This window comes from Rubritalea tangerina (genome assembly GCF_042683245.1).
Taxonomy (GTDB): Bacteria; Verrucomicrobiota; Verrucomicrobiia; order Verrucomicrobiales; family Akkermansiaceae; genus Rubritalea; species Rubritalea tangerina.
In genome coordinates, this window is sequence record NZ_JBHUJB010000035.1 from 1 (window position 1) to 211,940 (window position 211,940).

General features: G+C 48.7%; 173 protein-coding genes. 51 read left to right on the forward strand and 122 right to left on the reverse strand.

Annotated elements, in window-relative coordinates:
* Positions 1-428: 428 nt before the first annotated feature.
* The 3 genes from ACFSW8_RS08230 to ACFSW8_RS08240 form a co-directional block, all read right to left on the reverse strand.
* A complete protein-coding gene (locus tag ACFSW8_RS08230; protein ID WP_377177930.1) occupies positions 429-1,802 on the reverse strand; it encodes a DMP19 family protein in 1,374 nt (457 codons plus the stop codon).
* A 213-nt stretch (positions 1,803-2,015) separates the two neighbouring features.
* Positions 2,016-2,333 carry a hypothetical protein gene (locus ACFSW8_RS08235; protein WP_377177932.1) on the reverse strand — a complete coding sequence of 106 codons (318 nt, stop codon included), beginning with the start codon at positions 2,331-2,333 and terminating at the stop codon, positions 2,016-2,018.
* Between the two features lie 196 nt (positions 2,334-2,529).
* A complete protein-coding gene (locus ACFSW8_RS08240) occupies positions 2,530-5,085 on the reverse strand; it encodes a DNA translocase FtsK (protein WP_377087105.1) in 2,556 nt (851 codons plus the stop codon).
* Positions 5,086-5,321: 236 nt separating this feature from the next.
* Between ACFSW8_RS08240 and ACFSW8_RS08245 the strand changes: the two genes are divergently transcribed.
* A complete protein-coding gene (locus ACFSW8_RS08245; protein WP_377087108.1) occupies positions 5,322-6,182 on the forward strand; it encodes a hypothetical protein in 861 nt (286 codons plus the stop codon).
* A 133-nt stretch (positions 6,183-6,315) separates the two neighbouring features.
* Here ACFSW8_RS08245 and ACFSW8_RS08250 read toward each other — a convergent pair whose 3' ends face one another.
* A complete protein-coding gene (locus ACFSW8_RS08250) occupies positions 6,316-6,798 on the reverse strand; it encodes a DUF1802 family protein (RefSeq protein ID WP_377087110.1) in 483 nt (160 codons plus the stop codon).
* A gap of 81 nt (positions 6,799-6,879) precedes the next feature.
* Between ACFSW8_RS08250 and ACFSW8_RS08255 the strand changes: the two genes are divergently transcribed.
* The 16 genes from ACFSW8_RS08255 (at position 6,880) to ACFSW8_RS08330 (ending at position 23,556) form a co-directional block, all read left to right on the forward strand.
* On the forward strand, positions 6,880-7,050 hold the full coding sequence (locus tag ACFSW8_RS08255) for a DUF1427 family protein (protein ID WP_377087112.1): 171 nt from the start codon (positions 6,880-6,882) through the stop codon (positions 7,048-7,050).
* Between the two features lie 80 nt (positions 7,051-7,130).
* Positions 7,131-8,180, forward strand: coding sequence for a putative urea ABC transporter substrate-binding protein (locus ACFSW8_RS08260; RefSeq protein ID WP_377087114.1), 1,050 nt, complete (start codon positions 7,131-7,133; stop codon positions 8,178-8,180).
* An 81-nt stretch (positions 8,181-8,261) separates the two neighbouring features.
* Positions 8,262-9,107: an ABC transporter permease gene (locus ACFSW8_RS08265; RefSeq protein WP_377087117.1), complete on the forward strand. Its 846-nt coding sequence runs from the start codon at positions 8,262-8,264 to the stop codon at positions 9,105-9,107.
* Between the two features lie 3 nt (positions 9,108-9,110).
* Positions 9,111-10,001: an ABC transporter ATP-binding protein gene (locus ACFSW8_RS08270; protein ID WP_377087119.1), complete on the forward strand. Its 891-nt coding sequence runs from the start codon at positions 9,111-9,113 to the stop codon at positions 9,999-10,001.
* Between the two features lie 2 nt (positions 10,002-10,003).
* Positions 10,004-11,722, forward strand: coding sequence for an ABC transporter substrate-binding protein (locus ACFSW8_RS08275; protein WP_377087121.1), 1,719 nt, complete (start codon positions 10,004-10,006; stop codon positions 11,720-11,722).
* A 23-nt stretch (positions 11,723-11,745) separates the two neighbouring features.
* On the forward strand, positions 11,746-12,495 hold the full coding sequence (locus ACFSW8_RS08280) for a vWA domain-containing protein (protein ID WP_377177934.1): 750 nt from the start codon (positions 11,746-11,748) through the stop codon (positions 12,493-12,495).
* Between the two features lie 176 nt (positions 12,496-12,671).
* A complete protein-coding gene (locus ACFSW8_RS08285) occupies positions 12,672-14,228 on the forward strand; it encodes an OmpA family protein (protein WP_377087128.1) in 1,557 nt (518 codons plus the stop codon).
* A gap of 5 nt (positions 14,229-14,233) precedes the next feature.
* A complete protein-coding gene (locus ACFSW8_RS08290; RefSeq protein WP_377087130.1) occupies positions 14,234-14,998 on the forward strand; it encodes a hypothetical protein in 765 nt (254 codons plus the stop codon).
* Positions 14,983-15,381 (forward strand): hypothetical protein, encoded by a 399-nt coding sequence (locus tag ACFSW8_RS08295; RefSeq protein ID WP_377087132.1) that lies wholly within the window; start codon positions 14,983-14,985, stop codon positions 15,379-15,381. The genes ACFSW8_RS08290 and ACFSW8_RS08295 overlap by 16 nt, the downstream gene beginning before the upstream one ends.
* An 82-nt stretch (positions 15,382-15,463) precedes the next feature.
* Complete coding sequence (cls, locus tag ACFSW8_RS08300) at positions 15,464-16,894, forward strand: cardiolipin synthase (protein WP_377087134.1); 1,431 nt, start codon at positions 15,464-15,466, stop codon at positions 16,892-16,894.
* Positions 16,895-17,833, forward strand: coding sequence for an MBL fold metallo-hydrolase (locus tag ACFSW8_RS08305; RefSeq protein ID WP_377087136.1), 939 nt, complete (start codon positions 16,895-16,897; stop codon positions 17,831-17,833).
* A 69-nt stretch (positions 17,834-17,902) separates the two neighbouring features.
* Entirely contained in the window at positions 17,903-18,469 is a 567-nt protein-coding gene (locus tag ACFSW8_RS08310; RefSeq protein WP_377177936.1) for a sugar O-acetyltransferase, read from the forward strand.
* Between the two features lie 64 nt (positions 18,470-18,533).
* Positions 18,534-19,343, forward strand: a complete 810-nt coding sequence (locus ACFSW8_RS08315; protein WP_377087138.1) for a D-alanyl-D-alanine carboxypeptidase family protein — start codon at positions 18,534-18,536, stop codon at positions 19,341-19,343.
* 9 nt (positions 19,344-19,352) lie between these two features.
* The gene (locus ACFSW8_RS08320) at positions 19,353-20,510 is read left to right on the forward strand and encodes an aminotransferase class I/II-fold pyridoxal phosphate-dependent enzyme (RefSeq protein WP_377177938.1); all 1,158 of its coding nucleotides are present in this window, start codon (positions 19,353-19,355) and stop codon (positions 20,508-20,510) included.
* An 81-nt stretch (positions 20,511-20,591) separates the two neighbouring features.
* Positions 20,592-22,532, forward strand: coding sequence for an amidohydrolase (locus ACFSW8_RS08325; RefSeq protein WP_377177940.1), 1,941 nt, complete (start codon positions 20,592-20,594; stop codon positions 22,530-22,532).
* A 328-nt stretch (positions 22,533-22,860) separates the two neighbouring features.
* Positions 22,861-23,556 carry a substrate-binding periplasmic protein gene (locus tag ACFSW8_RS08330; protein ID WP_377177942.1) on the forward strand — a complete coding sequence of 232 codons (696 nt, stop codon included), beginning with the start codon at positions 22,861-22,863 and terminating at the stop codon, positions 23,554-23,556.
* Between the two features lie 14 nt (positions 23,557-23,570).
* On the opposite strand, the gene ACFSW8_RS08335 is transcribed toward ACFSW8_RS08330, so the two are convergent.
* From ACFSW8_RS08335 to ACFSW8_RS08345, 3 genes are all read right to left on the reverse strand, one after another.
* On the reverse strand, positions 23,571-25,619 hold the full coding sequence (locus ACFSW8_RS08335; RefSeq protein WP_377087147.1) for a sulfatase-like hydrolase/transferase: 2,049 nt from the start codon (positions 25,617-25,619) through the stop codon (positions 23,571-23,573).
* Positions 25,620-25,674: 55 nt separating this feature from the next.
* Complete coding sequence (lnt, locus tag ACFSW8_RS08340) at positions 25,675-27,543, reverse strand: apolipoprotein N-acyltransferase (RefSeq protein WP_377177944.1); 1,869 nt, start codon at positions 27,541-27,543, stop codon at positions 25,675-25,677.
* 147 nt (positions 27,544-27,690) lie between these two features.
* On the reverse strand, positions 27,691-29,631 hold the full coding sequence (locus ACFSW8_RS08345) for a phospho-sugar mutase (RefSeq protein ID WP_377177946.1): 1,941 nt from the start codon (positions 29,629-29,631) through the stop codon (positions 27,691-27,693).
* 31 nt (positions 29,632-29,662) lie between these two features.
* On the opposite strand from ACFSW8_RS08345, the gene ACFSW8_RS08350 reads away from it, so the two are divergent.
* Complete coding sequence (locus ACFSW8_RS08350; protein WP_377177948.1) at positions 29,663-30,631, forward strand: class I SAM-dependent rRNA methyltransferase; 969 nt, start codon at positions 29,663-29,665, stop codon at positions 30,629-30,631.
* A gap of 77 nt (positions 30,632-30,708) precedes the next feature.
* Positions 30,709-31,392 carry an ABC transporter ATP-binding protein gene (locus ACFSW8_RS08355; protein WP_377087151.1) on the forward strand — a complete coding sequence of 228 codons (684 nt, stop codon included), beginning with the start codon at positions 30,709-30,711 and terminating at the stop codon, positions 31,390-31,392.
* Between the two features lie 69 nt (positions 31,393-31,461).
* Here the strand turns inward: ACFSW8_RS08355 and ACFSW8_RS08360 are convergent, their stop codons facing one another.
* The 7 genes from ACFSW8_RS08360 to ACFSW8_RS08390 form a co-directional block, all read right to left on the reverse strand.
* Positions 31,462-32,256 (reverse strand): PEP-CTERM sorting domain-containing protein, encoded by a 795-nt coding sequence (locus ACFSW8_RS08360; protein WP_377087153.1) that lies wholly within the window; start codon positions 32,254-32,256, stop codon positions 31,462-31,464.
* Positions 32,257-32,603: 347 nt separating this feature from the next.
* A complete protein-coding gene (locus tag ACFSW8_RS08365; RefSeq protein ID WP_377087157.1) occupies positions 32,604-34,289 on the reverse strand; it encodes a DUF1318 domain-containing protein in 1,686 nt (561 codons plus the stop codon).
* A 20-nt stretch (positions 34,290-34,309) separates the two neighbouring features.
* On the reverse strand, positions 34,310-35,449 hold the full coding sequence (locus ACFSW8_RS08370; protein WP_377087158.1) for a hypothetical protein: 1,140 nt from the start codon (positions 35,447-35,449) through the stop codon (positions 34,310-34,312).
* A gap of 81 nt (positions 35,450-35,530) precedes the next feature.
* Entirely contained in the window at positions 35,531-36,613 is a 1,083-nt protein-coding gene (locus tag ACFSW8_RS08375; RefSeq protein WP_377087160.1) for a lipid A deacylase LpxR family protein, read from the reverse strand.
* Entirely contained in the window at positions 36,606-36,881 is a 276-nt protein-coding gene (locus ACFSW8_RS08380) for a hypothetical protein (RefSeq protein WP_377177950.1), read from the reverse strand. Before ACFSW8_RS08380 ends, ACFSW8_RS08375 begins: the two co-directional genes overlap by 8 nt.
* 37 nt (positions 36,882-36,918) lie before the next feature.
* A complete protein-coding gene (locus tag ACFSW8_RS08385) occupies positions 36,919-37,824 on the reverse strand; it encodes a DMT family transporter (protein ID WP_377087162.1) in 906 nt (301 codons plus the stop codon).
* A 164-nt stretch (positions 37,825-37,988) separates the two neighbouring features.
* A complete protein-coding gene (locus tag ACFSW8_RS08390; RefSeq protein WP_377177952.1) occupies positions 37,989-38,372 on the reverse strand; it encodes a rhodanese-like domain-containing protein in 384 nt (127 codons plus the stop codon).
* 152 nt (positions 38,373-38,524) lie between these two features.
* Between ACFSW8_RS08390 and ACFSW8_RS08395 the strand changes: the two genes are divergently transcribed.
* Positions 38,525-39,127: a DOMON domain-containing protein gene (locus tag ACFSW8_RS08395; RefSeq protein WP_377087166.1), complete on the forward strand. Its 603-nt coding sequence runs from the start codon at positions 38,525-38,527 to the stop codon at positions 39,125-39,127.
* A gap of 21 nt (positions 39,128-39,148) precedes the next feature.
* Here ACFSW8_RS08395 and ACFSW8_RS08400 read toward each other — a convergent pair whose 3' ends face one another.
* The 8 genes from ACFSW8_RS08400 to ACFSW8_RS08435 are packed head-to-tail and all read right to left on the reverse strand — an operon-like array spanning position 39,149 to position 51,025.
* A complete protein-coding gene (locus tag ACFSW8_RS08400; protein WP_377087167.1) occupies positions 39,149-41,860 on the reverse strand; it encodes a VWA domain-containing protein in 2,712 nt (903 codons plus the stop codon).
* Positions 41,861-41,863: 3 nt separating this feature from the next.
* On the reverse strand, positions 41,864-43,603 hold the full coding sequence (locus ACFSW8_RS08405) for a BatA domain-containing protein (protein WP_377087168.1): 1,740 nt from the start codon (positions 43,601-43,603) through the stop codon (positions 41,864-41,866).
* A 1-nt stretch (position 43,604) separates the two neighbouring features.
* Positions 43,605-44,489: a DUF58 domain-containing protein gene (locus tag ACFSW8_RS08410; RefSeq protein ID WP_377177954.1), complete on the reverse strand. Its 885-nt coding sequence runs from the start codon at positions 44,487-44,489 to the stop codon at positions 43,605-43,607.
* Positions 44,490-44,491: 2 nt separating this feature from the next.
* Positions 44,492-45,940 (reverse strand): ABC transporter permease, encoded by a 1,449-nt coding sequence (locus ACFSW8_RS08415; protein ID WP_377087171.1) that lies wholly within the window; start codon positions 45,938-45,940, stop codon positions 44,492-44,494.
* 15 nt (positions 45,941-45,955) lie between these two features.
* Positions 45,956-46,981 (reverse strand): ABC transporter ATP-binding protein, encoded by a 1,026-nt coding sequence (locus tag ACFSW8_RS08420; RefSeq protein WP_377087173.1) that lies wholly within the window; start codon positions 46,979-46,981, stop codon positions 45,956-45,958.
* Between the two features lie 12 nt (positions 46,982-46,993).
* Positions 46,994-48,799, reverse strand: a complete 1,806-nt coding sequence (locus tag ACFSW8_RS08425) for a hypothetical protein (protein ID WP_377087175.1) — start codon at positions 48,797-48,799, stop codon at positions 46,994-46,996.
* A 4-nt stretch (positions 48,800-48,803) separates the two neighbouring features.
* On the reverse strand, positions 48,804-49,817 hold the full coding sequence (locus ACFSW8_RS08430) for an AAA family ATPase (RefSeq protein WP_377087177.1): 1,014 nt from the start codon (positions 49,815-49,817) through the stop codon (positions 48,804-48,806).
* Between the two features lie 2 nt (positions 49,818-49,819).
* The gene (locus ACFSW8_RS08435) at positions 49,820-51,025 is read right to left on the reverse strand and encodes a hypothetical protein (RefSeq protein ID WP_377177956.1); all 1,206 of its coding nucleotides are present in this window, start codon (positions 51,023-51,025) and stop codon (positions 49,820-49,822) included.
* Between the two features lie 239 nt (positions 51,026-51,264).
* Between ACFSW8_RS08435 and ACFSW8_RS08440 the strand changes: the two genes are divergently transcribed.
* The 5 genes from ACFSW8_RS08440 (at position 51,265) to ACFSW8_RS08460 (ending at position 59,629) form a co-directional block, all read left to right on the forward strand.
* Positions 51,265-51,855, forward strand: coding sequence for a rhomboid family intramembrane serine protease (locus ACFSW8_RS08440; RefSeq protein WP_377087183.1), 591 nt, complete (start codon positions 51,265-51,267; stop codon positions 51,853-51,855).
* A gap of 72 nt (positions 51,856-51,927) precedes the next feature.
* The gene (locus ACFSW8_RS08445; RefSeq protein ID WP_377177958.1) at positions 51,928-52,845 is read left to right on the forward strand and encodes a homoserine O-succinyltransferase; all 918 of its coding nucleotides are present in this window, start codon (positions 51,928-51,930) and stop codon (positions 52,843-52,845) included.
* A gap of 570 nt (positions 52,846-53,415) precedes the next feature.
* A complete protein-coding gene (locus ACFSW8_RS08450; protein ID WP_377177960.1) occupies positions 53,416-57,714 on the forward strand; it encodes a LamG-like jellyroll fold domain-containing protein in 4,299 nt (1,432 codons plus the stop codon).
* 24 nt (positions 57,715-57,738) lie between these two features.
* Positions 57,739-58,947, forward strand: coding sequence for an outer membrane protein assembly factor BamB family protein (locus ACFSW8_RS08455; protein ID WP_377087190.1), 1,209 nt, complete (start codon positions 57,739-57,741; stop codon positions 58,945-58,947).
* 259 nt (positions 58,948-59,206) lie between these two features.
* The gene (locus tag ACFSW8_RS08460) at positions 59,207-59,629 is read left to right on the forward strand and encodes a pyridoxamine 5'-phosphate oxidase family protein (protein WP_377087194.1); all 423 of its coding nucleotides are present in this window, start codon (positions 59,207-59,209) and stop codon (positions 59,627-59,629) included.
* 194 nt (positions 59,630-59,823) lie between these two features.
* Here the strand turns inward: ACFSW8_RS08460 and ACFSW8_RS08465 are convergent, their stop codons facing one another.
* The 6 genes from ACFSW8_RS08465 to ACFSW8_RS08490 all read right to left on the reverse strand — a co-directional run bounded on the left by ACFSW8_RS08465 (position 59,824) and on the right by ACFSW8_RS08490 (position 75,444).
* Positions 59,824-66,807 carry a cadherin domain-containing protein gene (locus ACFSW8_RS08465; RefSeq protein ID WP_377087198.1) on the reverse strand — a complete coding sequence of 2,328 codons (6,984 nt, stop codon included), beginning with the start codon at positions 66,805-66,807 and terminating at the stop codon, positions 59,824-59,826.
* Between the two features lie 346 nt (positions 66,808-67,153).
* Entirely contained in the window at positions 67,154-67,849 is a 696-nt protein-coding gene (araD, locus tag ACFSW8_RS08470) for an L-ribulose-5-phosphate 4-epimerase AraD (RefSeq protein ID WP_377087202.1), read from the reverse strand.
* Positions 67,846-69,522 (reverse strand): ribulokinase, encoded by a 1,677-nt coding sequence (locus tag ACFSW8_RS08475; protein WP_377091391.1) that lies wholly within the window; start codon positions 69,520-69,522, stop codon positions 67,846-67,848. Before ACFSW8_RS08475 ends, araD begins: the two co-directional genes overlap by 4 nt.
* A gap of 98 nt (positions 69,523-69,620) precedes the next feature.
* Positions 69,621-73,736, reverse strand: coding sequence for a PVC-type heme-binding CxxCH protein (locus ACFSW8_RS08480; protein ID WP_377177962.1), 4,116 nt, complete (start codon positions 73,734-73,736; stop codon positions 69,621-69,623).
* A 6-nt stretch (positions 73,737-73,742) separates the two neighbouring features.
* Positions 73,743-74,633: a protein-disulfide reductase DsbD domain-containing protein gene (locus tag ACFSW8_RS08485; RefSeq protein WP_377177964.1), complete on the reverse strand. Its 891-nt coding sequence runs from the start codon at positions 74,631-74,633 to the stop codon at positions 73,743-73,745.
* Between the two features lie 85 nt (positions 74,634-74,718).
* Entirely contained in the window at positions 74,719-75,444 is a 726-nt protein-coding gene (locus ACFSW8_RS08490) for an AraC family transcriptional regulator (protein WP_377087210.1), read from the reverse strand.
* A 161-nt stretch (positions 75,445-75,605) separates the two neighbouring features.
* Here ACFSW8_RS08490 and ACFSW8_RS08495 point away from each other — a divergent pair, with 161 nt between their 5' ends.
* Positions 75,606-77,117, forward strand: a complete 1,512-nt coding sequence (locus ACFSW8_RS08495) for a sulfatase-like hydrolase/transferase (RefSeq protein WP_377087212.1) — start codon at positions 75,606-75,608, stop codon at positions 77,115-77,117.
* Positions 77,114-77,899, forward strand: coding sequence for a glycoside hydrolase family 16 protein (locus ACFSW8_RS08500; RefSeq protein ID WP_377087214.1), 786 nt, complete (start codon positions 77,114-77,116; stop codon positions 77,897-77,899). The genes ACFSW8_RS08495 and ACFSW8_RS08500 overlap by 4 nt, the downstream gene beginning before the upstream one ends.
* A 155-nt stretch (positions 77,900-78,054) precedes the next feature.
* Here ACFSW8_RS08500 and ssb read toward each other — a convergent pair whose 3' ends face one another.
* The 57 genes from ssb to ACFSW8_RS08785 form a co-directional block, all read right to left on the reverse strand.
* On the reverse strand, positions 78,055-78,552 hold the full coding sequence (ssb, locus tag ACFSW8_RS08505; RefSeq protein WP_377087216.1) for a single-stranded DNA-binding protein: 498 nt from the start codon (positions 78,550-78,552) through the stop codon (positions 78,055-78,057).
* 96 nt (positions 78,553-78,648) lie between these two features.
* Positions 78,649-78,936, reverse strand: a complete 288-nt coding sequence (locus ACFSW8_RS08510; RefSeq protein WP_377087218.1) for a 30S ribosomal protein S6 — start codon at positions 78,934-78,936, stop codon at positions 78,649-78,651.
* A gap of 12 nt (positions 78,937-78,948) precedes the next feature.
* The gene (gene pth / locus ACFSW8_RS08515) at positions 78,949-79,515 is read right to left on the reverse strand and encodes an aminoacyl-tRNA hydrolase (protein ID WP_377087220.1); all 567 of its coding nucleotides are present in this window, start codon (positions 79,513-79,515) and stop codon (positions 78,949-78,951) included.
* A 73-nt stretch (positions 79,516-79,588) separates the two neighbouring features.
* Entirely contained in the window at positions 79,589-80,176 is a 588-nt protein-coding gene (locus ACFSW8_RS08520) for a 50S ribosomal protein L25 (protein WP_377087222.1), read from the reverse strand.
* A gap of 517 nt (positions 80,177-80,693) precedes the next feature.
* Positions 80,694-81,623, reverse strand: a complete 930-nt coding sequence (locus ACFSW8_RS08525) for a ribose-phosphate diphosphokinase (RefSeq protein WP_377087228.1) — start codon at positions 81,621-81,623, stop codon at positions 80,694-80,696.
* A gap of 182 nt (positions 81,624-81,805) precedes the next feature.
* The gene (locus ACFSW8_RS08530; protein ID WP_377087230.1) at positions 81,806-83,317 is read right to left on the reverse strand and encodes a sugar transferase; all 1,512 of its coding nucleotides are present in this window, start codon (positions 83,315-83,317) and stop codon (positions 81,806-81,808) included.
* Positions 83,314-85,020, reverse strand: a complete 1,707-nt coding sequence (locus ACFSW8_RS08535; RefSeq protein ID WP_377087232.1) for a tetratricopeptide repeat protein — start codon at positions 85,018-85,020, stop codon at positions 83,314-83,316. The genes ACFSW8_RS08530 and ACFSW8_RS08535 overlap by 4 nt, the downstream gene beginning before the upstream one ends.
* Complete coding sequence (gene xrtU, locus ACFSW8_RS08540; protein ID WP_377177966.1) at positions 85,017-86,696, reverse strand: exosortase U; 1,680 nt, start codon at positions 86,694-86,696, stop codon at positions 85,017-85,019. Before xrtU ends, ACFSW8_RS08535 begins: the two co-directional genes overlap by 4 nt.
* 1 nt (position 86,697) lies before the next feature.
* Positions 86,698-88,149 carry a tetratricopeptide repeat protein gene (locus ACFSW8_RS08545; RefSeq protein ID WP_377177968.1) on the reverse strand — a complete coding sequence of 484 codons (1,452 nt, stop codon included), beginning with the start codon at positions 88,147-88,149 and terminating at the stop codon, positions 86,698-86,700.
* A 48-nt stretch (positions 88,150-88,197) separates the two neighbouring features.
* The gene (fcl, locus tag ACFSW8_RS08550) at positions 88,198-89,244 is read right to left on the reverse strand and encodes a GDP-L-fucose synthase (RefSeq protein ID WP_377087238.1); all 1,047 of its coding nucleotides are present in this window, start codon (positions 89,242-89,244) and stop codon (positions 88,198-88,200) included.
* A 169-nt stretch (positions 89,245-89,413) separates the two neighbouring features.
* Complete coding sequence (locus ACFSW8_RS08555; protein ID WP_377087240.1) at positions 89,414-89,824, reverse strand: GxxExxY protein; 411 nt, start codon at positions 89,822-89,824, stop codon at positions 89,414-89,416.
* 45 nt (positions 89,825-89,869) lie between these two features.
* Entirely contained in the window at positions 89,870-90,985 is a 1,116-nt protein-coding gene (gmd, locus tag ACFSW8_RS08560) for a GDP-mannose 4,6-dehydratase (protein ID WP_377087242.1), read from the reverse strand.
* Positions 90,982-92,139: a glycosyltransferase family 4 protein gene (locus ACFSW8_RS08565; RefSeq protein ID WP_377087244.1), complete on the reverse strand. Its 1,158-nt coding sequence runs from the start codon at positions 92,137-92,139 to the stop codon at positions 90,982-90,984. Before ACFSW8_RS08565 ends, gmd begins: the two co-directional genes overlap by 4 nt.
* Positions 92,136-93,281 carry a glycosyltransferase family 4 protein gene (locus ACFSW8_RS08570; RefSeq protein ID WP_377177970.1) on the reverse strand — a complete coding sequence of 382 codons (1,146 nt, stop codon included), beginning with the start codon at positions 93,279-93,281 and terminating at the stop codon, positions 92,136-92,138. Before ACFSW8_RS08570 ends, ACFSW8_RS08565 begins: the two co-directional genes overlap by 4 nt.
* A gap of 16 nt (positions 93,282-93,297) precedes the next feature.
* Positions 93,298-94,671: an O-antigen ligase family protein gene (locus ACFSW8_RS08575; protein WP_377087253.1), complete on the reverse strand. Its 1,374-nt coding sequence runs from the start codon at positions 94,669-94,671 to the stop codon at positions 93,298-93,300.
* A gap of 52 nt (positions 94,672-94,723) precedes the next feature.
* Entirely contained in the window at positions 94,724-95,524 is an 801-nt protein-coding gene (locus ACFSW8_RS08580) for a sulfotransferase family protein (RefSeq protein WP_377087255.1), read from the reverse strand.
* A gap of 17 nt (positions 95,525-95,541) precedes the next feature.
* On the reverse strand, positions 95,542-96,678 hold the full coding sequence (locus ACFSW8_RS08585; protein ID WP_377087257.1) for a glycosyltransferase family 4 protein: 1,137 nt from the start codon (positions 96,676-96,678) through the stop codon (positions 95,542-95,544).
* A 17-nt stretch (positions 96,679-96,695) separates the two neighbouring features.
* Entirely contained in the window at positions 96,696-97,583 is an 888-nt protein-coding gene (locus ACFSW8_RS08590) for a sulfotransferase domain-containing protein (RefSeq protein WP_377177972.1), read from the reverse strand.
* Between the two features lie 4 nt (positions 97,584-97,587).
* Positions 97,588-98,430 (reverse strand): glycosyltransferase family 2 protein, encoded by an 843-nt coding sequence (locus ACFSW8_RS08595; protein ID WP_377087260.1) that lies wholly within the window; start codon positions 98,428-98,430, stop codon positions 97,588-97,590.
* Positions 98,427-99,479 carry a glycosyltransferase family 4 protein gene (locus ACFSW8_RS08600; RefSeq protein ID WP_377087261.1) on the reverse strand — a complete coding sequence of 351 codons (1,053 nt, stop codon included), beginning with the start codon at positions 99,477-99,479 and terminating at the stop codon, positions 98,427-98,429. Before ACFSW8_RS08600 ends, ACFSW8_RS08595 begins: the two co-directional genes overlap by 4 nt.
* 7 nt (positions 99,480-99,486) lie before the next feature.
* Positions 99,487-100,953, reverse strand: a complete 1,467-nt coding sequence (locus tag ACFSW8_RS08605) for an oligosaccharide flippase family protein (protein ID WP_377177974.1) — start codon at positions 100,951-100,953, stop codon at positions 99,487-99,489.
* 45 nt (positions 100,954-100,998) lie between these two features.
* Positions 100,999-103,044 (reverse strand): polysaccharide biosynthesis tyrosine autokinase, encoded by a 2,046-nt coding sequence (locus ACFSW8_RS08610; protein ID WP_377087263.1) that lies wholly within the window; start codon positions 103,042-103,044, stop codon positions 100,999-101,001.
* A 196-nt stretch (positions 103,045-103,240) separates the two neighbouring features.
* Complete coding sequence (locus tag ACFSW8_RS08615; protein ID WP_377087265.1) at positions 103,241-104,023, reverse strand: polysaccharide biosynthesis/export family protein; 783 nt, start codon at positions 104,021-104,023, stop codon at positions 103,241-103,243.
* Positions 104,024-104,097: 74 nt separating this feature from the next.
* Complete coding sequence (locus ACFSW8_RS08620; protein WP_377177976.1) at positions 104,098-104,700, reverse strand: hypothetical protein; 603 nt, start codon at positions 104,698-104,700, stop codon at positions 104,098-104,100.
* A gap of 94 nt (positions 104,701-104,794) precedes the next feature.
* The gene (locus tag ACFSW8_RS08625) at positions 104,795-106,030 is read right to left on the reverse strand and encodes a hypothetical protein (protein ID WP_377087267.1); all 1,236 of its coding nucleotides are present in this window, start codon (positions 106,028-106,030) and stop codon (positions 104,795-104,797) included.
* 50 nt (positions 106,031-106,080) lie between these two features.
* Positions 106,081-107,502, reverse strand: a complete 1,422-nt coding sequence (locus tag ACFSW8_RS08630) for an O-antigen ligase family protein (RefSeq protein WP_377177978.1) — start codon at positions 107,500-107,502, stop codon at positions 106,081-106,083.
* A 43-nt stretch (positions 107,503-107,545) separates the two neighbouring features.
* The gene (locus ACFSW8_RS08635; protein ID WP_377087271.1) at positions 107,546-108,940 is read right to left on the reverse strand and encodes a sugar transferase; all 1,395 of its coding nucleotides are present in this window, start codon (positions 108,938-108,940) and stop codon (positions 107,546-107,548) included.
* A gap of 8 nt (positions 108,941-108,948) precedes the next feature.
* Positions 108,949-109,728 (reverse strand): exosortase-associated EpsI family protein, encoded by a 780-nt coding sequence (locus ACFSW8_RS08640; protein WP_377087272.1) that lies wholly within the window; start codon positions 109,726-109,728, stop codon positions 108,949-108,951.
* Complete coding sequence (locus ACFSW8_RS08645; RefSeq protein WP_377087274.1) at positions 109,721-110,647, reverse strand: exosortase/archaeosortase family protein; 927 nt, start codon at positions 110,645-110,647, stop codon at positions 109,721-109,723. The genes ACFSW8_RS08640 and ACFSW8_RS08645 overlap by 8 nt, the downstream gene beginning before the upstream one ends.
* A gap of 521 nt (positions 110,648-111,168) precedes the next feature.
* Positions 111,169-111,309: a sugar phosphate nucleotidyltransferase gene (locus ACFSW8_RS08650; protein WP_377087276.1), complete on the reverse strand. Its 141-nt coding sequence runs from the start codon at positions 111,307-111,309 to the stop codon at positions 111,169-111,171.
* Positions 111,310-111,326: 17 nt separating this feature from the next.
* The gene (locus ACFSW8_RS08655; protein WP_377177980.1) at positions 111,327-113,123 is read right to left on the reverse strand and encodes an O-antigen ligase family protein; all 1,797 of its coding nucleotides are present in this window, start codon (positions 113,121-113,123) and stop codon (positions 111,327-111,329) included.
* A 378-nt stretch (positions 113,124-113,501) separates the two neighbouring features.
* Positions 113,502-114,620: a CDP-glycerol glycerophosphotransferase family protein gene (locus tag ACFSW8_RS08660; RefSeq protein ID WP_377177982.1), complete on the reverse strand. Its 1,119-nt coding sequence runs from the start codon at positions 114,618-114,620 to the stop codon at positions 113,502-113,504.
* A gap of 22 nt (positions 114,621-114,642) precedes the next feature.
* Positions 114,643-114,993 (reverse strand): hypothetical protein, encoded by a 351-nt coding sequence (locus ACFSW8_RS08665; RefSeq protein ID WP_377177984.1) that lies wholly within the window; start codon positions 114,991-114,993, stop codon positions 114,643-114,645.
* Positions 114,994-114,999: 6 nt separating this feature from the next.
* Positions 115,000-115,416: an FAD synthase family protein gene (locus ACFSW8_RS08670; protein ID WP_377087281.1), complete on the reverse strand. Its 417-nt coding sequence runs from the start codon at positions 115,414-115,416 to the stop codon at positions 115,000-115,002.
* 36 nt (positions 115,417-115,452) lie between these two features.
* On the reverse strand, positions 115,453-117,030 hold the full coding sequence (gene asnB, locus ACFSW8_RS08675) for an asparagine synthase (glutamine-hydrolyzing) (protein WP_377087282.1): 1,578 nt from the start codon (positions 117,028-117,030) through the stop codon (positions 115,453-115,455).
* A 221-nt stretch (positions 117,031-117,251) separates the two neighbouring features.
* Positions 117,252-118,367: a glycosyltransferase family 4 protein gene (locus tag ACFSW8_RS08680; protein WP_377177986.1), complete on the reverse strand. Its 1,116-nt coding sequence runs from the start codon at positions 118,365-118,367 to the stop codon at positions 117,252-117,254.
* Positions 118,360-119,799, reverse strand: a complete 1,440-nt coding sequence (locus ACFSW8_RS08685) for a hypothetical protein (RefSeq protein ID WP_377177988.1) — start codon at positions 119,797-119,799, stop codon at positions 118,360-118,362. The genes ACFSW8_RS08680 and ACFSW8_RS08685 overlap by 8 nt, the downstream gene beginning before the upstream one ends.
* An 11-nt stretch (positions 119,800-119,810) precedes the next feature.
* Entirely contained in the window at positions 119,811-120,710 is a 900-nt protein-coding gene (locus ACFSW8_RS08690) for a hypothetical protein (RefSeq protein ID WP_377177990.1), read from the reverse strand.
* A gap of 27 nt (positions 120,711-120,737) precedes the next feature.
* The gene (locus ACFSW8_RS08695; RefSeq protein WP_377177992.1) at positions 120,738-122,174 is read right to left on the reverse strand and encodes a lipopolysaccharide biosynthesis protein; all 1,437 of its coding nucleotides are present in this window, start codon (positions 122,172-122,174) and stop codon (positions 120,738-120,740) included.
* A gap of 20 nt (positions 122,175-122,194) precedes the next feature.
* Positions 122,195-123,244, reverse strand: coding sequence for a pseudaminic acid synthase (pseI, locus tag ACFSW8_RS08700; RefSeq protein WP_377087291.1), 1,050 nt, complete (start codon positions 123,242-123,244; stop codon positions 122,195-122,197).
* Between the two features lie 33 nt (positions 123,245-123,277).
* A complete protein-coding gene (locus ACFSW8_RS08705; RefSeq protein WP_377087292.1) occupies positions 123,278-123,967 on the reverse strand; it encodes a PIG-L deacetylase family protein in 690 nt (229 codons plus the stop codon).
* Complete coding sequence (locus ACFSW8_RS08710) at positions 123,954-124,439, reverse strand: formyl transferase (RefSeq protein ID WP_377177994.1); 486 nt, start codon at positions 124,437-124,439, stop codon at positions 123,954-123,956. Before ACFSW8_RS08710 ends, ACFSW8_RS08705 begins: the two co-directional genes overlap by 14 nt.
* A gap of 232 nt (positions 124,440-124,671) precedes the next feature.
* A complete protein-coding gene (gene pseG / locus ACFSW8_RS08715) occupies positions 124,672-126,351 on the reverse strand; it encodes a UDP-2,4-diacetamido-2,4,6-trideoxy-beta-L-altropyranose hydrolase (RefSeq protein WP_377087295.1) in 1,680 nt (559 codons plus the stop codon).
* A gap of 8 nt (positions 126,352-126,359) precedes the next feature.
* Positions 126,360-128,420, reverse strand: coding sequence for an aminotransferase class III-fold pyridoxal phosphate-dependent enzyme (locus ACFSW8_RS08720; RefSeq protein WP_377177996.1), 2,061 nt, complete (start codon positions 128,418-128,420; stop codon positions 126,360-126,362).
* A 4-nt stretch (positions 128,421-128,424) separates the two neighbouring features.
* Complete coding sequence (locus tag ACFSW8_RS08725; protein ID WP_377087296.1) at positions 128,425-129,306, reverse strand: aldo/keto reductase; 882 nt, start codon at positions 129,304-129,306, stop codon at positions 128,425-128,427.
* Between the two features lie 15 nt (positions 129,307-129,321).
* Positions 129,322-129,867 carry a GNAT family N-acetyltransferase gene (locus ACFSW8_RS08730; RefSeq protein ID WP_377087298.1) on the reverse strand — a complete coding sequence of 182 codons (546 nt, stop codon included), beginning with the start codon at positions 129,865-129,867 and terminating at the stop codon, positions 129,322-129,324.
* Complete coding sequence (gene pseC / locus ACFSW8_RS08735) at positions 129,864-131,051, reverse strand: UDP-4-amino-4,6-dideoxy-N-acetyl-beta-L-altrosamine transaminase (RefSeq protein ID WP_377087300.1); 1,188 nt, start codon at positions 131,049-131,051, stop codon at positions 129,864-129,866. Before pseC ends, ACFSW8_RS08730 begins: the two co-directional genes overlap by 4 nt.
* Before the next feature lie 18 nt (positions 131,052-131,069).
* On the reverse strand, positions 131,070-132,074 hold the full coding sequence (gene pseB / locus ACFSW8_RS08740) for a UDP-N-acetylglucosamine 4,6-dehydratase (inverting) (protein ID WP_377087303.1): 1,005 nt from the start codon (positions 132,072-132,074) through the stop codon (positions 131,070-131,072).
* On the reverse strand, positions 132,068-132,850 hold the full coding sequence (locus ACFSW8_RS08745) for a WecB/TagA/CpsF family glycosyltransferase (RefSeq protein ID WP_377087304.1): 783 nt from the start codon (positions 132,848-132,850) through the stop codon (positions 132,068-132,070). Before ACFSW8_RS08745 ends, pseB begins: the two co-directional genes overlap by 7 nt.
* 8 nt (positions 132,851-132,858) lie before the next feature.
* The gene (locus ACFSW8_RS08750; RefSeq protein WP_377087306.1) at positions 132,859-133,791 is read right to left on the reverse strand and encodes a UDP-glucuronic acid decarboxylase family protein; all 933 of its coding nucleotides are present in this window, start codon (positions 133,789-133,791) and stop codon (positions 132,859-132,861) included.
* 41 nt (positions 133,792-133,832) lie between these two features.
* Complete coding sequence (locus tag ACFSW8_RS08755; RefSeq protein WP_377087307.1) at positions 133,833-135,017, reverse strand: DegT/DnrJ/EryC1/StrS family aminotransferase; 1,185 nt, start codon at positions 135,015-135,017, stop codon at positions 133,833-133,835.
* A gap of 238 nt (positions 135,018-135,255) precedes the next feature.
* A complete protein-coding gene (gene cysN / locus ACFSW8_RS08760) occupies positions 135,256-136,500 on the reverse strand; it encodes a sulfate adenylyltransferase subunit CysN (RefSeq protein WP_377087309.1) in 1,245 nt (414 codons plus the stop codon).
* Positions 136,501-136,540: 40 nt separating this feature from the next.
* Positions 136,541-137,446: a sulfate adenylyltransferase subunit CysD gene (gene cysD / locus ACFSW8_RS08765; protein WP_377087310.1), complete on the reverse strand. Its 906-nt coding sequence runs from the start codon at positions 137,444-137,446 to the stop codon at positions 136,541-136,543.
* 5 nt (positions 137,447-137,451) lie between these two features.
* Positions 137,452-138,054 carry an adenylyl-sulfate kinase gene (cysC, locus tag ACFSW8_RS08770; RefSeq protein WP_377087311.1) on the reverse strand — a complete coding sequence of 201 codons (603 nt, stop codon included), beginning with the start codon at positions 138,052-138,054 and terminating at the stop codon, positions 137,452-137,454.
* Entirely contained in the window at positions 138,051-138,299 is a 249-nt protein-coding gene (locus ACFSW8_RS08775; protein ID WP_377087312.1) for a DUF2061 domain-containing protein, read from the reverse strand. The genes cysC and ACFSW8_RS08775 overlap by 4 nt, the downstream gene beginning before the upstream one ends.
* Before the next feature lie 358 nt (positions 138,300-138,657).
* On the reverse strand, positions 138,658-139,188 hold the full coding sequence (nusG, locus tag ACFSW8_RS08780; protein WP_377087316.1) for a transcription termination/antitermination protein NusG: 531 nt from the start codon (positions 139,186-139,188) through the stop codon (positions 138,658-138,660).
* Positions 139,188-139,622: a GbsR/MarR family transcriptional regulator gene (locus tag ACFSW8_RS08785; protein ID WP_377177998.1), complete on the reverse strand. Its 435-nt coding sequence runs from the start codon at positions 139,620-139,622 to the stop codon at positions 139,188-139,190. The genes nusG and ACFSW8_RS08785 overlap by 1 nt, the downstream gene beginning before the upstream one ends.
* 191 nt (positions 139,623-139,813) lie before the next feature.
* Here ACFSW8_RS08785 and ACFSW8_RS08790 point away from each other — a divergent pair, with 191 nt between their 5' ends.
* A complete protein-coding gene (locus ACFSW8_RS08790) occupies positions 139,814-140,005 on the forward strand; it encodes a hypothetical protein (RefSeq protein WP_377178000.1) in 192 nt (63 codons plus the stop codon).
* Between the two features lie 160 nt (positions 140,006-140,165).
* On the opposite strand, the gene ACFSW8_RS08795 is transcribed toward ACFSW8_RS08790, so the two are convergent.
* Positions 140,166-140,303 carry a hypothetical protein gene (locus ACFSW8_RS08795; RefSeq protein ID WP_377178002.1) on the reverse strand — a complete coding sequence of 46 codons (138 nt, stop codon included), beginning with the start codon at positions 140,301-140,303 and terminating at the stop codon, positions 140,166-140,168.
* 498 nt (positions 140,304-140,801) lie between these two features.
* Between ACFSW8_RS08795 and ACFSW8_RS08800 the strand changes: the two genes are divergently transcribed.
* The 4 genes from ACFSW8_RS08800 to ACFSW8_RS08815 all read left to right on the forward strand — a co-directional run bounded on the left by ACFSW8_RS08800 (position 140,802) and on the right by ACFSW8_RS08815 (position 146,264).
* Positions 140,802-141,803, forward strand: a complete 1,002-nt coding sequence (locus ACFSW8_RS08800; RefSeq protein WP_377087326.1) for an aspartate-semialdehyde dehydrogenase — start codon at positions 140,802-140,804, stop codon at positions 141,801-141,803.
* Between the two features lie 86 nt (positions 141,804-141,889).
* Positions 141,890-142,774, forward strand: coding sequence for a polyprenyl synthetase family protein (locus ACFSW8_RS08805; RefSeq protein WP_377087328.1), 885 nt, complete (start codon positions 141,890-141,892; stop codon positions 142,772-142,774).
* Between the two features lie 245 nt (positions 142,775-143,019).
* The gene (locus ACFSW8_RS08810) at positions 143,020-145,680 is read left to right on the forward strand and encodes an exo-alpha-sialidase (protein WP_377087330.1); all 2,661 of its coding nucleotides are present in this window, start codon (positions 143,020-143,022) and stop codon (positions 145,678-145,680) included.
* 92 nt (positions 145,681-145,772) lie between these two features.
* Complete coding sequence (locus ACFSW8_RS08815; RefSeq protein ID WP_377087332.1) at positions 145,773-146,264, forward strand: hypothetical protein; 492 nt, start codon at positions 145,773-145,775, stop codon at positions 146,262-146,264.
* Here ACFSW8_RS08815 and ACFSW8_RS08820 read toward each other — a convergent pair whose 3' ends face one another.
* From ACFSW8_RS08820 to pabB, 3 genes are all read right to left on the reverse strand, one after another.
* Entirely contained in the window at positions 146,265-147,713 is a 1,449-nt protein-coding gene (locus ACFSW8_RS08820) for an SLC13 family permease (protein WP_377087333.1), read from the reverse strand. It abuts the gene before it with no gap.
* A gap of 15 nt (positions 147,714-147,728) precedes the next feature.
* Entirely contained in the window at positions 147,729-148,343 is a 615-nt protein-coding gene (locus ACFSW8_RS08825) for a YdcF family protein (RefSeq protein ID WP_377087335.1), read from the reverse strand.
* Between the two features lie 61 nt (positions 148,344-148,404).
* Positions 148,405-149,679, reverse strand: a complete 1,275-nt coding sequence (pabB, locus tag ACFSW8_RS08830; protein WP_377087337.1) for an aminodeoxychorismate synthase component I — start codon at positions 149,677-149,679, stop codon at positions 148,405-148,407.
* Between the two features lie 209 nt (positions 149,680-149,888).
* Between pabB and ACFSW8_RS08835 the strand changes: the two genes are divergently transcribed.
* The 4 genes from ACFSW8_RS08835 to ACFSW8_RS08850 are packed head-to-tail and all read left to right on the forward strand — an operon-like array spanning position 149,889 to position 154,595.
* Positions 149,889-151,037: a tetratricopeptide repeat protein gene (locus ACFSW8_RS08835; RefSeq protein WP_377087338.1), complete on the forward strand. Its 1,149-nt coding sequence runs from the start codon at positions 149,889-149,891 to the stop codon at positions 151,035-151,037.
* Between the two features lie 7 nt (positions 151,038-151,044).
* The gene (locus tag ACFSW8_RS08840) at positions 151,045-152,592 is read left to right on the forward strand and encodes an SUMF1/EgtB/PvdO family nonheme iron enzyme (protein ID WP_377087339.1); all 1,548 of its coding nucleotides are present in this window, start codon (positions 151,045-151,047) and stop codon (positions 152,590-152,592) included.
* A 20-nt stretch (positions 152,593-152,612) separates the two neighbouring features.
* Complete coding sequence (locus tag ACFSW8_RS08845; protein ID WP_377178004.1) at positions 152,613-153,479, forward strand: hypothetical protein; 867 nt, start codon at positions 152,613-152,615, stop codon at positions 153,477-153,479.
* A gap of 60 nt (positions 153,480-153,539) precedes the next feature.
* On the forward strand, positions 153,540-154,595 hold the full coding sequence (locus ACFSW8_RS08850; protein ID WP_377087341.1) for a nucleoid-associated protein: 1,056 nt from the start codon (positions 153,540-153,542) through the stop codon (positions 154,593-154,595).
* Positions 154,596-154,617: 22 nt separating this feature from the next.
* On the opposite strand, the gene ACFSW8_RS08855 is transcribed toward ACFSW8_RS08850, so the two are convergent.
* From ACFSW8_RS08855 to ACFSW8_RS08865, 3 genes are all read right to left on the reverse strand, one after another.
* Entirely contained in the window at positions 154,618-155,346 is a 729-nt protein-coding gene (locus ACFSW8_RS08855; RefSeq protein ID WP_377087343.1) for an esterase family protein, read from the reverse strand.
* A gap of 21 nt (positions 155,347-155,367) precedes the next feature.
* On the reverse strand, positions 155,368-156,327 hold the full coding sequence (locus tag ACFSW8_RS08860) for an acetylxylan esterase (RefSeq protein WP_377178006.1): 960 nt from the start codon (positions 156,325-156,327) through the stop codon (positions 155,368-155,370).
* 223 nt (positions 156,328-156,550) lie between these two features.
* On the reverse strand, positions 156,551-157,273 hold the full coding sequence (locus tag ACFSW8_RS08865; RefSeq protein ID WP_377087346.1) for a sialate O-acetylesterase: 723 nt from the start codon (positions 157,271-157,273) through the stop codon (positions 156,551-156,553).
* 179 nt (positions 157,274-157,452) lie between these two features.
* On the opposite strand from ACFSW8_RS08865, the gene ACFSW8_RS08870 reads away from it, so the two are divergent.
* From ACFSW8_RS08870 to ACFSW8_RS08895, 6 genes are all read left to right on the forward strand, one after another.
* Positions 157,453-157,926 (forward strand): NanQ anomerase/TabA/YiaL family protein, encoded by a 474-nt coding sequence (locus ACFSW8_RS08870; RefSeq protein WP_377178008.1) that lies wholly within the window; start codon positions 157,453-157,455, stop codon positions 157,924-157,926.
* A 101-nt stretch (positions 157,927-158,027) separates the two neighbouring features.
* Complete coding sequence (locus tag ACFSW8_RS08875; RefSeq protein WP_377178010.1) at positions 158,028-158,747, forward strand: LamG-like jellyroll fold domain-containing protein; 720 nt, start codon at positions 158,028-158,030, stop codon at positions 158,745-158,747.
* Positions 158,748-158,860: 113 nt separating this feature from the next.
* Entirely contained in the window at positions 158,861-159,406 is a 546-nt protein-coding gene (locus ACFSW8_RS08880; RefSeq protein ID WP_377087350.1) for a sigma-70 family RNA polymerase sigma factor, read from the forward strand.
* On the forward strand, positions 159,403-160,926 hold the full coding sequence (locus ACFSW8_RS08885) for a LamG-like jellyroll fold domain-containing protein (protein WP_377087352.1): 1,524 nt from the start codon (positions 159,403-159,405) through the stop codon (positions 160,924-160,926). Before ACFSW8_RS08880 ends, ACFSW8_RS08885 begins: the two co-directional genes overlap by 4 nt.
* A 101-nt stretch (positions 160,927-161,027) precedes the next feature.
* A complete protein-coding gene (locus tag ACFSW8_RS08890) occupies positions 161,028-161,750 on the forward strand; it encodes a PEP-CTERM sorting domain-containing protein (RefSeq protein WP_377087354.1) in 723 nt (240 codons plus the stop codon).
* Between the two features lie 113 nt (positions 161,751-161,863).
* The gene (locus ACFSW8_RS08895) at positions 161,864-163,984 is read left to right on the forward strand and encodes a M48 family metalloprotease (RefSeq protein ID WP_377087356.1); all 2,121 of its coding nucleotides are present in this window, start codon (positions 161,864-161,866) and stop codon (positions 163,982-163,984) included.
* 102 nt (positions 163,985-164,086) lie between these two features.
* On the opposite strand, the gene ACFSW8_RS08900 is transcribed toward ACFSW8_RS08895, so the two are convergent.
* The 9 genes from ACFSW8_RS08900 to ACFSW8_RS08940 form a co-directional block, all read right to left on the reverse strand.
* Positions 164,087-164,497: a F0F1 ATP synthase subunit epsilon gene (locus ACFSW8_RS08900; protein ID WP_377087357.1), complete on the reverse strand. Its 411-nt coding sequence runs from the start codon at positions 164,495-164,497 to the stop codon at positions 164,087-164,089.
* A gap of 84 nt (positions 164,498-164,581) precedes the next feature.
* Positions 164,582-166,048 (reverse strand): F0F1 ATP synthase subunit beta, encoded by a 1,467-nt coding sequence (gene atpD / locus ACFSW8_RS08905; RefSeq protein ID WP_377087359.1) that lies wholly within the window; start codon positions 166,046-166,048, stop codon positions 164,582-164,584.
* Positions 166,049-166,227: 179 nt separating this feature from the next.
* On the reverse strand, positions 166,228-167,124 hold the full coding sequence (atpG, locus tag ACFSW8_RS08910; RefSeq protein WP_377087360.1) for an ATP synthase F1 subunit gamma: 897 nt from the start codon (positions 167,122-167,124) through the stop codon (positions 166,228-166,230).
* An 86-nt stretch (positions 167,125-167,210) separates the two neighbouring features.
* The gene (gene atpA / locus ACFSW8_RS08915) at positions 167,211-168,743 is read right to left on the reverse strand and encodes a F0F1 ATP synthase subunit alpha (RefSeq protein ID WP_377087362.1); all 1,533 of its coding nucleotides are present in this window, start codon (positions 168,741-168,743) and stop codon (positions 167,211-167,213) included.
* Between the two features lie 61 nt (positions 168,744-168,804).
* On the reverse strand, positions 168,805-169,197 hold the full coding sequence (locus tag ACFSW8_RS08920) for a F0F1 ATP synthase subunit delta (RefSeq protein ID WP_377087364.1): 393 nt from the start codon (positions 169,195-169,197) through the stop codon (positions 168,805-168,807).
* Between the two features lie 46 nt (positions 169,198-169,243).
* Positions 169,244-169,774, reverse strand: coding sequence for a F0F1 ATP synthase subunit B family protein (locus ACFSW8_RS08925; RefSeq protein ID WP_377087365.1), 531 nt, complete (start codon positions 169,772-169,774; stop codon positions 169,244-169,246).
* A gap of 94 nt (positions 169,775-169,868) precedes the next feature.
* The gene (locus ACFSW8_RS08930; RefSeq protein ID WP_377087366.1) at positions 169,869-170,060 is read right to left on the reverse strand and encodes an ATPase; all 192 of its coding nucleotides are present in this window, start codon (positions 170,058-170,060) and stop codon (positions 169,869-169,871) included.
* A gap of 92 nt (positions 170,061-170,152) precedes the next feature.
* A complete protein-coding gene (locus ACFSW8_RS08935; protein WP_377178012.1) occupies positions 170,153-171,034 on the reverse strand; it encodes a F0F1 ATP synthase subunit A in 882 nt (293 codons plus the stop codon).
* 244 nt (positions 171,035-171,278) lie between these two features.
* Positions 171,279-172,625, reverse strand: a complete 1,347-nt coding sequence (locus tag ACFSW8_RS08940) for a YiiX/YebB-like N1pC/P60 family cysteine hydrolase (RefSeq protein ID WP_377178014.1) — start codon at positions 172,623-172,625, stop codon at positions 171,279-171,281.
* Between the two features lie 227 nt (positions 172,626-172,852).
* Here ACFSW8_RS08940 and ACFSW8_RS08945 point away from each other — a divergent pair, with 227 nt between their 5' ends.
* Positions 172,853-173,128 (forward strand): HU family DNA-binding protein, encoded by a 276-nt coding sequence (locus ACFSW8_RS08945; protein ID WP_377087371.1) that lies wholly within the window; start codon positions 172,853-172,855, stop codon positions 173,126-173,128.
* 79 nt (positions 173,129-173,207) lie between these two features.
* Here the strand turns inward: ACFSW8_RS08945 and ACFSW8_RS08950 are convergent, their stop codons facing one another.
* The 13 genes from ACFSW8_RS08950 to ACFSW8_RS09010 all read right to left on the reverse strand — a co-directional run bounded on the left by ACFSW8_RS08950 (position 173,208) and on the right by ACFSW8_RS09010 (position 188,943).
* Positions 173,208-176,054, reverse strand: a complete 2,847-nt coding sequence (locus ACFSW8_RS08950; RefSeq protein WP_377178016.1) for a tol-pal system YbgF family protein — start codon at positions 176,052-176,054, stop codon at positions 173,208-173,210.
* 129 nt (positions 176,055-176,183) lie between these two features.
* Entirely contained in the window at positions 176,184-177,128 is a 945-nt protein-coding gene (locus ACFSW8_RS08955; protein ID WP_377087375.1) for a Mul1B family putative transporter subunit, read from the reverse strand.
* A gap of 79 nt (positions 177,129-177,207) precedes the next feature.
* The gene (locus tag ACFSW8_RS08960; RefSeq protein WP_377087376.1) at positions 177,208-180,273 is read right to left on the reverse strand and encodes a tetratricopeptide repeat protein; all 3,066 of its coding nucleotides are present in this window, start codon (positions 180,271-180,273) and stop codon (positions 177,208-177,210) included.
* A 131-nt stretch (positions 180,274-180,404) separates the two neighbouring features.
* A complete protein-coding gene (locus ACFSW8_RS08965; protein WP_377087378.1) occupies positions 180,405-180,866 on the reverse strand; it encodes an ExbD/TolR family protein in 462 nt (153 codons plus the stop codon).
* Positions 180,867-180,886: 20 nt separating this feature from the next.
* Positions 180,887-181,351 carry an ExbD/TolR family protein gene (locus ACFSW8_RS08970; RefSeq protein WP_377087380.1) on the reverse strand — a complete coding sequence of 155 codons (465 nt, stop codon included), beginning with the start codon at positions 181,349-181,351 and terminating at the stop codon, positions 180,887-180,889.
* 96 nt (positions 181,352-181,447) lie between these two features.
* Positions 181,448-182,230, reverse strand: coding sequence for a MotA/TolQ/ExbB proton channel family protein (locus ACFSW8_RS08975; RefSeq protein ID WP_377087381.1), 783 nt, complete (start codon positions 182,228-182,230; stop codon positions 181,448-181,450).
* A gap of 262 nt (positions 182,231-182,492) precedes the next feature.
* Positions 182,493-183,143 carry an endonuclease III gene (gene nth, locus ACFSW8_RS08980; protein WP_377087382.1) on the reverse strand — a complete coding sequence of 217 codons (651 nt, stop codon included), beginning with the start codon at positions 183,141-183,143 and terminating at the stop codon, positions 182,493-182,495.
* Positions 183,144-183,298: 155 nt separating this feature from the next.
* Positions 183,299-183,919 (reverse strand): 3D domain-containing protein, encoded by a 621-nt coding sequence (locus tag ACFSW8_RS08985; RefSeq protein ID WP_377087385.1) that lies wholly within the window; start codon positions 183,917-183,919, stop codon positions 183,299-183,301.
* 273 nt (positions 183,920-184,192) lie between these two features.
* Positions 184,193-185,230 carry a lipoprotein N-acyltransferase Lnb domain-containing protein gene (locus ACFSW8_RS08990; RefSeq protein WP_377087386.1) on the reverse strand — a complete coding sequence of 346 codons (1,038 nt, stop codon included), beginning with the start codon at positions 185,228-185,230 and terminating at the stop codon, positions 184,193-184,195.
* On the reverse strand, positions 185,230-186,816 hold the full coding sequence (locus tag ACFSW8_RS08995) for an esterase/lipase family protein (protein WP_377178018.1): 1,587 nt from the start codon (positions 186,814-186,816) through the stop codon (positions 185,230-185,232). Before ACFSW8_RS08995 ends, ACFSW8_RS08990 begins: the two co-directional genes overlap by 1 nt.
* Positions 186,817-187,050: 234 nt before the next feature.
* On the reverse strand, positions 187,051-187,440 hold the full coding sequence (locus ACFSW8_RS09000; protein ID WP_377178020.1) for a DoxX family protein: 390 nt from the start codon (positions 187,438-187,440) through the stop codon (positions 187,051-187,053).
* 135 nt (positions 187,441-187,575) lie between these two features.
* Entirely contained in the window at positions 187,576-188,208 is a 633-nt protein-coding gene (locus ACFSW8_RS09005) for a YceI family protein (RefSeq protein WP_377087392.1), read from the reverse strand.
* Between the two features lie 24 nt (positions 188,209-188,232).
* A complete protein-coding gene (locus ACFSW8_RS09010; protein WP_377087393.1) occupies positions 188,233-188,943 on the reverse strand; it encodes a pirin family protein in 711 nt (236 codons plus the stop codon).
* Positions 188,944-189,052: 109 nt separating this feature from the next.
* On the opposite strand from ACFSW8_RS09010, the gene ACFSW8_RS09015 reads away from it, so the two are divergent.
* On the forward strand, positions 189,053-189,925 hold the full coding sequence (locus tag ACFSW8_RS09015; RefSeq protein ID WP_377087394.1) for a LysR family transcriptional regulator: 873 nt from the start codon (positions 189,053-189,055) through the stop codon (positions 189,923-189,925).
* A 13-nt stretch (positions 189,926-189,938) separates the two neighbouring features.
* Here ACFSW8_RS09015 and ACFSW8_RS09020 read toward each other — a convergent pair whose 3' ends face one another.
* Entirely contained in the window at positions 189,939-191,276 is a 1,338-nt protein-coding gene (locus ACFSW8_RS09020; protein ID WP_377087396.1) for a mechanosensitive ion channel family protein, read from the reverse strand.
* Positions 191,277-191,523: 247 nt separating this feature from the next.
* On the opposite strand from ACFSW8_RS09020, the gene ACFSW8_RS09025 reads away from it, so the two are divergent.
* Positions 191,524-192,801 (forward strand): mechanosensitive ion channel family protein, encoded by a 1,278-nt coding sequence (locus tag ACFSW8_RS09025; RefSeq protein WP_377087399.1) that lies wholly within the window; start codon positions 191,524-191,526, stop codon positions 192,799-192,801.
* A 6-nt stretch (positions 192,802-192,807) separates the two neighbouring features.
* Here the strand turns inward: ACFSW8_RS09025 and ACFSW8_RS09030 are convergent, their stop codons facing one another.
* The 5 genes from ACFSW8_RS09030 to ACFSW8_RS09050 form a co-directional block, all read right to left on the reverse strand.
* Positions 192,808-193,671 (reverse strand): hypothetical protein, encoded by an 864-nt coding sequence (locus ACFSW8_RS09030; RefSeq protein ID WP_377178022.1) that lies wholly within the window; start codon positions 193,669-193,671, stop codon positions 192,808-192,810.
* Between the two features lie 221 nt (positions 193,672-193,892).
* A complete protein-coding gene (locus ACFSW8_RS09035) occupies positions 193,893-194,885 on the reverse strand; it encodes a HupE/UreJ family protein (protein WP_377178024.1) in 993 nt (330 codons plus the stop codon).
* Positions 194,882-195,718, reverse strand: coding sequence for a peptidyl-prolyl cis-trans isomerase (locus ACFSW8_RS09040; protein WP_377087404.1), 837 nt, complete (start codon positions 195,716-195,718; stop codon positions 194,882-194,884). Before ACFSW8_RS09040 ends, ACFSW8_RS09035 begins: the two co-directional genes overlap by 4 nt.
* A 9-nt stretch (positions 195,719-195,727) precedes the next feature.
* Positions 195,728-197,614: a DUF3604 domain-containing protein gene (locus ACFSW8_RS09045; RefSeq protein ID WP_377087406.1), complete on the reverse strand. Its 1,887-nt coding sequence runs from the start codon at positions 197,612-197,614 to the stop codon at positions 195,728-195,730.
* Positions 197,615-197,649: 35 nt separating this feature from the next.
* Positions 197,650-199,542, reverse strand: coding sequence for a DUF3604 domain-containing protein (locus tag ACFSW8_RS09050; protein WP_377087408.1), 1,893 nt, complete (start codon positions 199,540-199,542; stop codon positions 197,650-197,652).
* Positions 199,543-199,892: 350 nt separating this feature from the next.
* On the opposite strand from ACFSW8_RS09050, the gene ACFSW8_RS09055 reads away from it, so the two are divergent.
* Positions 199,893-201,296: a sulfatase gene (locus ACFSW8_RS09055; protein WP_377091394.1), complete on the forward strand. Its 1,404-nt coding sequence runs from the start codon at positions 199,893-199,895 to the stop codon at positions 201,294-201,296.
* Positions 201,297-201,805: 509 nt separating this feature from the next.
* Entirely contained in the window at positions 201,806-203,041 is a 1,236-nt protein-coding gene (gene gltS, locus ACFSW8_RS09060) for a sodium/glutamate symporter (RefSeq protein WP_377087414.1), read from the forward strand.
* A gap of 24 nt (positions 203,042-203,065) precedes the next feature.
* Here gltS and ACFSW8_RS09065 read toward each other — a convergent pair whose 3' ends face one another.
* A complete protein-coding gene (locus ACFSW8_RS09065) occupies positions 203,066-203,626 on the reverse strand; it encodes a helix-turn-helix domain-containing protein (protein WP_377087416.1) in 561 nt (186 codons plus the stop codon).
* Positions 203,627-203,802: 176 nt separating this feature from the next.
* On the opposite strand from ACFSW8_RS09065, the gene ACFSW8_RS09070 reads away from it, so the two are divergent.
* The 4 genes from ACFSW8_RS09070 to ACFSW8_RS09085 all read left to right on the forward strand — a co-directional run bounded on the left by ACFSW8_RS09070 (position 203,803) and on the right by ACFSW8_RS09085 (position 210,869).
* Complete coding sequence (locus tag ACFSW8_RS09070; RefSeq protein WP_377087417.1) at positions 203,803-207,258, forward strand: LamG-like jellyroll fold domain-containing protein; 3,456 nt, start codon at positions 203,803-203,805, stop codon at positions 207,256-207,258.
* 131 nt (positions 207,259-207,389) lie between these two features.
* A complete protein-coding gene (locus ACFSW8_RS09075) occupies positions 207,390-208,202 on the forward strand; it encodes a LamG-like jellyroll fold domain-containing protein (RefSeq protein WP_377087419.1) in 813 nt (270 codons plus the stop codon).
* Between the two features lie 162 nt (positions 208,203-208,364).
* Positions 208,365-209,414, forward strand: a complete 1,050-nt coding sequence (locus tag ACFSW8_RS09080) for a zinc-binding dehydrogenase (RefSeq protein WP_377087421.1) — start codon at positions 208,365-208,367, stop codon at positions 209,412-209,414.
* Between the two features lie 144 nt (positions 209,415-209,558).
* Positions 209,559-210,869 (forward strand): DUF5690 family protein, encoded by a 1,311-nt coding sequence (locus tag ACFSW8_RS09085; protein ID WP_377087424.1) that lies wholly within the window; start codon positions 209,559-209,561, stop codon positions 210,867-210,869.
* Positions 210,870-210,927: 58 nt separating this feature from the next.
* On the opposite strand, the gene ACFSW8_RS09090 is transcribed toward ACFSW8_RS09085, so the two are convergent.
* Positions 210,928-211,884 carry a hypothetical protein gene (locus ACFSW8_RS09090; protein ID WP_377087425.1) on the reverse strand — a complete coding sequence of 319 codons (957 nt, stop codon included), beginning with the start codon at positions 211,882-211,884 and terminating at the stop codon, positions 210,928-210,930.
* Positions 211,885-211,940: the final 56 nt, after the last annotated feature.

Genomic DNA, 211,940 nt, shown 5'->3' on the forward strand with positions numbered 1-211,940 from the left:
TCACCTTTGCAAGCTTTTTATTTACTTATTTTCAATCAGTTATGCTTAAGTGAACGCGCATGGGCAGGGACCACTGTCCCTCCCGCGACTGCAGGATCCAGCTCTATAGCCACGGCAAACAGCTCAAAGCAGGTAGGCTTATTCCACCTCCCCTATGAGCCACTCCATACGGATCGCAAATCCCCACAACAGCTAAAAACTGTCATGGCACTGTCCAGCTGCATCCACTTCACTCACAACTTCCTACTTGTCTCATGGCCCCATCCTTACCCTCGACGACTTCCTCAAATCTTCCGGCCTAGGCCCTCAATCACAAACCACCTCTTGGACAAAGCTCACGCATCCACAGTGAGCCCCTCTCTCCTGAAAGCAATGCCTGACAAAGATCTTCAGATTATAGCCATTGATCAGAATAAACCAACATCTGCTCAAGCCATGACTTCTTGTGACGCTACCAGCGCATCTTCAAACTCTCTAAGCTTATGATGAAACTCGGATTCCACATAGTTAGTAAACAAGCCATTTAGCTCTTCAGATGCAGCGTCCACACGCTCAGCAATTTCGAGCTCAGCATCGAGGATATTCTGCTCACTTGGTTCCAGCCCTTCTAGACAGATCTCTTTGGACTTTTGCAAATATTCCAGCATACCCTCAGCCCCGATCACTTTCAGCCCCTCTGTGATAGGAAGGTACAAAGGTCCAACTGAGGAGTCGAAAAATTTATCCGCTCCTGTCATGTTTACCAGAACACTCAAACGCTCCAAACAGTAGACAGCTCTCTCATTCGGGCTCAACTCACCAACTCGCGCGTCATCATGATCGATTTTGGCTGCAATTTCCTCCGACAATTTTACCCTACGAGCATGTGGATCTTCCACTTTCGTACTCGCCAACACGTTATCAGTCCTCAGCGTTTCACCAAACTGAACTGGGGTAAAGGTGAGAGGCAAACTTTCACTAACCGCCCAGTCTCGAAATCGCTTAGAACACAGTAAGTGTTGGAATTTGTAGATATCTGAATATTCTTCTAAAGCATGAGGGACTTCACCTAAAGATTCCATTGTAAAGACTAGGTCAGCACCTTGCAGTCTCTCTAGTTCTGAATGTTCATATTGCAACAGTGGAGGGTAAAATTTATCGCTTATATGTAAGCTTTTTAAACTGAGATGATCGGATGTAATTTGACCAACACCATCAACTAAGTTGTTTTTCAGAGGGCCACATAAAACTGAAGATTCAATCTGGAATATTTTATAAGTCGTACTCCCGTTCAGGGCTACAGGGCTTAGACTCAACCCATTGAAATGCTTTTCTTTCAGAAGATCTACCATGGCTTCGTTGCAGATAATTCTTTGGGATCTTCCTGCAACTTTACCTATGAGAGGCTTACTAGGTAATTTTTTTGCCTCGAGAACTAACTGAGACACCTTCTGTATTGTAGCGTGATCCATGCTTGATAATTCTAGATCAGAATCGACTTTATAGTATGCGGCACCCTCCATTTCAGCTGTAGTAAAAAACCTCGTTCCTGTCACAGGAAACGACAAAGGCTTACGTTTCAATCGTTCATTACCAAAGTGTGGACTACGACCTATGCCCGAGAAATATTTTAACACACTCACTGACAAGTCAGATTTGTAGTCACCTTTATATGTAATATAGCCTGCTGGTGTTCTCGGATAAGAATGTAGACTTGGAAAAGCTTGTAATAGCCCATCAATTTCATTGCTAGGCAAATAACGTTCATGACGCCTAGGCTCATCACCAGTAGGTGATAGAGTAAATTCAATTTCTTCAATCATGTCTATAGGTTATCTACGTTGGTTCTGCCTTTCCAATCTCTAACTATCAAAACAATACCTACACTACGACACGCACACAAGCAGGGAACCACTGTCCCTCCTGCGCCTGCTGAATCCGACTGTATAACCACAGCAAACACCTAAAAACCAAGCATTGATCTTCCAACATTGAATGGAAGAGTTCTTATATGAACACTACGACTTCTTGAGCAATTACTTTTCTATCTCAGCTAGTCCCTGACGTAATTCATTGAGTGTATATCCTTTCGTACCGAAAAGGTACTTTCCACGACTTGAAGTTCTAATATTATGCAGAACGGTATGATCTTCAGTTGCATACTTCGGAACAAACATTACATAAGAAATATCACGTTTATATCCCCTCCTCTCATGCTGCCTTTGTAATATTCTTCGCAATCTCCCCAAATACCACTTATCAGCATCTTCAACTAGCGCGTCGCTTCGCAAGTCTCTAATTTCAACTTTGCCACCTCTATCTATTTTTCCATAGTAAGCTTTTTGTCCACTCACACTCAAAAAAAAATCCTCCCCATAGGCAATCGAGGACAACAACGTAATAATGATAAAACATCTCAATCTCATAACCAACAACCTATCTATAATCTAACGGAAAAACTTACATTTAGAATCACAAGCAATGCTTTGTTAGATACAAAAATTGCTGTGACCTTTTCTACCTTATACCTATTCGTAAATCCCCACAGCCCTAGATATAAATATCTCTCGGCTTCGCGCCGTCGGCAGGCCCAATCATATTGCGCTCTTCAAGGATATCCATCATCCGTGCAGCACGTGTGTACCCGAGGCGCAACCTGCGTTGCAGCAATGACGTACTCGCCTTCTGCTCTGTGGTGATCACCTCAATACATTTCAACAAACATTCCTCATCGGCATCGGAAAGTTCATTATCATCACCCTCCTCAGAACTACCTCCACTGTCGATACTCTGCTGCACTGATTCCTCAAACTTCTGTTCTGACTGCTTAGCACAATGGTCCACAATCGCCTCCACTTCCTCATCGGAAACAAATGCCCCCTGTGCACGTTCTAACTTTGCTGAGCCAGGTGGTAAATACAGCATGTCGCCCTTACCCACCAACTTGTCTGCCCCCTTCGTATCCAAGATCACCCGTGAGTCGAGCGCCGATGATACCTGGAAAGCAATTCGGCTCGGAATGTTTGCCTTGATGATTCCCGTCACCACATCCGCACGTGGAGTCTGAGTAGCAATGATCAAATGAATGCCCGCCGCACGCGCCTTCTGCGCAATGCGAGCAATATTCATCTCAACGTCCGCTGGCGCCGTCTGCATCAAATCTGCTAGCTCATCAATAATCACCACAATATAGGGGAAACGATCCGGTATCTCAGACTCTTCATCCTCTAAATCTAACGCGTCATCCTCGTCAACCATACTAGGTCCCAGTTCTCCATCTTCCAGCGCTCTGGCTATCGACTCGATTACTTCTGGATCAGGCTCCTCTTCCGGCTCTGCCTCTTCAGCTACCTCAGCTTCCACCACCGGCTCTTCCTCTTTCTCAGGACGTGGACGGTTATTAAAGCTGTCGAAATTCCGCACCCCACACTTCGCAAATAAACGATAGCGCTTCTCCATCTCGTTCACCACCCAGCGCAATGCTGCCACCACCTTGTTAGGATCGGTTACCACAGGCACCACCAAGTGCGGTAGCTGGCTATACACCTGCATCTCCACCACCTTCGGGTCCACCATGATGAAACGTAATTCATCCGGGCTAAATTTAAATAAAATAGAGGTGATGATCGAGTTGATACACACCGACTTACCTGCCCCTGTGGCACCAGCCACTAACAAGTGAGGCATCGCAGCCAAGTCACCAATCACCGTGTTCCCATACACGTCCTTACCCAAAGCCAAAGGAATCTTCTTCTTCGCCGAAGTAAAGGAATCGTCTTGTAGCAACTCCCGCAGTGGCACTGCCACTTTGTCATCATTCGCAATCTCAATCCCCACCGTGTCCTTGCCCGGAATCGGTGCCAATATGTTAATCCTCTCCGCCTTCGTAGCCCTAGCAATGTCCGCTTCTAACTGAGTAATTCGACTCACTCGCAAACCCATGCTAGGGTAGACCTCATAACGTGTGATCGTCGGCCCGCGTGTGATGTCACCCGCCGTCACATCCACACCAAATGCCTTCAGTGTGTCCACGATCGTCTTCTGCACACTCAGAAGCTCACCTTGATCCGCTCCTGCTTGCTCAGGCTCAGAGTCGTCATACGCTAACAAATCAAAGCCAGGCAACTCGTAATCTTCATACCCATCCGTCGCCAATGAAATGCCATCTTGCTTTTTCTTCTTCTCAAATGGCTTAGCCCCCGGATCTAACTTGGGCTTCTTGCGCTGCGATGAATCAATAATCTGTGGCTTTGGAATCTCCTTGAGATCCATCTCCACCTGAGGGTTCGCCTTCTCTTCTTTCTCCTTCTTCTCCTTCGCCTTTGCCGCCTTCTTCTCCTTTTCCTCTTTCACGCGTGCCTTCTCAGCTTCTGCCTTCTCTTTCGCCTCCGCCTTTGCGGCATCGCGCTCAGTCTGACGCGCCACTCGCTCAGCCTCACGAGCCGCACGCTTACTTTCCTTCTCAGCCAGACGCTCTTTGTCGTTCGCTCGCTGTTCCTTCCACTCCTTAAACTTAGCCCAACATACCTTCGTAAATTGAATCGGATTCAAGCCCGTGAGCATGATTGTCCCAATCAAATACAAGACAACTAACAATATGATTGCCCCTGTCTTGTTCAATAATGCCTCCAACACCTTCGTGCCAATCCCATACCCAGCAAAACCTCCCGGGTACATGATGTGGTTCCGCTGCGCCCACCCAGTCAAAAATTCCGTCACCCCAAGCAAACACGAACCCGTCAACACAAGACAAAATAAACCAATCACCGTGCGCCGCGAAAACTTCGCCCCCATGAAGGCATACGCCACCCCTAACCAAACCATCCCAATCGGTAACAAATACCCCGCTGCCCCAAATACAATCAGTACAAAATACGACAGCAATGCCCCCACCACTCCGATCGAGTTCTCTCGTGGCACGTTCGGCTCATTGTCCTCAACCCCACCAATCCCCAATATAGGCATGTCATGCGGCGTGTAGGTAATCATCGCCAATGTTAAGATAACCCCAATACCTATCAGGGCTATTCCCGCTACCTCATTGAACCATGAAGGCAAATTGCTCTCAGGCTCTTCTCCGCGCACCGTGTTCTTCTTTGCTGCCATACTCGCTTCTGGTTCCTGTCTTTGGGGAGAACCCGACTCCCCAACATCCCAGCCTATCCCCCTCATGGCAAGCGAGAATTCTTAGGATTCCTTTATTGTTAAGGACGCACGGAAAGCCCGCCCCCCTCTCCCAGCTACCCACCTCCTCATCCTGAGGTCGTAAAATCCCTCCTCTTTATAGAAGCCCCAATGTTTTTTGACCTCTCTACCATTCAGGCCTATACTCAGGCATCGTCATGCCAAAGAAACTCATCCCATTTTTCCTAAGCCTCTTCACCCCCTGGTTCGCGCATTCCGCTGAGCCCACTGAAGTAGAGGCCCTCGATGCACCAGCCCCCACCGAGTTCATCCGCGTCACCCGCAGCGATACCAACACGAAACTACAAACCGCTGTGACGCGCTATACCCGCGGTGACACCACCGTCGACCTCATCGGTGCCGTCCATATCGGCGACGCCAACTACTACACCACCCTCAACGAAAAATTTAAAGCCTACCCCGCCCTCCTCTTCGAAATGATCGGCGGAGAAAACCTCGGCGCCGGAAATGCCATCCCACAAAATGGCGAAAAACCCAATGGCGCACTCGGCATGCTCAATACCGCATTCCAAAAAATGCAAACCGCTCTCGACCTCAAAGGCCAAAAAGACCTCGTCGACTACAGCCCAGAAAACTTCATCCACGCCGACCTTACCATCGAAGAATTCCACAAACTTAACCAAGAAAAAAAACAATCGCTCGGTAGCTTCATGCTCAAACAAGCCTTTGCCAAACCCTCCGGTAAAGAACCTAGCTCCATGGGCCTCATCATGGCTCTCATCGCCCGTGACCCCAACAAACTAAAACTCCAACTCGTCGATACCCTCGGCGAAGGAGATGCACAAATGGCCGCCATGACCGGCGATAATGTCATCATCAATGACCGCAACCTCAAATGCCTCGCCGTCATGCAAGACCAAATCAAAGAAGGCACCCAAAAAATTGGCATCTTCTACGGCGCTGCCCACTTCCCAGATATGGAAAAACGCCTCATCGAAATGGGCTTCAAACAATCCCAACAAACCTGGTTAGACGCCTGGGTCATCCCAAACAAATAACCCCATCACAACCCAATGATACCAAGTGAGGTGCCAAATCAGCCTCAAAGCCATTTTACGCGCTCACATAGCTAAGTGATTTTCCACCTCATTTTCTTCCTGTTCGCACAGTGAAGCAATTTGTCCACAGCGCCTAAACCTCCACCCAACTTCTGCACCCACCGTGAGACTTCTTGTACTCAACCACGAGTGGCGTCGCTAACTCCTCAGTCTCCACATAGGCGACATTGATTGCCCCCGCCAGCATCCCCTTCCCTTCCCACTCAAACCTCTCCCGCACCAAGCTCTCGGCGTACACATGCCTACCATCCAAGGCCATCACTTGCTCCCAGTCCCTCAATGCCTCCACCCTCAGCACCCGACAACAGTATCGGATCTCCACCAACTCTCCCACCTCATAAACTTTCTTCTCACTATCAGGAGCCCAATGCCGCGCAAGCTCCTTGACCTGCCCAACCTGCTTGTGGAAAAGGGTCGGAAAAAGGTAAAACCTCTCGTGCTCGAACTGAAATCCCTCCCGTCCCTCGTGAATCCCTCCCTTGCGGATGATCACGTCCTGCTCCCCTCTGCCCAGTGCTTCACACACACTCGCCCATTCCTTGAATGCCACTGCCATAACAGCGACTTACGCTGACATCTCTCCGATTTCAAGTTTTTGCTAGATGCCCATCCTCCCAAAAGCTACCTTTCGAATACTATGTCTGAGATTCTCCTTGCCCTCCTCGCTGGCCTCCTCGTTGGCCTCATCTTTTCCGCTGTCAAACTTCCCCTCCCCGCACCCCCCGTCCTCCCAGGCATCATCGGAATTCTCGGAATCTACCTCGGCGGCCACCTCTATCAGTGGATCCTCAAAAGCTTCTTCTCATAACTCCCAACTCCGAGTTACAGTTCAAACGTCTTATTATAATTGCAGTAGGTCGGTAATTTGCCTAATTACCACCTATCACTATGACTAAGAATATTGCAAAAATCCTAACGGTCTGTGTCGGTGTCGCTTTGACAAGTTGCTCAAGTAACGATGAAAACTCCGCTACCACAAACCCAGAAAATCAAAAATCCTTCAAACTCGCCTGGAGCCCATACACTGGCTGGGAACCCATCGCCTATATGGTCGATTCCGGTATCCTCAAAAAACATGCCGATAAACACGGCATCGAAATCCAAGTCGATAAACTCAACGACTACGTAGAATCTATCAATCTCTACACCTCAGGCGAATACGACTGCGTCAGCGTCACAAACATGGACGCTCTTACCATGCCTGCTGTCGGTGGTGTCGATTCCACCTTCATCCTCCCAACAGACTTCTCCAACGGCAATGATGCCATCGTATCAAAAGGTGCCCAGAGCATCCCAGAGCTCAAAGGCGCTACCATAAACCTCGTGGAATTCTCCGTCAGCCACTACTTGCTCGCTCGCGCCCTCCAAGAAAATAACCTCTCCGAAAAAGACCTCACAGTCACCAATTCCTCAGACGCACAACTCGGGGCCCTCTTCACCGCCAGTGACTCAGCCAATGTCGTCACTTGGAATCCAATCGTGAATTCTATCAAATCACAACCCGGCGCCAAGGTTCTCTTCGACTCCTCCATGATCCCCGGAGAAGTCATCGACACCCTCCTCGTAAAAACCGAGTCCAATGACGCATTCAAACAAGCCCTTACAGATGCGTGGTATGAAACCATGGCTGTCATGCAAAAAAATGAGCCCGAAGCCATGAAAATCATCGCAGCCAGCGCCGGTGGCTCACTCGAGGATTACCAACAACAACTCGCCACTACCGAGATGTTCTATAACAAAGCTGATGCTGCCAAGTTCTTCAAATCCAATGAAGTGAAAACCACCATGGAGTTCGTCCGCACCTTCGCCTACGATAAAGGACTCTTCGGTAAAGATGCTCCTAACAAAGACTTTATTGGTATTGAGTTCCCAGATGGCTCTATCATCGGCGATAAAGAAAACGTGAAGCTTCGCTTCTCAGCCCAGTTCCTAAAGTAACTCACCTCACACTTCTAGCACCCACTCTTTTCTCCAGATCAGAGTGGGCCTGCTCAGACCATAGCCCCATTCCTCACCCAAATGGCTTCTTCTAAGCACCGTAGCCCATTGCTTCTCGGAATCTTTGCCAAACCAGGTAAACTTGGCTGGCTCCTCGGCATCCTGCCTTTCCTCATCTGCATCTTCTCCTACTCCCATCTCTCAAAAAAACGCTTAGACGAAAACCCTAACGACAAGCTTACCCCAAGCTGGTCAAAAATGGTTCAAAAAACCAAATCCCTCATGACTGTTCCGGATCGTAGAACCGGAGAACTCGTCTTCTGGGACGATACCAAACATAGCCTCGTTCGCCTCCTCAAAGGTATCTCACTCGCCGCCCTCGTCAGTATTATTCTAGCCATCCTCCTCGGCCTCTTCCCCGCCGGACGTGAGCTAGGTCAAAACTTCGTCAACACACTCTCATTCATCCCACCAGTCGCCATACTCCCTATTTTGTTAGTCGCCGTCGGTGTCGGAGAAACCAGCAAAGTGGCACTCATCTTTATCGGTACCTTCCCCCTCATGACCCGTGACCTCACACTCTACGTCCAACATATCCCCAAAGAACAAATTATCAAAACCATGACGCTCGGCGCCAACCAATGGCAACTCGTCTACAAAGTCGTCCTCCCACAACTCCTTCCCAAAATTATCGAAACAGTAAGACTCAGCATCGGCGCCGGCTGGATCTTCCTCATCGTCGCCGAAGGCATCGCTTCTAGTGAAGGCCTCGGATATAGAATCTTCCAAGCCAGACGCTACATGGCCATGGACACCATCATCCCCTACGTCCTCTGGATCACCCTCCTCGCATTTCTCGCCGATACCATCTTGCGCCTCACCACTAACCACTTCTTCAAGTGGTACAAAGCTACCAGCAAACGCTAAATCATGGAAACGCTCCACTTCAACGACATCTATAAGTCCTATCCTACAAAACACGGTGAGCCATTCCTCGTCCTCGATAATATCGACCTCACAATCCATAAAGGCGAATTCTGTACCCTCGTCGGCCCCTCAGGCTGCGGAAAGTCCACCTTGCTCAAACTCATCCTCGGTCAAGACTTCGCCACCAGCGGCCAACTCACCATTAAATCAACCCCAGTAGGACACCCAGATTCTACTCGTGGCGTCGTTTACCAAAAATATTCCCTCTACCCTAACAAAACAGTCCTCCAGAATGTCCTCATGGGACCATACTTCAAAATCCCATTCTGGAAAAAACAAGAACGCCAAAATGCTAAAGACTACGCCATCGAGCTCCTCACGAAAGTTAAGTTAGAAAAACACCTCAATAAATACCCACACGAACTCTCAGGGGGCATGCAACAACGTGTCGCTATCATCCAAGCACTCATTACCCAACCCGAAATCTTGCTGATGGATGAACCCTTCGGTGCCCTCGACCCCGGCACCCGAGAGTTTATGCAAACACTCTTGATTGAACTCTGGGAAAAATACCAACTCACCATCCTCTTTGTCACTCACGACCTCGAAGAAGCATGCTTCCTAGGTACCCGCTTGCTCGTTCTCTCCCAGTACTACACCGACGACCGAGGCGCAGACTTCCAAAGAGGTGCAAAGTTTGTAGTGGATAGACCCCTCCATAAAGAGCCAACATCTACACACATTAAAGAAACCGCCGAATTTGCCGAACTCGTAGAAAGTATCCGCCACCAAGGCTTTAACCCAGCACACCTCCAGCACGTTACCGAATTCGACCTCAGCCACCCACAGTCGTGGAGCACCCTCAACTCACAAGAAAATAACTCTAGTCACTAACCATGAAACTACGCAACCTAATTGCCTCAGCTTCCGCGGCCCTCATCGCCTCCCTGAGCCTCTCTCACGCCCAGCTCTCACAACAACCCCTCACCGAGGTCATTAAAGCCCCTACAGGCACTCCTAATACTTCAAAAAATTGGCGCGTCCCCATGATCACTTGGGGCGCCGACCTCCAAGAAATCGAAGCTAACGGCGGCCTCAAAACAAGCCCTAACTCAATCTTCGGCTCCAAAGGCCTCACGATCGAACTCTTCCGCCAAGACGACTTTAGAAAACAAGTCGAGCTCTATAAAAAAGGCGAAATTAACTTCCTGCGCGGCACTGTCGGTATGCTCAATGCCGCTTCAGAATTGCTCAATACTGACCCAGCCACTGAGTTTGAGGTCATCTACCTTCTTTCTCGCTCCAATGGTGGTGACGCCCTCGTCGCGAAACAACATATCAAAACCATCAAGGACCTCAAAGGCGCCACAATCGCCGTCCAAGCCTACGGACCACACGTCGATTATATGTCCACCATCCTCCGTAGCGCCGGCCTCTCAATCAAAGATGTCAAAGTCGTCTGGTGCCCCGACCTCTTCCTCGTCGATGAAAATTCAAAAAGCCCCATCCTCGCTCTCGAGGGCAGTGGCGTAGATGCCGCATTCGGTATCATCCCAGAAGCTCTGGCGGCCACTTCAGACGGTACCGTGGGCTCTGGCGCTGAAGGATCTATCAAAGGTGCGCACATCTTGCTCTCTACCAAGTCAGCTTCCAATGTCATCTACGACGTCTACGCCGTACGCAAATCCTTCGCCACACAACATAAACAAGAAGTCGAAAAATTCGTAAATGGCATGCTCGTCGCCAGAGAAAAACTTGCCAAAAAAATGGCAAACCAAGACCCAGCCACACTCAAACGCGGAGCGCAAATCCTCCTCGATGATCCCTCCGCTACCGAAGACATGCTCGGCATGTATAAAGATGCCGCACAAGCCACTTGGTCAGAAAATAAAGCATTCCTCAATAGCCCACACGGCAGAAACCTCCTCCAAGTCAGCGATAAAGTTCAAGAAGACTTCGTCACCATGGGTCTCCTCTCCCGTAAACACAAAATCACTTCTAACATCATCAACTTCGACGCCCTCAAACAAGGCCTCACAAATACCTCCGAACAAAAAGCTGCCACCTTCGATGCCGCTAAACGTGACGAACTCCTCCGAAAAAAACAACAAAAAGGAGCACTCTCAGAAGGCGAACTCTATTCTTTCGAAATCTACTTCCAACCAGGCCAAAATAACTTCCCAGCCTCACAGTACGAACAAGAATTTGCGAAAGCTCTCGAACTTATCTCCATCTACGGCGGCGCCATCCTCACCGTCGAAGGACACTCAGACCCACTCGGCTACCTCAAAAATAAATACAAACAAAAAGCCGCCCCCATCGTCCTCCAAAAACAAAAACAAGCGGCTCTCAACCTCAGCTATAGCCGTGCTAATGCCGTCAAATCAAGCCTCATGGATTTCGCCAAATCCAATCAACTCGTCATCGATGAATCACAATTCGGTGTCATCGGCCACGGTATCGTCCACCCAAACTTCAAACTCGACTCCAATGGCGACATCGATAAATCCAATGCCCCTAAAACAAAAGAGGAATGGAACCGTATGCGCCGTGTCAAATTCCGCCTCGTCCAAGTAGAGGCTGAAGCTGAAGTCTTCGAACCACTCGGACTCTAAACCCTATGCGTTCTCATTTCCCAATGAAACCAATCTATAAAAAATTCGCGCTAGCTTCAGCTGCCAGCTTCGCAGCCCTGCTCCATACATCATGCGATAACTCTAGCTCAAAGAAAGAGGCCTACTCAGAAGCCACCTTCGAGCTACGCAGTGATGCGTCGGACTCCCCCCAAGGCTCCCGCAAAGTCTGGCCACCGGCGACCGATACCGTAGCCCCTAACCTCATGACCGAAAACTACCTCGTCGTCCTCGACGATAGTGGCTCGATGAGTGGACGCCGCATTGCACAAGCCAAAGAAGCTCTGAAAAAAATTGCCCGCACACTCCCAGCCGAGCACAACCTCGGACTCCTCTTCCTCAACCGTGACTCTGAGCTCAAACTCGGTACTGAGAACCGAGACGCCTTCACCCAACTCATTAGCACCACGCACGCAAGCGGTGGAACCCCACTCCTCGCGTCAACCAAGCGTGCCGTCCTCGCTATGACCAAGCAGGCCTCCCAACAAAAAGGACTAGGCGCTTACCACCTTATCATCGTCACGGATGGCGAGTCCTCAGATGGTTCCCCACTAGGACTCGTCGCCTCAGCCGTTCTCCAAACAGCTATCCAAGTCCACGTCGTCGGCTTCCACGTCGATGACCACGAACTCAATGACACCCGCTTCGTCGACTACCAAACAGCTTCTAACACCGATGAACTTATCAAAGCATTCGAAGCCGTAGCCGCAGAAACAAACACATTCTCAGACCCTAAAGAATTCTCAGCACACTAGCGTGCTGTCTGCTAAGTAATCGACATTTTTTGCGAAAGGCCATTTTTCTGATCAAGAACGTAATTGATCAGAAAATAACCCGAGCCTCACGAAAGAAGCGACCAACAAGAACTATTTCCTCACCCTATAATCAAACAACGATGTTGAGAACCTAGCTGACACCATACCAGTGCCACATGAAACTTAAAGCCACGATCGCCTTCGTCTGCATTGCCGCAACCGCCATCATCTTTTCCTTCCTCAAAAAAGAAAAAGAACAACAAGCTGCAGATCACGCCAAAACTGAGCTCGAAAAACAAAACGCCTCAGCTCAGCAAAAAGCCAATATCTCACGTACCGACCAAAATCGATTCAAAGGTGACATCACCATCGGACTCGATAACTATCTCGGGTACTTTCCTCTGCGCTCACCTCGGCTGCGTAATCTCATGCTCAATGAGGGCTATAAGTTAGAATTCCTCGACGACCAAGCTGACTACCAAAAACGTAGTGCAGCACTGCGCAATGGCGAACTCGACTTCGCCGTCTTCACCGTCGATTCCTACATCCTTAATAACGCCCCAAAATTCCCCGGCCAAATCGTAATGGTCATCTCAGAATCCATGGGAGCCGACGCCATCGTCACAACCAAGGACATCAAAACCATTAACGATCTCAACGAGGTCACGGTCACCCTCAATAGCCCCTCACACCAACTCGTAAAAGCCTGCACCATCGACTTCGGACTCGATACACTCAAACAAAATATCCGACCAGCCAACGGCTCAGAAGACGCCCTCCAACAACTCCTCGATGGCCAAACCAAAGCTGCCGTCCTCTGGGAACCCGATATCTCAACCGCCCTCAATGACCCGCGCTTTAAAACCCTCATTAGCACTGAATCCACCTCCAAACTCATCGTCGATATCCTCGTCGCCAGCGACCAAGTCGTCCATCAACATCCAGAAAAGCTCAACAGCCTCCTCACCCACTACTTCCCCACCCTGCGCTACTACGAAAAAAATCCAGAAATTCTCAGCCGCGCCATCCAACAAGATAGCAAACTCCCCGCAAAAGCTACGCAACGTATTATCGACTCCATCTCCTGGCAGTCGCTCAACCAAAATGCCTCACTCTGGTTCGGAATCCGCTCGCCACGTACCCCACTCGCACAATTCAAAATTATCGAAACTATCGATCTAACCGACGATATCCTCACTAAATTTGGCGACTTTCCTAGCTCCCCACTCCCAGCCTCCGGCGCCTTCTCTCTTCTCAGTAGCAAGACCATCGCCACCCTCCACGCCCGCCAGTCAGACGGCCAACTCATCACCGCTGAAAGCGATTCCTTTAAGCGGCTCAGCCCACACGAATGGAAGTCTCTCGACCCCGTCGCCTCACTCCGCATCGACCCAATCGGCTTCAAACGCGGCACCAGAGAACTCGATAGCTCCGGACAAGAAAGCCTCAAAAATATCAAAAACCTCCTAGCCCGCTACCCACACTACCGCCTCCGTATCGAAGGACATACCTCCACAAAAGGTGACCCAGAAATTAATAGAACACTCTCACAAGAACGAGCCGATGCTATTCGTCAGCACCTTGTTAGAAACTTCAATATCCCAGCCACGCGCATCCTAGCACAAGGGATTGGCTCAGATAAACCACTCCCGAGATCCGAGTCTCTCTCCTATCGAGCTTGGCTCTCAAGCCTACCACGTGTAGAATTTCACCTTCTTGAAGAGATCTACTAACACTTATGAAGCCAGCTGAAAACTTCTCCCAGGATGAGATTGATAAGCGCGTGAACCACCAAATTCACAACCACTCACTCACCCTATTCCCCGCTGCTGCTGGCGTCCTCATGCTCCTCTGGGGTGGCCTCTTCGCCTCCTCAATCGCCCTCGTCCTCGGCGGCCTCTCACTCGGAGTCTCCCTCGGCTTTCTTGCCTATCAAAAAAAAGTAAAGTTCCCCGAACTCTCAGAAAAACTCGTCGAGACCCTTCGCAACCAACAACTCAAAGAACTCAAAGAAAAACTCTCCCCACTCAAAACCGAACTCGAACAACTCAATTGCTCCCAAGGCGCCGAACAAGTCCACCGCCTCAAAATCAAATTTGATGACCTCAGTAAAATGATCCAAGAGAAACTCTCTCATGATCACGCCAATGCTGCTCGACTCAATGCCATCGCCGAACAACTCTACCTCGCCACCATAGAAAATCTCATCCAGGCAAAACAAATCCTCACCAGCGTTGCTAATATCAATGAACAATACATCGATACTCAAATCCAACGCGCCCATAGTGACGAAGAACGTGAATCGCTTCTTGAACGCAAACAAGTCCTCAAAGATGGCCAACATGCCGCCGAAGATTGTATCGCTAACAACGAAGTCGCCATGACCAAAATCAACCAACTCTCCATGCAATTGGCCAAATCAAAAAATTCCAAGTTTGATATGGAACACGCCTTGCACGAAATCACCAATAACGTCAGAGTCGAACAGTGGCAGAGCGAATAGCAACAGAAGACTTCCTCCTAGAATTCTACAAAGAAAACCCAGATAGCCTCTTCAAAATCGGCGAGTGGGAAACCGAGTTGGCCTGCGCACAATGCTCTGGCCCCATCGCCAAAAATGCCCATTGCCTCCACAACCAAGAATTCCCCACTGAAAATACAAAACGTCGAAACCTCGCCCTCGACAATGCACGCTGCCCCCATTGCCATACCCATGGTGAAATCCAACAAATCAGTGACTCGAAGTCGCTCTATACCCCCCTCTCAACAAAAGAAGTCTGGTTCAGAAAACTCACCATCGACCCCCCCGTTAAAAAAATAAAAACCCTCTTCGGCTACAAAGAAGAGCCCCAAGACCAACGCTATATAAAAGAATACCGCCAGTAAGCAACTACACAGCCCACTGAAATTCATATAGTCGACTTTCCCTCTTAACAAGTCTGCCAATTCCACGTATCCTCAAGCGATAATGGATCTCGGCGACTGGTCACTTCTCTTATTTGCAGGCACCGCCTTACTCGTACACCTGTTAGGACTGCTCCACTGCCTCCATGTCCTCATCCATGTCCGCTCATCTCAGGGAGCTATCGCTTGGATGTTAGCCTTCCTCGTCATGCCATGGATCGCCATTCCATTCTACTGGGTCACTGGTCGCACCCGCTTCGAAGGCTATGTCAAAGCGCGCCGATCTGGTGAAGGTGAACTCCGCGACATCTCCCGAGAGATGCGTAAAAAACTTGAGGACTATTCCCTCCCACCAGACGAAGCCTTCGGCAGAGCCGCCGAGTTTCTCGGAGGACTGCCCTTCACCCGTGGTAATCAAATTGACCTCCTCATCGACGGCGAAGAAACCTTCCCAGCCATATTCGAAGCCATCGCCAATGCGCGCGAATACCTTCTCATTAACTTCTATATCGTCAAGCATGACCAAATCGGCAAACGCTTCCAACAAGCATTGATAGAACGCGCCAAAGCTGGTGTCCGCATCTACTTCATCTATGACGGCTTTGGCTCCCATGCCCTCGACCCCGACTACATCCGTGCACTTGAAGGTGAAGGGATCCAATGCCATGCCTTCGGAGTGAACCGCAAGTGGGGTTCACGCCTCCAGTTAAACTTCCGTAACCACCGCAAAATTATCGTCATCGACGGCAAAGAAGCCTTCATCGGTGGCCTCAATATCGGCGATGAATACCTCGGACGTAGTAAAAAATTTGGCAAGTGGCGAGACACCCACCTCAAACTCCAAGGTCCGTCCGTCCAAGCCATCCAACTCGTCTTCCTCGAAGACTGGAATTGGGTCGCCAATGAACTCATCGACCTCCACTGGAATTCTAGCCCCCAATCAGCCGACCAACACACCGCAATCATCCCCACTGGCCCCTCAGACCCCGCCGAGTCTTGGAAACTCATGATGGCCGAAGCTGCCAACTCCGCCCGCCAACGCCTCTGGATCACCTCCCCCTACTTCGTCCCCGACGGTGGCGTCCTCACCGCCCTCCAAACTGCCTCACTCAGAGGAGTCGATGTGCGCATCCTCATTCCCGAAATGCCAGACCACCTCACCGTCTGGCTCGCCGCCTTCACCTATCAGCGACAAACCCTCCCCTTCGGAATCAAACTTTACAAGTACACCAAAGGCTTCCTCCACCAAAAAACCCTGCTCATTGACGACTCCATGGCCGGTGTCGGTACCGCCAACCTCGACAACCGCTCCTTCCGACTCAATTTCGAAATCACCGCCCTCTCCACAAACATCAAATTCATCCGAGAAATCGCTGCGATGTTAGAAAAAGACTTCGCATCCGCTCGACTTCTAGCCCACAATGAGCTGGATGATCGCTCCTTTGGCTTTCGTCTCTTGGCGCGTACCGCCCGCCTCTTCTCACCCATTCTCTAAATGCCCAAAAAAGAACCATCAAAAGCCCGCAAAGACTACGCCGGCATCCTACCCAAAAAAGGCTGGGTCAAACGCAATATCCACTTCTTCGGCAAACGCATCTTTGCCCAAGTCTTCAAACGCCGTCTCGGCAGCACCAACAAACCCGTGCTCGCCCCACCAGATAAAGGAGTAGCCCGCATCACCTGGATTGGCCACGCCTCCTTTCTCCTCCAATTCGCGGACCATTCCGTCCTCGTCGACCCCAACTGGGCTGGCTGGCACGGTATCGTGAAACGCCAACGCCAACCCGGCCTCGACATACGCCTCCTCCCCTACATCGACCTCGTCCTCGTCTCTCACGCCCACTTCGACCACCTCCATAAAAAATCCCTCAAAATCGTCGACTCCCGTGAAGGAATCGTCGTCCCCAAAGGAAGCGGTAAACTCGTACGCAAACTGGGCTTCCACGCAGTCAAAGAAATGGCAATCTGGGATGAACTCATCTTTGACGACCTCACCATCATCCACACTCCCGCCCACCATTGGGGCGCCAGATACATCCACGACACCCACCGCGACTACGGCGGCTATATCGTCAAAGCCGGCGACCTCAGCATCTTCCACTGCGGCGATAGCGCCTATTTCGACGGCTTTACTGAAATCGGTAAACGCCACCATATCGACGTCGCACTCATGCCCATCGGTGCCTATAACGCCCCCAGTGGCCGAGATGTCCATATGAACCCTGAAGAAGCCGTCAAAGCCTTCCAAGAGCTCGGCGCCGAATTCATGATCCCCATGCACTACCGAACCTTCCCACTCGGAAATGAGCCCGACCACGAGCCCGAAGAACGACTCCTCGCTGAAGCCAAACGCCTCGGCCTAGAAGAACGCATCATCATCCTCGACGAAGGCGTCGGCATCGAACTCGAAGGCAAATTGAAGTCCCCAGAATGAGCCCCCTAAGCTCCTCGATACTCCTCACCCAACCCATAGTAATCGAGCTCCCAATTGAGACACTCTCCCATGCACGACGACACACCCAAAGAATTCGATAGCTCCACCCCTGAACGCCTCGCACAAATCGCCCGCGCCAGAGCACTCACACTCCAGTACAATCAACTCCCCGCAGACGACCCAGCCGCGCGCTCCCAGCTCCTAAAACAACTCCTCGGCTCACTCGGTTCAGACGCCTATATCGACACCCCCTTTCACTGCGATTACGGCAAAAATATCCACGTCGGCGCCAATGTCTACATCGGGCTCAATTGCACCTTCATCGACAACGAATCCATCCATATCGGCGACAACACCCTCATCGCATCCGCCGTGTCCATTAACACCGCCACCCACCCAATCCACGTCGCTGAGCGAATCTACCCCACCCCGGAACGCTCCAGTAATTACCGAACCCTCGCAGCTCCCGTCCATATCGGAAAAAATTGCTGGATCGGAGCCAATGCCACCATCCTCCCCGGTGTCACCATCGGTGACAATACCACCATCGCAGCGGGCAGTGTCGTGACCAAAAACATCCCAGCCAATGTCCTCGCCATGGGAGTCCCCTGCCGCGTCGCTCGCTCACTCGACTGAGGCAATCTCGCCACCATCTCAGATTTTAGGTTGAATGTTAGTTCATCACGTTGACACTAAAGGCATGACTCGGCGCCTTTTCCATATCTGTGTCTTCCAAACACTCATCAGCTTCCTCCTCGCAGGAGCCCTCCAAGCCGCTCCAGCCCCAAGCATCGGGGCCAAGCGCGCCATCGTCATCGATAATAAAACCGGCCGCATCCTCTACCAAAAAAATGCCCATGAAAAATGCGCCGTCGCTTCTACCCAAAAATTACTCACCGCACTCTGCGTCCTAGACGCCGGCTCCACCCGTGACCGCGTCACCATCCAAAAAACTGACACCTACTGCGAACCCACCAAACTCTACCTCCGCCCCGGCGATTCCTACACCCGCCACGACCTGCTCAAAGCCCTCGTCGTCAAGTCTGGCAACGACGTCGCCCGCGCCCTCGCACGTGATGTCTCCGGCAGCCAGGTCAATTTCGCCAGATACATGAACCAAAAAGCCCGACAAATGGGCATGCAGAACTCCAACTTCATCAACCCCAATGGCCTCACCGAGAAAGGCCAGTACTCCACCGCATACGATGTCGCCATCATGGCGCGCAATGCCTATTCCCGACCAGCCATCCGCGAGATGATGAAAACCAAAGGCTACTACTTCCAATACGCCAATGGCTCGAAAAAATACCTCAAAAATACCAACAAGCTCCTCACCAGTGTCCCCTACTGTGATGGCATGAAAACGGGCACAACCATCGCCTCTGGTCGCTGCCTCGTTACCTCGGGAACCTATCGCGGCCGTACCGCCATCGTCGTCTGCCTCGGCGCCACCTCCAAAACCATCTGGAGCGATTCCGAAAAGCTCCTGCGCTGGGCGCTCGAAAGCTAATCCGCCACCATGCGTTCCCCAGAGGATGAATTGGCCGAACTCGAAGCGGCCTCACTACGCCGCCACCTCCGTGCCGTCGACTCACCACAGCTCGCTCACACCCAAGTCGCTGGCCAGTCACTCAGCAACTTCGCATCCAACGATTACCTCGGCCTCGCAAACCACCCCCACATAAAACAAGCATTCATTGAGGCCACAGAACTATGGGGGACAGGATCCGGAGCCTCGCGCCTCATTTGTGGATCACTCCCCCCCCATCGCAAACTCGAGCTCTATATCGCCACCTCCAAGGGCACTGAGGCTGCTCTCGTCTTTGCCAATGGCTATGCCACCTCCCTTGGCGCACTCTCAGCACTCCTGCGTAAGGGTGACACTGTCATCCTCGACAAGCTTAGCCACGCATCATTGATCGATGGAGCGCGCCTCTCAGGCGCCACACTCCGAGTCTTCCCCCACAACGACCTCAATAAACTCTCCAAAATCCTCGAGCAAACCTTCTCAAAAAAATCCACGGACGCACGTGTACTCATTGTCACAGAATCCATCTTCAGTATGGATGGCGACCACGCACCACTCGCCGATATCATCGCACTGAAACAAAAATTTGGAGCCCTCCTCCTCGTCGATGAAGCCCATGGCCTCGGAATTCTTGGCCCCACCGGAATGGGCCTAGCGGAACAACTTGATTGCGCAAAGGGGATCGACCTCCAAATGGGCACTCTCGGGAAAGCCGCTGGCGTCGCCGGCGGATACATTGCCGCCACAAAACCCCTCATCGACCTCCTCACCAATAAAGCGCGCTCCTTCATTTATTCCACCGCCCCCCCACCCTCCCAATCTCACGCAGCCCTCGTTGCCCTCCAGCTCATTCGCAGCCCCGAGGGATCCAAACTGCGCCAGAAACTGTGGAATAATCTGCAAACCTTCGCAGATGCCACACAGACGCCCCTTCCTGCCAGCGCCATCATCCCCTGGCATGTCGGCCCTTCTGCACAAGCTCTAGAGCTCTCGCAAACCTTGCAAAACACCTCTGCTCTCCTCGTGCCCGCAGTCCGCTACCCAACCGTCCCCAGAAATACGGCACGCCTGCGTATCACCCTCACAGCCGCTCATTCCACACAGGACATTCAAACCCTAGCAGCCGCTCTCCTGCACCACACTGCATAGCTTTCTCCTTGGCGCTCGCGACCAATTCCATTACCCTGTTAGGTGCGCACTTTTGTGCGCCTTCCACCCCAACCTAACACAATGAAAGCACCACTCTCCTCTTCCCTTCTATCCCTACTGCTCTCAGCCCCTTTCCTTCCCGCCGAGACCTCAAGCCTCCAAGAAATGGGTAAAATCGCCACCGCTTCTCCCACCACTGACATCTATCTTGCAGATCAGTTTATCACCATGGACCCAAAGAGGCCCAACGCTAAAGCTGTCGCCATCCGCAATGGGAAATTCATCGACATAGGCACTCTCGATGAAGTCAAAAAAGCCGCTGGTCCCAAAGCCAAAATCATCAACGACTACGCCGATAAAACCATCATTGCCGGACTCATCGAACAACACGTGCATCCAGTCCTCGCCGCCCTCACCATGAGCACCCATGTCATCTCTATCGAAGATTGGGATACCATCGACGGCTTCTCCCCCGCTGTGCGTGACCCCAAAAATTACCAACAACGCCTCAAAACCGCCATCGCCGAACATCAAAAAAATAGTCCAAAAGACCCCTTCATATCTTGGGGCTACCACCACTATATGCATGGCAAAAACCTCAACCGCACCTCCCTCGACCAACTCTCAAGCACTTTCCCCATAATCATCTGGCACCGTTCCTGCCACGAATTCTTCCTCAATTCCAAGGCCCTCGAACTCGCCAGTATCGACCAATCAACCATCGACACAATGTCAAAAAGTGCCCAGTCCCAAAGTGACCTCAGTAAAGGGCACTTCTACGAACAAGGTGCCCTCGCCATCCTCTCAAAACTCGCCCCCATCATGGCCAGCCCTGTAACCTTCAAAAAAGGACTCGAATATACCGAAAAATATTACCACCAAAATGGTGTCACCATCTGCTGCGAACCCGGCGGCTTCTTCTCAAAAGAAATGCAAGAAGCCATCAACGACGTCTACAGCGACGACGATACCCCATTCATCCATTACTTCATCGGCGATGGAAAAAGCTTCGTCGCTCGTAACCCCAATGACCCTGCCGCCATGGTCAAAGATACCGAACAAATCCTCACCTGGGGAAAAGGTAAAACCCGCTACCTTCCAAATCAAATCAAGCTGTTGTTAGATGGCGCGATATACAGCCAACTCATGCAAATGAAAGATGGCTATACCGACGGACACAAGGGAGCTTGGATCATGGACCCTCCAGTCTTTGACTACGCCTTCCAATCCTATTGGGATGCAGGCTACCAAATCCACACCCATAATAATGGCGACGCAGGTATGGATACCTACCTCAAATCACTGGAAAAAGCCATGCAGCGCACCCCCCGTAAAGACCACCGATCAGTCCTCGTCCACTTCGGCTTCGCCCAACCCCAACAAGTTAAACGATTAGGCGAACTCGGTGGCATCGTCAGCGCTAACCCCTACTATGTCACCGCCCTAGCAGGTAAATATAAAACAATGGGAATCGGACCTGAACGTTCCAAAAATATGGTCCCCCTCGGAGAGGTCATCAAAAATAATATCTCCCTTTCCTTTCACTCAGATATGCCCATGGCCCCCGCTAAACCACTCCAACTCGCCTGGGCCGGTGTCAATCGCATGACCTTTGAAGGCTCAGTCGAAGGCCCCGAACACTGCGCCCCACTCGATGTCGCCCTCAAAGCTATCACCATCGATGCCGCTTACTCACTCCAGTTAGAAAATGAAATTGGCTCCATCGAAGTCGGCAAAAATGCCAACCTCACAGTCCTTGATAAAAACCCATACAAAGTCGACCCCATGAAGCTCAAAGACATCAATGTCCTCGCTACCGTCCTCGAAGGCCGCCACTTCCCAGTCCCAAAAACCACCAAAAAACTCAGCTCTAACATCCTTTTTGGCCCCTCCCCCTTCGTCGCTCTCCAACTCCCCCAACACGACCCTCTGAATCTCAACTCACACAGACTACACGGCAGCCCACACTGCTCCTGTAAAACCAATCAAAAGCTCGCAGAAGCCATGTTCCCACCACAATAACATCGCCTAACACAGTACTTCTCCCTCCATTGACTCCCCCACGCACCTCCACCTCCCAACACAAACAAATTACTAAAGAATGCTTATCCATTCTTACCTAACGTGACTCTCTATACCTCAGCTATAAACCCCTAAAAATACAGGGATACCTACCCAGCTCAGATTCTGCACCCAAGTCACATTGACGCCTTCTTAACCCAAGTCTACTATCAGATAGGAGGGTCATGTGAAAACTATCTTCTGGCTCCTAATTGCGCTGTTGGCATCTTGTTCAAAAGAATCGCCAAAGGAAAAACTGGCGCCGCTCCCAAAGCCACCCCAAGACCCTATGACCATCCGCGTCGCCCTCGAGGAAAATGTCGAATGGGGGTATTACCAATTCATCCTCGATGGCCAACACCGTGGACTCGAAATCGATCTCCTCAAACACATCGATACACAGAGCCCGTACACCATTCAATTCACTGAAAAACCTTGGAAACGCGCCATGAAGTCAGCACTCAATGGAAACATCGATATCCTCATTAGCGCCACCTCTAGCCCAAAACGAGACCATTACTACGACTATACCGATAAGATCTACGAGATTAACCAAGTCCTGTACTACGACACCCGTCGCTACCCAGATGGCTTCTCATTCATGAACCAAGACCAACTCGGCGCATACAAAATTGGCTCCATTCTCGGCTATAACATTGATGCCATCCGTTTCCCTATCTCCCACTCAGGCTTCCGCTCCCTCAGCGACATGGCCCAAGCTATCGAAAAAGGCCACATCGACTTCGGAGTCGGCTACCTCGAATTGGAAAACTATAACAAACACATGCCAAAACCCTTCAGCCATGTCGCTATACCTAACCACCCACCACTCCATTGCCATTGGCTCATCGCTAAGGATAACCCCCGAAAAGCCGATATTCTCTCAGAACTCAACCTCGGCCTCAAAAAACTGAAAACCTCTGGCCAGTACGCCACTCTAGAAGCAGTCTATACTGGCCACACTAGCCCTCATGACAGAGATTAGACCGTGTAGGTAACCTACAAACCAATATTCTCTTTGCTCAAAGGTACAAACTTGTCTTCAGCACCTTTCCACTTGATCTGAAGCTTTGGCTTACCCTTTTCGGATTGCAAAACCACGGTCATGGGGTGCGCCCCCTTACTCAAGTAGATGGCTCCAGAGGACTTTTTCGTGCCCGCCTTATAATGGCTGTCGGCATCTATCAACAATGCTTCGTGAAGACGAACCACCGCCTGACCATTGCTTACTAACTCAAAGTGATAGGCCCCATCACTCGGCACATTCACTAAAGTCTCAAATACCTGAACCCCTGGCACATCTTGCACTACAAACCCATCGACTAACTTGGCTTCACCCGATACTAAATCTGGACTCGGCACCCACGAATTGCGCTTCTTGCCCACCCTATGCTTTACCTTTCCTGGACGATTGATAGAGGCTTCCAACGCTGGTACAAGCTCCTTGTCATATGGACGCTTCGCACTTGCACTGGCACGCCTCGCTCTTAAAAACTTAGCTTCTAATTCTTTCTGGCTCGGGGCTCCATCTTTGCCAGCCAAATTCTTGGTCTCCTTTGGATCTGACACCACGTCGTAAACCTCAAAAGCTTTATCAGGCTTCCCAATTTGCGTACGCACTCCCTTGAATCGCCCCGTATAGACGCTCTGCATCTGCCCGTGCTTTTGCCCCCGACGGCTTTCCTCAAATGCCTTGTACTTTGGTGTTCCCCCACCTACTCCATACTCTACATAAACTGTGCCCTCTTCCTGCTCACCCTCTCCTGTCAAACTTGGAACTAACGACACACCGTCGCTCAGCGCTGGCTCAGCCACACCTGCTAATTCACAGAACGTCGCCATCCAATCATGAAACTGTGATGGGTGCTCAGAAAGACTCCCTGCCGCAACCTTTGCCGGCCAACGTACCAAAGTCGGCATTCTAACACCACCTTCCCACAAATCACGCTTGATACCATCAAAACGACCAAAAGTCGCCAAATAGTCAGGCTTATACACCCCAACATTGTCCGCCCCACCCTCGTGGTGTGTGCCATTGTCGGAGGTAAATACAATCAATGTATTATCATCCACCTTCAGATCTTTGAGTAATTGAACAAGGTCTGCCACCGAGTCATCAATTCGCTTCACCATGGAAACATGCCGCTTTGCATGCTGGGGCCACGGCTTTCCATCATCACCTTCCGCCTTTGCCACGAGTGGGTGAATCCCCTTATCAAAGTTCCCCTTCGCCGTATTGATGCGCCCATCACTAGGATCATCATTCCACTGTACTCCACCTTTCAGCCCTCCCCCCTTCGGGTAATTGCTATCCTTACTCATGTGAGAGTCAGTCGGAACACGCAATCCTGCATGCGGTGACGTATACGCCAAGTACGTGAAAAACGGTTGCTCGGGGTTCTGCTTCACATGATCAATGATCCACTTCTTTGCACGCGCAGTGAACAAGTCAGTAGAATAACATTTCTCTAACTCGTCAGTCACATCCTTATAGCCATCAAACACAGGACGATTCTTCTCGAATGCATACTGGAAATGCCCATCCACATGCGCCGTGTAACCGTAAAAATAATCAAAACCTCTCTCTAGCGGATGCGAGGGCTCAAGCTCAGCACTCCTATCCCCACGCTTCCCCTTCTTGATACTGCCACCTTGTAATCCCCACTTTCCGATCACTGCTGTTTTATATCCAGCCTCCTGCAAGACGGAGCCAATCGTGTGCTCGTCAGGCAATAAGCGATCAAACTGATTGTCCCGAATAGAACAATGCCCCTGATGCTGCCCTGTCAGTAACGACCCTCTCGATGGAGCACACACAGGTGCAGGCGCATAGTGACGATCCAATATCATCCCTTCCTTAGCAAAAATGTCTAACTGAGGAGTCGTGTACTTTTGCTTCCCCTCTCGCTGGTTCTGCCACAATACCCCAATATCTCCAGGCCCTAAGTCATCACATAAAATAAAAATGATATTCGGTCGGTCTGCCGCTGCTGCTGCTGACAAAACCATCGCTCCAAGTGCACTGAGATATTGAATAGGCTTCTTCACAAGAGACATATGCCCGATCCCGCCCCAATATTACAGAACACGTCTCAATTTTTTTTCAGCCCCTCTCACTCCCACACCGTAGCCTAGGTGCCACTACCCCCATTGCCACGGCCAATAGAAAACACAGCACTACAAACCAGTCCCCCAACTGAGCGTATACCGTCATCGCCGGTTGCTCCGGAATTTTCACCTTCGCATAGAGCGTTCCTTTCACAAAGGGATTCTCTAAACTGCCAATCACATTGTCCTCTCCTCCTTCGCCACGCATCGTGCCCATCACATCCACTATCCCACTCACCCCTGTATTCGCAGCTCGCGCCATCGGCCTGCGCAACTCCACACTGCGAAACTTTGAATTCGCAATATGCTGAAGCGCCGCCTCACTCGTGCCAAACCATCCATCATTTGTGATATTCACAATCATTTGAGACTCTGACCTAACAAACTGCCTCACTAAGCGCCCGACTGTGTCCTCAAAACATACCGACGGAATCACCCCCAAGCTCTCCCCCTTCACCTCCACATACATCGGCTCCCTCGACTGACTCGCCGAAAAGTTAAATGCATAAGAACTCCCAGAACTCCATTCCATGATCGTCGCTAAAAATGGAATGTCTGGAATGTATTCACCAAATGGAACTAAATGACTCTTCCCACGTGCCTGTACAGCTGCGGTTGGATATTCCTCCTGCTCAAGTAAGTCTGACCCAACAATCGCCAATGCATTGTACGACTCCCCACCCTCTGGATGAAATGCAAACCCCGTCTCAGTCTCCACCCCCTCAAGCATGTTCGAGCCAAATATCACCTGGTAGCTCTCCCCATCTAAAACATAATTGCGAAGAAGGTCATCTGTAAGAGGTAACAAAATACACCCCTCCATCCCCTTCACATACACTAAAGGCTGAGTAAAGGCACTCTCCGGAAATATAACGAAGTCAGGATACTCAATAGATATGACCTCCCCACTCTGGGCTTCCAACGCCTCACGCATCTTGCGCTCATTCTCAACTTCTAAATCAACTAGAGCTCGCTCCGTTGCTTCCGCATACCCCTGATAATGTTCCACCTCCTGCGCCTCATCCCACTTCATGCGTTGCTCAATATTCTCCTGTACTAATAAAACATTCACTGCCCGAGCTTCCTGATTTGCATAGTAGCTCATACGGTTCACCCCATACGCAAACACCACCGCAATCATCCCCACAGTCACCGCAATCTCAAAGTGTGCCTGAAACTTCCCTGCCCTCAATTCATCAATAAATCGCTTCCCAGTCTGCAATACCACAGAACATAAAAATATCGGTAAAAAAGATAAACCCGTCACCCCAACAATGTCCGCCACTTGCATCATCACTGGCACCTCGTGAAACGCTACCCCCACTCCATTCCATCCAAAACCCGTCATCAACCAACCGCGTAACCATTCCAATACAACCCAAGAAGACGCATGCAGAGTCGCATAAACCACAACCCGAAGCGATGCTCCCACGCCACTCACACGTTTTCGCCCTCTCTTCTTCTCCCCTTCTTTCTCAGCCATCTTCATCTCAATCGCTGACTTCACTCGCTCCCTTCTAGCTCGCCATGGGTTCCCTACGCTAGCTAACAGCATTCCCCATAATCCAAAATACACCGCCACATAAGCGCTTAACATCAACCAGCCAAAGAACGCCCCAGCCACCGGAACCGTCGGTAAATCCCCCATCGACTGCAACCACTTCAGGTTGATCAACCAGAAGGATAATCCAGCTACCATCCCCACCCCAAAACCATAGCGCTTCCTCTTCGTCTCACCACCACCTATCCATAGCGCTGCCATCAGCGGCACCGCCCATACCCATACCATCCCCGGAGCATACTCAAACCCCGGAAAACACATCGCCAAAAATACCCCGCTGAGAACCGAAGCTAGGTAACACATGACTCGTTTCCTTTTCTCCATCGTCTCAATAACTTCCAGTATTCTTGTGATCTGTGGCGCAGACCACATGTAGCCCACACCCACTAACTTCCCATCTCGGCTTGCGCGCGCTCAACACACGCACAAGCCCTCGATGAAAATACTCTACTAGGCCATGCGTGCTTGCGCATCAGCCTCCAAGGCCGACCACAAATCCACAAGACCCTTGCTGACTTTCTCTTTACTAGATGCCAAATCTCCTGATGGAGCATCCTTACCAAACAAGTAAAACTTAATCTTCGGCTCAGTCCCTGACGGACGCACTGCAAAGGAACGACCATCTTCTAACTCAACAATGAGCATGCCAGCATTGGGGATCGCATCCCCCTCGCTATCTTCAAACTCCTCCTTGGCGAAGTTACGAACGCGACTCACAGCCACACCATCCACTTCGCTCGGTGGGTTGTTAGAATACGACTCATTCAATGCTTTAATCTGCGCAGCTCCCTCAGCACCCTCCATCACCATCGACTTTCCTTGCTCTAAGTGGTAGCCAAATTCCTCATAAATAGAATCTAACAAACCTGCGATAGACTTACCTACACTCTTTGCATAGGCCGCAACCTCAGCAAACATAACTGCTGCCATATTGCCGTCTTTGTCTCGTACAAAGTCTGCCCCGAGGTACCCGTAAGACTCCTCACCTCCGAAGATGAAGAAGCGTGAATACTCAAGCCTTAACTTGCGGCTTTCCTCCTCACTCAGGTCTCGATAACTCCCCTCAATCTTGGAAGCAGGAATCCCATTCTCATACTTCTGCAGTTTGTCCGAAATAAATTTAAACCCAGTTAAGGTATCAACCATGTTCACGCCGAACTTCTCAGCAATCGCCGTCTGCAGCTCAGTAGTGACAAATGTCTTAATCAAGACCGCGTGACCACGGTTAGAATCATTCAAAATTCCAAGGTCAAACATCGTCTTCGTGCGATACCATGCCATCAATGACCCAATCTGGTTTCCTGTGAGCAATTGCATCTCACCAGCATCATTGCGCACAGCCACTCCCATACGGTCACAATCCGGATCCGTGCCAATTACAATCTCAGCATTCTCCTTCTCAGCCAATGCGATCCCCATCGCCAAAGCCGGAGCATTCTCTGGGTTCGGCGAGTCAACCGTCGGGAATCTGCCATCTCCCCCGTCTTGCTCAGCTACCGTCAACACCTCAAAACCTAACTCACGTAAAATAGGAACCGAGATATGGCCCCCTGTGCCATGAATATTCGCAAACACTACCTTTGCTCCACCATTCTCCAATAAATCAGGACGTAACAACAAAGTCTTTAACTTGTCCATGTAGCGACGATCCGCTTCCTCCCCCAGTACTGTCAAACTACCCTGCTCTGACTCAGCTAAGGCATCGTAGGCTTCACTTGTTATGGCTTGAAATGCATCTAACACTCCTGTCGCGTGAGGCTCAACCAGCTGAGCCCCTTGATTGAAGTATGCCTTAAACCCATTGTCATGCGCAGGATTGTGACTCGCAGTGAGAACCACACCCGCATCCAAACGTAACTCGCGGATCAAAAATGATAACTGAGGTGTTGCTCTAGCATCCTCAAACAAATAAGCATCACAACCAAGGTCGGTACAAACCTTCGCACAAAACTCCGCAAAATCACGCGAGTAATGCCGCGTATCGTGAGCAAATGCAAAACTCGGCTTACGTTCAATGCCCTCGCTTGCTAGATACTTCTTCACATAAGTAACCATCCCGCGAATCGCTCTCCCGACATTGTAAAAGTTCATCGTCGCGGTGCCCACACAAGGATGCTCAGGCCTATCGAGTGGTCCACCAGCCCCTTGCTCAGCCTTGGTAACAACACGCCCCACCGTACGACCTCTCAAACCACCAGTACCAAATACCAATGTCTTAAAAAATCGGTCATTAAGCTCATTCCATTCACCTGCTTCAGCAAGCTCAGTAATTGCTTCCTCCGCCACAGATCCTTTCGCTCCTGCTAACAATGCCGCAATGTTCTCGCGGGATGACACCAACAACGCACCGCTATCCACGGCCTTATCCAAAAGGGGTAATAAGTCACTCATTTCGGTCTGGATCATAAGAGTCAAAAATGAGATGGCAACCCCACAAACTCGCTATTCACTCGAATTCACGTCATTTTTCCGTCACATTTTTCTCATGCAAGTACCCGTCCACCAGCTTTTCGAAACAGCCATCGCTAAGCGACAACACCTTCTCGATGACAACACCAATGCCGTGCGCCTGTTCGATGGATCCGGTGATGGCCTCGCCGATGTCTTCCTCGAGTGCTTCGCTGATCGCTGGGTCCTATCCACTAGAGATAATCGCATCTCCCAAGACCTCCGTGAATTCTTCCAACAATGCGGCAAAACCGTTTATTGGAAACAACTCGACCAACACCAAAAAACAAACCCCACACACCTCTTCGGTGCCGAACAAACCACCCCATTCATCGCTCGGGAGTCAGGCATCCAATACGAAATCTCATTCCAGTCAGGTTACTCACAAGGAATCTTCCTCGACCAACGTGAAAACCGTAAACGCGTCCGCCAACGCTCCAACACCGGTGACCGCATCCTCAATACCTTCTCATACACCGGTGCCTTCTCCGTCAGTGCCGCCATGGGTGGAGCCACGACCTCCACACTCGACCTATCCCAACCCTACCTCGACTGGGCCAAAAACAACCTAAGCCATAACCAAATCGACCCAGCTTCCCATTACTTTTGTAAAGGGGACACCTTCCATTGGCTGCGCCGCTTCGCAAAACAAGGACGCAAATTCGACGGAATCATCCTCGACCCCCCAACATTCTCACGTGACGACAAAGGCAAGGTCTTCAGAGTCGAAAAAGACTACCACCGACTCACCGACCTCGCAGCCCAATGCCTCAACCCTGGCGGTTGGATCCTCGCCTCTACCAATTGCCGAAAAATGAGTGACCACGATTTCCTTTTTGAAGCCTCACGCAGACTCCCCCGCCACTACAAGGCCACTCCCCTACCCATGCCAGAAGAATACACCGGTGAACAATACCTTAAGACCCTCTGGTTCGATCTCTAGAATCCTCACCCACTCGCCCATTCGCTAGAGAATTTATTTCGCTTCACAGCCACACTCCCATCCCTCTAACTTCATTCATGAGTCTGATAAAAGCCACCAACCTGCACCGCGGATACAGCGTCGGTAAAAAACGCATCGAGGTCCTCCACGGAATCGACCTCAGCATCCAAAAAGGAGAAAAAGTCTTTCTCTGCGGACCTTCAGGTGCGGGCAAGACCACACTCATGTACACCCTCGCCGGCCTCGAACAACCAGAACAAGGCTCCGTCATCATCGACGGTATCGACCTCTACAAACTCTCAAAAAAACAACAGGCCAAACTGCGTAACGCACGCATGTCCTATATCTTCCAAAACTATTACCTCATGCCCGAACTCACTGCCCTCGAGAATGTCCTCGTGCCAGCCATGATCGGAGGTAAGGCTAATACAGATGCCGCCAAGGCAGCTCTCGACCGCGTTGGACTCTCCCACCGCTACGACCACCTTCCCGCCGAACTCTCCGGTGGTGAACAACAACGCGTCGCCATCGCCCGTGCCATCGTCAACCAACCAGAAATGATCTTCGCTGACGAACCCACTGGCAATCTAGATTCAAAAAACGGCGAACAAGTTATGCAACTCCTCCTGGAACTCGCATCTCAAGACCATGCAACTCTCATTGTCGTCACCCACGACCTCAGCCTAGCCCAATTCGGTGACCGCACACTCATTGTCAAAGACGGTAATGTCGCCGACGGCGAAGTCGCCACACTCACCTAAAAATGCGACCCACCCTCATCCGAGTAGGTCGCATCTCAAATCACCTAAGGTAATTCAGTTGAGTATCAACTAGCTGCGACGACGTCGCAATATCAACCCCACCCCAGCTAAACCAAGTAAAGCTGTGGATGATGGCTCCGGTACTGCAACCACCACCGTCTCTGTGGGTGTCTTAAAGACCGCCTCACCAGCAAACAAGATGTTACGACCACTTCCACCAGGTGTCGTCTCCATCTGCAGCTGAAAACTTGAAGTGTTTGTTAGAGTGAATAACACAGAGCGATTCTCTTGCTGAGGAGTCATGTCTGTCGGATCTGTCGGGTTATCAGTCGCACCACCTGATGTCGTTGCAGTGAAGGACGGATCCAATACACTGCCGCCAACAGTCAATTCAGAATCAACAGTCTTTACGTAACTCTGTAATGATCCATTATCCACTACTCTAATAGTCTCAATGTTGTCGATCCCATCCTTGTTACCCCCTGTGTCTAAATCAAAAAACGCAAAGTCCCAAGATGAAGCCACAACCGCATTCGATGTTCCACTCTCCACAATCGTAAAGGTGAACTCCACTACCGTGTCATTCTGAATGTTGATCTGACCAAATGCTCCATTTAATCCATTGTTCGCTGTATTCGCAGCTTGGTACTGGCCACTACTTACAACTGCTACCAAATCGATCGCTTGGCCTTCTACAGATGCAATGTTAGACCACCTGATCGATCCCGCATTGAGGTCATTCTCATTTGCCCCGAGGTCACTAGAAACCGAACTTCCGCCAAAGTTCAATAATGTCGTGGATTCAACACTTGTCACACCTATCGCCGACGCCGCTAAGATAGGGAGGAATAGTTTTTCTTTCATTTCGATGTTATTGTTTATTCTTACAACATCTACTTAATCCCTTTCCTAGGAAACATGGCTTCCCATGTCTTTCACCGACACCCAAAACCTGAACTCAAAATACATGCAAGAGGGTATACAGTATTCACTAGCTCATCCGGGGAGAGAGTTAAGCAATGTCGAGAACCCACCACCTAACAGACATCAAAAACGCAAGTGATTCCACACTCAAAATCACCACTGAACAATAATTGTTAGAATACGATTAGAAAAAAATCAACACCTAACAAAAACACAAAAAAGCTGCCCCCACTACCAGCAGGAACAGCTTCTCATTATGTATATGGGGTTCTTATCTTATGAAAAAATTATTGTCGCTTGAGCCAGATCTCGACTCGGCGATTCTGAGACCTCCCAGCATCTGAACTATTATCCGCTACCGGCATTGCCTCACCGAATCCTGCAGTCTCAATACGACTCACACCCTTTGCAGAAAGTAACTCTTTAACAGCCTCAGCACGCTTCTTAGAAAGTGAGAGGTTCGCCGACTGACGACCAACGCTGTCTGCAAAACCTACCAAGACTACCGTGTAGTTCTCATTCCCTGGGTTGGCTAGAAAGCTCGACAAACGATCAAGGTTATTGATGGAGTTGATATCAGGTTCATTGGAGCCCTGAACAAAACGAATATTAGCCTGAGTGTCGCGACGGTCAGCAGCACGAATCAGCTGCTTATATGCATTCGGCACACTATTATCTCCAAGAAGTTGCTGCTTCAACTTTTCAGCGTTACTTTGATCTCGCTGTGTAGAAAGCCCCTGCCCAACCAAACCTACTTTATCCACCACTGCTTGCCCGTCGTTTGACATTACAAACTTGATTAAGTCACGTGCCATAGGCTTGGAGTCGATCGGTAAGTAAAAATACAATAAGCGTGCCAATGGGTAATCCTGTGTCTTGACAGTCAAACGAGTTGGCTGGAAGGGACGCGCCTCCTTACCTGCTTGAACCGCAAGCCCCTTGACTGATGAATCAACATACGCCAAGCCTGTAAAACCAATACCTCCTTTGTTGCTAGCAACATTACGCACCAGTAAAGCTGAATCCTCAAAACGTTTCACATTCTTCTCAGTAAGACCAAGCTTATAAGGTTTTAATACCCGAGACTTAAATGTGTCCCATGTCCCAGATTGCTCATCACGAGCAAACACTGCCACAGGTAAATCTGCTCCACCTAGCTGCTTCCAGTTCGTTATTTTGCCAGAAAATAAATGGGCAATCTGCTCCACAGTGAGTGCCTTGATCGGGTTCGAACGGTTCATCACTACAGCCACCCCATCCAATGCAATGGGAAATTCACAAGCCGCAGTACGCAGATCACCAAAACCAGCCTCGTTCAACTTCACTTGCTCCTTGTCCTTCATCGGACGAGATGCCATCCCGATGTCACAATACTTGCCATATAGCCCCACCTTCTTGGTTGAGTCCGTCTCGCCAAACGCCGTGCTAGAACCGTGAGCCTTGATCTCAATCACACCTAACTCTTTCTTCCCAGGACGCTGGTAAGTGATAGTCGCCTCCACACCATCGCGTTCAATAGTGATCCCAGTGTATCCTTGCTTCGCCAAAAACGCCTTCACCAATTCAGGCGCAAGACTCGCTCCCACAGTGTTAGAACCATGCACTCGAAGCATAGTCACGAGCTGTGGCGCTGATGTGTCCACACCCATGCGCTCCGCAAATTGCTTCGCCACTGCAGACTTCGTAGAGTTCTGCATCTCTGCAATGATCACGAACATCCTATCGCGATCCTTATTCTCCGCTGCCACTGTCTTTGCTGCCGCTTCCGGAGCTGACCCTGTCACCTGTAACAAGCCATCAACTCCCTCTTTCACCACTGCTGTGGATTTAAGGTAACCGACAAGCGCCTCGCGACTCTCACGACTCTGCTTCAAGCTCGCGAACTCTTCCTTCAGTGCATCCGCATGCGCAAAAGACATCATCACAGCCATTGCTAACCCGACCAAATAGGTCCCTATGCTTTTAGTTTTCATTGTTTATTTGTAGTTAAAAATTATTTCACCATCTCACCAATGAGATCCCCCGATTTTCCCTTCTTCTGGATCATCGACTCGAGCGATAAATCTTCCTTCTCCCCATTCGCCTTCTTTGTCTCTCCACCTAACAAATCCTCCATACTTGGACCACGCTGCTTTGCTGAAGCTAACATCGCAGCCTCCAAGCTAGGTGCCTCAAGTTCAGGCTCTGGCTCCACTACCTGTGCCACTTCTGCGACAACTGCTTCTTTCTTCTCGGACTCAGCTTCCTCAACTTTTGCCACCACAACCGGCTCCTCCACTTCTGGCGCCTCCGCTACTTCTGCCACCTCTGGAGCTTCGTTTATCTCTTCCAGATCAGGCTCCGCTACGACTTCTTCAACTTCCAAGGTGGTATCAAAAGCCTGTACTGGCACCAATTGAACCTCCGGCTCCCTATTCATCGCATTAGCAATCAATACTCCTCCTAAGCAAAGGGCCACCACACCTACCGCCGCAAATCCTAACATTGCTTTGTTACCTGAACCAACTCCCCCACTTCGTTTACCTCCGCCCTCTCCCGCTTGGGCCGATGCTAACATCTGCCCCACCGGCACTGTCGATGTAGTCGGTGTCATCGATGTCGATAAAATACTGCGCATATGCCCCAAAGGAACATCCATGAGAATAGAAATGGCTCTCTCTAATGAAACTGCTCGGTTGTCTTTAGTCTCATACCCCCATCGAATCACCAAACGCTGCTCATCTCCCTCCTTATAAAGCATATAGCGATCCAAAGAATCGCGTGGATTGGGTACCCTGAAATTTAACAAAATCCCCCCCACCTTGCTCGGAATCTCTTCCTCCTGTAACTTGCGCCTCAAACGAATCCACCCCTCCATGAGCCGCAACATCTCTGCCCTTGGTATGTCACCAATGTTCTTCGCCGGCTTCGCCCTCGGAAAAATGTCCACCCCACTACTATTCAAAATCTGATAACGCTTTACCCCCTTCTTCTCTGTCACAATCGACGGAAACATCGTCTTGAACGATTCAGCCAATACCTTCTGTACCTCCTCACTGTCATAAGACAGCTGATGCCGAGGCGCCCTCAAACCCGGGCTCTGCACAGGCTTCCACTCCTTCGTGTCTATCAATGATAAATCCCCCTTACTCATATAGAGGCATTCGATAGCATCACCAATCTAACAGCCGACACCTTTCAGGTGACAACAACGACACCAAATCTAACAGAATGACTAAAAAGTCACACTCACAAACAATGTTCCATACGAACCATTCTCAGTCTGAGTCCTGAATGTGTCTGACCTCAAAGTATGTACATAACCGAAATCTAACTTTCTATATCGAAACCCTACACCAGCAAACCCTTCAACTACCCATGTCTCCTTCTGCACTCCTGTGTCATAGGACCGAAATACAGGGCCGTCGAGTGTGGCATCATGTGCCACCGCCGTCACCCTGCCGCCTGCTATCAGATAGCTTCCCCAAGTTCCACTCTGCCACTTACCACTATCCCAAACCACCTGTTGCGCATTCTGACTTGCTCGAGTTTCGATTAGTGCATCAGTGATACCCCAGCCATAACGTGTCATCATCCCAACAGAAGCGTTGGCTTTGAATGTCCCCAAAGCCACCCGCACATCAAAATGACTGTCGATCACAGACTGATTCTCAAATGCTCGCGTCAACCCATTCAACCTCCTGCGGTGAGTGAAATACAGATTCCCAGTCACTTCATCAGGAATCTGCGTATCCCATCCCTGAAACTGGTAAATCCCTTGGATATTGTGCATCCATTGCTGCACCTCGCGTGCGCGCGCACTCGGCCCAATCACCCCTAATTCTAACTCTACCGAATTAAAAACAGACGGACTTTTAGCGTGCAATGCATAGCCCCCGCCTAACCAACCAGCGTATGGACGTTCACCTGGTTTCGGCACAGGCGCATATTCGTCTTCGGGTGTGTATATATATTGGCTGAGAGCCAATCCACGTTGATAGACAATCTTGCTACCGCCATCAAACCCAACCATACTTTGCCACCAACTATTCTCCCCCTCTACTCCAACTACATGCGCCAGAACACGATCAAAGCCATTCAGATCTCGATAAAATCGAGTGCCTGAAACCCAAGAGAATCTCAGGCCATTCGTATAGTTACTGTCCTGTCCAGCAACGACATCATTGTCCCAAAAAACTCCAAAATTTCCACTCCCCCGCTCCCCATCATCTGCTTGTATGCCAGCACCCGCCTCCCCAGCTTGCAGCATCCCTGATGCCACAGCTACTGAGACCAATGCCGAACACAACCTATGCATCCGGAGTCTCTCGGCCTAGACGTTTGTCAATATCTGCAATGTACTTCCATGGACAACGCTTTCGCTGATACTTGCGGAAAAGTACTTCCCTCAGCTTCTCCCAAAGCTCATCACTTGCCTCATCAATATCTTCCCATTCTGGGCGCTCCCGCCGTGACCCCTTCATTGCGGTAGCAAATCGCCACTCGCGCGCAAATAGTACCGCCTTATACACACGCACACCTTCGTCGGTATCCTCTCTCCATTCGTGTCTTTCCTTACTTGGCATGCCCGAAGATTCCCAAAGATATGCCAGAAAAGCAACCTCAATCACGCCTACTCAAAGTCGCATACAACATCGAACCAATCACCAACACACCTCCAATAATTAAGCCCCATCCCGCTGATTCACCCGGTAAAAAAAGTAACGACTGCACGACCCCACAAACCGGAATGATAAATCGACAACTCGCCAATAAGGGTACCGGATATTGGATAGAAAGCGCATTCCATATCGCAAACCCCACAGCGGATACAAAAGCCAACCACAGCGTCATACCAAGCACGTAAGTGTCAAACAATATGCCCAGCCTCCCCCATGAAGGAGCTGCTAACAACACTAAGGCCACGCCTCCAAAAAAGAGAGAAAAACCCGTCGCAGCCCTCGAACCCATCGTCTCCTTAATCTTGGTATAAGTCACCACACCCAATGATCCAAAAAATGTTGAGGCCATGATGCATAATGCTCCCAACACTGGGTTCCCAGCTCCAGCTCCAGGCGCATAAACCGCCATCCCGACTCCCACAGCCCCCACACACAACAACAACCATTGCCGAACCTGTGGCCACGCAGTCCCCAACATCAGAGGAGCTAACAGCATCCACCAAAAACTCCCCGTTGCTGCCATCAATGCCCCCAAACTCCCGCTCGAAAGCGAAAGCCCTAAATAGAAAAATAAATACTGAAAAAATGTCTGCCCCAATGACAAGGTCACCAAATGCCGCTTCTCCGTCTTGCGCCATTCTTCCAGTGGCTTCTTTGCCACCAGCAATAGCCCCAAGCCTCCAAGCGTAAAACGTACCCCCGCAAACAACCAACGATCCCAGATCTCTACCTCCACCCCAACCTGCCCCCAGTGCTGGTACACTAATTTAATACACGGAAAAGCACTGCCCCATAACAAAGCACACACAAGTACTGGGAGAAAAACATAATAGGGTGAGCGCTGCATCACTTCGCAGCCTCACCCTAGATCAATGAGCAAACAAGCCCGAATACTCAGCTCTACCCAATGAAGTCCTCCCTTCTAAAAGTCTCGCCCAGTAGCTACAACTTTATCTCACTCCCCTAACAGCCTTCACTAGAAGAGCCTCCACTCCAACTCCACCCAAAGAATTACTTCTCTACGGGTAATCCCTCTTTCTCCCAGCTCAACATACCCTTGTTCATGTGGTAAATCTTCTCAAAGCCCAGTTTTTTGAATACCGCCATCGCCTTGCCACTGCGCCCACCACTTCGGCAATGTACCAAATACGGCTTCTTCTTATCTAACTTGGCCAACTGCGCCTCAAAGCCCTTATCTTTCACATCAATCACCACTGCGTTCTTTAAATGCCCAGAACCATGCTCCCCCTTTGTCCTGACATCAATCACTTGCGGTGGGTTCTTTGACTTCAATAACGCAGCAGCTTGCTTCGCCGAAACATCCACAATCTCTGTCGCCATCCCCATTGCTACACCCATAAACATCAATGCTAAAATACGAATAACCATTTTCATAACACCCACCACTCTACCCGAATTCCTCCCTCCCGTCTACCACTCTGAAAACCAAACTCCACCACCACACTCAGTGCCTCTCTTGATACCTCCCCCCACCACTCCAACATTGCCGGATTGCTTTTCCCCTCATCCCAAGCTTAGCTATCCCTATGAATATTGAAGTTGCTGAAAAACCACTCGCCTGGGGCACCCTCGACCTCTCACTCTTCGGAGTCGATAAAGACTGGTTCGGAAAACCCGTCCAGCCCCCCGTCGCCTTCGGATTCGCCGCCGACCTCAATTACCTCTGGTTCGTCGCAGCTCACCAAAAATCCCCAGTCATCCACCCAGAAGCCCGTCCAGGTGACTTCAAGGCTGAACTCTGGAAATACGATGTTGCTGAGTTCTTCTTGTTAGACCCCTCCAGCGGTCGCTATCTCGAATTCAACCTCGCCCCTAATGGCGCATGGTGGTCAGCAGAATTTACCGCACCCAGAATCCGCGCAGAAATTGCCGACGAACCATTCCCCGGTGTCGCCACATACGCTGATATGGCTGCCGACGGCTCTTGGCTCACAGCAGCAGCCCTCCCACTCGAACATTTGCGTAAACGACTCAACTTCAGCCCTGAGTCTAAGCTCAATGCGACCTTCATCCTCAATTCCCCTGATCAACAATTTTTGACTGCTGCAAACCTAGGGACGGGGGAACCCAATTTCCACCAACCAGACAAATTTCCGAAAGTTAACTTCTTCCACAACAAACCTCAGTAACTTTCCTCCCCCAAATCCCTGTCACTTCTTTGCTCGTGAGTAGCGCGCCCTCCGCTGCCCCGCATCCGCCTGTGCACGAGGAACCCCCTCTTCCTGAACCGGCTCACTGGTTTCAGGCTCTGCCACTGCCTCAGAAGCCACATACACTTCCCTTCTACGCTTCCTCTCACCACTCTTGAAAGAGAAACTAAACTTCCGCCAAGGTACAGCATGGAAACTCCAGCCCACTCTGGTCACTAAAGCATCCAAAACCATGAGTACTAATGCCAATACCGCCAGCGGAATACGTAAATCCGCCTGCTTCTCTAACTGAGGACGCAACCAGGCATCTGATAGATCAATCACCTCACGACCATCAGTCTGTGCCGAAACCTCCCGCAACTCGTGCACCCTCTCAGGGTCAAAGGCCCATTCCGCACTCGTTCCTACAGCTAAGGGACCAAATGGAATAGCTTGGTCGCCAACCCGTATCGCCCCCCGCACCACGCTCCCTTCCTCCAAATCATAACTCATCGAAAAATGCCCAGGCGCGATCCTCTTCCACGCTAGCGCACTCACACCCGCTGTATCGCCAAGTTCTTCAAACAAACGCACCTCGGGTGCCCGCAATCCAAATGATTCAGCCCAAATCTCTGGATCGTACATCAAATCAACACTCAGTCGTGTCCCGACAATCCGGTGCCGCACCCCGATCCCCGGTGGCAACTCACTCCCCATCAACCACCGACTTATTGTCTGAACAAAATCTCCATATTGCTCCCACGCCCTAACTTCCTCAGAAAATTCTCCACCTAAGGGAAAAGAAACCGCAGCAGTCCTGCCAATCCCTCTCCGTGCGTGCGCAATCAACGGCGCCTTGTACTCATCACGCGAAATTAACGAAACCGTAGCATCCTCTCGCGCATACGATAAATTATACCCACCCACCTTCGCTAACCATCCCATCGGCTTGGGTGATACATCTGACCAATGCCCCGTCGCCTGCGCCCCAGTCACTTCCTCCACAAAAGCTGAACGCGCCAAAGTCACCGTCTCCTGCGCAAATAACTTCGGTATATCCATCGGCTTGTTAGTGAAAAACACCCTCCCTTTCCCCCTCTTGGCGATGTCCTCCAAAAACTTAGCATCCGTGTCCGAACGCGAACCCAATCCAATCACTGAGATAGTCGCCCCCTTCTGGTTCATTTGCTCAATGAGCTTCTTATAACCACCTGGCTCTTCCGCATCAGCCGCATCAGCAAAAAGAATCATATGCTTCGTCGCTATCGGGACCTTCTTTAACTCAGACCATGCATCCTTCAGCCCAGTATAAACGTAAATACCTCCCCCTTGAGATTTGATCCTCCTCACCCTCTTTATCATCTTGTCCTTGTTCCCCAATATCCCCTGCTGCTTCACAACGGTATGCGTCCCTGAGTCGACAGCATAAACAGCCACACTATCTTGTGCCCCTAACAACTTAATGGCATTCTCAGTCCCGCTATTAGCGAGATCCATCTTCGTCCCCTTACCTGCCGGCGCACCCATCGACCCCGAACGGTCAAGCACCACCGCCATAGCCACCGCTAACTTTCTCTGATCCTCTTTCAGCTCCATCGAGATGGGCAGCAAAGAATCAATCGATGACTGGAAGTACCCTCCCGATCCAAATGAATGCTTTCCTCCCACCATCATAAACCCTCCCCCTTGCTCACGCACAAAGAAGTCTAACGCATCAAGAAAATCTGCAGGCACTTCATGCGCAGCTATGTTGTTAAAGACCACAGCCCTCGCCCCTGAGAGCTGGCCCACCTTCAAATCAAGCGGTGTAAACACCTGCTTAACCTCCAAGCCTTGCTCCCTCAATGCCTTTGCAACGGGATCCCCCGTATACTTCGATGCCAACAAGACTCTAGGACCTCCCGCTACTTCCACCCACTTCACAGCTTTGTTGTTTCCTCTGTGAGTATCCGTCTCAGGCACAATCTCAGCAGCAAATTCATACGCACCAGACTGCTGCAAACGCGTACTAAACTCAGCCTTTCCTACACCATTGAGCACCCTCACTTGAGCTCCAGGTTTACTGATCATCTTCCCATTTTGATAAATTCTCAATGGTACCAATCCGTCTTCAAAGCCTCTTACCGTCACCCCCATCACAAAGGGTTCACGCACCTGAACCCGTTCGGGTAACTCAATGCGCGCCACCCTAAAGTCGTCCGTCATATCCTCACGCACCAACCTATAATCTAACGGAATTCCCTGAGCGTTCATCTTACGCACCACATCCCCCAACGGCTCAGTGCTATAACCATCCGTGAATAAGAGTACCCTCGAGGGCCTCTCCTCGCTAGCCAATGCTGCCACGTGCTCTAACGCCAATCTCGTGCGTGTTAACTTCTTGCTCCCCCGGTACACCTCAGTCTCAGAACCTGCCTCCTTGACCAAGGCGTCTCCCGCATAATGCATCACCTGAAGTCGAGACCCGTTGTTCGGTTTGGAGCTATCAAGCAAATCTGTCCACTCCTCACTATGAGCCGTCACCAATTCCTCGGTAGATTCAGAAACATCAAACAACACCCATAAATCTAAAGCATCCTCATACTTGTCCACGGATGGACGCATGAATAACAAAGTCAAAACTGCAAGCACACACACCCGCAACGGCCGAAATATATCCAACCGCTTCACCACATACCCCATCAGCATGAGCGCGGGAAATAATAATATCCATTCTGGGTGCTGAAATTCCATTGATCAACCAATCCGTTTATTTGTGAAAAACCACGATCCTAACAAAGCCACAACAATCATCAAAACAACATAGCGCCAAAGATGGTCTTCCTCAGTATGCCGATCGACAGCCTCCCCTAACTCAGGCGCCCAAATATCCTGCTCCACACAATCCGTAAAGTCAGCCTCTCGTGTATCCGCAAAGTGAGCCCCCCCATGCACCAGCTCAACTCCCCCTTGCTGAACCTTGAAAAATCCTGGTTTTCCTAGAGCTGTCACATGCGCCGGACGCACCTCTACTCCCTTCCCTACTGGGCTGCCATTTAAATCCACTTCCCTAAACTCCACCATTCCCGATCCTGCAAGAGGGTCAGTTGCAACTTCTAACATTTGCCCAGTCTCGACATTAAGCGACTCAAAACCCACCTTCGCACGCCTCAAGCGCTCAACAAACCTCCAAAGCAAAACCACAAAAGCTTCCTGTTTCTGAGCATTTGATTGCTCCCAATCAAAATTTACGACTAAAACCTCATGCTCTCCTCCCCTCAGATAAAGAAGGGCACGATCCCCCTGCCATAATAAGACCGTATCATGCTCGGTATGCGGTACCCCTGCAGACTCTCTCACCAATAAAGACTGCCAGTTCAAACCATCCATCAGTGGATGCTTCTCAGCTACAATCTCACCTTTCTGGTACTTCCCACCAGAACCCTTCACAAACACTATCGCATCACCTTCCACCTCACTAGATGGACGTACCAGTGAAACATCCACCTCACTCGCATCCTGAGCTCGAATCACACCCTCAAAACTACGTACTAACTTCTCATCTAACCCCTCCAGCTCACCCGTACTTAACACCTGTACCTCCTTGGGCTGAGGCCGAACCACCGGCATCACATCGTCCAAAACAAAAGCGTCTTCACTCAGCCACACCTTACACACATCTTGCCCCTCTGGGAATAAACCTTGCAAAGTAACCACACCTCGCGCCGGAAGCTCCACACTCCTCTTACTGCTGCGCTGCCCACCAGCTAACTCAACAAACCACTCCCGCACTTGCGGAACAGCTGCATAATTCTTCACGCTCACCCGCCAAACTAAGTCCCCATCGCGCCTCTCAAACTCCACCCCTGTCATGCCACAATTCGCAACTTCTTGCCCCACAGCAAATACGTGCGTCCCAAACTCCGGCTGAGTCACTTCTCTATCAGTTAAATAAACCACACTCCCCTTCTCTCCCACCATGCTACGAGCCATTTTCAAACTATCCCTCACTCCATGCGCACTGCCCCCTGCCTCCCACGCTCGAAACGCCTCTAAAAAGCTTTGCCTAGAATCTCCATGATAAATCCGTGCCTTAGAGGGATCAGAATCTAATAAAAAAAATTCCACAGCACTGGCATTCCCTCGCAGCTTCTCTAACTCAGAATCAATCTTAGCTATCGCCTCGCCCTTGAATACCGCCATCGACGCCGAACTATCCACCACCACCGCCAACTTCTGCACAGAAGCTTCCTTCAAATAACGTGGCCCACTCAAAAGCCACGTAAATAATAACACCATCAATAACTGTAACCACAGTGGCGGTGAATTGAGCAACCTCTCAAAATTGCGCCCCCTCGCACTCTCTCGCTGGGTTTGCTGAACTAAAAACAGCGTGCTCACTGGCAAGGCCTTCGCTCGCCGCTGAAAAAAGTGAATCACCAATATGATCGGTATCCCTAACAAGCCTAATAGACCATATGGATTAGAAAAAATCATCTCACTTTAAGACCAAGCCTCCTCGCCCAACTGCCTCCTGACTCAATGCTTCAAAGAGCGCCCCATCTGAAGGGACTCTGGCAAAACAACTCTGGTACCGCCTCGCGGCCTCCTGCCAAACATCAAAGTGCTTCGCATAGGCACTCTTGTACGCCATCACAGCCTGCACATCCATCGTGTGACTGTGCCGAGTCCCCTTCTCTACATCAACAAATTCATAATTCCCCGACCACTCAGGGGTCGATTCCCTGCGACTGTGCGGGCAGAGTAAAATCAAACTCCCGTGCCGAGCACTCAATTGACGAAAAATAGGTGCAGGGTCCCCCTCAAATAAACAATCTGATACCCAAACACGTATCGCATTGCTCCTCAATGCCACACGCTCCACCATCGGCACAGCCCCTTGAGATGCCTCAGATAACTCCCTAGCTATCGTATACCATTGCCCGTTGGAAAGACTCTCCATCTCAATCCCTCTCACTTCATTTCCTGAAACCAAATGTATCGATAAAGATGCCCCAGAACTCATCGCACTGAGACCAATAAATAAAAACACCTCCGCCACCCTCCGAGCCTTCTCGTCATCAAAGAACATCGACTCAGTGACATCTAACATTAAATCCACAACTGGACGCACCTCCTCTCGGTACAACTTCATCGTATACTGCCCGGTCCGAGCATATGCCTGCCAGTTGATATGCCGAGGGTCATCTCCCGGTACATAACTCCGGTGGTCCTGAAAATCAATCGATGAACCAACCCCAGCGCCGGCAAACTCTCCCGCCTGCCCGCGCCAAACCCGCGCATTGAGTGGAAGACCCAGCCTGCTGAGACATGCCTCGGCGCACACCCGCGCCTGTACTGCCTGTACTAATTCCACTCCCATCCCTACTTCTTCTCAATCAGTTCCTCAGCTGCTAATTCTGACTCTCTCACATGCTTCCAAACTACCTTACTGGTCACCAAGGCAATCGCACTATACGCAATGTAGGACAAATAACCAAAGGCGATCATCGTCCCCTCATACGAATTGCCTAACGAAAACGTGCCAAAAAGATTTGCAGTCGGCAACCAACAGAAGAGTAATAACAGCCCATCTTGATCAGTCACCTCCGCAAGAACCAGCGCCAACAAACCGACTAACCAAGTGAACATCATCACCGCTAAGTAGATACCAAAAATGTTCGCTGACTTTCGGAAAAACAACCGGTACACCACAAGCGGAAATACCAATATGCTAAACGAGTTGATCACAGTCGCATGCAACTCATCATCGTCAAATAACTCAAAACCACTGATCGCATTGAGCACCTGCAAAATGACAAATAAACTCGCCACGTAAAACACCCCACTCGCCCACCCCGGATACAGTACGCGCCCAGTCACATTGCCCACACCAAACTTCCTCACAAAGGGTAAACACACTTGCGGTACCAAATAAGGATGCTCAGTCAACGCGGTCAGCGCCAAGGGCAATATTAATATCCAGCCCAAAATCAGAGCAGCGTCCTCATCCACTGGCATCATCAAAAGCGTCGCAAGAACTACTAGACCATACCCGATTAACTTCCTTGGCGTGCTCCGGTTCTCCGCTAGTGGAGCAATCAACGACGCCCCAAAGTCTAAACTTAACCACATCACATACCCACTAACACCGATAAAGGCCAATAATCCATATAGAGCATCTGGATCACTCAAAGTTAAAGCATCAACTAAACCCTCCCTCGCAAAAATCACTCCCATCGATATCGTCTGTAAGAGAAAAAAACCTCCGATCAAACAAACTATCCCCCTCAGAATGATCGATGGCACAGCCGACAAACCTACCGTCAATGCAGTCAATGCCGCCGAAGCTACAAAAATAAGCAACAACAACGCTATCTCTGCAAATAACTGCATCCCACCAAAGAAATAACGCATGATCATATACGGCAACAAGGTCACTAATATTAACCCAGATTGCCCAACCAAAGACACCCACTTGCCAAAGACAATTCTCCATGCACTCAACTTCGTCAGCACCATCAAATCAATAGTCTTGCCCTTGATCTCCGACGATAGAGCTGTGATCCCTCTCAACGGCTGCACAAACATTACCGCCAATGAGAAAAATGCAATCAATGTACTCGATAAGGATTCACCAGAATTTCCATAAGAGGATGCTGTGCTGAATCCTATCATCACTAACACAAGCAATGCCTGTAATGCGATAAACAGAATCACAAACCCCATCCCACGCATCCCCTGACGCAGTTCCTTAACTAACATCGGACTCAGCTTATCTGAGAAGTCGTTAATCTTCTCTAACACTGGATTCACTTTTACTACTTCACTCACTTTCTTATAAACGTGTTATTGGTTCACTTCGACATTTGCCGTCTCCTTGGCCCGCTGATTCGGCAATGGCGGTGGACTCACCTGAGGCACCTGCCCCTCATCTATCTGCCCTAAGATATCAATAAAGGCATCCTCTAGGTTCCGCTGCTCCTTGTGGAACTCCACCACCTGCAAACCATCTTTGATCATACGTGATAACACTTTGGCTGCCTGCTCCGGCTCATTCGAATCAATCCGTATCCTCCCCCCTCGCTTCCTCTCGTCTACTAGCTCCACATAGGGTGATGTCACCGCCCAGTCCGCTAAGGCTCTCGCCTCACCTACCACCTGCACATCATAAAAGACTCCTCCCGCATGATCAGATCCATGCTTCAATGACTCCGCATCCCCGTGGTGGACAATCCTCCCCCCATTGATGAATAACAACGAGTCACACATCTCCCCCAATTCCGATAAAATATGAGAAGAGATAAAGATCGTCTTACCCTCCTCCGCTAATATCCTAATCAGATTCTTCAGCTCCACCCTCGCTTTCGGATCCAAGCCCGCTGCCGGCTCATCCATGATCAATACCTCCGGATCATGCAATAACGACCTCCCTAAACATAAACGCTGTGTCATCCCTTTTGATAACTTGTTAGACATTCGATCTGATATATCTAACAAATCAGCAAACTCCATCACCTCCTGCACTCGCATCATTCTCTCCTGCCCCTGATAGCCCAATGCTCTGGCATAAAAATCAAGGTACTCAAGAATCGTCATATTCTCGTAGTTGCCAAAATCATCAGGCATCCAGCCAATCAAAGAACGCACCTGTGTCGGTGCATTGATCACATTGTGACCACAAATTTCCACCGTCCCCGAGGTTGCATAATCAAGGGTCGCCAATATCCGCATCGTCGTTGTCTTGCCCGCCCCATTGGCCCCTACAAAACCACACACTGAACCACGTGGAACCTCAAATGAAAGATCATCCACTGCCTTAAGCGCTCCAAAATGACGCTTAAGATTTTTTACTCGTATCGCTATATCTGACATCACTTTCTTGCTCTATTGGGCCACCACTGGGCCAGTAATTATGGAATGCGTCGCCTGCCAGTCGATCGATGGATGCGTATCAATCGCCGGTGCCGCTTTTGTAATCGCAAAAAAGTGCTCTTTCCTGCCCATCAAATCAGTCACTGTTAAATCTCGCAAATTGTGAGTTAATAGCTCTCCAGCATCCCACAAAATGTCTCTCGCTTCTTGCGCGCTCACCAGCTCAACCTTTGCCTTTGCCCCCTGCTCCACTGAGGCTGCACTTGACCACCACCGGCCATCCGCATCCTGATAGAGAACCTTGTCCAACGCGAACTCAAAACCTGAATGCAATACCGGACTCTCAGCATCTCCTGATAGTGACACACGTCCTCTTGTTGGAACGACGGCTTCAACATAGTGCGCTAACTCAGATCTCGACTGAAACCAGTCACCCTCAGCAATAGTCCCATTCTCCCCCTGAGAGATAACATACTGCCCCGCTCCCCCAGCCGTATCCAAAGTCACCCTTGATAATCGAGAACGCTCAAGCGGCAATGGCGATAAACTTGCATTCACAGAAGTCTCAAAACTTGAATCTAACAAGATCCCTGTTCGACAAAATTGTTGCTGCTTCACATAGGCTTTGTACTCACCATCGTCAGCCCTCACTTCTACTAGCTGCACCCGCTCACCCTCTCCACCAAATCCATCCTGTAAAATGATCACACAAACCAAAATCGCACTCGCCCCCAATGCTATTAATGGCGTCGTGATAAACATCCGATGCCGCCGACCAGCCTTCGCAAATACAAATAAATTCACCGGCCCCACCACAATACCGAAGGCTAACAATACCAACACTAACAATGTTGGTTTAAAACCCTCGCCCTTCAATTTATCGTATAAGCCCCAACTCGAACTACTGTAATCGTGCTGCAGTTGTTGTGGCATTGGCTCTTGAGTCTTACGCCCCATCACCACTTGACGAAACTTCTTCTCGTCCACCTTCCCTTCACTATCCATCGACATGATGTCCACCCTCCCAAAAGATCTTCTCTCACCTCGCTTCTTCTCGCCAAATCCAAGTCGCAGCATGTCGATTGAAGCATCTTCAGTGTACACCATCAAGTGTCCACCCAGTCGGTTCCATTCCATGATCGCATTGCGTGCCGGAGCCTCGAGACCTAACCATTCAGAATCCGTAAGCACAAGCGTGTCAAAGCCGACATAAGCGCGCCAGTCACCACTCAATTTCTCAGGCACAAACTCCCCAGCCGCCTCAATATTTCCACGAGAAGAACTTATATAACGCTCCACCTCATCGTCAATCTTCGCACCATTCACCCCATTCAAAAATTCACTCATCACTACCGATGGCCACTCAGAGCTCTGCTCCCAACTCATGTAATCATCTTGCGCTTCAAAACCCGACGTCTCCGTGCGCATCTCCAAACTTAGATCATTGACATCCGCTCCGTGAGGACTCGCATACATCGTGACGATCGGCACCAATACCTCATACTGCTTGCTCTCACCCGCTGGACAACTAAAGGCATAGCTAGAACTCAAAACATTATCGTCTGAGCCTGACCCATACCAATGATAACCCGCACCATCCGTCGATTTAAAACTCACATACCAAACCCTCTCAGACTGTGACATGTTGCTCAACGATACCTCCACAGGTAAATACCCATGCGTCGGTAGCGAACTGTAGTCACTCGTCGCTTTCAGCTTTAGCATGCCCTTCAGGTGAGAAATGTCAGCAATGACCTCTCTAGCCTGCGCTGCCACAACCATTAGGGACGCCAGCCCCATACTTAAATATTTATTCATGTTCTTAAACACCGGTCTTCTTCAAAGTCTTTGGAGTCTCTTGCGTCTGATAGGGTACCTCATCCACAATCTGCTCAATCACCTCATTCACTGTCACACCATCCACTTGCGCACTGTAATCCAGTAACACCCTGTGCCTCAGAACTGCCGCAGCAATACTCTTTACATCCTCAAAACTCGCATTTGGCCGCTCGTGCATCAATGCCCTCGCCTTCGCTGCAGATGCCAACGATAATGCAGCCCGCGGACTCGACCCAAACTTTAAATGCTGCGCCGCCTCCGACTCCCCAGGGTGCGTCGCTGTCACCAAACGCGCAATGTAATTGGCCACCACATCGGGTAAGTAAACCTTACGTACCACCTCCAATATCTCAGTAAACTCCTCAGGCTGCATCGCCTGCTCTACCACAGGCTCCTGCCCTAACTCACGCATCATCACAATCTGCTCCAAAGTTCCCGCTGAGTTCCTCGTTACCTCTAACTTAAATAAAAAGCGGTCGAGCTGCGCCTCAGGTAGTGGATACGTCCCTTCTAACTCAATCGGGTTTTGAGTCGCTAATACAAAGAAAGGTGCCGGCAAACTATGGGTCTCACCTAACACCGTCACACAGCGTTCCTGCATCGCCTCCAACAATGCTGACTGCGTCTTGGGTGAGGCCCTGTTTATCTCATCAGCCAATACCAAATTCGTAAACAAGGGCCCAGGCTGGAAAACAAAACTCCTGTGTCCATCCACTTCTTGCAAGACCGGGTTTCCTGTGATGTCTCCAGGTAATAGATCTGGAGTAAACTGCACACGCTTTGTGTCCAAGCCAAGTGACTTAGAAAGCCCCTTTACTAACTCAGTCTTACCCAATCCCGGTAAACCCTCCAATAGTACATGTCCGCGCGCCAGTAACCCAATAATCACAAGATCTATCAGCTCAGATTGCCCAAAGAGCACGCCGTTCATTGACTCCTGCAATGCCCTTATCTTTGGCACCACCTTCTCGACTTCTTGTTCACTCGCGTATTCCATGACTATTTAAAAAATTGCTTCAGCGCTTTTTGCTCGTTGGGGAGCAACTCGTTCTGCCAGACTCGCTCGCCACCTCGCCCCTCTGTCCCTACTGCTCCGCCAGCTTGTGGCGCTGTCTCCCTCATGTCCACCTCGTGTTCTGTCACCCGCGTTTCTAGTAAATCTCCCGGTAATGAACCGTCAGGGTTCTTCGGATCTATCCCCTCAAAACCACCCGCCTCTAGCGGGTCATTAGGGTCGCCTAACACCCCTGGTGGATGCCCTGGACCACGCTCAATGCCCCCATTGCCAAATTCACCAGGCCCACCCTCACCCATCTCTCCAGGCCCCTCACCAATCCCCTCTCCCTGCGCTTCCTGTTGTTGCTTTAACCTCTCCGCATGCTCGCGCATCTTTTGGCGCATCGCATCCAACTTCTCTTTTGGAATATCCCCCAACTTGTCCGGGTCAATCCCCTTCAGCTGCTCCAGCAATTCCTTGTTAGGCTTCATCGCCCCACCTTCCATGCCTTCTAGCGCCTTATCAAACTCATCGAGCAAATTCTTCTGCCGCTCCTGCGTCATCTTTCCTTCTGCCTGTTTGAGCTCCTGCAGAGCCCTCTCCGATTTTCTCAAATCTTGTTCTAGCTCAGCAGCGCTGTTCTGATGCGCACTTCTCAAAGAATCAATCGCTTCCAAGCTCGAGTGACTATACCAATCCTCACTGTTTGCCTCCCTCAGTTGCTCGACCTTTTCCTTCATCTCCTCGATGTATTCCTCATCCACTACCTCATCGAGCTCTAGCTCCTCCACCGACTCTACTAAATCCGTATACCCTTTCGGAGGCGCCGCCACATACCCACCATCTTGTTGCTGGCCAATTGGGATAAATGCAGCAGAACTAAATAAACAAAAACCTCCAATAATCGGTAGCAACAAACGCGACCATCTCCAACCTAACTGAATATCTACCTTCTTTCCACACGCGGGCCAACTAGCCACCCCAGCACGTGCCGCACTCAGCCCATTATGCATCCCTAGGCTGCTCTCTAATCGTACTAAAGCCTGGTCCTCAGTCTCAAATTTCCCTCTAACTATCCACCAACACCCCCCAATAGTAAACACCATTCCCACAGCCGCAACACCACCAATGAAAAACCAATCAAATACTCCATTCACATAGCGTATGCGAATGATCACCACTGCTAACACCATGCTAAAAATTAGCATGGGCAAACGACACCGCTCTAGCAACCACGCCAGATTTACCTTGCGCGCCGTGCTTCTCGCTACACGCATCCATTGATGCTCTTGTGGGCAATTCTGCATTTCAACTACACAAGTAACTCCATGGGAAACCCCTACGTCGAGCTACTTCGTCAGAAACTAACTTTTTCTCACACCATGACAAGCCACAATCCTCACAATTTCACTTTGCATCTCACAAAAATGAATGGAACCTTAGCACAGTGAAATCGGCCCACCCAAAGAAGCAACGGATCGCCCAACAGCGCCCCACCTTCATGTACCTTCTCGATCTCGTGCTCATCGCCTGGATCATCGAAGCAGTCGATCAGTTTTTCCTCGCCGGCCAATTGGATAGATTCGGCATCCACCCACGGCAGGCATTCGGTCTGCTAGGCATCCCAATCATGCCTTGGCTCCACGGCGGTTTCGGTCATCTAAGCTCTAACACCGTCCCCTTCCTCACTTTGGGATACATCATGCTCAAATCAGAAGGTAGACGCTTCTACTACAGCTCTGCCATCATCATCCTGCTCGGAGGCCTAGGTACCTGGCTCATTGGTGGAACCGGAGAAGTCCACATCGGTGCCAGCGGCCTCATCTATGGCTACTTCGGCTACGTTATGACCCGTGCTATCATCGAAAGTAAACCACTCTGGCTCATCACCGGCATCCTCGTCGCCGTCTTCTATGGAAGCATGATCTTCGGAGTCCTCCCCCAAGGCCAAATCCCCGTCTCATGGGAAGGTCACCTCACAGGTATGCTCGCCGGTATCTGGCTCGGCCGTCGCCACAAAGGCCTCAGCAGCGAATAATACCAGAAACACCTCACGCCCAAAAACCTCGCTGGATTTATCCTCGAAGCTGTGTATCAAGTCCCCAAGCACATGCCCATCAAGATTCCAGACACACTGCCAGCGCGCGCCACTCTGCGCGCAGAATCTGTCGACCTCATCGATAGCTCTACAGCCGCTCGCCAAGACATCCGCCCCATGCGCGTCGTCCTTCTGAATCTGATGCCCAAAAAGGTGCAGACCGAGATCCAATACGCCAGACTCCTCGGCGCCTCACCGCTCCAGGTCGAACTCACCCTCATGACCACAGCAAGCTATAGCCCCAAGAATGTGGGCCAAGACCACTTGCTCGAATTCTACCGCACCCTAGACGACATCCGCGATGAGTACTTCGATGCCCTCATCATCACCGGCGCCCCTATCGAAACCCTCCCCTTCGAAGAGGTGAAGTATTGGCAAGAACTCACTGAAATCATCGAGTGGTCGCGAAGCCATGTCTTTCGCCGCCTCGGCATCTGCTGGGGGGCACAAGCCCTCATGAAAACCCTCCACGGTATCGATAAATTCCAAATGGAGGACAAGCTCTTCGGTGTCTACGACCACCACCTACGCCAGAACACTGGCACCCGCCTCATGCAGGGCTTCATCGACCGCTTCCCTATGCCTGTCTCCCGCTACACCGCAAATAAAGCAGAAGATATCGAAGCTGCTGGCCTCGCCGTGCTCGCTCACTCCGATGAAGCAGGTACCGCAATGGCACGATGCTCAAAAACTGGTGACCTCTTCATCCTCAACCACCTCGAATACGACGCCGACACCCTCGGCCAAGAATATTTCAGAGATAAAGAGGCCGGACTCGATACCGCACTTCCTGAAAACTACTTCCCAGGAAATGACGACTCCCAAGCTCCCATCAACCGCTGGCGACCCTACGCGTTCTTGCTCTTCAATAATTTCATTAACGAACTCTACCAAGACACCCCCTTTGATCTCTCAACGATCAAGCACTAGGCAGAGTGATGTCAGCTAAGTAATGGACATCATTGCGAAAGGTAATTTCCCTGATCAATAAGGCTAGAGGAAGTCCTGAATAAACATTCCGGACTGCCGAAGAACAAAGGTGATCAGAAAATGACCCGTGCCTCATGAAAAAAGCGACTAACAGGAGCCATTTTATCAACATAATATCAAACAATTATCTTCAGGACTTAGCTGATACCACTCTAGTCGCGACGCATTGATTTGCTTGCTGCTTGGGATCATTTTGTGCCCCACAAAGCTACATTTGTTGAGTGAACCTACATCCTAAATACAAAATTTAACCCTGCCCCCCCACAGCTACAGACGCACAAAGTTGCGCAGCACACCTGTAATATAGAACTGCCTGTGCACTGTCTCCACAGGACTCTATCCCTGTATCTACCAATGATTTTCAATCATTTAGCCCTCTTTTTGTGTCACTGTTTTTGCCAGTCATCATCTTCCTAATGCCATCTCGTTTCGTTTGTTTTGTCACATAAAACTCCAATACCATGATGAAACACACCCGATGTCCCCTCAAAACCTACACGAGACACACCTATGATGACAATTTTGCCACAAAAGCATCACCTCAGCCTCTCTATGGCTGCTTTACTATGCCTCCTCTCGAGCCAGTCTGAAGCCCAAATCTCTAGCTCTGGATTACTTGCCTATTTCCCCTTCGATGGCACAGCCGACGACAATTCATCCAGCCTCGGAGGCTCCACCTCCACTAACAATGGCACCTGGACCGGCAACGCAAACTTCCAAACGGGAATCTTCGGCCAAGCCGCCATCATCGGTAATGGAGCCGGCTCAAATTACCTCGTCACCAGTAGTAACGAATACCTCTTTAATGACCAAAGCTTTACCATCCTCTATTGGGTCAACCTAAAAGCAAACATCCCCAGCGACCCAGGTATCATCACCAGCGGTGGAAAAAATTGGTCCAGCTCCGGTGGCTACCAAGGCTGGGTCTCCGCAGTCGCTGGCGACGATATCAAAGCAAATATCTCCAGTGGCTCCGGCCGTAACGACACATCATGGGTCGAGCTCAATAACGACTCCGACTACCAACAAAGCTCCTTCAGCTGGACACTCGTCGCTCTCGTCGTCGACCAAAATAATAATACTCTCACAAACTACGTACTCGATCCCGAAGTCACTACCATCGGTGACGATGGCTCAGCCCCCACTAGCTCTGGGCTTCCATCAGGAAACCTCGTTGGCTCCAATAACTCCATCGTCATTGGCCAAGACGGAGACCTCAGCGGCTACAGCCTCCCCGCCACAGGCATTGACGACCTCTCCATTTGGTCCCGCCCACTCAGCCAAGAAGAAATCCAAGCCATCTACTCAGCAGGCAGACAAGGCTCCCCCCTCTCGGCGACTCTAAGCCAAAATATCCTCACCACAACCTTAGATAAAGACGCCGGTACTGCCACTCTGAGCTGGAATAGCTATGACCTCACCGGCATCAGCGCACCCACAATCAAAGTGAGCCGTAATGGCTCCACCATCGCCACTCTCACTGCTACCGACACCAGCTACGTAGATTCTCCACCCGCTCCTGCAAACAGCTCCCTCAACTACCAATACAAGATCGAACTCTACGATGCCGACTCCCCAGTCGCTAACACAGCAAGTATCTCAAACCTTACCTGGTCCCCAAGCGGTACCGCTTTCGACCTCGTCGCCCAATACAGCTTCGAGAACGGCTTCAATGACACCGCTGGTGCAGCCTCCCGACACAATGGCTCCGGCGCCAATAACCCCACCATCTCTGGTAATGGCGTCGCCGGCCACCAAGTCACCTTCATCGACCAACTCAAACAAGCAGTCATCGTCCCAGATCATAATGACCTCGACTTCGGCGCTAACACCGACTTCACTCTCTCACTCTGGGTCAAACGTGATGGCTCCATTACCACCAGCATCCCAAATGCCGGATCCTCAGATGGCACCATCATCTGTAAACAAAATTGGACCAATGGATCAAACCCTGGGTGGGGCCTCTACGCCACTGGCGATGGTGGACTCAAGTGGAACCTAGCAGGTTCTAGCAGAAAGCAAGGAACCATTATCAGTGGATCACAAATCGCCGATGAACGCTGGCACCACATCCTTGTATCTAACAGTAGATCCGGAAATGCAGAGTGCTACGTTAATGGAGAACTTGCCACAAGCTTCAGCATCGCAGGAGCTGGCTCCGTCGACAATGCCATGGATCTGGCTATGGGCACTGATGGTAATGGCAACTACGCCTGGAGAGGCAGCATCGATGAAGTCACAATCTGGCGCCGCGCCCTCAACTCCGAAGATGTAAAAGAAGTCTACCACTCCAGCCAAAAAGGAATCGCGATGAGCCAATCAAGCATCCTCGACTCCGATGCTGACAAAATGGACGACGACTGGGAAATCACACACTTCGGTAACACTTCTCAATCTGGAGATGACGACTTCGATGGCGACGGCCTCACTAACTTCCACGAGTATGCTGCTGGCACAAATCCTAATTCGGCCAACACCGCCGCGCCAAGCCGTGTCACCTTCGAAGAATTCGAAGGCCAACTCTACCCAGTGCTCCACTACGTCCGCCCCAGCCTGATCAATAATATCCAGTACCTCCCCGAGTCGAGCGCCGACCTCAAACTCTGGAATAGTGACTCTAACAAATTCATTCCATTCGTATCCCCAACCGATCTAGGTGGCGGTAAAAAAGAATTCCACCTGCGCTACTTCCAAACAAAAAGTGCCGTAGCTGCGGGTAAAATCATGATGCGCGTGCGCATGGAACCTCATTACCAAGGGGCCATCAGCGAATCCATTCAGCCCACCGTTGAACTGCGCAATGGCCAAGCGGTTATCAGCTGGACCACCACAGAGCCAACCGTGACCATCCTCGACTATGGCCTCCAAGGCTCCACCACCAGCAGATACGAGGACTACACACTCAGTACCTACCATGAAGTCGTCATCACGGACCTCACTCCCGATGCAGCCTTCACCTACACAGTCATCCAAGATAACAACGGTGTGCTCACACGCTCAAAAACCTTCACAACAGAATCACTCTGGGATTACAGCCCACCTCCAGTCGTCGACCAAGCCGGCTTTGACTCCGGCAATGGCTGGACCCAACAAGCAGAAGCCATCCTCTCCACTCCCGGCGTTCTAGACCGAGGCTACTGCCTCGACTACCTCTGCGGTGACGGCCGCCTCGCATACGAACTCGCACGACAAAGCCAACTCGTTGTCATCGGCGTTGAAGACACTCAGGCTGAAGTCGATGCCGCGCGAGCATTCCTCTGTGAACGTGGAATCTATGGCTCACGCGTCACCGTCGTTCTCGCTGACGACCTCGCCAACCTGCCCTTCCCAGAGGACTTCTTTAACCTCATCGTTTCCCAGAGCCAAGTTGCCAGCCAGTCTCCAGCAGCAGCCCTAGTCTCTAATACCGAAAAACATAGTATCCCAGGCCGTGGCATCGTGGCCGCCCTCGACTCTGGCTCATTCCAATCCCACCTGCGCGCCACACTCCCAGGTACAGGCTCCTGGACCATGAGCTACGGCAACCCAGCTAATACCGGCGCCTCCCAAGAAGAATTCAGCGGTAAAACCCGGATCGATGACTTCGAACTGCGCTGGCTCGGCTCACCAGGACCAGAACTCGCTTGGGACCGCCAAGTCGCTGAACAACCGCCCCTCGCTGCGAACGGCCGATTCTATTGCCAAGGTAAAGGACGTATCCTCGCTCTCGATTCCCATAATGGGAGTATCCTCTGGACCCGTGAACTCGATGATGCACAACGTTTCAACATGCTGCGCGATGCAGGCAACCTCACCGCCGATGACGATGCCGTCTGGCTCTCACTGCGCAAAGAAGCATGGAAAATGGATGGAGATACAGGTAAACTCACCACCTTCCCACTCGTCAATGGCCCACGCAATGATGTCGAATACCATTGGAACTACATCTGCCGTACCGGCAATCACTTGTTAGGATCCGCTTCTGTCCCTGAAGCTTTCTACAAAAACCACTGGGGTAGCCAATATTGGTACACCCACAATGGTGGTGCTGCCGCTCAGCAAGTCATGTCTGACAACTTGTTCTCTCTCGATAAGGACACGGGTAGCCAAAACTGGGAATACCATGATGGCCTCATCCTCAGCGTCTCTATCACCGTGGGTAACGGCAGAGTCTATTTCCTCGAAACGCGTAATGCCAGCGCCCTCAGCGCCCAGACGCGGAGACTCTCCCCCAGCACCTGGAAACAAGACCTCTACCTCGTCTGTCTGAACCTCTCCACGGGCTCCAAAGCTTGGGAAACACCACTCACCATTAGCGGTGGTGATTTCACGACCTTCCTCATGTGTGATGAATCCACTGACTCACTTGTCATCACCTCAGGCAATGGCAGTACCAATTTCCTCTACGGCTTCAATGCCGCTACTGGAGCCGCTACTTGGAACCAATCAGCACCATGTTATAAAACTGACCACGGTGGGAAATCCCAACATGCTGTCATCACTAACAGTGAGGTCCTCATGACCCCTAACGTCTTTGACTCGGCCACTGGTACACTCAAACGTTCCGATATCCCCAAAAATAATGGAGGCGGTTGTAACACCTACTGGGGCTCGAAAAACCTCCTCTTCTACCGCACTGGCTACAGCGGTAAAGGCCTCTCCATGTGGCCCATCCAAGGTGGCCAAACCACAGGCATCGACCACGTCCGCGGAGCGTGTTGGCTCAACTGGGCACCAGCTGACGGCATGTTCCTTATCCAAGAAAAAAGTGCAGGCTGCTCATGCGGTGCCTGGGTCCATATTTCACACGGCTGGGGCCCTAAAAAATAAGCCACTCACACCATTGTTAATCTTATGAAAACTCTTTTTTACCTTACCCTTCTTAGCTCCCCCCTGATCGCCGCTGAATGGCCTACCCACTTACATGACAACCTCCGTTCGGGAGTTAGCTCAGAACAGCTCACCCCATCCACTCTCGCACAGAGCTGGGTCTACACCCCTAACGCAAAACCACAACCCGCTTATAAAGGTAAAATGGCGCGCGATTCCTACGCCAAAAGAACCTTCCAGTCCGACAGCTTCGACTACGATAAAGCCTTCAACCTCATCGCTGCTGACAACAAAGTATTCTTCGCATCTAGCTCAGAAAATGCCTGCGTTGCTCTAGACGCCTCCTCAGGTGTTGAAGTCTGGCGTTTGCCCACTGGTGGTGCCGTCCGTATCGCCCCCACCTATGACTCGGCGAAAGTCTATTTCGGATCCGACGACGGCCTCGCCTATTGTGTCAATGCCAACGACGGGTCCCTCGTCTGGACCTACCGCGGTGGCCCCTCAGCTACCATGATCACCAGCGATCACAAATTCCTCACACGCTTCCCGTGCCGCTCTGGTGTCATCGTCCAAGATGGCTTCGCCTACTGCGGATTCGGCCTCATGACTTGGCACGGCAATTATATCGCTAAAATTAATGCCACCACCGGTGCCCTCGAAAATAGCACCTTGCGCTCAGGATCTAACTATAGCTTTGAAGGTCTCATGGCTGCCGACAGTTCTAACATCTACGTGTCTCAAGGCAAAAACACTCCAGCCTCCTTCACCCTCAACAACCTCAGCTATAACGGCACTTTCCCAGGCTGCGGCGGCACCTACCTCACTCTCACCACTACTGGTAAACTCTACCATGGCCCTGGCCATAATAGAGACAACCGTACCGATCACATGACCCAAACCACTGCCAGCTCAAGAGGAGACAAAGTGCTCATCGATTACCTTGAGCGCATTATCACCCACAATGGCAGTGAATATAAAATCATCCGTGACTCGGTCTCAGCCACTGGCTCTAACTCTTGGACTCAAGGAATTGAAAAACCAAGAACCATCATCCTTGGTGGCTCAACCCTTTATGTCGGCGCTAGAAAGCAGGTCTTTGCGATCAATACTTCCGACGGATCCGTTCAGAAAATTCTCTCCGTCGAAGGTGACGCCTATTCTCTCGCCCTCGCCGATGGAAAACTCTTTGCCTCCACAACGACAGGCAAAATCTATTGCTTCGAGTCACCCTAATACCGACCTATCACCCCCCCTCACCACCAAAATCCTGGAGCGCATTCCTCCAGGATTTTTTGTTGCCCTACTTTCTCTCACATCATGAGAGACAAATGGGACAGGAAACAGAGCAACACTCTCAAAAATGAAAGCCCGCCAATCAGGGCACCCTGAGCACCATTTCTATTACCTTTCCCCCATCCAACTGTGTAACACAAATGCGTAATCTGCAGTTTTTATAGACGACATAATTCCAAGCTGCGCTTATGCTTCCTCCATGAACTTGCACCCTGAGATCAGCCCCAAAATCGCTCAATGGATTGAACAACAAAAATTGTTTTTTGTAGCCACGGCACCTCTCTCGGCTGATGGGCGAGTCAACACCTCACCTAAAGGCGGTGACGCATTCCGCATCCTAGGACCGATGGAGGTGGCCTACCAAGACTACACAGGCAGTGGTGCAGAGACCGTCGCTCACCTCAGAGAAAATGGCCGCATCGTCATCATGTTTTGCGCTTTCGAAGGTAAACCTCAAATTGTAAGATTACACGGCAAAGGATCCGTCGTGCTGCCTGGCGATTCAAGCTATGCCGCACTAGCTCAACAGTTCCCTAACAACCCCGGAACGCGTGCTATCATTCACATCACAGTAGAGCGCGTCACTGACTCTTGCGACTATTCAGTCCCCTATTTCAAGTAACAAGGAGACCGTGAAACTCTCGATAAGTGGGCCGCTAGCAAAGGACCTGAGAAAATGGCAAAGTACCGCGCGGAAAAAAACACCCAGAGTATCGATGACCTTCCAGCCTTTGATCTATAAATGCATAAAAGACTTAATAAAAAGGCCACTCAGACGCTTCTGAGTGGCCTTATATTTTTTTGTTAGCTGAATCGCTACTCAAAGATCAGGTAGTTCACCTGCTCGGTCGTGTGCGAACTCTCGCTGTCTCCGATGTCATCTTCATCAATGATCAACTTGATCGCACTCGCACTCAACGCGTCATTCTCAAAGAACACCGGCCAGCCACCATCTGCTCCATCCATTCCAGCAGAGCTGAGTGCACCAGCGCTTGCACTGCTCAAACCTGTGAGCCCATAGCTGTAGCCAGCTGCACTGTTGCTTGTGTTGCGTACAGTATCGGCACCAAGTCCTGCCTCATAGGCCACACCATTGATGCTGCCGGTACCGGCTTCGATCACAATGTAACCAATCGTCTCATCAGCGCGCACTGTATTACTGTCTTCTGCGACGTGCTTACCAATGTTGAGATTAGACACATCAGCGGGTGCCGTGCGGGTATTGCCCATGCTCCAGAACACGGACCAGTTCGCATCGTTCGCACTCATCACCTGACCTAGCACCACCGGTGTGGTGTAGCTGTTAGTGTAACTACGAGCCTCTGCCAACCAGCTAGACTTCGCAGCAGTCACCGTAGAAGTGAACTTCACTGCTTCCATCTGCACGCCGTCGCTTGCAAGGGTATAAACCCCTTCTTCCACAGCGATCACGGAAACATCACAGATCACTGCAGCTGTCAGTCCATCTGCTCTATCAAGCTTCACTTCGAAGCTGCTGCCACTCACGTTGCGGATACGGGTCACCACCGGCACTTGTGCGGCACTCGCGTAGATCGGTGTCGCCACAATCACTGCCGAGTTGTAGTTCTTGCCGAGATCCACATTAGTCCAGCTGCTGCTAGAAACGCCACTCACCGTCGTGCGCACCATCTTAGGTGAGGTGTCCGCCACGGTCGTGAAGCTCGCGCTGCTGCCCCACACTGTCCCTGCTGTGTTTGTCGCAGCAATCGTGTAGTAGTAGCTCGTGCCCTCACTCAGACCCGTGATGCTTTCCACATGCGCTCCGGCATTCTTCGTTCCAAGAACCACGCTGTTGCTCCAGCTTGCGGGTGTCGTGCCACCATCAGTCTCACCGTAGTAGAGAGTCACACTCGGAGCTTCTCCCCCTTCGTCAGTGATACTGTAGCCGAGGTCGGCGCTTGTCATTGCTAGGTTCGATGCGCTGCCTGTTGCCACCACTGCTGCTGTGACTTCAAGCACATCAGTGACACTCACTGACACACTTGCCGTGTCGCTGAGTCCTCCATTGTCGGTGACCGTCACTGTGAGTGTGTAGCTGTTAGTGGTTTCGTAATCGAGGGCTGTGGCAGTAGTAATCACACCACTGTTATCAATCGCGAAGGCGCCACCAGTATTGCCCGCTGTGATTGCGTAGCTGAGGCTATCGCCAGCATCGGGATCGCTCGCACTCACTGTCGCTACAGTAGTACCAAGCGTAGCATCTTCTGCCACACTTCCACTCGTGTCGTTAGCAACGGGCGCAAGGTTGGGATCTACCACAGCTGTGGAGTCGAGGAGCATATCGGAGATACCTGCAAAGAGGTTTGAGCTCGTCGTTCCGAAGCGGAATGCGATGTTCTTGCCTGTCGCTGCATCACCGGGGTTGAAGGTCACCGTAAGGATACGGCCACCCACATTCCCTCCGAACAAAGCGGAGTTGTTTGCATTATCCATCAGGTTCTCATCGCTATTGAGTGCTAGCGACCCTGTGACGTTCGATGCGGAACCGCTATCCACCACGCCAAGTGGTGTGAAGACACCGCCGTCACGTGTGCCGAACTCTACAAACCAATCACCTGTTCGGGATGAGGAAGAACCTGTACCTACGACATAGCTGAGCGTGTACTCAGTGTCGTTAGCATACTGTGCACTTGTGATCTCAATCACGTTCTCAAACACATCTGAACTACCGGAACCGATGAAGTCCTTGTCTCCCACTCCTCCATTCCAGAGGCGAAGGTTACCTGAGACATTCTCGAAGTCGATGCTGCCCTCTAAGGTGGCCACCGTACCATCGAAGTAGGTGCTCGGGTCTGCAACTGGGTTCTGGTCCGCCAGTGCCTGCCAGTTAGAACGGAAGATAGATTCTTGAACATTCGTCACAGTGACAGTCACAGTCGCGCTGTCGCTGAGCCCGCCACCATCAGTAACTTCCACTGTGAGCGTGTAGCTTGCAAGTGTCTCGAAATCGAGCACTGCTGCTGTCGTGATCTCACCGGTGTTGCTGTCGATGGCAAAGGCACTTCCTGTGTTGCCCGCGATAATCGCATAACTGACGGAATCTCCTGCATCGGGGTCCGTTGCACTCACAGTCGCAACTGCGGTACCAATGCTCACATCTTCAGCCACTGTACCGCTGTTGTCAGAGGCTAGAGGTGACTCATTCACATTCGTTACAGTCACGCTAACGTTTGCAGTGTCACTGAGCCCACCGCCATCCGTGGCAGTCACTGTGAGACTGTAGCTAGCTGTCGCTTCATAATCCAGAGCTCCTGCTGTGGTGATCACTCCGCTGTTATCGATCGCAAAGACATTGCCCGTATTACCTGCAGTGATCGCGAAGCTCACGCTGTCGCCCGCATCGGGGTCAGAGCTGCTCACGGTGGCCACGGCTGTGCCAGTAGTCGCATCTTCTGCCACACTGCCACTCGTATCGTTAGCCACGACTGCTTCGTTCACGTTAGTTACAGTCACGCTAACGTTTGCTGTGTCACTGAGCCCACCGCCATCCGTGGCAGTCACTGTGAGACTGTAGCTAGCTGTCGCTTCATAATCCAGAGCTCCTGCTGTGGTGATCACTCCGCTGTGATCGATCGCAAAGACATTGCCTGTATTACCTGCTGTGATCGCGAAGCTCACGCTGTCGCCCGCATCGGGGTCAGAGCTGCTGACGGTGGCCACGGCTGTGCCAGTAGTTGCATCTTCTGCCACGCTACCACTCGTGTCGTTAGCCACGACCGCTTCGTTCACGTTGGTCACATTGAGGGTGACAGCTGCAGTGTCGCTGAGCCCTCCCGCGTCGGTGACAGTGATAGTCAGTGCGTAGCTTGTTGTTGTCTCAAAATCGAGAGCTGAAGCCACGCGCACCACACCATTGGTATCAACGCTGAATGCGCCACCCGTATTGCCTGCAGTGATCGCATAACTGAAGCTGTCTGCGCTATCTGGGTCCGTTACCCCTACGGTGAGTGCAGCTGAACCAGCGGTCGCATCTTCTGCGAGAGAAGCCACCCCTCCAGTTGCACTGGGTGCCTCATTCACATTGCTCACATCCACGGTGACACTGGCCGTATCGTTCAGCCCACCATTATCTGTCGCAGTGACAGTGAGTACATACTGGCTGTTAGCCTCGTAGTCGAGGGCCGCCGTCGTCGTAATGGCTCCATTGCTGTCGATTGCAAAAACTCCACCTGTGTTGCCACCAGTGATTGCATAGCTAACAGAGTCTCCAGGATTAGAGTCACTCGCTACCACTGTAGCAATAGCGGCCCCAGCCGGGGTATTTTCAGCCACACTTCCAGCAGTGTCATTAACTACTGGGGCAATGTTAGTAACTGTATACGGTAGACCGGTCACCTTGACGTTATCAATCTTAGCTCCTTTCGTGCCAGAAGTTTCAAAACGTAGGTCAACATCGCCAGGAACATTAATGGCAACCTCTGCACTTCCCCATGGCTTATCAGAGAAGTCCGGGTTCATACCCACCACCTGAGTGGACCATGCCTCAACCCAGCCTGAGCCAGTATTATCATTGTATAGCAAGCGGAAGGTCGCATTGGCACTGCTACTGAAAGACGCATAGTCAAAGCTAACAATTCCCACCCCTTCGGTAGTACCAGGGATTGAGACATCACATTGACCAGTGCCTCCTCCACTCACCCCAAATACCAAAGCCTGAATGCCTGCAGGCGGGATGTCAGAGCGATTCCAAATCTTAGCATCAGTCACTTCGGTCCATGTGACTCCATTATTGTCAACAACAGTGCCCAAACTCGCGGTACCACCTGCATTGAAGCCTGTGAAGCCGTCTGATTCATCAAAACTTGTGTCCACTAACACATCAATATCATTGAAAGAATTGCCAGCCAAACCAGCTGTGTGAATGTCAGTAATTTCACTCACACTGAGTGCTCGCTCCCAAACAGCAAAGTCGTCAAAAGAAGCTTCGAGGTTCTCGCCAGTGCCATTGTATGTAGCTCCAATCCCCATAGTGCGGTTCAAGCTCGCTACATTGTGCAAACCCTCAGACTGAGTGCCTACTGAGACGCCATCGACATAGAGTGTCGTGAGACCCGCGCCGTCGTTAGTGGCTACGATGTGGTGCCATTGACCATCATTGATATTGGTATCAAAAGTCACAGCTCCTCCTGAGCTACCGTCAAACACTGGCATCAAATCACCATTGTAATAGCGCAAAAAGTAAGCGCCACCCGCATCGTACACCTTCTCTCCCCCATTTTGAGTAGAGCTTGTGTTAATCCAAAACGAAACCGTAACGCCTCCAGCGGAAGGACGGCTCACTGGATTCGAGACGTAAGAACGGATCGTATCTGAACTCCCCGTCAAATCTAATGCCTCACCAATAACTCCAGCTGAACCAGTCACCAATGTGCCGACTGCTTGGAAATCTTGTGCAGGGAAAGCAGTATCATCATAAGTGTGCGTCACGCCATCTGCTGTCTGCACATCCTCGTCATCCATACTGAGATGCAATACCAAGTTAGAATTAAGCGCACTAGCGGCTGTATGAAAACTCCACACATCTCCGGCAATGATCGAACTGCCGTCCACCTCATCAATACGCCAAAAGTAGGTCTTTGATGGGTCGAGTGTTCCTGGATCAAAACTCGTACCTGACTGACGCCCTTGGTACTCAGGTGAGGCAGTCGTGGCTGAAGCTACTGATGCTGCATCCGTGCCAAAGTACACATCATGCTGGTAGGTGGCATTGCCCGCAAGCCACTCTAAGTCAGCTTCAAAAGCCAAATTAAGGTCCCCATTACTTGGATTCAATGGTGCTGCCGGCACTTCTCCTGCATCGTGCAATGCCTGCACCTCTGCCAAACTCAATGCCTTGGTATATATCTGTGTATCATCCACAGTGATGGCTCCAGCCCCACCAATTTTGAAGTCTTCACGTCCATTGAAAATGAAGTACCCTGATGGTATGGAAGCTGCCGAACCTACTTCCGCTCCGTTAACATAAAGCCGAAGCGTGTTGTCACCTCGATTGATAACCATCGCAACGTGATACCACCCACCAGCTGCGAGCGCCTGGCCCGACGACACAGAAAACGTGCCCTCAAAGCCATCCCATACTCGTAGAGAAGCGGTGATGCCACTTGCCTGACTAGCGGTCACCTTATACCCCAAGTTCGCATTGTTGATCTTGGTGAAAAGATTCGCGCTTGCAGTTTGATCACCTAACTTCACCCATGTCGCCACTGAGAAGTCACGATCCATAGGATCAAAGAAGTTACTAGCTGCCGCATCCAATGGGTAAGTCGTATCTGCATGTGTAATGAGGTTAGAACTATCACCTATCATGTAGTCAGAACTACCAAGTGCTAACGCATTCCCGACAGGCCCTGGTACTGACGCACTGGAAAAGTCAGTTCCGACCACTGAGCCAGTGTGCCCATTGCCGGAACTATCAGTCGCATTCGCACCAGAAGAATCTTCCATTGTCCATTGAGCTGCCAAACCTTGGTTCACAACCTCAATGTGAATAGCATTCTTAGTGAATAGACCGGCCGTATCCTGAACTTCATAAACAACCACATCTTTACCCACGTACCCATTTGCTGGGGTATAGGTAAGAACTCCGTTAGACTCCGTGACTGTACCGCCTTTTGCTGTCGTTGCTGTGAAATCCTTGATCGAGATGGCATCACCATTGGCATCGTAGTCATTCTCCAATGGTGAAACATCCACCGCGGTGTTGACCAAAGTAGAAGCTACGTCTTGGTAAGCTCTCGGGTGCAGATTCGTTGCGTAATTCGTAAGCAATTCAATCCCATCATCTTGATCAATCTGCAACTGACGAGTGTACAACACGCGCTGGCTATTCATCTCAGTATGAGCTGGATGACTCCCAGTCATCGTCTCCTTACCATAAAAATAATGCTGCGCTCTCCAGTTGTGCGCCACCTCATGATAAAGAGCATTGACCGAAATACAGTGACCCGAACCATAGAATTCATTGCCACTCGCATAGCCTCCCGCATAGGTGAAGTTATACGGGAACCAAGAATGCACAAAGCCGCGCTTGTTCTGCCCTTGAGCAGCCCATTCGTTGCGTAACATCGTCGTGAACTGTCCAGTTCCTGCTTGGGGGAAATAGAATTGCTCCTTACGAATGATAACCTCCGTGAGCTCCATACTGAGCTTACAGTCACGTGCATTGAAGAAATCAAAAATGTTCCATTGATGCTCTAACCAAACGAGAGTCTGCTCAACATTCTGACCGTTGAGGTCAAAGAATTGGCTCGGAATATCCTCAACCCCGTGCGCGCGATAAAGCCCAACAACTGGCAAGTGAGCCCCTGGCAGACCATGTGCCACTGGCGTCCCTGTCCCAGCACTGTGAGGCGCAGGCGTCGGCACTGTAGATGTTCCATTGCCTAATTCCGCCGTCACATCAATCCCTGATGCTGTCCAGACTCTACCACTCCCATCATGCACATCTACCTGCAAAGTGTAGTCAGAGTGTACCACCGCCATCACCAACTCATTTGGGTTTTGAGTCACATGCCCACGGTAGGTCCTTGCCGGCATCCCCGGATTGGCTGATGTATGCACTTCTACATAACCATTCGTGGAATCCCACGTTACAATCCGGCAATTGTTTGAACGGATAGAATACTTACTTAGTGTTAGATCAACCATCTCACCGCCACCCTTGTCCACCGTGACCGTGAAGGTCTCAGGCAAGTTCGCTAATGATAGCTGCCATGATCCAAGTAAGAGAGTCCCAGCAGTCATCAGACTGCCCCATCTCCTAGAGGTTCTTTTTGTCATTGTGTGTTTTTTTAGGTTTTCATGCCAGCCCCCTCAGTCGTGAGAAATCACCACGATGGAAATCTAGCATTCACCATTATTACACAACCTCAGGCTTTGCGGTCTACCTCATCGAGGTGGTCCCGCGATCAAACCACTCACAATCAACACCTAACATCATTATTACTAGATTCAGGATGAAACCTATTCCCCCTAGCACCCCTCTAAAAAACAACCTAACTGGTAGCTCGGTCACTCCAATCACCCCTTCCAAGAAGGCCTCCAATAAAAGAAACGACGTGCATCATTATGGAATCACTTAAACAATATCTGGGACAAGTCTCAAAAAATCCACTCTAACATGACTCTATCCCTGCCCGTAATATGCTTCCTCACCGTGCTTCCGAAAATAATGCTGTTGCAGAATATGCTGTGGAATAGCCGCTGCATTGGGGCGTAGCTGATAGGTCATGAGTGCCATTTTTGCACACATCTCCAACGCAATACTATTCTCTAGTGCCTTCTCAGCCGTCTCCCCCCAAGTAAAGGGTGCATGATGCTTTAGTAACACTGCAGGAACAGCCATGGGATCTAATCCTAACTCATTAAAGCACTCAACGATACTAATCCCAGTAGCTCCCTCATAATCACTAACCACTTCATCAGAGCTCAACGCCCGTGCCACCGGCACATCTCCATTGAAATGATCCGCATGCGTCGTCCCTAGACATGGAATGCTACATCCCGCTTGCGCAAAAGCTGTCGCTGCAGGACTGTGCGTGTGTACCACCGCACCAACTTCGGAAAAACTCCGATAAAGTTGGAGATGAGTCTTAGTATCAGATGATGGCTTAAAGGCCCCCTCCACCACTTCATTCTGCAAATTCACCACAACAATACTCTCAATGGATAATTCCGCATAGTCCACCCCACTTGGCTTAATCGCCACAAGCCCTAAATCACGATCAATCGCGCTCACATTGCCCCATGTTAGAGAAACGAGACCTGACTCACCAAGTGCGACATTTGCATCTAACACCTCTTTCTTTAAACTTTCAATCACGCCGTCACATCCTCTCTAATATCCATGAGATCTTTCATCACATTCCCCATATTCCCACGCCAATCAGTCGTCCCGAAACCGTCGTGCAATTGGCTGTAAAGACGATAGAGACGTTGGTAGATTACATGATTACTATCTGATGGAACATACTCTCTGGAATGATAGCGTACTAATCTACTTTGAAGTCTCTCGAGTGTAGCAAACCCTGACGCTACAGCCCCAAAAATAGCAGCCCCCAGTGCACATGTCTGTTCACTAAACGACACCTTCATAGGCTTACCTAGCACGTCAGCATAGATCTGCATCAAAGTAGGGTTTTTTAACGACAAACCACCTGTCGTCACCACTTCATCTACCTGCACCCCGTATGCCTCCATCCGCTCAATAATCTTAGCAGCTCCAAATGCCGTAGCTTCTATATACGCTCTGTAGATTTCATGCGCTTCCGTGTGCAAAGTCTGGCCTAACAAAATTCCAGAAAGGCGCACATCCGTCAGCACAGTTCTATTTCCATTGTTCCAATCTAAAGCTAACAGACCACATTCACCGGGCCGCATTTTCTCAATGCGCTCCCCCATAGCCTCAAACTTAGCCTGCACCGAGCCGCCATAGCTGTCAGGAACTACATGCTTTACTAGCCACAAAAATAAATCGCCAACTGCCGACTGCCCCGCCTCTATTCCCACTAACCCAGGAATCACAGACGAGTCGACCTGGCCACAAAGCCCCGGCACATCAACCACATTCGGGTCTGCAACCGTAATATCGCAAGTAGAAGTGCCTAACACTTTGACAAGTGTACCCTCCTTAACTCCCGCTCCAACTGCTCCCATGTGACAATCAAAGGCGCCCACCGCAACAACAACATCTTGATGTAAACCTAATCTATCAGACCATTCAGCCGACAAGCTACCAGCAGCCACATCCGAAGCATAGGCTTTCGAATACAATCGATCTCTCAAACTAGCCAGTGCCGGATCTAACTTGCTCAAAAACTCCTTATCTGGCAACCCACCCCAGTCTTCATGATACATAGCTTTGTGACCAGCAGCACAAATTGAACGCTTTATCTCCCTAGGCTCACTAATGCCGCACAAGACAGCACAGAGCCAATCGCAATGCTCAACAAAGGTATGTGCCGCCTCAAACACCTCCAAATCAATATTTTTGAGATGCCATATCTTTGACCACCACCATTCCGAAGAATAGGTCCCCCCACATTTAGCCAGATACTCAGGACGAATCTCTCGAGCCACTTTGCTAATACGCTCAGCCTCCACATAAGCAGTATGATCCTTCCACAACCACACATGAGCATTTAAATTCGATCGGAACTTCTCATCAAAAGCAAGAGGCTCCCCGCACCGATCTACCGGAATAACAGTCGATCCAGTTGTATCAACACCAATGCTAATAACCTGACGAGGGTCAAAATCAGGCACTCTCTCCCGTGCTTGCTCTAGGGCTGCTCGCACGATAACCTCACACCCTTCTATATAATCCCTAGGGTTCTGGCGCGCGACGTGAGGATCCACAGAGTCCGTTAGAATTCCCATCTCCCCAGACGGATAAGGAAATACCGCTGAACCTAATTCTCGCCCGGATTCTAAATCTATCAGAAGTGAGCGGCAGGAGTTTGTCCCAAAATCAAGACCGATTGCGTATGCTGCCATAAGTATTTTAACGTAATGGCGTAACACTCTGACAAAAAAACTAAGATTCGTCTAGAACTCCTGCTGCTAACATTTGAAAAAATCGGTCAACTTGCGACCTATTTCACCACCATCACCCCTTTCATGACTGACCAGTGCCCAGGAAATGAGCAAATAAACGGATACTCACCTGGCTTTGTCGGAGCAATAAAACGTAAAACCTCTTTCTGGTGCTCACCCACCAACTTCGTGCTGAATAAGATGCGCTTATCATCCGGAACAAAATGCTTTTTCATCCCTTCAGGCGACTTCGCCATTTCATTAGCAGCCATCCCTACCTCTGAAACAGAAGCTCCACGATCCAATATCAATAAGTTGTGCTGAGTCGCATCCGGGTTATCCAATGTTAACTTAACTGGCTGACCTGCTTTTACCGTGAAGCGTTTCTTATCAAACATCAAACGCTCAGGCACACAGGTAATGAGCACTTCCTGAAGGCCTTTCTTCTGGTCAAATGGATGACGCTCTTGCGTTTTCTTCTCCGGCTTCTTGCCCGATGCCCTCAAATTTTTCAAGCCCTGCTGAACGCGTTGTTCTACAGCACCGCCACGCCAATGCTTTGATAAAGCCTCAGATTCTATAGCGCTGTGAATCGCATAACTCAAATGAACGCCAGCTTCTTGATCCAACACAGGAAGTACCGCCTCCAACGCCCCAGCAGAGCCCACATAGGATGCCGCAATCACAGCCTCTCTTCTAACATGTTGAGACTGACTTTCAGCGCCCATTCTCAATAGCCGTTCTACATCAGCGCTACGCATCTCTGAAGCCCAAGATCTGAGTGTCGTATACCCCGCAGCTGCAATAATTGGATCTGATGAAGAAATAACTTCACCCAATAACTTTTCATTGATGACTCCAATCCCCTGATACACCCATAGCCCCTGAAGCTTCATCGCCTCAGAGCCTTGTGCATTCACCCAACGCCCCAATACTCCCTCAATAGACGCTCCCCTAGCACGCAGCGCCCTGCGCACCCATCCTGTCACTGTAGAATCTTGGCTATTCAACATATCTAGCAGATCAGCAACAGACTTCCCGTCAGTACGTGCAGCTGGCCCCAATTTCGCCCCCTTAGGGACAATTCTCCAAATCCTACCAGAGTGACGATCTCTTCGTGGATCTCTCAAAGAATACTGCATGTGCCCCTTAATAGGGTTATACCAGTCACAAACATAAGCAGCCCCCCTTGGGCCAAATTGAAAATCCACCGGGATGAATGACAAGTCAGAGGAAAAAATGATATCAAACACAAACTTCTCAGCATAATGGTCATCCATCTGAGTCCATTGATGAAACTCTACCTTGTTAGTCGGCTTATATCGGTTCTTAATAAATCCTCCCTGCATTTCTTCCGGCCAAATTTTAGAATCTACAAACCCGTGACCACAAACGCCAGAATAGGCCTGAATCCCTTTAGCTCCCGGATGCTGCGCTGGGTAGACACGGTTGGTGGCATGAAATGTCGATGCGAATACCGGATGAGATGCCACATGGTGCCCATGCCTATCAAAGGCAACTCCCCATGGGTTCGTATTCGGGTAGTTACCAAATGTACTCAGCTTCTTCTTTAATGGATCGTACCTAAACCACGCAGAATTTCTGGCGCGCACCGGACCATATGGGGTCTCGACCTGTGTGTTATGAAAAACCGATTCGCGGAATATCAACTCCCCTCCAGGAGTCCATATGAAGTCGTGTAAAGCGTGATGTGAATCTTCCATCCCAAATCCAGTGGCGACAATCTCATGCCTGTCAGCCACATCATCACCATCGATATCCTGAAGATAGGTCAAATGAGGCAGCTCTGAGACATACACTCCTCCTTTATCATCTAACACAAAGGACAATGGCATATGTAAACCACTTGCGAATGTTTTACACTTGTCCGCTTTACCATCTTGATCCGTATCTTCCAAAATCAAGATTTTGTCTGCAGGCTTCTGCCCAGGATAAACATGCGGGTAGGTTGTCGATGTCGAAACCCAAAGACGCCCCTTGCTGTCCCAACGCATACTGATCGGACATGCCAGCTCAGGAAAGTCTTTCTCAGAAGCAAAACAATTAACCTCAAACCTCGGATCCACCTTGAAAGCCTTCAACTCATCTTCAGGACTATGCCAAGTATTTGCCCCTCGTCCCTGTGCAACTCTATCTAATGGCGGCACCTTCGAATCATCTGGTCGAGCCTCTTCACCATTTGCTGTGAGATGGATAGCTTTATCCCTATTAGTTACCATGATGTCAAAGTTTCGCATCGCAGGTAAGAAGTCTAAATAGCCGTATGCTCCAGCTCTCCCACCTGTGTAATAAAAACTATTCACCGCACGGTAGCGTTGATCAAAATGAAATGCTTTATCGACCACTAACTTACGCATATCCTCATTCACCTCTGGCGCTTTCTTTCCAAAGATTCCTTCAAATGCACTCTGCGCAAATAATGCATAACCTCTGGCATTGAGTGCATGACCATCACGCGTATGAGAACCGTCGCTAAACATCTTCTTTGTCGGCTCAAAGACATCCACAAAACCCACCTCTAATGCTGCTGCAACCTCCCGCATCGCCTGGCTGTAGAGCGCAATATTTCCATTATTTCGGCTCCCTGCATTCACCTGTGCCACATCCTCGTTAGCTACTGGTGAGAGCAAAACAACCTGAGGCGCTGACTTTCCATTGAATGCCTTGCTCTTCAGCCCTGACACAAATTTCGCCAACCTTTTCTTAAAGGCTTCCACACCTGCCTCACCAGCAAATGACTCATTATAGCCGTAGGCTGCAATGATCACATCTGGCTTCACATAGAAAAGGTTCTGCTCAAGATCACCATACTTATCAGGACGTGGCATTAAATCCACCTCGTCTGCAGGCCATGCAAAATTTCGAAATCGTAACTTGGATTGAGGGAATGCCTGTTGCACGATACTCTCCAAGTGACCATTCCTCCGCTCTGTATCCAAAAGTAAATTACCCACCAAAGCAATCGTCGCTCCCTCTTCTAGCTTGAGTGGTAGCGTCGTCTTCACAGGAGAGGTCACTTGAGGACGTGGTGACTGATTACTGATGAAATATTTCTTCAGCTTAGCATCCTTCGGTGGACGCGAAAGTTTTTCATCTGTGATCTTTGTGTGCTTAGCGTCCTTCTGGCTAGGCGTCTTCCCCTTCTCAGTCATCCCCTTCTCAGGCATGATAGGAGAAACCATGTCGCGCAAGTCCGCTGGTTTCACACCACGCGCGTGCCCCTTCATCCGAAATGTCCGAGGCTTATACTCCCCCACGAAGTCGATAGTGTTCCCCTCACGAATCTCTCGCTCTAATCCATTGACCCAGAAAATACCATTCACCACTAGCCTCCGGTAATTGTCATCCAGTATGTCCTGAGACGCACCTTGCGTCGTGTGAAACACCCTGCCTTTCTCCCCCCCCTTGCCTTGATAATGACGTACCCAAACTGAAGGCATCGGCTTTTTCTTCGGATCAGGATCCGCCTTTGGATCCATGGACACCAATGGCTGAGTCTTCGCTAAAACGGTGAAATCCTCCCGCTCAACACCCACATACCCCCCAGCAAAACAAAATGCCTTGTCTGCCACCCCCCTCAAAATAGGATGCGCCAGTTGATCTCGCTCTAATAAAACTCTCGTCCCCTGCTTGTGATTTCTACCATAGTGCCCTTCCCAAGTATTCCCTAACACCTGCTCGCCAAAGCCATTTTTATAGTCCTCCCCTTTATACTTATAATCAAACTTAGAGTACTTTTTCCCTGATGGAATCTTGAATGCATGCGATGATGTCCTCAACCCCGCTACCGGCTTTCCCGACTCCAAATATTCTACAATGTGTTGCATCTGGGCGTCTGGAAGATCTAAAAAACGCGCGAATATCACCATTGAATCAGCATCTTTCAGCACTTCTAAACCCGGGATGTTAGAAGCACCTGCTTCTATCACCCCATCTCTATCGACCCCAAATAGAACAGTGCATTTAAAACCATGATGCTGTGCCAGAATCCGAGCAAGCGCCGGACATGTCTCCTCCGCACGATACTCATGGTCTGATGCGATGAATACAATATGCTTTCCTTTCCCTGGCCCCTCCTTGCCTTCATAGACAATCTGAGCATGCACTGACATGCTCAGCGTAACCAATGTACTGATTAGAGTGAATAGTTTCATAATTGTTTATCGTGTGTGTGATTCTTCCCTTTTTAATATGACTCTTGAGAAATTTTGCTTACCTATCCCATTCTCTGCGTAGAGTAGAACGGACCACCTACGAGGTACGTCCACACCGGACTTGAGTTTGGCTGTCACTAAAATACTACCATCTGAACAATGCTCGACCTCCTGATCAAATGAGGCTTCTAGCACCCCACTCTCGCAATACAAATAGACACCCTCCAGCTCTGATGAAGTCTTTTCCGGCCACAAGCGAACTTCTAGCATATCCTCCTTTTTCTCCGCTACGCCCCCCCATCCTTCTAACATGGGAATTTCACGTTTCTGCAGGGCCGCAAAGCTTTCTGACCTTACGGCCTCAGGACCTACAGGTAAAACTAAACGAAAGCGCTGATAGTGTGGCGAGCATCGCTTAGAACAAGCTAACCAACCAGCATCAAGCTCCACGGTAAAGCGCCCTCCTCCAGTAGATTCAGGAACCTGCACGCTCATAGAATGCGCCACATCTCTCTTAAATCCATGAGCCGCATACCCATTCATCGAGACCCGTTCAGGTAAGTCCCAATCAATTTCTGGCACCTTCCCCATCTTGGGCTCACGCCAGACTAGTTGTAAAGGATAGCCCACCTTTCCAGGCTGCTTCCAGTACGTGTGAAAACCCTCCTCGTGTCTTACAAAAAATCCCACACGCACCTCCTGACCGGGTACCACCACATCGTGATCACATCGAAATTCTAATACCGCTGAGTCGCCTGAAAACCTGACTACCTCCTCTCTCTCACCACAACACTCACGACCCACACAAACCACACAGCACAAACACACTACACAGAAAACAGCGAACAACAGTCGCCGAAGGTGTGGATTATACATATTCATGTGTGCAATGCGCATAAACACACATTAGCATACCTTCCCTCCCTCAAAGGTCTTGGATATTTACACATAATTTTTGTACAAAATCGGCTAATTAATAAATTTAAAAACGCCCACGGTATTGCTTTGGCGATTCTTTCATCACACGTGAAAATTCTCGCGAGAAGTGACTTTGGTCAGAATACCCACAATCCGCACCAATCTCCGCTAAAGTTTTCGTCGTCTGAACCAACATGTGACACGCCTCCTGGACTCGCAGATGTCTCATGTATTCTTTCGGCGTCATATCAAAATGTTTTTTAAAACGCCTCACAAATGAACTCACTGACAAATGACTCACTTTCGCTAGCCTTGAAATGGGCACATTTTCATGAAATGAATCGTGCATCAGCTGCAGTGCTGCCCCCAAAACCTCCTTGGCCTCCCGCCCACTCACCCCTCGCTCAAAAGGCCGTGTCACACCTATAATCCCAACAATCTCACCCTTCGCATCCCTCAAAGGAGTCTTGGTGGTACGTGACCAATCCACCAACCCCTTACCGCTCGTAACCAACTCTACTTTCCCTCGAATCGACTTGCCCGTCTCTAACACCCAGAGGTCGTCCTCCTTGTACGCATCAGCCATATGACTTGGTAAATAATCATAATCGGTCATCCCAATGATGCTTTGCTTATCCACTACTGCTATCTTCTCAGCCAAACGCCGATTGATTGCTACTAATCGTAAATCACAATCCTTCACAAAATACAGAAAGCCCGGCAGGTCATCAAATACCTCACACATCACTCCACCTAAATCGTACTTTTGAAAGAATGCGTCATCATGCATAATCAAATAAATACCCATCTACCTATCCCAATACAAGAAGAGAAATAGAACAAACACCACTACTCTCCCCCAGGACCACCTCCCCATTTAGAATAAAGAAAGCACAACCTCCATTCACTGAAAAGCTTGTCATACAGATCACGTAGACTCACTCTACCCAAATGAAACGCACTCTTCTTACCCTAACAGCACTCTTCGCTTCGCTGGCAGCATGCTATGCAAAGCAACAGCCAAACATACTCTTCTTCCTCGTTGACGACATGGGAACTCAGGACACTTCAGTTCCGTTCGCCTTTGATGAAGATGGCGCTCCGCTACTGACAAAAAATAACAAGACTTACCGCACACCAAACATGGAGCGTCTCGCCAAACAAGGCATGCGGTTCACACAGGCATACGCCTATACGATCTGCTCCCCCTCACGCGTCTCTCTACTCACCGGCCAAGCTGCTCCTCGGCACAAAGTCACCCAATGGACACACCCCAAGACCTATAAAACCGAGCCTGGTCCCGCCAAAACAAAAACAATCAAGAGCCCTCAGTGGAATACCAAAGGCGTGCCACAGAACACCCCATTGCTTCCTCAGCTACTCAAACAATCCGGATACGCCACACTCTTCGCAGGCAAAGCACACTTTGGCCCAGATGACACCCCCATGGGCAACCCTATCAACCTAGGGTTCGACTGTAACATTGCTGGCTATGGAGGCGGGGGACCAGGCAGTTACTGGGGAATCTATAACTACTCAGCCGAGCACCGAAATGGTGGCTCTAACTGGAATGTTCCAGGCTTAGAAAAATACCATGGCTCAGACACCTTCCTCACTGAAGCCATCACCCTTGAGATGAACGCCGCCATTACCAAAGCCCACGCAAGTGGAGCACCAATTTTCGCCTACATGAGCCAATACGCCCTCCACGTGCCATTCCAATACCCAGATAAGCGATTCACCCCTAACTACCCTCAACTCAAAGGTGATGCCCTCAGTCACGCCTCCCTCGTCGAAGGTATGGATAAATCACTAGGAGACATTTTACTCACTCTAGAAAAACTCGGTGAAGCCGAGAACACCCTCGTCATCTTCTATTCAGACAATGGTTCCGTCAGCCCACTAGGAACCCCCACTCTCAAAGGAAAAAAAGGCACTCGCTACGAAGGCGGCTCCAGAGTCCCCTTGATGATCTCATGGGCAAAAATCAACCCATCCAACCCACTCCAGCAAAAGCTCCCCATCAAGCCAAATAGCATTCAAAGTGACATCGTCACCGTCAACGACATCATGCCTACCATCCTCTCGATCACAGGCACATCAACACCAAGCGGTACTATAATGGATGGTCATGACCTCACCCCTTACCTGCTCGGAGTGAAAGGAACACACCGCCCACAACGTTTTCTCACACACTTCCCTCACGCACATTACAACTCGCTCTTCAGTACACTAAGAGACGGTGACTACAAAGTCATCTACAACTACGCCAATAGCAGCTGGGAACTCTACAACCTAAAACATGACCCAAAAGAAGCACACAACATCATTAAACAATCCCCTGAGCGCAGCCTCACACTCGCAAAACGCCTCATCAAGTACCTAGATGATTTCAACGCAAGCTATCCCGTTCACATTAAGGATGGATCTGCCGTCAGACCTAACATCGACACTCTCAAATGACTTCATTCCTATCCCAGCTACCACTGGTGCTCGCCACACTCACTCTCGCTCAAGCTTCCTCTCCTTGGAAACTCCATTGGCAAGAAAACTTCTCCGGCAATAAAGTCGACACCTCCACCTGGTCCACCGTAAAGCGCGGAAAACCCGATTGGAAAAATACTATGTCCAATGACCCTCGACTCATCGAGGTCTCAAAGGGAACCCTCAAACTCAAAGGTATCGTCAATGACAAAAAAAACGACCCAGCCCCCTTCCTGACCGCGGGCCTCACCAGCAAAGGAAAGTTTAACTTCCAATATGGTAAAATTCAAATTCGTGCCCGCTTCAAGTCCGCTCAGGGAGCGTGGCCAGCCCTCTGGATGTTAGGCGAAAAAGGCCAATGGCCTAACAATGGGGAAATCGACCTCATGGAACACCTCAACTTTGATGACAAGGTCTACCAAACCCTCCATAGTCATTTCACCCAAAACACACCTTTTGATAAAGACGCGCACCCTAACAAAGGCTCTACCACCAAGATCGATAAAGACGCTTGGAATACCTACGGATGCGAATGGGATGCAGATAAAGTGACCTTCACAGTAAATGGTAAACCTAGTCACAGCTACCCGCGCCGGCCTGAGCTCGGCGACTCCCAGTATCCCTTCCAACAACCTTTCTACCTCATTCTATCAATGCAAATTGGTGGTAAATGGGTCAACAGCCCAGACCGAGGACCAAGCAACCCCGCTCACTACCCCGCACACCTCGAGGTCGATTGGATCCGCGTCTTCAAAAAATAAGAATACCATTGAGGGAAACGGAATGAACAAATGGCAGAGCAATTGGGTATGACTACCAAAACAACTCCAGCTGGAACTGCAGAAAAAAGGCCGAGCATCTCATCAATGCCCAGCCTTCAAAAAAGAGATAAATGAGGGACCTCTGCCCTCTGATCTTAAAAGGGAATATCGTCGTCCTCATCCTCAAACTGAGGCATCGGATTCGATGGTGACCCGCCCTGTTGCTGCGGCGGAGCTTGATACGACTGCTGGGCTGGAGCTTGATTCGCCTGCTGAGGCGCGCCTTGCTGAGGCGGACGTTGACCACCACCTCCTCCAGCTCCACCACCACCAACAAATTGCATATTCTCACCCACCACTTTGAGTCTCTGACGTTTCTGACCACTCTGCTGGTCCACCCAGCTATCCATCTGTAAACGCCCCTCAATAAAGACCCCACGCCCCTTGCCCAAATACTGGCTCGCAAGCTCAGCCTGACGCCCCCATAGGGTCACATCAACAAACGTGGTCTCATCCACCCACTCTTCTCCTTGCTTCACCCTGCGGTTACAAGCAACCCCTAAGTCAGTGACTGCAGTCCCCTTCGGCGTGTAGCGTAATTCGATGTCACGAGTGATATTTCCCATGATCATTACTTTATTGAAACTAGACATGTTGCTGGGACTCTAAAAAGAAAATCCCCGCTCGACAACAGAAAAGCCAAGCAGGGATGAAATCAGTGAATTCTTGACGGCTATACGCCGTTAGAATTAGCCAAGACGGCGGTATTGGTGCATGTAAATGCCCTCTACAAGATCAAGTGCTTCCTTGATGTCTTCGATCGCTTCAGGAGCGGCATTGAAGAAGTAGTTCACGTAAACACCACCCTCGATCTGACGAGCGTTGTACGCAAATGTCTTGCGACCAAGTTGCTTCACTTCATCAAGTGTGGCTCCATTGGCTTCAATTACCTTACCTACTTCGCTAACGAACTCGTCAACGGAACCTTCTTTACCTTTCGTGTCGAGTACGACAAGGCCTTCATATTTTCTGCTCATAATTTTTCGTTTCTATGATTTGTTTTTGACGTTGTGTACATTTGCTGCGGTCTCTACTCCGTCGATTAGCGCAAGCTGAACAGCATCAGCAGCTCTTGCAAGCGCGTTTTCCATGTCAGGCTTCTCCTCAGGACTAAACTTCCCAAGAACATGCCCTACCATTTCACCAGGTTTAGGACCACCAATTCCCACCTTCAGCCTCGGAAAAGCATCGCTTCCAAAATGCTGAATCAGCGATTTCATGCCGTTGTGCCCCCCAGCCGAGCCACTCTTACGAAAACGTAACGAGCCGACCGGTAATGACACATCGTCAAACACCACAAGCACTTCCTCAGGCTTCCATTTATAGAAGCGGAGTGCCGCCCCTGCCGCGCGACCACTTTCATTCATGAATGTCTGTGGTTTCATCAACAAGGCCTGTGGATGTTTTGCAATATGCGCTTTCCATTTCAAGTGATTGACAAACTGGGCGCCCGAACGATCCGCAAGAAGATCCAGAACGTCAAACCCCACATTGTGTCGGGTCCCATCGTACTTTCTCCCTGGATTACCCAAGCCGATGACCAATTTGATCGCCACTTTTCTGAAGAAGGGTAGGCTAGCACCTTTGTTGCAGCGCTAGCACCAAACGTAAAACATCAGTGGTTAATAATTAGCCTTCTTGGCCTGCACCTGCGGACTTCGCAGCACGTGTCATGGCTACAAGTGCGATAAGCACCTTGTCGTGAAGTGTTGGTGTCACGCCTTCTGGGAACTCTACATCACCGATGGTGAGTGACTCCGTGAGGTCAAGACCGGATACGTCAGCTGTGATTGTCTCAGGAAGGTCTTTCGGAAGTGCCTTCACCTTGATGGTGTGGACAAGTTGCTCAAGAGCACCACCCACTTTCACACCCTTAGGCTCACCGAGGAGAACCACTGGAAGCTTCGCAGTAAGAACTGTCTCTTCAGTCACTGCAAGGAAATCAGCGTGAAGAATAGCACCTGTAAGCGCGTCGAACTGGAGATCCTGAAGGAATACCTTCTGAGAATCAGAACCTTCTACCTCAAGGTTGAGAAGAATCTGAGAAGATGGAGCTGCCTTAAGAAGATCGGTGAACTCCTTTGCATTGACCTTCACGTTCTTGTTTTCGGTTGCACCGTAAACGACGGATGGGACGAATCCCTCACGACGCATTGCATTCAATGCGCCAGAACCTGTGCGCGCGCGCTCAGTTGCTTTGATTGTTTCAATAGCCATTTTGTTTTGTTTAATAGAAGTTAGACATCGCCCAAATTTTCTTTATCAGACGTTTCTAGATGCGGTTTGCCCCATGGAAAAGATGGCTGGTAGGTTGGTGAGATTGGTAACCTTTCCACAGGCCGGGCGCGGGTGTTAACGCTTTGAAAACAAATTGTCAATGGTAAAGCCGCCCCCACCGAAGCCACTTAAGTAATACCATTGAGCGAGACGGAATGGACGAATGATCGGAATGAGCTTGCAGAATATCAAGGCGGAGTGAAGGAGCCCCGCACGCGCGGGACAACTGAATGACAACGATGACATTCGGTAAGATAATCCGATTTACTCTAAAATCGCGAAGCGCAAACTTCACAAGACTCAACCAAACTCCATTCGTCTATTCCGAGTCGAGAGATGGTATAACTCTTCTTACAATAACTCAGGCCATTCCCCATCTCAGGCGCAAAAAACGCTGCGGGAGATTCCCCACAGCGCCTCTATAAGCATTTTTTAAATGATAAACCCGTTCGTGGACTCACATGTCAAAGAGCGAAGTCACACTCTCACCATTGTGTATGCGTCGCATTGCCTCCCCAAATAAAGGAGCCACTGAGAGAGCGGTCACATTCTCACCGTGAGCCTGCGGCACTGAGTCCGTCGTGATCAAATCCTCAATCACGGAATCCTCAATGCGCTTGCGTGCAGTATCGCCAATCACAGCATGGGAAACCCCTGCAAAGATGCGCTTACATCCGTTCTCACGTAAAATCTTAGCCGCCGCACAAAGCGTCCCACCAGTTTCCGTCATATCATCGATTAAGAAAACATCCTTCCCTTCAACATCTCCAATGACATTGGTTGCCTCCACCCGTGTTGCACTCACCCGATGCTTAGCAACAATCGCTAAATCCGCCCCCAATGCATCCGAATACGCTCGAGCATTCTTCACACCTCCAACATCTGGGGAAACCACCGCCAAATTCTCTCCACTCACCCCATATTCTTCCTTAAGGTACTTCACCATCACCGGACGCGCGTAAAGATGGTCCACTGGAATATCAAAAAATCCCTGAATCTGTGCAGCATGGAGATCCATAGTCACCACTCGATTCACTCCCGCTGCGGATATCAAATTAGCTACTAACTTCGCTGTGATGGGTACCCGTGACTTATCCTTACGATCTTGGCGGGCATATCCAAAAAATGGCATGACTGCGGTGATTCTCCCCGCAGAAGCCCTACGGGCCGCATCTACCATGATCAACAATTCCATCAAATTATGATTCGTTGGTGGGCAGGTCGGCTGAATCAAAAAGACGTCCTCGCCGCGAATGTTCTCATTAATTTGAACAAATGTCTCACCATCAGGGAAGGCATCCACTGTCACATCCGCGACTGATGTTTCTAAGTAGGAGGCAATATCCTCTGCGAGCTGATTGTGCGCTGAACCTGCAATAATTTTCATAAGATCCGAGGCGCAGCATGAGCAGCAATCCTACTACAGTCAATCACTCACACCCTCAAAATGCGTATAAGCTCAAGGTATCATCATTCTGGCCCCTTGACTCCTGACTCCTGACTCCTGACTCCTGACCCCTGACCCCTGACTCCTGACTAATGACCCCTGACGGCAGCTCTGCTGCCATTCTACATCCCCTTACCAAAGAGCATCATATAAAATGTCTTCACCACAATCGCCACATCTAATGCCAACGAATAGCGCCGCACATAATACAAATCATAATTCAGCTTCTCCAAGGTATCCTCATGACTTGCCCCATAAGAATAATTCACCTGCGCCCAACCCGTAATGCCTGGCTTCACCGCATGGCGAAAATGGTAAAACGGAAACTTCTCCTCATACTCGCGAACCAAGTCCACCCACTCCGCTCTCGGACCAATCAAACTCAAATCCCCAACCAAAACATTCCACAGCTGGGGCAACTCATCCAATCGCGTCTTACGAATGAACTTCCCAATCGGCGTGAACCGATCATCGTTCTTACTCGTGTACTTTGGCCCCTTCTCAGACCCCACTCGCATCGAACGAAACTTTAAAATCATAAATGATTCCTCCCTCAATCCCGTGCGCTCTTGCTTGAAAATAACCGGCCCCGGACTCGTCAACTTTACTGCAAGCGCCGTCGCAATTAAAAATGGTGACGCCAACACAAACCCAAGCAATGCAGCTCCGATGTCCATCAAGCGCTTCGCCCGGTCGTAACTCACACTGCGGTTCAACCTAAACCCATCCAACATAGGCCAGTTCATCGATAACTGACTCGGCGGCTCAATCCGTAAGGTACGGGCTAAAAAGTTCTCGTAAGTAGAGATCTTATGCCTGTGAAACAATGCCGACACCATCCTCCTGCTGAAATCCTCCGGGATGCGCTCAACCTCAGTCGCCACCACATATTGCTCCACATACTTTCCGCGAATCGACGATTGAAAATTTACCACATCGATTGGCTCCACAAACGGAGAATCCGAATCCCCTAATATCAAACGCTGCCCCACCCGCTCAGGACGAAAACTCGCCACTACAAACTCATGCGCAATCTTCCTCTGCTTCATCCGCTTGTACAAATCAATCGCACGATCACCCGCACCAATGATACACACCGCATTGCCACGCTCAAAATACGCCTGCAGTCTCGATAAATAAACCCTGTAGAGAATCGAAACAATCGGGAAAACCACCAATGTCCCCCCCACAACCATGCGCGGCGATTTCAAATCAACACCATAGGCTACCACCGAATAAATAAACCCGAATACCACGATACCTACTCCCACGGACGCTATCAAATGCTCCGAAACAAATCGCGCATGCCTCTTGTCTGTCGCATAATTATACCCCCCAATTAAATACACCCCGATGATACTGGGGAGCATGATAGCCACTAATACCCGTCGGCTCACGGAATTAAAAAAGCCTATGTCTTGTCCAAGCATATAATAAGCATGCAAGTCCATCAGTAATACGAAAACCCCCGCGAGTAATATGATGTCTACTAGCAGTAAGGCAAAAGGGTATATGCGAATCACTGAGCGACGCTTCCAGTGCGTTTTCGCACCAACCTCATCACTTGTAACTGCGAAGATCGAACCACTCAATGGGGCGGTTTTATCGAGCTCGTCTTCCGTTTTCTCGTTCATTTGTCTTTTAGTTTTTGCATCGCGCCCAACATCGCGCGTTGATATACCTCAGCGTTATCTTCCTCTCCCAGTTGAGAGTTGGCTCGCATTAGCCATTCGTACGCTTGCACCAAATCCTGCCCTTTAAATTGAGCAATGTTGGGTTCAAGCAAGTTTATAACCTCGCTCCAACTCTGACGCAGCGAGTAAATATAACATCGATCAAATGCAACATTAATCGATTGCTCAGGATCAACCACCAAAATTAACCCCAATAAATCTAAGGAGCGTTGATACGTCGACCGATTATCCCCACGGAATAGATTCAAATCTAACTGGTTAGGATCACTACTCCTAGCAGCAGAAGTTGCTGCATAACGCGCTGCGACCGTCGCATTGGGATGAATCGCACGCGCTAACTTTAAATGAAATTCTGTCTTTGATCGGTTGCCCCCAACCCAAGCATCCAATGCCATCGCTAGATGCGCAGCACTACCACCCGATCGCACAACCACCTCCATGATCTGCCCAGTAAGCAATGAGTACCCGGATGAAGTGTCTATCACCCCATTGAGCGCCTCTCCTACCCTGTAATTAGGCTCTCTCGCCTGGATCACTTTTTCCAAATGCTGAAATGCCTCCACCCGTAACTCTGGTTCGTTCATCTGTAATAACAAACGAAATAGCCTCAACCGTATCTCACTCAACCAGGCATCATAAGTACTACGGTCAATCGCTAACTGCCGCTTCCCTTCGATAATCCCCACGGCTTCCTCCATCAACTGCCGGCTCTCTTCCTGATCTAAACTGAGACCCGCCAAGGTTGCTAGCCCCTCCACCTTCTCTCGAATGTAACGATCATTCTGAGGATCAAACCGCCCTAAATAATCCACCATTTCACGAAGCTCCCGCTTCGACATCTCACTATCACCAGCAGCTTGATAAGCTTGTGCTAACAACAACCAGGCCTCTGGCTCTAACTTCTCTTCCCCTTTCAGAACCTCCACAGCATCCAAAGGCTTTTTCACTGACAACAACAACCTCGCTAAAGTCATTTTCCAATAACCCGCATAACTAGCATCTGGGTGCTCCTCCACCATCGCGCGTGCCATCGCCAACAATGCATCAGCTTCCTGCTGTGTGAGCTGCCCCCGCTTGATAGCATTTTCCGCTACCCACCTCTTAGCTGGCTCATACTCCCTCTCATCTAGCAACTTGTCGCGCAGCGCCTTAGCACGCGTCACGTTGCCGTTCGCGTTCGCTGCTAACATAGCTCGAAAGGTCACTTGGTCATTGTCTTGGTAGGATGGATGGTGGATCAACTTGGCGAACAAAAAGTCAGCCTGCTTATAGTCCCCCTGCCCCATCGCCTCCAATGCACTCTCGTAATATCCATCAAATGCCTGACCCCTATTCTTGTTGGCATTGATGAAATACACCGTAAAGCCTACAAACGCCCCAATCAATACAGGCGATGCAATCAACAACTTCTTATAACTCCGGCTCTCAGCCCACGCTTGAAGAAAACTCCATACCGAGCGTATGGGCAGAGTCAGCTTATAAAAAAACTCTCGAATTCTGATGCCCACTGCGTGTTCCTCACACCAAACATCAAAACGCCACAATAGCCACTTCGGCAACAGAAACGGACTCAATAAATAGTACAAAGGTGGAATCCGATGCCTAAAATGCTCCATCCTAGGCGATTGGTAGGGGTTCATCATTGCCCACCTCCTTCTCTCACCTGAGTGCTCTCCATCACCAATGCCCGAGTTTGCTCGCGAAATTCCCCATACATCGCTCGAATCTCCTGCTTCGTTACCTCGTCCAAAGGAAATGCTGTCGTCACCATCACTTGATTCTGATAGAGAGTCTTTTCGTCCTTATTTGCCACACGCCCAAACGGGGCCACCCATTTGTTTCTCCCAAACTTGTATTTCACAAGATGCCAACCTGTCTCCACAGGCTTGGGTTCCGCATATCTCCCACCATGGTCGCTCAAGCTACACATCACAAATCCGTAATCCCCCGTGGGGAGTACCATATCCGTCTCTGAAAAATACCACCTAGGGTTGGACTCCAACAACTCCACTTTTTCCCCCACGGCAGTCCAACCGAGATTCCCATAACACACCTTCACGTCATGCCAGTCATCGAAGGGGTAATCCAAAGCCATCACGACGATTGTATCATGGTATTGCAACCTCCATACAAATGAAAATGCCCCCCAAATACTGTCAAAGGGGCGCTCTTCAGCCTCAACCTTGAGCACCTTCCAACCCGGGCGGGTAAACTCAACCGCGTTGGGGTCAATCACACTCAAGTTCTCTCGTTTATGCATCTGCTCCTCCGCACTCCCCACTCCTCTATACTCGTAAACCTTAACAGTAGAGATGAAACTCGTCAGTGAAATTAGTACCACGGACACACAGACTAGCACCCAACGCTTCTCAGTGCGTTCCACACCTCCTAACTGAGAAATTTTGTAAAGAAAAGCGCCCAAACGAAATGAGATTAAGCCATTCCAAAATCGAACCACCTGCTTCCCAGTTCGCCCACTGGGCTCCTCGATAGGCTGAAGCATAAAGTCTAACAATGCATCCACACTCATCAATAAAAGCAGTGACCCTCCATAGGATACGAGTAACACCCCCCATTGCCACACGGACTCCATCACACGCAGCTCGTGCTCATGCAAAAGATACGCGACCAAACAAAGTCGACAGGTATTCACTACCGTCGCCACGACAAAAGCACTCGCTACCAGAATGACGGTATGCCAAACATTGCGCTTTCTGAAAAAACAAAGAAATGCGGCAAGCATCGCAACCCCATAAAGGGTGAAATAGTGATCTGTCACCAGTTCAATATTAAGCTCCTTGTTCCCCATCGTCATCACCTCTCCCTGCACCACGTTGAAGATACCCAATGCATCCACCACTGGCCCAGCTATCTTCGCTGAAAACCCTGAAGACATGCGTAACAACCTCAATTCAAGTTGCCCAGGCAAACGACAAAGTAACAAAAAGAGTGCCCATATCCCAAAAAGAAAAGGAATGCTTCTGTCCCGATTGAAGGCTTGAAATACCAATCCTAAATAAGGCACAAATACGATCATCCCCAACCATGGAGTGTTATAAAGATAGGCAAAGCCCAAGCCAGCCATACAAATAACAAACCAACTCACTTTTACCCAAAATGCGCAATCACCCACCGCGGGCTGAGACGCTCGCATTGCCCTAAAAAAGAGTAGCACAGCTGCAATAATAGCTACGGGTAACCACTTGTAATAATCTACAGCAATAGTGGTCTGCCAGTACTGAACAGCCAAGGGTAAAAAGAGTAACCCTCCCCATATCAACAGCGCCCAGTACCCCCAGCTTTGCTTCCGCGTCTCCATCTTACTTCCCAGCCAATACTCTGTGCTCTTCAGCAATGATCACCTTCCCCATCTTCTCATAAGCCTGAGCCAACTTCTGATGTAATTCAGGATACCTCCCTTCCCCGAGAGCCAGAGCTTGCTCAAGTGACTCCACTGCCATCTCCCATTCTTCCTGCTTTAAAAAAATCTCACCCTGCAATACCAACAACTCAAACCGCTCCCCACGCTCTATGGCTGTGCCCAAACGTTCCGACACCTCCTCTAAAGCCTCCTCATATTGCCCGACACGCAAACCACACTGCCCCCAGTTCACCAAAAACGCGACTTCCTCAGGCCCCTTCTCCCACGCTTGCTTAGCCAAACGATACGCTTCACCTGGCTGATCACTGTATAGATCAGAAAGATACACTAATAGTACTCCGTTGGAATCATCCCCCTCTTTGACTTGGGTCTGTATCTCCTTCCTTACCCGCTCTTTCTGCTCTGGATAACGCTGAGTAGTCGCCTCAAGTGCCTCTACCACGATATTTAAAGATGGGTCTGATCTCAAAGCCAACACCAAGTTATCAATAGTCGACTCCACCTGATAGGGTCGTTCATTCAGGCTTCGCACTGCCCGAAAATAAGCAACTTGCGCCTGCAATTTTTTCCCAATCTCCTTTCCCGGAAAATCGCGCTCAATGGTGGCAATCCCAGAGTTAGCGAGCTCCTCTTGCCCCAAAACAAGAGCTCTCAAAACATGCGCTACTCGAAACCCTAAATTCCCCCTCTTGGATTGCTGAATAGCACGCCCGCCAACCGTCAATATTTGCCATTGTTCTTCCTCCAACTTTAAATCATCTCCATCATACCCACCGCAGTGAGCAATCAACACTCCGATCTCAGGTCGCTCAGAGGCTTCAACGATCTCAAACAAGCTCTCAATAGCCAAATTGCGCTTTCCCTGCGCTAATCGTAAATCCACCAGTATCAAGATCGCTTCATCTAAACTGGGATCCAACTCAATCGCAGCTTTCAAATGCCTAGCACAACGATCTGTGACCTCAGTAACACCTACCGTGTAACTAAGACTAAGCTTCTCCCCATCAATTAAACTAAGAGGAAAGCGCAGAATCGACCCACTTTCCTTGCCTGATAGCAACTCTTGCGCTCTCCACAAATGCGCTTTGGGATTACCAATAGCTTCAGTAGAAGCTTGAGGCAACGGCGCCAAGCGGTTCATCACAGCTCGAGCTTTCGCCTCCTCTCCTTCCGCAATCAACCGCAAACCATCTTCAAAGCTTAAGTCTGAAACCTCCTGAGCCCAGTCTGATATGCTCGCATCTCCGAAATCTATCTGTTCAGGAGCTTTGTCGGTCGTGATAGCATAATACACTCCAGCTCCAAGGGCCCCCATTACCACCACAGTGATTCCCACTGTGCGACCATGAAAGCTAAGCCATTTTTTGCATTTTCGGAGGAGTTTTGACATTGCTGCCGCGTAAGCTGCCCCAAGATCTCCCAACATTCAAGTCCTACCTCACTTCCTCAAGCACTCCTCATTTGTCAAAAACCACGCATAGGTTTTCTCCAATCCCTCCTCTAGGTTCAATGAATACTGCCAACCTAAATCTCTCAAACGACTCACATCCATCAATTTCCTCGGCGTACCATCAGGCTTCGTCGTATCAAAACGTAAAGCGCCTTCAAAACCCACAACCTTCTTCATCGTCTCAGCCAATTCCCGAATCGTACAATCCACCCCAGTTCCCACATTGATGTGAGACAGCATCGGCTGGGTGTGCTGCTCATAAATTTCCTTATCGAGCTGCATGACATGCAAACAAGCCGCTGCCATATCATCCACGTAGAGAAATTCGCGCATTGGTTTCCCCGTCCCCCAAACCACTACCTCGCGGTCACCTCGTAACTTCGATTCGTGAAATCGACGCATCATCGCCGGAATCACATGGCTATTTTCAGGGTGAAAATTATCATTCTCACCATAAAGGTTTGTGGGCATCACCGAACGGTAATCCACACCATACTGACGGTTGTAGGATTCACATAATTTAATCCCAGCAATTTTAGCAACAGCATAGGGCTCATTCGTTGGCTCCAAATGCCCATCCAATAAGGCACTCTCCACCATCGGCTGCTCTGCGAGCTTAGGGTAAATACAACTCGACCCCAAAAAGAGCAACTTCTGCACTCCAGCAGCATAAGCCTGATGGACAATGTTGCTCTCCATCATCAAGTTTTCATAGATAAAATCCGCTGGATACGTATTATTCGCGTGAATCCCGCCCACTTTAGCAGCGGCCAAATACACTTCATCAATCGCTTCAGATTGAAAAAAACCACGCACCGCAACCTGATCAGTCAAATCAAGCTCAGATCGTGTCCGCGTCACCACCTCACATACCACCTTACCAACACGCTCGTTCTCAGCCTCCAATTGACGCACAATCGCAGACCCAACCATCCCTCTATGCCCCGCTACAAAAATGCGTCGAGGACAGGATTGAAGATTACTGATTAAAGATTGCTGATTCTCCTCTGCTTCCTTATTTTCTAAACTCATCATTTGACTTTCTTATTTTGGACACAGATTTCGCCGATTCAAACAGATTTCGTATACATTACATTCTCATTCTCAGATGCCCCTCCAGAGTTTCTCACCAGAAAATAATCAGTCTTAATCTATGTAATCAGCGGCTAACAATTCTATCTTTCTGGCAACAGACCTCTCTATGTTATGGCATATGAGCGCCTAAGTTATCGGATCTAGCAATGCGTTTAAATTCTAACGATTTATTTCTAAAGTTAATCACCAATCCAACTTCCATCCCAGTAACAGATAGATAACTCAACATCTGTGACACATGGTTACTATTCAATTCACTAACACATTTAGTATCCACTATCACCACACTCGCCACTAGGAGGTCAGGAACCAACTTACCGACCAACTGCTCTCGATAATGTACCTGAAAGGCTTGCTGTTGCGAATAAGCTATACCCATATGAGCAAGTTCTACACACAGCGCATTCTCATATATTTTCTCAACTAACCCTGATTTAAGAACAGAATGCACCCGCATCGACGCACCAATAATTTGTTCGGTGATCTCAGAGTGCGGGTACGCCTGCTTAGGGAATCTCACAAAAAAGTAATCAGTCTCAATCTACGTAATCAGCGGCTAAATTACTTATTCAACTGCCACAGACACTTGATGGCCATGCGCTTGCAATAGTGCATGCTGCTTTGCAACTTGCACGTCACTTGCCACCATCTCCGCGCACATCTCTTCGACGGTAATCTCAGGAACCCAACCAAGCTTTTCCTTCGCTTTCGCTGGATCTCCGAGCAAAGTTTCCACTTCAGCAGGGCGGAAATAGCGTGGATCCACTTTGACAATCACAGCACCCACCTGCACTGCTGGTGCCAGCGCTGAATCAACAGCCACGACAGTAGCGACCTCATCTACTCCTTCGCCAGAAAACTCAAGCTCTATCCCCGCTTCTTTGGCCGACATACTCACGAATGCTCGCACCGAAATTTGCTTACCTGTAGCAATCACAAAATCCTCTGGAGTCTCTTGCTGTAGCATCATCCACTGCATGCGCACATAGTCTTTCGCATGTCCCCAGTCACGAAGAGCATCCATATTCCCTAAATACAAACACTCCTCTAAGCCTTGTGAAATATTCGCAATTCCACGTGTGATCTTGCGCGTCACAAAAGTCTCCCCTCGGCGCGGGGACTCGTGGTTGAACAGAATCCCGTTACAGGCATAAATACCATAAGACTCACGGTAATTCACTGCGATCCAATACGCGTACATCTTCGCCACAGCATACGGCGAACGAGGATGAAATGGCGTCGTCTCCGTCTGTGGAATCTCACGTACCTCTCCATACAACTCCGAGGTCGATGCTTGGTAAAATCTCGTCTTTTTCTCTAATCCTAAAAACCGAATAGCCTCCAACAATCGTAAAGTCCCCAGTGCATCCACATCCGCCGTGTACTCAGGAGCCTCAAATGATACCGCAACATGCGATTGCGCCCCCAAGTTGTATACCTCATCCGGCTCCACTTCCTTCATGATGCGAATCAAATTCGATGAGTCGGTCAAATCACCGTAGTGCAAGTGGAAACGCGAATCCTCAATGTGCGGATCTTGGTAGATATGATCCACCCTTGCCGTGTTGAACAAGGATGCCCGACGCTTAATGCCGTGCACTTCGTATCCTTTTTCCAATAAAAATTCAGCCAAATACGAGCCATCTTGACCCGTCACGCCTGTGATAAGAGCTTTTTTCATAATTTTGAGCTTAGAATCTGATTATATAAGTCTCTTATTTTACAAATTCTATTCTCTAAATCATGGTTATCAGATATATGCTGACAACCTTTTTCTGCGTATTTCCTGCGCATTTCTGAATGCTCGGTTAGTTGTACTAAAATCGTTGACAAATCATCAACACTTTCAGCCGGAAAAGTTACACCACACTCCCTTTGCCCCAATGCCGCTCGATTTCCCGGAATATCGCTTACCACAACTGCCAGCTTTGTGGCTAAGGCCTCCAAAATGGCAAGAGGCATACCTTCCCACCTAGAGGGCAAGACAAAAATATCTGATGCACGTAAAATATCAGGAACATCCGATCGCCAACCTAAAAATTTTATTCTCTCACTTAGCCCCGCTTCAGCAACTTCTTTCTCTAAGCCATTCCTTAACTCACCATCACCAACCAAATACAGCTTTAGACGCAAATTGCCAGATTGCTCAAAGGCTCGTATAGCTGCTCGTACAAAAAGTTCAGGAGCCTTTTGCTCCCACATCCTCCCAACCATTACTGCCACAACTTCATCGACATCCTCCGACAAGACAGATTTCCTTAGCGAACTTCTATCAAGCTCATTAACAGGATAATAGACCGTTCGATCAACAGCGTTAGGCAACAGTCTAACAGAACTCTCATCAATGCCCAATGATTTTGTACAAATCAACCGATCAGATTCAGTCAGTGCGATAACCACATCACAGCACCGTCCCGCAATCCATTCTAAAAGCCAATAGACAATATACTCAAATTTGCTCTTCGCGGCAGGAAAGGCAAAGCCATGTATAGTGTGTACAATACATGGAACTCCAGCTAACTTGGCCGCCAATCGCCCCAAAAAACCTGTCTTTGAGGAATGCGTATGCACAACATCATATTCCTCACTCTTAAAAAGACTATAAAGCTGACAGAACGCTTGGAAATCCTTCCATGGATGAATGGCTCGTTGAAGACTCGGTATACCTCGAAACGATACCCCGACAGCCTCAAGCTCCGTCACTAGCTCCCCTCTTTCCTTACAAAGGATATGAGCCTCAATACCTTCATCTAGATGAGCTAACTCTTGATAACTTACACGCTGCACACCACTCAACATCGGTAAGAGCTGTAAGTGAGCTATTTTTTTTCTCATTTCTTTGCGCCCTCCAGTATCTCAACCACCCGTTTCATCTGAACAGATCTATTAAATTTCAGCTCTGCACGACGCCTCCCCTCTGTACCCATTTTTTGTCTGAGTTGACAATCTTTTGATAGCTCAATTATACACTTCGCTAGTTGCTGAGTATCATCGCCGTCAAATAAGTAGCCAGTTTCACCATCAACCACAACCTCAGGAATGCCTCCCGCCCTAGATCCGACAACAGGCACTGATGCAGCCATGGCCTCATTAATGACAAGCGGGGTACCTTCATTTAATGAAGGCACTAATAGAATATCTATAGATTTCATCAAATCACCAACATCATTACGAAACCCCAAGTAATGAACTCGTTCATTGGACTTCAACTTCAAATCATCTTTATACTCATCATCTTCGGAATTTCCAGAAACCTCCCCAATCACCAATAGATGAAGATTCGGGATCTCCGCCTGAACCTTAGGCAACGCATCAAAAACGCGATGATGCCCCTTTCTTCGCGTGATCGTTCCAACAATCGCCATGTATATAGAATCAGAATCAGCAGGGAGATCATTTCTAAGGGATTGGTAACGGTCAAATGTACTAAAATCAACCCCTTCAAAGACTCTTTCAATTTTATGATTAAATAGAGACTTTTGCCACCTTGGATACTTGGAAGCTACTGCATAACATATAACAATATTACGAGTAACTAGAGGCAATTGAAGCCAATCAAACCAACCATGAGGTTTGTCTAATTTATCCCATATAACAACAGGAACACCTAACATCCGAGCCGCCACGCCTGATGTCAGTAAACCTCTCATATCGTTACAGTACATGACATCAACTTTTAATTCCCTAATGCGCTTGAAGGTGCTTAAAACGTACATCAAGCCTTGATAGTAACACTTGAAACGCGCCCATCCTTTGTATCGATAAATGGCTCCTCCATATGAAGCCAAAGCCTTAGGATATTCACAGACAAGCACTTTATATCCACTTTCTCGCAAAAGCTTTGTATATTCACCTTCTGCTGTACACATCACCACACAGTCATGCCCTGCGTCCTCAGCTTCATTGAGCAATCTCAACATAGTTCTCTGCTGGCCAAATACAACTTGCGGATAGCTCTCGATAAATAATATTTTCATGTTCTTAGATCTGCTTCTAAATGGTGGACTTTTTTTGCTCGATCATTGCGCGTTTTTGCTTCAACCACATTAGCTGTCTTCCAGATCGATCAATCAATGCTGGAGTGACTGCTAAAAGGCCTGTAAGAATCCAAATATTACGTTGCCTTAAGCCAAAACAAAAATTCTGATAGAACAGGCACACTACAAATCCAGCAATCAAAGCCAACAATAAGGCTCGATGATATCCAGAGGGTTCTTTTCTTAACTTTTTAAAAGGCAACCAGGCCGCATGGAAAAGCCAAATTAAAAAGATAAGAATACCAAACACTCCAGTCTCAATCATAAGACCGACGTATGTATTATGAACCTCTTCAATGTGTAATTTTTTACCAGCTAATTTCGGCCCAGTCCCCAGGAGAGCATAACTTCCAATATGCTCAAACGAAGCTTGGATCTGCGCGGGTCGAGTAGAATCCAACCCATTCTTACCTGTCACCCAATTAGTCAGCATTGCTGCGGGACGTTGCCAAGCTGGGGTTTTCCCCAAACGATAGTTCCCATCAAATGCTGCTAATGCGACGACAAAATACATCACTGTGCTGACGACCAAAGCCATACCGAGACTCCCAATCAAAGAAAACTTCACCTGCCTAGTCTTTCCCTCATAGAGCCAGACACCAAGAATACCCCCTACACTCAATATCACCATCCCGATAGCAGTGCGAGATCCTGTACCAACAGCTGTTATCAGCATTGCTCCTAACAAAGCAAGTAATGCAACTCGATGCCATAACTTTCTATTCGAGTAAGCAAATAAGATCACCACTACTGGCAAAATAGGCAACAAAAACGATGGAACCTGATTCTCATTCCTCAATGTCGAATTAACCCGCCCAGTGAAATCCTCAATAGCCCAGACAGGAACTCGCGCAATCGTCGCCATAGTCCCTACACCCGCAGCTACAACTGCTCCTGCCACCCAAGCCCACAAACAATTCCTCCATGTTGTCCAATCTCGCACCATATATAATATCGTCAGATATATACAAATCCCGTATATATAGTTCACTGTCTCTAACATACTTGAGGATGCAAAGATCCAACCCGTCATCATATTATGCGCAACCCCACAAAGCAAAACCCATAAAGCAAAGGTAATTGCTAACACCTTGTTATGCGATGCCTCACGTGACATCGGCAACTTTTTTTGGGGGATACCCGTTATAAGAATCCCAATCCATGTGAACACCATCAAAAACTCAACAGCGGTGAGCTTCTCTCGCACAATTGGCAACTCAGGCGACTTTAAGACCGCTGTCGCTGCTATTGCCATGTAGAGACCTATATGAGGCCGCCTAACAACCACTAACAAAACTGACAACCCCACGAGAAAAGCAACAACTATCATACCTATATATTTAGGAATATAAAAAAATTAACAAATAGATGATTCATACACCTCATACTCCAACAACAACATTTGAGATAAGCACCTGTGCTCTATTTTTTTTTATTAAATCTGGGGAAGTTGTCGATTTCCACTTATCTGCATAGGATGCATCTATAGCTTTATTTATTTGCTGATAACGGCGTTGCGCGTGTAAGCGATGATTCACATTCGAGCCATACCAATCCCTTTTAGTTTTATGATGTTCTAGTGTTGCCACATCAAATTCAACACCCAAAAAATTACATATATTTTCTATATTCTTCTTTGGAAATTTAACTAGTTGCTCGAAACTCAACTTACAAACTCGCTCATCATGCTCATACTTCTTGATGGCTCTATTATCATAAATCCACCTATTGATAGCCTGGCTGACTCTACTTCCTCTATTCATGAGTGACGGAACGACAGCCCTAGGGTCTCTATGGAGATAAATAACTTTGGCTCTAGGGTAACACCTAAAAATTTCGTCAAGACAATGGATATGTTTCGGAGTCTTCTCTAACGGAATCATTGCATCTTCGTTTATATTAAGAAAAGTCTCAGTGAACTTTTCTCTAATCTTTCGTGGACTAGACCAGACCCAAAAGTCATAATTTTCTCCATTCAGAGCTTTTACTTTTGGATGCTCATCTAGAATAGAAACCAACAGCGAAGTTCCGCTGTGCCCACAACCAACAATGAAACACGGGGCGACATCTTGATTTGCTTGAAGCCTATGGTTCAGTATGGCCCGCCTGAGAACTTTACCCACATGAGACAGATAGAGTTTGGCTCTAAAACCAACATAAAAATCATGAATTAATAATTTCACATTCATATCTATAAAAACTATATTAAATCATAAACACCTATATAACTTTCAGCATTCTTTCTTTCACTATAGCGCTCAGCTAAAACCTTATGAGAGTCAGCTACACATCGCTCTGGATTCAACATTACTTCCACCAGAATATCCGCCACAGCCCTCACATCATGTGTATTCACAAAATACACATGATCACGTAGGTCACCCACTACCTCGTGGAACACGGGAATCGCACTGACCACCACATTATCATTTACCGACATCGCCTCTACTAACGATAACCCAAACCCTTCTTGCGTACCGTCTGATGGTTGCACCACTGCTGTCGAGCGAGCCATCCCTCGAACAGCCTCCTCTTTCTCAACCCACCCGTGAAACACCACGCTCTTTTCCAGCCCGAGTTCTATCACCCTTTCTTGAAGCAGGGGCTCATCTGGCCCACTCCCATAAAAATGCAAGACCGCTGATGCATCTTTATCTACCACGAACCTCCAAGCCTCCAACAATGAACGCTGACCTTTTTCCGGCACCATTCTCCCCACACAGCTGAGTGTAGATGGAACCTTCTCAAGAACTGCTGATGCAATGCCTCGTAGTCCTATCACATCTACACTATTATAGATAACCTCCTCAGAACCTCCATAGTCTCCGACCCTCACAGAGCTTGAATAACTCTTAGCAACTGTTTCAGAAACATACACCATCACATCCACATAGCGCTCACTCCAGCGACTAAGGCCCCGAAGTAACGGATTCAGCGAACCATACATCTCATGCTGGGTCGATACCACCCGACAGGCTGCCTGCTTTCCTATCAATCGTGCTACCCCTCCAGGAACAATAAAATTAGTGTGAACGATGTCAGGCCGCCAAGTTTTGAGCAACTTTTGGAACTTAGGAATGAAAAAACACATTTGCCAGATCCATGCACAGGGGAACCCATCTCTCGGTACTTCAACAGAAGCCTCTTCTACTCCAGCAGGTGGCACGACTCTACCTTGCGTCTCGCCAGCAACCATACGCACCCACAAAACTTGAGCCCCCCTCTCTAACAACAGGCGTGACACAGGAGTGACCACCGTCCATATCGAGTCAGCACAGGCACGATCCACGAATAAAACTCTCCTCCCTTTCATCACCTCTACTCGTCGTTTCCCCATTTTCACTGTAATGTAAATTACGCAATAGAAGATGCAGAATCACAACTCCAGCCTTTAACATACTCCAAATCTTCAGCGTCTAACCACTGGCCTAATGTCGCTATATCGGGCTCAAACTCCTTCCACAATTCACGAGCCACAGCCTCTGAAACAGCGGGGAACTGAATATTTTGACTTTTTCTTAACCTTTTTCGTAACCAACCTAGATAGGATTTATTCTCAGCGCCCTCCCGCACCAACATAGGGCGAATTATATTTTTATACAATGCGCCCTCAGTCCTTCTCTGAATAAAGGGGGGGAGTGTAGCCAAATCAGCTGTCACATTAGAAACCGTATTAACGGTTAACTCAATCGATGGAATGTTTAAAAATTCACACAAGTCGTCATAACATGACTGTCTCTCTCGTAAATATCTATCAAATGTAACTACCCTTATACCCTCAGAGCCAAAAACATTGGACCATAACTTTATTTGCTTACCATACAAACCATAATCTAAGTACTCTCCCCTCCTATAATCATTATTAAAATCAACATCTCTGTCTTTATATCTAGTATACAAATAACGATGATGGCTAATGGCCCTATCTAGTGGATTTCTTATTATATAAATAATTTTCAGATCAGCACCAAAGACCTGCATCGCCAAATTTGGCACATCAGGGTATGTCATTGACTTCGAATATCCAGTAGAAGCTTCTCCACACAGAGCACCTTTGGGAGCTTGATCAAAAAACTTATGATATTTTTCCTTAATTACGTCAACTGGCCCATCGACCAGTATATGAGGCTCTTTTTCAATAGGCTTAAAAACTTCTGGATGTATGCATAAATCATCAAACAATGAGCTCGATGCAGCCTTCATTGCTCCAATAACTAAAAAATGTGACCTATCCTTATTCATATCTCTAACCTTTATCTTTAATCCCCCCCATGAATCGGGCTAATTTCTGCATAAATACAGGCAACCTTGGGTAGACCAACCTAGCCAAAGGGTTAAAGGCATACCATGGGGGCAATTTAAATTCACTTACCGCCTTGAGCCCTAGTTGGGCTAGATATCTATTCTGATCTTTTCTCTTGAACTGCCCCTGAAAATAACTCTCGTGCCGAATATCTCGCTTGGCCAACTTATCTGGTAAATTAGCAACCTTTCCCAACCTCGCCACACGAATAAAAAATTCAAAATCGATCAAATACGGCACGCTTGGGTCATAATTGTGTCCCTGTTCAATCAAGTTTTTCCGGAACATTACTGCACTGTGGCAATAGGGTATGCACTTGCTCGCCATGCGGCGCATACCTTCATCATTTAACGGGTATTGCCGAACAACATGCTCATGGCGTTGGCTATCCACACGCTCCTCGGCACTCCCTACCCAGACACACTCTGGATTATCATGTAAAAACGCCACCTGTTTCTCCAAACGCTCAGGATAAGCGTAATCGTCTGCATCTAATATCGCGATGAATTGCCCCTTCGCCTCATCACAACCTAGCATAAGAGCCTTGGCCCTTTTCAAACGCTCTTTTGATGCAATTAATCGAACCCGAGAATCATCAATAGATTTTATCACATCAACTGTGCTATCCGACGAACAATCATCAATAACAAGAACCTCAATATTTCTCAAAGACTGCATCAACAGGCTCTCTATCGACTGAGCAATATGAGATGCTCCGTTGTAGACAGTGATTAAACCTGTAACAACAATTTCACTATTGTCTAATGATTTAGAGGGTTGGCTCATCGGCGGGTAATCATTTTCTCATAGAGTGTCAAATGACGTTTGGCAATCACTTCTACCTCATAGTTACCAACCACAAACTCTCTCCCCTGCAACCCCAAGGATTGAGATTCCTCGGGATGCTTTAAATGCCACAGTATCCTCTTCGCTAACGCTTTGTCATCTCCCACCGAAAAATGTGTACCAGTCTCTCCCTCTTTCAGAAATTCATATGATGCCGGAAAGTCTGAGGTAATCGTAGGAATGCCCAGAGCCATAGCCTCGACCGCGGCCATACCAAAACCTTCGAACTTGGATGGCAATACAAACAAGTCGGCCTGCGACAACAAGCCTGCGACTAGTTGAGGCTCCACATGACCTGTAAACACTACCTTATCCTTCAGGCCTAATTCTTCACTCAACGATCTGTAGTCATCTTCCAACTCCCCCCCCCCAATCAAAGTACACAAAAACTCTACTCCTTGCTTATCCAAGTTCGCGAGAGCTCGCAAGAGCGTAGGCCAATCTTTTTGAGCGGCCATCCTGCCACATCCTACAATATGATTACCTGCGACACTACACTCCGGTCGCATATCTGACTGTGGAATCGTAATAGGCGGAGAAATTGCAACCACATCTCCTCTATAAACACTCAATTCACGCGCCGTCAGCTCTGAAGCCCCTACCGCCCCATCAACGCACTTCAGCGCGAGAACCTGAAGCCATTTGTGCATAGCATTCCATACATGCAACGGTAAATGCCAACTAGCTACAACTGGAACATCGCAACTATATTTGGTATAGACACTGACAATAGACATCGAGACATAAAGATGTAAATGAACAAGTCCTACATCTTCCTGATTTACAATAGACTTGAGCCTCTTGAGCTGCTTCCTTCTTGAGCCAAGCACTAGGCAAGTTTCAGAACTCCATTGCCGACTAGGCTCCCTCCCCCCGAGCAGAACTAATGTCACACGATGGCCAATCTCAATAAGTTTAGCACCCAAACGCTCCACGTACGTTTCAGTGCCTCCTTTCCCCCAGTGCTCTAGAACAAATACAATATTCATCTCCCATCTAAATCAGCTTCAAACGCTTGAATAAGCCTTCCACTTTTGAATTTCCTTCTACACATCTACCAATCACTTCCTTCTGAGTAAATAAATAGACACCTGAAATAAGAAAACAAAACACTGTGCCAATTAAATCTGAAGCCCAATAAGCTGCTACAAAACCAAACAACAGCACACAATAGGATAGCCAATGTCTGGTAAATAAATCACAAACGACCGCCCCATTATAGAAACGACTATACAGGACTAGCTGGAGCAAAAAGCAAAACAATGTCGCACACACATAACCCATGGCAGCCCCCTCTAGATCATAAAGATAGGCACCACTCAACACAAACACCGCCTTGAGCACATTATTAATCGTCTCGACTACAGTGACCCTTTTCACCATCGATTCGGCTGGCCAAACAGACATTAATACTCCCACACACATTTCAAAAAAACCTGCTAGCACAAACCATAGTAACAGTGGCACTGCGGGAACAAATTCGATGGTATAAAAAATAGGCATAATTAACCATCCCACACCAAGAGTAATCAATGAAATAGGCACTAAGAAACAGATAACTAGATCTAGCTGCTCCCCCACTAAACGGCACCTACTATCACTGGCAGCCTTTGACAGACGTGGGTAAAAATCATTAAATATGGCACCTCGCACCACATTAATAAACATGAGAGATAAGTTATAAGCTGCAGTATATAACCCCAACGCCTCCAGTGAAAGCCACGATGAAATAGAGGAGCGAATGAATAATATCGTTAACGCAAACAAAAAATTTCCCCACATAAACGCAAGCCCCAAACGTAACAACACCCGCCATTTCCACTCTGTCTGCTGAAACGAAATGTTACACCTGTACACCTTCTTAAGCAACTGCCAACTCACGATTGCTGGCGCTAGAGCTAACACATACATCATTGGAACAATCGCCCCATATCCCAAAACTGGGTAGAGCCCCGCCCCAAACAGCAGGGCAAGCAATGCTGATCCAACATTCAAGAACGCAATACTCTTCAACACCCCTAATCCAAGCAAAAATGCTCGATTAGGCACCTCCCATGCCGGCAAAAGCAACATTGGAGACAGCCAGCGCAGATAGAGAACCAAAGCACCATCCCCAACCATAAAACCACTGATCGCTGGCGCCGATATAATCACCCCCACTGCACACACACACCCGACACCAAACAACATAAGTCGGGCAGTCCTTATGAGCGAAGTCACGAGCGCCAAGTCCCCACGCTCCACCGCTTGAGAAATTTCACGCGTCAAGGAAGGAAGAATCCCTAAGCCTGATATGGATAAAATAAAGTCGATGATGGACTTAAGTAAATTCACCATACCAACCCCACTAGCGCCTATGAAGATAGCCTGAAGCTTTACACGCCCTACTCCAACTAAGAGCCCAACAACTCGAGATCCAGATGCATAAAGCATCCCACTCAAAGCGCGTTTATGCGAACTCATGGCCAAAACTAACCTTATGAGTGAAATCCACCCTGGTGTAGGGAACTACTTGTCGCCACCACCATAATATCCATAATCTTCAGCGCCATATTCGCCAAATCCCTTGTAACCGTGGTAACTACCAGCCCCAGCACGTTTCATACCATTCACAACCACCCCACTTACCTTAGCGCCTGCTTGCTTCAGCAAATCACGGGCGCGCATAATCGCCCCAATGGGAGTCTTGCGCGAGCGCACCACCATAATCACAGCCTGAGCATGCTTTGCCAAAAGTCGTGAGTCTGCAACCGGCAATACTGGAGCCGAATCCAAAATAATGCGATCGTAACGAGGAACGAGAGTTTCCAGAATCCTCAAAAAGTCACCCTCGTGAAGCAACTCAGATGGATTAGGAGCATGTTCACCAGATCCAATCACACGAAGTTGATCAATCGCGGTGTCGTGAATCACATCGTCAAGCTCAGCCTGCCCCGCCAGAACTTCTACAATTCCCGGCTTCTCTTTCAAGTCCCCGAAGGAATCAGTCAACTTGGGGCGACGCAAATCCATATCGATAAGCAAAGTCCGCTCCTTATTCAAAGCAAACGCTGCCGCCATTTCAGATGAGACTGTTGTTTTGCCCTCTCCAGGTATCGCAGAAGTCACTAGGATCACCTTATTGCGCTCTTGACGGCCAAGAAGGACAATCGCAGCACGCAGATTGCGGATCGCCTCCGCATTCGCAGAGTGTGGATCGACATTCAACACCGAATCCCATTCCTTGCGGCGTCCGAACTTCGAGGAAACCGGAATCGCCGCCATACAGGTCAGACCAGTCGTTTCCTCAGCAGAACGCACATCGTAAATCTTGTAGTCGATCACCGACAACAAAAAGGCAATCCCAAAACCACAGGCTATCCCAACCACAGAACCTATCGCCAAGTACTGAAGCCGAATCGATTCCATCGCTGTACCAATAAATGCCGGTTCCACGATTTTCAACTTCGTCAGACTCTTGTCATCCGACACGTCAATTTCGGTCATCCGCTGGACGATGTTGGCATACATCTCCCCACTCTGAGCCACATTTTTTTGCAGTAAACTCGCTCTCGAGGAAAGGGCATTTTGCGCAATGGCTAGCCATTCATCAGCAGCAAGCTCGGCCTCTTCTCCTTCACCTTTCCGAGCTACTTCTTCTAATGCCGCAAGCTGATCTCGGTACTCCAACCAATAGGCTTGCTCACTCTTCACGGCAGCGGAACGCTTGATCTCTCTTGAAAAGCGATCCAACAGGTCAGCGTACAGCGCTTCCTCCTGGATGCGTCGTGGATGCTTCGACTTATAACGTTGGCGCAAGGTGATGACCTCAGCCCTCTTTTCCTGAAGCTGCTCATTCAAACGCAGAGCAGAGACATAAACCTGCACCGATGTCTCTGCAGATTCTAACTTCTCCTTCGCCTCTTCAGCCTCCCCCTGAAGAATTTTATAGGCATCAGAGGATCCAGTAGCCAACTGAGCCTCTTCTTTCTCAACGAATACACGCAACAAAGTATCCGCGATCGTTCTCGCTGCCTCAGGGTCTGCGTGTCGCACCTTCACATCTAGCAAGGCCGTACCTGCGCGCATTTCAATATCCAACCAATCCGCAATAGACCTTACTCGCTCAGAAATCTCCACCTCGGATGCCGGCTGAAATGCCAACTCAGCCTCCTCTCGCATATAGCGCGGTTTGTAAGATAGCTTAGGTGGTAGAAAATTCTGTAATGCTTCAACCTCTGGACTTTGAGCAACTTCTGTGAGCAAACTCGGGCTAACTAACTTATTGACCACGGTGGCCATAGCCATCTCCAAACCGAGCTGGTCACTCTGGAATTCAGCTCCAATCAATTGATCTTGCTTGGCCTCAATCTCAAGCACAGCAACAGCCTCAGTACTCGTCGGAATGATCGACATGTAGTACAACGCTCCACAATACCCCAAGACACCAAAGATCAGCATCACCCACCAGCGCCCCAGAGCCTGACGCACGTTGCTCATTCCAACACGACTATTCACAGGAAGTTCCTCATTCTGAGAAAAAAAGTCGTCGTCAGCAAAAGGGTCAGCAGGCATGGAGGTATTGGTTAGTTGGATGTTATTCTAAATATCTAATTCAGAATGTGCAGAACACGCACCTAAACGGATGACCGAAAAAGGTCAAGAGCAAGCTCCCTCAATCAGCAATCAGCAATCAGCAATCAGCAATCAGCAATCAGCAATCAGCAATCAGCAATCAGCAATCAGCAATCAGCAATCAGCAATCAGCAATCTACCACCGCGATTCCTGAATCGTAAGAATATCACCAGCCTTCATATAGAACATCTTACTCTTACCGTTTTGAATATCGCGCAAACTAATAATCATTCGACGCCCATCGCGGCGTACGATCACATCCTTCTTGTTCGCGATATTATCAAAACCACCACGCTGCGCAATCGCAGTTAAAATATCCAAACTCCCCGTCTTAGGAAATTCCACGATACCCGGAGACTTCACATTACCTGTTACCGTAATCGACGACTTACTTAGCGATGATCTAGAGACTGTAATCGTATCACCATGCCCCAAAACCTTACTGCCTGAAGACTTCAGACTATAGGTTTTCACGGCACCACCTTTAGTCCTCACAACAATACGCGAAGTATCCGCACTCTCCGCAACACCGCCAGCTTGTGCTATGGCTCCACGTAAATCCAAAGCCCCCTCTTCAGGATAATTAATCGTTCCGGGAGATCGCACATCCCCCCCCACAATGACCCACTTCTGAGCATAACCTACAATGGACAGATTCACCTGAGCACTAACTAAATAATCCTTCTCGTAGAGCTCTTTAATCTCCTTTTCAGCTTCTTTAAGCGTCTTACCAATTAACTTCACATTCCCAATCAATGGAAAAGACACTTCACCCGACTTACCGATTTGCGCCTCAGTCGAAAGATCCTCCTCCTGATAAACAATCATTCTAATCGAATCATCTTTCTCCATCTTATATTCGGCCATCACGACCAGACTAGAGAATAGGAGAAATAGAGAACTAAGTAGTAACTTCATGACAATAGATAAAATAATGGGGCACCACACTCGTAGCACCCCATACTAATTGATAACCAATCACTTATCAAGATCTAGGGGCGATTCGCGTCAGTCGCTGTCGCTCCAGTGACGGTATTCACATCAGTTTGCTGCCCCTCAACAAATAAGGAGGTACGATTGAGATTCTGCTGCCCTCGTGTTGCTGCAGTGATCGGGGTGGTTGTCACCCCATCGGCAGTAGTCACCGTACGCGTTCCTAGCTCAAAATTTACCACTTCTAAATCTTTCAACGGTGACTCAGTCGTCAACTTAATCAAAGTCAAATTTTCTGAAGCCAAACGCAATTGTTTCACTCGAACGGTCGGCAAAGTGATTTGCTTATCCGCTACGAAGAGAGCAGTGACAATCGTGCCGTCAGGCTTAGTGCGTCGAGTCTGGAGGTTTGCCCCCTCAGGTAACACAAGGTCTTTCACCAATGCTGGCAAAATAACAGACTCTCCAGCGCCTACAGAAAAATCCTTGCCATCTACTGAGTAAGTGATGGGCTTACCATCTTCAGGCACCATCACAGAGATTTCTGATTTTTGCTTCTTCTGAATGCTGGCTGAACCTTGCTGGGCATGAGCCACACCTGTACTGAGGAGCATCGCTGTGGAGCAAAAAACTCCTGTAGCAATGAGAGTTGAAAATTTCATAAGAGTAATTTGGGGTAAGGAACTTAGAATCGTTTTAGGATAGGATCTGAAACTTGGCAAATCTAAAAACCTAACGCTTCAGAGCTGAAAAACACTAGAAGCTATAACGAGCGTCCACATTGAAGATGAAATTGTCAAAATCACGCGGATCCTGACTCGAATCTTTGCGCGACAAACGGACGCCAGAACCGAGAATCAGCCCGTTATCCATTGCGTAGTCACCACCAAGGAAGAAAGTGATATAATGATCGTCAAAATCAGGGCCTGAGAGCGCTGACACAGCAAAGTAATCGTCATATTCGTAACTCACACCTGCGCGCATATTAATCCGAGAGCTATAGGCATAGCGGGCCAAGAAGTTCACGCCCGTTGCCTTGTAGGACTGCCCAAAATCACTGTAAGATGCCCGAATCGTGTGGTACAACATCCCTGAAAAAGAGGTTTTGCCAGAAAATTGATGTGTCGCACCAACTTCAAAGGACGGAGAGGTCTTACTATTCAAAGCACCACCATCGAACTTTCGGTACTCAGCCCCCACGTAGCCAGTAACCACTGTTTTCTGAAGAGCTTGGTAGGTTCCTTTGATACCACCAGAGACGGCATTGTGGTCAGGATTTGACTGCACATTCACCCCCTCATAGGCAATGTAGGGACCCACAGTGGTCTTACCCGTCACCTGATACTGCCATGCCAAGCGAGTGTTGTAGCGGTTGCGATCAAACAAGCGAGGATCCACATAATCATCAACCAAACCACCCAGATCAAAATCCAAACGTGATTTGCCAGTCAAAATATGACTCAAGCTCAAATTCGCATTGTACCCATCACGCTCAATACTCCCGGAGGCAAAGCGGTTCGATCCACGCGTCTTACTGTAACCAAACCCAAAATCCAGTGATGTCTTCGCCCACTGGCGGTTGTAGCCAGCATTCACAAAGTGATCGATGCCATCTTCTGAGCTATTGTCCGCATAGAAATTGAAACGAGGCGTGTAACCGATGGACCATTCGTTGACGGATTCATTGGGGCTCGATAACTCCAGTGGCACACTCACCCGTAAAATCACATCATTGACCTCGTTCGTATCGGTTAAAAAGATATTGTCATTGTATTCAGCACGAACATTTACCCCAAATTTGAAGTAATCGAGCATCTTACCTTCCTGCAACTCATCGTCGCCTAAATCTAAACCTAAGCTCTCCAATGCAGCACTCTTCAAAGCTGCTTCACTGAATGATCCATAAGCTCCTGTAAGATCCTGAGCGCCAAGACTCCCCACCATCCCTAGTGACGACACAAGAACGGGGGCAATAGTATTTTTTAGTTGCATAATTATCGGGTGGTAAAAAATTGCTAGATGCAAAAAAGCGAACTGATAGATTATGTCAAGCGCTGAGTCGTTTTTCTCCCCTCACTCACTGCACCTCTACGACCTAAACTATTAACTCCCCAGCCTGCTCCGACTAAAATCGCAAAAATCACCCCAATCGACTCAATCTGTAGTGGAAAATCAATCAGCGCCTGCACCATACAGCACACCATTGCAATAGCCCCCCCCCTCACATAGAGCACATGTGTCTTCTTGTGACCTGCTGTTTTTAGCCACCCTGACTTACTCCCCCCCCAAAAGCCCCCAGCAACAAGAACTGCGAACATGCCTCCTCCAAGCCACCCCCACTCTACATACGTCTGAAGATAATCATTATGGGCATAATCCCATCGCTCATTGATATCCGCATCAGCAACCTCCACATAAATTGGAAACAAGACATAAAAGGCCCCTGGACCAAAGCCCATCGCCCCCCACTCCTCATCCTCGACCATTGCCACCTGCACCTTATTGGCCTCTTGCCGAGCCACCAGAGTGCCATAGCCCCCCTCATGACTACCCTTCCAACGCTCCACCACAGTCTCACTCAGCGCCAAACCACCTAATAAAAACGCCCCCCCAATTGCCCCCAATATGATATTTCTCTCCCGAGAACTCCCACTAGGGAAGAGCAAGGGAAAATATCTTAAAATCCGTAGACTCATGCGTGCACTTCCCGCAATCCACAGCAGCAGACCACACACAGCCATTACCGCTGCTGCCTTAGAACCCGCAAAGATACTTGCAACAAATACCAACAACACTCCAATCAGCACACAAATAGGATACGCGGCACCTCGCTGATAAGACTTTGCCCTTGTGCGCACTTCCGCAAAAAAATGCGCCACCCCCAACATCAAAGCCATGTTCAAATAAGTCGCTGCAATTCCTGGACTACGGTAAGTGGCAAAAAAATACCCCCTTCCGCGCAAATCCACAACGTCCATCCAGTAAATCCCCTCAGCCCCTGACAACCTCTGCGCCAAACCTAACCCCGCGACAAAAACCCCAACCCAAAAAACACACCCACACATGGTGCGCAATTTTATTACTTGGTGAGCTACCAATTGACGGACAGATAACACTAACAACAAACACGGCAGCACATAACTCAACCGATCCCACGCCTGAGCCTTATCGACCGCACCTGGTAAGCCTGGATATGGCTGCCCAGCGACTGGCTCCAAATGCCATAAATAATGCACCCCCTCGTAGATCTCATTCTCTATCAAAAAAGTCCTCGCATTATACCACATCCAACCGCCCTGAAGCATTAAACCCAACACTGCAACCACCAACACCCAGAACGACACCTTCTTGGATTGCGGAGGAACCACCAACAAGCCCAGCACCCCAGTCAATGTCGCCAAGATCAACAATGGCCAGCGGTAAGCCCCATAATATGACCCCATCAACAGTGGCCCCACTGCCACAGTCAGGCAGAACAACACATTAACAACTCGGCTCAGCACAACTCTACTTCGCTCCCTTTACAAACAACACTGCAGGTATCGTCTTAAGAATAATTTTTAGATCCAACCACAGTGACCAATTATCAATGTACGCTAAGTCCATCGCCACCCACTCCTCAAAACTGGTAATCTCATTTCTCCCTCCCGCTTGCCACGTACAAGTAATCCCAGGCTTCACACTCAACCTCCTGCGGTAAGCCGATTTTTCAAAGTCTTTCACCTCGTAAACAGGTAAAGGCCTAGGCCCTACAATACTCATCTCCCCAGCCAACACATTTAACAACTGAGGGAGCTCGTCGATGCTCAGCTTTCTCAAAATCTTCGCAAACCGAAACACCCTCGGGTCATCGTCGAGCTTAAACACTGGCCCAGTCATCTGATTACCCATCTGCTCTTTCACCTGTGCTAACTTCGCCTCGGCATCCACGGCCATCGTCCGAAACTTCCACATCTTAAATTCTTTCCCATACTTACCCGATCTCCGCTGTCGGAAAAACACAGGGCCAGGGTCCGCAATCATAATCCCAACCGCTGCAAATACCCACAAGGGAAAACTCAGTAGAATCAAAATGATCGCAAAAGCTCTATCCAACAGGGATTTCGCTAACAGCGCCCAGGACAATTCCGGCGTCGAACGCAATACCAACATCGGCTGCTCACCCATCGTATCAAAAGCAGGTCTCGCCACCTGTGATCGTATGAAATTTGCAGCTACCCATACCTCTACGCCTTGTGTCTCACAAACTTCAACAGCCTCACCAATCTTATCGAAAAGTACATTCTTTGGGGAAATGATCACACGCTGAGCAGACTTCTCAACTATCAAGTCCGCCAACTCAAGCGGATTACGTATACCCAAATCAAATTCAGCACACACCTCAATATAATCTGTCACCCCTTTGGGCAAGCCCTCTACAAACCCCTCGATGTCCTCCGGCAAGCCTGCCATCACCACTCGCTCACGCGATGCTCCATTCTTCACCCTCCTCCTCAGCACATTCCTCACCCAGAGGAACCTCAGAAAAATGAAAGTAAACGCAAAGGTCCCTCCAAAAAATAAAACCAATCGCGAAGACGGATCCAACTGAAACACCACCACACAACCACCAAGCACCAGGGCCATCACAGTTGCCGTTTGAATCACCTTCCACAGGGCCGCTGAAGCTTTCTTGTTCAACACATTGCGATAAAAACCAAACAACTCAAGAGTCAGCGGCGTGAATGGCACTAACACAAAAAGCAACCAAGCAATCCTGTCCAATCCAATACCCGTATATTCCCCATCAATGACATTCCAACGAATACCCGATGCCAATGCAAATCCAGCCCAAACCAAAAAGGCATCACATATCTGTAATGCTTGTAAGGAGAATTCTTCCTTTTTCGAGGACCCTAACATACCTGTTCTTAATTCCTTTCAACTTTCGACATTCCCGAAACAACTTCAGGTAACAATTGCTTGAGAAAATCTACCATAATCTGAGTACTCTGCTCTTCGTCATAATATCGGTGATCGGGAACATCAAAGCCCTGATCCCTATATACTGAGGTAACGCCCACACTGAAGGTGGCATACGCCCACCGCTGATCATACCCCCCAAATAGACGCGCCTTGATGTCCTCCATCGTCCGCTCATAGTGCCCAGAAACAATCCTCTCTGCCCCAAAGTACGTATAATACTGGATGCGCATGTCGTACACTGGCTCACCCATCTTGTTCTTTGGCGGCTCTTCGCCATTCCTACCAACCCTCGGTCGCACACTCACAATCTCGCGCACGGGCAAGTCCCCACCGTCAACCAAAACCCCCTTCAACACCACCGGTCGCTGTCTGATGAAATTCCACCCTTGCGCCCTCAAACATACCTCAGGACGATGCAAACTATTATTGATATCTCTCCCCGAGAAAACAACAGACACTTCGATACCATCAAAGCCTTCTAAAGCGGGTGTCTGATACGACCGCCTCGCGAACTCCGTATCCGCCGCTAATGTCTTTTTTTCCACATCGCTGACCTCTCGCTTTTCACTGTACCACCCACCCACTCTCTCTGGCAAATCTTGCGACAACCGAGACGCACGCATTTCCTCCTGCTTGGGAAGAGTCCATATCGACGAGAACCCTAAGACGAGAATACCCAATAATACCCATAAACGCCTTGGTATACTAGGATCAGAACTATGCATCCTCTCCCCCTTTCCGCGTCACTTTCACCTTCCTTTTATATTTTTTAAGATTCAACAATCGATCCAGTAATAGCAAGCCCGCTAACGCCGCTGGAAAGAATAACAAAATCCCTGAAAAATCGTGGTACGCATTCGCTGCAAAATCCTCAAAACCCAATTCGGCTAATACTAAAATCGTAAACACCCGACAAAAATTACCAAACAAAGCTAAGGGCAATGAAGCTGCAAAAACTAACACTTTCTTCCATAGCTCCTTCTGCGTGTAATAAGCAAAAATCGCAGCGATCATCACCAGAGCCATTAAAGAACGAATCCCACTGCAACCCTCTGCAATATTAAAATCCCACTTATCTGTAGCGGAATGTATGTTATTCCCTGTGTTGATCAATTCCATCCCCACCCCAGTTCCAACGTAATAACACGCCTGGGTCACAAATACCTGCAAGTGATTCGTCATCTGGTTGAGCCCCGGAACCGGAATAGCAAACCACCAAAAAAATGCAGGAAACAGCATGTGCCTTCCAGCTTTCCAGCCACACACAAATATCACAGCACCTGAAATCAAAAACGGAATCCCTATCAGCGCCAGTCTGGGCTGAATCGTTCTCGCTGATGCCATGAACAACAACAATCCCACCAACAAAATACCTAACCCCCATGTCCCGTTCGAACTCGGCTCCTTCAACATTTCCCTCCAGGCCTGATAGGAAAACGCTAGAAACAAAAACGGCACAGCATACCCGTGCAACAAATCATTCCTCTCGTTCCATGAATCTACCATCCATGGAAACACCTCACTCTTCCTGTTATCCAAAACGGAATAAACATCACAAATACCGAAGAAATAGACGATTACCCCCCCAATCAAAAGAAGAGGTATCGCTATAGTTGATCTAAACCAGCCTTCTTGCCTATCCATAACAGTCAATTAATCAATATCTCAGACGATGCATGTACACTCCTGAAACCACGATGTACGCAGCGAATATGGCCCAAGTCAAACACCCATAGACCAGATATATGTAGGAAAACACTTCCACATTTCCCAAAAACAACAAGAGAAACAAAAATATCCCATAATCTGTCGCCTACAACAAAAGCCGACACAATGTCTTCCCCCCACTCATTATTCCCCACTAGCACTAGAATCACTAACATCAAACTCCAGCTCATCAACATGGTGGGGCTCCAGCCTAAACGCCCCGCAAAACACGCATGATAAATCCCAGTCTTTTGATAAAGGAGTATCACCCTCCTGGACTTCGCCGAATGCGTGGCCTTCTTGTATTCACTCAGGGGAATGTGTTTCTCTATCAAATGATTAATGAATTCGCATAGCTAGTTTTCACGTCAAACCCATCACGTCAAGCTAGCAACACTCTATAAAAATAGTTCTGGAACGTTATCTGACTGAACAACAACTAAACAATTGCCCCCACATCAGGGATATAGCCCACTGAAATAGGACATACTATATCCTTTTGGAGGCACATACACCACCTTCACTAAACACTTTGGCCGTGTCTCAGTTATCGGAGCTAATCTACTCCCCATTCCCGCAGCTAATATTATCGCTATCATTCTAAAAAACTAACTCACTAATTAACACCACCCTGCTCCATCACCTTCAACGCCTCTAAACAAAACTCCAACTTCTCGTCACGCTCCCTATCAAAACTCCCTCTCCTAGTAGCCTTATCCTTCAAGAAGTGCTGTACAGCTGCCTCATATAGCCCCTTGGCCAGCTCAGGTTCCCTCTCCCGCCAAGCGCCATTTGCTGCATCATAATAACTATTCGCCAAGCTTAAGTGCACTTGGCCATCTTTATCAGAAATCACCCACGGCTTATACTCCCTTTTCATATCTTCCCAAATGTGAGACGCGTCGTCATATCGACGCTGCACTAATGCAATCTTTATGCGCGAAACCATACAGTCGCGCTCAAGCCGCACCTTTGAAGGTGATTGCGAAGACGCTGCCAACACCTCTATCGCGCCTACCAAATATGACTCAGCATGTGAGTACGCACGCTTCCGAAAGGCCTCCTCAGCCTGAGCCACCTTATTTCTAGCGACCTTCATTGCCAAACCAAAATACTTTGACCGTTCGCCTGCGTAGGGTTCAGCCATGAGGTAGTATTCCTCAGACCTCTCCCAATCACCAGATTCAGAGTACAAACTTCCAAGATTAACCATAGGCACCGGATTATACGGGTTTCGCCCCAACGACTCTTCATAGTAACTAATCGCCATAGCGCGATCCTCCTCCGCCCCACTCAGACAAGATAGGTGAAACAATTGCCCAATCCGCTGACTCCTCCTAAAGTCAGCCGAACGCTGATTCGCCAAACGATAATCATCGAGCAGATCCTCATGCCCCTCAGGAATCCACTCACCGTCTTCTCTAACTTGCTGATTCTTTATTAAAGGAACTGCCGCCCACACTTCTCTGCCTGCATAAGCACAACTCATAACAGCCAACATACCAATGCACGCAACTTTAACTTGTAGGCTGCCCGCCTTCACGGGCTCAACATTAGCATCTCTGCTATGCACCGCAGCTTTTCTCGGCAAACACCACGCTAGTGCTGTTGCCGCCAAAATGGCATTGAATGGCAAACGCATAGGAAAATCTCCCAAACAATGAATAGCCATCACCGTAAGCCCACACACACCAGCCACCCTCTTCCAAGATCGGGGGCTCAATTCACTAACAAGACATTCTCTAACTCCACGCCTCCAATAAAAACACAAAATCACACAAAATATAATAAACCCAACCACCCCATAATCACCTAACACCTGAATATACTCGTTATGCACAAACTCAGGACTTGCATCCCCTTGCGACATTCCTCCACCCCAAAACTTCAAACCCTCATAGCTATAACTCCTCCCTCCTGTACCCAACATTGGAGACTGCAACCATTGATCCATTGCCATCCCCCAATAGCTCTCTCTTATGTTGCTTGAAGTCGCCACCCCCCCACTCTCCCACCGCACATCACGCTTAATAAATGTACTCATCCCAACCACCACAAAAATGATCAACGAAACCACACCTACAAGCGATAAACAAAACCGATACCGCCGCCTAACAACTTCACCTAACTGACCAATCATTAACCAAGAGAGGCTAAATAAAACCCCACCTCCCACTAACAACGAAAATACCGCTGAACGTGAGCCAGATACCGATGCTATCCAAGCTGATACCAAGGCCGCCACTCCCATCAAAATGCGCGGAAAGCCAGCTGACTTTCCCCACATTGCATAAGCTCCCAAAAAAAACGAAAGCATCGCCATCGCATTCCCCAAAGCACCGTAATCAGTGAAAAAACCATAAACACTTCCCTCTGAAGCCCGCTCGCTCACCCACTGTATTGGTACTTTCACCTCCACTCCCTTACTCTGCAGAAAAAAAACCACAGCATTGAGCAAAACAATCCCCAACCCTCCCCATAATATGAACTGAGAACGCCGCTCCAAACGCATCAATAAATACCAGCCACTGAAAATAAGAAATATCGCAACATCCTCTTTCCACAAATCATACACCTCACCCCGGCACAACACTCCCAAACAGAGAAACACCCCAATAACCTCCCAACACCTCAGCCCCCTGACATCCCCCCCCTTAGCAAGCAGATACAACAGCAGGCCCAATCCCATTAATAATGCACCCAAAACAGCCAGCGACCAACTCATAGTTACCCCTAAAGAAGCGATTATAGCAATAGCCAATAGCCAATAGAACTTTTCTAACATCAACATTTACAAAACCTTTTTTAGTAATCGTTCCGTTGCCTTCCCATCTATGTGTTGATGAAACTGACGCATGAGTTTGCCACGTTTCTCCGCGGTTGGATCTTCATCTCTAATTAAACTCTGTAGCTCCTGTTTAAGACCTGAGTAGTGGTGAACTACAGAAGCTGGCAACCAATCAAAGATATTTTCAAAGACCATCGGACGTGAAGCCATATATTCAGTGGCGTCTTCAAAACAAGCAATCATAGGGCGATCCAACAAGCTAAAATCTACCATCACCGATGAGATATCAGATATTAAAAAGTCCATCTGCCCTAACACCTGATATAGTAATAAACCTCTCTCCCAAAGCCACTTCTCATCTATGTGAAGGACATGTGATGAGCTAGTCTGCTCATATTTCGGAGACATCGGATGGGCTTTGACAAGGCATAAGCAGTTTTCTCGCTCCAGAAATCTTTCAAAATCACCTTCATCGACCGTTCCCATCCCATAGACATTTCCAACTTCTAGACCATCCGTGCGGATGTCTCCTACCACTGACTGGCGATAGGTAGGCAACCAGATGAACACCTTGGCATATTGGCTACGATCAATCTCCATCCAATTCCAAATTGAAGCCCCCTCAGCAAAGAGATAGTCATTTCGTGGAGATCCTACGGTAAGGACTCTATTACACGATACCCCAAAAGCGTCAGACATCACTTTTTGATACAGTGGCGATGTGGCACAAATGTAAGTATCTCTTCTCCCAGGCATATGATTCAAGAGGCCAATCGCTTTGAATGGCATACCATGCCACATATTCACGCAAATCTGACTCTTGGGGACATCCGGAATAAAGTGACCGTGAGTCGTAAAGATATACTTTGAAACGATGCCATAGTAAAAATCCCTCACACTCCCCTTCTTCACATGGATAGTTTTCCCCCTATCCTCAAATGGAGGTCGATCCTCATCATTATAGTAAGACCACACCACCTTTTCTAGGCGCTCAAGCGGCAGCGAATTATACACAGCAACTGCACTGTCATCATACGAGGGCATCGCCTTCATATAACAATAACTCCTCTTAGGCGTAATCCGTATCAACAGAGTCACCAGCTTTTTGAGCATTTCTTTCATACACCCTACCACCCGCTAACTCCTACTCCGAAATTTCAACCACGCGATAAAAACGCTTCTCACTCCATGCATCCACAGCATGTTCATAAGAAAAACTCTGACCAAGCCCCACGTCTAAAACCGACCCCACCGTCTCCCAATCTTTTAGATTAGAACTAGATTCAATACGATAACTTCTGCCAACCTTCGAGTACCAATCTACTCTCACCTTTTGAGACACCTCATTTCTAACAACCGAATGGATCGCAAAGACTTTTGGCTTATGCAACTCACCTAAGCCATTATTATACACATCCACCCTAGAAAATATATCATTAAGCCACAACTGCCCCCCCCCCTGAAGCGCTCCCCATCTTTTTCTGTCCACTACCATGCCACACTATTCATCTCTCAGCTTCTTCAGCGTCTCATTGATCAAGGTGGAAGAAGTCGATTTCGTGTAAGGAAAATAAACAACCTTCACTCCGACCTTTTCAAAATCTTGTTCAAACTGCTGCCACTTCTCAGTCTTTGCCCAATCATCCCCCACAAACATAATATCAAACCGCAGCATCTCCCACGCACTCATCTTATCCATATTTTCCTGAGGAACCACCACATCCACAAAGTCAATATTTCGCACAATCTCCATTCTTTCCTCAAACGGAATCACCGCACGCTTATTCTTATAACTCACCAACTCATCCGTTGTTACACCCACAATAAGCTTATCACACATCCCTTTCGCATTTTTCAAAAGATTCAAATGACCAATGTGGAAAAGATCAAAAACTCCTGTCGTATATCCTATTACCATAACTTTCTTTAAAACAGTAGAAGCTTCACAACAGATTTAAATCCCCAAATCTGCCAAATCCATCTCCCCCCCCGTGAGGCACTTTAAATTAAATTTTAACCAATGATCTAATGCATCTCTCTGTGGTCCATTTTGATCAGAACTCCGCCCAAAGAAAATCTCTTCCAATGGCACCGGGAAACCAATCTTTCTTCTATGAATAATCTCATCTGGCAAAACATCTGAAAAGATCCGCTTCAAAGGTGCCTTCACCTCCCCATCTTTCATCCGGAACTCAGCTGACACACCAGCCATCCTCTCCACCAAAGTGTGATCTACAAATGGCACCCGTGCTTCCACCGAACAACGCATTGTCGAGTTATCCACACGCCGCAGCAATCCATGAAGGTGACCAATTTGGAAGAACCTAGCAACAATATCTAACGGTGTTTGCCCCTCCGCTACAAATGGCGCCATCACATCCTCTAACACCTCCAAGTCCTCATGTAACCCGTAGCTGTACTGAGCCGAAAATGCCCTTAAATCCCATTCCTTCTGCTCAGCCGCCCATCGAAAGATACGATCATAGCCAAAGAAAAGCTCATCTGCCCCCTCACCGCTTAACACAACAGTATTATGCTTCTTCACCTCTTGCGTCATACGTAGCAACAACACTTCATTCGGAACAGAAAGAGGCTCCCTACGCTCCCCTATCATCTTCCGCGCCATAGACAAAAACTCCTCTCGCTCAATCCCTACCTCGTGGTGCTGAGAGCCAAATCTCTCTGCTGCTATGCGAGCCCATTCAAATTCATTGTACCCGTCAAATCCAACAGTCCACGTATGAGGCTTATCCGCCAAACCTGCAACTATCGTACTATCCAGCCCCCCACTTAAATAACTCCCAACCTCCACATCAGAAATGCAACGCCTACGAACCGCCTTTTCTATCAGATCCCGCAGCTCCTCATCACTCGGAGCCTGCTGCTCACCCAATGGCAGATTCCAGTACTTCACCAAACGATCATTCAGACGATAATGCCCAGCGGGTAACATCTTTATCCCTTTATACGCAGTACGCCCATTAAAGAAGGCGCGTAGCTTTGCATACTGCCGCAAACCAACATAATCATATTCAACGTTGTCGAGAAATGAGAGAATAGGCGAAATCTCTGAAGCTACAATCAACCCATCAGTACTCCGCTTGTAATACAACGGTTTGATCCCCAGCCTGTCTCGCGCAAAAAAGACATCACCGCTCAGTCGGTCTAAAATAACAATGGCAAACATACCGTTGAGCTCATTAAGCATCTGCACACCCAACTTCTGATACAACAGCATCAATACCTCTGTATCACCCGATGTATGACAGTCGAGATCGTATTTCGCACTGAGTTCTCTATAGTTATAAACCTCCCCATTATATACCATCAAATATCTGCCATCGCGTGACATGAATGGCTGATTACTGCGATCATCTAAGTCTAATATCTTTAATCGTGTATGTCCAAGTCGCCACCCCCCCTCCTTGACTATCCCCCTAGCATCAGGACCTCGATGCTTCATACCATCTAAAGCATTCTCAAACTCTTTAAGCTCTGCGTCCAGACTACTGTTCACTAATATACCACACATAATCTAATCAAATTAACTATCTACAAATCTATGCCATTTATCAGAAAATAATGCATGGGATACTCATAAGAATATTTCTCCTCAATATAAAGGCCCATTTCATGTAATGATCTAAAAATTTATATAACCTCTGAAAGAACCCATTCCTAATCAATACCCGATTAGATAGATACGCCATGAGATTATCTCCCTCCAGCACATAGCCCAAAAATCCACCACCCTCAATTTACCACATCTACAATAAACTGATGCCATCGTGAGGAAAACTTTTCCATAGCATACTCTTCTTCAAATTTTGATCGGTTATACTCCCCCATACTTTCCCACTTATCCAGCTGCTCAAGAGCCTCTTCTAAGACATGTTTCAAATCGTCTCGATCACCCGCTCTATATAGCCAGCCTCCCCTACAGCTATCAACAGCGTCACTAATTGCTCCCACATTAGAGGCGATTATAGGTAAGGAATATGACATCGCTTCAAGTATGACTAACGGAAATGCTTCTGTATGAGATGGCAAACAAAAGATATCCATCCCTAAGAACGCTTTACTCTTCGCTGAACCACTTACAGCTCCGTGCCAATATACCTTATTAGCTCCGTCACAGCTCTCAAATAGTGATCGTATTGAATCTGTATCTTCTCCCACTCCAGACCCACCATAAAAGTGAAACTCTATTTCCTTTAACGGATATTCAACTCTCTGGGAAACTGTAAGCAAGTCAGCCCATCCCTTCAAGTCTTCCATTGAAGACAAATAGCCAACTCTCAACTTACTCCCAGCTCGCATTCTCTTACAATCATTCAGTCTAACATTCAGTGCATTGGGTATCGAAACCTCAGGACTTCCCCGTAAATAACTAGGCCAGCCCTTAGGTAAAGATTCTGCGCAACTAACCAAATAATCAAAGCGCCTCACCCCCCATTTTACAAATTTATTGAAGATAGACATCCCCTCATCCAACTCAAGACGATGGGGATCCATATGCACCCATCCGACCACTTTCATTCTGCACACATACTTAGCCAGAAGAACCGTTGCTATGTCCCGAAGTATGACCCCTCTCCCAAAGCTAGGGCTCAGTATAATCAAACGAGCATCAGTCCCAACGCAGGTGGCTACCATCTTTATGTTATACCATAGAAATAACAGTAATTTCCGAAGGGAAACGGATGACACGTCCTCACGACTTTTTGCATAAACCGCATTGATCGGATGTATTTCAATATCCTTCCAAACCAAAGAATTACGTAACAACTCACTATACTGCGTGGCCTGACCGTGAATACATGGAGATAAGTGCCCCATCAGCAACACGGACTTACAATCCTTATTCATAGGAACCTTCACCTTCTTCGTTATATTTGGTGCAGAAAAGTAGAGTTAATGTAGTGAATATCCACAAGAATACATTTGCTGGAAATTGAAAAACATAGCTTCCTGCTGCCAAAGAAAACAATACCGCACAATTCGCGCCTAATATCAACGTCGTTTGTTTTTTTAACTTATCATTCATTCCAAATATCACGGAGTGAACCTTCCACAATAACACGCCTACCACACATACAAGCATCGTTGCGGGGACATAGCCCCACTTGAAAATAAAGCGAGAAATCATGTCATGGGAAAATGTAGGATCCTCATAACGGTACTCACTTGGAACATGAGATTGCTCTACCCCGAAAGGCTGCCAATTATCGGGATTCTTTAGATTCGAGAAACCCAAAAAGCGATCATACAGCGTTGTCACCTTCATGGCCTGAGTACTAGTCCCATGATCTCCACTAATTTCATGTTGCCATCCGTGCAAATTATCTAAAAACCAATCGGAGTAGCACACCACTAACCCTACTGTTAATATAACGCACATGTACCCAATGATAGTAGTTAGTCGATACCTGAGAGCTATAACAACAAAAGGATAAATAGACAAACAAACCCAACCAGCCCGAGTGAATGTCATAATACACGCTACAGTAAACAAAACCTGAAGACTTATCCACAATACGACTCCAATCATTTTAAACCTAAACAGTATGTAGGATAACATCGAACATGATGCCATCACTATAGTGAGTGAACTCGCAGCATTGAGAGTAGAAAATGGGCGTATACCAACTTGACCCAATTGCCTAGACTCAATGGATAACCCCGTTGCCAAGTAATCTAACTCGAAGTCGGCAAATCCATACAATCGCTGCCATATCCCATACACAGCAACTGGGATAAACACAATAACAGCAAATTTTGCATACCTTAATAAATCTTTTTTTGTTGGATACAAAATGGGTAAAACATATAATAAATATATAAAAGCACCATAGTCAGCTACGACCCTCAGAGATTTGACTCCACCGTCCCCCAACAAGGCACTTGCTCCAACTGCTAGCAACACAATTGTACACCCAACAAACCGTAACAAGTCCACCTTCCTCATCTGTTGATAGATAACTTGTGATACAAATAAATGAGTGACAATACCAGCAAGTGTAAGCGGGGACATCGATAGTACAAACACTAAATCGAAATCTGTTATCGAGGACCCCAGAACCATAAATCTTTTTAACAAGTCACTATATCCTGCCAATATCACCAATACATATATTGCCACACTTGGTTTGATAACTCCGAGTAAAAAGCATCCAATCGACATGTATGTGGCCAATTTTCCGATCTCGTTACTACCGCTAGATAAAACAGACACCATAACCAGCACCCCAACCAGCATCGAAATGACTACAAATATTATATTAAAAAATCCTTTATTCATAATAAAAAGAATCACTTGTAAACATTCAGAGAAAAATCTCTCTCGAAGGAATTTGTGTATGTCATTTTTGCGATATTCTTTATACCTATATCACTTGAAGCGTAGCGCTGAACCTTCTCCAAATACTTAAAATGCCTATAGGTGTCGTAAAATACAAAAGAGGTAGGTCCGTACTGTGACTCAGGTAAATACCTACGGCCTACCTTTGCATCGTAAAAATGTTCATCTTGAAAAAATTGGGATCCATCATCATCTACACCATAAGATTTAAAATAAGAATTATCATAACCACATATATACACGTTTTCATAACCAATATACAATGCAGAACTCAAGGCGTGAAGAGCACTCAAATACATATAACCAAGAGGTTTCGATAAATCAGAAACATTCGTTCTGAATACATTCCTAACTCCACTATATGGAACACTATTACTAAACTTACTTTTATCGTAATAACGGTAGGGCACCATCGCTGGTATATTCCTGTCGTTCATTACTGAGATATCTTTATCAAAAGACCCCTTTACCTCCGGTCTTTCTCCATAATGAACAGGATCTGCGAACACCCCTAGTGTGGGCGTTATGTCGTATTTCTCTATCACTTTTGATGCAAAGTTATTTACGACTATCAGATCAAATTCACCACAATCAATCAGTGACTTGATCTTAGAAAAATCTATACAGCTGAGTGATGGCCCATTAGCAAAAACAAAGACATTTTCAGCTTTATTTTTCCTCATCTCATCAAATTTTTTACGCGTAATTTGACGCAACCTCCAATATTTCAATTGGTAAGAAAAACAATTAATCTCAGTTAAAATCCTCAACAACAATAAACGACTTAGTGACGTCTGCTCTGATCGATAGAGCGGCCTCAGGTCTGATTTTATTTTTGATAACCAATTCATATATAATAAATGGTGTAGGTCTACGTGCTACGCTTCACAATTGTCCGTCGATCGATTCATAATCATCATACCTAACTTCCAGATACAGTAGTATGCTATACAGATTATTCCGCAGTAAAAAATTCGATCTATGATTCCCAAACTGTCGGTCATCCCCATGATCAAGTAGACCCCTATAATTGATGCCAGTATCGATACACATGGCTGGATGATTCGCTCCCCAAGCCTGCCCTCCAAGAAGTAGCCATACACGATGAGCATAATTACCATTAGCCCATACCCCCCAAAGTTAGCATAGGCTGCACCACTCATTCCAAGCTCCGACACCAGTTCCTTGCACATTAAAAAATTCAGTAGAACTCCAGATCCTGCTATGATCGGCAGACTCAGTGTCTTCTTCAAAAAATTCACATAATTCGCCTGTACCAAAAAAAGCCCGTAACAATAAGTCGCTATCGCGAGAACTGGTAAGACTTCTACTCCTCCCCAATACCGTTCATCTACAATATACGGAAAAACTACTGGAGCTGTGAGAGTGAATCCAACTACCGAGAGTGATAGTAAACAGAGCACTGACCACTGTCCTCTCAAGATCGCGATCTCCTTATTCTCTTCTCTCAATGCCACATATCGGGGATACCAAGATTTCGTCACAGCTACGAAAACGAACGAGACCCCTACAGCAACCGTCTTGGATGCAGAATAAATACCTACTTCGTCCATTTCCCCATAATACTGCAGCAATAATTTATCCACTGTCAGCATCCCTGCCAAAGCCAAGGTGTAGGGAATGTAGGGTGCTCCAAACTGTAGCGCTTTCTTAAGCTCAATCCTATCAACACAATAAGATAGATTGGACCTAAACTCTGGCAGCCAGAATAGCATCAACATCGCTACAATCGCACCAGCTGCCCTTCCATAAAGCCGCCCTAGAGCTCCCAAATCAGCCCATCCCATCAATACAAGCGAAAGTGCTACTCCCACCACAAATGCGATCAGCTGATTCTTGCTGGATCGGCTATGGTCTTCCACTGCAGTCAACATATGATTCCCCAAATCCCTAGGAGGATTTACCAATACGATGATCAATATAGGGATAATATGGTAAAAATCGACTCCTAGTAACAATTCTGTATAACAAAAATACGCGATTAATACACCAACGACGAATAATGACGCAATCGTCTGAAACCAAAATGCAGCACTAAAAAAGCGGCGAAACCTCGACTCCTCACTCTTATATTCGTGGTAATATCTTATAACCGCAGAACCGAGACCAATCGTTACAAACGGCATGATTAACTGGGACAAAGCTACCGCAGAATTCAAAATACCAAATTCCTTTGGTGACATCCACCTTGTCATTATTGGTAACAGAATCAGACTGATCCCGCTGGTGAGTATACCAACAACCGAATACCATAAAGTACCTTGGACAACTTTATGAGCTAGTAGCTTTCGCATCTCTTAACGCTTTTGATCTATCAAGCTAATATTCCCCACTCAAGTGGAGTTCCTCTCTTTACATCGGCATTAACTTTTCTTCCTAACACTTGATCATAATAGCGTGGAGCCAAGCCATACCCAGGCCTAATAATCCGAGTGTTTTCCTCAGTAAGAAGATCACCCGCAGCTACGTCTTCCACTACGAAAATTGACCTCCTGAATACTGTGCTATTCTTTTCTTTCTCAGTTAATTCATAACTTACCGTACCTACCGCCTGTTCTGCAATTCGCACGGCTTTAACCATCTCCGAAAACTCATTCGGCTCCATAGAAAACGCACTGTCTGGCCCCTCTATATCTCTAGATTTAGTAAAGTGCTTCTCCACAATAGCCGCTCCTAAACCTACAGCTATTGCTGGCACCGTAGACCCCATCGTATGGTCAGATAAACCCACTGCTACACCAAAGGCCTCTTCCATATGCTTCATCCGAGCCAAGTTAGCCTCATCAACTGGCGCTGGATAAGAGCTCGTACACTTTAATAGCGCATACTCCTTACACCCATTCTTCTCCAACACCTCTACTGCTTCACAAATTTCACGCAGACTTCCCATCCCAGTTGACATAATCACTGGTTTGCCTGTTCTAGCAATACGCGCAATCAATGGGTGATCCACTAACTCAAATGAGGCTATCTTATACGCGGGCATGTTATGCTGCTCAAGACAGTCTACTGCCGTGATATCAAATGGACTCGAAAATAGAGTAATTCCTGCCTTCTTGGCTTCCTCTAACAACCTACCCGTCCACTCCCATGGAGTATACGCCTCGCCATAAAGTTCATAGAGATTCTTACCTTCCCATATGGTTCCTTCACCTATACGGAAATGCTCATTACTACAATCAATGGTCATGGTATCAGGAGTGTAAGTCTGAATTTTCACCGCATCCGCGCCACACTCCTTGGCCAAATATACCAAATCAATTGCCTCTTGAATGTCTTGATTGTGATTGGCTGAAATTTCAGCGATCACATAAGTGCTCGCTCCATTGCCGATCTTTTGACCATCTATGCAGATTTCCTTCATGCGATTATCATCTCTTCAATCTTGATCAAATGCCTAGAATAAAATCTTCCTTTCTACCATGAAGGCTTCAGCCGCTCGCAGCCCAACCTGAGAGCCTCTCCAAAGAGCCAATGCCTCAAGGGCCTCATACGATCGTGCATGAGGAAAATCACGCATCTCATCCTCATAGGCTTTCAATGCTTCCATTTTTACATCTAGCTGATCTGAAATATTCACATAATAGTTAGGTAAAAAACCATCAGTCAATGATACCCCCTTCCAAGCGGTACTCGAAGCAACCTCAAAACTGTATATCTCACAGACTCCATTCCCTGGTTGAGGCCTACTCGCCGTTAAGACTGACTCTAATGTCCGGCGGTGGTCCACGTTCAAATCTCCTCCATGATGGGTGTAGATTATTGTTGGCTGGTATTCCGTTATCACTCTCTCTATCGCTTGAGTGATCTCAATACGGGCCATTTGATCCATTGCATTATCTGGAAATGCAAATTGGCCTAACAATTCAGCCCCTATTATTTCCAATGCCTGATGTGCCGCACTTTCCCTCCCCTCAACATGACATGTGTCGCACTCATCACTTCTCGCGCCAACGCCATCAGTCATAAAGAGCACACCTACCTTGTCCCCCATACTTACGTGCTTGGCCATGGTTCCTCCACAGCCAAGAATCTCATCATCTGCATGCGCAGCCACTACAAGCACTCTTCTCTCAGTCGTTTGCATTGTCATTTTCCCCATCTATACTTATCGCTACACTTGCCTCCACTTTCCCCTCCCTTAAGGCTGACCGGCTAAACTCTAGTTTGAGGCCGCCGATGGTCTTAAACGCCCTAGGATAGCCATCAGCATCCAACATGCGTATGAAATCAAACACGCTCTCTAAACTCATATCTTCCACTGGCAACTCACTCTGCTGAGGTGTCCGCCGTACGAAATGCGTTACCTCTCCCTCCTGTACCACCGGATCTGGTTCATCATTTACCAAAGAGACCACCATCTCCATCGATAACATACCCGCACGTATGTATATTTCTTCAGCAGATCCCCCCTCTAATGACAAATGCCGCTTCATGTACACAGGTCCAGCGTCTAACTCATTTGTCATCCGCAACGCTGTCATCATCGTGTCTCTATGCCCCCTTACGATCAAATTCTGCAACGGGCTCCCACCACGCCCATAGGGCACATCTGTCATATGGAAACATACACACTCATAGTTTAAAGTTATTTCTTCAGGAACAAAATATGACCAATGCAGAAAAAATACATATCTAACATTAACCTGCTCTTCTATTGCAGACTTCAGTTCTGCAGCTGTAGACACCTCAACTATGTTGCCAGCAATTTTAGATCTAAAGCGCTTAATACTTCTATGATTCCAACTCCTGGAACTAGCGATTATGTATGTTTTACTCATACCGTGTTCATTATTTGTTACGCTTTTCTATATGCAGAATGTATTCCTGCCTCTCGTGCTTAAAAAAAGCGGGGTACGATTTATTATCTACTGTTCGTAACAGATTAAATTGTTCTCTCAAACTCAGATCTATATCCAGTTCACTGTCCTGGGGGCCACGCCGACTATAAAATGAACTCTCTCCAATCTGTTGTTTTCTATCAGTAACAAGCTGAGGGTAACTCTCTATGAATTCCTCACATAAGTGAAACGTCTCCAATGCTTGTAACTCTCTCAACTCATCCACTAATTCATCGCCACGCAATTGTATCTCATTTCGACAATATATCGGGCCAGAATCCACCTCGCTCTGAGCCTCAAAGAGTGTAACGGGTATCTTGCTTTTCCCCTCTAATACTTGCCAGGTCATAGGAGACCATCCTTTCCCCTCAGGTAAAGCACTCTCATGCACAACGAGATTATGTACATTCCGGTGAAGTACTTCAGACGGAACCATACTCCAAAATGACAAGAGTAAGAGAATGTCTGATGGTGCAATCTCATTCATATCATAGACAACTTTGACCGAATATCCTCTCTGCATTAGCTGAGAGGCAAACATATCTACTTTTTCCCTCATCCAACCCTTTTCGGCAGTTGCGATTGTAATTGATAGAGCCCCACTCAACAAAGCGACCACTCTGCTTGCCCCGTGACCATCAATCACTCGTTCCCGAACGGACCCGCTAACAGTTTGATCTGGTTGAGAAAACCATTTCTCTAGTTGCTTAGCCCATGCCTCAGGACAGTTCTCACAATACCAGCCTAGGTCTAGCGCTAGTTTACGCTCGCTCAACGCCTCTACTATCGGCTCCTGGTTGTTAGCGATGGTTATCACAGCACCTTTGAGCCCATAATAAAGCCACTCCCAGCATGTACTCCCCCCTGCAGAAACTACATAATCCGCCCATGCATACATTTCTGGCATATCCCTCACATTCACTAACAACTCCACATTGTGACGTGATCGCCCAGCTAATAGCTCTAGCTCTTCTTTATTCTCATTGCCCCCACCAACTAACACTCTCAAAGACATAGGCTCTACATCACTGATATCAAATGACTTTAACACCTTCGAGGTAACATTATCGGGATCCGCACCACCCAGCGTTATCAGAACATTTTTAATTGCCCCCCTCACCTCATCTCGTACAGAAGTGCTATGCAGAAACTCCTCTCGCAATAATGCAAATGGAGCTCCCAATAACCACATAGTATCTGACACCTTCGATCGCCTTTCAGCCCATACCTCAGAATTTAAATTCTGGTTTAGCACAGCATCTGCATGCCACTCCTCACAGTGACCATAATCATCTACGGCTAGTATTTTTACTCCATTACCATGGACTCCTCTCTGATATTCAGTAGTGAAATGATAACCATCTAACACTATCCACTCTGCAGAGAGTTCTGCACAGAGTTGTATTGTCGCCCGTACATCATCAGCCCCACCTAGATCAACTTGATCGATCAATACATGATCGATACCACATTCCAATACACGCTCCCTAATAGGATCGGGACAGAACACCGACACTATCGTCACTTGCCCACCCCGGCTAATATACGACTGAGCGAGCGCTATCATGCGCATCACATGCCCAGTCCCAATATGACCACCTGCATCAGCACGTATGACTAATGGTTTCATTACCCGCATCATGAATTAAGTCTCCTAAAACCACCATGAGAACAAGTGCCTGCACGATCATAGACAGAACCTTCACGCAGACTCTGCTCCAATACCTCTACTACCTCAGCTACACATGATTCATAGTGGCTTAGCTCTTCCTCTTGGTGAGCGCACGTTGCATAAAAACTTCCATTATCCAGAACTCCACGCTCCAGCATCTCCTTACACCATAAAGTCTTCAGCGCTCTATTCAGAGCCTGATCATCATAACAAAAAGCCATGTGCGATAGCGGTGCCATTGCCCTATCTCCTACGGAAAAACGCAAGCTGCTTTTCCCTAATTGGGATTCCCAGATTTCTTGAACCCTCACTCCAGCCTTTTCTATTAATTCTGGTGCATTCAGTTGCTCAAACCGGTCAATAGTCGCAAGCGCTGCTGTTGGCCCTATTCTCTCAGTCCAATAAGTAGATGATATAAAGGTATCTTGCGCAGCCTCCATCACCTCTTCACGTCCCACAACGGCTCCAAAAGCTATACCGTTACTTAAACCTTTACCAAATACCGCTATGTCAGGGTTCACCCCGTATAAAAGATGAACACCGCCAATATTTTTGCGCCAACCAGATGTAATCTCATCAAAGACTAACACTGCAGACTCATCATCTACCTTGGCTCGAATGTGTTTTAAAAACTCAACATCTGGAGCTTGATAACGTTGGGGCTCCATTACCACTGCTGCTATTCTGCCTGAATGCTCAGCCATAAGTGCGTCAAACCCATCCTTATCATTAAAGTGAAATGGTACCGCAGTCCCCTTAAGCCCCTTAGGCACACCTGCCGGACTTAAGCCTGGTAACAATAACTGATCTAAACCCTGAGAGTGTGTTAAATTCGTCGCTAAATACCAATCACTCCATCCATGATAACCACATAAAAGCACAACCTCTTTGCTCGTTGAGGCCCTAGCAATCCTTACCGCTATTGCCATACTTTCACCACCACTTCGAGAATAACGAACCCTATCAGCCCATGGATGCAAAGCACACAACTTCTCAGCTAGCGCAACCTCCTCTGGAGCATTTAAGGTAGACATACTTCCACGACTAACAGCTTCGCATACTTTAGCGTTAACATAACTATCAGATGTCCCCAAAATACAACTTCCTATACCACTAGTTGACATATCTAAATAGCCTCTACCATCCAAATCCTTCACCCAAGCTCCCTTAGCCGATTGATAATATGACGGCCATCTGTCAGGTAAAAACATCTCAGGTCTCTTGGACAAAAGCTGCGTACCTCCAGGAATGAGCTGTTTCGCTTTTTTATATAAATCCTGACCTTTCCCCTCAAATGGTGATAAAGGACCGCTCTCTCTGACTGAACTGCTAACTCTTAAGCATCCCTCCTGAGTTGCCCATGCAACAACATTCCCCATCTCAAAAGATTTATCTCCTAACGCCTCTATCACATTGCGCACCCAAAGGTAATCTTCCTCAGTATCAACAGTCCAACGGTAATCTGAATAATCTACATCTGAGCTTAAAGCACTAGTATCATAGGACTCTAGTGCCTTTCGTAACCCCGCAGTCACATGCTCCCTCAATGAGGGATCATTTACATTTTGGTGTAACCTCTTTAACACATTAAACTTAATCACTTCAACGTCTAGTCCGTCGGGATAAAAACGAGGTGATATATTACTAGTATAATCTCCTTTTGTAAATAAATGCTGGTCGACTACTTTATCAATTACTGATGGGTCTAACAGGGGACAATCAGCTGTGATTCTTACTACGTGCTGGGCTGCATGCGCCACAGCTGCCGAGTAATAACGCTTTAAAACATCATCCAAATCCCCTCGGAAACATGGAACTCCACTATCAATACATAATGCCTCTATCGCATCATCTGTTGGATCTGTCGAGGTAGCCACAACTACACTATCAACTAATTTCGCAGATTCTACTCTCGTAACAACCTCCTCTAGTATCTTTCTCCGCCCCAGAGGCATGAGAACCTTCCCGGGCAAACGGCTAGAGCTGTATCTAGCTTGAATAATTGCTACTACTTTACTTCCACTCATCACATTATCTCCATTTTCGAGGATCCACCAGAACTGGACCCAACTTATTTAACTCTGATTTCCACGCTTCGGCTATATCTAACCGATTTTCCGCTTTTTTCGCAAAATCTATGTTTTTTAACAATTGTTCAGGCTTTTCAGCACCAATTACTAAGTCCCCCTCCATGAACCTTGCCGCATCCGCAAAACAAAGTTCCTGAATACTACAAGCATGCCTTTCGCAGAACGCATGAAGTAGCACAAGAGCCTGATGAGCCCCCGGTATCCCCTTCAACTGCGGACTAGTCAGCGGTAGAAAAAATAAGCCTTGGAGAAAAAGGCTCCTTACATAAACCCTCACACCTCTCTCACGACATTTCTGAAAAAAACCAGCATCTACAAATGACCTATCAAACAGATTACTAGGTACCTGTATAATTTTTGCTCCGAACTTCTCTACCGCTAGCTCAGCCTCATCTACAGTGTAAACTGATACGCCTACCTTCCCAACACTTCCTGAGTTCGTTAAATTAAAAAAGTGCTCTAATACTGCCTCGTCCGCCTCGTATAACTCACTTGGTGAATGCAACATCACACCTGCTAGCTTTGCTAGCTGAAGCTTATCGATAGAATCCTGTATTTGTGAATCAATCTCTTCACGGCTCCCCAGTGTAGCAATTTTAGTGATAACTGAAGCTTCTCTAACATAATCGGACGAGAGCATACTAAAACATTCACCCAATACACTTTCAGCCTCCCCATAGCACTTCGCTGTATCAAAACAATTGATCCCATTTCTGAAACTCTGCTCGACTATTTCAAGCGCTCTATGAATGTCTGGCATGCCAGATTCATTTGCCACTCCGTAATCGAGACCTAACTGAGCCGTCCCTGTTACCAATCTCATAATCGTATGGTCGCCTTAGATAGGGTAATCCGACGCCAAAATGGCCATCCTCACAGTATCCAACATCTCCCCATCTTTGAAAAAGGATTCCCTGTACAACCCTTCTCTCACAAATCCTACTTTTTCATAACAACGGATTGCTCCGATATGATCAGCAATAACACCCAATGAAACTCTATGTAAGTTTAACCTTGAAAATGCATGCCTTAACACCAAATCAATGGATTCTTTACCAACTCCTACCCCTCTCGCTGATTCTTCACCAACCATGATCCCTAACTCAGCTCGGCGGTGAACCCAATCGATAGGACCTAGCTTGATATTCCCTACATGCTCATCATTCTCTTTCAAAAAAATCCCTAAAAATAACATGTTGGAATTCTTATTAGTGTCTGCAACAAAGCTTTGAATATCAGAAATTGTGTTAGGAAAGGAGCCCACTTCTAAATACTCTGTCACAGCCCGGTCATTCAGCCATCTCTCGTATCTAACTGTCACATCATCAAGTGAAAGCTTTCTTAAAAAGACCGAATTACCATCTAAAAAAATAGAATCACTCATGCTGTTAAAATTTCCCTAAGTTTAGCCGTAATATGATATACGTCGCCATCTGACATTGCTGGAAACAACGGCAAACTCAAAGCTTTTTCATAAAAGTTTTCAGCAGCCTTACACTTACCTAAAGCATATCCATAAACCTCGCGATACCACGGCTGCAGATAAACTGGTATGTACAACACTTGACTCCCAATCCCCTCATCTCTCAGCTCACTCATCACTCGCGTGCGGCTTTTACCGACCTTCTTAAAATCGATCTGCAGAGTATATAAATGCCAAGATACATCATCCTTCGCAGATTTTTGCTTGGGTGTCTGAACACAGAATACACCCTCAAGCTGCTCATTGTAGAGACTCACTATTTCTTGCCTCCGCCTGACAAATGAATCCAGTCGAGAGAGCTGGCTTAAACCTAGCGCACATTGCATGTCTGTAATGCGATAATTGTATCCTAAATCATGCATTTCATAATACCATGGCCCCTTTTCATCAAAAGCCTCACTTTCTCCACCTAAACCGGTAAACTCAGATTCCTCACGTGTCATACCGTGGGTCCGAAGTTGACGCGCTTTCGCAGCGTACTGATCATCATTCGTCACCAACATCCCCCCCTCTCCTGTAGTCATCGTTTTCACTGGGTGAAAACTAAATGTCGTCATGTCAGCCCATGGGTGCCCGCCTAACTTCCAACTTTGCCCACCTCGATCTATAGCCCCCCCTGTACCATGACACGCATCCTCGATAACCACTGCTCCTCTCTGCTTCGCATAGGCATAGATGTTTTCCATGTCAGCAGATTGACCCGCATACGCCACGGGTATCACCGCTTTGACATCACTCTGCCACATGTCACATAAAGCAGGGAAACTCATTGCATACGTGTCAGGGTCAATATCACAAAAATCAGGGGTCGCCCCGACAAATGCGGCGCAATTCGCTGATGCTAAAAACGTATTCGGTGATGTAATCACCCTATCACCCTGCCCTACCCCAGCAACTAAAAGCGCAAGATGCAATGCAGCAGTCCCATTGGAAACAGCAATCGCATGCTTCACCCCAACATATTCAGCAAAAGCTTTCTCAAACTCTTCAACTTTTGGCCCGCATGTTAGAAAATCTGACGAGAATACCTCAATAACAGCCTTAATGTCGCTTTCCGTTATATTCTGTTTACCGTATGGAATCACTATTTCTTGATCTATGAGTTATTGAAGAGGCCCTACATGCTTCTCTATCTCTCCTCGCATCTCCTCGACACTTAAAAAACTGTCGTTAGAACCAGAGCTGTATGAGAAGCCCACAGGCACGGCCTTTGCATTAAAGGCTGATTTGAATTCCTCCAAATCCCAGCTAGGAGTTTGTGGCAATATCACAAAATAATTCCCTAAATCATAAGTCGTAAATGAATCAGAACTTGTGATCATTTCCTCATGTATTTTCTCACCGGGGCGAATACCTATCTCCGGTTTCTCGCACTCTGGACCAATGGCCTCTGCGACATCAGTTATTCTGTAGGATGGAATCTTAGGAACATAAAGCTCACCACCCCAGGCGTTTTCCAGCGCATGTAAAACCATGGCTACTCCATCCTCTAAAGAAATATTGAAACGAGTCATCCGACTATCTGTTATCGGAAGAACCCCTTCCCCACGCTTCTTCATAAAAAAGGGTATAACCGAACCATTAGATCCCATAACATTTCCATAACGTACAACTGAGAACCTAATATCTTGCTTTCCTCTAATATTATTTGCCGCAATAAATAATTTATCGGATGCGAGCTTGGTTGCTCCATATAAATTAATTGGCGCACAAGCCTTATCTGTAGAGAGCGCAACCACATCCTTCACCCCACAACTTAAAGCTGCTTTAATCACATTCTCAGCTCCTCCTATATTGGTCTTAACACACTCATCGGGGTTATACTCAGCAATGTGCACATGCTTCATAGCTGCAGCATGTACCACTGCATCTACATCGTTAAATGCTCGCTTCAAGCGCTCAAGATCTCGGACATCTCCAATAAAATAGCGAATCGACGGATACTTCTCTACAGGAAAGTCCTGAGCCATCTGAAACTGCTTTTGTTCGTCACGAGAAAAAATGATCAAGCGCTTCACGTCTGGCCACTTCGATAAAATCGTACTTGCAAGTTCCTTACCAAGAGAACCTGTCCCTCCTGTAATCAATACACTTTTTCCATTTAACATAGCTTTATACCTCTAATGTAAAAATATAAAAACAAAGAATTATATTTAAAATACCTCTTCCACAACCTCCTCGGCTCTTTGATCAAACGATATAGCCACTCCAAACCATACTTCTGTATAATGGGTGGAGCTTGATCAACCTCTCCAGCATGAAAAGCAAAAGCCGCTCCGACACCAAAATAACAGCCACCTGGGAGCACATCTTTATGTTTGGCTATCCACCTTTCTTGTTTGGGGCAGCCGAGGCCAACCCACACGAGGTTTGCCCCAGATTCTCGTATTCTATCTTTGATTCGTTCAAACTCATCTTCTGACCATTCTCCAAATGGAGGAGAGTATGACCCCACAATCTTTGCAGCTGGATGTTCATCTGAAAAACGTTGCTCTAACTTCTTAAGAGTTGAAGGAGAACCTCCTAAAAAAAAATGCTTCAGATCTTCTTGGCCTTCAGAGGCTTTAATGGACTCAACCATAAGTGTTGGCCCATAGACTCTATCAGATAAAGCTCGCTCGTTATGTTTACGTAATTCCCTATTGATCGCCCACACTAGGGGCATCCCATCTGGGCAAATGAGGTCGAATTGTTGCATGACCTCACCAAACTCAGCTTCATGCCTCGCTAGAGCTGCCACATGAGTGTTCGCCGCCTCGATAGCGTAAGCCCTATCGGCTAAGCGAGCTTTCTCGAAAACCCAATCAATAGCTGATCGGTAATCTACTACAGCAACCGGAAGGCCAATAACGTCGACGGTCTTAATATTGGGGTTTTGAGACAAAATCGGACTTATTTTTGAAGCAGCTCTCTAAAATAGGCAATCGTTTTATCTAAGCCCTCGTCCAGAGAAACTGTCGGCTGCCAATCGAGATGCTGCTTTGCAAGAGTGATGTCTGGCTGACGCTGTTTTGGATCATCTCCAGGGAGTGGATGAAAGGTTAACTTGGATTTGCCTCCCACTTTAGCTAGAACTTTCTCAGCTAGTTCTAACATCGTAAACTCACCTGGGTTACCAATATTAATGGGTCCTGTGACCTTATCTTGATCCATCAGTCTGACAAACCCTTCAATGAGATCATCAACATAACAAAACGATCGTGTCTGCGTACCTTCACCATAGATCGTAATATCTTGCCCCCGCAACGCTTGCACAATGAAGTTTGAAACCACACGACCATCATCTGGATTCATTCGCGGTCCATACGTGTTAAAAATTCGAACGATGCGAATATCCACACCATTCTGACGATGGTAATCGAAAAATAGTGTCTCGGCCACTCGCTTTCCTTCATCGTAACATGATCTAATTCCTATAGGATTCACGTTCCCCCAATATGCTTCAGGTTGAGGGTGCACTCTGGGGTCACCATATACTTCTGATGTGGATGCCTGAAATACTCGGGCTTTCACACGCTTGGCTAAGCCCAAGGAATTAATAGCCCCCATCACTGAGGTCTTAGTAGTCTTAATTGGGTTATGTTGGTAATGAGGAGGTGAGGCTGGACACGCTAAGTTATAGATTTGATCCACTTCCACTTTAAATGGATCAATCACATCATGTCGCATCAACTCAAAGTTAGGATTAGGCAAGAGGTGTGCGATATTACGCTTAAAGCCAGTATAGAAGTTATCTAGGCAAATCACTTCATTACCTTCATCAAGAAGGCGTTCACAAAGATGAGAGCCAAGGAAACCAGCCCCTCCTGTTACTAAAATACGCATAAGATTTTTTGTTATTATTTAAGGAAGTACAGTACAATTCATCAATCGGCTGCTATGAAGTCAGTAATAGCCTCAATCACTTCGTCTTTTTGTTCCTTTGTGAGCTCTGGGTATATGGGGATACTGATAACTTCTCCTGCAAGTTGCTCGCAGATTGGCAAGCCGGTAGATGCCAGGCCTGAAAAGCATTCCTGCTGATGTAAGGGAACAGGATAATAGGTATCACACCCGATGCCCGACTCTATGAGATACTGCCTCAACGCCTCTCTTTTCCCATCAAGGACTCGGATAGTGAATTGGTTCCAGATATGCTCGTTATACTCGTAGGCTACAGGAAGAACGAGTTTCGCTTGGCTTGCCTTGAGCTGCGCATTTTGCTGCTCGAAACACCCACAATCCGATGCTGAAGCTTGCTCTATTCCATCAATTCGGAGCAAGTGCTCCAAGTAATATTCAGCATTCGCTTGTCGCTTAGCTGTGTAATGGTGGTACTCGCGCAACTTCACACGCAGTAAGGCAGCTTGCAGAGCATCACAGCGGAAATTACCACCGACATACTTGTGATAATACTTTGGCTGCATCCCATGATTTCGGAGCATCAACGCTTTCTCGGCAAGTTGTGAATCATTGGTGACCAACATCCCTGCATCTCCGAAGCCTCCGAGATTTTTTGAGGGAAAAAACGAATACGTTCCAAAATCTCCCAGAGTCCCGACCGCCTTACCTTTATACTTTGCTCCTATTGCTTGTGCACCATCCTCAATCACTCTCAATGAATTCTCTCCAGCAAACGCCAAGACTTCATCCATTGCTGCAGATTGACCAAACAGATGAACTGGAATGATCGCTTTAGTTTTGCTGCTCAACTTCCTCTTTGCATCGTTAACGTCAATGTTAAAACAAACAGGACAACTATCCACAAAAACTGGAGTCGCTCCAGTTCTGGCAATGCATCCAGCTGTAGCAAAAAATGTGAAGGATGGACAAAGCACCTCATCGCCAGGCCCAATCTCTAACGCCATCAGCGCGAGCAAAATAGCATCAGTGCCTGACGACACGCTGATTGCGTGCTTAGCCCCCACCATCTGGGCTACCTCACTCTCAAAGGCCTCCATTTCCTCGCCCATGATAAAACGACCAGATTGAAGCACTCGATCAAATGTCTCTCTCAATTCTTCTTGAAGTGGGAGGTTCTGGGCATTGACGTCTAAAAGAGGAACAGGCATGAAAACATTCTCTATAGTTTAGGATTCGGAATCACTTGTCCCGATGCCTTCTTTTACTGGGGTTTCTGGGCATAAGTCTACAAAAACCTCACACAGCAAAGTCAGCACTCGCATTTCATTCAGCAAGAAACCTTAACACTGACTGAGTTAGCTAAAATCTAAGCACAAATATAAGCAACAAGTCGCTTATAATAAAAAGTCTTGAGCCCGCCAGTGGAATTCTGGCGGGCTCAAAAAGTTAAATAATCATACCAGCAGCCACAGTTTCGTTTGTGGCAGCGTCGATGAGAATGAAAGAACCAGTATGACGGTTCTTGTTATAGGGATCAACATGAAGAGCCTTGGCGGTACGTAATTGTATACGGCCAATGTCATTCATGCTTAGAGTTTGCACATCATCCTGCTTGTGAAAGGTGTTCACATCTACCTGATAATCAAGCGACTGGATAACAGCCTTTGTTTCCTGCTCAGTATGTCGGATAATGTATTTACCTCGCACTGCTAGAGGGCGCTCGGAGAACCAGCACACCATTGCCTCAAGATCTTGAGTCGATCTCGGTGGGCTATTCGGCTTCACGATCATATCACCACGTGAAATATCAATTTCATCATCTAACGTGATCGTTACTGATTGAGGCGCATAGGCTTCAGCGATTTCACCGTCAGCCGTGTGCACAGATTTTACAATGCTCTTGAAGCCAGAAGGCAAGGCAAGAACCTCATCACCGGGCTTAAACACCCCACCCGCAACTCGTCCAGCAAATCCACGGAAGTCATGCCACTCATTAGAGTGAGGACGAATCACCCATTGCACAGGGAATCGCGCTTCCACATGGTTTTCAACACCACCAACGTAGACATTTTCAAGGTGGTACAGAAGACTACCACCTTCATACCATGGCATATTCTCTGACTTATCGACCACATTATCGCCACGCAACGCTGAAATCGGAATAGTCGTGATGTCTACCAAATTACCTAAACGGCTCGCTAACTCACGATATTCAGTGACGATCTCGTTGTAACGCTCCTCAGAGTAATCAACGAGGTCCATTTTATTGACAGCCACAACAACGTGTTGAATACGCAGCAAATTCGCAATAAAAGTATGGCGCTTAGTCTGCTCAATAACCCCTTTGCGAGCATCAATCAAAATGATCGCCATGTCCGCAGTCGAAGCACCAGTGACCATATTCCGTGTGTACTGAATATGTCCTGGTGTATCAGCAATGATAAACTTGCGCTTTGGTGTCGCAAAATAACGATAAGCTACATCAATTGTAATCCCTTGCTCGCGCTCAGCTTTGAGACCATCAGTTAACAATGCGAGGTTTACTTCCTCGTCACCACGCTTTTTAGAGCTGGTCTCTACAGCTTCTAACTGGTCTTCGAAAATTGATTTTGAATCATAGAGCAAGCGCCCGATGAGTGTTGACTTACCATCATCAACGGAACCTGCTGTTGTGAAACGTAATAAATCCATAAGAATTGTAATTTATAAAAGTTGAAAGTGTCTAATCGGCCTAAAAATAACCTTCTTTTTTACGGTCTTCCATCGAGGTCTCAGAACGCTTATCATCAGCACGGTTCCCCCGCTCTGTCTGTCTCGCAGCAGCCACCTCCTCAATAATCGCCTCGTAATCCGTCGCTGTGGACTCAACGGCACCAGTGATGGTCGCATCTCCCATAGTGCGGAAACGAATGCTCTTCTTCTCTACCACTTCGCCATCACGAGGTGACACAAATTCTGATATAGCAAGAATCGTCCCTTTTCGCGTGATGCACTCGCGCTCGGCAGCAAAGTACAAACTCGGAAGCTCAATATTTTCCTCTTTGATGTACTGCCAGATATCCATCTCAGTCCAGTTAGACAACGGGAATACTCGAAAATGCTCGCCTTGTTGCTTGCGACCATTAAATAAATTCCACAGCTCAGGACGTTGATTTTTAGGATCCCATTCACCGAAATCATTGCGGTGCGAGAAGAAGCGCTCTTTCGCTCGAGCTTTCTCTTCATCTCTACGACCACCCCCCAAACAAGCGTCGTACTCGTTTTCTTCAATCGTGTCCAACAATGTCACAGTCTGTAGAGCGTTACGGCTCGCATCTGGACCAGTCTCCTCTTGCACCCGGCCCTCATCAATCGACTTCTGAACGGAACCAATCACTAGTCTCGCACCGATCTTTTCCGCATATTTGTCTCGAAACTCAATAGTTTCAGGAAAGTTGTGGCCAGTATCTACGTGCACCAATGGAAATGGAATCCTTGCTGGGTGAAACGCTTTGTACGCAAGATGCGCCATTACAATAGAGTCCTTCCCTCCAGAAAAAAGAAGAGCCGGATTTTCAAACTGTGCCGCAGTCTCGCGTAAGACATAAATTGCCTCAGCTTCAAGCTGCTTTAAGTGGCTGAGTTGATAATTTGACATAATACTTATTTAGAAATGATTTCAATCTGAGGCATGACACGCTTCAGCAATAACCCCACACTATCTTCAACACTGAGACTTTCAGTGTCGATGATGAGATCTGCATTATCAGGATCCTCAAAAGTCGACGATTTACCCGAGAAGTTTGCTACTTTGCCATCTTTCGCTTTCGCATAAAGCCCCTTAACATCCCTCTCCTGACAGGTTTCGAAGGAAGCCTTCACGTAAACTTCGAGGTAGTGCGTGTCACCTAAAATATCCCGCACTTGCTTACGAAAAACGTTTTGCGGCGTTATCAATGATACCAAGACAATGGCTCCATTGTGGCGCAACAACTTAGCCACCTCTGCAGCTCTACGTATGTTTTCCTTACGGTCTTCGTCACTAAACCCAAGTCCAGCATTCAGTCCACTGCGTAGATTATCACCGTCTAACATGGTCACCAGACGCCCTTGGTTGTGTAGAGCTTTTTCAGCAGCATTGGCAATCGTCGATTTGCCAGACCCTGACAAACCATACATCCAAACCACAAGCCCTTTTTGCCCCAAAAGCTCCTCTTTCGCAGCTTGAGAAAGCTGCCTTTCGTATTCTGGATAAATATGATTCATGCCTCGACTTTGCTAAATTTTGCCTTCCACTCTGCACCTTGCCTTGGCAACCACTGCCAAAATCGTTCATGCATGTAATATATGAGAAACTTCAAAAAAAACTCTACTGCAGCTATCTTTCCTGCTGTCTCAGTCTCCCCAGTCCACAGCCACGCGATTAAATAAGTCGTCAACGTTGCTAAACAACGCCATGTGATACCCTTCATCACACTTATTCTTCTACTGTCTCCCTGTGGCTCGTTCATCGCGCCGCTGACTTACGCCCACGTCACTTATTTGGCAAGAATTATTTCTTTCTTAAGTTGCCTAATTTAGTAATGATTAACACTCGAACCCTCCTCAAGCTCCAAAAAAGCTGCCGCCCTTGGTCGATCCTGATTATTTTCGGAAACCAATCTCACTCTATGCTCTATTGTGAAGGAAAATGCCATTAAGTCATTAACCACAGGGAACAAGAGCAGGCTAAAAAAAAAGTTCAAATAAAAATGAACAATATTAGACCAACATCCTACAAATGCTCACCGAAAACCATGCCAAGCCCTTTACCAATGCATGCACCCGCTCCCTGTGCTCAATCAAACTAGCCCCCGAAAGCCCGCATCGTCAGGACTTTGCACCTGGGCGCCCTGGCAACAAAAGTGACATTAGATCCACTTCCACCTCTCTACTTCCTCCTATAAATTCCACCAGTAAACGCACACGTTCTTTTCCTGGAAGAATCTCAACAACGTCACCCATTTCACCCCTAAGTGGCCCATCAGCCAATTCAAACTGCTCCCCAATTTCCACGCCATGAGCTATCACAACCTCTTCTTGATCCCCCAACTCTTGCTTCAAGGAATCAATAAACTTCTCCGAAATACTTGGCATGTGCATACCGAATTGAACGAGTGACAGCACCCCCTGAGTGTAACGCACAGCCCTCTCTTGAGTATTTCTATTGAATCTAGCAAACAAATACCCTGGAAACATCGCTTCCACCCACCAAACCTTACCTCTTCGGGTACCCTTCTGAAACTTCACCAAAGGACACACCACTTCTAACTCAAGACTCTCTCGTAAGTTTTTCGCAGCCACTCTCTCACGCTTTGGCTGGGAACGTACTACAAACCACTCTAATTCTTCAGATTCCATTAACTCGACAATAATTTCTGCAGAATTGGCAATAGAAAGGTAGCTCTCTTACGCCACTGATCTAATCGCTCCACTCTATCCACACTAAACTCCCCCTCATGCACTGCAAGCTCTCTGAGAGTTTTAACTTTGAGCTCAGCACTTTGCAAGTGAGGGCGAATTTCTTCTCGGATAAAGCCTCCAACTAAACTCTTCAGCTCTACATCAGCCTTGTAATAAGTCTTCCTAGACTCTTCGTGAGCCACCTCCTTAATCGCCCCCAAGGTCCTCAACATCTTCAAGCCCTGACTAGCCGTCCCCTTACTAACACCTAATAGCTTAACTAAGTCATCTAACGATAAGGGCTCTTCTTTAATAAACAAGATCCCATAGATTTCACCTACTGACCTTGGCAAACCAATCACTCGCACTCCGTCAGCGAATATGGCTACCACCCCCCTTTCAAAATCTGAAATATTATTCTGGCTCAGCTCACTCGCCATAAATTCTTAATCGCGTAGCACACTCTCGGCATCTACTTGACACTCACCCTCAATATCCCGCTCACATGCAGCCAAACCCGCAGAACGCCCTATAGACTGCATCATATTCCCAGGCACCTGCATCGTCCTGCCAATCGTCTGACATGAAGCCAGAGATAAAACCATCGCAATTGCCAACAAAGCCCTACTCATCACAAAAAAAGCCGTTGAGGTCCATAAACCCCAACGGCTCAAATAAAATTACTTCGTTGGCGCTACTGGAATATCAGCAAACTGTGGAAGTGGACGAAGTGGTGGAGCTGCCGCCTCACCAGTACAACATCCACAAGAGCTAAGAAGTACAGTTGCTACTGCAGCGGAAGCGATTGTTAGAATACGTAGTGCTTTCATAGAGTGATTTATATTTCGCAGTGCATATTGCGCACCCCATACGTGAGCGCAAGAAAAAAGCGGGCTCCCTAATGGAAAGCCCGCTTTAGTCGAATTGCTAAACAATTACTTGCTTGGCATTACTGGCACTGGTGCTGGTTCTGGAGAAGAACCACATGAGCCGGAACCAGTGGAACCGCAAGAAGTAGAAAGTGCGATACCAGCTGCTGCTGCTGCGAGTGCAATAATTTTAACGAATTTCATAGTATTTATTGGTTTTGTTGTTTTTACGAGACCACTCGGTCTCACGTTTAGGATGCGTGCGAATAACGCACATATCCCTCAGCCTTACATGCATCCGCAGCAAGAACTAAGGAAAGATACTGACGCTGCTACTGCAGCATAGACAAAAGCTTTAAGAAGTTTCATGAGGTAATTTATTTAGTTGGTGCTACATAAACTGGCGGCTCAGAAGCTGCATTACTCCCGCAAGATGTGAGTGACACACAGCCCACGGCTGCAACGGCAAGTAAGACGAGTTTGATAGACTTCATGGATCGTATTTTTGATTTTGATGACAATACCTTCACGGCATCATCTAACATTGTTTTACACTCTAGTAGAAATTTCTGCTAGATGCAAGCTAGAAACGATACCGTCACAGATTTTCTTTCAGCTCGCCCCAATGACAAGAACAAGCATTGCCAATTTAGATTTCCCAAGTATCCTGCCCGCCCACTCAAAAACTGAGTTCCTAATACCATGAAAGAAGCTAAACACATCGCTATCGTCGGCGCCACTGGAGCCGTAGGTGAAGAAATGCTCGCTTGTCTCGACCAGCGTGCCTTCCCCATAAGCGAGCTCACATTGCTCGCCTCTGCACGCTCTGCGGGCAAAACCATTTCTTTCCAAGGTAAAGACATTATCGTCAAAGAGTTAACGCACAACTCCTTTGATGGGGTCGACATCGCACTCTTTGCAGCAGGTGGCAGCACATCACTTGAATTCGCGCCTTCCGCAGCCAAAGCCGGAGCCACAGTCATTGACAACTCATCCGCATACCGCATGGATGATGAGGTCCCACTTATCGTGCCCGAAATCAACCCGGAAGCAGCCCAACAAGCATCAAAGGGGATCATCGCAAACCCCAACTGCACAACCATCATCTCCTTGATGGCTCTCTTCCCTCTCCATAAAAAATACGGTCTCAAGTCCATCATTGCATCCTCCTATCAGGCCGTTTCTGGCTCAGGAGCTCAAGGCATCGCCGAACTTAAACAGCAATGTGAAGCTATCGCCAAGGGCGAAGAGATCGTCTCAGAGGTCTACCCAACCCAAATTGCTTTCAATGTGATCCCTCAGGTGGATGTGTTCCAACCAGATCACTACACCAAAGAAGAATTAAAGATGCTCAATGAATCACGTAAGATTCTTAACCTTCCTGAACTAAAAGTCACTTGCACCTGCGTGCGGGTTCCCGTCTACCGCTCTCATTCCGTGTCGATCACTGCAGCATTTGAAAATGAACCAAGTGTCGAAGAGGCACGTGGAATCTTTGCTAATTATCCAGGAGTAGATGCAAAGGACGACCCATCCAACAACCTCTTCCCTACACCGCTCGATACAACCTTAAAGGATGACTGTCTCGTCGGCCGCATCCGTAAAGATAAAGTCATCGATAAGGCCTTAGCTCTGTGGGTTGTTGGTGACCAGGTCCGTAAAGGGGCTGCCCTAAACGCAGTCCAAATAGCTGAAATCCTCTAACCTCCTCACCAGTCCATATCGACTGCGTAAATGTATTAAATTAAACACCACCTCGTTGCTCCATTCGGAGCTACGAGGTTCACAATATGAGTGACCTTAAAATTTGGCTCAAAAACCAGCAGGAAGTCGTAGACACCAAACTCGATCAGCTCCTTCCCTCCTCGGAAACAGCCCCAGCCACGATCCATCAAGCCATGCGCTACAGCATGTTTGCCGGAGGTAAACGTTTACGCCCCATCCTTTGCCTAGCTGCAGCAGAAGCCTGCGGAGGTGCTCAAGAAGCAGCATTGTATCCAGCATGTGCTGTAGAAGTCATGCACACATACTCACTGGTACATGACGACCTCCCCTGTATGGATGATGACGATTTAAGACGTGGTCGCCCAACTTCTCACGTTGTCTATGGCGAAGGTGTTGCAGTCCTGACTGGTGATGCCCTTCTCACTGAGGCGTTCACCATTGTAGCTCAGACACCTCAAACTCCCTTATACAACGCATCCCACTTTGTCTCCGAGCTCTCAGAGACAGGTGGAAGTAAGAAACTCATCGGCGGGCAAGTCCTCGACCTCGAAGGCGAAGGTCAGAAATTGAACCTCCAACAGCTGATACAGATTCATGAAGCCAAAACTGCAGCCCTGCTGTGCAGCTCACTCAGGTTAGGTGGCATGAGTGCCAACTGTAGCCCTGAACAACTTCAGGCCCTCACCGACTTCGGCTATAACCTAGGACTCGCATTTCAAGTCATCGATGACATCCTCGATGTCACTCAAACTACTGAGCAACTCGGAAAAACCGCAGGCAAAGATGAAGCAGTAGATAAATCTACCTACCCAGCTATCCTCGGACTTGAAGAATCAAAAAAGGAAGCCGCGCGTCTCACGAAGCTAGCCCTTGATGCTATCAAGCCATTCGGCGAAAAAGGTCGCCGCCTTGATGAAATTGCGCGCTATATGCTAGAGCGAGAATTTTAAACAAGCAGACACTTCCGCAGACCCAAATCTTACTAGGTCTCAGCTCACCCAAGCTGAGGCTTTTTTGCACATCTCAGAGGTCTATTTAACCAACCAGTCAGGAACGTTTGCAGAACCCTTATTACATTCTCTAACGTCCTTATTGCTCAGGATTATAGACAATGATAAATCACTTTTCATCCCCCCAAGAATGCGGCACGCCCCCCCGCTCAACACCTCTTTACGCATACCTTTTTCTCATCACTTTGACCTCATTCTTGAGCCTTTCTGATGCGACTGCCGACCTCCCTCATACTCCATACGCACGCTACAAGGCTGGAGTCGGCGTCACCATTGCAGCAAACGGCACAGTGGAACTTTGGGCTGACACTGAAGGCTCTACTAGTAGAAATCTCAACCGGGTCATTGGCGCTCCCATTACCACTCCACTCTCACACAGCGATGGGTCTACTGTCGACATCGTCACTTTCGACGGTAGTTCAAGCATCTGGGCAGCTGTAGGTGACTGGGGGAGCATCTCTGGTGACCGTACATTAATCTTCCATTGCCGCCTAACATCTAACAATGATGGCTTCCTCTTTGATGGAAGCACAAACCCTGGAAAAACACGGGCTCAAATCCAATCAAATAACTGGCAAGTTGGCGTTCAAAGCTCAAATGCTCTCTTTGCGGCCAGCGACCCTCTCACCACCACAATTACCACAAACACGTGGCAAACCCATACCTTTGTATTCGACGAGTCCGGCTCCTCAACCCAAGTTACCCATTATATCAATAACCAGCAAGCTGGCTCAAATAATATCGACACCGACACCTCTCTCGGTGGACTCATTCTTGCCAGCAATGGAGGCACAACTGATAAACTCAGCTACCAACTTGCTGAAGCCGTCATTTACGATCGCACATTAAATGGCTCAGAACTCACTGCTGCACAAACATACTTCACTGACCAATGGGGAGACCTCACTGACATACCCATGTCTTTCTCAAACGCCACAGTGATTCAAAATTCTAACACTGGATCTATCTACGGATCACATGCCATTTGTGCGCTGCTAGTAAACTCGACTGGCAACATCCCTAACTATGCTATCACCCAAGTAGTTTGCTCACTAAACGGCACGACCAATACTGGGGACATAGCCAAACTTCACCTCTACAGCTCCAACCACAGCGCTGAATTCGATAGCAGCACTTCCATCCTACTCGACACAATTACCAACCCGGGCCCCGGCTCACTCAGCTTTCAGTGCAACCACACAGTCGCCCACCCAAACTCCCACTTCTGGATCGTCGCTGAACTCACAGGCCAGTCTCAACTCGGCAATATCCTCGATGCCCAAATCACCGAATTTACCATCGATGGCGACCAAGCCGGCGCCTTCCAACCTCTCATCTCAGATCCAGATGGCCACATCTCCCTTACTGAACTTTTCTACTCAACAGTGATCAGAAAACAAGGTGACGATGGTGTTCACACCTACCGTATTCCTGGCCTTACAACCACCAATAATGGAACGCTCATCGCGGTATTCGATATCAGACACGACAGCAGGAGTGACCTTCCCGGTAATATCGATGTGGGTTGTATGCGCTCCACCGACGGTGGATTTACTTGGGGCCCTATGCTCACCATCATGGACTACGATGCCTCAGTATCCGGTTCTTCGGGAAATGGCGTGGGCGACCCATCAATATTGGTAGATACCAACACTGGTCGCATTTGGTGTGCTGCACTCTATTCATTTGGAAACAATGCTTGGAACGGATCCGGCCCAGGATTAGCACCTAGTGAAACCGGACAATTTGTTCTCAACTACTCCGACGACGATGGTCTTACCTGGAGCCAACCAGTCTCGATCACGAATCAAATTAAAGATTCTGAATGGAACCTCTACTTTAATGGCCCAGGCAAAGGGTTCACCACCCGTGATGGCACCCTCATCTTCCCAGCTCAATATCGAGATTCTAATGGGACACCCAGATCAAACTTCATCTATTCCACTGATCATGGAGCCAGCTGGCAGCACGCACCACCAGCCATTGCCAGCGGCAACCCATGGACTACAGAAGCTCAGATGGTCGAACTCGACTCAGGTGACCTCCTTATCTCCATGCGTAACCACCAAGGTATAGGTCAACGACTTTGGTGCATTTATTCTTGGAACAAAAATACAGAGACCATTGCGAATGGGAGCTGGGGCACGCCGTGGTTCTCACAAACTGACCCCCGTGTCATGGCGAGCGTAGAAAGATACCGTTCCACTCTCAATGGCCACCCATATTCCGCACTTCTATTCTCCAACCCTGACACAGGAAGCCGTGAAAAAATGACCATCCGCTTAAGTACCGATGAAGGTTCCACTTGGGCTTATAAACGTAAAATTGATGACAGACCCGCCGCATATTCTGTTATGACAATCCTCCCTGATGGAAATATTGGAATTCTGTATGAAACAGGAGACAACGCGTACTACCAAGGACTCGAATTCGCTCGCTTCCCCATCGAGTGGATAACGGGCTCCGAAGATTCAGATAATGATGGCATTTCTGACTTTCTCGAAGATATCCATGGACTCAATAAAAATGACAACTCAGATGCTACAGTCGATCACGATAGTGATGGACTTACCACAAAGTTTGAAATCCTAACAAACACCAACCCCTACTCCGCTAACTCAGTTCTCAAACCATCGTTATCTGTAGATCAAAATGATCAAATCAGACTGCATTGGCCAAGCTCCCCCTACACCCAGTACCGCATAGAAACTTCACAAGACCTCAGCCAAGATAGCTGGTCAGCGATAGACAACATCCCTATCATGCAAGGCACGGGATCCCCCCTCGAAGTCACCTTACCTCAGGGCTTTAACACACGCCAATTCTTCAGAATCGTCGTCCCCTAGGCACCCTCATACATCCACCTCCCACTTTCGCTATCGTACTAAACCGACAATTACGCTATCACTCCCCTAGCAACTACTCCTACTAACAAACCATGCGTAACATTGTGACTCTGCTTGGCGCCTTAATCGCCCTCAACTCTAGCCCCCTCTCAGCCAAAGCCCCCTCCTCTCATACAGAAACTTGGCTAAAACTTTCCATCACTAGCCAAAATGTCGGTCATCAAATCCATATGATGGGTGTCGATGCCGAACCCCCTAACACAAAACAATTTACCAAAGAGATCAAAGAAATAGATGCACTCCTCGACCAACTCGTAAAAAATGGCGTACTCAAACAAGAACGCTTCGAGTTAAAACCCGAATTAGACATCGAGGAATCTGTCATCATTGCGGTCAGTAAGTTGATCGAAAAATACGCACCACAATACGGCATCTACACAATCAGAGAAATGATGGATGTTGGTGCACGTCAACGCCTCCGCCAAGTCGATGAGGATAAGCCTCTTATTCTAAATGTCCGCATGCCTGAAGAATTCCTAGCTGAATTCAAAGCTCTACTTCACAAAAAAGGCTTTAACCAATAACTAGAGCCCTAACCAGAGAGCGACTACCATCCATAGGTAAACAATTGCTGGACCCAACAAAGTAAAGAGAGCGCCAGACTTTACAAAATCCTTAGTCCCCACCTTATTGCTGGCAAAGGCCACTGCGTTAGGTGGTGTCGAAATAGGCAGCATCATCGCACACGAGCAAGTCAGTGCCACTGGTACTGCCAGCGCCAATGGAACCTCAGGCACAAAACCAATACCTATCGGCAGCAAAATCGCCGCGGTCGCCGTATTGCTCATCAGGTTAGACTGCACCACTGCCAAATAAGCCATTACCAACACAATCGCCCAAATCGGTAAACCTGTCGGAAGCAAACTCGCTACCCAATCTGCTAGCCCACTCACCCGCACCGCAACCCCGAGCGACAAACCGCCACACAATAACAACAACACATCCCACTGTAGGTTCCGAATATCTTCACTCTTCAATACCCCAAACACGGCAAAACTAACAATGGGGATGAAGGAAACCACTGCGTTGGGAATCTTGTGCAAACTCTCGGTCATCCATAAGCCAATGGTAATCACGAAAACTGAAGCAACCGCAAAACGATGAAGGTTGTTATATTTACCACCTTCGGCCCCACTCAATTCCTCACTGGGAAGCAATCGAATAGAGCCAGTCTCGCAGGGGTAGCGCTTTACCAAATACATCCAGCCAACTACTGCCAATAAAATCGCTGGAGGTAAGCCATAAGTCATCCATTGTAGAAAATCCACTTGAGACCCCGTCGGCATTAAGCCTGCTGCTATCGCATTAGGAGGAGAACCTATGATCGTTCCCATCCCACCAATGTTCGCTGAAATTGGAATCCCCAGGTAGAGCGCCTTCATGAATGGATCTTCAGCGTTGAGACTCAGTGCTACAGGAGCAACCACTGCGATCATCATCGCCGCTGTAGCCGTATTGCTCATGAACATACTAAACACAAAGGTCACCATCATACAGCCTGCTAACACTGCTTTTGGCTCGTGCCCAAAGAACCTCAACACCCGCCTCGCTATCACCTGATCTAACTGCGTCTTACTCGCCGCCGCGGCCAACACAAATCCCCCAATAAACAACCACATCAACGGATTCGACCAGGGCTGAACAAATTGCTCCCAAGCCTTATAGTCACCATCCTCGGCAAACACCCCACCAGGCCTCCCCAATATTAAAATTTCCAAGCCCATCACAAGCAAGCCCACCGCATATGCGGGCAATGCCTCAGTAACCCACATCAATGCCGCAAAAACCAATATCCACAATGTCGAACGCCCAGCCTCAGATAAACTCTCTACCCCTGCACTATCACCCTGAGTCCAGTGCGCTACAAAAAATGCGGCCACTGAACACCCCACCACTTTCACCACTGTCCGAATCAACGGGTGGTCCACCTCCCCCAATATCCTCAGTGCCTGAGCTCTTGTGTCTGATTGCATAAATCCGTCTCACGGTCATTCACCCGCAAGCCTCCAAATGTGAAGGTAGTATAACTCCCTCATCAAAAATCCCCACTTACTTTTTTCTGATCGATACATGCTCGTCCTCGTTGCCGATCCGCTTGCCTCCAAATCATGCTTCCGCGTCATTGCCAATGCTCTCTTCAAATGCCACGGATCACTCACTATCAATGCGGAATCTAACTCCTCCTGCTGCATCACCTGCTGCGCCTCTATGATATTCTGCTCAGTCGTCTGCGATTGCTTCTCAATTAACAAATCGCGCTCAGGCACCCCCATCTTCTTACAATATTCTAAAGCAACCTCTGACTCAGCAAATTGAGCATTCTCACCAAACCCACCAGTTAACAAAACCTTGGAAACCCTCCCATCCTTATAAAGCTTAATCGCATGATCGATCCTCGCCTGAAAAACTGGAGAAGGTTTCTTATGATAAGCCGCCGCTCCTAACACTATAGCACAATCCGCCTCCCCCCCATCATCGCTGAAACCCACGCGATTGATATCCCATAGCTGCCAAATGACATACCCAAAAGCCAATACCACTGCCAACGACAACCACTTGAGTCGACGCCCCCAACGCTTCTTAAATGACAGTTTTTTCGACAAAAATAAGATCAGTTAGAAGTACCATCTATAGATTCTGTCACCCTGTAAATCCCAAAGAAATCTAGACACCTCTAGAACACTTCTCTTTGAAGGCGCTCACAGCCAACTTCATCCCCATCCCCTTCTGCAAAGTCTCATGGTACTCAGCCTGTGGGTCTGAATCTGCTACAATCCCTGCACCCACATGGTAATGAAGCTCATCTCCCTCTCGTACCATCGTGCGAATCGCAATATTAAATTGGCTCAACCCATTGAATCCAAAATAACCTATGGCTCCTGTATACACCCCTCTTGAGCAACTTTCCAGCTCATCAATGATTTCCATCGCCCGCTTCTTAGGAGCACCTGTGATACTTCCACCAGGGAAGCATGCCTGAACAGCTGCCACCTGACCTGTCTCACTCCCTAATTCGCCCGAGACCGTGGAAACGAGGTGATAGACATGCTCGTATGATTCTAACTTCAACATCGAATCCACTCGCACTGAACCAAACTCGCACACCTGCCCTAAGTCGTTGCGCTCTAGATCGGTAATCATGACCAACTCTGAAACCTCTTTCTCAGAAGTTCTCAGCTCGTACGCGCTTCGCTGATCTTCCGCGGGATCGCTAAACCTAGGTCGAGTCCCCTTGATCGGCCTAGTCGACACCCTCTTACCTTCAAATTTTAAAAATGTCTCGGGAGAGGAAGACAGGACCTCAGTACCGTCCAGAGAGAGATAACTAGCGTGCGGCGCAGGCGATTGCTCACGCAACTCCAAATACAGTCCATATGCTGTCCCCCCTTGCACCTCCGCAGAAAATTTATGAGCGAGGTTCACTTGATAGATGTCACCAGCTGCAATGTACTCCTTAATGGCTTGAACCTTTTCCAGATAGGCCCTCTCCGTCATCTCTTGACGGAATCCTGAAACCTCCATACCTCCCTCTTCTCGCCAGTCCATTTTGATCGCTGATGATAAGCCCCCCACCTCGTACCATTGCTCCGAATCGTGCACATACACCAACATCTCAGGATAAACCCCAAAACAAAACGCCCCCTCATAAGAAATCCACCCACATAGACCACCGTTGGGCAATTCCGACACATCTGATGCCCTTGCTGCAAGAACCTCTTCTAATCTAGAAACATCTGACACCTCACCACGTATCACTTCCTCAGGCCGCGCCGCTACAATGCTGATAGCGCCCTCAGACCCATCCGGCAAATTTCCCGAACTATCAAAAAATACCACGCCCCCCAAGTGCTCCAAGCCCCCAGCAACCTCTTCAGGTAATAAATTTAGTTCTACAGCTTTCAAGGGGACCTTCATCATTCTAAGTTCTGGCTCTGCCATACGCTATCTCAGAGATTCCTCAAGCCTCTAAAATGCGCATCAGACTTCACATGTGCTTTTCCTATTTCCCCACGAGTGTGATCTTAAGGGATTCGCTGACACGACACTAACCCGAGTACTCAGATTCACAGATGAGCCGAGCGACGTCCTGAATTCATAAAACTTCATCCTTCCCATCCCATACATTTGCTCTCTAAAGTCCCTCACTCATGGGAACACCTACCCCTACATCGCCTGCAGCAAAGCGTCCTGCCTTCACCATTGCGTGTGGTCTATTCGCTTGCGTCTCATTTGCGCAACTCCTCTCAGTAGGGGTCGCCATTGCAGCACGCACAGGTGAAACGCGCGAAGTCGTGCGCTATGTCAAAGGTGACCCACTCATCGTCTCTGTCCCAACCCTTCGAGACGAAGTCTCCCCCACCCCATCCGTCCAACCACGCAGTCTAGAGGAACTCCTCTCTGATTACGCAGAGCCCTCAGATTCGCTCCCTACCGAAAACTCCCCACCTATTGCCTCTTTCCCCCAACCCAGCCTTGCTCCCTCTACCCCAGAGACGGCTCCCACAATCGCTTCTCCCGAAGTCAAAAAACTCGTAGATGACGCCCACCATGCACATAGCAAAGGGGATATGGTCGCCGCTCTCATCAAGCTAGAAGAAGCCTCCGCCCTCGCTCCTGACGAACCCGCAGTATTCTACCGCATGGCCTTGCTATTTGAAGATATGGGCCAATGGGAACGCGCCACGGACAACTACGAAAAACTCTTTGTCATGGGCCCAAGTATCGGCGTCTATTACGACAAAGCAGCCTTCAAGCTCTCCAACGGAATCAATGCCGAGAACCCTAAGCAGGACCTCTTCGTCATCGGCCATATCATGCGCCGCATCAGTGATGATGGCCTCAATGCTAGACTCACTATCCCCATCCGTAGTACCCCAGGGGCTGAATTCGACCCCACCCAAATTAATGTCGTCGTACACCACTACGACCTCGTCGATAAGCAACGCATCGAACCGATCCCACCTTCTCGTGCCAATAACAAAACTGAACGCTGGCTCCACGCCCCCGTCGATTGGGCCAACGATGAAGAAATCGCTGAAGCAAGCTACACACTCCCCCCACTCAGTGAAGCAGAAACCCACCTCTTTGGTGAGCGCAAATACTTCGGCTATGTCGCAGAACTCTACTACAAGAACGAGCTGATCGACCAGCAGGCATACCCGCGCCGTCTCCACGCCATCCACGCTCAAAAACAAAACCAGCCCGACTTCGACATTCCACTCGATTTCCCTGTGGAGGAAGCCCTCCCTAATATCAATCCCGACAACCCTCTCCTCCCGGCCCTACCACGCTACTAAAGCCACCATGGATCCCGAAACCCAACGACTCACTACTGGCACCCAAATCGGCGACTACCTGCTCACCGAATTAATCTACGACGGTGAAACCACTCGCACATGGAAAGCTCAACAAGTTTCCGTGAGCCGAGACGTCATCATCGATAGCCTCAATCTTGACCAGCAAAACGACGAAGCCGTCGTCTCAGCATTCCTCAGTGATGTTCGCGCTAAAGCTAGCGTGGACCACCCACTTATTGGTTCAGTATTTGAAGCCATCCGCGACGGCCGACTCTGCTTCTACGCACGAGAAAACCTCACCGGAGCACCACTCCACGCGCTCGGCCAAGACGGCACATTCCTCAAGCCTGAAAAAATTGTCCATATCATCCGACAAATTGCAGAAGCCAACCTCTACCTCGAAGAGCATAAAATCGCTACCCTCCCTATCCAAACCGACCAAATCTTCATATCAGAACACAGCCTCACCCGCCTGATCAACATGGCTGTGGGAGGCGAACGCGACCACAGCGTCTCGACCGCTGATAAACACACCATCGCAGTCGCCCTGAAGCTTGTCCTAGAACCTGGTCTACCAGGTTCCACGCGTACCCTCTCTCTACTCAACTACATGGCAGACCTCGAGCGTGACATCCCACTCACTTGGGAACAAATTCGCGACCTCTCAGAAGGTGTCGAACAACAACTCTCAGAACCCAGTGAAGCCGTCCCCCTCGAAAATTCCACAGTCCGCCTCAACAAACGCGACAATAGCAAAAAACTTATCATGCTTGCTGGCATCGGAATTGGTGCCGCCATCGCCATCACCGTCGGTTCGCTCGTCATGAACCAACCTGAGAAACCCAAACACCGCCAACTCTCTGCGATGGTCGAGATCCCCGCCGGCACCTATCCCACTCATGACGGTGGCACTGCCTCACTCTCCACATTCTTCATAGATTCATACGAAGTCACTATCTCCGAGTACGCGAAATTCCTCGAAGCAATGGAAATCCTCAGCCCGCAGCAACGTTCGATCTACGAACATGAGGACCAACCAGACTCGAAACGTGACCACCTGCCACTCAATTGGGATGAAATCTACCAAGCAGCCAAAAATGGCTCCACTTGGAATGGGATCGCCATGGACCCTAATTGCCCAGTCGTCGGTGTCGATTGGTGGGATGCCTACGCCTATTGCCAATTCAAACGTCGCCGCCTCCCCACTCAGGAAGAATGGCAAGCAGCCCTCCACCACTCGCTCGGAGAGGATGCCACCCTCACTCCTGCTCCCTGGGGACCAGTAGATGCATTCGATAAAGATGCCACAGGAAATGGCATCCATGGACTTGCTGGCAATGTCTCTGAATGGTGCTCAAAAATGAGCAAAGACCCCGCCTACCCTACTAAACCCAAAATGCCCATGACCCTCGGCGGCTCCTACCTCAAAAAACGAGCCTCCGCCACCACGCGTGAATGGCTCGACCACTCAAAACTCGAACTCGACGACGCACGCAGTCTACGCCGTGCCGACCTCGGATTCCGCACAATCTCAAGTACCGCCCCCATCGAATAACATCTCCAACAAACAAACTTATGCGTCTTCTCCTCATCCTCACTTCACTCCTCCTCGCCCCAAACCTTTGGGCTCAAGTTAGCGTCGGCGTTAAGCCAAATCGTAAACAATATGTGAGCTACGAACCCATCCACCTTGCCGTCACTATTGCCAACCAAACTGGTGGCCCACTCACCTTAAAAAATGCCAATGGCAATAGCTGGATCGAGTTTGTGGTCCAAAACCAAAGTAACCGCGTCATTCATAAAGTTAATAAACCCAGCTATGCTGGCACCACCATCCCCACTGCGGAACGGGTAAAATCAAATTTCACACTCAATAACATCTACGACCTCGCCCAACCAGGCAACTACAGTGCCTACGCAGTCGTACGAACTCCTAATCAAAGTAGCTCCGAGGGCACTCGCTCAGCAACAGTCTACTTCACCGTCAACCGTGGAGTACCTTCCTGGAAAACCAAAGTAGGCGTCCCGGGAATTGCCGGCGATGAACGCGAATACCGCATCATCAATTACTCTGGAGATGGTGCTCCGAAGATCTACATCCAAGTCCAAGATGTAAAACGCGGCCACATCCTCGCCACCTATTCCATGGGCAACGTGCTCTCATTCCGGAAAGCCCTAAAAGCTGTCGATCGAGAAAATAACCTCCACGTCCTCTTCCTCACCACGCCCGAACTCTACTGCCACACTGTCGTGAATACCTCTGGTAAGACGATCAAACGTCGCTACCACAAGGGAGTTGGCAACACCCACCCCGCATTGCTAACTCATCAAGACGGTGCTGTCACAGTCTTTAACTCAGTCCCATACGACCCAGCTAAAGAAATCGAAGAACGCAAAAAATTCCACCGCCTCTCTGAGGTCCCTGGCGGCTTCCAACAATAATTTCTCCCAGAATTTCTTGTATCTCTCAAGCATTGGCGCAATGCCTTCTCAACCATCACTATGTCTGCAAAAGTAAATTTCAATAAAGCATCACTCGCTCACGTCTCATTGGCTAAAATTGGTAACCCACTCCGCGGGGAATCACTCAAAACCTCCAAAGACCTCTGTAAATTTGGTGAAAAAGATAAAGAAATCCTTACCCTCGCATTCCTCAAGCCATTCAAAAACCTCGAGCGCTACCAATTCCACCACACCTCCTCGCTCGACCTCCACGAAATGCATTCCTACTGTAACACTATCTTCGACCAAGAGGAACGCTTTCTCACCTACTCCCGCAAAATCGCACGCCACCTCTACGACAAAACGAAACACCCAAATATCAAATCGGGTGACCTCTGCGTCGCCTTCATCAACGACCTTCAAGTCGATGGAGAAATCTGCAGCGCTATCAGCGTCGTAAAGTCAGAAAGCCTCACCCCATTCCTCGAAATCTCCGATAATGATGGTGACCTCCAGCTCACCACGCATAACGGCATCTACCCAGATAAAATCGATAAGGGATGCCTCATCATCAATCACAACAAAGAGGGTGGCTACCTCGTCTACACCTTCGATAAAGGTGGCGCTGACACCAACTTCTGGGTCCGTGACTTCCTCGGCGCGCGCGCCCAAAAAGATGACGAGTTCAAAACTAAAAAGTACGCCGAAATGTGCGTTGCCTTCGCCGATGAAGGACTACCAGAGGATATGCCTCAGGAAGATAAATACCGCGTTGCCAATGATGCGATGCAGTACTTCGCTGAAAAAGAAAAGTTCGACGAAAAACACTTCCAAGAAGAAGTCCTCAAGGAACCTGCCATCGTTGAGAAATTTAGCTCCTACAAAGACAACTACAAAGACGAAGACGGTGAACCCATCGCTGCCGAATTCGAAATCAATAAACAAGTTGCCAAAAAAGCAGGCTCAAAGATCAAAGCGAACCTCAAGCTCGATACCGGCGTCATCCTCAAGTTCACCCCTGACTTCGCAGAGCGCGAAAGTGAAGTCATGGAGCGTGGCTATGACGAAAAAATGGAGATGAAGTACGTCAAGGTCTACTACCACGAAGAACTCTAAAGTTCTCCTCCCCCCCGTCCAATCACATATAGAGCGGCGCCATGCGCCGCCAATAATACCCCCGGTGCGCCCTCTCTTCCCACTCGTACATCCTGTGAGGCACCCCCTTCTCGTTGAGCACCTCACACATGTAATGGTTGTTCCCTAAAAAAGGGTCCTGCTTACCGCATACAAATACGATATCCATCGCTCGCAGCGCTTCTAACCGCTCGTTGCAGTGCATGTTTTTTAGGTAATGCACAGGGGTGTTATAGTACACCGTCTCATCATAGTGCCCTTGAAATAAATCACCGAAGCCATCCGCCACCTCGGTCAAATTATAACGCCCCGAAAAAGCACAAAGCTTCTGGAATAAATGCGGGTGCTTTAAGGCGATGTTAGCCGCAAAGAATGCCCCAAGACTACAACCGTGAGCAATCGTACTCCCCTCCGGGTTCTTCCTCTCCATCAAAGGCAATACCTCATTAAGGATATATTCCTCATACTCGAGGTAACGCCTCATCCTCCCCTTAGGATGTGCCCAAAAACAATAAAAACTCTCACTATCTATCCCATCCACACAATATAACTGTAACTGCCCAGCTTCTATTTTCCCACGCAACGACTCCGTGATGCGTAACTTCTCGTATTCAAAAAAACGCCCACCTCGTGTCGGAAACACTAACACTTTTGCACCTGCGTGCCCAAAGACTAACAACTCCATTTCGCGGCGTAAGCGAGGGCTCCACCATTTATGATATTCACGGTTCATCTCTCATCTCACCACGCGTTCTTATAAGTCGCTGAAGAAGCTACTGAGCTCTCTCAGCAATTGCTTTTCTTGCTTCTCTTGGTCTGGGTATTCCATGTGTCCTGCCTCCAAGGTGAAGAGCTCCTTCGGACCCGACAAGGCATTGAATATGGCAAATTGGCCAGCTGGCGTCACCACCGGGTCTGCCAATGCACAGGCCAGGTGCATCGGAATCTTAATGTGCTTTGCTGACTGGGCCGCATCAAACCACTGCAGAGTGTTTTCCACCAAACGTGGCTCTTTTTTATATAAGGTCTGCACGCTGGCTGCACTACCCATCGTCTTCAACTGCAACCTCAACATCTGGTGACCAAAACTCGGCACCTTCAAATGCGCCTTCTGCACCCTATCTTCCCATGCCAAGGCCATAGCCCCAACTCCACCACCAAAACTCGTCCCCAAATACCCAATATGCCCCTCTAAATAAGGCGCCAAACGCAACATCGCGCTTACCGCCAACCACACATCCTCCACACACCCACGCAGCACATACCGCTCAGGCTTGTCGATATCATGCCGAACATGCCACCTTGGCTCATGCGAAATCGGAGGATGAGGACTCCGCGATATCCCCCGCGCACAAGGAAACATCAAGGCCGCATTCTTAAAGGGAAAATGATAATCTGGAGCTAAGCGCCCGCCATACCCGTGGCTAATCACAAAGCCCCTCTCAACCCGACCAGACTTCGGCAACAACGCCCACCCGCCTATCTCTACCTTGTCGGTCGATTGATAGCGAAGATCAAACACCCTCCAGTCACCACGATCATAACCCGCATCTTTCAAACTAGGCAAAGGACTCACCTCTAACGCCTCTTCCCGCCACTCTCGCCACTTCTCAGCATAACCCGCAGGTTCAGGAGGCACCCTAACTGATAGCAAATCCTCCAGCTCATACCGATGCCTCGGGCGTATTCTCTTCGCTGACTTTTCTATTTCCATCACTCCTGCTAACAGCATCAGAGCCCCTCACTCCCGCATTGTCGAGTCACGGTTCCGACAAAAGACCAATGCTCACCTCTTTCGCCGACGCCACATTAAGGATACTTCCAATGATCAGCATAGCGACTAACTGAAGTTTCAAAAATCACTGCCCCTGAGGCAGGAGAAAAGAGGGACAGCGCGATCACTGCCCCCAGTTGGGAGGGTTTTAGTTTCATGAGGATTATTCCTTCTTTGCTTCAGAGCTGCCTAAGAACTTCATGGCAATCTCCGCATACGTATCACCTAGAGCCTCAAGCCCTTTCTTATCAAATTGTAGCTTGTTCGTTTTACCGTTGTAATCGTCCGTACTCACCAGAACCCACCCCTTATTATCCTTCACTAACTTCTCCTGTGCTTTGCGCACTTTTTGCCAGTCGGGGTACTTCTTGTTCTCTATGCCATAATCACTCAGACGTGTAATCACGACATGGATCTTCCCTAATCCCAAATCCTCTTCAAATTGCTTGATGAAGCGCTTAAAGCTCGCCTCATATTGATCCCCCCATCCTTTCTGCGCATCTGTCTCGCCCACCATCCAATAGAGAATGACTGTGTCGCATTCTTTCTTCCGTGCCGCTTGCTTAGCATTCTCCAGAAGACGCTTGTAGTCCTTGGTCTTCTTCACTTTATAATCTGGCCCTAACTTCTTCTTCGCCTTACCCTCGCTGTCCCTCCATCCCTCATCCAGATCATGCATCGACATCGTCCGACGCGCTTCCCGCACCCATAAAAGCTCTGACTTACGCAGCTCCTTATCCTTTTTTAACACCGGCAACACCGTCCGCTCTGGACGCACTGACTCCATGTTATTCTCTCCCACAAAAATCATCAAATGGCGCTTGCGGGGAGCTGCCGACACGACGACGGCCAAACCAAGAAGTAGGGTGCATATCAATCTTTTCATATATCTCAAATTATAAGAATCGCCTGTAGCTTATACTGAAATCTCATAATCCCCAACCCTATTTTTGTTAGCCACCCCCAGCGCCACACCTCAGCCACCTCACAAGTGAATCTGGCCCGTTGAAAAGACCAGTATGCAGGACTTTCAGCAGCCACCTCACCTACGCTATCAATGTGCTAATGACTATTACCAGCTTACAGGAGTGTGTCCAACAAGCGCATCTGACCAAACCCATGCAGATGGCAATCGATTTTCTCAAGACCCTCGACCCCTCAAATCCCCCCGCAGAAGGTAAAATTGATATCGACGGCGACACCGTCTTCGCATTCTCCCAACGCTATGACACCAAGGAAGCGGAAGATGTTCTCTACGAAGCCCACCGTGATTACCTCGACATCCAATACCTCGTCTCAGGTTCAGAACGCATGGGCTGGACTCCTATCGACCAACTCGACGTCACACAAGCATACGACCAGGAAGATGACTTCCTCCTCGGTAAGCCCAAAGCTGAGCACGCCCACACACCCTTCACCGCCGGCCAGGTCATGATCCTGCACCCCAGTGACGCCCACGCGCCAGGCATTAACCTCAATGGACAATCTCAAGAAGTACGTAAGATCGTACTCAAGGTTGCCATTGGCCCTGTCGCATAGCTTTTCGCTTTACACCCCACACCGGGCTAGTTGATAGTAAGCACTCTATGAAGTTCGCTCGTATTCTCCCTACCTCGATTTTTCTTCTGACAGCTACCAGCATGAGCGTCTCGGCAGCGCTTGTTGCCCACTACACCATGGATGATGGTGGCAATCTTGGAGCCAACTCAGGCTCCGCCACGATCAACTGGAATAGCCAGTCAGGTGCTACAGGCATCAGCCCCGGAAAGCTCGGCAATGCTGGTGCCTTTGTCGCTGGTAGCTCGTCCTTCTGGAGTAACCAATTTGCCAGCGCAAACACAGACGTCTCGAACTTCTCCCTCTCCATGCACGTGCGCACCACCACCACAGCAAACTGGGATGACTTCGTCTCCATCGGCATCGGCAATAATTCCTTTGTGCTCGAAAAAAATGGCAGCAATGGAGTCTCACTCTTTAACATCGGCAACGTCGGCGGCGTCGCCTCCGGAGGAATCGCTAGCTCGATCATTGTCAATGACGGCGCATGGCACCATATCGGGATGGTCAGTAATGGCTCCACCATCGAACTCTTCATGGACGGCGTCTCACAGGGCTCCGTCGCCTATACCGGCACAGGTACCCTATCCTCTTTCCAGCTCGCTTCTCGTTTTGGCGATGGCGCCCGCGCTATCACCACAGATATAGACGATGTCGCAGTCTATGACACAGCCCTCAGTGCCGGTCAAATGCAGTGGTTATCCAGCAATGTGGCTACCACAACCCCTGTACCTGAGCCTAGCTCCAGCCTCCTCATCGCACTCTCTGCACTCGGCCTCACACTACGCCGCAAGCGTGCTTGACCTCACCCCAGCCAAATGGGCACCGTGCCGCGTCGCCCATGCCCCCCCTCTAAGCTTTTTTAGAAAAAAAACTAACCTTTCTCTGATCGGCTTATTCCCTAAGAGGAAGAACTATGCACGATCACGACTCAGAGGAAGAATCCACCTTTGTCAGCCTACTGACAGCACACCAGTCGGTGCTCAGAGGCTTCGTCATATCATTGCTCCCCGGCTGCCCAGAAGTCGAGGATGTCATCCAGAACACCAATGCAGTGCTCTGGAAAAAACGCCGAGAATTCACCCTTGGTTCTAACTTCAATGCATGGGTTCTAAAGACTGCACGCTTCCAAGTCATGGCTCAGCAACAAAGGCTCAAACGCGAGAAGCGTGCCCCTCTCGATGAGGATGTGCTTGCTCTCATTGCAAACGAAGCAAGCACAGCTGCCCCCCACCAAGCAAACACACAGATGCACGACCTCAACACCTGCCTTGAGCAACTCTCGCTCAAGGATCAGGAACTCGTCCTCCATCGTTATTGGAAAAAAGCTGGGCTCATCGACTACGCAAAATCCTGTGGTCGCAGTGTGGGCTCTCTCAAGGTGGCCCTTTACAGAGTCCGCTCCACCCTCCGTAACTGCATCGAAATCAAGCAATCCTCAAGAGAATCGGCCACCCTATGAAGACTGCTTACCAATTGATCCAAGATCTCGAAGATGGCGTTATCTCCCCCAATGAACACAAGCGCCTCATGGAGCTGCTGCGCCAGGACGCAGACCTGCGAAAACTCTACCTCCAGCACATGCAACTCGTGGGGATGCTCCAAGAGACTGCTGAAACCAAAGACAAGCTAGGCACCCTCCAAACCAATGCCTCTTCATTACATAAAGAACGTAAGAAGAATGCTCTGCGAGCTCTCAGCTTCGGTCTTGCAGCCTGTCTGCTACTCGGCATTTGCGCCTACTTCTACCAAATCAATCTCCCTAAAGACGCCCGGCTCGTAGGAATCGAATCATCCGATGACGCCAAGCTCACAGTCACGCGCAACACCCCCAAATCACCTCACTTGGAACCTGGTGATGCCATCACCATCGACCAAGGGCTCATCAAACTAGCCTTCCCCTCCGGCGTCGAAGCTCTCGTCGAAGGCCCCTCAGATATCAAAATCCTCACCCCCTCAGAGATCCAAATGCAGGGCGGCCAAGCGTGGTTCAAAGTCCCTGAAAAAGGCCGCGGGTTCAGCGTCCATACTAAAGGGCTCAAAGTCATCGACCTCGGTACCCAGTTTGGCATCCGCTTCAAGTCAAGGGACGTTCTCGAAGTGCATGTTGCGGAAGGCCACGTGAGAGTAGAACCGAAACTCCAGCATGTAAGCCCCACTGAGCTCACCGCTGGACATGCCAAAAGCTTCGACGCCTACGCCCGCTCCGAAGACACACTCCCGCACTTCGACCAGTTCCGCCGTGTTTTCAGTAAAGCCCCCCTCTACCTTCACTGGAACTTTGACACACTCAACGACCAACGCTTTGCCTCAAGCGGCTCACTGCCTGATGCCAATACCTATCCAGCGCACATCAAGCATCTCCAATCCCCCACCCCTCACCCAATCTCTGTGGCCGGAAAATTCGGCAACGCCTTCAGCATGCGTGGAGATGGCACCTATGCCGACACCAACTACCCCGGCATCGCAGGAAACACACCACGCACTATCGCCTTCTGGGCCCGTCACCGTGAAGGGAAAATGCATCACGGCATCCGCATCCCCTACCTAGCTTGGGGCAACCGCAATACCGAAACCTCTGCAGCTTGGCGTATCGTCCTCCAAGGTAAAAATGAAGTCAACTTGATGACCTCCTCAGTCGGCACCTCAGCCACCACACCACTCCCCCCACAGCAAAGCTGGTTCCACATCGCTAGTGTCTACACTGGTAAAACAACACCTGAAGGAACCCCTGAAATATTCCACTACCTCAATGGCCAAAGAGTGCCCGTAGAAACAACCGAGCACAAACGCCCAGTCAATACTGACACATCCAGCCCAGAGTCCCTCCCGCTACGCTTCGGCTATTCCATCCAGAAAGGCTTCACCGGCGGCACTGTCAACGCTGACATCGACGAAGTCTACCTCATCAGAGCTGTGCTGGAGGACCAACAAATTCAATACCTCATGCAACACAACGCATTCCCTCCACCCACACCATAACTCCCCCCCCTACTCATTTTTTTTACAAAAACACTAACCTTTCAGAACTCGCGTTATTCCATAGTACCAAGCCCCAACGCTTGGCTTGAAAAAACAACACTATGAACCGAATGAACGCACTCGTGAAACCCTCCATCGCAGCACTGGCCCTCTGCGCTCTGCCCACCCAAGCCGCCACCATCAACATCGCAGGACTTTCCGTCGTAGAAGCCGATGAATTTGATCTTAATACCGGTACCGCAGGCAATACCGTCTTCAAAAGTGGCGTACTCACTGGCACCACTACCCGTAATCAAGGCTCATTCAGCGACAATGACACCTGGAAATTCCGCACCGAAAACCAATGGTCGGGAAGTGGCACCTTCGCCGGTGCCTACTCTAGCTTCGGCAATGGCGCTACCGCTAATGATGCCCTCACCCTCACCACCACGGTAAGCGGCTTAGCGAATGGCACCTACGACGTCTACGTCGTCTATGTCGGCCGTAACGATAGCAATGATGATGGCGGCATTGCTGCAGCCCTCTCTGGCAACACCCTTGTCGATTACCCTGATGCCTCAGGCGCCAGTGGTGGACTCAATAGTATCGACCTCGGAGTCGGAGCAGACGTCTGGTCCACCTTCGCTGTTAAAATTGGCACCGTCTCAGGCACTGGCTTTGCCGTCGATGCCGGCCTGCTTAGCACCACCGATACTGGCTCTGGTATCGAACGCAACACCTATGTCGGCGTCGCCTACCAAGCTGTTCAATCAGTACCGGAACCCACCGCTACCTCCCTCATTGGACTCGGCGGCCTCGCACTCATGCTGCGCCGTAGAAAATAACCCTCCCCCTCCGAGTGGCACACCCTGCCACTCGGCACCTCCCCCATACAGCGGTGAAAAACATTCTCCTTCAACTATAGCTCACACCTTGTTAGAGCTACCTGCATCTCGTTATGCATGATACTCCCTACTCACTTGATGATATTTCTTCAGCTTTTAGCACCAAACAACGTGAGGTAAAAAAACTAAACGCCAGCTACAAATGGTCCCTCGGCCTAACAGCTATTTTCATGGTACTCCTCCCACTCGTCTACCTCACGATTATAGGGGGAGTAATCTATGCTGAATGGTTGCTCTGGCAGCACATGCAGACTCCTGATGGAACCAACTTCTGGAGCATCTTTGCGGCAGTACTTGGTCTTGTCCTCATCCTCTTTCTCATCAAACCCATCTTCGCTCGCGAACCCAAACAGGCTGAACCTGAGCGCATTCTCCCAGGCTCTGAGCCTGTACTGGAATCTCTTATTGGTAGGATTTGCACCGAAGTGAATGCCCCATACCCCAACGAAATTACCCTTTCTTCAGATGTAAATGCCTCAGCCAGCTTACGCCGAGGTATCTGGAGCCTTTTCAGCAATGACCTCCGACTCACTATTGGCCTCCCACTCACCTACGGCCTCAGTGCCCAACAACTCAGCGAAGTACTGGCTCATGAATTTGGCCACTTCTCACAAGGCTTCGGGATGCGTGCCACCTACATCATCCGCAGCATTAACTATTGGTTTTTAAAAGTCGTCTACCAACGAGATCGATTCGACGTCTGGTTAGAAAAAATTGCGAAGGTCGCTAACAATGAAATCAGAGCCATGTTCCTTGTTGGAACTGCGCGAGTACTTATTTGGCTCACACGTATGCTACTCAAAGGACTCATGTGGATCGGCCAAGCCGTAAGCTGCCACACCCTTCGACAAATGGAATACGACGCCGACCACCATGCCGCCAGAATCGTTGGATCACAGTGCTTTGCAGAAACCAGCAAACGCATGCATGCCCTCATGATCGGACAACATCAAGCCCAAGAGCTACTGGAAGGCATGTGGATTGAAAAACAACTCGCCCGCAACTTCCCTAGGCTCGTCACAGAACAGGCAAACCAAATCAATGAAGAACAATTTGAAGCCTATCTCGAAGAAAAACATAAACAGGAGAAACAAGACCTCTTCGACACTCATCCCTCGGACTCCCTTCGCGCCGCAGCAGTGGAAAAGCTCAATGAAGCCGGTGTGCTCCACCTAGAGCGCCCAGCAACCAGCCTATTTTCTCACCTAGATCAATCCGCACGCAGTGCCACTCTGCGCTTCTATAAAGATGAATGTGATCTCGACATCGAACATGCTGAACTTCTCGATTCGACAAAAATGCATAGAGAGTTAGCCATGCAGAAGAATCGAGAGGATGGCTACAGCCGATGGCTTTATGACGCAGTTGGCGTTATTTGCCCTGCCCCTTCATCCCTCTGGAACTTACCAGCCCCATCCACAGTTGAACTTTCCAATAGCGCAATCACACGTAGCCAACAAACATTGGTCGGAGCTAAAGACACCACTGAGAAAATCACCAGCCCTCTCGCTGACGCATATAGCGACCTCTTGCGCAGCAGAGTCGCACTCGGATTCCTAGCTGCGGGTTATAATCTGCCCAAAGGTGCCTTTGACCTTGAAACTGCCGATACCATTCACGCCCGAAACTTAGAAAGCGAGTCCTCACACCAACTCCATGAACAACGCCAAGCCCTCCGCGATTGGCATAATAAAATTCTTCCCCAGATGATGCTTCAGCTCCGACAGCTGATAACTCGCGGCGTGATCGATGAAACCTACACGAAAGAACTTATCAGCTTCATCGCTCAGCTTACAAACTCTATGCAAACCCTCGAAGACATGAGGTTTAAGCTCACTCCACTCACTGAAGTAATTCAGACATTGAGTGATGAGGAAGTCCCAGACACCACCATGAAGTGGCTCACCGATAAGTCAGATGCAGTCAAAGCCGACCTCGCTAAACTCTGGGATGGACTCGCACACATCCCCTACCCACTGAGCAATAGCAAACAATCCCTGCAGACACTCGCCTTCCAACAAGAAACGGACAGTGAAGCGCATCCCATCATCAATATCGCACAACATGCGAACCTAACATCCGAACGTTTAGGCCGCTTCTATGTAGACGCTATTGGAGAACTCGCAGCCCTCGCCTCGGTAGAAACTGAGCAAGCACGTGAAAAGTCAGCATGATCAGGTGAGCTTCCGCCATTCTCCATGGCACAAAAGAACCCCGCACGGCTTCTCACCATGCGGGGTAAAACTGATAATACTTTTTAGTTAAAAAGCGGGCGCTTAGTGGCGGCGCTTGCGCTTGAGTTTGATCTTCGCGAGGTTCTGCGCGATGACTGCCTGCAAGTGAGCAAGGTCTTCGAGGTTCTCGCTGTGATCGATGTTCTTAAGTTCTTCCTCAGCACGCTCGATCGCGGCTTGAGCTGCTGCCTCATCAATCTCTTCCTCACCAAGTGCCATGTCAGTCAAGATGATGACCTTGTCGTCAGCGACTTCAGCAAAGCCTGAGCCGATAGCAAGTTCGTGAGATGTGCCGTCTTTTTGGTAACGCAACTCACCAGGAGCAAGAGCTGTCACAAGAGCAGCGTGCAAATCAAGCACACCAATCTCACCGTCAGCACCAGGAAGATAGACGTCTACCACCTTGTCCGAGAATACCTTTTTCTCAGGAGTTACGATTTCGAGATGAAGCATAATGAAGTTTAGAAGTTGAATGTTGCCAGTGTGATCTGGCAGTCACCTAGCAGAGCCTTATCACTCTGCTAGGATTTGATAGTCTTAGTCGCGGGATACCTTGTCGATGCCACCCTTCATGTAGAAGTTGGACTCAGGTACGTCATCCCACTTGCCGTCGAGGATCTGCTCGAAACCTTCGATTGTCTCTTCGATAGAAACGTAAACACCAGGAACGTTGGTGAATACTTCACCCACGAAGAATGGCTGAGTGAGGAAACGCTGGATCTTACGCGCACGGAATACGGAGAGCTTATCTTCGTCAGAAAGTTCATCCATACCAAGAATCGCGATGATGTCCTGAAGGTCCTTGTAGCGCTGAAGTACGCCCTGCACACCACGTGCTACCTTGTAGTGACGCTCACCAACAACTTCCGGTGCAAGTGCCTTAGAAGTTGATGCAAGTGGATCAACCGCCGGGAAGAGAGCTTGCTCCGCAAGGGAACGCTCAAGAACAACCTGCGCATCAAGGTGAGCGAATGTGTTCGCTGGAGCCGGGTCAGTCAAGTCATCCGCAGGAACGTATACCGCCTGGAGGGAGGTAATAGAACCCTTCTTAGTGGAAGTGATTCGCTCCTGGAGACCTGCCATCTCTTCAGAGAGTGTTGGCTGGTAACCCACAGCAGATGGTGTACGGCCGAGAAGCGCGGACACCTCAGAACCTGCCTGAGAGAATCGGAAAATGTTATCAACGAAGAGAAGAACGTCCTGACCTTCTTCGTCACGGAAGTATTCCGCCATGGAAAGAGCAGAAAGAGCAACACGGAGACGGGCACCCGGAGGCTCGTTCATCTGACCGTATACAAGTGCTACCTTAGAACCTTCTGACTTAAGCACTGGTGTGCCGTCAGCATTTACTTTAGGATGACCATTCTCGTCTTTTTCTACAGCGATAACGCCAGACTCGATCATTTCCCAGTAAAGGTCGTTACCCTCACGAGTACGCTCACCAACACCTGCGAATACGGAGTAACCACCGTGTCCAAGAGCGATGTTGTTAATGAGCTCCATGATAACAACGGTCTTACCAACACCCGCACCACCGAATGCTCCAACCTTACCACCCTTGAGGAATGGGCAAACAAGGTCGACAACCTTGATACCTGTTTCAAGGATTTCAGCAGATGACGCTTGGTCAACAAGCTTTGGTGCCGGACGGTGAATACCAATACGCTTCTCAGCGTTTGGAAGGGCTACGTTCTCATCTACGAGATCACCTGTGACGTTGAAGATGCGGCCAAGAACCTGGTCACCTACTGGCACTGTGATAGGTGCGCCGGTGTCAGTGATGCTCATGCCACGCTTAAGACCGTCTGTGGTGCTCATCGCAACAGCGCGAACCCAGCCGTCACCAAGGTGCTGCTGCACCTCAAGAACAAGCTTGGTTTCTTCGCCGTAACATTCGTATGTCACTTCGAGAGCGTTATAGATGTCTGGAAGTTTGTCTGCGTTCGAGAAGTCAGCGTCGATAACCGCGCCAATGATCTGAACGATTGTTCCTACGTTACTCATGGTTTTGTTGTATTATCAGTTTAATAAATTAGTTTGTCAGAGTTCAGTTTTCAGTTTTCAGACTTTTTGTTGCGGTCTTGGCTGGTTCTTCTGAACTGTTTTGATTTTGAAGATCGTGTCTTGCTTGGCGTTTCATCGTGCTCAGTCTGAAAACTGAATACTGAAAACTCGCCACTTCGTTATTCCATCGCCTTCATAGCGGTGGTGATTTCGAGAAGTTCTGCAGTAATCGCTGCCTGACGGAGCTTGTTGAACTCGAGGGTGAGGTCTGCCACCATTTCGTTCGCGTTGTCTGTCGCAGCCTTCATGGATACCATGCGTGCAGAGTGCTCGGATGCACGTGATTCTACGAGCATCTGGTAAACCTGGAAGTTCACGTACTGCGGAAGCAATGTGTCGAGAACCTTCTCAGGACTCGGCTCAAAAAGGTATTCCTTCTCAAGTGCTGCAGCCTTGTCAGTCTCAGTCACAGCACCTTTGCCTACGCCTTCATAATCCTGCTTTTCACCGAGCTCAGATGACTCGATAGGAAGTAGTTGGATCACCTTTGGCTCCTGCACCATGGTGGATTTGAAGTCGTTGAATGCAACCTTGATGCAGTCGTACTCACCACTGAGGAATTGCTCAGTGAGAAACTTAGAAATCGGACGTGCTTCTGCAAATGGCACTGGATCCTTGACCACGAAGTCCGCCTTGAGATCCTTGCCTGACTTCATCAAGTTGAGGCGAAGCTTGCGTCCAACAGTGACGTACTCAGTCTCGCCAGTGTGTGCGTTGTTCACTTCCTTGAGAAGGTTGGCATTCAAACCACCACAAAGACCTTTGTCTGTTGAGATGACAAGTGTCAGAGTCTTCTGGCCTTCGCGCTTCTCGAGAAGTGGGTGAGCATTCTCATCCACGTTCTCTTTGAGATTCACCAGCACCTTGTTGAGCTCATCAGCATATCCACGACCTGCGACTGCTTGATCCTGGGCCTTCTTCATCTTGGCCGCAGCAACGAGCTCCATCGCGCGTGTGATCTGCGCTGTGTTTTTCACCGACTTAATGCGGCGACGAATGTCTCTCAGATTTGCCATTTTCTAAATTGTTAGTAGCGAGTGGAGTGGAGAATGAGGAAATGGAGCGGACGGCTTCTCCTACCGTCCGCTACTTTGATTGGAAATTACTTCCAAGTACCTTTGAAGTCTTCGAGTGCTTGTGTAAGCGCATCCTTCACACCGTCAGTGATCGCCTTCTCATCAGCAATGAGCTGGAGAACGTCAGCCTTACGGGTGTTGAAGAACTCTTCGAGTGCAGCTTGACACTCCTTAATGCGCTCAACAGCCACATCGTCGAAGTAACCATTCTGCATAGAGAAGAGAACAACTACCTGCATCTGCATGGAAAGCGGTGAATATTGGTTCTGCTTGAAGAGCTCAACAATGCGCTGACCACGTTCAATCTTAGCCTTAGTCGCGTCGTCAAGATCAGACCCAAACTGAGCGAATGCCTGAAGCTCACGGAACTGAGCAAGGTCAAGCTTAGTTGTACCAGCAACCTTCTTGATCGCCTTTGTCTGCGCAGATGAACCTACACGAGATACAGAAAGACCAACAGAAATCGCCGGGCGAATACCTTGGTTGAACAAGTCAGTCTCAAGGAAGATCTGACCGTCAGTAATGGAGATCACGTTTGTTGGAATGTAGGCAGATACGTCACCAGCCTGTGTCTCAATGATTGGAAGCGCTGTAAGGGAACCACCACCTGCATTCTGTGAAAGACGTGCAGAACGCTCAAGAAGACGGCTGTGGAGGTAGAATACGTCACCTGGGTACGCCTCACGTCCTGATGGACGCTTAAGAATGAGGGACACCTGACGGTATGCTACAGCGTGCTTTGAAAGGTCATCGAATACGATCAAGCACTCTTCACCTTTGTCCATGAGGTACTCAGCAATCGCACAACCTGTGTAGGGTGCGAGGTACTGGTTTGCTGCAGAGTCAGCTGCAGATGCGGAAACGATTGTTGTGCAGTCCATTGCGCCTGCTTCTTCAAGTGTCGCAATAGTACGTGCTACGTTAGATGCCTTCTGACCAATCGCTACGTAGATACACTTCATTGGCTTGAAGCCAGGAAGCTTGCCTGCTTCAGCAGCCTTGTTCTGGTTAGAAATAGAAATGATGGAGTCAATTGCGATCGTGGTCTTACCTGTCGCACGGTCACCAATGATAAGCTCACGCTGGCCACGACCAATCGGCACCATCGCGTCAATCGCCATGATACCTGTCTGAACTGGTACGTTCACAGACTCACGCTTAATGATACCAGGAGCAATCTTCTCAACTGGATATTGAGCAGCAGCTTCGATAGCACCCTTGCCGTCTACAGGGTTACCAAGTGTGTCAACTACACGACCAAGAAGACCTTCACCTACTGGCACGGAAAGAAGTTTTCCTGTTGTCTTACACTCGTCACCTGCCTTGAGGGCCTGATACTCACCGAGAAGAACGACACCCACTTCACCTTCTTCAAGGTTGAGTGCCAAACCGATGATTCCACCTGGGAATTCGATCATTTCATTGAGCTGAACGTCGCTGAGACCTTCAACTTTCGCCACACCGTCACCGATTTCACGGATGATACCTACGTTACTTTTGCCGACGGAGGTCGAGACGTTTGCGATCTCCTGTTCGAGTTCCTGAAGAATGCTGCTCATAGCTTACTTATTGGTTAGATTGGTTTGTTTACCCTTTAGTGGGATTCGTTTTGGGATTTGGTTAGAACGCATTGACAATGTTGTCGAGACGGGCCTTGACGGTGCCGTCCCAGACATCATCACCCTTGCGGATGCGAATTCCACCCAGAAGGGCAGAGTTGACTCTGTATTCGAATGTTAAGTCGTCGCCATACTTTGCTGTGAGCTTGCTCACAATGCTTTCCTTGGTGGCTGCGTCAATCTCAGCCGCACTGTCAATCGTGACGTGCTTCTTGGCGAGATCGAGCTCAAGCAAACGCTTGAGTGTGATAAGGATTCCACGGAAGTTGCGCGGCTTGCGCTCGGCAACAGTCTTTACAACTTTGCTGAACTTAGCTTCGTCGAGTTTCCCCTCTGCAGTACAAAGGCGGTAAAGTCGGCGTGCTGCGGCAGCTGCGTCTTTAGATACTTTCATGGTTGGTTAATGGCGATCGACGTTTGAAAAAATTAATTGCTTGAGATTAGCCCTCGACACTTGCGAGTGCTTCCTGGTTGATGCGCTTGTTGTCTTCGTCGGTAAGTACCTTACCGGTGACAGCTGCTGTAGTAGCCACTACAAGCTGACCAAACTCAGACTTAAGCTCAGCTTTCATCTTCTCGCTCTCAGCCTTAGCAGTTGCTTCTGCTTTCGCGAGGATGTCCTGTGCCTTAGCAATAGCTTCCTGTGACTTCTCTTCTGAGAGAGCTGCTGCGCTATCTTTTGCTTCTTCAATCAGGCGCTTGGCATCGTTGTTAGCTTTCTCAAGAGCTGCTGCTGTCTGCTCCTCTGATTCAGCTAACTGAGTCTCAATGCGCTTCAGCTTTTCTTCACCTTCTGCAATGCGCTTAGCACGTTGCTCAAGCATCGCAAGGATTGGTGTGAAAGCGAACTTCTTCAAAACGATGATCACAATGATAAAGTTAATCAACTGAGCTCCAAAAAGGAACCAGTTCACGCCAAATGGTTCTGTGAGGTCGGATACAATACCGCCTGCTGCGAGTGTAGTGATCATTATCTAAAAAGTTTATTGATGAGAGTGTTTTTGAAAAACTCGCTGCCGTCCATCAAAGCGGCAGCGAGTGAAATCTTATTTTCCAGAGGCAGGATTACTTACCAAGGAAGAGTGTAAGAATGAAGATACCCTCACAGAGAGCTGCAAGAATAATTGCAAGTGTAAGGATAGGACCTGCTGCACCTGGGTTACGACCAGTTGCTTCAGTTGCCTTGAAGCCGATGAGGCCGATACCGATAGCTGCACCGAGTGCTGCTGCTGCGATTGCGTATGATACTGAGAACATAATATTAGTTTTCTAGTTTGTTGTTGTTTGTTTCATGGAACCCCCCACGGTCGCTATGCTATGAGTCTGATTCCTGAGAGTGTGTAAATTGTTTAGTGCTCTTCGCCGTGTTCTTCATCGTGATCGTGCTCACAGATAAGCTTGAGGAATACTGCACAGAGGAGAGTGAATACGAGCGCTTGAACGCCACCTACGAGGAGCTTGATTGGGTACATTGGGAGCGCAGGCAAGAATGCAAGCCACTTACCACCAAGCGCCATGAGTGTCTCGAGAGTCTGCTCACCACCGTAGATGTTACCGTAGAGACGGAAGGAAAGAGCGATTGGGCGAATAGCGATAGAGATAACCTCAAGAACACCAACCACGAAGAAGATGAAGGCCATAACCACAACCATGAGTCCACCAAACTTACCCTTAGGAGCAAAGATGTGGGCTAGGAAACCTTTGAGGCCGTTCTCTGTGATTGCCCAGTAGAACCAGAGAAGAGCGAATGTGAACGCCATCGCTGCTGTCATGTTTACGTCAGCATTACCACCACGCAGAAGTGGTTGCGCGAAGTGACCGTGGGAATCCATCCCCCACCCCATGGTTCCAACCCCAGGGATAAGACCTAAATAGTTAGAGATGATAATGAGAAGGAAAGTCGCACCGAAGAACCAAAAAGTACGCTTAGCTAAGTGATCACCAAGAATGCCAGCGAAGAAATTAAAGAGAGATTCAATAACCCACTCAGCAAAGTTTTGGAACCCCTTAGGAACCATGGTAAGTTTCCCAGCACCTGCTCGGCAGAAAAGAACGATCACACCCACCGCAATCCAAACCATCACATAAGAGTTGGTGATGAACTGAAGCTTCTCACTCAAACTTACTGGAGCTGGTGGTAATACAGGCATTCCTCCTTCGCCTGCAGCAACTGCAAAGCCCATTGTGAAAAATAGGAGAATCAATGATAGGAAAGTCGTTTTCTTAGCCATGGAATTAAATCGCCATCACGGCGAGCGAGTGCTCAATAACCCCCACGTCAATACCGAGCAAGCCTATTTGTGAAATTTTTCACAAAGTCAGATTAACCCTCTGAAAATAAGCACTTTCCCACATTTTTTTCTGAGACAGCATTTCACTCGCCCATTGTTAGGAGAACTTAAGAATTGAAGTCCTTTCAACCCAGCTCGATGAATCCCTAGCTACACCGTCCTCCTACCAAAGTCACCCCTATGCTCAGCCCCAATTTGCCGCATAACTGCGCGCCAGACGCAACTGCGCCTGCTCACCAGTGTGCACCTTAATTCCATCCACACCATAGATAGCCACTGGCTCAAACACCCCCATCCGTATCGCCTGATTCATTAAACCCTCCGCCGACAGACACAACCTCCCCGCCTTCTCCTCAAGCTCAAAGTCCACCCCCGCCCCTGATTGGTAGGACCGATACACCACCTCAGTACACGCCAGCCGGTCAGACTGTCTGAAATCGAACACAAAGTCATAGCGCTTTCCTGCATGACTCATCGCACAACGCACCGCCTCCGCCACACGCTCCTTTTCAAGTGTCGGTCTCAATATCGTAAACGCATCCACCGCCAAGGTCTCAGTCAGAGCCCTAAAATGCACCCCATCCTTCTTCGCCTCCACCACATTCACCCCCTCAGCAGTCACCTCCTCTATCCCCAAAGCCTCCCGCTGCTCCTGACTTCCTATATAAAATGCAGCATGCGGCCAAAACCCCGGCAAGAAAAGGTTACTCATCGCCTCATCGTGACGCGTGATAATCACATCTCCAGGCTGGAGAATCGACCACGCCTTAGCCAAAACCCGCGGCGTCACTCGCTTGCCTGACTTTTGAATCGCCAACACAGGCTGTTTCACCTCCGCTATCACCCTCCCACTCATCCTAAATAACTGAAACATTACCTTCCGATATCCAGAATGATGCCGCCTCTTGAACGAAAATACCCGGTACTGCAACTGACGCTTTAAATACCCCGTCTTGGAACGCCGAATAAATGGCAATTCCTCCTCCAATACCTCTATCAACTCCTGCATCCTTCCCCCTTCTTCCCTCAATCCCATAATCTCATCAGCGTGTAGCTCCCAAAACAAGGTCGCCTCATAAAACCGCCACATCCGCCGCGGCGATGTCAAACTCTTGTAGAGCCGCGTATAACTCCCGCGCTCTATACCATACCGTTGCTCCGCTTCATCCAACTTCTTCCATACCAAAAAATGATCCCCCGCTAAATCTACAATATACTCAGCCGCACGCATCAACACACATGCCGCCGTAAACGCCACCGCAAAGGACCTTAAACAATTCTCCCAATCGTCCTCGTCATAATAATGTGGCTCCAAATCCGCAATACACCCCAATAATACCGCCCTCAACCTCAAATACTGACGGTAACTGTCTCGTAACCTCTCATCCTCGTCAGGTAAAAAATACCCGCGATCCTGCGCCGCATTCACATCATCTAACAGTTCTACCAACTCAGACCTGTGCGGTATCCCCTTCGTAGCTGATACCACCAACTCTAATACCGGATCAATCTTGTTGGGCTGTAACGACATCCTGATATCCACTCTCAATTTAACAAATCATCATGTCAACTCATAAGCTAAATATAGATCCATATAACAAAATCTAACAAATGAGATACGCTGATATATCAACCAAAAAGTGGTCACCTACAATGGATAACGAGAACTTGGCAAGCCAAAAACCCTTATACCATATGGGATTTTTTCTACTCTTTTAACTTTACAAATGCGAAGGACTTGGCGAAAAGTGTAGCGCTATGAATAAAGCTGAACTTGTAGAAGCAATCCAAAAGAACCTCGGGAAAGACGCAACTAAGCGCGCAGCAGAAGACGCTCTTTCCGCAGTACTCACTTCCATCGCTAAAGGCGTTAAGAAAGACAAAAAAGTCCAACTTATCGGTTTCGGCACATTTGAAGTGAAGAAGCGTGCAGCTCGTATGGGCCGCAACCCTAAGACTGGCGAATCCATGAAGATCAAGGCATCAAAAACTGTCGGCTTCAAGGCTTCTTCCACGCTTAAAGCATCTCTCTAATCCCTTTTATTTAAAGGCTTTCAAAACCCTATCACTCACGCAGTGATAGGGTTTTTTCTTTTGTGTCAACACCACTACTCTAGCGCTTACCTTGACGCATCTCCCTGAGCATCTGCTCCACAGAAATCACTTCCCCACTCGCTTCCCACTCAGTCACATTCTGACGAATTTTCCCAAGCGACTCCTTCACCCCAGGCAATTGCTTTTCCCATTCTGGATAGTCCCCCACCATCGTTAAATACCGATGTGCTAACTGATAGGCTACCTGCTTGTCACTAGATTCTGTCCCCTCCCCCGGTAAATTTCTCTCCCAAGTTAACTCGCTAAGCCGCTCAACCGAGGGCGCAGAAACCCCTAAAACCCTAGTGTAACCCGCAAAAACTCTCGAATAATTGGCTATCGCATCTTCCACCTCACCCCTCAAATCATACGATTTCGCCAATAAATACCACACCCTCGCCCTCTGATAACTTAACTTACGAGTTGATAAGTAATCTCTAGAAGCCGTTGTTAGATCATCCCATTTCTCTACCAATGCCAACAACTCGATCTTCTCATATAGCACGCGCTCTAACATAGTTGGCTGTGTCTGCGACCGGGCAATCAATTCGCCTAACATAATTAGATCGGAATTTGCAGCGCCCACATCTCCCGACACACGACGCGCCCGAATTGCTCCAAGCTGCGCCCATTCTTGCTGCGCTATCAACGAAGACTTTTGAGCTAACAAAAACTGAGGCTCTGCACGCTCAGGGAATCTATCATTCACAAGATACCAATCCCCCACCGCACGCCTCAAATACGCCGGAGCTGACAGCTCACCTAAATGCAGCACTAATTGAGCATAGAGCTCCCGCACAATAGCATCATACCTCAGCTTCCTCCCCCAACTTAGCTGAGCTTGCTCCAACCCAGCCTCGTAGACCTCAATGAGTGCAAACCACTTCACTAAAGCATAACTAGAATCCAAGCCCTCCTCCAACAGACTCTTGCGCAAGGCAGAAGGCTTCAACCCCAAATCAATCTTCCCCCAGATGAGAGCACTCCCAGCCTCTCGCATTCCAGCCTCCTGCATTTGCTCAACCGACTGAAACAAGACACTTTCCAAACGCTCAATACCACGCTGACCTTCACCGACTTGAATCAATGCGGGCAAAGCCACTGCTGCGACTTGTGATGCAAATTCTGAATCCGTAAATTTCTCAAAAAAGCCATCATAATACGGAATGCATGCATCCATATGCGGGTTAGGCTCACCACCTATTTTCTCTCGCCCCAGAAAAGCTATCAAATGGTAAGTCACTTCTTGCTCTAAATCTGAGTCTCCACTCGAGCGCGCTAACTCGAGCGCCTTGAGATAAGTCTCCTGAGCATCATCTCTCTGCCTCAATAACGCTTGGATGCGAGCCAACAATAGTTGTACCTGCCCACCAAGCGAAGGCTCAAGCTCTCCCTCAAGCAAACCAAGCAAACGCTCCTGCGACGACTCATACTGAGCGAATTCAAAATCGAGATAGGCTAGCTCATACGCAGCATAGTCAGCTATCCCATCCCCCTCAACCTTCTCCAACAAAGTCTGAGCCTCATGAGCATAACCTAGGCGCGCCATACTCACCCCCTGATAGTAGGCCACACGCCCGAGGTAATCACTCTCCGGATAACGCTCCAAAAAACCAGGAATAAGCTCTAAGCAGCGAGAGTAGTCCGCTAGGTAAAAAGCCGATGCGAACAGGAAATACCGAGCAGCCTCCTCTGAAACACCTTCACGGGTTTCACCAGCTAGATAGCTCTCAGCTAAAGCTGCCGCCTTCTGATAGTCACCCGAATCAAAGGCATTACTCAACTCTATGAGCTTCACCTCACTGACAAAGGCTCCTTCCGGGTAGCTCTCTAAATAAGAACGGATTGCCTCCGATGCCACTCCGCGCTTCTCAGACGCGACAGCTGCCAGCACCACTTGGTACAACCATGACTCCACCCTCTCTGCACCCGCAAAATGCTCAATCAAACTCTGATAGTGTCTCAGACGCTCATCTCCCCCCGAAATTTTCGCCAGTAGCTCGACACTCGCAACTAACAAAGCACTATCGACTTCTGCATCAAAATCCACAACACCCCCTTCTATCCAAGGTAAGGAATCCAGAACACGCATCACATCACCCTGATCACCACGCTCAGCCTCTGCAGACGCATAGGCTAACAAGCGCCTATACACACCATCTTCTTGAACCTCAGTCATCAACTCCTTCAACCATCCTTCCAGCATCCGACTCTGCTGCTCCTCACTTATTCCTGCCAATGCCTCATCAACCTCAATCACACTCAAGGTCAGCGCAGTCGTTGAAATTTCTCCTTTCTCGCGCAATTTTATAGCTTCTGCTAGGTACTGAACGGCAGCTTTGGCCTCTGGCTGAGACTTACGCGCAGCACATATTGCAGCATTGATCAGAAGGCTGCCATGATCATAGAGATCAACAAGCTGGTTCCTCTCTAATAGAAATTGAGAATAAGCTGCGTAGGCCGCATCGAAATCTTCCAATGCTTGATAGCACATTCCCATCCGTAGCAAAGCCCTGCGTAGGTAGGGGTTCTCATCGCCAGGTGCTCCCACAAAGTTTCTACAACGCTGAAATTCCACCAAAGCCTTCCTAAAAAGCGCTTTTCTCTCATCCCCCTTTGCGCGCTGCGCCAACTCCATTTGGCACAAGCCCATACTGAACAACAACTTCCCATACACTCCCTCCGACACTCCTTGTGCTTGCTCGTAGGTATCAATCTCAGAAAACACATCATAGGCTAACTGCCATTGCTCATTCTGCATCAACCCAACTGCACGCCGCAACTTGGCATCCTCCACTTCCAAAGCCATCAATGGCTGCGCCATCAATAAAGCACCAAGCAACATGCATGCAGGATAAATTCTCATATCTAGATAACGTCTTAAACAAACCATTTCATAGGCCCATGCATTCAGCAAGTTGCTTCAACTGCCTAAACACAAAAAAACCTACTTGAGAATATCCTCAAGTAGGCCTGCATCAGTCCTGTGACTCAATTATGGCTTAGCCACACCAGGAGCATTGTCAGGAGTGAATTTTAACAAATCACTATACTCGGCCGGCAGCGCAACTCCGGCTCCAAGACCCGCCTTGTTGTAGAGACGTGCCAAAGCATTAGCTTCTGACAATAAACGGTAGCCAGAGGAATAGATATCTTCATCTTCTGTCTTCCAAAGTGACATCGCAGTCTGCACCTCAGGCATGGACTTGTAGATACCAAGTGCCGCATGTGACGCTTTACGCACAATCTCCTCAGACTTGGTGAAGTCAGCGGTCATGGCACGTGCATAGGCGTTCAAGGCATCAGTCTTACGACCAAGCCCCTCAAGTGCCTGGCCATGACAGAAATCAATCTGCGCACGCTGCGAAATAGGAACACGCTTTTGGTTCCACTCGCCAGCAAGGCGGTCAAGACGCGCCCAAGACTTGGCATTCATCGCTTCCCAGAATTTGTAGACCTCTACCTGCTGAAGTAAGTCAGGACGAATCAGATTCTCTGTACGATAGTCAGCGACTGCCTTCACCAACTCTGCCGTCTTGAATTGCTTGCGCAAGCACTCGAGCTGATAGAAACCAGCTAAGGTGTGATGGTTGTCAGGAAGTGGCTGAAACTTCTTATAACGTTCCTTCACTTCCCCAAACTTCGTATATGCCTCGCTATACTTGCGGTCTTCATAAAGCGCCATCGCCTCAGTGTATTCCTTCGGCTCCATAATATAAACCGAAGCAACTTCACTGCGACGCTTACTGTCTACATCTACAGCACGAATATTCTTCACATAAAAGATGCTCGCTTTCGTGGCACCCATGAGAAATACCTTTTCGTATTCATCATCGGGCATAATGAGAATCCCTTCAATCACGGTTCTCTCAGGTTGTTGCGCACTGGCAAAGATCGAAAGGCTCAGAACTGCAGCCATGATCATGGTTAATAATTTCATAATCTTATTTCTAAATGGTGGTTAGGTGAGGCGCCCGCTCTCTGGAACAAGCGCCTGGTTCATTGGATCACTCGCAAACTTATTGCTGTGCTTTCTTCATGTCTTCGAATGTCTGGATAGTGCCACTGCCCTCCCATTTCTGGACGCGTCGGTCGATATCTTGCCACGCAGTGCGGACCTCATCAGGCATCTCATCTTTATTCTTATCAAATGCCTCACGTGAGCTGTTGATGTACTTACCAGCAACTTCATAAGCGACCTGCTGCTTGGACTTACCATCTTTGGCAGTTCCATGATCCCACATCAACTCAGTAGCGCGTCCAATCGCAGGAACGGAAACAGCCCAGTTGGCGGTATTAGAAGCAAACAGACCCATATTCGTTGCAATACACTCAGCATACATCTTCTTCTCATCATAAGCCTTAGCCATGAGTTGCTGAACCTTAGTGCGGTCCTTGTTGTATCCTGCGAGGTATGCCTTGCCCTCTTCAATCACTTTATCCCAATTGCTCTGCTTCGCATAAATCTGAACAATCCGTGAAAGCGCTTGGTCGCGGTTCTTCTTGCTGTCCTTATTCTTTGCTACCACATCGCGCATCATCTCGATCGCGGTGTCCATTTCAGACTTACTTCCAGCTAGACCATAGATGTCAGCGACACCAAACTCAGCCTTTGAACGTCCTTGTTGCTGTGGACGCTTGAGGCGTTCCTGATAATAAGGAAGTGCCTGGCGTGGAGCAGATGTTTTGGTACGAAGGTAGTCACCGATACGTACCAATACGAAGTTAGAAAGCTTCGCTGGCTCAAATCGTGCATCTGACTTCAAGTCTTTGAATGCGGTATTGATGCGTGCCTGGTTACGGCTAATCAATGCCTCATCCTTCTCCTTCTGCGCACTCTTGAGACTGTCTTCGTAGACACCAATCACCGCAATGCGCAACATCGCCAATGTTCGAATGTCTTTCGAGTCGATCCCTGGGAAGGTGTAGTAATGATCCTTCAGCTTGTCAGCAGCAGCACCCGCGTCGAGGCCCTGCTTCTTCAAGCCCTGCAGATAGTACTTTGTGTAGGAACCGATAGCCCCTTCGAGGCCCGCTGGGTTCTCGCTCTTCGCCATCTCTGCAATCACACCCTGAAGGTTACTCTGCGCCTCTTCATAGCGACCAGCTTCAATCAATGCAGGTGTACCAGCCACCGCAACCTGTGCCTTGTAGGGTGAATCTTGATGTTCCTTCCAGAACTTATCGTAGTATGGAAGAGCATCCTTCATGTTCGGATTCGGCTCCTTATCGATTTTCTCAGCACCGAGTAGCGCTACCAAGTAGTAGAGCGACTCACCCGCAATCATCGGGTTATCACGGTGCTCAGCCAACTCTAAGGCCTTCAAATAGTAATCCTTCGCCTGATCGCGCTGACCTTGGCTCTGAAGGATATTCCCCTTCAGGTTATAAGCAGCATCTTCAATGTTCGACCCAGGAAACTCAGTCTCAATCCGGTTCAAATGCACCAATGCTGGCTCGTACTCACTTTCAGAGAAATGCACATTTGCACGATCATAAAGCGCAAATGGTAAGAACATATTTTCAGCTGGATCTGGATACTTCTTAAGGAATGCGTCCAACTTCACAGCCGCCTGCGCCCACATCTGAAGCTGAGACAAGTTCGATGCCTCGAAATAACTCGCGGCCAGTCGGAACTGGCTGTCTTCATACATTTTAAGATGCTCTTCCAAGAAAGGATGCGCTTCTACAAATTTACCAAGGTAGAATTTTGAGCCACCTAACACGTGAAGACAAACATCGTGCTGCAATGATGGCTTCGGAAGTTCTCCAATCATCTTCTCAGCAACTGCCTCACACTTCTCGTACTCACCACTCGCAAAGAGTGAAGAGAGCATCATGCTACGAACCGACTCACAGTAATCACTCTGCGGGAAGTTCTTCAAAAAGATCTGGCCGTACTTCTCAGTGATGAAAACCTCGCTAATGACAGATGAAGTTCTCACCAAGTTGTAGAGGTTTTCCTCGCGACGACGTGACTTGCCAAAGTAAAGCTCAAGTTGCTCGTATGCGCCAAATGCACCACGCGTATTTCCATTGGACTCGTGCGTGAATGCCAAAGCTGTCAATGCCAACACCTCTGGTGGATCACCAGAACGGTCCTTAGTCTTGAGCTCACTATACCACTTATCAATCTGGTCCTTGTAGATCAACGCCGTGCCATCTTTCAGACCTGGACGTGGGTAAAGAGCCAACTTTTCCTTCAACACCTGAAGGTCGCTCATCGCTACCTGCGTCCCTGGAATCAACGCAAAGAGATTGTAGGCTGCCTCTTGCATGTCAGCCTCCAAAGCTTCTGTAGCAAGCTTCTGGAAAAACGGGCCAAACTGAACCATCTGGTATGGCTTCAGCGTGATAGCTGAACGATTCTGGTTAAGGAAATCAACCAAAGCGCGCTCGTTCTTCGCCTGAATCACCGCCTTGGTCAGAGCTTGGAAAGCAGACACAATCGCAGCATCCGGTGTCTTCCAACGATCCTTGTTCTTCAAGGCTGTCTCAAAGTAGGTAATCCCCTGCTTCAGTTGAGGAGTCTCAAGCTTGAAGTGACAAATAGCCATGTTGATGTTGAACATCCCCGGGTTGTACTTGTCGCGCTCTTCACGCTCAGCCAAGAACTTCTTGTAGGCATTGATTGCCTCTTTATACTCTTCACCCCCCTGACAGGCCTGACCTTTGTAGAGAAGTGACTTCTTGTGAAACGGATTTGTCCCCCGATCATCAGATGGTAACTTATAACACTCGGTATAGGATACCTTCGCCATCTCATAATAATCCATGGCCTTGTCCAGGTTATCATCCCCCCCAAGTCTGTTGAGCTTAGCTGCTAACTTTAGCTCACAAAACCCCTTGAAGTGGTAGATACGACCAAACTTGCCGCCAAATAAATTTTTGCCCCGTTCTCCATAAGTCTCGACGAGCTTCTTGAATATTCCATGGGCCTTTTCCCATTCTTGGGCCTCCATGGCTTGAATGCCTAGTGGCACAGCTTCTTGAATATCCTGTGCCTGCACCTGATGCGGCGCGAGCCCCACGAGTGACGCTGATGCCATCGTCAGGGCGATTGATAAAGTGCGGTGAGTTTTCATAAAAATGTAGGTGTGTTGAAAATGAGTTTGAAAGAAAAGGACGCTATCCGAGGAAAGCGCCCTGAAATTCAGGCCCTAATGCTAAGACTAGTAGTATAACCTTACTACTGAGAAATTCATTAGCAAAAGTGCTAGTTGTTTGAGAAATCCGTGAAAGTCACTTTCTGGATCTCTAGTCCAACTAAGCAGTTGAGAACATCAATGACGGACTGATGGGGGGCCTCTCCACGTACAGCTACCTGCACAAGTGGGTCGGTATTGGCGGCGGTGGCACCGTCCTTGTAAATTCCTAGGCGAGCTTCGAGTAAGGGAAGGTTTCTCTTTTGACCAGTGGCTGCCAAATCAAGTCGCTCTTCCTTATTCACCATGATCGAACCATCGTCTTGAATCTCGATCAACATCGGTGAAATCTCCGGCGGCGTGTCGGATGGAGCTTGAGATGGCAATGTCATCCCAAGATCACTCTCACGCGGCTGAATAGTGGCCGTTACCATGAAGTAAATCAATAGAAGGAAACACACGTCAATCAATGACGAGATATCCAACTCTGGTTCATCATCTTCAGGTACTAGTCCTTGTTTACGTCTGGACATATCTGGATACTATTTAGAGGTTATTGAGCCTTCTTATTCTCGAAGTCATATGCTGCGAAAATAACACTATCAACTCCTGCTAGAGCTGCCGCCTTGATCACTTTTCGAGAGTGCTTGAACACCGAGTCCTTATCCCCACGCAAGTGCAAGCGAGGATCAAAACCTTGGTTCTCATACTTCTCTTTGAGTTCTTTTACATACTCAGTGATATCGTCTTCTGTTTCGAGAACACCATCCTCCACATTCACGGGATAGATGGTGCCATCTGCACGCACATTGACTACAATACGCCCGTGCTTATCCTCCGGGTCTTTCGCATTGTAAGCAACAGAAGGCTTCACCTCAGCATCCATCTTCACCACCATCGGTGTGGACACCACAATGAAGAAAATGAGGAGAAGGAACACCATGTCAATCATCGGTGACATGTCCATCTTCAACTCCTCGTCTTCCTTGCCGTTGAGTGCTCTGAGTCTATCTGACATAATTTTTCCTGGGTTCGTAGTTTACGAGCTTCGGAGACCTGGCGCAGCGACATCTAGCCAGCCGCGCCACCTATTCGACCGGTCTCACTCAAGAGACTAAACGGCAAGACCCTCAGGAATCTTAGCAAGGTGAGCTTCACCATTCACAGTCTGTACAGAAGCATTGAGAAGCTCCTCAGCTGTCTGGTGACATTCAGCTACAAGGTTGTTGTAGCGTGACTTGAAGAAGAAGTAGGCGATCACAGAAAGAATCGCTACAACAAGACCCCACATGGTAGTCAAAAGCGCTACGGAAATATCACCCGCAAGCTTTGATGGCTCTGCTCCCGCTTCCTTCAAAGTCGCGAACGCTGCAATCATACCAAATACTGTACCGAAAAGTCCAAGCATCGGTGCTGATTGTGCAACCAAGGATACCAAGTTGATCCAGATCATTTGCTTGCGGTTCTCGTTAATAGAGAAATCAGCAATCGCATCTTCCACACCGTCACGACCAAGTGTCTCTGGCTGTGTCGCATCAATGTTAGGAAGTGAGTACGCAAGCATGCGACCAAGGTAGGATGGATGCGATGCCGCAAGCTCAATCGCAGAACGGACACGACAGTTGAGCATGTGATCGTGAAGCGCTGCCTTCAGATCGTCTGGACAGAACTTCGCCTTACCCAAGTTAATGAAATTGTATACGCTGAGACCAATCAAGGAAAGCAAGCCTACAGCTACGATGAAGATTGTCAGTGGACCACCATCAAGAAGGTAAGCGTCCAATGCACTGGATTTTTTAGGGGCGGCATCCTGTGCGAACAATGGCGCTGTCGCTGCCATCGATGTGATAAGTGTTAGTCCGGCGGTTCTAAGCGGTCGAGTCGCAAGATTTTTCATGGTTTTTATCGTGTATGTACGTGAATCTAGGTGTGTGCAATATGATCTATTTAATCATATTAGGGTCGTGATTCTGCGAATCGATCGCGCCTAGTAAAGAAACAATTTGCGAAATTATCCGTAACCTTCCCACCATTCTCCCCAAGAATCCCTAAAATCTGCTTAAAATACGGCACTTACAGCACCAATCTAACGCACCACCAATGCCATAAAAAAATTCTCCCCTAACCCTAACAAGCTGTGATACTTAAAACATCTTAAATTATTTTTTCGTCACAACCGGCGATTTGCGACGCGGAAAGAGCGTCCGACAAATTTCACAAACCGTCCCGTCACACCCCCTTGCTGTACATGCATCCCGACCGTAAAAAATAATCTGAAGGTGTAATTTATTCCAGCTCTTAGCTGGGAAAAGCTTCTTAAGATCAGCCTCTGTCTTCTCGACATTTTTTCCATCTGTCAGCTTCCAGCGTTGGGCCAGTCGATGGATATGAGTATCAACAGGAAAGGCAGGCACCCCGAAAGCCTGAGCCATCACCACAGAAGCAGTCTTATGCCCCACCCCAGGTAAGGCCTCTAATGCAGTAAAATCTTGCGGCACTTCCCCACCGTGCTCCTCAATCAAAATCTGAGATAACCTATGAATCGCCTTAGACTTCCTCGGTGACAAACCACAAGGTCTGATAATTTCTTGAATCGCCTCCACCTCCTGCTGGGCCATATCAGCAGGATTATCTGCCAACTCAAAGAGAGCTGGCGTCACTTGATTAACCCTCTCATCAGTACACTGCGCCGAGAGCAATACCGCAACCAGCAAGGTATAAGCGTCTGTGTGATCTAAAGGAATAGGAGTCTCCGGATAAAGCTCCTCCAACCGCTGCATCACCCAGGCCGCTCTCTCTGCTTTCAACATACATCATGCATACGTCAAGCCCCCCGTATTGCAAGCTACCAAACAACGCATTCTTAGATAAAAAAATACCGCCGGTCTGAACCCATTCAGACCGGCGGTATCTGCTATGAAATAGCTCCCACCACTCATGCTGGTGAAGCAACAAAATAAATACTTTAAGAATTCTCGAGCTTAGCCACTTGGCCAGTGTTCAACTTTTTCACTATCGCGCTATGCATCTTTCTGCAGTGCTTATAGCGAGTACGACCAGACAAGATACGGCGGCTTTGCTCGTAGGAACCCCACTCGATAACAGTGATTTCTACCTTGCGGGTCCCCCACTTCCTCATAGTCGAAAGATTCGGCTTAAATAAATCAATGGTGTTGGTACCAACCAGAGCCGAACCGTAATCGTTCACCTCATAAACATAAGGTAACCCCTTGATCTTGAATTTCGTCCCCATCGGGTACACCGACCAGTCTGCTGCCGCACTACGCACCTTGTTGGTGTACTTAAGCTGACAGCCTGCTGCACTCTTGAGGCCATGACATCCCTTCTCCTTCTCCATGTGAGAGTACGATGTCGTACGCACGTGTCGACGGTGCTCATCGTGCTTGTATGTCGTCATCCCATGCTTGTCCTTCTGACGACCAAAATCTTTCGCCACCAATTTCGGACACGGAGGGTGAGGCATCCCCTTCTGCACTTTTGTCGTAGTCGTCGCGTCCAATGCACAGCTCGTCATTGCCATGCTCGCGATCAATCCCATTGCTGTCCTAAAAAATAAGTTGCTCATTATCATGTAACTTAGAATTCGTTAGAGCCAACCCGCGAAATGTTGATAATCAACAAGTCCCATTGCTGCTCGCGGCGACTTCTAAGGGCGCCCACCCTCACGCGCAAATCTTTTTTTAGAACACAATCCAATCACACCCACGATTCTTTAAAATTTTAAACGCAGAAACCCCAATACCTACAGGGCTTAGCGCGACTTTTTAGAAAATAGACAATTTCTTATTTTTTTTTGAAAGAATCACTAGATAACCCCGTTCAATCATCTGCATTTTTCTCAATCTGCCCCCCTATTTTGCCCCGGACGCCCCTCGCGAATGCGCTGAGAAAATTGCGGATCGTCATGGGCAGCACGAGCAACTTCATCAATCAAACACCGCTCCCTAAGCTCTTCAAAACTCAAGCCCTCACTGACTATAGCCTCCTTCTGATACAGGTATTGGTCAAGTAAACCGTTGACCAACATCCGAATATCAAATGGTGATCTCCGGTCCTCAGGAATCTGATTCCGAATGCTCGTCGTACAGTTCGCATTCACCACATTGTAAAACTGCGGGTGCTCAGCCAAATGATTCTGCACATCTATGGAACTCAAAAAGAGCTGCTGTACCTCCTCAAGAGGAATTGCAGAACGATACAAGTACACAGGCTCCTCACGAATATTCGTCCGCACCCTCACAGCATCCTCCTCAGAGGCAAAAATATACTGTAACTCAAACATCTTATAGAGCCCACCAAATGGACTGAATGTCTCCCCCTTCTCCCTGCGCGTCTCAATACTTAAACAAATGTGACCATCATCACCAAAATCAAAGGAAAGAATCGGATGCGCCATCAAATTCCCGAGAAAGCGATCGTGAAATATGTCTAACCCCTGAAGCTTAGAATAATGCACCTTCCGCGTCACCCACCTCGGCGTAACCTCCCCATCTCGCGTGTAATCAAAATCTCGAAAATTGTGAAAAGTAATCACATCTCCATCCACGCTCACTGTCCCGGTCTCAGCAAAATCCTCTGCCCATTCTTTGTCATTCGACGGTTGAATGAAACTCCACGGGATAATCACCAAAAGCGACATTCCAAACACACTCAGGACCCTCTGCCATCTCAACGCTAGCCTCCTCCATAACACCACCACTCCAGCCAGCCATAGACACGCCAACAGAGCATTCCAAAGATTCGCCTGCCCCAGCGGCCCATCATAGAACACCGCCCCCCACCAATACACCACATACACAGCTAACACCCCATTGCTGAGGTACCGAAACACCCTAGCCAATACAGCACGCCAATCCATTCGCGACTCATCCATCATTATAATCCGTTCTTATCCAAGTGCTCTAATAAGATCCTCTGCATCTCCTTGACCGCAGCAGGGTCTCTGTGGGCACTGTGCCCAGAGGGCACAATCAACTCACTCTCAGCTCCATCAATATGCGAACTGCTATAGGGTACAATCCCATCTGAACTATTTGGAGTATCCCCCTTACCTCGATCCCCCATGATCGAGTGATACGTGACATAAGGCTCCATCGGTCGATCGACTACAAACTGCAATACCGGATTACCCTCTCGCAGTGTTTTCATGCTATTAACTGGAGCTTCTGAATTGAACAAAGTCTTGCCCAAGTCAGTCATCGACTGAGTCATAGCAACCAAATTCAACTGAACCAAGTTAGTGGGTATCTCTATCAACTTCGCCACAAAACCCCCGTACCAAGTATTGGCCTTATTGCTCCCTCTGTGCGGCGTAGCAATGAATACCGCACGCTTTAACCCTTTCGGCTGATCCACCTCAAAGATCATCTTGTAGTCGTCCTTGATAACATCCGATGTAGGCAATGCATCAATCGGCTCGTTCGAAATACGAGACCAGCTGCTCTCGTCTAACACCCTTACATTCATCGAAGTCAGTAAGCCCCCCATGCTGTGACCAAAAATCACCATCTTATCCGCTCTATCAGACGCTCCGCGAGATTTCGCATAGGCCTCCAAACGTAATAAATCTTCCTTCAACTTAGCTCCAGTCATCCGTGTGGGAAAACCTGTAGGATAATAGTAGGTATAGCCCTGATAGTTCGCCCGAATGCGTGGATCCGCCATGATCTCATTCATCGGATCTGCCCAAGTCATCGGACTCGACACTAAACCATGCACCAAAATCAAAGGTATCTTGTCAGGATCAAACCGCGGCTCTAAATACAAGCCCATCCTCCCAGAGTAGCGCATCGGCCTGAACACACCCATGATCTTAGAAGCTCCAGCCCCAGAGCTTTTTCGCTCAGCCACCATATAATAGGCTGCTGTTAAATTGATGTTCAGATCCCTCTCTCTCCCCCAAAATTTTGCAGAATGACACTTTGTCACGTCATAAAACCGAAACACAGCCTCTCCCGACTCTGTGAACGCAAGTAACGCCGTGAGATTAAAATCCCCACCCACTGGACTCACAAAAGGATTCTCCTTCTCCCCCATCGTTCCATGCAATGCCACCATCGCCGCCCCCACACCCTCTTGGCTCACTTCTGACCGAATACCGCTACGCTGCATACAATCCACCGGAATCAAATCGTCAAAATCCGCCACCGGAAAAATATTCTCCCCCGCCCCATCATAGCGCACGGTATATTCCCTGTGGGCTAAAGTAAATCTCGCCCCCTGCCTTACCCTTCTAGACAATAACAAATCCGCAGATTGACCAACCGCATGGTTGTAGAGAGGAATCAATGCCTCCTCACGCGATCTCCATGCCAATTCCGCAGCATGCAAATAGATCGCTATCGCCCTCTCTGGATCCCTCTTCTCATAACCTCGTGCTGACAATATGTTTTGATGAACGACATCATAGAGCTGCAGCGCCTCCCCCTCACCTAATTCCTTGCGAAAAGTGCTCAGTTTCACGACCGGCTCATCCCTCTCTTTCACATGAATCCCACCACCACACTGCGTCAACACCAGACAAAGCACCACCCCGCTAAAACCTCGCTGAATGCTACCTAAAATTCTCATAACCTAACAATCATGTAGAGAATTCTCACCCCATCGTCAACCACCCATCAGTGACAGCTACCCTCAAACAAAAAAATGCCAGACCTGACAACTGTCAAGCCCAGCACTTACAAGAGAGTGCTAATCTCAGCTATTGAGTAAACCGAGAAACTTCTCACGCCCCGCATAAAGTAAATAGGCTGCAAGCACAGAAATGCCAATCACTGGAGGCTTAAATATAGCCCCGTGACCGATCACATATAGATTAATTGCGAGTATGTTTATGACTATTGGCCCTAACACCAATAATCCTATATTTCGGGTCTTAGGAATTGCCACTAGAATACCTCCAACAATCTCTAGCACCTTCACAAAAGTTAAGAACCCCGTTGGAACAATCGCCCCAAAGAACATTGCTGCAGCCGACCCCTCTGGTGGAGCCCCCCCTGTGGACATGAATTTCAGAAAGAAATTCAACCCGAAGGTGACAAAAGCCAACCCGAGAAGAACCCCTGCAATATCAGGTAATTTTTTCATAATCTCTTCATTTGGTTCATCGGAAGCCTGACACATCAACATCACACTTCTATCCCTAAAGATAAACCTAGATCTCCCCCTTGTCCTCTAATTTACTCCATTAAATAAGACGCAGGGGAGCTCTTCAAATTACGCTTACGCTTCTGGCTTGGCCTTGAGATCAAAGCGGATGACCACCTGTTCACGAATCAAATCGTCAGTCTTCCCAGGGTATTTCACATTGAAATCAAAGCGGTTGATATAAAAATCAGCTTTCACTGTGATCTCTTCAGCGCTCTGCCCCACCGTCACAGGAATATCAATCGATTTCGTCACACCGTGGAAGCTAAAGTTACCAGTCAGCAAATGTGTCTCTCCCTTTGATCCTGCTTTCTTCTCAATACCCGTCACCGTAAAGGTGCTCGTCGGAAATTGCTCCACATCAAAGAAATCCGCGGACAATAAATGCCCAGTCAACTTCTCTGCATCAGACCATGTTGAGCTCATGTCTATCTCAACTTCATGGCCAGACGCCGCTAAGCTCTCCCCATCAACATAAAAATGCCCCGAAAACTTCTTAAAGCCCCCTTCGGGCTTTCCTGTCACTTTCGAACCTACAAAGGTAATCGTTGAGTCCTCAGTAAAAGTCCATTTCTGACCGCTAACTTCCCCCTGAGTAATTTCTTTTGCCTCAGAGACAGTAGCTGCTGTTGACTTGTCAGCTGGATTCTCACAAGCAACAAGAACGAGTGTGGTAGCGCCTGTTAGCGCAAGTAGTGTTGGTTTCATAGTATTGGTTGTTATTAGTTTGGTTTATTTAAGATCAAAAAGAAGTGCCTCTACCGGCTCTCTAGCTGTGAGGCGCAAACCTCCAGCTTCTTCCGTAAAAGCTGCATCCCCTGAAAAAATTTCACTATCGTTCACAATGAGCTCACCTTTTACTAACTGCACCCACGCTCCCCTTCCCTCAGCTAGAAAATGCGTCAAAGCCTCCCCTGTTTCTAACTGAATGCGGTACACGTAAGCATCCTGGTGAATGATTGCCGATTGCTCTCTTCCATCTGGAGAGATGATCAATGATTTGTTCGCCCCAAGCTGCTCCTCAGTAGGAGTCCACTCTGTATAACTTGGCTCTAAGCCCTGCCTTGCTGGCATGATCCAAATTTGCAATAATGAGGCATCCTCGGTCAGTGAAGCATTGAACTCAGAATGAGTAACGCCACTTCCAGCCGACATCATCTGAATCTGCCCAGGACGAATCACCCCTTGATTCCCCATGCTGTCCTTATGCTCCATCGCACCGCTCAGCATGTAAGTGAAAATCTCCATGTCTCGGTGCGGATGAGTGTCAAAACCTTCACCACCCCGAATCACATCCTGATTGATCACTCTCAGGCTCCGAAACCCCATCTGCTCTGGATTGTAATAGTGGGCAAATGAAAAACTGTGATAGCTATCCAACCAACCATGATTGGCGTGCCCCCTCTCACTCGAACGTAAAATCTGTAATGCTTTCGTCTTCATGCCCTCATACTGCCTCAAATCCCCCCCTTTGTCTCATGTTCAGAAATCAGCCATGGCATACCTAAAAGGCATACTTGATCACATAATTAATACCTATTAGACATAGATTATGCAAATCCGCCAACTCCGCTATTTCCTCAAAGTCGCCGAACTCGGCAGCATCACTGCCGCCGCTAAAGCCCTGCGTATGACCCAACCAGCCCTCAGTAGACAAATCCGCGCCTTCGAAGACGACTGTGGCTGGCACCTCATCAACCGCGGAGCCAAATCCATCCAACTGACAAGAGAGGGACAAATCGTCGAGCGAGAAGGAATCCACCTCATCGAAGAAGTAGAAAGACGCCTCGCCACCATGCAACGTGAAATCGATGGAGGAATCATCCGTATCGGCTACGCTCCCAGCCTCGGTGGCAAACTTCTAAAAAAAGCAATGAGCTGCTTCGTCCAACGCCACCCAAGCGTCAAAGTCGACCTCCTCGATTCCACCTCGGAGGAAATGAAAGAAAAAATCCTTAACGGCAAAATTGATCTCATGGTCGGCGCCTACGCACCTGAAAAAGGAATCGACTGGGAAGTACTACTCGAAAAAAAACTCTTCCTAGCCACCCCCCAACAACACCCTCTAGCTAACGCACCCGTCGCCACCCCTGAGCTGCTAGACGGTCAGCGTATCCTCCTGCTCTCACGCCACGACTACCCAGAATACTACCGTGGCGTCCTCTCCTACTTTAAACAAAACCAGATCAATGCCAAAGTCGCCGGTGAATTCGATGGAATCGAAAGCCTCCGGGTTGCCCTCGAAGCCGGCATCGGTATCGCTCTCGTCGCCGAAGGCGCTAATGTAGGATCCGAAGTCACACTCCTCCCCCTCCACCCCTCACCAAGCCCCGTCCGAGTCGCCGTAGCTTGGCACAACGATCGCTCACTCGATACCATCACCGCATCCTTCGTCGAAGAACTCACACAAGCCGCCCAGACATGACGACTCAGAACCTTCAAGTTGCTCCCTGATGTAAGGTCAGCTCTTGCTGTGGCTTTGGAATCGTAATTCCCTCTCTATCAAATGCAGCCTTGATCTGTTTATTGAGTTCCCAGTACACCGGCCAATAATCCTCTGTCTTTACCCAAGGGCGGAAAAAGAGATCCACTGAAATATCCGTAAGCCCATTCACTCCAAAGACAGGTTCCGGCTTCCCTAATACTTTCTCGTGCCCTTTGGCTAACTCAATTAAGAGCTCTCCCGCCTTCTCAATGTCATCATCATGACTGATGCTGAAATTAAAATCAATCCGACGCACCGACCGTCCAGTGTAGTTGGTTATCGTGTTACCCCACGCCTTCCTGTTAGGAATTACAAGCTCTTTGTTATCGATAGTTACCAAGGTCGTCGAAACAAAACTCATGCGCTCAACCTTCCCCTTCACTCCGTCAATCAAAACGAAATCATCCACATCAAATGGCTTGTATATCATGATCATCAAGCCACTCCAAAAATTGACAATACTATCCTGTAGCGCAAAACCAATCACCACCCCTCCCGCACCCAGTGCTGTCAACATCGAGCCAACATGCACTCCTACAGCCGCCAAAGCCACAAAAAAACCTATCACAAATACGACAAAACCTATGGTCTTCTCGATGAACTCACGAAGCATCCTAGACCCCCTGTGATGTCTACGCATGATGCGCCTAGTCACACTCGCTATCAACTTTCCAAACCCTGCGAAAAAGAACAAAATGATGACAAAGCGAGTGGTTTTCTTAATAAACTCTTTCCCTCCTTCACGGCTATCAAACCACACCCCAAAATCTGCAGCTAGAGCAGTCACTTGCTCACTCGGACTCTTGGTCGTAGCATCCTTGGTTTCCACCACTGCTGCCACATACTTTCTTTCTAAATCTACATTCCCCCCCTTCTGTTCGTACGCATGAATGACCGTGTTGATATGCTTTACCAGGACTAATTCATCACGCCGGTAATTCAGTTGCTCCTCCCGTAATTTTAACCCCTCTGCTGATTCCAATTCCTCCGCTTCCATGCGGGCTATCTCTAAATTCACTCGGGAAGCATCCGTAATCAACTTCTTGAGCAAGGCCATCCATTCCTCTAACTCCACCCCTAACTCTTCCTTTGTCAATGGCCGCAACATCATGCGTAACTCGCTAGATGGTAATTCCACCCCCCGTGCATCTGCAGACAATACATAGTGCAACGAGTTTGGATCCACTACCTCCTCCACAATCACAGCTTGCTTCACAGGTTTTGACTCCTCAGCACCTAGACTAGGCACTAGCAGTGTCCCTAAAATGAATAATTGGTGAATCACTTTCATGCGCTTGCCCACCAATCTATCGACCCACCACCCATTTCCTCAAGTACGAATATCCCGATACCATTCGAGCCTACCTAAAGCAGTCCCTCCTCTGAGACTAACACGCTCCCTTCACCTTCAACCCTGCAAACCCAACAGATTGCATTCTTTACATTAGTTTTTCTATCAGCCTATTATGAGGGGCAACTTTTGCGCACCTCTCCTAGCCATAGACTGCTAACGAATAACGAAGAACCGGCTACACGCCATGACCCTACACACACTTAGCTTCCTAGAAACGCTCTTTGAGTCCACCATTCTAAGGCAATCCATTGTCATTGGCATCTCCACCTTATTTTTCCTCCTCGCATGGCTTATTGTCAGAAAAATCTTCCGCTGGATTGGCACCGAAGACGGCCGTTTCTTCCATAAACGCATTCGTTCCATCAAACTTCAGGACCAAGAATTACTTAAAGCCGATGAAATTTGTAAACTGAGCTCAACAGTCACATCCACAATCCGCAGGCTCATCAATATTCTCCTCATCGCAGCTCTCGCCGTAGCCGTCCTCACACAGTTCAATACCACCAAACACATTCCAGAAATTGTCTGGAACTACCTATCTAAACAATACCTCGAAATTCAGGCCGACTTCATCGCCTTCATCCCAGACTTGGTATTCATCCTCATTGTTGCCTTCCTCGCTAACTTTCTCATTCGTATTGTTAGACTCGTCTTCGATGGTCTAGATCGGGGACGCATCCAAATTGATGGATTCTACCAAGAATGGGCCCGCCCTACATTTGTTCTTGTTAGACTACTCATCATCGTCTTCGCCTTTGTAATTGTCTTCCCCTACCTACCTGGTTCCCAATCACCAGCTCTGCAAGGCCTCTCTATCTTCATCGGCGTACTCGTCTCACTCGGTTCTACATCCGCCATCACCAATATCATTGCAGGCATCGCAATCACCTACATGCGAGCCTTCCAAACGGGTGACCGCGTGCGCATCGCAGAAACCACAGGCGATATCGTCGAAAAATCTCTCCTCGTCACCCGAATCCGCACACCAAAAAACGTCGTCATTTCCATCCCCAACTCCATGGTAATGAATAATCATATCGTCAATTACAGCACGCATGCCAAAGGTTCAGGTGTCCTCCTGCATATCTCCGTCACTATCGGATACGATGTCCCCTGGCGCAAAGTTCATGAACTACTCATTGCTGCTGCGGATGGTATTGAATTTATTGAAAAAGAGAGAACCCCCTTTGTACTTCAAAAAGCTCTCGGTGATTTCAGTGTAGAATACGAAATTAACGTCCTCACCCGTCAACCTCGCAAAACACCTCTCATCTACTCACAACTTAATCAATCCATCCAAGATAAGTTCAATGAAGCTGGAGTCGAAATCATGTCACCAACCTTCTCCGGCGTTCGAGATGCGAACCATATCACCATTCCAGAGGAATACCTCGATTCCGACTACCAAGCTCAACCCTTTAAACTCTCACAGTTGCTGACCGGAAAACCTAAAGTCGAATAGCCACCCTCACGCCGGCCTCTTACACCGAGAAACTGTCAGAACTAACAATACTGAAGTTGGAACCAGCAGCCACCAATACTGAAATTGCTCAACTCTCGCATCTGGCTCAGAAACCACCCCACTGTTGAGATGTTTTTTAACACGCTGCTTTAGGTCAATACGTAAACTCACATCATTCTCTACTAACTTCTTGAGATCGTCATCAAGTTCTCTAACACTCCAACGCTCCACATCTAAAAGAACGCTTTCAAGTACCTCGGGGTGTGACTGTAAAAGATCTGAATAGAACACTATAACGTCCCCTCTGTATTCAGTCTCCCCAAATGTCGAGAGCGCTTGCATCACAGCTCCCACCTCTTGAGGACTTCTAGCTTCTTCCGAAAAATACCACTCTTTTATATTGGAAATCGCCTGTTCCTTATTCGTTTCCAAGTAACAAAGCAACCATGCTGACAACTGTGTTGTGAGGTGGTAGTCAGCTAAAATAGCACAGCGCTGCGCAATCTTCTCCCCATCTGCCTCATCCGCCATTTGAGCCAGCAAAAGAATATACAGTGCGTGCCATTCTACCATCCTTTGATTAGCCAAAAATTGGAGTAGCTCTTGCTTACTCACAGCATGCTCAATTTTCCTAATCTGAGGATAAGGAGCCCTAGCTACTTCCAAGTGAGCCAAGCGCCGTAATGTCTCCTCCTCATGCTTCAACAACGGCGCAAAATACGCAGCTCTCTCCTTCATCCCCCCACCCCATGAATGACTGATGAGATCCTCCATCACAGGCCGCATAGACTCCTTGAAAACCGCCAATTGCTCCCATTCCTCACCTTCCCTACTACAAAGAATCGCACGCTGTGGATAAACGTCTAACATTCTTCTAGTAGAGCTGGGAAGATACAACTCAAGCCCCACCTCATCACCCCGCAAGACCTCTACTGACTCTAAATGAAAGGGCCTCTCGCTATTTTCCCGAGCCAAAACCACAGCCTCAGCTGCTATCAGCCGGTCCAGCAAAGTGTCCTCAGGATACGGTAGGCATATCTGACACGCATGTGCCAAGCCCACCCAAATAGTCGATAACAGTAGGGTCCGTATCACGGCCAAAATGCTACCACACGCTCCAAGACCCAAAAAGCTGCGACAGAGCCAATCGCATAGGGAGCCACATAACGTGACCAATCAGGCATTCTCAGCGGCAGACGCCTAACCAAATGATAGCCTCCCACTAAAACAGCAACAAACGCCAACTGCCCCAATTCCACCCCTATGTTGAAACTAAGAAGCGCCATAGGTATGGCACTCTGAGGCAAGCCAATCTCACTCAAGGCCCCCGCAAAACCGAATCCATGAAGTAAACCAAAGCTGAATGCTACCACCCAAGGTGCGCGTTCTGTCAGACCTGGCTTTCCTTGATAAGATCGTAAAATCTCTGCAGCAACAAAAACAATACTCAGAGCTATGATCGCCTCCACAGGAGCTCCTGGGACTGAGACAAAGCCTAAACTCGCCAAGCCTAACGTAATACTGTGTGCTAGAGTAAATGCCGTGATCGTCCCAATAAGTAACTTCCAGGAACGTACTACTAACAAAAGTGCTAAAACAAAAAGTAGGTGATCAATCCCTAATAAAATATGCTCCACCCCGAGAACTAAATAGGTCCATATCACTTCTCCTATGGTCGGTTCCTCCGGGATCAGGTAGCTACTATTCTCGGGAGTAAGCCGATGGGTCAACGATGTTCCATTGGCATATTCCACTCTACACAGAACATCTGTAAGGGTTCTCTCTAAACCATCAATGTAAATACTTGCTCCAGCCAAGCCCCCTGATTTCGAGACCTGCATCCTTTGGATGTGAGCCCCCCCCACAAATCCAGATACCGGCTCAGAAAGTGTCTCCACCCCATCAGAGAAGCGTAAATTCAGACTCAATCTCTGATCCATACCCTTCGCTGGAACCTTCCATAACACATCATACTGGCCATCAGTAATCTCTTGGATTTCCAAATAGGCCGGACGCATCTCATGGGCTAGCACCCCACTGCTAGTTATGAGAAAGATGAGAACAATAAATCGGTATAACTTCATGCACCACTCCCTTGTTCTGGCCATTCAATCACGACCTCGTATTTCTCAAGGAACTTTTCGTTGAACTGTCTGCGCCTCTCTAACTTTTGCGCGTGTAGCCACTCTCGCTTCACCTTGTCACGAATTTCAGCCAACTGTGGCACGGAACCCTCAGTCCGTTGACTCACCTTCACAAAATGCGACCCTAAACCAGATTGCAGAGGCCCACTCCATTCTCCTACCTTCAGACCCGACAATTTGCCTGAAAAATCCTGACCAAAGTCTCGATCCACTTTCCAACGAGGCACTTCCTTCTGCTCCCTTGCTATGAAATACGAGTCACTCTCCACCTCCTCACCAGACTGCAGCTTCTCCTCAACTTCCTTCAAATAACTCTTCAGATCACCTGCATGCTTCTGCGGGTTGATATATATTTGCTCAAAACTATAGCTCCCGTCTTTGCGAAATTTCTCCGGATTCTCCGATAAGTACACCTCCAACTCAGAATCATCTCCATCCGATGCCATCAAAACATCATCAGTTAGAAATTCTAACTTCTGCCGCATGCGCCTGCGGATGATCGTATCGTCCTGATCAATCCCCATGGCCACAGCTTGCCGATAATAAATCTCCTCAATGACATAATCATCTATCAATGCTTTAAGCTCATGCTCCGTCGGTGGACGTTGCCATGTCTTCTCATACACATTGATAAATTGTTCGATACGCCCCTCAGAGATCACTATCGTGTCCTCACCCGGCCCCTCTTCTTGATTCACCAGCGAGTACAACCCAAATAAACCCGCCCCTATTAGCATAAAATGGAGCAATGGCTCCCGCACTAGTTTCTTCATTTAAATCAATTACTTCTTCGGTGTGTACCAAATCGGTGAGGTGTACGCACGCTCTTGTGTCGTCATCGGCACCTCTTTGCTCATCTCTACATTGAAACGCTTCGCTTCATAAGCTGTCCAGCGCGGAGTGGGTATTTCAATCACTCTTGCATAATAAAAAGCAGATTGTTCCGCATCAAATTCTGGATCCTGCCAAAAACTCACCAACTCTGGCGCCCCAATACTATTTTCCCAAGTGGCCTTCTTAACATCCACCGTGTTGCCAACTGCTGGCAGTTTACCCTTCTCATCTGGTTTGCGATCCCCAGACCACACCACGTCGTAAACCTTCTCATGAGTCTTCCCATCACCATCTATCCATCCCTTTACAATTTGAATTCTATCAAGATTACCACTGTATGGATCCTTCATAGCAGCAACTAAAAAGTTAGGGGCTTTGCTCTCACCTCTAGCAGGTAAATCACCCCCCATAGGCACTCCCTTCAAGTAACCAGCATCCGCAGGTAAACGTGATGCTCCATCCTCCTGAGTAAATTCCCAACCGCCGAAGAAACGAACAATCATACGCGGCCCCGTCGTCGCATAAGTTTCCTTGCGCTTCATCGCATCAAAGATCGCTTCCCGCGTATTCTCGCGGACCCAAACCGCTGCATATCCACCAGCCGCTTGCTGCCACCCCTTTATCGAATAAGTAGGGTCAGGAGCTTCTATTACCATGTGCTCCCAGCGCTTCGGCTCAGGCTCTACTCCTGAGTGCTTACCAAAGAAATTCTCTTCTTCTACAGCAGCCATCGCAGTGTGAGCATCGGAACTCCCAATCATGCCAAACTTATAGGGATTAATTCCTAACTTCTTCTCTAGCTTCAAGCCAGTTTTAAGCGCTTCCCGCGTGTACTCCCACTGCAGCATCTCAGGCTTCTTGACCTCCGTGCCATTTAAATTCGACTTATCCCATGTCTCGTAGTCCGCAAACTCATCGTTCGGAGATAACATCGGATGCGCCTCACTGTCTCCCTTGATTTGAGTCACTTCTACTATTTTCTCAAAGTGCGCCCGGCGTTCAGCAATCTCTTTGGTCAATGGCTTGCCATCAAATGTTTCCACAGTAAACATCCGACCATTACTCAAATTACCATTGTGAGGAATCGTCATCACCTCTGCACCACTCTGCTTTTCAAAGCCTTCGAGATGTTTCCATAAATCCTCGGGGTTCTTACTATCAAACTGAGAAAAAGGAACCACTTGATTGGCCACCGAGGCATCACCTCTAAAAATCACATTTCGGTGCAAATTGTTCCCACCAATAGCTGTCCATTCATAGCCAATCAATGCCGTAAAGCGCCCCGGATCATTATACTTATCCGCCAAAGCAGTATAATCCTGCCAAGCATTCTTCACCGCTCTATCACTCTTGATAGGAACCTCATCTCCAGATAATGAGGCCACGATCTCCATTGCTGTATCAAATACCACTTTGTCATCACCCGAGGTCAGCGCTTTGTGCCATCGCTTCCCAGTTTCCGTACTCAAGATCTCTTGGTCTCCACCCAATAACTGAGGCATCAAACCATACATTTCTGCATGATCCGAGATCACTAAGAAATCAAGTGGACGCGATAGCTTTGCCTTCAAGCCATGCGTCGTTGTGATCTCCTCACCTCGAGCAAAACGATAGGCGTCTTCCTGACCAATCCGACACATTGTCCCAGCATCCACCGAGACTGCAGTGTGCAAATGCGTGTCCCCCCAAAAAACTTGAGTTGGAAAATCCCTGCCGGCATAGGGCGAAAACTTCTGCTTAACAGTCGCATCCACCCCATCTTTGGTGGGAATTTGGTCTGCGAATCCGGTCGCTGCTATGCCAATGGCACTGAGAGTAATTGCTGGGAGTTTCATAAGTCTGAGGGGCTAGAGGTGAGAAATAGAGATAATTACTTAGGGTTGTACCAAATGGGGGAGGTGTAAGCGCGCTCCTGATCAACTAACTTAGCCTCCTTCGGCAACTCTGCACCCAGACGCACCTTGTCGTATAAAACCCAACGGGGTGTCGGAATTTCTAACACACGTACATAGTAAAATGCAGGCTCAGTCGCATCGAAATCCGGATCGCTCCAAACTGCTCCAAGCTCAGGAGCCCCGATCGTATTCTGCCAAGTAGCCGTCTCCACATCCACCGTATTTCCTACCGGTGTTTTGCAGCTGCCATTCTCAATCTTTCTGCCATCAGACACCGCCACATCATATACTTTCTCATGCAACTTATCGTCTTTATCTAACCAGCCTTTGATCACCTGAACTCTGTCCAAATTGGCACTCTGTGCATCACGCACTGCTGAGATCATAAAAGTGGGAGCCTTTCCTGAACCAGCTTTAAGATCACCACCCATCGGCACCCCTCTCATGTAGCCTGCACGTGCAGCCTGAGGACTAAAGAGATCCTTCTCCGTAAAATCCCATCCACCAAAGAAACGTACTTTCATTCTAGGCCCTGTCGTGCCGTAGGTTTCCTTGCGAACCAGTGCATCAAATAACGCCTCGCGTGTGTTTTCTTCAGCCCAGATCCCTGTGTATCCCGATGCCACTAATGTGTGACCCGCAAATTTTCCTAACTTCGACTCCACAAAAGGATGGCTCACCCTTGTTTTAGAGGGCTCTGCAGAAGCTGACTTTCCAAAAAAGTTGTCCTCGTCTCCAGTTGCCAACGAGGTATGGCTGTCTGTAGCTCCTCCAAATCCAAATTTATAAGGGTTAGTGCCCAGCTTCCTCTCTAACAGTAAACCTTGTTTCAGTGCTTCTCGTGCATACTCACCCTTCAACATCTCGGGCTTCTTCAACTGAGTTAAATCAAGGTTACCCACGTCCCAGTTCTCGTAATCAGCAAAAGGATCGTCCGGTGATAAGTATGGGTGCGATTCCCCATCTCCCTTGATTTGCGTGATCTCATACTGCGGCTCCCACTTCGCACGCAGCTTCACATAATTCTCATCCACTTTTCCTCCTGAATAGGTGTCCTCAGTTGGAAACATCCAGCCGTTAGAAAGGTTGCCATTGTGGGCCAAGGAGAGCGCCTTGCCCCCTGTCTTCTTCTCATACTCTTCTAACCATTTATAAAGGTGAAGCGGGTCCGTGCTCCCCATCGGTTTCTGAGTTGTCGGCGGAACGACCTGCATCGCCTTATCCCCATTGTCTCTCAAAATAACATTCCGGTGAAGATTGAATCCCTTGGGAACTGAGGTCCACTCGAAACCAATAAACGCAGTAAACTTCCCCGGATCATTGTGCGCTTCAGCACCATCTACAATTTCCTTCCACACTGCCGCAAATTCCTTGGAACCCGGACTGTACGCCTTCAGTAAAGCCGGCGGTAATGTCTCCTGTGAAAAGTTGGTGATTAAATCAAATGCTGCCGTCGCCGCAGCTTCCCCACCCTTCTTGTACCCCTCATACCATTCCTTCCCCTTCTTATCCGCTAAAATGTGCTCCTCTCCAGCTTGAAAATCAGGCGCAAACCCCATCAAGTCCGTGTGGTCCGTCACCACCAACCAATCCAACGGACGCGCTAACCTCACCGCTATCCCTGTCGCTGATGTGATTTCCTCCCCCTTCGCAAACCGATAGGCCTCATCCACCCCCAACGTGTTACCAAACATCCCCGCATCTAATGATAAGCGCGTGTGCAAATGCGTGTCCCCCCAATAAACATTCTGTGGGTACGTCTCCCCTACATAGGGCGAAAACTTCACCGACGATTTTGTCTCAGTCTCAGCAAATGCCGATGATAGCCCTACCATTGAGACCACTGTGTATCTTGAAATGCGCTTCATATGAAAAATCTCTTACATTATTTTTGTTAGAATACCAACTAACAAAGCACCCCATCAAATACTACATCTCATACAGCCCCGTCAAGGTTCCATGCTTTCTAGTACTCTCATCCTCCCCCTCATCGCATTCCTCGCTCCGTGAAACCTCAACTCATTAGCTAACAAACCCTAATAAATCGGCTAGGCGGTGTGGACAAAATAGTTTGCCGCAAGGCAACTGACCTCATATCACCCTATCTAAAAACGGGCAGTGAAGCAACTTGTCCACACCGCCTAGCAAAAGAACAAGAATGGTGTCACCGAAGAATGAACGTAATACCCCCTCTCCTTTGGCCATTACTATAATTGCAATGATCAAAACCAGCCTCACCCTCCTCAGTCTCATCTCCAGCGCACTACTCACCTATGCCGAGAAACCCCTAAACTTTGTCCTCATCAACATCGATGACATGGGCTGCCGTGATCTTGCCTGCTTCGGCAGTACCTTCTATGAAACTCCCCACCTAGATGCCTTTGCTCAGAGAGCTCTTAAGTGTGATCAAGCTTATGCAGCCTGTGCTGTCTGTTCACCATCGCGAGCTTCGATCATGACCGGGCGTTACCCAACACGCCTCGGAATAACCAACTTCATCTCCTACATGGAAGTGAGCAAAAAGATTAAAAATGGTACCCCGCTCAATACCCAAAAAGGAAAATTCTCACAGGGCTCCAAAAAGAAACTCAGCTGCCCACTCAACGTAGAAGAACTGCCACTCGCTGAAATCACCATTCCTGAAATGCTTAAGCCTGCTGGCTATATCAGCGCTCATATTGGTAAATGGCATCTAGGCCACCGTGGCCATTTCCCCCAAGATCAAGGCTTTGATGTCAACTTTGCCGGCTGCGGCCTCGGAGCACCAGGGTCCTACTTCTCCCCCTACTCCAGCAAGTCCCGCCCCACCCCTGCACACCTCAAACTTAAAGAAAAAGGAGAATACCTCACCGACCGTGAAACCGAAGAAGCCATCGATTTTATCAGCACAAATCAAAACAAACCCTTCTTCCTCTACCTCTCACACTACGCCGTCCATAGCCCTAACATGGGAAAACCAGAACTGGTCGCAAAATATAAAAATAAAAATGCGACCGGTCCGCAGAAAAATGCCGTCTATGCCGCCATGGTCGAATCCGTCGACCAAAACTTCGGCAAACTCTTCCAACACCTAGAAAACCTCAACCTCCTCGACCGAACCGTCATCATTTTCACCTCAGACAACGGCGGCCAAAGCGCCACCAAACAATCTCCAATCAGAGGTAAAAAAGGCATGCCCTATGAGGGAGGAATCAGAGTGCCTCAGCTTATCTATTGGCCCGGACTTACCAAACCAGGCAGCACCACTGACACCCCAATCAATCATATCGACATTTTTCCTACCATTGCCGAAGCCGCCGGTATCACCCCCGGTCACCCTATCGATGGCGAATCACTCATTCCCATGCTGCGAGACGGTACACCCCTCCAGCGCGAGGCCCTCTTCTGGCACTTCCCACACTACCATGCTAGCCCACCATACACGGTTGTTAGATCCGGTAATTTCAAACTCATCCACTACTACGAAAAAGGCAACTCTGAGCTCTACGACCTCTCAAAAGACCCCTACGAGAAATCAAATATCTCCACCCAATTGCCCGAGAAAACACAGGCACTCAAAAAACTCATGCACAATCACCTTAACGAACTCGACGGCCAAATCCCTCGACCATATCAACCCTAACACCCACGACTCAACTGCCAACGCAGCGAGGGGCCCAATCAGCCTCAAAGCACGAAATTTGCTTACATAGATTGGTGATTTTTCATCTCATTTTCTTCCTGTTCGCACTGTGAAGTAAAATGTCCACATCGCCTGAAATTCCTATACCCCCCTCTAACTCCTTATACCATTGATCGAAACGGAGTGGACGAATGGTCGGAATGAGCTTGCAGAATATCAAGGCGGAGTGAAGGCCTCCCGCACGCGCGGGACAACTGAATGACAACGATGACATTCTGTAAGATAATCCGATTTACTCTAAAATAGCGTAGCGCAAACTTCACAAGACTCAACCAAACTCCATTCGTCTATTCCGAGTCGAAAGATGGTATTAGCTTCTCTCCCCAGCTTAATGTCTCAAAGTCACACACCCCCGTGATAATGCTGGTCACTTCTATCACTTCATGACACACATGCAGCGTAACTCTCACTGAACCCTCTCATCTCACCAGTCCTAGGACATTCCGCTCATGGAGATCATTGATAACACCATTGTCATCGACACATTCCTTACCGTCACACTCGGCATCCTCGTTCTCTTTTTTGGAAAACGCCTCAATGCTGCGATTGGCTTCTTAAACAGATTCAGCATTCCGACCCCAGTCTCAGGCGGGCTTCTCATCTCCATCCTTATCACGCTCATCTACGCCCTCTCTGGCTTTGAAATAGAATTCAGCATGGCCGCTCGTGATACTTTACTCGTCTACTTCTTTACCACGATAGGGATCAATGCCAGCCTCAGCGACTTGCTCAAGGGCGGCAAGCCTCTCATCATTCTACTTGCCATCACTCTCTGCTATATGGTGGTTCAGAACCTTACCGGCGTCACCGTTGCTCAAGCAGTCGGTCTGTCCGGTCCAGAAGGACTTCTAGGAGGCACCGTCTCTCTCATTGGCGGACACGGTACGGCGATCGCCTGGGCTCCCAAAATTGCCGATGGCTATGGAGTCACTAATGCGATGGAAATGGGCATCGCCTGTGCCACATTCGGACTCATCCTAGCCAGTTTGATGGGCGGCCCCATTGCACATCACCTCGTTAAGAAACACAACCTTCAGTGTGATAACCAAGACGAAATCAATGTCGGCGTCCCATCTGAAGACCTCCAAGTCAAACAGTTCGACTACATGGACTTGCTCGACGCCGTCTTAGCCATTCACATCTGCATCCTCCTAGGCTACTTTGTTGACGAGGGCTTCCAAGCCATCGGCCTCGATTTGCCGTTCTTCGTAAGCTGTCTCTTCTCAGGCATCCTCCTTACCAATGCCGTACCAAAAAAATTGCCCCGTATCACCGGCACCGAATGGCCAGCAGGGAAACCCGCTATCGCAATGGTCGCTGACATGTCACTCGGCACCTTCCTCGCCATGTCACTAATGAGTATGCAACTCTGGACCCTTCTCGACCTAGCCGGCCCCATCTTCGCTATTCTCACCGCTCAATTTGTCATCGCCGTATTAGTCAACCTTTACATCCTCTTCCCAGCCATGGGGAAAAACTACGATGCAGCGGTCATTTGTGCCGGCTTTGGAGGCATCTCACTGGGCTCCACACCCACAGCCATGGCGAACATGTCCGCCGTCACCCAAAAGTATGGTGCTTCGCACCTCGCTTTCATCATTGTGCCGCTCGTATGCGCTTTCTTTATTGATCTGGCAAACGCCCTCCTGATTCCCTTCTTTCTTAACGCAGTCACGGGTGGGTAGGCCTCTCCCGGCTAGCTCCGAACCTTAAGATCGCTCCAGAAACACACACAGCACCCTGGCTTCCTCCTCAGTGGGGTTCTGAAGACAATGCGGAACCTCCGCATCAAAATAGATAGAATCCCCTGCGTGCATTTCATGCTCCCTCTCATCAATCCGTAAATGCACCGTGCCTTCTAACACCCTAAGAAATTCCTCACCCTCATGAGACATCGGCTGCTCACGTCCTCCCCCAGGAGGAATGCTTAATTCAAAAGGGTCCATCTTCCGGTTAGGGCGCGGATGCGCCAAATCAAAATAGGCAATCGAAGAATGCTCTGAATCGCGGTCCACCGCTTTACTCTCCCCCTTGCGCACCACTTTCGCCTCGGTCTTCTTATCTAATCCTTCAAATAGTTTCTCAAGTGGAATCTCCAATGCTGCCGCCACCTTGATGATCGTTGGCAAAGATGGTGTCACCCTGAAGTTCTCAACCTTTGAAAGCATCCCTTTGCCGATATCCGCGCGCTTGGCTAACTCGTCCAGTGTATAGCCTCGCTCCTTACGTGCAGACTTCACCCGTGTTGCTAATTCCACTAAATTGACCATGGTTTCTCAAAAAACTAGATAAAGTTTCCCAAAAGTCAACCGCATCAGACACTCCTCCTCCCGCTCTTCACCCATCAGCATCTTGTCCACAGAAAATATGTTTCCCAAAGAAAACATTTGATATCGAAAGAAAAACAAAATACGCCTAGTATCAGAAAAACACACCACTTACCTTTATGGACAAACTGCATCCTTACCTACTGACACTCCTTCTCGGTACATGCGTCTCAGCATCCGCCTCTCTATCTGAAAACCTTCTGGCATACTTCCCCCTGAACAACTCCTACGAGAACCAGCTGGATACGCCAAACCTAAGCTCAGCCACCGCCATCAACACTCCGAGCTTTGCAGCAGGCCTCATCGACCAATCCCTCGCACTCACAGGAGCTCAGAACCAACATATCCAGCTAGCCACAAGCTACGGTGCCAATTCCATGCTCGGCGAAAATTTCACCCTAAGTGCTTGGTACAACCTAAACTCCCCAATCACCTCAACCAACACCTCCAATCGCTACTTTGTATTCGAAGGTAAAGACAACTACGACATCTCCTACGGGATCCGCGATTCTGCACTTGCCCAAGCGGGCATAAACGACGGACAAGTATACTCCCAAGATAGCTCACAGCTCATCGCCGATGCCGCCCTCCCCGGCTGGCACCATGTACTCCAGCGCTACTCCAGTGCAGACGGACTCACCACCATCACCACCTTCATAGACGGTGTCCTATCCAGCACACTCACCCTTGATACTTCTAAACTCGCTGGAGATGCTATCAACTTCGGTGCCGCCCGCTCCTCAGTAAATAACCGTGGCTTCGATGGAAAAATCGATGAAATCGCCCTCTGGAACCGCTCACTCACTGACGAAGAATGCGCCACAGTCTTTGCGCTTGGACTCAATCAGCAAAACCTCATCCACTCGGGCTCCCCAGCCCCCGCTCCCACCATCGCGAGCTTCACTGCCACCCCAAGCACCCTAACTCTCGGTGAATCCACTACCCTCAACTGGAATGTCACCTCCGCAGACTCAGTCACCCTCGTCAATGGCCCCAACCAATCCCCACTCACAGGTACCTTCTCCGAAACCCTCACCGCTGAGAAAACCTACACCCTAGTCGCCATAAAGTCAGGCTCCTATAGCACCCAGCAGATCACGGTAAACATCATCGGCCCCACTGACCCTGTTGGCCCTTATGTCGGCACCATCAAACCCACCGAAGCATACTTCCTCTACAGCCCAGGCCAACAAGAAGAAACCCTCAGACTCAGCGCCCTCGACTCCCAAGGACAAGTCGCCGCAACGGATCAAAGCACCAGTCTCGCACAAAATGATTTCGTCGCAAAATTCCACCTCACCGGACTCAGCCCAAACTCCAATTACTCGTATAAAATCGAAAAAGTTAACGCGGATAATTCCACCACCCTCTACGCTGGTGGAGACGCCACACACCACTTCTCTACTACTAATCTCGCACGTAAAGGCCACGTCGTCACCGCCGCCTTTATCTCCTGTGCCAATGATACCTCAAATGGTGTCTGGAGCGAAATGGCAAACCATAACCTCGACCTCCTCTGCCTCTCCGGAGATACCCCCTATGTCGATACCGGTGACCTCACACTCATCCGCCAAAAACACCGCCACTTCCTCCAAGTCCCCACACTCGCCAGCCTAGGCAAAAACACCTCCACCGTTGGTACCTGGGACGACCATGACTTCGGTATCAATGGCGGCAATGGCCTCAATACTGCCGGCCGTAAAGTCAACACCCGCAGAGGCTTTGTCGAATACCGAGCCCATGACCAATACGGCCACGACAACCTTGGCATCTACCATAAAACTGACCTGGGTGCCATGGAAGTCTTCTTACTTGACCCTCGCTGGTTCTCACAAACCGAGGCTTCACCCGTAAATGCCTCACAATCCTCCTGCTTTGGTGCCACCCAGTGGCAATGGCTCCTAAACTCCATCCGCAACTCAAAAGCCCCTTTCAAAGTCATCCTCCAAGGCCAAATCTGGCAGGATAAAAAGAACTCTGAAACTGACGACATGTTCACGTACTGGGCAGAACGCGATGCCCTCTTCGATACCATCCGCGATGAGAAAATTCCAGGTGTCGTCCTCTTCGGTGGCGATATCCACGTCGCACGCTACCTCATGCATCCCCAACGCGTCGGCTATGACCTCCATGACTTCGTCATGTCCCCAGGCCACAAAAGCATCATCTCATCACTCAATGTCTATCATCCCTCACTCGAATGGTCGCGCGAAACGCAAAACCAATTCCTCACCATGCAGGCAGACACCACTAAAGAGGTCCCTGAGCTTACCGTCAAATACCTCGATCAAGAGGGCAATGTGAACCACCAAGTCACCCTCGCCTACGACCAACTGAGCCCTAAAGGCTCTGACGGGCTAGCCAACCAACTCCGGGCCTACTGGTCATTCGACCAAGACCTCTCAAATGCATCCCCACTCGGCCAACGACTCAATGCCTCCGCACATAACGGTGCACAGCGTATTGACGATCAAGGTATCCGTGGCGGAGCTCTCCAACTCGGCCGTAGCCAGAGCCAATACCTGAGCGTGCCGCGTAGCTTCCTCGATGACAACGCCCCAGCCTACACAGTCTCTGCCTGGTGTAAGCCCTCGACCCTCCCAGCCCACGGCAGCACCGATCGGTACTTCCTCCTCGAAAGTATGGTCAACAACCACACCGGTGACCTCCCAAGCAGCACACGAACACTAGGCAAGGCATCCACCACCGGCTACGCAATCTCTGTCGGTATCCAAGCCAGCTCCGACCCCACCAAAGTCAATGTCCAACTCCATACCGAAACACTCCTCCCCAGAGCCGTTGGATCCCAACAAGCACCAGGAACCACTTCCCACGGTGGCTTCGACTTCGATGTCGACCGCAACCTCTTCGACCAGTGGACACAACTCGCCATCAGCTTCGACTCCCAATCACTGCACCTCTACCTCAATGGCGCTCTCGCCAAATCCCACTCCCTCAACCTCACTGCCCCCATCGCGGAAACGGGAGGACTCATCATCGGCGGCCACCGCGCAGGAACTGGTAGAAACTTTGACGGCCTCATCGATGAAGTAGCCATCTGGAACCGCTCCCTCACGGCCGCGGAAATCCTCTCCCTCTACGGTGCCGGCGCCCCACCAGCAATCCCAACTAAAATCAGCCATTTGGACTCTGATGATGATGCCCTCCCAGATTGGTGGGAGGAGCTCTACGGCCTCGATAAAACCAATCCCTCCGATGCCCTCGCTGACCCAGATGCCGACCAGATGACCACACTCGAAGAATTCGGCTTTGGCCTCAACCCACTTCAAGGAAACACCCCACCTTCAATCAACCTCAGCCCCCAAATCCAACCCGACCAAAGTTTCCTAAAAGTAAACTATACCCGAAGCACCAAAGCCAAAGAATTCATCGAATTCCATTATGAAACCTCAAACTCACTGCAACCAAACTCATGGATAACTGAAACCAATGTCACCGAAACCATCACTCCACTCAACAATGACTTAGAACGTATCTCAGCAATCACCCCCACCCAATCCCCACCAAAAAATAAAGACTTCCTCCGAGTCAGACTCCGTAAAAAATCTCTCTAATCACAGCCCCATATTTTTTGCGCCCCTAAAGTTTCACAAAAGAAACCTTTACAGAATGACAAGAAACAAGATATCTGTGGATTAGATGTTTCACAAAAGAAACAAAACCAACCCCAAAACAAACCAAACACATGAAAAAAATGAAAACAATCACCGGCCTTTCTGCCCTCCTCGGAATGGCCAGCTCAGCCACAGCCGCCCTCACCTCGGGACTTGTCACATACTACGACTTCGAAGACCTCAATAACGACGCGAGCGCCTCAGGCCCTAACGCTACCATCGTCGGCACCGACGTCGCTGTCGGCCAAACTGGTGGTGCTGTTGGCAATGCCGCAACCTTTGCCGGAACCACCAATGACCGAATCTCCACCAGTGTCGGATTTGGCTCAGGAAACACACTCGGCGAAAGCTTCACTGTGGCAGCATGGTACAAACTCGATACCGATGCCACCAGCGCAGCAAGCCGCTTCTTCGTCTTCGAAGCTGAAAATAACTTTGATCTCTCCTACGGGCTTCGAAACCTCGATGCCGGACTCGCTGATGGCCAAACCTATGCCGGTTCCACGCCAAACAACCTCTTCACTGATGTCCACACCGCGGGCACCTGGCAACACGTCCTCATCACCTACACCGCAAATGCCGGCACCACCACTGTCGAAACCTATATCAACGGCTCCGCTCTCGATTCTATCACCGCTACGACCTCGACCATTTCTTCCACCGGTATCCACATCGGTAATGCAAGATCCAGCTCTGGCACCCGTGCCTTTGATGGCATGATCGATGAATTCGCCGCCTGGAACAGAGTGCTCGATAGCTCTGAAATTTCCCAAGTCTACCAAAATGGCGTCAACGGCCAAGCCGTCACCGCCATCCCTGAACCCTCAGTCACCACCCTCATCGGACTCGGTGGCCTCAGCCTCATCTTGCGCAGACGTCGCTAATCACTCTGTACAAAAAATACTACCACATGGTTGTGTCCCACCCAGCTCAACACGAGCTGGGTGGTAAACCACACCACTTCACTCCACTCTATCGTGCCAAGCCATTCCATTCCAGCTACCCTACTCCCCCAGTCCCATTCCATCGCCCCACCCCGACAGCGCATGGTATTCCAAGGACCTAACACCCCGCACACTCTCGATACTTTTCCCGAAAACATCCTCCTCCAAAATGGCCAAGTACTCGTCCGCATCCACTTAGCCACTATCTGCGGGTCTGACCTCCACACCTATGCAGGAAAACGTAACACCTTCCTCCCATCCGTGCTCGGACACGAAGCCGTAGGGGTCGTAGAAGCCGTTGCTGACCCCGGTCAACGTCACCTCCTCGGTAAACGCATCACTTGGACCCTCACCGACACCTGTGGATGCTGCAAACCCTGCACCGAATGGAATGTCCCACAAAAATGCGAAAGCCTCTTCAAGTACGGCCACGCCCCACTCGAAGACCAAGGTGGCCTCAATGGATGCTTCGCTACGCACATTCTCCTCAGAAAAGGTACCTACATCGAACCCCTGCCCGATACCTTACCGGATGAAGTCGTTGCCCCTGCCAATTGCGCCCTCGCTACCATGGTCGCCGTCACTGAACCTCTTCCCCCAAATACCCATTCCGTCCTCATTCAAGGTGCTGGCCTGCTAGGGATCTACGGCGCCACCCTCCTCAAAGCACGTGGCGTCTCACATATCACCGTCACCGATATCAACCAAGAACGCCTCGATTTCGTCGAAAAATTTGGATTCCAAACCCTCCATGCAAACCATCTCGCCACAAAAGCTGATTCCTCTTTCGATGCCGTGATCGAAGTTGCTGGTGTCTCTAACATACTCTCCGAAGGCATTCGCCTCCTCCGCCCCGGCGGCCACTACCTCTGGGCAGGAATGGTGCATGACCAAACCCCTCTCGATATCCTTGGAGTCGATATCGTCAAAGGCTGCTTCACCGTCATCGGTGTCCATAACTACACCGCCACTCACCTCTCCAAGGCCATTAAATTCCTAGAGAAACACCTCCACCAATACCCCTGGAGCACACTCGTCTCCCCACCCATGCCACTCTCTAACATCGATGCCGCATTCGCCCTCAGCCAACAACATATGTGGCACCGAGTCGCCGTGCGCCCAACGCACGCAGAAACCACTAACATCACCTAACTCAATCCAATAACGCTCCATGACTTGAGGTCATCCAACAATTCTGTCACCCTACTTTGAGTGACCTACCAACTACCAATAAGGTAAAATTGGAACCGCATTTTATGCGCCTAACAAGAAAAACACTATACACACTCAAACCTTATGCAAAACCAAACGCGAACCACTCAAGTTGGTAAATGGCTCAATCAACAACCGAAGCTTGTCTTCGTTCTCTATACCATGCTCGCAGCTTTCGCAGCCTATGCCAGCATGTATGCATTCCGCAAACCCTTCACCGCTACAGGCTATGAAGGCCTCTCAGCATTCACCCTCTTTGGCGTCACTTTTGGCTACAAATCTATCGCCGTCATCTCCCAGCTGCTGGGCTACATGAGCTCCAAATTCATTGGCATCAAAGTCGCCTCTGAAGCCACAATGAAAAAGCGGGTCCCCCTCGTCCTCGGCCTTATCCTCTTCGCCGAACTTATGCTCCTCGGCTTCGCACTCTGCCCGCGCCCATACAACCTCATCTTCCTCTTTCTCAATGGCCTCCCCCTAGGCATGGTCTGGTCACTCATCTTCGGCATCCTCGAAGGAAGACGCGTTACCGAATTCCTCGGCCTCGCCATGAGCATTAGTATCATCTTTTCCTCCGGTATCGTCAAAGCCGTCGGACGCTGGACGATGGATGGATTGGGAGTCGCAGAATTCTGGATGCCTGTCACCACTGGTGCCATCTTCATCCCTTTGCTCTTACTCGCTCTAACAATGCTCTACCACGTGCCCCCTCCCACCCCTGAAGATAGAAAAAATAGAACACTTCGGGAACCCATGAACCACCAAGAACGCAGGAAATTCGTGCGCACCTACCTCCTCGGAGTCGTCTGTCTTGTGTTTGGCTACCTCTGCCTCATGACCTACAGAGATATCAGGGACAGCTTCATGAATGACATTCTCAAAGAGCTCGGACACACCGTCACTGCAAGTGACTTTGCCGGTGTCGAAATAAAAGTAGGCCTCTTGGTCATCGTCTCCCTACTCATCTTTACCAAAGTCAAAAGCCACCGCTCAGCAGTATTCGCCAGCCTCAGCCTCATATCCATCGGCGCACTCACACTCGGCAGCGCCACTCTCCTCCTCCAACAAGGTATGTTGAGCCCCCTCGGCTTCTACCTCATGAATGGTGTGGGCCTCTACATGGCATTTGTCCCCTACCAAGTCATCCTCGTAGAACGGCTGCTTGCCTCCCTTCACACCGTCGCCACAGCTAGCTTCCTCATTGCCCTCGCAGACTCCTATGGATACCTATCTACAGTCAGCATCTACCTTCTCAGAGATATCCTCACCAAATATCTAGCGGTAAACATCCAATGGCTCACCATCTTAAATTATGCCAGCCTCACCGTCATGATCTTCGCCCCTCTTGCAGCCCTAACCATCGCTCTCTACTTCAATCCAAAGCTCAAAGCCTAGGCGCTGTGGTGTCAGGGTACTGCACATGGGAAAAGAACCACACTTCTTTTCCCTCCCCCTACTCATAGCTAATCTTCACGCCGTCGAGTCGTGGCTTCACTTGCGCACCAGAGGGAGCACTCAACTTGATCTCAAACTGCACCCCATAGCCAGCCGGTAAGCCCGATGCATCTACCTGCGCCGGCACCTTTACGATCTGCTTCGCAAAGCCTGGCTTGTGGTCGTAGCGTTCCTCGATCTCCTGCCACTCCGTCCATTGATCCGCTTTGCCATCATTGCTAGTATCCACTCCCACGCGCGCTTGCACCCCCTTGACCCACGGCCCAGGGCTCACAAAGTCCTGATTAAATTGAGTGATCAAATAAAACTGCCCCTCCGCAAAGCCAATGTCCGGATCAGGATGCCCCTGCCCAATGTGACTACAAAATTTAAATGGCTCATCCAAACTTGTCGACGTAAACCACGCCGCACTCATCCCCTTCCTTCCGGACTTATTCGCTGCAGGATCATAGTCCGCAAATAAATAATAGCGCTCGCCTACCAATATGCCCGCCCAATCACCAAATGCATCTTGCTTCGGCATGTGCTCTTCATACTTTAACTTGTCCGGCTGAAAAGGATGCTTGTACTCTAACACTTTACCCGTGGCCTTAGTCCGCAGGTCCACTGCCGGAGGAAGCACCTTCCACTCATGAATACCGTCGGGAGAAACCGCATGCCCCGCCAATGGCGAATCCCAAGCCTGCTTACTCGCATTCAGTGGTGACCAATCTTCATAAATAAAATGAAACTTCCCATCTGCCCCTCTAATCACCGCGTTGTCAGAACCATCTGATGGATCTTTAAACACCAAGCCATAATCTTTCCCCATCTTTCCATCCCTCAAATCCTCATCCACAATCAAATGCGGATCTTGGTCATTCGGGTTATCGTAATATAGGTAAAACTTCCCATCCTTATACTCCGCTGTCGTCATCCATCGCGAGGTATAGTTAGAGACTGGCCCGAATGGCACGGACTTAAGCGGTTTTTCGGTGTTTTAAAGTAGTCAGGAAAAGTCGGATAGGCTTG

Coding starts and splice junctions, on each gene's coding strand:
- ACFSW8_RS08490 (WP_377087210.1), bottom strand. CDS start 75,444: ATGCATGATGACGCATTCTTTCAAAAGTACGATTTAGGTGGAGTGATG.
- ACFSW8_RS08645 (WP_377087274.1), bottom strand. CDS start 110,647: ATGGATAGGCAAGAAGGCTGGTTTAGATCAACTATAGCGATACCTCTT.
- ACFSW8_RS09025 (WP_377087399.1), top strand. CDS start 191,524: ATGACCCTACACACACTTAGCTTCCTAGAAACGCTCTTTGAGTCCACC.
- ACFSW8_RS08975 (WP_377087381.1), bottom strand. CDS start 182,230: ATGAAAAATCTTGCGACTCGACCGCTTAGAACCGCCGGACTAACACTT.
- ACFSW8_RS08455 (WP_377087190.1), top strand. CDS start 57,739: ATGAAAACTCTTTTTTACCTTACCCTTCTTAGCTCCCCCCTGATCGCC.
- ACFSW8_RS08575 (WP_377087253.1), bottom strand. CDS start 94,671: ATGATAGTTGTTGCTTTTCTCGTGGGGTTGTCAGTTTTGTTAGTGGTT.
- ACFSW8_RS08320 (WP_377177938.1), top strand. CDS start 19,353: ATGCGTTCCCCAGAGGATGAATTGGCCGAACTCGAAGCGGCCTCACTA.
- ACFSW8_RS08665 (WP_377177984.1), bottom strand. CDS start 114,993: ATGGTAGTGGACAGAAAAAGATGGGGAGCGCTTCAGGGGGGGGGGCAG.
- pseG (WP_377087295.1), bottom strand. CDS start 126,351: ATGAAACCATTAGTCATACGTGCTGATGCAGGTGGTCATATTGGGACT.
- ACFSW8_RS08990 (WP_377087386.1), bottom strand. CDS start 185,230: ATGATGGATGAGTCGCGAATGGATTGGCGTGCTGTATTGGCTAGGGTG.
- pseI (WP_377087291.1), bottom strand. CDS start 123,244: ATGAAGGAAATCTGCATAGATGGTCAAAAGATCGGCAATGGAGCGAGC.
- ACFSW8_RS08465 (WP_377087198.1), bottom strand. CDS start 66,807: ATGACAAAAAGAACCTCTAGGAGATGGGGCAGTCTGATGACTGCTGGG.
- ACFSW8_RS08255 (WP_377087112.1), top strand. CDS start 6,880: ATGTCTGAGATTCTCCTTGCCCTCCTCGCTGGCCTCCTCGTTGGCCTC.
- ACFSW8_RS08280 (WP_377177934.1), top strand. CDS start 11,746: ATGAAACCAATCTATAAAAAATTCGCGCTAGCTTCAGCTGCCAGCTTC.
- ACFSW8_RS08855 (WP_377087343.1), bottom strand. CDS start 155,346: ATGAACCGTGAATATCATAAATGGTGGAGCCCTCGCTTACGCCGCGAA.
- ACFSW8_RS08800 (WP_377087326.1), top strand. CDS start 140,802: ATGAAAGAAGCTAAACACATCGCTATCGTCGGCGCCACTGGAGCCGTA.
- ACFSW8_RS08895 (WP_377087356.1), top strand. CDS start 161,864: ATGCATGATACTCCCTACTCACTTGATGATATTTCTTCAGCTTTTAGC.
- ACFSW8_RS08265 (WP_377087117.1), top strand. CDS start 8,262: ATGGCTTCTTCTAAGCACCGTAGCCCATTGCTTCTCGGAATCTTTGCC.
- ACFSW8_RS08520 (WP_377087222.1), bottom strand. CDS start 80,176: ATGGCTATTGAAACAATCAAAGCAACTGAGCGCGCGCGCACAGGTTCT.
- ACFSW8_RS09065 (WP_377087416.1), bottom strand. CDS start 203,626: ATGGTCAATTTAGTGGAATTAGCAACACGGGTGAAGTCTGCACGTAAG.
- ACFSW8_RS08260 (WP_377087114.1), top strand. CDS start 7,131: ATGACTAAGAATATTGCAAAAATCCTAACGGTCTGTGTCGGTGTCGCT.
- ACFSW8_RS08250 (WP_377087110.1), bottom strand. CDS start 6,798: ATGGCAGTGGCATTCAAGGAATGGGCGAGTGTGTGTGAAGCACTGGGC.
- ACFSW8_RS08890 (WP_377087354.1), top strand. CDS start 161,028: ATGAACCGAATGAACGCACTCGTGAAACCCTCCATCGCAGCACTGGCC.
- ACFSW8_RS08845 (WP_377178004.1), top strand. CDS start 152,613: ATGCGTCTTCTCCTCATCCTCACTTCACTCCTCCTCGCCCCAAACCTT.
- ACFSW8_RS08545 (WP_377177968.1), bottom strand. CDS start 88,149: ATGTCAAAACTCCTCCGAAAATGCAAAAAATGGCTTAGCTTTCATGGT.
- ACFSW8_RS08705 (WP_377087292.1), bottom strand. CDS start 123,967: ATGCAAACGACTGAGAGAAGAGTGCTTGTAGTGGCTGCGCATGCAGAT.
- ACFSW8_RS08365 (WP_377087157.1), bottom strand. CDS start 34,289: ATGAAAACTAAAAGCATAGGGACCTATTTGGTCGGGTTAGCAATGGCT.
- ACFSW8_RS08955 (WP_377087375.1), bottom strand. CDS start 177,128: ATGAAATTATTAACCATGATCATGGCTGCAGTTCTGAGCCTTTCGATC.
- ACFSW8_RS08945 (WP_377087371.1), top strand. CDS start 172,853: ATGAATAAAGCTGAACTTGTAGAAGCAATCCAAAAGAACCTCGGGAAA.
- ACFSW8_RS08935 (WP_377178012.1), bottom strand. CDS start 171,034: ATGGCTAAGAAAACGACTTTCCTATCATTGATTCTCCTATTTTTCACA.
- ACFSW8_RS08865 (WP_377087346.1), bottom strand. CDS start 157,273: ATGAAAAGATTGATATGCACCCTACTTCTTGGTTTGGCCGTCGTCGTG.
- ACFSW8_RS08375 (WP_377087160.1), bottom strand. CDS start 36,613: ATGCATAGGTTGTGTTCGGCATTGGTCTCAGTAGCTGTGGCATCAGGG.
- ACFSW8_RS08750 (WP_377087306.1), bottom strand. CDS start 133,791: ATGCGTATTTTAGTAACAGGAGGGGCTGGTTTCCTTGGCTCTCATCTT.
- ACFSW8_RS08795 (WP_377178002.1), bottom strand. CDS start 140,303: ATGAAATTCGTTAAAATTATTGCACTCGCAGCAGCAGCAGCTGGTATC.
- ACFSW8_RS08625 (WP_377087267.1), bottom strand. CDS start 106,030: ATGCAACTAAAAAATACTATTGCCCCCGTTCTTGTGTCGTCACTAGGG.
- ACFSW8_RS08640 (WP_377087272.1), bottom strand. CDS start 109,728: ATGCATAGTTCTGATCCTAGTATACCAAGGCGTTTATGGGTATTATTG.
- fcl (WP_377087238.1), bottom strand. CDS start 89,244: ATGATGAGTTTAGAAAATAAGGAAGCAGAGGAGAATCAGCAATCTTTA.
- ACFSW8_RS08880 (WP_377087350.1), top strand. CDS start 158,861: ATGCACGATCACGACTCAGAGGAAGAATCCACCTTTGTCAGCCTACTG.
- ACFSW8_RS08815 (WP_377087332.1), top strand. CDS start 145,773: ATGCGTAACATTGTGACTCTGCTTGGCGCCTTAATCGCCCTCAACTCT.
- gmd (WP_377087242.1), bottom strand. CDS start 90,985: ATGAAAAAAGCTCTTATCACAGGCGTGACGGGTCAAGATGGCTCGTAT.
- ACFSW8_RS08870 (WP_377178008.1), top strand. CDS start 157,453: ATGACTATTACCAGCTTACAGGAGTGTGTCCAACAAGCGCATCTGACC.
- ACFSW8_RS08605 (WP_377177974.1), bottom strand. CDS start 100,953: ATGAGTTCGCATAAACGCGCTTTGAGTGGGATGCTTTATGCATCTGGA.
- ACFSW8_RS08660 (WP_377177982.1), bottom strand. CDS start 114,620: ATGAAAGAAATGCTCAAAAAGCTGGTGACTCTGTTGATACGGATTACG.
- ACFSW8_RS08570 (WP_377177970.1), bottom strand. CDS start 93,281: ATGAAAATATTATTTATCGAGAGCTATCCGCAAGTTGTATTTGGCCAG.
- asnB (WP_377087282.1), bottom strand. CDS start 117,030: ATGTGTGGTATATTAGTGAACAGTAGTCTGGACGCAGAGCTTAAAGAG.
- ACFSW8_RS08395 (WP_377087166.1), top strand. CDS start 38,525: ATGAATATTGAAGTTGCTGAAAAACCACTCGCCTGGGGCACCCTCGAC.
- ACFSW8_RS08370 (WP_377087158.1), bottom strand. CDS start 35,449: ATGAGTAAGGGGGATTTATCATTGATAGACACGAAGGAGTGGAAGCCT.
- ACFSW8_RS08400 (WP_377087167.1), bottom strand. CDS start 41,860: ATGGAATTTCAGCACCCAGAATGGATATTATTATTTCCCGCGCTCATG.
- ACFSW8_RS08620 (WP_377177976.1), bottom strand. CDS start 104,700: ATGAAATTTTCAACTCTCATTGCTACAGGAGTTTTTTGCTCCACAGCG.
- ACFSW8_RS08725 (WP_377087296.1), bottom strand. CDS start 129,306: ATGAGATTGGTAACAGGGACGGCTCAGTTAGGTCTCGATTACGGAGTG.
- ACFSW8_RS09005 (WP_377087392.1), bottom strand. CDS start 188,208: ATGAAACCAACACTACTTGCGCTAACAGGCGCTACCACACTCGTTCTT.
- ACFSW8_RS08720 (WP_377177996.1), bottom strand. CDS start 128,420: ATGAGTGGAAGTAAAGTAGTAGCAATTATTCAAGCTAGATACAGCTCT.
- ACFSW8_RS09015 (WP_377087394.1), top strand. CDS start 189,053: ATGCAAATCCGCCAACTCCGCTATTTCCTCAAAGTCGCCGAACTCGGC.
- ACFSW8_RS08445 (WP_377177958.1), top strand. CDS start 51,928: ATGCCCATCAAGATTCCAGACACACTGCCAGCGCGCGCCACTCTGCGC.
- ACFSW8_RS08420 (WP_377087173.1), bottom strand. CDS start 46,981: ATGTCAGATATAGCGATACGAGTAAAAAATCTTAAGCGTCATTTTGGA.
- ACFSW8_RS08960 (WP_377087376.1), bottom strand. CDS start 180,273: ATGAAAACTCACCGCACTTTATCAATCGCCCTGACGATGGCATCAGCG.
- ACFSW8_RS09070 (WP_377087417.1), top strand. CDS start 203,803: ATGGACAAACTGCATCCTTACCTACTGACACTCCTTCTCGGTACATGC.
- ACFSW8_RS08310 (WP_377177936.1), top strand. CDS start 17,903: ATGCACGACGACACACCCAAAGAATTCGATAGCTCCACCCCTGAACGC.
- ACFSW8_RS08965 (WP_377087378.1), bottom strand. CDS start 180,866: ATGTCCAGACGTAAACAAGGACTAGTACCTGAAGATGATGAACCAGAG.
- ACFSW8_RS08290 (WP_377087130.1), top strand. CDS start 14,234: ATGAAGCCAGCTGAAAACTTCTCCCAGGATGAGATTGATAAGCGCGTG.
- pseB (WP_377087303.1), bottom strand. CDS start 132,074: ATGTTAAATGGAAAAAGTGTATTGATTACAGGAGGGACAGGTTCTCTT.
- ACFSW8_RS08390 (WP_377177952.1), bottom strand. CDS start 38,372: ATGAAAATGGTTATTCGTATTTTAGCATTGATGTTTATGGGTGTAGCA.
- ACFSW8_RS08385 (WP_377087162.1), bottom strand. CDS start 37,824: ATGCAGCGCTCACCCTATTATGTTTTTCTCCCAGTACTTGTGTGTGCT.
- ACFSW8_RS08670 (WP_377087281.1), bottom strand. CDS start 115,416: ATGGTAATAGGATATACGACAGGAGTTTTTGATCTTTTCCACATTGGT.
- ACFSW8_RS08325 (WP_377177940.1), top strand. CDS start 20,592: ATGAAAGCACCACTCTCCTCTTCCCTTCTATCCCTACTGCTCTCAGCC.
- ACFSW8_RS08585 (WP_377087257.1), bottom strand. CDS start 96,678: ATGGGGAAACGACGAGTAGAGGTGATGAAAGGGAGGAGAGTTTTATTC.
- ACFSW8_RS08500 (WP_377087214.1), top strand. CDS start 77,114: ATGACTTCATTCCTATCCCAGCTACCACTGGTGCTCGCCACACTCACT.
- nusG (WP_377087316.1), bottom strand. CDS start 139,188: ATGGAATCTGAAGAATTAGAGTGGTTTGTAGTACGTTCCCAGCCAAAG.
- ACFSW8_RS08860 (WP_377178006.1), bottom strand. CDS start 156,327: ATGGAAATAGAAAAGTCAGCGAAGAGAATACGCCCGAGGCATCGGTAT.
- ACFSW8_RS08475 (WP_377091391.1), bottom strand. CDS start 69,522: ATGGCAGCATACGCAATCGGTCTTGATTTTGGGACAAACTCCTGCCGC.
- cls (WP_377087134.1), top strand. CDS start 15,464: ATGGATCTCGGCGACTGGTCACTTCTCTTATTTGCAGGCACCGCCTTA.
- ACFSW8_RS08875 (WP_377178010.1), top strand. CDS start 158,028: ATGAGCGTCTCGGCAGCGCTTGTTGCCCACTACACCATGGATGATGGT.
- ACFSW8_RS08690 (WP_377177990.1), bottom strand. CDS start 120,710: ATGAATTGGTTATCAAAAATAAAATCAGACCTGAGGCCGCTCTATCGA.
- pabB (WP_377087337.1), bottom strand. CDS start 149,679: ATGGCAGAGCCAGAACTTAGAATGATGAAGGTCCCCTTGAAAGCTGTA.
- ACFSW8_RS08360 (WP_377087153.1), bottom strand. CDS start 32,256: ATGAAAGAAAAACTATTCCTCCCTATCTTAGCGGCGTCGGCGATAGGT.
- ACFSW8_RS09050 (WP_377087408.1), bottom strand. CDS start 199,542: ATGAAGCGCATTTCAAGATACACAGTGGTCTCAATGGTAGGGCTATCA.
- ACFSW8_RS08600 (WP_377087261.1), bottom strand. CDS start 99,479: ATGAATATTGTATTTGTTCTAGAGCACTGGGGGAAAGGAGGCACTGAA.
- ACFSW8_RS08590 (WP_377177972.1), bottom strand. CDS start 97,583: ATGAATAAGGATAGGTCACATTTTTTAGTTATTGGAGCAATGAAGGCT.
- ACFSW8_RS09055 (WP_377091394.1), top strand. CDS start 199,893: ATGATCAAAACCAGCCTCACCCTCCTCAGTCTCATCTCCAGCGCACTA.
- nth (WP_377087382.1), bottom strand. CDS start 183,143: ATGTTGAAAGCAGAGAGAGCGGCCTGGGTGATGCAGCGGTTGGAGGAG.
- ACFSW8_RS08330 (WP_377177942.1), top strand. CDS start 22,861: ATGACCATCCGCGTCGCCCTCGAGGAAAATGTCGAATGGGGGTATTAC.
- ACFSW8_RS08755 (WP_377087307.1), bottom strand. CDS start 135,017: ATGCCTGTTCCTCTTTTAGACGTCAATGCCCAGAACCTCCCACTTCAA.
- ACFSW8_RS08425 (WP_377087175.1), bottom strand. CDS start 48,799: ATGAATAAATATTTAAGTATGGGGCTGGCGTCCCTAATGGTTGTGGCA.
- ssb (WP_377087216.1), bottom strand. CDS start 78,552: ATGTCTAGTTTCAATAAAGTAATGATCATGGGAAATATCACTCGTGAC.
- ACFSW8_RS08695 (WP_377177992.1), bottom strand. CDS start 122,174: ATGCGAAAGCTACTAGCTCATAAAGTTGTCCAAGGTACTTTATGGTAT.
- ACFSW8_RS08410 (WP_377177954.1), bottom strand. CDS start 44,489: ATGGGAGTGGAATTAGTACAGGCAGTACAGGCGCGGGTGTGCGCCGAG.
- atpD (WP_377087359.1), bottom strand. CDS start 166,048: ATGAGTAACGTAGGAACAATCGTTCAGATCATTGGCGCGGTTATCGAC.
- ACFSW8_RS08530 (WP_377087230.1), bottom strand. CDS start 83,317: ATGAACGAGAAAACGGAAGACGAGCTCGATAAAACCGCCCCATTGAGT.
- ACFSW8_RS08685 (WP_377177988.1), bottom strand. CDS start 119,799: ATGAATAAAGGATTTTTTAATATAATATTTGTAGTCATTTCGATGCTG.
- xrtU (WP_377177966.1), bottom strand. CDS start 86,696: ATGGAGACGCGGAAGCAAAGCTGGGGGTACTGGGCGCTGTTGATATGG.
- ACFSW8_RS08230 (WP_377177930.1), bottom strand. CDS start 1,802: ATGATTGAAGAAATTGAATTTACTCTATCACCTACTGGTGATGAGCCT.
- atpA (WP_377087362.1), bottom strand. CDS start 168,743: ATGAGCAGCATTCTTCAGGAACTCGAACAGGAGATCGCAAACGTCTCG.
- ACFSW8_RS08650 (WP_377087276.1), bottom strand. CDS start 111,309: ATGATAGCGATAATATTAGCTGCGGGAATGGGGAGTAGATTAGCTCCG.
- ACFSW8_RS09080 (WP_377087421.1), top strand. CDS start 208,365: ATGGTATTCCAAGGACCTAACACCCCGCACACTCTCGATACTTTTCCC.
- ACFSW8_RS08345 (WP_377177946.1), bottom strand. CDS start 29,631: ATGAGTGACTTATTACCCCTTTTGGATAAGGCCGTGGATAGCGGTGCG.
- ACFSW8_RS08730 (WP_377087298.1), bottom strand. CDS start 129,867: ATGAGTGATTCTATTTTTTTAGATGGTAATTCGGTCTTTTTAAGAAAG.
- ACFSW8_RS08565 (WP_377087244.1), bottom strand. CDS start 92,139: ATGAGAAAAAAAATAGCTCACTTACAGCTCTTACCGATGTTGAGTGGT.
- ACFSW8_RS08970 (WP_377087380.1), bottom strand. CDS start 181,351: ATGTCAGATAGACTCAGAGCACTCAACGGCAAGGAAGACGAGGAGTTG.
- ACFSW8_RS09035 (WP_377178024.1), bottom strand. CDS start 194,885: ATGAAGTTATACCGATTTATTGTTCTCATCTTTCTCATAACTAGCAGT.
- ACFSW8_RS08270 (WP_377087119.1), top strand. CDS start 9,111: ATGGAAACGCTCCACTTCAACGACATCTATAAGTCCTATCCTACAAAA.
- ACFSW8_RS09020 (WP_377087396.1), bottom strand. CDS start 191,276: ATGAAAGTGATTCACCAATTATTCATTTTAGGGACACTGCTAGTGCCT.
- ACFSW8_RS08275 (WP_377087121.1), top strand. CDS start 10,004: ATGAAACTACGCAACCTAATTGCCTCAGCTTCCGCGGCCCTCATCGCC.
- ACFSW8_RS08885 (WP_377087352.1), top strand. CDS start 159,403: ATGAAGACTGCTTACCAATTGATCCAAGATCTCGAAGATGGCGTTATC.
- ACFSW8_RS09030 (WP_377178022.1), bottom strand. CDS start 193,671: ATGTTAGACGTTTATCCACAGCGTGCGATTCTTTGTAGTAGGGAAGGT.
- ACFSW8_RS08355 (WP_377087151.1), top strand. CDS start 30,709: ATGAGTCTGATAAAAGCCACCAACCTGCACCGCGGATACAGCGTCGGT.
- ACFSW8_RS08510 (WP_377087218.1), bottom strand. CDS start 78,936: ATGAGCAGAAAATATGAAGGCCTTGTCGTACTCGACACGAAAGGTAAA.
- ACFSW8_RS08985 (WP_377087385.1), bottom strand. CDS start 183,919: ATGAGCAACTTATTTTTTAGGACAGCAATGGGATTGATCGCGAGCATG.
- ACFSW8_RS08315 (WP_377087138.1), top strand. CDS start 18,534: ATGACTCGGCGCCTTTTCCATATCTGTGTCTTCCAAACACTCATCAGC.
- ACFSW8_RS08435 (WP_377177956.1), bottom strand. CDS start 51,025: ATGCTAATTTTTAGCATGGTGTTAGCAGTGGTGATCATTCGCATACGC.
- ACFSW8_RS08925 (WP_377087365.1), bottom strand. CDS start 169,774: ATGATCACTACACTCGCAGCAGGCGGTATTGTATCCGACCTCACAGAA.
- ACFSW8_RS08245 (WP_377087108.1), top strand. CDS start 5,322: ATGCCAAAGAAACTCATCCCATTTTTCCTAAGCCTCTTCACCCCCTGG.
- lnt (WP_377177944.1), bottom strand. CDS start 27,543: ATGTGTTACCTAGCTTCGGTTCTCAGCGGGGTATTTTTGGCGATGTGT.
- ACFSW8_RS08920 (WP_377087364.1), bottom strand. CDS start 169,197: ATGAAAGTATCTAAAGACGCAGCTGCCGCAGCACGCCGACTTTACCGC.
- ACFSW8_RS08535 (WP_377087232.1), bottom strand. CDS start 85,020: ATGATGAACCCCTACCAATCGCCTAGGATGGAGCATTTTAGGCATCGG.
- ACFSW8_RS08775 (WP_377087312.1), bottom strand. CDS start 138,299: ATGAACGAGCCACAGGGAGACAGTAGAAGAATAAGTGTGATGAAGGGT.
- ACFSW8_RS08615 (WP_377087265.1), bottom strand. CDS start 104,023: ATGAAGTTACTACTTAGTTCTCTATTTCTCCTATTCTCTAGTCTGGTC.
- ACFSW8_RS09045 (WP_377087406.1), bottom strand. CDS start 197,614: ATGAAACTCCCAGCAATTACTCTCAGTGCCATTGGCATAGCAGCGACC.
- cysD (WP_377087310.1), bottom strand. CDS start 137,446: ATGTCAAATTATCAACTCAGCCACTTAAAGCAGCTTGAAGCTGAGGCA.
- ACFSW8_RS08930 (WP_377087366.1), bottom strand. CDS start 170,060: ATGTTCTCAGTATCATACGCAATCGCAGCAGCAGCACTCGGTGCAGCT.
- ACFSW8_RS08835 (WP_377087338.1), top strand. CDS start 149,889: ATGGGAACACCTACCCCTACATCGCCTGCAGCAAAGCGTCCTGCCTTC.
- ACFSW8_RS08450 (WP_377177960.1), top strand. CDS start 53,416: ATGATGACAATTTTGCCACAAAAGCATCACCTCAGCCTCTCTATGGCT.
- ACFSW8_RS08820 (WP_377087333.1), bottom strand. CDS start 147,713: ATGCAATCAGACACAAGAGCTCAGGCACTGAGGATATTGGGGGAGGTG.
- ACFSW8_RS09000 (WP_377178020.1), bottom strand. CDS start 187,440: ATGAAAAAATTACCTGATATTGCAGGGGTTCTTCTCGGGTTGGCTTTT.
- ACFSW8_RS08285 (WP_377087128.1), top strand. CDS start 12,672: ATGAAACTTAAAGCCACGATCGCCTTCGTCTGCATTGCCGCAACCGCC.
- ACFSW8_RS08610 (WP_377087263.1), bottom strand. CDS start 103,044: ATGCCTGCTGACCCTTTTGCTGACGACGACTTTTTTTCTCAGAATGAG.
- atpG (WP_377087360.1), bottom strand. CDS start 167,124: ATGGCAAATCTGAGAGACATTCGTCGCCGCATTAAGTCGGTGAAAAAC.
- gltS (WP_377087414.1), top strand. CDS start 201,806: ATGGAGATCATTGATAACACCATTGTCATCGACACATTCCTTACCGTC.
- ACFSW8_RS08430 (WP_377087177.1), bottom strand. CDS start 49,817: ATGGAATACGCGAGTGAACAAGAAGTCGAGAAGGTGGTGCCAAAGATA.
- ACFSW8_RS08305 (WP_377087136.1), top strand. CDS start 16,895: ATGCCCAAAAAAGAACCATCAAAAGCCCGCAAAGACTACGCCGGCATC.
- ACFSW8_RS08900 (WP_377087357.1), bottom strand. CDS start 164,497: ATGCTTCATCTCGAAATCGTAACTCCTGAGAAAAAGGTATTCTCGGAC.
- ACFSW8_RS08525 (WP_377087228.1), bottom strand. CDS start 81,623: ATGAAAATTATTGCAGGTTCAGCGCACAATCAGCTCGCAGAGGATATT.
- ACFSW8_RS08350 (WP_377177948.1), top strand. CDS start 29,663: ATGGCAACCCCACAAACTCGCTATTCACTCGAATTCACGTCATTTTTC.
- ACFSW8_RS08380 (WP_377177950.1), bottom strand. CDS start 36,881: ATGCCAAGTAAGGAAAGACACGAATGGAGAGAGGATACCGACGAAGGT.
- ACFSW8_RS09085 (WP_377087424.1), top strand. CDS start 209,559: ATGCAAAACCAAACGCGAACCACTCAAGTTGGTAAATGGCTCAATCAA.
- ACFSW8_RS09040 (WP_377087404.1), bottom strand. CDS start 195,718: ATGAAGAAACTAGTGCGGGAGCCATTGCTCCATTTTATGCTAATAGGG.
- ACFSW8_RS08940 (WP_377178014.1), bottom strand. CDS start 172,625: ATGTCGTTACAGCCCAACAAGATTGATCCGGTATTAGAGTTGGTGGTA.
- ACFSW8_RS08710 (WP_377177994.1), bottom strand. CDS start 124,439: ATGACAGATGTGCCCTATGGGCGTGGTGGGAGCCCGTTGCAGAATTTG.
- cysC (WP_377087311.1), bottom strand. CDS start 138,054: ATGAATCATATTTATCCAGAATACGAAAGGCAGCTTTCTCAAGCTGCG.
- ACFSW8_RS08485 (WP_377177964.1), bottom strand. CDS start 74,633: ATGCGCATTGCACACATGAATATGTATAATCCACACCTTCGGCGACTG.
- ACFSW8_RS08240 (WP_377087105.1), bottom strand. CDS start 5,085: ATGGCAGCAAAGAAGAACACGGTGCGCGGAGAAGAGCCTGAGAGCAAT.
- ACFSW8_RS08595 (WP_377087260.1), bottom strand. CDS start 98,430: ATGAGCCAACCCTCTAAATCATTAGACAATAGTGAAATTGTTGTTACA.
- ACFSW8_RS08840 (WP_377087339.1), top strand. CDS start 151,045: ATGGATCCCGAAACCCAACGACTCACTACTGGCACCCAAATCGGCGAC.
- ACFSW8_RS08480 (WP_377177962.1), bottom strand. CDS start 73,736: ATGAAACTATTCACTCTAATCAGTACATTGGTTACGCTGAGCATGTCA.
- ACFSW8_RS08805 (WP_377087328.1), top strand. CDS start 141,890: ATGAGTGACCTTAAAATTTGGCTCAAAAACCAGCAGGAAGTCGTAGAC.
- ACFSW8_RS08680 (WP_377177986.1), bottom strand. CDS start 118,367: ATGAATAAGGATTGTAAGTCCGTGTTGCTGATGGGGCACTTATCTCCA.
- ACFSW8_RS09075 (WP_377087419.1), top strand. CDS start 207,390: ATGAAAAAAATGAAAACAATCACCGGCCTTTCTGCCCTCCTCGGAATG.
- ACFSW8_RS08405 (WP_377087168.1), bottom strand. CDS start 43,603: ATGATTTTTTCTAATCCATATGGTCTATTAGGCTTGTTAGGGATACCG.
- ACFSW8_RS08790 (WP_377178000.1), top strand. CDS start 139,814: ATGAAGCCAGAGATAAAACCATCGCAATTGCCAACAAAGCCCTACTCA.
- ACFSW8_RS08635 (WP_377087271.1), bottom strand. CDS start 108,940: ATGTTAGGGTCCTCGAAAAAGGAAGAATTCTCCTTACAAGCATTACAG.
- ACFSW8_RS08460 (WP_377087194.1), top strand. CDS start 59,207: ATGAACTTGCACCCTGAGATCAGCCCCAAAATCGCTCAATGGATTGAA.
- ACFSW8_RS08495 (WP_377087212.1), top strand. CDS start 75,606: ATGAAACGCACTCTTCTTACCCTAACAGCACTCTTCGCTTCGCTGGCA.
- ACFSW8_RS08850 (WP_377087341.1), top strand. CDS start 153,540: ATGTCTGCAAAAGTAAATTTCAATAAAGCATCACTCGCTCACGTCTCA.
- ACFSW8_RS08950 (WP_377178016.1), bottom strand. CDS start 176,054: ATGAGAATTTATCCTGCATGCATGTTGCTTGGTGCTTTATTGATGGCG.
- ACFSW8_RS09010 (WP_377087393.1), bottom strand. CDS start 188,943: ATGAAGACGAAAGCATTACAGATTTTACGTTCGAGTGAGAGGGGGCAC.
- cysN (WP_377087309.1), bottom strand. CDS start 136,500: ATGGATTTATTACGTTTCACAACAGCAGGTTCCGTTGATGATGGTAAG.